Origin of the sequence: Pseudomonas sp. RA_5y_Pfl1_P24 (assembly GCF_963970945.1) — a bacterium.
GTDB lineage: Bacteria > Pseudomonadota > Gammaproteobacteria > Pseudomonadales > Pseudomonadaceae > Aquipseudomonas > Aquipseudomonas tritici.
Window position 1 is genome coordinate 1 of the sequence record NZ_CAXAOJ010000002.1, and the last position, 229,377, is coordinate 229,377.

Sequence of the window (229,377 nt, forward strand, 5' to 3'; positions counted from 1 at the left end):
AGGGCGGGTGTTGGAGGGATGTTTCTGAACCACCGTCCAAGGCCTTCGAGACCCAGGACGGTGAAGGTATCAAAGACCCGGTTTCCGGTGGATCGTAAGGCTGCTCCGCTTAAGTGAACAGCATTACCTCGTAAGAGGGGTTTTTTTGTGGGCGTAAGAAAAATACCTTCGACCACTAGGGTTACGCGCTGAATCGTTTGGTGGGGAACGTCCAGTCCCCGTCTTGCCACTGATCGGATCAGAGCCGCAGAGGCTCACCAATCATTGGGAGGGCGCGGGATATGTGGAGTTCTGGGATTTTCGGGCCAGGTGCCGGACGCGCAGTTTCTGTACCCGGTGCAGCGCCAGGGAGGGCAACACCGGTCGCGCCGGTTGCCGAAGTGACCGCGGTCAAGACGCTGCTCAGCGAACTGTTTGATGCGCAGCAAACAGGTAAGACCCAAACGGTTCAGGACACACGCGATAAGTTGAACAAGCTGCGTGAGCAGATGGGTGATGCAACATTCAAGGACATCCTTAACAAGCTGATCGATCAGGCTGATCAGCAGTTTCTTGAATTTCTCAAGCGGCTGCTGAAGGCGCTATTTCCCGAGAATGAGGATGTTGCTCCGCCTCCGCCTTCACCGGGAGGAGGAGGTGGCGGCGGCGGTGGACGCAGGGTCAATCCACGGGATTTCGGCAGCAGCGAACCCATGACCAACAAGCCATTCACTGAGGGTGCGCGCCACTTCGACTACAAACCTGACCACAGTAACCCTGGCAAGAAACCGCGCGTGGGCAAAGGGGATGGCAATATCTGGAGTGGTTTCAAGCAAGGTCCGGATGGAAACTGTGTCACCGTTTCAGCCATAAAGGCATCAATGATGCAGTTTGGCCAGAAGCCCACGGACGTCTTCAAGGACGTCAAACGAGTGGGAGATGGCTACGACGTAAAGATGCGGGATGGGTTCGAGCTGCATTTATCCAAGGCCGAATTGAAGCAGGCAGCGAGGTATGCACAGTTCCAGGGGGATGATCCGGCCATGATGGCCGATGCTAACTTCATGTACGCGGCGAGTGCCAAGCGAGCGCAGATGGAGGGTAATGGGTTCGATGATGACAAAAATGTCGCAAAGCAGAGTTTTGCTCATGCGATGCAAAGTTTGAACAATGGAGAAATGGGCTGGGAAGCGCTGGATAGGCTTGGCTTGAAAGGTCTTTACAGGAACTCTTCGAGTTCTGAACTTGCAAGCGGCAAGTTGGGTGTCGTTGATTATGGTGGTCATTCGATGGCGGTGATAGACGGCAGCATCGAGCTATGGGGGCAGCGGGGCCAGGCGCCACAGCCCGGTAACGCGTATGCGTTTAAATGGCCGCCAATAAAAAACCGATAACCCCAGCGAGTACAGAGGTTATCGGTTTCATTCAATCCCGGGCGTTTCAGCCTGGGATTGGCTTAGCTTATTGGCAAGCTTCGCAATCCGGCTCGTCAATCGCGCAAGCCTTTGGCACCGGGGCCGGACCGGCTGGAGCGGCGAGTACCGAGTCATCACCGTGGTTGCCGCCGCTGGAAACTGCGTTCAGCTTGCCGGTGTTGATGGTCGACTTCTCGGTGCTGGTCGCGGCCAGGGCACGGAGGTAGTAAGTGGTTTTCAGGCCACGGTACCACGCCATGCGGTAGGTCACGTCCAGCTTCTTGCCCGAAGCGCCGGCGATGTACAGGTTCAGGGACTGCGCCTGGTCGATCCACTTCTGGCGACGGCTGGCGGCGTCAACGATCCACTTGGTGTCCACTTCGAAGGCAGTCGCGTAGAGCTCTTTGAGTTCTTGCGGGATGCGCTCGATCTGCTGCACGGAACCGTCGTAGTACTTCAGGTCGTTGATCATGACCGAGTCCCACAGACCGCGGGCTTTAAGGTCGCGAACCAGGTACGGGTTGATCACGGTGAATTCGCCGGACAGGTTCGATTTCACATACAGGTTCTGGTAGGTCGGTTCGATCGACTGCGATACGCCAGTGATGTTGGCGATGGTGGCGGTCGGAGCGATGGCCATGATGTTGGAGTTACGAATGCCCTTCTGCACACGGGCACGTACCGGCGCCCAGTCCAGGGATTCTTCCAGGTCAACGTCGATGTACTTCTGGCCACGTTGCTCGATCAGGATCTGTTGAGAATCCAGCGGCAGGATGCCTTTGGACCACAGCGAACCCTGGAACGTCTCGTAGGCGCCGCGCTCGTCAGCCAAGTCGCAGGAAGCCTGGATCGCGTAGTAGCTGACCGCTTCCATGGACTTGTCGGCGAATTCGACCGCTGCATCCGAACCGTAAGGAATGTGCTGCAGGTACAGCGCGTCCTGGAAGCCCATGATGCCCAGGCCGACCGGACGGTGCTTGAAGTTGGAATTCTGCGCCTGTGGCACCGAGTAGTAGTTGATGTCGATCACGTTATCGAGCATACGGACGGCGGTGTTGACGGTGCGTTCCAGCTTGGCGGTGTCCAGCTTGCCGTTGACGATGTGATTCGGCAGGTTGATCGAGCCCAGGTTGCAAACGGCGATCTCGTCCTTGTTGGTGTTCAAGGTGATCTCGGTGCACAGGTTCGAGCTGTGGACCACGCCCACGTGTTGCTGCGGGCTGCGCAGGTTGCACGGGTCTTTGAAGGTCAGCCATGGGTGGCCGGTTTCAAACAGCATGGACAGCATTTTACGCCACAGGTCTTTGGCCTGGATGGTCTTGAACAGCTTGATCTTGCCAGGGTACTGGGACAGCGCTTCGTAGTACTCGTAGCGCTCTTCGAAGGCCTTGCCGGTCAGGTCGTGCAGGTCCGGAACTTCGGAGGGCGAGAACAGGGTCCACTGGCCGTCATCGAAGACACGCTTCATGAACAGGTCAGGGATCCAGTTGGCGGTGTTCATGTCGTGGGTACGACGACGGTCATCACCCGTGTTCTTGCGTAGCTCGATGAACTCCTCAATGTCCATGTGCCAGGTTTCCAGGTAGGCACACACCGCGCCTTTGCGCTTGCCGCCCTGGTTGACCGCTACGGCGGTGTCGTTCACAACTTTGAGGAACGGCACAACGCCCTGGGACTTGCCGTTGGTGCCCTTGATGTACGAACCCAAGGCACGTACTGGCGTCCAGTCGTTGCCCAGGCCGCCAGCGAATTTGGACAGCATGGCGTTGTCGTGGATCGCGTGGTAGATGCCCGACAGGTCATCCGGCACGGTGGTCAGGTAGCAGCTCGACAGCTGTGGACGCAGGGTGCCGGCGTTGAACAGGGTCGGGGTCGACGACATGTAGTCAAAGGACGACAACAGGTTGTAGAACTCGATGGCACGGTCTTCTTTGTGCTTCTCTTCAATCGCCAGGCCCATGGCCACGCGCATGAAGAACACTTGCGGCAGTTCGAAGCGGATACCGTCCTTGTGGATGAAGTAACGGTCGTACAGGGTTTGCAGGCCCAGGTACGTGAACTGCTGGTCGCGCTCGTGGTTGATCGCCTTGCCGAGTTTTTCCAGGTCGAAAGTGGCCAGGATCGGGTTCAGCAATTCGAATTCGATACCCTTGGCGATGTAGGCCGGCAGGGCCTTGGCGTACAGGTCGGCCATTTCGTGGTGGGTAGCGCTGCCGGCGACACCGAGGAAGCCCAGGCCTTCAGCACGCAGGGTGTCCATCAGCAGGCGCGCGGTCACGAACGAATAGTTCGGCTCACGTTCAACCAGGGTACGGGCGGTCATTACCAAGGCGGTATTGACGTCGGTCAGGGCCACGCCGTCGTACAGGTTCTTCAGGGTTTCACGCTGGATCAGGTCACCGTCGACTTCTTCGAGGCCTTCGCAGGCCTCGGTGATGATGGTGTTCAGGCGGCCCAGGTCCAGCGGTGCAAAGGTACCGTCGGCCAGGGTGATGCGGATCGAGGGGTGCGCTTGAACGGCGGCTTCGTCGGCCGGAGTGCGCACGGCACGTTCCTTGGCACGCGAATCACGGTAGATCACGTAGTCACGGGCAACTTTTTGCTCGCCGGCACGCATCAGGGCCAGTTCGACCTGGTCCTGGATTTCTTCGATGTGGATGGTGCCGCCCGAGGGCATGCGACGCTTGAAGGTCGCGGTGACTTGTTCGGTCAGGCGGGCAACGGTGTCGTGGATGCGCGACGAAGCGGCAGCGGTGCCGCCTTCAACTGCAAGAAACGCTTTGGTGATCGCGACGGTGATTTTGTCATCGGTGTAAGGAACGACAGTGCCGTTACGCTTGATCACGCGCAATTGGCCAGGTGCAGTGGCGGACAGATCCAGGTTCGAATCAGCGGCCTGCGGCACGGAGCCCTGCGGGTTCTCGCGAGTTGTGTCGGTTTGCATGGGGGGGTGTCTCCACATTCTATATTTATTTGGGCACCATCTCGGTGCCCACCGTTCCGTCCTGAAGCACTTACAGCAGGCCTGGGCCTGGCATAACAACTTCGGGACAGGAGGAAGGGAGCTGTTCGCGCCGCTTCCATGCCGAAGTCTTCGGTTCGGGGCTGAAAAGCCCTTGGCCGTATTCCTGGTGGGTGACAGTTGCCAGGTTCAGGCACTGCAACACCCGTACCGTTTTCCGCTATATGAGCTTGAAAACGGCTGCCATCCGCGTGCGCGGTTTGGGCTTTCAAAAAGTGCGTGGGTTCAACCAAACGAGTGCAAGAAAGGGCTTGAGTTTCTTGTCTGATCTGTGTTTGGTTTTTCGCTCAAAACGCTACATGTAGGGTTTTTTTTGCGCCGGGCTACAAGATAATGCGTTTTGGGGGGCTTAGCAACGCACTACCTGTGGATAACGTTGTGGGTAAAATGTGTATGAAACGTGGAACACCCGTGTAGGCCGCATTGCTGCTGGATTCGGCCGTTTGTCACCGGATATTCCAAGATAAAAACAGCGGGTTGGATTTTTGAGGGCGCGAACCCTATCACAAAAAAACGCGATCACCGAATGGATTTCCCGGCTTGTGTTTCGGGGTTGGGGCATGGCTACAATCGGCCATTGTTATGCCCTCAAAACATGACAAACAGGGTATGGCCAACGCAGTTTCTAATAATAACGAGGACCACCCGTGGAGCAAGAAGCCTGGCAAATACTGATCGTCGAGGACGACCAGCGACTGGCCGAACTGACCCGTGAGTATCTGGAGAGCAATGGCCTGCGGGTGTCAGTGGAAGGCGATGGCGCCCAGGCGGCCGCGCGTATCATCGCCGAGCAACCGAACCTGGTGATTCTGGACCTGATGCTGCCCGGCGAAGACGGCCTGAGCATCTGCCGCAAGGTGCGCGAGCGCTATGACGGCGTGATCCTGATGCTCACCGCGCGCACCGACGACATGGACCAGGTGATGGGCCTGGACATGGGCGCCGATGACTACGTGTGCAAACCCGTGCGCCCGCGTTTGTTGCTGGCACGCATCCAGGCCCTGCTGCGGCGCAGCGAACCGGCGGAACCGCCTGCGGTAGAGAATCAGCGCCGCCTGCAATTCGGCCGTTTGGTGGTGGACAATGCCCTGCGCGAGGCCTGGTTGAATAATGACGGTATCGAGTTGACCAGTGCCGAATTCGACCTGCTCTGGCTGCTGGTGGCGAATGCCGGTCGCATCCTGTCCCGCGAAGAAATTTTCATCGCCTTGCGTGGTATCGGCTACGACGGCCAGGACCGTTCGATTGATGTGCGCATCTCGCGCATCCGCCCGAAAATCGGCGACGACCCGATCCACCCACGTCTGATCAAGACCGTCCGCAGCAAAGGCTATTTGTTCGTCCCCGAAGCCGCCGCCGACATGCCGCTGTGAATTCGATCTTCCTGCGTATCTACGGAGGTATGTGCGCAGCGCTGATTCTGGTGGCGCTGCTCGGCGTACTGGCCCTGCACCTGCTCAACGAGGTGCGCAGCGGCCAGTACCGCGAGCGCCTGGCCCATGGCACCTTTGCCTTGATGGGCGACAACCTGCAGCCCATGAGTCCCATCGAGCGCCAACGCGCCCTGGCGGTGTGGGAGCGTTTGCTGGGGATCCCGCTGGAATTGCGCCCCCTGGCCGATGCGCACTTGGACTTGAGCCAGCGCAACAGCCTGCAACGTGGCCAAGTGCTGGTGCAACAGACTGGGCCTCACGCCGCGCGGGTGCTGCGATTGGTCAGTGCCCAGGAACCTCTCGTGCTGGAGGGGGAGGTGCAGCAGATCAGTGAGCAACTGGCGCGCGCGACGATCTACCTGCTCGCCGACGAACTGGTGCGCTTCCCGGTGGCCGAACAGCCGCAGCGCCTGGCAGACATAAAAGAAGCCAAGGGTTTTGGCTTCGACATGCACTTGATGACCCTCGACCATGCTGATATGGACGAAGACCAACGCCGTCGCGTATCGGAAGGCGATACAGTGATGGCCCTGGGCAAGGGCGGCGATTCGATCCGCGTGTTTGCCGGCATGGTTGGCACGCCGTGGGTGTTGGAACTCGGCCCCCTGTATCAGATGAACCCTTATCCGGCGCAGTGGCTGATCTTGATCGCCTTGATCGGCCTGACCCTGATCGGTCTGATCGTCTATCTATTGGTGCGTCAGCTTGAACGTCGCTTGCGCGGCCTTGAAGCCGCCGCCACACGCATTGCCAAGGGCAACCTGGAAGTCCGCGTGCCGGCCCGTGGCGCTGACTCGGTGGGGCGCCTCGCTGCAGCGTTCAACGGCATGGCCGAGCACTTGCAGCAGTTGCTGGCGATCCAGCGTGAACTGGTGCGCGCGGTGTCCCACGAACTGCGCACGCCCGTGGCGCGTCTGCGTTTCGGCCTGGAGATGGTCGGCGATGCCACCACCCCTGAGGCACGGCGCAAATACCTGGAGGGCATGGACAGCGACATCCAGGACCTCGATGGCCTGGTCGATGAAATGCTCACTTATGCGCGTCTGGAACAGGGCTCGCCGGAGCTGAATTTCCAGCGGGTCGACCTCAATGCGCTGCTCGATCAGGTGATCGGTGAATTATCGCCACTGCGCCCGCAGATCAACGTGGCGCGGGGTATCTGCCTGTCTTCGACGCATTGGGATGACGCCTGGGTCGACGCCGAGCCGCGTTATTTGCACCGTGCCCTGCAGAACCTGGTGAGCAACGCCATGCGCCACGCCCAAGGCCGCGTGTTGATCAGTTATCAGGTGGGCCAGGTGCGCTGCCGTGTCGACGTGGAAGACGACGGCCCTGGCGTGCCGGAAAGCGCTTGGGAGCGCATCTTCACGCCGTTCTTGCGCCTGGACGACAGCCGCACTCGCGCCTCGGGTGGGCATGGCCTGGGCTTATCGATTGTGCGTCGGATTATCTACTGGCACGGCGGCCGGGCGTTGATCAGCAAGAGCAACAATTTGGGTGGGGCGTGCTTCAGTCTGAGTTGGCCCAGGGATCAAGAGAAACCCTGATACCGCCTTCGCGGGCTGGCTCGCGAAAGCGATCGATCAGGCGCTGATAGCCACCAGGCTCAACAACTGCCCATCGGTCACCGCAAACTGCCCCACCAACGCCTTGCCATGGCACCACTCACTGGAAAGATCCGTCAGCAACCGTAGCCGCAGTTGGCCCGACTCGGACCACTCCAGCAACTCCGCATGCTCAAAATAAAAACGCTTCTGCACCATCGGGTAGAGCGCCTTGAACAGGCTCTCCTTGGCGGAAAACGTCAGCGTCACCAGCAATGCGACCTGCTCTCGCGGGAGGGCGGCCATACGCCGCATTTCATCGGCCGTCAGGATTTCTCCGGCCAGCCGTTCAGCCCGCTCCAGCGTCAGCACATTCTCCAGGTCCATCCCAAGCCCGCGCCATTGTGCCGTGTGCGCGGCAATCGCAGCGGCATGCCCGGTGCTGTGGGTGATGGAGCCACTGATGTGCGCGGGCCACACCGGTGCGCGGTCTTCACCGATGGCCGGCACGCAGTCGAAGTGATCGAGCTGTTGCAGTGCCGCGCGGGCGCAGAGCCGGCCGGCCAGGAACTCGGCCTGACGCTTGGCCACTGAACGCTGGATGCTCGCGGGGGGCGGTACGGCACTGCGCTGGAAGTCGCCTGGCGCTAATAAGGCTGGGTCAAACCGGGTGCTGAAAAACACCGTGCCCGGCAAGGGATCGGGCAGCGGCCAATGGGCGTCGAGCGGAGTGCAGCAAGCGGGTAGGGAATTCATGGGCGGTATTTTGCCGAGTTGATGGGCAACAGGATAGCCCGGCTGCGGTTCAGGTGCGGTTCAGAGCCTGTTCAGGGGGAGTTCAGGGGCGCCTGCGTAGTCTGGCCCTACAGCCAAAACGCGTGGAGGTAAGCACCATGAGTGCGATCAAAAAGCTGATGTTGGCGTTAACCATGCTCAGTGCCACCGCAGGGGCCCAGGCCGCCGATGGTGCCTTTGCCGCATTCGGCAAAGAAAAGACCCGAAAAACCAGCACCTTGATTCAGCGTGTCAGCGTCGAAGACGCTGGCAGCCAACCTACGCCTTGGGGCCAGTCCCTTGGCCTTGTAACCCCGCAGCCGGCCTACCGCGCTGGCTATGAACACCTGACCGGTCAGTTCAATGGTATTAAACTGCGCCCGCAAGATCTGCAGGGCCGCTATGATATCCCTCTGTCGGACAGTTGATTTGCTTTGGAGAGCCTTATGAAATTGCTGGTGGTGGAAGATGAGGCGCTGCTGCGCCATCACCTGTTTACCCGCCTGACCGACAGCGGCCACGTGGTCGAGGCCGTGGCCAATGCCGAAGAGGCCCTCTACCAGACGGGCCAATTCAACCATGACTTGGCCATCATCGACCTGGGCCTGCCCGGCCTGGGTGGGCTGGACCTGATCCGCCAACTGCGCACCCAGGCCAAGACCTTTCCGATCCTGATCCTCACGGCTCGCGGCAACTGGCAGGACAAGGTCGAAGGGTTGGCTGCTGGCGCGGACGACTACTTGGTCAAGCCGTTCCAGTTCGAAGAGCTGGAAGCGCGGATGAACGCGTTGCTGCGTCGCTCCAGTGGTTTCACCCAGTCAACCATCGTGGCCGGGCCGTTGCTGCTGGACCTTAACCGCAAGCAAGCGTCCCTGGACGAACAGCCCCTGGCGCTGACCGCCTACGAATACCGGATTCTCGAATACCTGATGCGCCACCACCAGCAAGTGGTCGCCAAGGACCGTTTGATGGAGCAGCTGTACCCTGATGACGACGAGCGTGATCCAAATGTCATCGAAGTGCTGGTCGGTCGCCTGCGCCGCAAGCTGGAAGGCCCGGTCGGGTTCAAGCCGATCGACACCGTGCGTGGCCTGGGCTACCTGTTCAATGAGCGCTGCCGTTGATTCGCTCGTTACGCGTGCGCTTGATGCTGGCGGCCGCCACCCTGGCCGTGCTGTTTATGCTGGGTTTGTTGCCGGCCATGCAGGGTGCGTTCAGCCTGGCATTGCAGGATTCCATCGAGCAGCGCCTGGCGTCGGACGTCACCACCCTGATTTCCGCCGCGCGGGTCGACAATAACCGCCTGCAGATGCCGGCGCAGTTGCCGGACGAACGTTTCAACCTCACCGACAGCCGCCTGCTCGGCTATATCTACGACCGCGAGGGCCACCTGGTGTGGCGTTCGCGGGCGACCAAAGAAGAGAACATCAACTACAAACCGCGCTACGACGGGCGCGGTAATGAATTTGCGCGAATTCGTGAGGCTAATGGTCAGGAATTCTTTGTGTATGACGTCGAGGTCAGGCTGCTGGGCGGCAAGAGCGCGGCGTTCAGTATCGTCGCCCTGCAACCGGTGCGTGAATATCAACTGACCCTCGAGGGCCTGCGCGAAAACCTCTACCTGGGTTTTGGTGCGGCGTTGCTGGTGTTGCTGACCTTGCTCTGGCTGGGCCTGACCTGGGGCTTACAAGCGTTGCGGCGGCTTAGCCAGGAACTCGACCAGATCGAAGGCGGCACCCGAGAGAGCCTTAGTGAACAACACCCCCGCGAATTGCTGCGCCTCACCGGCTCCCTCAACCGCTTGCTGCACAGCGAACGTGAGCAACGTGCGCGCTACCGCGACTCCCTCGACGATTTGGCCCACAGCCTGAAAACCCCGCTGGCGGTGTTGCAGGGCGTGAGCGAAGACATGGCCCAGCGCCCGGAAGATCGCGACCAGGCCTGGGTTTTGCAGTCGCAGATTGAGCGCATGAGCCAACAGATCAGTTACCAGTTGCAACGCGCCAGCCTGCGCAAAAGCGGCCTGGTGCGCCACCAGGTACGCCTGGCGCCGGTGCTGCAAAGTCTGTGCGACACACTGGACAAGGTCTACCGCGACAAACGCGTCACCGTCTCCTTTGAACTGCCGGATGAATGCGACGTGCCCATCGAGAAGGGCGCCTTGCTGGAATTGCTCGGCAACCTGCTGGAAAACGCTTACCGCCTGTGTTTGAGCGAAGTGCGCATCAGCCTGGTGGAAAGCCTGGAGGGCAGTGAGCTGTGCATCGAGGATGACGGGCCGGGTGTGCCGCCGGACCAGCGTGCGCGGATTCTGCAACGGGGTGAAAGGCTGGATCGCCAGCATCCCGGGCAGGGGATTGGCTTGGCGGTGGTCAAGGATATTATTGAAAGCTACGGCGCACGGTTGACCCTGGGGGATTCAGCGTTGGGTGGTGCTGCGTTCAAGATTCACTTTCCGGCCTTGTGATCTCTATTGACTCCACTGGTCTCTTCGCGAGCAAGCCCGCTCCCACATTCGACCGCACTCCTGCAGGATAAACGCGGTTAAATGTGTGCGGGCTTGCTCGCGAAAGGGCCGGCAATGGCAACACACCTCTAACTCTCTTGGGCCCGATACGCCCCCGGCGTCAGCCCGGTCCACTTCTTGAACGCCCGATGAAACGCCGACGGCTCGGAAAACCCCAACTGCTCGGCTAGCTCCTGCAACGACAAATTCGCTCGGCCCAAATGATAAATGGCGATGTCCCGCCGCAGCTCATCCTTGAGTGCCTGAAAGCTGGTGCCTTCTTCGCGTAAGTGCCTGCGCAGGGTCTGCGGGCTGATGTGCAGGTGCTGTGCGACGGCTTCCAGGTCCGGCCAGGGTGTGCGGTCGCGGCTGAGCAAGCGGCGTAGCTGACTGCTCAAGCTATCGCCTTCATCGGGCCGAGAGAGCAAATCGGCGGGTGAGCGCTCCAAAAAGTGTTTGAGTGTGCGCTCATCCTGCAGCAGCGGCAGGTTCAGGTAGCGCGCGGGAAACACCAAGCTACTGTTCGGCGAACCGAATACCTGGGCACAGGGAAACAACAGGTCGTATTCGCCGGCGTGGGCCGGCATCGGATAACTGAAGGTGGCCTGGTGCAGCCGAATACGCTGGCCGATCAGCCAGCTGCCCAGGCGATGCCAGATCACCAGCAGGCATTCGCTGAGGAAGTGATCCGGGTCCCACAACTGCGAGTCGTCCAGACTCAAGCGGGCCATTTCGCCTTCACGTGTCAGCTCCCAGCGCGGGCCTTGTGGGAATAGGCCATAAAATAATAAGCCGCGCTCCAGGGCTTTCTCCAGGGTGCGGCAGTGGATGAGCGCGTGGCACATCATGGCAAAGGTGCCGCGCTTGCTCGGACCTTCGGCGAACCCCAGGTATTCATCGTCCAGTGCCAGCCAGAGCATTTGCAGCAGTCGGGTGAATTGCTCCGGCGCGATGCGGGCACGGGGTTCTGCGAGCAGCTCCGGAGCGATGCCCACCTGGTGCAACAGCCCCGAATAGTCGTAACCGGCCCGACGCGCCCCGCCGAGGGCAGCCCGGGCGAAATGACTGGCGATGGTACGTTCACGCATGCGAAGGCCTCGTCCATGGAGTGGCGGATGGTAGCCAGCGCCGGAGAGGCTCACAAGGCGGATATCCGCCAAATTGTAGGACGAGATTGGGTTGGTGGGCGGAAATCCGCCACTGGCTTTCGCGCTTGAGAGGGCGCCAGGAACCCCGAAACCCTGATGTCTAAAGGCCTTTAAGGCTTTTCAACGAAGTGGCACGGCGTTTGCGATAAGGACTACAGCGCAGGCCTGGTCCTACAGATCGCGTAAACAACAAATCCCTCCAGTGCAGGAGGGTTCGCAATTCAAGTGTCGTGGGCAATGGCGGATATTTGCCACACGGGACGATTGAGGAACTTTGCAATGACGACTCGTCAGCCAATCTACAAATCCCTGTACTTCCAGGTGATCGTTGCAATCGTTATCGGTATTTTGCTCGGTCACTTCTACCCGCAGACCGGCGTGGCCCTGAAGCCACTGGGTGACGGGTTCATCAAACTGATCAAAATGGTCATCGCCCCGATCATCTTCTGCACCGTTGTCAGCGGCATCGCTGGCATGCAAAGTATGAAATCGGTGGGCAAAACCGGCGGCTACGCGCTGCTGTACTTCGAAGTCGTATCTACCATCGCGCTGCTGATTGGCTTGATCGTGGTCAACGTTGTGCAACCGGGCGCCGGCATGCACATCGACGTAGCGACCCTGGACGCCTCCAAAGTCGCGGCCTACGTGACTGCCGGTAAAGACCAGAGCATCGTTGGCTTTATCCTCAACGTCATCCCTAACACCATCGTCGGCGCTTTCGCCAACGGCGACATCCTGCAAGTGCTGATGTTCTCGGTGATCTTCGGTTTCGCCCTGCATCGCCTGGGTGCCTACGGCAAACCAGTGCTGGACTTCATCGATCGCTTCGCCCACGTGATGTTCAACATCATCAACATGATCATGAAGCTCGCGCCAATCGGTGCCCTGGGCGCCATGGCGTTCACCATTGGTGCCTATGGTGTAGGTTCCCTGGTGCAACTGGGTCAGTTGATGATCTGCTTCTACATCACCTGCGTTCTGTTCGTGCTGGTGGTGCTGGGTGGCATCTGCCGCGCTCACGGTTTCAGCGTGATCAAAATGATCCGCTACATCCGTGAAGAGTTGCTGATCGTTCTGGGTACTTCGTCTTCCGAATCCGCACTGCCACGCATGCTGATCAAGATGGAGCGTCTGGGCGCGAAGAAATCCGTAGTAGGCCTGGTGATCCCGACGGGCTACTCGTTCAACCTCGACGGTACGTCGATCTACCTGACCATGGCTGCCGTGTTTATCGCCCAGGCGACTGACACCCACATGGACATCACCCATCAGATCACCCTGCTGCTGGTGCTGCTGCTGTCCTCCAAAGGCGCTGCTGGCGTGACGGGTTCGGGCTTTATCGTCCTGGCTGCGACCCTGTCGGCTGTAGGCCACCTGCCGGTTGCCGGCCTGGCGCTGATTCTGGGTATCGACCGCTTCATGTCCGAAGCTCGCGCGCTGACCAACCTGGTGGGTAACGCCGTTGCCACCATCGTTGTGGCCAAATGGGTCAACGAACTGGACGAAGACAAGCTGCAGAGCGAGCTGGCGTCGGGCGGTACCGGAATCTCGGAAACCCGCGAGCTGGATGACCTGGGCGTGGCCGAAGGCCCTGCACCTGTCGTCAAGTAAGTCGCTGATGGTGTGAACTAACGCCGACTGCAACGCACAAACGCCCCGACTGGTTCGGGGCGTTTGCGTTTCTGGCGCGTCACTTTGGTGGCTTTTGTTTTACAGTAAGTGAATGGTTTTTTACGCTTGCAGGAGGTTTTGTGGACAGTGTGGATCTGAATGTCCTGCGCAGCGTGCTGGAATGGCGTCGCGCCGGGCAGCGAGTGGTGTTGTACAGCGTGGTCCAGACCTGGGGCAGCGCGCCGCGCCCGCCGGGCGCCATGCTGGCGCTGCGCGGCGATGGCGTGGTGATCGGCTCGGTGTCTGGCGGTTGCATCGAGGATGACTTGATTGCGCGCCTGCAGGATGGCCGACTGCCTGAAGACGGGCCGCCGGTGCAGTTGGTGACTTACGGCGTCACCCGCGATGAAGCGGCGCGTTTTGGCCTGCCATGCGGGGGCACCTTGCGCCTGACTGAAGAGCGCGTGGACGCGTGGGAATGGGTGTCGGAACTGCTGGCGCGTTGTGAAGATCATCAGATCGTCGCACGTGAGCTGGACTTGACCACCGGTAAAGTCACCTTGAGCAGCGCGAGCAAGACCGATGGGGTGACCTTCGACGGCAAACGGCTGCGGGCTATCTATGGCCCGCGCTGGCGTTTGCTGCTGATCGGCGCCGGGCAGTTGTCGCGCTACGTGGCGGAAATGGCGCGGTTGCTGGATTTCGAAGTGCTGATCTGCGACCCGCGCGACGAGTTCGTCTACGGCTGGGAAGAACAGCACGGCCGCTTCGTACCGGGCATGCCCGATGAAGCGGTGCTGAACATACAGACCGATGAGCGTACGGCTATCGTCTGCCTCACCCATGATCCGCGCCTGGATGATATGGCACTGCTTACGGCATTGAATTCCTCGGCGTTCTACATCGGCGCCCTGGGTTCGCGGGTCAACACCCAGAAACGCCGGGAAAACCTCGCGGTGCTGGGGTTGTCGGCGCAAGCGATTGCGCGCCTGCACGGGCCGATCGGGTTGCATATCGGCAGCCATACGCCGGCGGAAATCGCGCTGTCTTTGATGGCGGAAATTGTTGCGATCAAGAACGGTGTGGCGCCAATGCAGAAAAAGCCGCTGCCGGTGGTCGCTGAGTGACGCTGACGGCGATTGTGCTCGCGGCGGGGCAGGGCAGTCGCTTTCGTGCCGAGGCGGGGGCTGACCAAGATAAGCTGTTGGCTGATTGCGTCGGCCTGGATGGCGTGACTCGGCCAGTGATCGAGCAGGTGCTGGTGAATTTACCGAGGCGCGTTGTAAAGCGCTGGCTGGTGACCTCGCCAGAGCGAACGCAGGTGATCCGTTTGGCTGAGGCGTATGGCTGCGACGTCCTGCTGCTGCGCTCGGCGGGGATGGGCGACAGTCTTGCCGCGGCGGTGGCGGCCAGCGGTCCGGCGGACGGCTGGCTGGTGCTGCTGGGGGACATGCCGTTTATTCAGTCATCGAGCATTGAGCAAGTAATCGATGGGTTGGAGGAGGGTGGCATCAGCGTGCCGGTGCAGGATGGGCAGTATGGGCATCCAGTGGCGTTTGATCGGTCATCTGGGTCGGCGCTGATGGCATTGACCGGTGACCGTGGGGCCAAACCGCTGTTTGCGCAGGCGATGGTGCGTGAAGTGTCGGTAGATGATCCGGGCGTACTCTGGGACGTCGACTTGCCGCCTTCCCTGACTTTCACCCCGATCTAAGTGTGGGAGCTGGCAAGCCACACACAGTTGATTGCATTCCAAATCGATAAATCAGTGTTTTCGTAGCCATAAAAAGCCCCGCCTGATCACTCAGGCGGGGCTTTTCAGTTGCTGCTGGAATCAGGCGAGGGGTTTAGGCTCGTGCTCTGCTTCCCGTGCAGCCGCGGCGGCGGCTTCAGCTTCCTTGCGACGACGACGCACTTCACGTGGGTCGTTCGGTGCACGGCCGTTTTCGGTCAGCGCGCTGGCCGGTGCGGCTTCAACCACTGGAGCGGCAACTTCGGCAACCACCGGCGCTTCAACGACTGGCGCAGGTTCAACGACCGGAGCTGGCTCAACCACTGGGGCAGGCTCGGCAATCACGACTTCAGCAGCCGGTGCTGGCGCTTCTTCCACCACAGGGGCTGGCGCTTCAACCGGAGCGGCAGGCTCGGCAGTCCATTGGAAGGCGGTCTGTTCCTCACGAACTTCGCGTACTTCTGATGCGGCTTCGACAACCGGTGCTTCAACAAACGCTTCGACCACTGGCTGAGATTCAACCACAGGTGCTGGCTCAACAGCTGCCACTTCAACTTCTGGCTGAGCTTCAGGCGCCTGCGCCACTTCCACTTCCGGTACAACCGGCGCTTCGATTGGGCTAGTCGCTTCGACAACCGGTGCTTCTACCACTGGCGCTTCAGCAGCGGGGGCTTCAACAACCGGCGTTTCAACGACTGGGGTCTCGGCAACAGGTGCTTGCACAGCAGCGGTTTCTTCGACAGTGGCGTTAGCGCGTTCAGCCTGATCGTGGGCCTGGGCTTCAGCAGGTGCGCTGATGACCGAGCTGGCAACGGCAGCAGTAACGGCCAGGCCGGCAGCCAGTTCGTCGCCAGTTGGCTCGCTGGTAGCGGTTTCTGCGTTTTCGCCGGCTTCTTCCGAGCCTTCGATCACGTTGCCGTTGGCATCACGTTGACGCTCACGACGGTTGCTGCGACGACGCTGGCCACGGGAGCGGCGGCGTGGACGATCGCCTTCGGCGCCTTCCTGACCGTCTTCCTGCCGTTGCTCTTCGCTGGTCAGCACTTCCTCTTCTTCGCTGGCGGTAGCCGTTTGCTCGGCACGTGGTTGACGCTCTTCACGCGGAGCGCGCGGTTGGCGTTCTTCACGTGGCGCACGCTCTTCGCGTGGTTGGCGAGCCGGGCGTTCTTCTGCAACGACAGCGGCACCGGCAACGGCTGGCGCAGCGTCCAGTGGCTCGCGCAGTTCACGCACACGCTCTTCACGCTCGCCGCGAGGCTTGCGATCTTCACGCGGGGCACGTGGAGCACGTGGTGCGCGCTCTTCACGCGGTGCGCGTTCTACGGCTGGCGTTTCTTCACGGGCTTCGCGAGGGGCACGCTCTTCACGTGGGGCGCGTTCTTCACGCGGCGCACGTTCTTCGCGCGGCTTGCGCTCTTCGTCACGGCGACCGTTGCGGTTACGGCTTTGTTGGCGACCGTTGCGACGCTCTTCGTTGCGTGCAGGACGCTCGGAAGCCGGTTTTTCAACCACAACCGGAGCGGCTGGCTCTTCTTTGGTGGCGAACAGGCTGACCAGCGACTTCACCAGGCCTTTGAACAGGCTTGGCTCAGGCATAACGGCCGGTGCGGCAACAGGCGCTGCTGCTTCAACTGGTACCGGTGCATTGGCACGGGCAGGGGCCGTCTTGACCGCAGCTTCCTGGCGAACCAAGGTGCGGGTCGCAGCGGCTGGCTGGACTTCTTCCACTTCAGCAGCGGCAGCGGCGATTTCGTAGCTGGACTGGCCGCTGTGGGCTTCCGGGCTGTCATCACGCAGGCGCTGCACTTCGAAGTGCGGCGTTTCGAGGTGATCGTTCGGCAGGATGACGATACGGGCACGGGTGCGCAGTTCGATCTTGGTGATCGAGTTGCGTTTTTCGTTGAGCAGGAAAGCTGCAACCGGAATCGGCACTTGTGCGCGGACTTCGGCGGTGCGGTCTTTCAGGGCTTCTTCTTCGATCAGGCGCAGGATCGCCAGGGACAGCGATTCAACGTCACGGATGATACCGGTGCCGTTGCAACGCGGGCAGACGATACCGCTGCTTTCGCCCAGGGAAGGACGCAGGCGCTGACGAGACATTTCCAACAGGCCGAAGCGCGAGATGCGGCCGACTTGCACGCGGGCACGGTCAGCTTCCAGGCATTCGCGGACTTTCTCTTCCACGGCGCGCTGGTTCTTGGCTGGGGTCATGTCGATAAAGTCGATCACGATCAGGCCGCCGATATCACGCAGGCGCAGTTGGCGGGCGATTTCTTCAGCCGCTTCCAGGTTGGTCTGCAGCGCGGTTTCTTCGATGTCGCTGCCTTTGGTCGCACGCGCCGAGTTGATATCGATGGACACCAGGGCTTCGGTCGGGTCGATCACAATGGAGCCGCCGGAAGGCAGTTCGACCACGCGCTGGAAGGCGGTCTCGATCTGGCTTTCGATCTGGAAACGGTTGAACAGCGGAACGCTGTCTTCGTAGAGCTTGATCTTGCTGGCGTACTGCGGCATCACCTGGCGGATGAAGGTCAGGGCTTCGTCCTGGGCTTCAACGCTGTCGATCAGCACTTCGCCGATGTCCTGGCGCAGGTAATCACGGATGGCGCGGATGATCACGTTGCTTTCCTGATAGATCAGGAACGGCGCGGAACGATCCAGGGACGCTTCTTTGATGGCGGTCCACAGTTGCAGCAGGTAGTCGAGGTCCCACTGCATTTCTTCGCTGCTGCGGCCCAGGCCGGCAGTACGAACGATCAGGCCCATGTCGGCCGGTGCGATCAGGCCGTTCAGCGCTTCACGCAGTTCGTTGCGCTCTTCGCCTTCGATGCGACGGGAAATGCCGCCGGCACGTGGGTTGTTCGGCATCAGCACCAGGTAACGGCCGGCCAGGCTGATGAAGGTGGTCAGGGCGGCGCCCTTGTTGCCACGTTCTTCTTTTTCGACCTGGACGATGACTTCCTGGCCTTCGCTCAGGACGTCCTTGATGTTCACGCGGCCTTCAGGGGCTTTCTTGAAGTATTCGCGGGAGATTTCTTTGAGGGGCAGGAAGCCGTGGCGCTCGGAGCCGAAATCGACAAAGGCAGCCTCAAGGCTTGGTTCGATGCGAGTAATTCGGCCTTTATAGATGTTGGCCTTCTTTTGCTCGCGTGCACCGGATTCGATGTCCAGGTCGTAGAGGCGTTGGCCATCTACCAGTGCAACACGCAACTCTTCGGGTTGAGTTGCGTTAATCAGCATTCTTTTCATGTTGTACCGTCGGTTTCCGGGCTGCCGGAAACGGCGTTCGGCACACACGACTTCTCACGGTCGGTGTCAGGTGCGTCAAGAGTGGTTGGCCACTCCAGTGTCCAGCAATAACAGGCCAATTGGGCCGTATCGCGACGGACGCGTCCTGCTTGTTAGCGGTGGTGACAAAGGCACCACTTCAACAAAAGCTAAGGTCAGGAGGAGGAATCAACCGACGACTGTGGACGAGATGAAGCGTCTAAATATAAGCCTAGTGCTACACGGTCCGACGGTTGTGCATCTCCACCCTACACGTATCCCTGATAATTCGGGTGCTGCCGCGCGCAGAATCCGCAGCGGGTTGGCATTTACCGTGTTCTCCAATGGGGAGTCCACGCTCATGGCTAAACAAGACTGAATGTGGGCGACTGCGCTCTCACTCAGCTCTTAACAGGCGTTGTTTCCGAAGCATTCGCCATGGTCTGGCTCAAAACTGACTGCACTTTGTGAACTGGCCGTAAATATCGGCGCAAAACGCGAGTATTCACTCTGCGTTCTGCACTCGCTTCAGGCCTCATGTCACCTGCGCTCGTTACAATCCTGAGCCTTCCAAGGTGGCGAACACCCCGTAGGACGGCCTCGCGTCCTGATGAATTGCGATGGTCAGGGCCGGCAGTTTGCCGCTAGTCCTCTGTCCAGGCCGCTTTTGGCGGCGTTCGCGACTATAGCAGTAATGATTAAGTGCTTCAATTCCATAAAAATTGTTATCATCGCCGCCATGACGAATACCGCCCCCCAGACCCCCAGCGTCCAGCTGCTTGAGGTCTCGCCGGAATATGCCGGCCAACGCATCGACAATTTTCTCCTGGCCAGGCTCAAAGGCGTGCCCAAGACCTTGATTTACCGCATCTTGCGTAAAGGTGAAGTGCGGGTGAACAAGGGCCGTATCAAGCCCGAGTACAAGTTGCAGGCGGGCGACATCGTCCGTGTGCCGCCGGTTCGCGTGCCCGAGCGTGATGAGCCCGTGCCGTTGGCGCAGGGTCTGTTGCAGCGCCTTGAGGCGTCGATTGTCTTTGAAGATAACAAGCTGATCGTGATCAACAAGCCCTGCGGCATTGCGGTTCACGGCGGCAGCGGCCTGACGTTTGGCGTGATCGAAGCCTTTCGTCAGTTGCGTCCGGACGCCAAGGAGCTTGAGTTGGTCCATCGCCTGGACCGAGACACCTCCGGCCTGCTAATGATCGCCAAGAAACGCAGTATGTTGCGCCACCTGCACACCGCCCTGCGTGGCGATGGTGTGGACAAGCGCTACATGGCGCTGGTGCGCGGCAACTGGGCCAGCTCCATCAAGAGCGTTCGCGCGCCGTTGCAGAAGAGCAACCTGCGTTCCGGCGAGCGCATGGTGGAAGTGGACGAGGAGGGCAAAGAAGCCCTGACTTTGTTCAAGGTGCTTCGCCGTTTCGGCGACTTTGCCACCCTGGTCGAGGCCAAGCCGGTGACCGGTCGTACCCACCAGATTCGTGTGCACACGCTGCATGCGGGCCACTGCATCGCTGGCGATACCAAATACGGCGACGAGGACTTCTCCAAGGAGATCCGCGACCTGGGCGGCAAACGGCTGTTCCTGCACGCCTACATGCTCACCGTGCCGCTGCCGGATGGTGGTGAGTTGAAGCTGCAAGCGCCGGTCGACGAGATGTGGGCCAAGACCGTGGAGCGCTTGAGTGTCGCACCGTGATTACAAGCTGCTGATATTTGATTGGGACGGCACCCTGGCCAATTCCATTGGCCGGATCGTCGAATCGATGCACATGGCGTCAACGCGTTCGGGTTTCGAGCTGTGCAGCGACTTCGCGGTCAAGGGCATTATCGGTCTGGGCTTGCCTGAGGCGATCCGCACCTTGTACCCCGACATTAGTGAAGCCGAATTGGTTGCGTTTCGCGAGCACTACGCCGATCACTACACGGCGCTGGAGGCGGAGCCTTCGCCGCTGTTTGGGGGTGTGGTGCAGTCCCTGCAGGCCTTTCGCGCCGAGGGTTACCACTTGGCGGTTGCCACCGGCAAGTCGCGTCGCGGGTTGGATCGAGTGCTCAAGGCCCACGGTTGGGGTGATTATTTCGATATCACCCGTGCTGCCGATGAAACCGCCAGCAAACCTCATCCTCTGATGCTGGAGCAGATCCTCGCGCATTGCGGCGTGTCGCCACGCCAGGCCTTGATGGTGGGGGATGCCTCTTTCGATCTGATGATGGCGCGCAATGCAGGCATGGACAGTGTGGCGGTCAGCTACGGCGCCCAGGCTGCCGAGGCCTTGCAGCATTATGAGCCGCGACTGACGATTGATCATTTTTCCGAATTGCAGGCCTGGCTAAACCGGGCCCGATGAGTCTTTGCTGGGGTTAATGGCATGAGTGACGAATGGAAAGCGCCCGAAAAGGCTGAAAGCGGTGATGACAAGAGCTGGAAACTGCTGGAGAAAACCCTCCTGGCCAGCGTTCAGGAGCAGCGTCGTGCGCGGCGCTGGGGGATTTTCTTCAAGCTGCTGACCTTTGTCTGGCTTATTGCCATGCTGGCATTGTTCAGCCCGCTGATGGACGTGGAAAAAAATGCGACCCGTGGCGCCAACTACACCGCCCTGATCGAGGTGCGCGGGGTGATCGCCGATAAGGAACCCGCCAGCGCCGACAATATCGTCAGCAGCCTGCGTGCTGCGTTTGAAGACCCCAAGGTCAAGGGCGTGATCCTGCGCATCAACAGCCCGGGCGGCAGTCCGGTGCAGTCGGGTTATGTGTATGACGAGATTCGCCGTCTGCGTGGCCTGCACCCGGATATCAAGCTGTATGCGGTGATTTCCGACCTGGGCGCTTCCGGTGCCTATTACATCGCCAGTGCGGCAGACCAGATCTACGCCGACAAGGCCAGTCTGGTGGGGTCCATTGGTGTGACGGCGGCCGGTTATGGCTTTGTCGGCGCCATGGAGAAGCTGGGTGTGGAGCGCCGCACCTACACCTCGGGCGAGCACAAGTCGTTCCTCGACCCGTTCCAGCCACAGAAGGCTGATGAAACCGCATTCTGGCAGGGCGTGCTCGACACCACCCATCGCCAGTTTATCGCCAGCGTGAAGCAGGGGCGTGGCGACCGCCTAAAGGATAAGGAACATCCCGAGTTGTTCTCCGGGTTGGTGTGGTCAGGCGAGCAGGCGTTGCCGTTGGGCTTGATTGACGGCTTGGGGAGTGCCAGTTTCGTTGCGCGAGATGTGATTGGCGAGAAGGAGTTGGTGGATTTTACGGTTGAGGAATCGCCGTTTGATCGGTTCTCCAAGAGGCTGGGTGCCAGCGTAGCCGAGAAGCTGGCGTTGTATATGGGCTTCCAGGGTCCAAGCTTGCGCTGATCTAACAGATGCATAGATTCAAATGTGGGAGCGGGCTTGCCCGCGATATCGGTTGGCCAGTCGACATTTATAGTGGCTGGACCACCGCTATCGCAGGCAAGCCAGCTTCCACAGTAGTTTGGTTGTGGAATTAAGGGATTTGCACGCCTTCAGCCAATAGCATATCCACCAGGCGGATTAGCGGCAGCCCAACCAGGCTGGTTGCGTCCGGCCCTTCAGTGCTCTGGAACAGGCTCACGCCCAGCCCCTCAGCCTTGAAGCTGCCTGCGCAGTCATACGGCTGCTCAATCCGCAGATAGCGCTCAACACGCTCAACGTCCAGTTCACGCATGTGCACGGTAAAAGGTACGCAGTCGACTTGGCAGTGTCCTGTCTCGCTGTTCAACAGCGCCAGGCCGGTGAGAAAGCTGACGCGCTTGCCGCTGGCGGTTAATAATTGCTCGCGGGCGTTTTCAAAGGTGTGAGGCTTGCCGATGATCCGGCCTTCCAGCGCGGCAACCTGATCAGAGCCGATAATCAAATGCCCTGGATGGCTGGCCGCTAACGCGCGGGCCTTCTCTTCGGCCAGGCGCTTGACCAGCTCAATGGCGGACTCATTTGTGCGATGGCTTTCATCGATATCCGGCGAGCTGCAGATGAATGGCAGGTGCAGGCGGCTCAGCAATTCCCTGCGATAAATCGAGCTGGATGCGAGTAATAAAGGCAGCATGGGCGACTCCTAAAAGGCAGTGGCAGATTCTAGCGCGTGACCGGCTGACGCACAGGGCTGAATTTCCTTTGACATGGCCCGGTGCATCCCTATAATGCTGCGCCTATGTTGAATGACCCGATTCCACCTCACGTTGACCCGCGCAAACTGGCTGATCGTGGCACTTCCCTTCAAGGTGAGTTGCTGTTGGCCAATTTGGAGAGACTCTGCGACCCGCTTTCCGACACTGTCGGTACGGTGCAGGCTAAATTCGTTTTTGAACGAGATGAACGTAAATCTGTGGTAATTCACAGCGTTATCGACACCGAAGTCAAAATGGTTTGCCAGCGTTGTCTTGAGCTGGTCACCCTGCCGATCCACAGCGAATGCAGTTACGCTGTGGTGAAAGAGGGTGCGAATACCCAGTCGTTGCCGAAAGGTTATGACGTGCTGGAACTGGGCGAAGATCCATTGGATCTGCATGCACTGATCGAGGAGGAGCTTCTGCTCGCCTTGCCCATTGTGCCTGCTCATCATCCGGAAGAATGCCAGCAGCCGGCGGACCTCGGCGACGAGTCCGAACCGAGCGAGGACGAGGTAACGCGGTCCAACCCGTTCAGTGTATTGGCGCAGTTAAAGCGTGACCCAAACGTTTAGGAGTTAATCAATTATGGCTGTTCAGCAGAACAAAAAATCCCGCTCTGCCCGTGACATGCGTCGTTCGCACGATGCCCTGACGGCGAGCACTCTGTCTGTAGAAAAAACCACCGGTGAAATTCACCTGCGTCACCACGTATCGCCAGAAGGCGTATACCGTGGTCGTAAAGTGATCGACAAGGGCGCTGACGAGTAATCACTTGTCTGCTCTAGTCATCGCGATAGACGCAATGGGCGGGGACTTCGGTCCCCGCAGCATTGTTCAGGCCTGCATTGCCAGCCTGTCTGCCACACCCTCGCTGCACCTGACCCTCGTCGGTCAACCTTCCCCTCTTGAAGAACTGATTGCCAGCCATCCGGCAGTGGATCGCGCGCGCCTGACGATTACGCCGGCCAGCGAAACCATTGGTATGGATGAAAAGCCGGCGGCAGCCCTGCGTGGCAAGCCCGATTCTTCGATGCGGGTGGCCCTGGAGCTGCTGCGTGATGGCAAGGTGCAAGCCTGTGTCAGTGCCGGCAACACCGGGGCCTTGATGGCGTTGTCGCGGCATGTGCTCAAGACATTGCCGGGCATTGATCGCCCGGCGATGGTGGCGGCGATTCCGACGCAGAAAGGTTACTGCCAGTTGCTGGACCTGGGTGCGAATGTCGATTGCAGTGCCGAGCACCTGTTGCAGTTTGCTGTGATGGGCTCGGTGGCCGCCGAAGCGCTGGGCGTGGCCCGGCCGCGGGTGGCGTTGCTGAATATCGGCACCGAAGATATCAAGGGCAACCAGCAGGTCAAGCTCGCCGCCACCTTGCTGCAAAGCGCGCGCGGCTTGAACTACATCGGATTCGTCGAGGGTGATGGGTTGTACCGTGGCGAGGCGGACGTGGTGGTGTGCGACGGGTTTGTCGGCAATATCCTGCTCAAGTCCAGCGAAGGCTTGGCGACCATGATCGCCGCGCGTATCGAGGCGTTGTTCAAACAGAGCCTGGCGTCGCGCCTGGTCGGCGCCCTGGCGCTGCCGTTGATGCGCCGCTTGCAGGCTGACCTGGCCCCGGCGCGGCATAACGGCGCAAGTTTCCTGGGGCTGCAGGGCATTGTGGTAAAAAGCCATGGCTCGGCTGGCGTCGAGGGCTTTCAAAGTGCTATTGCGCGGGCCGTGATCGAGATCCAGGAGAACCTGCCGCAACGCTTGCACGGCCGTCTTGAGGATCTGTTGCCTTAGGCGAATCGGCCCGGGAATGCTTAAATGTGACCGGCCAGTTCAATTGACCATCCAATCTGTCAGTTTCGTGCGCTCCCACCGTAGGCGTGCGCATTTTTGACGACCAGATCATTAGGGGCTTGTTACATGTCTACATCCCTCGCATTCGTCTTTCCAGGGCAGGGTTCGCAGTCCCTCGGCATGTTGGCCGAACTGGGCGCGCAATACCCGTTGATCCTGGACACCTTCAAGGAAGCTTCCGACGCCCTGGGTTACGACCTGTGGGCGCTGACCCAGCAGGGGCCGGAAGAACAACTCAATCAAACCGATAAAACCCAGCCGGCCATCCTGACCGCTTCGGTCGCCCTGTGGCGCTTGTGGCTGGCGGAAGGCGGCGCGCGTCCAGCATTCGTCGCCGGTCACAGCCTTGGCGAATACAGCGCCTTGGTGGCGGCGGGCAGCCTGACCCTGGCTGAAGCGGTCAAGCTGGTCGAGCGTCGTGGGCAGCTGATGCAAGAAGCCGTTCCGGCGGGGCAGGGCGGCATGGCTGCCATCCTGGGCCTGGACGACGCCGTGGTGATCGAAGCCTGCGCCGAAGCGGCCCAGGGTGAAGTGGTCAGCGCCGTTAACTTCAACTCCCCTGGCCAAGTGGTCATCGCGGGTGCCAAGGCCGCCGTTGAGCGCGCAATCGAAATCTGCAAAGCCCGTGGTGCCAAGCGTGCCTTGCCGTTGCCGGTAAGCGTGCCGTCCCACTGCGAATTGATGCGCCCGGCTGCCGAGCGTTTTGCCGAGTCCATCGCTGCCGTCAACTGGCAGGCACCGCAGATCCCACTGGTACAGAACGTCAGCGCCGCCGTGGCGGCCGACCTCGACACCCTCAAGCGCGACCTGCTTGAGCAGCTCTACAAGCCCGTACGCTGGGTTGAGTCGGTCCAGACCTTGGCGGCCAATGGCGCCACCGAGCTGGTCGAGTGTGGCCCGGGCAAAGTCCTCGGCGGCCTGAACAAGCGCTGCGCCGACGGCGTCTCGACGGCCAACCTCAATACACCTGACGCCTTTGCTGCCGCTCGCGCAGCCCTGGCCTGACCCTCTATTTCCGAACTTAGGAGAAGCCTGCATGAGTCTGCAAGGTAAAGTTGCACTGGTTACCGGCGCAAGCCGTGGCATTGGCCAGGCCATCGCCCTGGAGCTGGGCCGTCAGGGCGCCGTTGTGATCGGCACTGCCACGTCCGCCTCGGGCGCCGAGCGTATCGCCGCGACCCTGAAGGAAAACGGCGTGCAAGGCACCGGCCTTGAGCTGAACGTGACCAGCGATGAGTCAGTGGCCGCCGTACTGGCCGAGATCACCGCACAATTTGGCGCGCCGGCGATTCTGGTAAACAACGCCGGCATCACCCGCGACAACCTGATGATGCGCATGAAAGACGACGAGTGGTACGACGTGGTCGATACCAACTTGAACAGTCTGTTTCGCCTGTCCAAGGGCGTTTTGCGTGGCATGACCAAGGCGCGTTGGGGGCGAATTATCAATATTGGCTCCGTAGTGGGTGCCATGGGCAACGCAGGCCAAGTAAACTACGCGTCCGCCAAGGCCGGTCTGGAAGGTTTCAGCCGTGCATTGGCACGTGAAGTCGGCTCGCGGTCGATTACGGTCAACTCGGTGGCCCCAGGGTTCATCGACACCGATATGACCCGTGAGCTGCCGGAAGCACAGCGTGAAGCCTTGCTGACGCAGATTCCGCTGGGCCGTCTGGGCCAGGCTCAAGAGATCGCGAATGTGGTCACTTTCCTGGCATCCGACGGTGCGGCATACGTGACTGGGGCTACAATCCCGGTGAACGGCGGGATGTACATGAGTTAAATTGTGACGGATCGCTTCAAAAAAATGTCATACGAGCTGTCTAAAATCCGTTATAAAGCTGCAACTTAATTTATAGGCGGGTGGCCGACCGGGTACTGGGTGAAGCTTTCAGTTGAAAAGCTGAAATGGCTTTCTATACACTTACCCACTGGCCAGCTGCCTGAATTTGTCCATTAGGAGTTAAACAAGGTATGAGCACCATCGAAGAGCGCGTCAAGAAAATCGTCGCCGAGCAACTGGGCGTTAAGGAAGAAGAAGTGGTCAACACTGCTTCCTTCGTAGAAGACCTGGGTGCCGATTCCCTTGACACCGTTGAGCTGGTGATGGCTTTGGAAGAGGAATTCGAGACCGAAATCCCGGACGAAGAAGCTGAAAAAATCACTACTGTTCAAGCTGCTATCGACTACGTTACTAGCCACCAGGCGTAATAGTTTGTAGTCGTCGCTTGCTTTCAGGGAAAAACCGCACTGCTGTAACGGCGTGCGGTTTTTTCTTTAGCCCTGACGAAATGTGAGCGCTGAAGCAAAAGTGTCGTCATTAGAAAAAGGAGAGTGCTGTGTCGCGTAGACGCGTCGTAGTCACCGGTATGGGTATGTTGTCGCCACTGGGCACGGATGTGCCGAGCAGTTGGCAGGGCATTCTGGCTGGCCACAGTGGTATTGGTCTGATCGAACACACGGACCTTTCTGCCTATTCCACCCGTTTTGGCGGCTCGGTAAAGGGCTTCAATGTCGAGGAATATCTCTCGGTCAAAGAATCCCGCAAACTCGACCTGTTCATTCAATACGGCCTGGCAGCCGGTTTTCAGGCAGTGCGTAACGCCGGCCTGGAAGTCACCGACGCCAACCGTGACCGCATCGGCGTGGCAATGGGATCGGGTATTGGTGGTTTGACCAATATCGAAGAAACCAGCCGCACGTTGCACGATTCCGGCCCCCGTCGAATTTCACCGTTCTTCGTGCCGGGCTCGATCATCAACATGATTTCCGGTTTCCTGTCCATCCACTTGGGCGCACAGGGGCCTAATTACGCCATTGCCACCGCGTGCACCACGGGCACGCACTGCATCGGCATGGCGGCGCGCAACATCGCCTATGACGAAGCTGACGTGATGATCGCTGGCGGCGCCGAGATGGCGGCCTGTGGCCTTGGCATGGGCGGCTTCGGCGCGTCCCGTGCACTGTCGACCCGCAACGACGAGCCCACCCGCGCCAGTCGCCCTTGGGACAAAGGCCGTGATGGTTTCGTTCTGTCCGACGGCGCCGGTGCACTGGTGCTGGAAGAGTTGGAACACGCTAAGGCGCGTGGCGCGACCATCTATGCCGAGCTGATCGGCTTTGGCATGAGCGGCGACGCCTACCACATGACCTCGCCACCCTCCGACGGTGCCGGCGCTGCGCGTTGCATCACCAACGCGCTGCGCGATGCGAAGGTCAACCCGAACCAGGTGCAGCACATCAACGCTCATGGCACGTCGACGCCGACTGGCGATTTGGCGGAAGCTGAAGCCATCAAGTCGGTGTTCGGCGAGCATGCCTACAAGCTGGCGGTCAGCTCCACCAAGTCCATGACCGGCCACTTGTTGGGCGCGGCGGGTGCGGTCGAAGCGATCTTCAGCGTGATGGCCATCAAGGATCAGGTCGCTCCCCCGACCATCAACCTCGATGAGCCGGACGAAGGCTGCGACTTGAACTTCGTGCCTCACGAAGCGCAGCCGATGCCGATCGACGTGGTGATCTCCAACTCGTTCGGTTTTGGTGGCACTAACGGGTCCCTGGTGTTCCGCCGGTTCGCCGAGTGATGCACAGCTGGGTCGACGGTCAGCCAGCGGATAACGTGCCCCTGAAAGATCGCGGCCTGGCGTATGGCGACGGGTTGTTCGAGACCATTGCCGTCAGGGCCGGGCAACCGGTGCTGCTCGACCGTCACCTGCAACGCCTCGATCAGGGTTGCAGGCGCCTCGCTTTGGTTGCAGATCAGCCTTTGATCCGCAACGAAGTGCTGGCCTATGCCGGCGCCCTTGGCGACGGTGTCCTCAAGGTGATCCTTACCCGTGGCGACAGCCTGCGTGGCTATGGCATCAACCCTGGCGCGCCAGTGCGCCGTATCTTGCAGGGCAACCCGCCCGCTACTTATCCCCTCGCCCATGGAACCGACGGCATCCGCCTTTTTCCGTGTGCCACCCGCTTGGCCGAGCAGCCACTGCTGGCCGGCCTCAAACACCTCAATCGCCTCGAGCAGGTGATCGCCCGCGCCGAATGGCAGGATGCCGAGCACGCTGAGGGTTTGATGCTGGACATGTCTGGGCGTGTCATCGAAGGCGTATTCAGCAACCTGTTTCTTGTGCGCAACGGCTTGTTACTAACCGCTGATCTGACGCGTTGCGGCGTTGCCGGTGTGATGCGCGCCGAGATTCTGGCCCAGGCTCAAGCACTGGGTACCCCGGTGGCCGTGGCCGACATCAGCCTTACGCAGTTGCAGCAGGCTGACGAAGTCTTTGTGTGCAACAGCGTTTATGGCATTTGGCCTGTGCGCGGGTACGCTGCGATGAGCTGGTCGGTTGGCCCGCTCACCCGTAAACTGCAGGGCATTATTCGCGCGCTATTGGAAATTTGAGTTGATACGAAAACTGGTTGTACTGCTGCTGATCGGTCTGTTCTCGGCGGCTTTGCTGTTGGGTTATTCTGCCTGGAAGTTGGATTCTGCCTTGAAGCAGCCTTTGAACCTGACCCAGGAGCAATTGCTCGATGTACCGGCAGGGGCGACCCCGACCGGTACCTTTAATCGCCTGGAAGCCGATGGCGTGCTCGACGGCGCGTTCTGGTTGCGCCTGTACTGGCGCTTAAACCTCGACGGCCAGCCACTGCAGAGCGGCGAATACCGCATGACGCCTGGCATGACGGCGCAGGGCTTGATCGGCCTCTGGCAGCGTGGCGAAGTGGTGCAATACAGCCTGACCCTGGTCGAGGGCTGGAACTTCCGCCAGGTGCGCTCGGCCTTAGCCAACCATGAAAAGATCGTGCAGAGCCTTTCGGGCCTCACTGACAGTGAAGTCATGGATAAACTCGGCCACCCTGGCGTGTTCCCCGAGGGGCGGTTTTTCCCCGATACCTACCGCTTCGTGCGTGGTATGACCGACGTCGAATTCCTGAAAAAAGCCTATAACCGCCTGGACGATGTACTCGCCCAGGAGTGGAGCAAGCGCGCCGCCGATGCGCCGTACACCGACCCTTATCAAGCGCTGATCATGGCCTCCCTGGTGGAGAAAGAGACCGGCGTACCTGAGGAGCGTGGGCAGATCGCCGGGGTATTTGTGCGTCGCTTGAAGATCGGCATGCTGTTGCAGACCGACCCAACGGTTATCTACGGCCTGGGCGAGCGCTACAACGGCAAGTTGACCCGCGCTCATCTCAAGGAAGCCAACCCTTACAACACCTACATGATTGCCGGCCTGCCGCCGACGCCTATCGCGATGGTCGGCCGCGAGGCGATCCATGCCGCGCTGAACCCGGTGCCGGGCAGCAGCCTGTATTTCGTCGCACGCGGCGATGGCAGCCATATTTTCTCGGATAACCTGGATGCGCATAATGCCGCCGTGCGCGAGTTTCAACTCAAACGCCGCGCCGATTACCGCTCCAGTCCGGCACCGGTGGCGAAGCCTGCGCAAGACGCAACGCCACCGGCGGATGAGCCAACTGATAAACCGGCCGAGCCTGCGCCGGACACCACTGCGCCGCCAAGCCCGCAATAATTCTGACTAAGGACTGCCTGTGACTGGCTTGTTTATTACCCTGGAAGGCCCCGAGGGCGCCGGCAAAAGCACTAACCGCGATTACCTGGCCGAGTGCTTGCGCGCCCAAGGCATCGAGGTGGTGTTGACCCGCGAGCCTGGCGGTACGCCGCTGGCCGAGCGCATTCGTGAGGTCCTGCTCGCTCCGGGTGAAGAGCAGATGAACCCGGACACCGAGCTGCTGCTGGTGTTCGCCGCGCGCGCCCAGCACTTGGCCGAGGTGATTCGCCCGGCCCTGGCGCGCGGTGCCGTAGTGATCTGCGACCGGTTTACCGATTCCACCTATGCCTACCAGGGCGGCGGTCGAGGCTTGTGCCTGGAGCGCATTGCTACATTGGAAACGTTCGTCCAAGGCGACCTGCGCCCTGACCTGACCCTGGTGTTCGACCTGCCGGTGGAAGTGGGCCTGGCCCGCGCCAGTGCCCGTGGTCGCCTGGACCGTTTTGAGCTCGAAGGCCAGGCCTTCTTCGACGCGGTCCGTACTGCGTTCCTCAAACGTGCTGCGGCCGAGCCTGCGCGTTATTACCTGCTGGACGCGGCCCAACCGCTGGCCCAGGTGCAGCAAGCCATCGACGCGCTGTTGCCAACCCTGCTGGAGCGCGCCCGTGCCTGAAGCCTATCCGTGGCAGGCCAGCCTGTGGCAACAATTGGCCGGCCGTGCTCACCACGCCCATGCCTACCTGTTGCATGGACCGGTGGGTATCGGTAAGCGGGACTTGGCTGAGCGACTCATGGCCAGCCTGCTGTGCCAGCGCCCGGTCGACCTGGAAGCCTGTGGCGAGTGCAAATCCTGCCTGTTGCTCAAGGCCGGCAGCCATCCGGACAACTACGTGCTGGAGCCCGAGGAAGCCGACAAGGCGATCAAGGTCGACCAGGTCCGTGACCTCGTCAGCTTCGTGGTGCAAACCGCGCAGATGGGCGGGCGCAAGGTGGTGTTGATCGAGCCCGTGGAGGCGATGAACATCAACGCTGCCAACGCCTTGCTCAAGAGCCTGGAAGAGCCGTCTGGCGATACCGTGTTGTTGCTGGTCAGCCACCAATCGAGCCGTTTGCTGCCGACCATTCGCAGCCGCTGCGTTCAGCAGGCGTGCCCGCTGCCAAGCGAGGCGCTGAGTCTTGAGTGGCTGGCGCAGGCGTTGCCGCAGTGCAGTCAGGAAGAACGGGTCGAGTTGCTGACACTGGCAGCGGGCTCGCCATTGGCCGCGGTGAAGCTGCAAGCCCAGGGGGTGCGTGAGCAACGCGCACTGGTGGTGGAGGGCGTAAAGAGGCTGATCAAGCAGGAAGTGTCCGCGACCCAGTTGGCTGAAACTGCCTGGAAGGACATTCCGCTGCTATTGCTGTTCGACTGGTTCTGCGATTGGTCGAGCCTGATCCTGCGCTACCAGCTGACCCAGGACGAAAGCGGTCTGGGCCTGCCAGATATGCGCAAAGTGGTGCAGTACCTGGCGCAAAAAAGTGCCCAGGACAAAGTGCTGACGATCCAGGACTGGATCCTCGCCCAGCGCCAGAAAGTGCTCGGCAAAGCCAACCTCAACCGTGTGCTGTTGCTTGAAGCGCTGCTGGTGCAGTGGGTCGGTTTGCTCGGCCGGCGTTAATTTCCCTGGCTGACGGGTATCGTTGGTCAAACACTTTCAGTGACTTAATTCTTATGCTCGTAGATTCCCATTGCCACCTTGATCGCCTCGACCTTGCCCAGCACGGCGGCTCCCTTGACGCCGCGCTCGAAGCGGCGCGCCAGCGCGGAGTAGGGCACTTCCTGTGCATCGGCGTCAGCGCTGAAAATGCTGGCGACGTCAAAGCCCTGGCTGATCGCTATGCCGATGTGGATTGTTCGGTGGGTATCCATCCGCTGGACCTCAAGCCCGGTGAAGCCCCAGCCCTCGACTGGCTGCTCGGCGAACTCAATCACCCGCGCGTGGTGGCCATCGGTGAAACCGGCCTGGATTACCACTACGAGCCCGAAGCCGCCGAGTTGCAGCAAGCCTCCTTTCGTTTGCACCTGCAGGCTGCCCAGCAGACCGGTAAACCGGTGATCGTCCACACCCGTGGCGCCCGTGCCGACACCCTGACCCTGCTGCGCGAAGCCGCGCTGCCCCAGGCTGGCGTGTTGCACTGCTTCACCGAAGACTGGGACATGGCCAAGGCGGCCCTGGACCTCGGGTTCTACATTTCCCTGTCGGGCATCGTCACCTTCCGCAATGCTGACGCCCTGCGCGACGTAGCGCGCCAAGTACCGGCCGACCGCCTGCTGGTGGAAACCGACTCGCCGTACCTGGCGCCCATCCCACATCGCGGCAAGCCGAACCTGCCGGAGTATGTGCGCGATGTGGCGGATTACCTGGCAATGCTGCGTGGCGAATCCTACGAGCGCTTTGCCGAACAGACCACCGAGAACTTCAAACGCCTGTTCCCGCTGGCTCACGTGGCCTACTGACGCACAATTTTCAAAAGCTGAAAAATTTCCCCGTAGTGAGCGGGCTTGTGTAGATACCGATGCTGTTGACGCGGCCAAATCGCAGGCAAAAAAAACCCGGGTTCTGGGGGGGTGAATCCGGGCTAAGACCATTAGGAGTAAAACAAGGGCACGCGGTCCGTTGGTACCCAGGTCGGCGCGTCACTTGGGGGAGATGTCACGCCGACAGTTCAAGTATTGATCAGTATCCGATTCAGTCCAGTCGCGACTGGTCGTTTTTTAAACAGATTTGGAATACGCGCGCTTCGCTTGAGTTCTCATCAAGCAGGTGTACGGAGGGAGTTGCTGCGTATTATTTCTGACTGAAATCAATGCAAACGTTGGTGCGCTGAAAGTAAAGTGCGTTACGGGTTCACATAGACATTGCCCAACGACCGTTCAGTCGGGATAATCCCGCGCACTGGGTAAATCGTATCGCCACGTATCCGTGGCCCTGCGCAACCCTCCCTATTTCGACCTCTGCAGACCTCTTTCTCATGCACAAAGAACCCCGTAAGGTCCGTGAGTTTCGCCGCCGTGAGCAGGAAATTCTCGACACCGCACTGAAGTTGTTCCTCGAACAAGGTGAAGACAGCGTCACCGTCGAGATGATTGCGGATGCCGTGGGTATCGGCAAAGGCACGATCTACAAGCACTTCAAGTCCAAGGCCGAGATTTACCTGCGCCTGATGCTCGACTACGAGCGTGATTTGAACGAGTTGCTGCATTCGGCCGATGTGGACAAGGACAAGGAAGCCCTGTCCCGCGCCTACTTCGAGTTCCGGATGCGTGATCCGCAGCGCTATCGCCTGTTCGACCGTTTGGAAGAGAAGGTGGTCAAGGGCCATCAAGTGCCGGAAATGGTCGAGGAGTTGCACAAGATCCGTGCCTCGAACTTCGAACGCCTGACTCTGCTGATCAAGGGCCGCATCAGCGAAGGCAAGCTGGAGGACGTGCCGCCGTATTTCCACTATTGCGCTGCCTGGGCCTTGGTACACGGCGCTGTCGCGCTTTACCACTCGCCGTTCTGGAGCAATGTGCTGGAAGATCAGGAAGGCTTTTTCCAGTTCCTGATGGATATTGGCGTGCGCATGGGCAACAAGCGCAAGCACAGCGCCGAGCAGCCACCGGCTGAAACGCCCGCCACGTAATGATTTGCTGCCACGCGCAGTACCCCAGGAATATACTCAGGCATGGACTCTTGCTAAAAGCTGATTTATCAGTCAGCTTTTAGTGCGCCCGAATCATCCTCTGCCGGAGTGATCCATGATCGTTGATCGTCAAGGCAGGCGTTTTCGCAATTTGCGGATCAGCCTGACCTCAGCCTGCAATTACGCGTGTACCTACTGCGTGCCTAACGGCAAGCGGCTGGTGGCTGCCCAGGACGAACTCTCGGCCGAGGCGATGGCGCGCGGCGTGGCTTATCTTATTGAGGCGGCCGGCATCGACCGCTTGCGCATTACCGGCGGAGAGCCACTGGTCAGCCCCAAGCTGGAAGCCTTCATGGGCGCAGTGGGCCAGATGGGCCTCAGTGACATCAGTTTGACGACCAACGGCCAACTGCTGGCGCGCAAACTGCCGTTGCTGGTGGAGGCCGGGATCAAGCGCATCAATGTCTCCCTCGACACCCTGGATGCGGACGCCTTCCGCAGCATCGCCCGTGGCGGCGACTTGGCCACCGTGCTCGATGGCATGGACCAGGCCCGCGCTGCCGGTATCAAGATCAAAGTCAACATGGTGCCGTTGCGCGGCCAGAATCTTGACCAAGTGATGCCGCTGCTCGACTACTGCCTGGAGCGCGGCTACGAGTTGCGCTTTATCGAGCTGATGCGCATGGGCCACCTGGCCAAGGACTCCAACGCGTTCCTGCAGCAATTTGTCAGCTTGCAGCAACTGCTGAGCCTGATCGGCGAACAGTATGAATACCTGCAAGCCAATGCCCCCGTGGACGCCACCGCCGTACGCTACGAAGTACCGGGCAAGGGTTTCTTTGGCGTGATTGCCAACGAGAGTGTGCCGTTCTGCCGTACCTGTTCACGGCTGCGGTTGTCGTCCACGGGCTGGTTGCATGGCTGCCTGTCGTCGAGCAACCGTCACTATGTCGGCGACCTGCTGGACAAGCCGCGCCATCAAGCACTGCCTGCGCTGCAAGGCCTGTTGATGAAGGCGTTGGGGGATAAACAGGAAGTGGCGTTCTCCGGCGGTGCCACCATCATGAAAATCATTGGCGGCTAACGCGATTTCCTAACTCAACTCAATCCCGCATTTGGTTATGCGTCATCTCTGAGTGGCGCGGATTCTGCATCTCATGCCCATTCGCCGGTTTTCCGTCACCGGCTTCTGGAGGATTAGGATGCGTAGTCTGGTTTTATTGCTGGCGTCGTTGACGCTGAGTGGTTGCATGACCGTCAGCGATATGGCCGAAGGCACTCGCTATCAGATGAGTGATGCCGGCTTGCTCGACCACAGCGACACCCGTCGCACGGCCTCGATTCGCGTGCAGCCGGACTCCTTTATCTTTATCGCCCAGGGTGCCTTCGTACCGCCGGGCAGTGCCTACCCGCGTCCTAACGTGGTGGCAGAGGAAGCCTTCAACGGCTTCGTCGAATACTTCCCCATGGTGCGCCGCGCCCGCCAACCGGAAGGTCTGGAACAGGCAATGTCCGAAGCTCGTGCAGCCGGCGCTCACTACCTGTTGTACTGCCGATTTGCGGCAGCGGATGACCGTATCGGCAATGCCGACGAGTGGGCTGATCAGCAGGCCCTTGACCGGCTTGGCCTGGACAACGGTGTCATCCAGATCATGTTGATCGAGACCAGCACCCAGTATTTGATTGATACTGCACGTATTCGCAGTCGTGGCGGTTTACTGACGTTCCACGACAATAAGCCAGAAGACTTGATTGCCCGCCCCCTGGCGCAGTACGCCCGCGGCCTGCTTGGGATGAGTGATCAATAAGCACCAGGAGAAGCCCATGACCGATTCCGCCAAAGCCAACGATCTGTTGGCCCAACTGCCCAAAGGCAAGGGACCGGCGCCGGTGCATCTGTGGAACCCGGATTTCTGCGGCAATATCGATATGCGTATCGCCCGCGACGGCACCTGGTTCTATCAGGGCACGCCGATCGGGCGTAAGCCGATGGTCAAGCTGTTCTCCAACATCATCCGCCGCGATGGCGATGATTACTTCCTGATCACTCCCGTGGAAAAAGTTGGCATCACCGTCGACGATGCGCCGTTTGTCGCCGTGACCCTGGAAGTCGAAGGGCAGGGCGAAAGCCAGGTATTGCGCTTTACCACCAACGTGGATGAGCAAGTCGAAGCCGGTCTTGAACATCCGTTGCGCGTGGTGGTCGATCCGGTCACCCAGGAGCCCGCGCCCTACATCCGGGTGCGCACCAACCTTGAAGCCTTGGTGCATCGAAACGCGTTCTACCAATTAGTGGAACTGGCGGTGATCCGTCCGATCAACGGTCAGAACTGGCTTGGTGTCTGGAGCGCTGGGGAATTTTTCCGTATTGGGCTGGAGCCTTAGGGCCCGTTTTTTCATGTTCCTGAAATAATTCGCTTGCTGTAAATAACGGCTTTCGGTTATCAATTTGTACATGATTAGACATGTTCGATTTGATAAGAAAAAACGCGTCGTCGACGAGCTTATACGCCGTATCGAGGGCGGAGTGATGGTCGACGGTTTTCTGTTGCCGGGTGAGCACCAATTGGCCGAGGAGTTTGCGGTCAGTCGCGGCACCCTGCGCGAAGCGCTGGCTGAACTCAAGCGGCGTAATTACATAGCGACCCAGAGCGGCGTCGGCTCCATCGTCACCTTTGACGGCATGGTGCTCGACCAACATAGCGGTTGGGCCCAGGCCCTGGCCGACACCGGCGCGCGGGTGAGCACTGATATCCTGCGCCTGGAAGCGGTGACTCGCCCGGACCTGTTCAACCGTTTCGGCAGTGACCAATTCATCGCCCTAGACCGGCGCCGGCGCACTGCCGACGGCACCGCCGTGTCCCTGGAGCGCTCGCTGATGCCAGCCTCCGGAGGCCTGGAGAGCCTGCCTGACGTGGGCCTGATCGATGACTCCCTGACCATCACCCTGGCAGCCTACGGGTATGTCGGGGCCGAAGGTGACCAGTGGATCGGCGCCGAGCCCCTCAGCGATGAAGACGCCGAGTTGCTTGGCCGCCCTACAGGTACGGTGTTCCTCAAGGCGTCGCGCACGACCTACGACCGTCGCGAGCGTTTCATGGAGTACGTCGAAAGCTGGCTCGATCCTATGCACTTTCGTCTGCACCTGCAGTTTGGACATTCGAAATGACCCCGCACACTCGCGCCCTCGGCGCGTTCTACGGCCTGGCATTGGGCGATGCGCTGGGCATGCCGACCCAATCCTTGAGCCGTGAACAGGTCCGGGCGCGCTTCGGTGCTATCACCGGCCTGGAAGATGCCGATGCTGACCAGCCCATCGCGCCAAACATGCCCGCCGGCTCCATCACCGATGACACCGAGCAGGCGATCCTTGTGGGCGAATTGCTGGTGGAAGGCCAGGGCACGATTGAACCTACCGTGCTCGCACAGCGCCTGATCGACTGGGAGGCAGTCATGCGTGCCAAGGGCTCGCAGGATTTACTCGGCCCATCGACCAAGCGTGCGATCGACATGATCCTCGCCGGCCACACGCCGGAAGAATCCGGGCGCTATGGCACCACCAACGGCGCCGCGATGCGCATCACGCCGGTGGGGATCGCCGCTGATGTCAGCGACCCGGCACCGTTTATCCAGGCGGTGATCCAGGCCTGCCAGGTCACCCATAACACCACCCTGGGTATTTCCAGTGCGGCGGCGGTGGCGGCGGTGGTGTCGGCTGGCATTAATGGCGTGGATTTGGGTGAGGCACTCAATATCGGTATGCAAATCGCCCAACAAGCAGAGCACCACGGACACTGGATCGCCGGCGGGCGTATTTCCACGCGCATCAGTTGGGCGCGGACGTTGAGCGTCGACAGCGGTGACAAGGTCCTGTTCGCCGACCTGCTGTATGAGTTGATTGGCACCTCCGTGGCTTCACAGGAGTCAGTGGTGGTGTCCTTTGCCTTGGCCCAGCAAGTGGCGGTCGGCGAGATAAATGCCTTCGAGGCCCTGTGCCTGGCCGCCAGCCTTGGTGGCGACACCGACACCATCGCCGCGATTCTAGGGGCCATGTTGGGCGCATGCCTGGGCATGCAGTGCTGGCCTGTGGCGATGATCGATCAGGTCAAGCAGGTCAACGGCCTGGATATTCAGCCTCTGGTTCAAGCGCTGCTCAAATTACGCTGAACACCACAGAGCAAAAATGTGGGCGCTGGCTTGCCTGCGATGACGGTGTGCCAGCCATTGATGCGCTCACTGGATAGCCGCCTTCGCAGGCAAGCCAGCTCCCACACTGAATCGTGTTGAGTCAGGATGACCGGCTTAGAGATTGGATTCTTTGCCACAATTACAACAATACAGGCACCAGGAGCGCCCCTCATGAGCAGCACCTCTTCCGGCCAGAGCGCTGGGCAATTGGAAACACGTGGTATCGAACCTGTCCCGGAAAGCGAGTGTAACGGGCACCCGCTGCAACTGTTCTGGGTGTGGTTCGCGGCCAACATCAGCATTCTTGGCTTGCCGCTTGGCGCGACGCTGGTGGCGTTTCGCGGCCTGGCGATCTGGCAAGCAATCATCGTGGCGATCCTCGGCGCTGCCGGTTCCTTTGCCGTGGTAGGCATCATCTCCATCGCCGGTCGGCGTGGCCGCGCGCCCAGCCTGACGCTGTCCCGCGCCATCTTTGGCGTGCGCGGCAATATCGGCCCAACGCTGGTGTCGCTGATGTCACGCCTGGGCTGGGAAACCGTCAACACCACCACAGCCGCCTTTGTGCTGCTGTCGTTGAGTTCGATCCTGTTCGGTTCTGCGGTGGAAGCGAAAAGCGCACCGTTACTCACCCTGATATTCATCGCGATCTTCGTGCTGCTGACCCTGGCCGTATCCGGCCTCGGACACGCCACCTTGCTGGTGATCCAGAAGTGGGCCACCTACGTGTTTGGCGCCTTGAACATTCTGGTCGGCGGCTTCCTTTGCGCCACTATCGATTGGAGCGCAGTGTTCAATGCCACGCCGGCACCGCTCAGCGCGATGATCATTGGCGTCGGCACCATGGCCGCGGGCACCGGTATCGGCTGGGCCAATGCCGGCGCCGACATGTCGCGCTACCAGCACCGCAGTGTGAAAGCGGCGCGCCTGGTGGCATCCGCCGCGTTTGGTGCGGGCATCCCGCTGGTGTTGCTGATCACCCTTGGCGGCCTGCTGTCGGTGGGCAATAACGACTTGGCGTCGGCCACTGACCCGATCATCGCGATCCGCGACATGCTGCCGACCTGGATGGCGGTTCCGTACCTGATCACGGCGTTTGGCGGGCTGCTGCTCTCCAACAACCTGTCGGTGTACTCGGCGGGTCTCACCACCTTGACCCTTGGCTTGAAGGTCAAGCGTGTGCACGCGGTGATCGTCGACATTGTGGCAATCTTCGCCGGTTCGATTTACTTCATGCTGATCGCCGACAGTTTCTATGGCCCATTTATCACGTTCATCTCGTTGCTGGCGGTGCCGATTACGGCCTGGGTCGGCATTTTCGTGGTCGACCTGATCCACCGTCACTACTACAGCCCCACGGACTTGCTGGACGTGAGCCCAAGCAGCGCCTATTGGTATCGCGGTGGTGTGGAGTGGCGCGCATTCGGCGCCTGGGCCCTGGCGATCGTGTTGGGCTTCAGCTTCACCACTATTGGCACCACCGCCGAAAACATCTGGTTCGCCGGGCCGTTGTCCGACTCGTGGCTGGGCCATAACGGCCTCGGCTGGATCGTTACCTTCCTGGTGGCCGGCGGGGTTTATGCGGCGCTGGGTGGCGCGGCTGACCGTCGCCCGGCTTTGATAGAGAACCCCAATGTCTAGATTGCTGCACACCGGCCAGGTCATCGTCGACCTGGTCATGGCCCTCGATACCTTGCCCGCATCCGGCAGCGACGTGCTGGCGCAATCGGCCAGCTTCGAAACCGGTGGGGGGTTCAATGTGATGGCTGCGGCCAAGCGCAATGGGCTGGCGGTGATCTATCTGGGGCGCCACGGCAACGGGCGCTTTGGCGACCTGGCCCGCGCAGCGATGCTGGCCGAAGGTGTGGAAATCGCCCAGGCGCCCAGCACGGACAAAGACACGGGGCTATGCGTTTCGCTGACCGAGGCCAGCACCGAGCGCACGTTCATTTCCCATATCGGCGCTGAAGGTGATTTGAACGCCGAGGATTTGGCGAGCGTGGTGCCACAATCGGACGATTACGTTTATGTCAGCGGTTACAGCTTGTTGCTGGAAGGCAAGGCCCAGGCGCTGCTCGACTGGCTGCTGACGCTGCCCCGTCACGTCACCGTCGTGTTCGACCCCGGCCCGCTGGTCAAGGCGCCGGATTCTGCACGGATGGTGGCCCTGCTGCCGCGTATCGATATCTGGACCAGCAATGGCCCGGAGGCGCTGGCATTTACGGGGGCAGGTACGTTAACGGAGGCACTGAGCGAGCTGAAGCGTCACCTGCCCGACACTGCCTTGCTGGTGGTGCGCGATGGGCCGAAGGGTTGCTGGGTCAGCGCCGAGGGTGCCGTCGAGCATGTGCCGGGCTTCAAGGTACAGGCGGTGGACAGTAACGGCGCGGGCGATGCGCATGCGGGGGTGTTTATTGCGGGGCTGGCGAACGGACTGGCACCCGCTCAAGCGGCACGGCGGGCAAATGCGGCAGCGGCGTTGGCCGTGACACGTTGGGGCCCGGCTACATCGCCCGGCACCCCTGAAGTCAATGCCCTACTCACTGAATAAACCCAATCAACACTGTGGGAGCCGGGCAAGCCCGGCTCCCACAGTGTTTAGCGGTGTGCCCTACATTACTGGGCGGTCTGACTTTCCAGCTTGCGCGCCTCATCCACCCCGGACGCCGTCAACTTGATCGGCAAGTTCAACGAATACTCCCCGGCCTCATCGGTGGTCACATGCCCATCCTTGATAAGCCCGCGATCCTGCAGAGATGCCAAGGCACTGGCGACCACTTTTTCTCCGCGGTAGTTATCCAGCACTTCCTTGCCCAACCCTTGGGGGTGCGCGTGCAGCAGGCGGGTGAGGACTTCTTTTTCAAGGTCTTTATCGACGTTCATGCATACCTCTTCACTGGGGAATGATCGGGTGTCTTTAGAGCGACTCGCTGTTTATGGCGCAGTTTTTTTCGGCGCGCCTGGCAGGTTCGAATCATCGCTTTTATTGATCGTCGGCTCATTCACGGATGGGCCCATTTTGCCGTTGCCGACGGCGGCAGGCGCCTGGCGTTCGGTGTCGTGGCCTTGGGTGTGCGGGTCAGCGCCATTAGTGTTGTCGATGACCGCGCCGCCATTGGTATCCAGGCCCGTGCCCATGGATTTCTGCGACTCGCTGGTCGCGTCAGGCGTGGTGGTGCCGGTCGACGATGTGGCGGCGAAACTGCTCAGGGACACCGCCGACAGCAGGCCGGTGAGCGCGAGGGCAGCAAACTTGGAATTCTTCATGAGGGTGTCTCCATATGATTAATGTCCTTACCCTCTATTGGTCAGTTGACGTTTCCTGATCGTGCCTTGATGGCGACGAACGGTATCAAGTGACCTGTAAGATTTTGTGTGACGAGACCCGACGCCAGGCCAACCGCGCCACGCTGATCAACCAATTGCAGGTGGCCACCGCCAGCACGCTCATCATCAGTGCCGACAAGCCGTAGTCGACGATGAGCTTGCCCGCCAACCAGGGAAACCCGAAGACCCCGACAAAATACGCCAGGCTGAACAGCAGCAACGCCTGGGACGTCATGCCGGATGGCGCCTCATGGGCTACCAACCCGTTGATCACGGAATACGTCAGGCCGTACCCGACCCCCAGCAGCGCCGCTGCCAGCAAATAGCTGAGGTTTCCGCTCACGCCAAAGGCAAACAGCGCGATCGACCCGAGCATGATCCCGGATAACACGCAGGCCGCCCGGTAAGCATCACGCTTGACCACAAAGCCGGCGATCAACAGGCGACTGGTGATTGCCGCACTCAGGAAACCTGCGAAGAACAGCGAATAATCCAGCCCATGCGCGGCGGCGTAGCTGGTCTGGAACGATGAAAGCCCGCCAAATACGCAACCCCCCAGGCCAACCATCAGGATGGCGAACACCGCTTTGGAAGACAGCACTCGACGGCTGGCACCCCAGGAAATCTTTGCCGTAGGTACGTGGGTGTGATGCTTGAATTGTGCGCCCATGCGCCAGAACATCACGGCACCTGCGAGGCTGGCCAACCCGGCGATATAAAATGCGGTTGTCAGTGGCAGCTCCAGCGCGCTGGCGGCGCGCCCGAGCAGAGGGCCCGCGCCGATCCCGCTCAACATGCTGCCCGACAGCAGCGCAAAGTACTTGGCCCGATGGTGAGGCTCCACCAGCAACGTCACGATGATCGGTCCCAACGTGTAGAACACGCCCCAGCCCAGCCCCAGTGACAGCCCGAAAAGCATCAAGCCTTGACCAAACCCTGGCACCAGCGCAAAACCCAGGCAGGCCACCACCAGCAATACGCCCATTCCCGCAATCGCACGCGCCGCACCCAACGCATCCGCCAAATGCCCGGAAAGCACCACCGCCACGAAGGTACTGAGCATCGCCGTGGAGATCACGCTACCGGCATCGTGCTCATTGCCGCCGCGTGAATGAATCAGCAGCGACAGCAAAAAGGTCGAGCCGTAGGACAGCGACAGCAGGAAACTGGCAAGGCAGAACAGCGCGAAGGTTTTCGCGCTCACCGAGGGCATCGCAGGCATGGGCACGTCTCGAATCGTTGGAGGTGTGCCGTCTGTTTACCATGCATGCCTGCGCGGATTGTTCTGTGGTTGATGGTGCTCGCATTGCTCCACAGCGGAGTAAAGCGCCCCGGCCCCGGTGAAAATGCACTGCAATCAGTCATGAAAGCGCCTTAGTATGTGTGCTTTGAAATTGCCAAGGCTCGCCCATGACCATCGAGATTCGCCCCGCCGTGCCCAGCGATGCTGCGCAGATCCTGACGTTCATCACTGAATTGGCTGAGTACGAAAAAGCCCGGCATGAGGTGATCGCCAGCGTGGTGGACATTGAGCGCAGCCTGTTCAGCGAGGGCGCCACCGCCCACGGCCTGATCTGCTCTCGCGATGGCGTGCCGATTGGGTTCGCGGTATTTTTCTTCAGCTATTCCACGTGGTTGGGCAGCAACTGCCTGTACCTGGAAGACCTCTACATCAACCCGGAGCAACGCGGCGGCGGGGCGGGCAAGAAGCTGCTGCGCCACCTGGCGAAGATTGCTTTTGATAACGGTTGCGGGCGCTTTGAGTGGAGCGTGCTGGACTGGAATGAGCCGGCGATTGCCTTCTACAAATCCATCGGCGCGCAGCCGCAGGAAGAGTGGGTGCGCTATCGCATGGAAGGCGACGCACTACGAGACTTCGCCCTCGGCTAGCACCCTTCTGTAACCACTGAAGATCAAAATGTGGGAGCGGGCTTGCTCGCGAATGCAGTGGATCAGTCGACATTTTTGGTGACTGACACACCGCATTCGCGAGCAAGCCCGCTCCCACATCATTTCTGTGTCTCTCTCACTATATGGGATGCAAATTTATATATTGAGATGTTTCAAATGATAGGTTTATAGTCGGCTGCATCAGCACTCACTACCAAAAATAAAACAGGTGAAGCGATGCAGGCACAACCGTTGTCACTCCCCGCCGTGCCCGAGCCCACCTACGGCGAGCGGCTCAAAGGCAAGGTGGTGATCATCACTGGCGCCGCCCAAGGCATTGGCGAGGCCATCGTCGCGTGTTTCCAGGCTCAGCAGGCGCGCCTGGTCATCGCCGATATCCAGAGTGAGAAGGTCGAGCAAGTCGCCGCCCACTGGCGTGAACGCGGTGCTGACATCTACGCGCAAGCCGTCGACATTACGTCTAAAGATCAATGGCAGGCGCTGGTCGATCTGACCCTCGAGCGCTTCGGCCGCGTGGATGTGCTGGTCAACTGCGCCGGGGTCAATGTGTTCCGCGACCCGCTGGAAATGACCGACGAAGAGTGGCGCCGCTGCTTCGCCATCGACCTCGACGGCGCCTGGTACGGCTGCCGCTCGGTGTTGCCGCACATGATCGAGCAGGGCATCGGCAGCATCATCAACATCGCGTCTACCCATTCCAGTCACATCATTCCCGGCTGCTTCCCCTATCCCGTGGCCAAACACGGCCTGCTCGGCCTTACGCGTGCCCTCGGCATCGAGTACGCGCCCAAGGGCATTCGTGTGAATGCCATCGCGCCGGGCTATATCGAAACCCAGCTCAACGTCGACTACTGGAACGGCTTCGCCGACCCCCACGCCGAGCGCCAGCGCGCCTTCGACCTGCACCCGCCCAAGCGCATCGGCCAGCCGATCGAGGTGGCGATGACTGCATTGTTCCTGGCGACCGACGAGGCGCCCTTTATCAATGCCACCTGCCTGATGATCGATGGCGGGCGGTCTGTGATGTACCACGACTAAAACCTGCAGCGCTCAATAACAAAAAGAGGTAGCTCATGTTCAAGAAAACTCTAGGCGCAGTAGCGCTTGCGATGGCGTTCAGCGGCGTGGCATTGGCCGAGGAAGTGAAGATCGGCTTTCTGGTCAAGCAGGCCGAAGAACCCTGGTTTCAGACCGAATGGGCCTTCGCCGAAAAAGCCGGTAAGGAACACAGTTTTACCGTGATCAAGATCGCCGTACCGGATGGCGAGAAAACCCTCTCGGCCATCGACAGCCTGGCCGCTAATGGCGCCAAGGGCTTTGTGATCTGCCCGCCGGACGTGTCCCTGGGCCCGGCCATTGTTGCCAAGGCCAAGGTCAACGGCTTGAAGGTGATGGCGGTGGACGATCGCTTTGTCGATGCCAAGGGCAACTTCATGGAAGACGTGCCTTACCTGGGCATGGCCGCCTTTGAAGTCGGCCAGAAACAGGGCGCCGCCATGGCCGCCGAAGCGAAAAAACGCGGCTGGGACTGGAAAGAAACCTACGCTGTGATCAACACCTACAACGAACTCGACACCGGCAAAAAACGCACCGACGGTTCGATCAAATCCCTTGAAGAGGCGGGCATTCCCAAAGCCCACATCCTGACCGCCGCTCTCAAGACCCTTGATGTTCCCGGCAGCATGGACGCCACCAACTCAGCCCTGGTCAAGCTGCCCAGCGGCGCGAAGAACCTGATCATCGGCGGCATGAACGACAACACCGTACTGGGCGGCGTGCGCGCCACCGAAAGCGCCGGCTTCAAGGCGGCCAACGTGATCGGCATCGGCATCAATGGCACTGACGCCATCGGCGAATTGAAGAAAGCCGACAGTGGCTTCTTTGGTTCGATGCTGCCCAGCCCGCACATTGAGGGCTACAACACTGCGCTGGCGATGTACGAGTGGGTCACCACCGGCAAGGAACCGGCGAAATACACCGCCATGGACGAAGTCACCTTGATCACCCGTGCCAACTTCCAGGAAGAGCTGACCAAAATCGGGCTGTGGAAATGACCGGCGCGGCCTTGCGCTTCAACGGTATCGGCAAGGAGTTTCCTGGGGTCAAGGCCCTGGCGCAGATCAGCTTTGAAGCGCGGCCGCGCCAGGTGCACGCGCTGATGGGCGAGAACGGCGCGGGCAAGTCGACGCTGCTGAAAATTCTCGGTGGTGCCTACATCCCCAACAGCGGCACGCTGCAAATCGGCGAGCAGACCATGGCCTTCAAGTGCGCGGCCGACAGCATCGCCAGCGGCGTGGCGGTGATCCACCAGGAGCTGCATCTGGTGCCGGAAATGACCGTGGCCGAGAACCTGTTCCTTGGGCATTTGCCGTCGCGTTTTGGGGTGGTCAATCGGGCGCTGCTGCGCAAGCAGGCGTTGGCTTGCCTCAAGGGCCTGGCGGATGAAATCGACCCGGATGAAAAGCTCGGCCGCCTGTCCCTGGGCCAACGCCAACTGGTGGAAATCGCCAAGGCGTTGTCCCGTGGTGCGCATGTGATCGCGTTTGATGAACCCACCAGCAGCCTGTCGGCGCGGGAGATTGACCGCTTGATGGCGATCATCACGCGCCTGCGCGATGAGGGCAAAGTGGTGCTCTACGTGTCGCACCGCATGGAAGAAGTGTTCCGCATCTGCAACGCGGTCACGGTGTTCAAGGACGGCCGCTACGTGCGCACCTTCGAGGACATGAGCGCGCTGACCCATGACCAGTTGGTGACCTGCATGGTTGGTCGCGATATCCAGGATATCTACGACTACCGTTCGCGTGAACGCGGCGAAGTGGCACTCAAGGTCCAGGGGCTGCTCGGTCCAGGGCTGCGTGAGCCTGTCAGTTTTCAGGTCCACAAGGGCGAGATTCTCGGCCTGTTCGGGCTGGTAGGGGCGGGGCGTACCGAGCTGTTTCGGCTTTTAAGCGGATTAACGCGTACGACCGCAGGGCAGCTGGAACTGTGCGGCAAAAAACTGCAACTGCGCTCACCGCGCGATGCCATCGCCGCCGGCGTGCTGCTGTGCCCGGAAGACCGCAAGAAGGAAGGCATCATTGCGCTGTCCAGCGTGGCCGAGAACATCAATATCAGCGCACGCGGTGCCCATTGCGCCTTTGGCTGGCTACTGCGGGACGGCTGGGAAACGCGCAATGCCGACCAGCAAATCAAGGCAATGAAAGTCAAAACGCCTAACGCTGAACAGAAAATCATGTACCTGTCCGGTGGCAATCAGCAGAAGGCCATTCTCGGCCGCTGGCTGTCGATGCCGATGAAAGTGCTGCTGCTGGATGAGCCGACTCGGGGTATTGATATCGGCGCCAAGTCGGAGATCTACCAGATCATCCATAACCTCGCGGCCAGCGGCATCGCGGTGATTGTGGTGTCCAGCGACCTGATGGAAGTGATGGGTATCTCCGACCGCATCCTGGCGATGAGCGAAGGCGCCCTGACCGGCGAGGTGGCCCGCGATCAGGCGGATGAAGCACGGCTGTTGCAACTGGCTCTCCCGCGTTCGCGGGCTTGAAGAATTCGAGGTGAATGATGTCTGAGGTAAAAACTGCAAAGGGCTTCTGGCCGGGTTTCAACCAGCGCAAGTTCCTGGACGATTGGGTGATGCTGTTGGCGGCACTCGGCATCTTTGTGCTCAGCGCGCTGTTTATCGACAACTTCCTTTCTCCGCTGAATATGCGCGGGCTGGGCCTGGCTATTTCTACGGTGGGCATTGCGGCGTGCACCATGCTGTTCTGCCTGGCGTCGGGGCATTTCGACTTGTCGGTGGGCTCGGTGATCGCCTGCGCCGGCGTCGTCGCGGGCATTGTGATTCGTGACACCGACAGCGTGCTCCTTGGCGTATCGGCGGCCTTGGCCATGGGCCTGGTGGTAGGGCTGATCAACGGCATCGTCATCGCCAAGCTGCGCATCAACGCGTTGATCGCGACGTTGGCGACCATGCAGATCGTGCGTGGGCTGGCGTACATCTTCTCCAACGGCAAGGCGGTTGGCGTGATGAACGAAGACTTCTTCGTCTTTGGCAGCGGCCAGCTGTTGGGTGTGCCGGTGCCGATCATCATCACCGTGCTGTGCTTTATATTCTTCGGCTGGCTGCTCAACTACACCACCTACGGGCGCAACACCATGGCCATCGGCGGTAACCAGGAAGCCGCGTTGCTGGCCGGGGTGAACGTTGACCGGACCAAGATCATCATCTTTGCTGTGCATGGTTTGATTGGCGCCTTGGCCGGGGTGATTCTTGCGTCGCGCATGACCTCAGGCCAGCCAATGATTGGCCAGGGTTTTGAGCTGACGGTGATTTCGGCTTGCGTGCTGGGCGGGGTGTCGTTGAGCGGCGGCATCGGCATGATCCGCCATGTGATTGCGGGTGTGCTGATCTTAGCGATCATCGAGAATGCGATGAACCTGAAGAACATCGACACGTTTTACCAGTACGTGATCCGGGGCTCGATCCTGTTGCTGGCCGTCATCATCGACCGCATGAAGCAACGCTAACGTCACAGTCTAAAAGACGCTGGAAATCTAATGTGGGAGCGAGCAAGTCGAACCGCCGCTCCCACATTTGGATCTCCACAGTATTGAGGTTCAGCTTTTGCCATAATGGCGCCGTTTTCGTACTTCCCAATAGGCCCGATATGCAGGAAAACGCCCACACCCCCGCCAAAGACACCGCCCCCACCGGTACCCAGACCCTGCTGCGTGGCCTGGGCGTGGTACAGGCAGTGGCGGCCGGTGCGCGGGATCTGAAAGAGATCGCCCGGCGCATCGGCACCACCCGCAGCACCACCCACCGCCTGGCCAGTTGCCTGGTGGACGAGCGTTACCTGCGCGTGGTGCCCCAGGTTGGTTACCTGCTGGGGCCGAAGTTGATCGAACTGGGTTTTCAAGCGCGGGAAGAGTTGCCATTGGTGACCCTGGCCATCCCGTATCTGGACGAGCTGTCGGCCCTGACCGGTGACACCATTCACCTGGCTATTCGCGAATACGACGACGTGCTTTACCTGCACAAGAACCCTGGCCGCTACGGCCCGGAAATGCGTTCGCGGGTCGGTCATCGCATGCCGCTGGCACGGACCGGGGTTGGCAAGGCGATGTTGCTGGATGACTCGGCTGAGGAATGGCGGCGTCTCTACGAAGCCAGCTTGCCGGAGGGTGGCAAGAACCTGCAATGGCCGCAGCACCCGGAGCAATCCTGGGCGCAGTTCGAGCAGCGCATGCGTGAATACGTGGTGGGCGGTTATGCGTTCGACCTGGAAGACAACGAACCGTCGATCCGGTGCGTGGCCGCACCGGTGCGCGATGCCAGCCGGCGAATCGTCGCCGGCATCAGCATCGCCAGTACCGTGCCCTACATGCCGCTGGAAAAAATGGCCGAGCTGATTCCTGTGATCAAACAGGTCGCAGCGCGCCTCTCCGCGGAATTGGGCGCAAGAACCTGACCCCCCGTAGCAGCTGTCGAGCGCCAGCGAGGCTGCGTTCGCGGTGTACCTGACACGCCGCAGCCTCGCCAAGGCTCGCCAGCTGCTACGGGCGAGCGTCGTTTGGTTAGACCTTCAAGGTCGCCATGTCGATGACAAAGCGGTACTTCACATCGCCCGCGATCATGCGGCTGTAGGCTTCGTTGATGTTGCGGATATCGAGCATCTCGATGTCACAGCTGATGCCGTGCTCGGCGCAGAAATCCAGGACTTCCTGGGTTTCGGCAATGCCACCGATCAACGAACCCGCCAGCACTTTGCGGCCCATGATCAGCTTGGCGGCGTTGACCGGCGGGTCGATCGGTTCGATCAGGCCGACCAGGATGTGCACGCCGTCAAAGCGCAATACGTCGAGGTAGGGGTTGAGGTCGTGTTGCACCGGGATGGTGTCCAGCAGGAAGTCGAAGTGCCCGGCGGCGGCTTTCATCTGCTCGGCGTCGGTGGACACGATCACGTGATCGGCGCCCTGGCGACGACCTTCTTCGGCCTTGCTCGCGGAGCGGGTGAACAAGGTCACTTGCGCGCCAATCGCCTTGGCCAGCTTGATGCCCATATGGCCCAGGCCGCCCATGCCCAATACGCCCACTTTATCGCCGGCCTTGATGCCGTAGTGCTTGATCGGCGAGTACATGGTGACGCCGGCGCACAGGATCGGCGCGGCGCTGGCCAGGTCGAGCTTGGCTGGGATCTTCACCACGAAGTGCTCGCTGACCACGATGCTGTCCGAGTAGCCGCCCATGGTGTTGCTGCCGTCGACGCGGTCCGGGGTGGCGTAGGTCATGGTTGGACCTTCGAGGCAGTATTGCTCCAGGTCGGCTTTGCACGCGTCGCAGTGACGGCACGAGTCGACCATGCAGCCCACGCCGACCAAGTCGCCGACCTTATGCGCGGTCACGTTGGCGCCGACGGCGGTGACCTTGCCGACAATCTCGTGGCCCGGCATCAGCGGGTACACGGCGATGCCCCATTCGTTGCGCGCCTGGTGGATATCGGAGTGACAAACGCCGCAGTACAGGATCTCGATAGCCACGTCATCCACGCGCGGGCTGCGACGTTGGAAGGACATGGGGGCGAGGGGAGTGGTGGCCGACTGGGCGGCGTAACCGATGGCGGTGTACATGGGGGAACCTCGCAAAAGCAATCACAGGAGAGGCCGCGCATTTTCCGCGCCGAGCCTTGATGCGGCCATGGCGATTGCTCCGAGTCTCATGCCTATTTGTCCGGGAGTGCCCCTTGATTGGATTTTTGTGTCGCCAGACCTGCGATGATGTTCTCATCCCTTTTTTACGAAGTTTTTGCCATGTTGTTGACTCGCCATCTCGACGCCAACGCCACGCTAGTTTCCCTGATTGAAGGCCTCACGCCGCGTGACGGTTTTTCTCCCACCCACCTGCCCGGCGTGCAGGTGCTGCGCGCCAGTTGCGACGTGGCGCGCGGGCCGCAGATCTATGAGCCGAGCCTGATGTTTGTGGCTCAGGGCAGCAAGGTCGCCTACCTGGGCCCGCGTACGCTGGAGTATGGCGCCGGGCATTACCTGATTCAGGCGATGCCGGTACCGTTCGAGTGCGAGACGTTTGCCATGGCGCCGGATGCACCGCTTTTGGGTGTGACGGTGGGGATCGATCGTGTGGTGCTGGGCGAGCTGGTGATGGCCATGGGCATTCAGGCCGGGCCGCCGCCGACGGCGCAGACGCTGGAGTCGATGAGTTCGGTGGTGCTTGATGATGCCATGCGCGGGTGTGTCGAACGGCTGTTGCAGTGCCTGCACGATCCGCTGGAAAGCCGGATCATGGGCCCGGCGCGGGTGCGCGAGTTATTGTTCACCGCGTTGCGCGGGCCGCAGGCCGATGTGCTGCGTGCGCTGGTCGAACAGCAAGGGCAGTTCTCGCGAATTGCCACGTCACTGAATCACCTGCATGCGCATTACGCCGAGCCGCTGAACATCGAGACGCTGGCGGGCTATGCGCACATGAGCGCGTCGACTTTTCATGAGCACTTCAAGCGCTGCACGCTGTTGTCGCCGGTGCAATATCTGAAGCGTTTGCGCTTGCTCAAGGCCCAGCAGTTGCTGCTGGTGGAAGGGATGGGTGTGGCGCAGGCGGCGCACAGCGTGGGGTATCAGAGTACATCGCAGTTCAGCCGGGAATATAAGCGCTACTTCGAGCGTAATCCCGGGGAAGAGCGGGCCGCATAAATCTTATTGATTCAACCCGGTCAGTATGGGAGCAGGCAAGCCAGCTCCCACATTTTGACCGAGTCGAGCACAAAAAAGGCCCTCGCACTGAGGGCCTCGTTGTTCAAGCAGCTGACTTACATGTTCGGATAAGTCGGCCCACCCGCGCCTTCCGGCGTCACCCAGGTAATGTTCTGCGAAGGGTCCTTGATGTCACAGGTCTTGCAGTGCACACAGTTCTGGGCGTTGATCTGGAAGCGCTTCTCGCCGTCTTCCTGGGTGATCACCTCATACACACCCGCCGGGCAGTAGCGCTGCGCCGGTTCATCGTAGAGCGGCAGGTTGGTGCCGATTGGGATGCTCGGGTCTTTCAACTTCAAGTGGCACGGCTGCTCTTCTTCATGGTTGGTACCGGAGATGAACACCGAGCTCAGTTTGTCGAAGCTCAGCTTGCCGTCAGGTTTCGGGTAGTTGATCCGGGTGCTGTCCTTGGCCAGCTTGAGGCAGGCGTAGTCCGGCTTGGTGTCGTGCAGGGTGAACGGCATTTTGCCGCCGAGGATGTTCTGGTCGAACCAGTTGAAGCCCGCGCCGATGATCGGGCCGAACTTGTGCATCGCCGGGCCGAAGTTACGGCTGGCGAACAGTTCCTCATAAAGCCAGCTGGACTTGAAGTTGTCGACGTAAGCGGTCAGTTCATCACCGCCTTCGGACTCGGCAAACAGGCGGTCGGCCACGGCGTCGGCGGCGAGCATGCCGGACTTCATCGCGGTGTGGCTGCCTTTGATCTTGGCCACGTTCATGGTGCCCAGGTCGCAACCGATCAGTGCGCCGCCCTTGAAGATCATCTTCGGTAGCGAATTGATGCCGCCTTTGGCCAAGGCGCGTGCGCCGTAGCTGATGCGCTTGCCACCTTCCAGGTACTGGGCAAGCACCGGGTGATGCTTGAGGCGCTGGAACTCATCGAACGGCGACAGAAAGGTATTGCTGTAAGACAGGTCGACAATCAGGCCGACAACCACCTGGTTGTTTTCCAGGTGATACAGGAACGAGCCACCGGTGTTCTCGTTGCCCATGATGTCCAGCGGCCAGCCGGCGGTGTGCACCACCAGGCCTGGTTGATGCTTGGCCGGGTCGATCTCCCAGATTTCCTTCAGGCCGATGCCGTAGTGCTGGGCGTCGGCATCGCTGGCCAGGTTGAAACGTTCGATGAGTTGCTTGCCGATGTGGCCACGGCAGCCTTCGGCGAACAGCGTGTATTTGCCACGCAGTTCCATACCCGGGGTGTATACGCCTTCTTTTGGATTGCCTTCGCGGTCGACGCCGAGGTCACCGGTGATAATCCCGCGCACCACGCCGTTCTCGTCGAACAGCGCTTCCTGTGCTGCAAAGCCTGGGTAGACTTCCACGCCCAGGTTCTCGGCCTGCTGGGCCAGCCAGCGGCACAGGTTGCCCAGGGAGATGATGTAGTTGCCTTCGTTGTGCATGGTCTTGGGCACAAAAAAGTCAGGCACCTTGGTGGAAGCGTCCGGGCTGCGCAGTACATAAATGTCATCGCGCACCACGGGGGTGTTGAGCGGGGCACCGAGTGCTTTCCAGTCCGGGAACAGTTCGTTCAGGGCGCGTGGTTCAAACACGGCACCGGAGAGGATGTGTGCGCCGACTTCGGAGCCTTTTTCAACCACGCAGACGCTGATTTCCTTACCGGCTTCGGCGGCCTTCTGCTTCAGTCGGCAGGCGGCAGACAGACCCGCCGGGCCAGCGCCGACGATGACCACGTCGAATTCCATGTATTCGCGTTCCACAGGCTATCTCCTACTCAAGGCTCAACAGGCTTTTTTTTCTAATGGGTGGAGGTTCGGTGTCGTCCGGCGCGAGGGCCGGACCCACCTTTCTCTCTAGGTGGCGCATTATATATAGACCACTGCTAGCGTCCAATACAAACGTTTGTTTGAATTGCCCGCAGGCTAGGTAAATCAAAGAGGCGCGGCTTATGACTGGCTATTTTGCCGTATTGACCAGAATAGGTGTTCCGGTCAATATACGGTCGGTTTCGCGCTTACCGTAGGCAGACTGCAGGTTTCAAGAGCACGTCCAAAAGCAAGACAGGTGACGCGCGCCCAAACGTTGGCGCGCAGTTTACACGCTGCGATAAAGAATGACCTCTCAGTCACCACTGACGAACGGTCATCATTTCCCGTGAGCCAGGTCACTCGCCGAGGCTTTTGGAGGTGCCCTTGTGTGCCGATGAGCATCAACCGCCAGGTTCGCCTAGGCGACTTTCTTTTCACCGGAGAGTAACGAGGAATCCATGAAGGTTCTTGTAGCTGTCAAACGCGTTGTCGATTACAACGTGAAAGTTCGCGTCAAGGCGGACAATTCCGGCGTCGACCTTGCTAACGTCAAAATGTCGATGAACCCTTTCTGCGAAATCGCTGTGGAAGAAGCCGTCCGCCTGAAAGAGAAAGGCGTGGCGACTGAAATCGTCGTGGTTTCCATCGGCCCTACCACTGCTCAAGAGCAGCTGCGTACCGCCCTGGCACTGGGCGCCGACCGCGCTATCCTGGTCGAGTCCGCTGAAGACCTGACCTCCCTGGCCGTGGCCAAGCTGCTCAAGGCGGTTGTCGACAAGGAACAGCCTCAGTTGGTGATCCTCGGCAAACAAGCCATCGACAGCGACAACAACCAGACCGGCCAGATGCTGGCTGCACTGACCGGTTACGGCCAAGGCACCTTCGCCTCGAAAGTCGAAGTGAGTGGCGACAGCGTGGCGGTGACCCGTGAAATCGACGGCGGCGCACAGACCGTTTCGCTGAAACTGCCGGCCATCGTGACCACCGACCTGCGTTTGAACGAGCCGCGCTACGCGTCCCTGCCAAACATCATGAAAGCCAAGAAGAAGCCTCTCGAAGTGCTGACGCCTGACGCTTTGGGCGTTTCCACCGCCTCCACCAACAAGACTGTAAAAGTTGAAGCGCCGGCTGCTCGCAGCGCAGGCATCAAGGTCAAGTCGGTGGCAGAATTGGTCGAGAAACTGAAAAACGAAGCGAAGGTGCTTTGAATTGGAGAGCAGGATCATGACTATCCTCGTAATCGCCGAACACGATAACAAGGTGCTGGCTCCGGCCACCCTGAATACCGTGGCTGCCGCCGCTAAAATCGGTGGCGACATTCACGTACTGGTTGCCGGCCAGGGCGTTGGCGCCGTGGCTGAAGCCGCTGCGAAAATCGCGGGTGTGAGCAAAGTACTGGTCGCCGACAACGCGGCCTACGCTCATCAACTGCCGGAAAACGTCGCGCCGCTGGTGGCAGAGCTGGGTGCTGGCTACAGCCACATCCTGGCTGCCGCGACCTCCAATGGCAAAAACATCCTGCCACGCGTTGCCGCGCAGCTGGACGTTGACCAGATCTCCGAAATCATCTCGGTCGAAAGCGCCGACACCTTCAAGCGCCCGATCTACGCCGGTAACGCCATTGCCACCGTGCAATCGACTGCCTCGGTAAAAGTCATCACCGTACGTGCCACCGGTTTCGACCCGGTTGCCGCCGAAGGTGGTTCGGCTGCCGTTGAAGCTGTTGCAGCTGCCCACGACGCTGGCACTTCCAGCTTTGTTGGCGAAGAGCTGGCCAAGTCGGATCGTCCTGAACTGACCGCTGCCAAGATCGTCGTTTCCGGCGGCCGTGGCATGCAGAACGGTGACAACTTCAAGCACCTGTACGCCCTGGCTGACAAGCTGGGCGCTGCGGTCGGCGCTTCCCGCGCGGCCGTCGATGCAGGTTTCGTACCCAACGATATGCAGGTCGGCCAGACCGGCAAAATCGTTGCGCCACAGCTGTACATCGCCGTCGGTATCTCCGGCGCGATCCAGCACTTGGCCGGTATGAAAGACTCCAAAGTGATCGTTGCGATCAATAAGGACGAAGAAGCACCGATCTTCCAGGTGGCTGATTACGGCCTGGTGGCGGATTTGTTCGAAGCCGTACCTGAGTTGGAGAAGCTGGTCTAATCCAGTCGCTTCACTTATAAAGAGCCCGGTCTTATGACCGGGCTTTTTTTGCGGCCCCTTTTTTGAACACCGGAGAGCTTCGCCATGGAACTGCGCCCCTGGAGCGTTTTGCTGGGCCTCACGCTGCTGCCGACGCTGTCGCTGGCGGCGGGCAAATGCGATCGCCTGGTGATCACCGGCAGCCCGGACACCCCACCTTTGCTCTGGCGCGACCCGCAGGACCCCACGCACCTGATCGGCGCCACCGCCGATGTGTTGCAACAAGTGGGCAAGGACCTCGGGTTAAAAATCGACCTGCTCTACGGCGGCACACGTTCCCTGGCCCTGGATGAAGTGCGCAGTGGGCGCATGGACATCCTCGCCGACGCGCCGCTGAACCTGGGTGAGCTGGAAACCCTCGATTACATCCACCCGGCGCTGGTGCAGCTCGACTATCTGGTCTGGACGCGCAAGGATTCGGCGCTGGCCTACACCACGGCCGCCGATCTGCACGGCCACAAGGGCGCCGTGTCCGAGCGGGCGCGCCTCAGCGCGGGCTTCGAAACCTTCGCCGGCCAGCAACTGACCCTGCGACGCCTGCCGTCCCTGACGCCAGCGTTTCAGAAACTGCTGCTGGGCGAGGTGGACTATGTGCTCGCCGGGCGTTATTCCGGCATGGCCATGGCGCAGACCTTGGGCATGAGCAACGACCTGGTCGCCCGCGATGTGCCGATCGACCAGCCGGGCTTGTACCTGGCGATTTCCCACAACTCGGCCTGCAATGATCCGTGGTTGCGCGGACAGCTCGCCAAAAAGATGACAGAATTGCCGACGTCCGGTGTGGCGGAAGCGGCGCTGCAGCGCAATCTGGAGCGCTGGAAAGCACAATTGCAGCAACCCGTCGGCACCCCAACAAAGTAGGGATTTTCAGTGACTCTTCGACCTCTTTTCGCGGCCCTCGCCGTTGTCGCTCTGGCGGGATGTGCAGCCGATCCTGCGCCGAATGAACAAATGCGCCTGACCCAGCAAGCCTTGGAGCAAGCCAGTGCCGTGGGCGCCAACGCGGATGAATCGCCTGAATTGAAACTGGCCGAAGCTAAATTCGCCCGAGCCAAGTCGAGCATGGCCGACGAGTCCTACAAAAACGCGCGTATGCGTTTCGAGCAAGCCGAGCTGGACGCACGCCTGGCCGAAGCCAAGGTGCTGACGCGCAAGAGCCAGGAACAACTGAACGTGCTCAACACCCGTATCACCCGCCTGCGCAAGCAATTGCAGTTGGGGGAAGCCCAATGAGCCCGATGATCCGCGGTTTGAGTTGTGCGGTGCTATTGGGCACTGCCGTGCTGGGCGGTTGCGCCAGCCATCCCGATAGCGAACAGGCCTTGCAACAGGCGGGCACTGACTTCCAGAGGGTCAAGGAAGACGCCAACGTGTTGCGCATCGCCCCCAAGGACGTGATCCGTGCCGGTGAATCCCTGGCCCGTGCCGACCGCTTGTCCACTTATTGGGGCAGCGGCTCCGACGTCGTGCATTACGCCTACCTGAGCCAGCGCTACAGCGCCATTGCCCGCGAGCACACCGAGCAGGCCCTCAACGAAGAGCGCGCCGCCAAGCTCGAGCTGGAGCGCCAGCGCCTGCAACTGGCCCTGCGTGAAAGCAAGCTGATCAGCGTGCAGCAGCAGGGCAAGTGGCTTGAAGAACAGATCGCCACCCTGGCCACCACCCAGACCGATCGCGGCCTGGTGATGACGTTGGGCGACGTGCTGTTCGATACCGGTGTGGCAGAACTGAAAAACTCGGCCAACCGTACCGTGCTGAAAATCGTACAGTTCCTGCAATTGAACCCCAAGCGCGTGGTGCGCATCGAGGGTTATGCCGACAACACGGGCGGTGAGCGGGAAAATCTGAAACTGTCCCGCGACCGTGCGCAGTCGGTGGCGGATGTGCTGGTGGACCTGGGGATCGACGAAAAACGCATCCAGGTTGAAGGTTATGGTGACCAGTACCCGGTGGAGGCCAACGCCTCCGAGCGGGGCAGGGCGCAGAACCGTCGTGTGGAAATTGTGTTCTCGGATGAGAAAGGCCAGCTGGGCGCTGCTCGGTAGGCGTCTGGTACCGATCAAGCCCACATTTGTTTGGTGTACACCGTTACAGTTTTTACTGTCACTCCCGCGCGCGCTCGACTATTGTGGCAACTGTCCCCGTACACTTCTAAACTGTGCCGGTATGTTTCACACAAAAATAAAATACCCGTGAAATCGAGTGCTGCGTCATGACCAATCTGTTGCTTTACCAACGTATTGCCCAGCAACTGGCTGAAGATATCCGGCGCGGTGTCTATCAACCGGGCGAGCGCGTGCCTTCGGTGCGCAAGATGAGCTCGCAGTTGAACGTGAGCCACGCCACGGTGTTGCAGGCCTACGCCAACCTGGAAGACCAGGGGCTGATCCGGGCGCGGCCGCAATCCGGCTATTACGTGCACCAGACGCCAGCACTCACCGCGCCGACGCCGGACATCGCACGGGTCGAACGCCCAGGGTTGGTCACCCGCAGCAGTATCATCCAGCAGGTATTGGGCGAGTCGCGGCGCGAAGGCGTGTTCCCATTGGGCGCTGCTGTGCCCAGCGTGGACTACCTTCCGGTACGCGCATTGCACCAACAGTTGGCCAAGGTCACGCGCTTCCAGAGCCCGCGAGCGTTCAGTTACATGTTCAGCCCCGGCTTTGAGCCGCTGCGCCGCCAGGTGGCGATCCGTATGCGCGATGCGGGCGTGGTGGTGGACCCTTCCGAAGTCGTGATCACCCACGGGTGTGTCGATGCCTTGCAGATGTCACTGCGGGTGCTGACACGGCCTGGCGACTTGATTGCCGCTGAATCGCCAACCTATTACGGCTTGCTGCAGTTGGCTGACTTGCTGGGGCTCAAGGTCATCGAGATCCCCAGCGACCCATCCACCGGCATGAGCCTGGAAGCCCTGCAACTGGCGGCTAACCAATGGTCGATCAAAGCGCTGGTGCTGACCACGCGCCTGAGCAATCCCTTGGGCGGTACCATGCCCGAGGAACGTCAGAAACAGTTGCTGCGCCTGGCTTCGGATTTCGATATCCAGATTGTCGAGGACGATATCTACGGCGAGCTGATGTTCGAACTAGGCCGCACCAAGGCCCTGAAAGCCTATGACCGCCTCGACCGAGTTATCTATTGCTCGAGCTTTTCCAAGACGCTGTCCCCCGGTGTGCGCATCGGCTGGATGATCGCCGGCAAATACCAGCAGGAGCTGCAGCGCCTACAAATGTTCAGTACTCACTCGGCGTGCAGCGTCACCCAGATGGGCGTTGCGGCCTATCTGGAAAACGGCGGCTACGATCGGCACCTGCGCTATATACGCCAGGAGTACCGCAAGAATCTCAGCGCGTTCCAGCTCGCGGTGCAGCAATATTTCCCGGAAGGCACGCAGATGACTCGCCCGACCGGCGGCTTCATTTTGTGGGTCAGTTTACCCGGACGGGTCAATACCCAGGAACTGCATGTACGCGCACTGCAACAGGGCATCAGCATCGCACCAGGCCTGATCTTCAGTAACACCGAGCAGTTCAACCACTGCATTCGCCTCAACTGCGGTACGCCCTGGAACCGCGAGGCAGAGCGGGCGCTGATGACGCTGGGTATGCTTGCCAGCCAGCTTTGCCAGGAAACGGCAGCCGGCCTTTGAGGCGCACAAAGGGGGAAAATCCTATAGCACGCTAATCAGCGCACTTGTCATGCCGTGCACAACAAGCGAGCATATGGCCCTCTGCCGTTAATGCTGTAGGCAATATGACCTCGATTTTTCGCGCTGTTTGTGTGATTGGCCTGTTAAGCCTGTGCAACTTCAGCACCGCGCTGGCGGCAGCACCTGTGAGCGAAACCAAGCCAACTGCCAGTTCGAAACAGAAAACCTCTGCCAAGAAAGCTCCCGCCGTGAAGAAACAAAGTGCTGCGGCCAAAAAACGTGCGGCAAGTCGATCGAAATCGTCCCGTGAAGTGGCGCAGACACAATTGCCGCCGGCACAGTTGGATCTGTCATTGCCAACGGACATGGTCAGGCACCTTCAGCCCATTGGCACCATGGCCAAGCCCAAAAGCGTGCCCCTGCTGCCGCCGATGTTTGGTGCGAAGCCCACCGACAACAGTGCATTTCAGATCAACGGCCGCCTGCTCAGCAATGAGATGAAGCTGCAGTTGCGCAATGAAGAGCGGCGTGAAGTGGAAGGCGCAGCGTTGGAATTCGAGTTCAAGCAGTAAACTTTTCTCACCTACGTGACGCCGCCCTCCGACCATCTGTCGCAGACTGGTCAGTCACGTTTGTTTTCTGCGAAAAACCCCTGTTAGACCATTTTAAAACGGCTGTTTAAGGGCGTACTCTAGCCCGGCCATCCACATTGAGTCGTCGAGGACCTGCTGGTCATGAATTGCCGTGAAGGCTGTGGCGCTTGCTGCATCGCCCCCTCCATCAGCTCGCCGTTACCTGGAATGCCACAGGGCAAACCGGCCGGCGAACGCTGCCTGCACCTGTCGGTCGAACAGCTATGCCAGCTGTTCGGGCAACCTGAACGCCCGGCGGTGTGCAGTGAGTTCAAGGCGGACATCGAGGTCTGCGGCACCGACCAGGCCGATGCCATCCGTCTGATCGGCTGGTGGGAGCAGATGACGGCGGCTTGATGGGCTTTACTCTCGTAACTTCAACAATAAGGAATACACCTATGGGTTCGCTGAAACGAATGGCTGTGTTGTGCGGTTTTACGGTGTTGTTTGCTGCTACTGCCCAGGCTGAGGATTGGCAAGTCGCCAAGGACGAAGACGGTATCAAGGTGTCCCTGAGCGAAGTTGCCGGTTCCAAGTACAAGGCGTATCGCGGTGTGACCGTGGTCAAGGCGCCGGTTGCCAAGATTGTTGCGCTGCAGGAAGACGTAGTGGGTGCCTGCAAATGGATTCACGAGTGCAAATTGCAAAAACTGCTGAAACACGAGGGTGACGTCAGCTACACCTACACCCAGTTCAATGCTCCGTTCCCCGTCAGTGATCGTGATTCGATCCTCAAAATCACCACCTCGAAGGGCGCTGACGGCAGCGTGACCCGAACCTTGCTGGAGGTCCCGACCTATCAGCCAGAAGAGAAAGGCTTCGTACGGGTTGCCCAAGTCGAAGGCTTCTGGAAACTGGTGCCAAAAGGCGACAACCAAACCGAAGTCACTTATCAGGTGCACACCGAGCCAGGCGGCAGCGTGCCATCGTGGTTGGCCAACAAGTTCGTGGTGGACGCGCCGTTCAACACGTTGAAAGCCTTGAAAGAACACGCTGAAAAATAAGCGCAATTGATCCGGTGCTTCCTGCCCAGAGTGGAACGTTTGCTGACCCCTCAAGGTCCAGATAAATGTGAGCCCACACGCGGGCTTTTTCGAGGAGGCACCGATGCAAAAGTGGCAGATTACTTTCGTTGATGATCACGGCGTACAGTCCGTGGAGCAGTTCACCTGCGAACAACAACCTAGCCGCGAAGATGCTGCGCACATGATTCGCAACAAACTGGTGCCTGTCGCCGCCGAACTCGACCTCAACGACCTTGAGGGCCGTCAGTCCGATCCTACGGTCAAGATCCTCAAAGACCAGAACAGTATCCAGATCCTCGACATCTCTCCTGTTGTCTGAACATTCGCTGTACACCCTTCAAGCACCTCTGGTGGAGGCGATAGCTTCGCGCTACTCTGCAAGTGAGATCAGCGAATGAATCGCTAGGTACTGGTCTTGTCAGCTACATGCTTGTTTTCCAGCGGTGATGTTATTGCCGTAGCTCCTACGCCATTGCGGCGTGGGCTTCGGGAAGCACGGAAAGTCTATCCATCAGTTTGAGGAGCACTTTTCATGAGCACAGCCTATCAAGAAGACATCAGCACCAATGTTCTGCGCCGCATGAAAGAAGGCGGTTTTGACTTTTCACGTTTCCACCCCATTGAGTTCTACGCCATTTTTCCTGATGAAGAACGGGCGCGCAGGGCTGCGGGTGAGTTTCGTGGGGAATCCCTGAATGCCCAAGTCAGTGCGCGCGACGATGGTGCCTGGTACTTGGAACTGAGCAAAATCATGTCTGCCACCTACGACGGCATAGGAGACTTCGAGCAAGACTTTGGGGCGGTGGTCGAGCCGCTGGGCGGGATCATCGAGGGGTGGGGCGTGAAGCAGGAGGTGCGTGGGTTACCCATGTAGCAGCGAGCAGTATGAGAAACACAGCGTATCGGCTGACCTTTGGGTCGGCCGATTTTGTTTGTGGCGTCCACCCAGGTCTTTTCAGCGCCCAAAAAAAGCCACCCGAGCAGGGTGGCCGAAAGGGAAGACCGGGAGGTCGGTATACGAAGCACTACGTTACCGATCGCGCAAAGGGTTGAGCTGTAGGACACGTCCTATTCAGCAGATGTTGATGATTATCCGTAGGCTTGTCCGGGCAGCGAAATCAACTCTGGCTATGCTGTTGATAGTCAAAGCCCGCATTGCGATGAAGCAGGGGGCAGTGCACCGGGCATTCTGCGCACCAGGACGGTGCGAATGGATTTCGGTGGTTATTCAACTCACTGATTTTTAAGTGTTTATGCCGCTGGCACGGGCCTTGCGATGGTTCTAGCGCCCGGGTGACAAGGAGTTCGGCATGATCCGCACTTATTACGATGAAATGTACGACGGGGCAGGGCAGGTCCGGCCGCATTACCGCGAGTTCGCGCGCTGGTTGGCTGATACCCCTGCTGAACTGCTGGCCCAGCGTCGGCGTGAGGCCGATTTGCTGTTTCACCGCGCCGGTATCACCTTCACGCTCTACGGGGACGAGCAGGGCACCGAGCGCCTGATTCCATTCGACACCATCCCGCGCAGCATTCCCGCCAGCGAATGGCGGATTGTCGAGCGCGGCTGCATCCAAAGGGTCAAGGCGCTGAATATGTTCCTCGCCGACCTGTATCACGAGCAACGCATCATCAAGGCCGGGATCATCCCAGCCGAACAGGTATTGGCCAACGAGCAATACCAACTGGCTATGCAGGGTTTGAATCTGCACCGCGACTTGTATTCCCACGTCTCCGGTGTCGACCTCGTACGTGACGGCGACGGCACGTACTACGTGCTTGAAGATAACCTGCGTACCCCGAGCGGCGTCAGCTACATGCTCGAAGACCGCAAGATGATGATGCGCCTGTTCCCCGAGCTGTTCGCCGCCCAGCGTATTGCGCCTATCGATCATTACCCCAACCTGCTGCTCGACACCCTGAAAAGCTCCAGCCCCCTGGATAACCCCAGCGTGGTTGTGCTGACCCCGGGACGCTTCAACAGCGCGTTCTTTGAACATGCGTTCCTGGCCCGGGAAATGGGCGTGGAGCTGGTGGAAGGCGCCGACCTGTTTGTGCGCGATGACCGCGTATTCATGCGTACCACCGATGGCCCCAAGGCCGTGGACGTGATCTACCGCCGCCTCGACGATGCGTTCCTCGACCCATTGGCCTTCAACCCGGATTCCATGCTCGGCGTGCCTGGCCTGCTCGCGGCTTATCGCTCGGGCAACGTAGTGCTGGCCAATGCCATCGGCACCGGGGTGGCGGATGACAAGTCGGTGTACCCCTTCGTCACCGAGATGATCCGTTTTTACCTGGATGAAGAACCCATCCTGAAGAACGTTCCGACATTCCAATGCCGTAAGCCTGACGAACTGTCCCACGTGTTGGCTAACCTGCCGGACCTGGTGGTGAAGGAAACCCAAGGATCCGGTGGCTACGGCATGCTGGTCGGCCCGGCGTCCACGAAGGCCGAAATCGAAGCCTTCCGTGCGCGCATCAAGGCCAAGCCCCATGCGTATATCGCCCAACCGACCCTGTGCTTGTCCACCTGCCCGACCTTTGTCGAAAACGGCATTGCGCCGCGCCACATCGACCTGCGCCCATTCGTATTGTCGGGCAAGGAAACCCGTGTAGTCCCAGGCGGGCTGACCCGTGTGGCATTGCGTGAAGGTTCGCTGGTGGTCAACTCGTCCCAGGGCGGCGGCACCAAAGACACCTGGGTGGTCGAGGACTGATGCCATGTTGAGTAGAACTGCATCGGATTTGTACTGGATGTCGCGCTACCTGGAACGCGCGGAAAACCTCGCGCGCATGCTTGATGTCAGCTATTCGCTGTCGCTGATGCCTCAAGATGGGCGCGGTGATGGCCTGCATGAACTGGCCATGCCGCTGTTGATCACCGGCACCCTGGAGGATTACCACGCGCGCCACGGCGAGTTGCACGCCGAACGGCTGTTGCACTTTTTTGCCCTGGACGCGGCGAACCCGGCCAGCATCTACAGCTGTCTCGGCGCAGCGCGGGCGAGCGCCCATGCGGTGCGTGGGCGAATTACCGCCGACATGTGGGAAAACATCAACGCTACCTGGCTTGATATTCGTGACATCGCTCAGCAGGGCTTGAGCCGCTATGGCATGAGCCGGTTCTGTGAGTGGGTCAAGGAACGGTCCCACCTGTTCCGTGGTGCCACCTACGGCACCATCATGCGTAACGATGCGTTCCGGTTCATTCGCCTGGGCACCTTTATCGAACGTGCCGATAACACCCTGCGCCTGCTGGACGCCCGCTATGAAATGGCCGGCGACCAAGCCGAAGCCGTCAGCGATGGCACGGCCCACGCCTACTATCAATGGAGCGCTTTGCTGCGCGCCTTGTCGTCGTTCGAGGCCTACACCGAGATTTACCGTGATGCCCCCGGCGCCCGGCAGGTCGCGGAGTTACTGCTGCTACGCGCCGACGTACCGCGTTCATTACGCGCCTGCAGCGAAGAAATTGACCAGATCCTCGCCAGCCTGCCCGGCCTCAATGGCCGACCGGCCCAGCGCCTGGCCGCCGAGATGGACGCGCGCCTGCGCTTTACCGCCATCGATGAAATCCTCGAGGAAGGCCTGCACGCCTGGCTGACCGACTTCATTCCCTTGGTTCGCCAGTTGGGCGACGCCATCTACAGTTCCTACCTGGAGGCCGCATGAGACTCTCCATCAGCCACGAAACCACCTACCACTACGAAGACCAAGTGCGCGCCAGCATCCAGTACCTGCGTCTTACACCTCACGACAGCGAGCGCCAGCGCGTACTCAGTTGGGAGCTCGACCTGCCGCGTCCGGTGCGCGCCCAGGTGGACCCGTTCGGCAACATCCTGCACGTGCTGACCCTGGATGAACCGCACGACGCCATCATCATCGGCGCCCGCGGCCAGGTGGATATCGACGAGTTGCGCGAGGCCGAACATGAGAGCCAGTCGGCGTTCCCGTTCCTGCGTTGCACCCGTCTGACCGAGCCTGATGACGCCCTGCGCGGCTTTGCCCAGCAGCACTGCCATCAACGCCGCGACCGTACAGCGCTGATTGATTTGATGCATGCGCTTAACCAGTCGATGGTCTACACGCCTGGCGCGACCGACGTCGACACCTGCGCCGCCCAGGCCTTCGCTGGCCGTGCAGGCGTGTGCCAGGACCACACTCATGCGTTCCTGGCGTGTGCGCGTAGCCTTGGGATCCCTGCGCGCTATGTGTCGGGGTATTTGTACACTGAGGACAGTACGCACCTGGCCAGCCACGCCTGGGCCGAAGCCTGGCTGGATGACGCGTGGTACAGCTTTGATGTGACCAACCAACTGGCCCGGCCGGAGCGGCATTTGAAACTGGCGGTGGGGTTGGATTACCTCGATGCTTGCCCGGTACGCGGCATGCGCCGGGGCGGTGGGCATGAGCAGATGCATGCCAAGGTGTTTGTGGCGCCGACGCCGGTGATTTCCGTCCAGCAGCAATAACGGATGTAGTGAGCGGGCAAACCCGCTCTACAATTTACGCCCCGCCATATGCTTCAAATACCTCACCAGCAAATCCAGCTCACCATCCGGCAACACACTGGCCGCAAATGCTGGCATCTTGGCCTGCGGCCAATGCCGCAAACTCTGTGGGTCGCGGATATAGCGCTTGAGGAAATCACCGCCAAAATACTCGGTGGGGTTATAGGGAATATTCAAGTCCGGCCCCACCTGCGCGTCACCGGCACCGTTGAGGCGATGACAGGCCAGGCAATTTTTCTGGAACAGCGCAAAGCCCTGATTGATCGGGTCATTGGCCGCCAGTTTCGGGTCGGGCAATAACGCCGGAAAGCGCTCCGCCACGGTCTTCAATTGTTTGATCCCTGAGATCTGGAACGGCCACTGCTCAGGGCTGATATGCCCGGCTTGCGGATCGGTCCACACCAGATAGAACGGCCCGGCACTCGGTTTGCCTTCCGTCAATGCAGGCCACGGTTGAGCGGGATCTTCCACCGCCAGCCAGGCACGTGCGGCCTGTTTTTCCAGCAGCGGTGCGGCCGTGAGTTCGGCGGCGAAACCATCCAAGGCAACAGCCTGCAGGTGGCTCTCAGGTTTCAGTCCCGGTAGGAGCAAGGCCAGCGGCACTGCCCGATAAGTCATAGTGCGCTTGTAGGAAACGTCATCAACGATCTGCACCGTTTGCGCGTGCGGATGCTTGAGCAAGTCGGCGGTCTGCCAGGTCTTGCTGCTGTGGTCGAGCTCGATGGTCAATTGCGCCGCCGACGCGGGCAGGCCGATCAGCAAGGCGAATAGAGCGAAGATGGCTTTCAAGAGGGAGGCCCGGTGTGCAGTGGCGAGGGTGCTCACGATACCGGAAATCCATACATAAAAAGGCAGCCCCTGCAGGACCGCTATGCGCAATGTCCCGGCAGGTGCTGCCAAAAGCGGCAAACCCGGTGCTGTGTAGGCGCGGAATGTGAGTGTTGAGGAGTCACCCAATAACCTTGGTCAAGTTGGGCAAGATCAGGATCAGTGTGGTGGCGAATAGAATAAGTCCCGCCTGACGTACTTTCGAATGTTTGAACATGGCTGACTGCCTTTTGTTGTTATTTCTGAGCGTCAAATGCGTGCCGGTTTTATTTCAGTATGGCGAGATGACGTGTCACTTTTCTTACAGCTGCTCCAGCAAAACCCGGCAGCAGCTTCTTACTGATTCAACCTTAGAGCCCTCGTTCTTCGTGGCTTAGACCTATTTCATATCAGTCAATCAGCAGTTCAGCTTAAATAGGCATGAGGCATAACGCCATCTTGGCGCCAATGCCTTGGCTAGACAGCTAAAACGATTAATCACGCAATTACCTTAGGAGGCTACCGTTCGTCCGAGCGTGGGGGTCAAAAGCAATGAGCGCATCCGTCATTGAAACCGTGTCAATCGGGCCTAAGGTAGAGGCATCCATGCACAGCGGTTCGAGGACGTCATGACCCAAGCTTTGATCTTTGATGCGATACGCACGCCCCGTGGCAAAGGCAAGGCGGACGGCGCCTTGCACAGCGTCAAGCCAGTGAACCTGGTGGCTGGTTTGCTCACGGCGCTGGCCCGGCGCAACGACCTCGACACCCATCAAGTGGATGATATCGTGCTCGGCTGCGTGACCCCGGTGGGCGATCAGGGCGCCGACATTGCCAAGACCGCCGCTCTGGTGGCGGATTGGGACATCAGCGTTGCCGGTGTACAAGTCAACCGCTTCTGCGCCTCAGGCCTGGAAGCGGTCAACCTGGGTGCGATGAAAGTCCGCTCCGGCTTCGAAGACTTAGTCGTGGTCGGTGGCGTCGAGTCCATGTCCCGCGTGCCCATGGGCAGTGATGGTGGCGCCTGGGTTCTGGACCCGCAAACCAATATGCACAGCCATTTCACCCCCCAGGGCATTGGCGCTGACCTGATCGCGACCCTGGAAGGGTTCACCCGAGAGGACGTCGACACCTTTGCCCTGCATTCGCAGCAGAAAGCGGCCAGGGCGCGTGCAGACGGTTCCTTCAACAAATCGCTGATCGCGGTGCAGGACCAGAACGGCATTGTGCTGCTGGACCAAGACGAATTCATCCGCGGCGATTCCACCCTCGAAGGACTTGGCAAGCTCAAGCCGAGCTTCGAAATGATGGGGCAGATGGGCTTCGACGCCACCGCGTTGCGGGTCTACAGCCACGTTGAGCGCATCCATCATGTACATACTCCCGGCAACAGCTCCGGCATCGTCGATGGCGCCGCGCTGATGCTGATCGGCTCCGAGGCCATGGGCCGCGAGCTGGGCCTGCAACCGCGCGCGCGCATCGTCGCCACGGCGGTCACCAGCACCGACCCCACCATCATGCTCACCGGCCCCGCGCCGGCAACGCGCAAAGCGCTGGCCAAGGCCGGCTTGCGTGTCGAAGACATCGACCTGTTCGAGGTCAACGAAGCGTTTGCCGCTGTCGTGCTCAAATTCATCAAGGACATGGGCATCGACGCTGCGCGGGTCAACGTGAATGGCGGCTCGATCGCCATGGGCCACCCGCTCGGCGCCACCGGTTGCGCGATCCTCGGCACCTTGCTCGACGAGCTGGAAGTACGCCAGCAGCGCTACGGCCTGGCCACGCTATGTGTCGGCGGTGGCATGGGCATCGCCACCATCATCGAACGCCTCTGAGCCCAAGGAATATGTCATGACCCAAGCAATTCGTTACGAACAAGGCCAGGACGGGATCGTGGTGCTGACCCTCGACATGCCCGGCCAGAGCGCCAATACCATGAACGGCGTGTACCGCGGGGCCATGGCGGCAACGGTCGAGCGGCTGGAGGCGGAAAGGGACAGCATTGCCGGGGTGGTGATCACCTCGGCGAAGAAGACGTTTTTTGCCGGTGGCGACCTCAATGAACTGATCAAGGTCGACAAGCCCCACGCCAAGGATTTCTACAACGGTGTGTTGGTGCTGAAAGCGCAACTGCGCCGCCTGGAAAACCTCGGCAAGCCCGTGGTGGCTGCCATCAATGGCGCGGCTCTGGGAGGTGGTTGGGAGATTTGCCTGGCGTGCCACTATCGCGTCGCGCTGGATGACAAGTCAGTGCAGCTTGGCTTACCGGAAGTCACCTTGGGCCTACTGCCGGGCGGCGGCGGGGTAGTGCGCATGGTGCGCATGCTGGGGCTGGAAAAGGCTCTGCCGTATTTGCTGGAAGGTAAAAAAGTCAGGCCACAACAGGCGCTGCAAGCCGGGTTGATCAATGAGTTGGCGGCAAACCGCGAAGAGCTGCTGGCCAAATCCCGCGCCTGGATTCTGGCCAACCCGGATGCAAAGCAGCCTTGGGACACCAAGGCTTACCAAATGCCCGGCGGCACACCGTCCAGTCCAAAAATTGCGCAGATGCTGGCAATTGCGCCGTCGATTTTGCGCAGTAAAACCAATGGCTGTTTCCCGGCCCCGGAGAAAATCCTCTGCGCCGCCGTTGAAGGTGCCCAGGTAGATTTTGACACGGCGCAGCTCATCGAGACTCGCTACTTCACCGAGCTGGTGACCGGGCAAGTGGCGAAAAACATGATCGGCACCTTTTGGTTCCAGCTAAACGAGATCAACGCCGGCAGTTCACGTCCGCAGGGATTCGCGCCTTGCATCACCGGCAAAGTCGGTGTGCTCGGCGCTGGGATGATGGGCGCAGGCATTGCCTATGTCAGCGCCAGTGCAGGCGTCGAAGTAGTGCTCAAGGACGTCAACCTGGCGGCCGCCGAGAAGGGCAAGGCGCATTCTGCGGCGCTGCTGGACAAAAAGGTCAGCCGTGGGCAACTGAGCGTTGAGCAACGGCAAGCAATCTTGGCGCGGATTCATCCTACGGCCTCCGATACAGACCTGGCCGGCTGCGACTTGGTTATCGAAGCCGTGTTCGAAGATCGCGAACTCAAGGCTAAAGTCAGCGCCGCAGCGCAACGCGTAGTGGGTGCCGATGCGGTGATTGCTTCCAACACCTCCACCTTGCCCATCAGCGGGCTTGCTACAGCAGTGCCGGATCCAGGCAAATTCATCGGCCTGCATTTCTTCAGCCCGGTGGACAAGATGCCACTGGTGGAGATCATCAAAGGAGCGCATACCTCAGACGAAACCCTGGCCCGCGGTTTCGATTTCGTACTGCAAATCAAGAAAACCCCGATCGTGGTCAACGACAGTCGTGGCTTTTTCACCTCGCGGGTGTTCGGCACCTTTACCAACGAAGGCATCGCCATGCTTGGCGAAGGCGTGTCCGCACCGATGATCGAGACCGAAGCGCGCAAGGCCGGCATGCCGGTGGGCCCGCTGGCAGTGTCGGATGAAGTATCTCTGAGCCTGATGAGCCATATAAGGCAGCAGACGGCCAAGGATCTGCAGGCGGAAGGTAAGGCAGTGCCAGCGCATCCGGCGGCAGCGGTAATCGACCTTTTGGTCAACGAATACAAACGCGCAGGCAAGGCGGCGGGAGGCGGTTTCTATGAGTACCCCAACGGCGGGCAGAAGTACCTGTGGCCGGAGCTGAAAAGCCGCTTTGAACGGGCCGATCAACGCATCTCGCCACAGGACGTGCGCGACCGCCTGCTGTTTATCCAGGCCATCGAAACCGTGCGGTGTTTAGAGGAGGGGGTGTTGATGTCCACGGCGGACGCTAACGTGGGGTCGATTTTCGGCATTGGTTTCGCGGCCTGGAGCGGTGGCGCCTTGCAGTTCATCAACCAATATGGGCTGAACGATTTTGTCGCCCGCGCGCACTATCTGGCCGAGCAGTATGGCGAACGCTTCACACCGCCGGCTTTATTGCTGGAAAAAGCTGCCGAGGGTGACGTGTTCCGGTGATCAAGGGGGCTTGCCTTGAAGGGGTATTTCAAGGCAGGCTCTGGGGTGTGCATTATTCCCATCACCGTGTCAGGTATTTTTTATGTCGCTACGCGTCTGTATCCTGGAAACCGATATCCTGCGTCCAGGCTTGATCGATCAATACCAAGGGTATGGGCAGATGTTCAAGCGCCTGTTCTCCAAGCAACCTATACCCGCCGAGTTTGTCGTGTACAACGTGGTGAATGGCGAATACCCGTCGGACGATGAAGTGTTTGACGCGTACCTGGTGACCGGCAGCAAGGCCGACTCCTTCGGCACCGACCCTTGGATCCAGACCCTCAAGACCTATCTGCTCAAGCGTTACGAGCGCGGCGATAAGCTGCTCGGTATCTGCTTCGGTCACCAGTTACTGGCACTGCTGCTCGGCGGCAAGACCGAGCGCGCCGGCCAGGGTTGGGGCATGGGCATTCACGATTACAAGCTCGACGCCAAGGCGCCGTGGATGAGCCCGGAAGTGGAAGAGCTGACGCTATTGATCAGCCACCAGGACCAAGTGACCACGCTGCCGGAAAACGCCACGGTCATCGCGTCCAGCGCGTTTTGCCCGTTCGCCGCGTACCACATCGGCGATCAAGTGCTGTGCTTCCAAGGCCACCCGGAATTTATCCACGACTATTCCCGCGAATTGCTGGAGATTCTTCAGACAACGCTGGGTGAAAAGGTCTACACAAACGGTGTCGCCAGCCTTGAGCGCGACCACCACGGCACCACTGTGGCGGAATGGATGATGCGCTTTGTGGCACACCAGCCCGAGGCCCGGGTTTAAAGCCATCCCGAACGCTTGAAGCTGGCCCACAGGCCGGTGCAACCGGCCGCAATAAACCCGAGCACCGCAAAATAGCCGTAGTGCCAGTGCAGCTCGGGCATGTTCTGGAAGTTCATCCCATAAATCCCCGCCACCGCGGTGGGGAACGCCAGGATTGCCGCCCATGCGGCGAACTTGCGCTGCACCACGCTCTGGCGCGAGGCCTCCAGTAATACACCGATCTCGATGGTCTGGCTGGCGATATCGCGCAGGGTGGTGAGGTCTTCCATCTGCCGTGTCACGTGGATCTGCACGTCACGGAAATACGGGCGCATGTTCTTGTCGATAAACGGGAAACTCAGCTTCTGCAGCTCCTGGCTGATCTCCACCATCGGCGCCACGTAACGCTTGAGCCGCAGCACGTCGCGACGTAGGCCGTGGATCTTCTGGATGTCGCGTTCACTCAGCGAACTGCACAGCACGTTACGCTCCAGCTCATCGATCTCGGCATGGATCGCTTCACTCACCGGCTGGTAGTTCTCGGTGACAAAATCCAGCAGCGCATAGAGTACGAAATCTTCCCCATGCTCCAGCAACAGCGGTCGCGCCTCACAGCGTTGGCGCACAAAGCCGTAGGACGCCGAGTGACCGTTGCGTGCGGTGATGATGTAGCCATTACCGGCAAAAATATGGGTTTCGATAAACTCCAGCTTGCCGTTCTCGCGCACCGGTGAATAGGTGACGATAAACAGTGCATCGCCGAAGGTTTCAAGCTTGGGGCGGCTGTGTTTTTCCAGAGCGTCTTCGATGGCCAGCTCATGCAGGTTGAACTGGCGTTGCAAGTTGGCCAGTTCCTGGGCGTTGGGTTCTTCCAGGCCGATCCATACAAAGTGACCGGGTTTGGCGGCCCAGGCGGCGCCTTCGTCGAGGGTTATATCAGAGACTTTCTTACCGGCGCTGTAGACGGCGGCCGCAACAACTCTACCCATGGTGCTGATCACTTCTTATTGGGGGGACAGATGTTGGGCAGCTTAGCTTGAATGGCGTTCCGTTGTAGCTGCCGTTGTTGTGAGCGAGCTTGCTCGCGCTGGGGTGCGAACCGCCCACGATCGTTATTCAGGCCGCCCGCAACTCGCGATCCATCCGCGCAATGCATTCATCCATCTGCGCATAACAAGCCTGCATCAACGCCGGGATGTCATCCACCGTCATGCCTTTAGTAGGAATTGGCGGCAACGAACGTATGAGCACATCACCACTGTTCCAGCGATTAAGCCGCATGTGAGTGACGTAATTGCTGACACACACCTGCACGATCGGCACACCCGCCGCGATCGCCATATGGAACGCCCCCTTCTTGAACGGCAGCAAACCGTTACCCAGGTTGCGCGTACCTTCCGGGAACACCCATATCGACGTGTCTTTATGTTGCAGCGTCTGGGTCGTGGTGAGCATCGCACGGCGCGCCTTGTGCGCATTGCCCCGGTCGATCAACACATTGCCCGCCAGCCAGAATAACTGGCCGAACAGCGGCACCCATTTCAGGCTTTTTTTGGCGATACATACCGTGCGGTACGGCACCACATTGCCAACGACGAACAGGTCATAGTTGGACTGGTGGTTTGCGATCACCACGCAGGTGCCGGGCTTATTGCGCAGCGAGTCCACATCGGCTTTTACGTTCAAACGCAGAATCCACATGGCCGGCAGCGCGTAAAGGTAGGCACACAGGCGGCTGTTGTCCGGATTGAATGGCCGGCAGATACCTACTAGTACACCCAGCACACCGGCGAGCATAAAGTGCAGGCTCATCAACAACATACGCAACAGATAAAGCATCGACACGGCCTATGGAGACAAAAGGTGGCGCAGTGTACGGATGTGCACTGGATTCGGCAATTACCCCGGTATAGGTAGGAGATAGCCGATGTTTTAGTGCATGTTTCAACATCTGCCGACACTGGCAGGCTAGAGCGGCTGAAGATCGTTCGGTTTGAAGTCTAAGAAAAAGCCCGACTCAAGGTCGGGCTCTGGCGTATCAGATGTAGGGGTTTAGCTCAGGATATGCCCTTGGTCGTGGATGATTGCATCGTCCAAGGCCTCCAGCAGTTCCTTGCGCACCTTCAACTTGGTGTGCTTGTGGGCGTTCATATTAAGCTTCTTCAACTGACGCGCTGCTTCCAGCGCCGCTGCCTGCAACTCCTCCGGTGCGACCACCTTATCGAGGAAGCCAGCTTGCAGTGCACCCTGTGGGTCGAACATCTCGGCATTGATCACCGAACGGTGAAACGCCGACTTGCGTAGCCGATCCCGCGCCAACTCGATACCCGCGTGGTGCATGGTCATGCCAATCGCGACCTCGTTCAGGCCAATGCTGAACGGGCCTTCTACCCCAATCCGATAATCCGCCGACAACAGCAAAAACGCGCCCTTGGCCACCGCATGCCCAGGGCACGCCACAATCACCGGAAACGGGTGCGACAACAGACGACGCGCCAACGTCGAACCCGACGTCACCAGGCCGATTGCTTCTTTAGGGCCGGCAGTCATCACCTTCAAATCATAACCACCCGACAGAATCCCCGGCGTGCCGGTGATCACCACTACCGCCCGGTCCTTCTCCGCCTGGTCCAGCGCTTCATTAAAGGCACTGACCACAGCAGGAGAAATGGCATTCACCTTGCCGTTGCTCAAGGTCAGGGTCGCGATACCGTCTTCGAGGTGGTAGGCAATCAACTCACTCATGACGCGGTTCCTTGTAGGATTTGTTATAGAAGGCTTGTTAATAGACGTGCATGCGCAGACGTTACCCACCACGCCCGCGCCGGTAAAGCGCTGTGACTGACTGGCCAGTCAGACTTTTCCCGCACACAGGCGGCTGGAATGCCTGGGGCAGGGCTCAATGACTGCCCCAGACGCGCGCCGCTGATGCCTGAGAATGGCACAATCACCACCCCTCGCCGGATGCGTCCAGGCATAACCGGCTAACCGCATGAAAATTCTGAAAAAAACCTTTGCCATCAGAAAGGCTTTCGACTACATTAGCGCGCCTCGACAGACTGAACTGGTTTGACGAGATACGGTGAAGTGTCCGAGTGGCTTAAGGAGCACGCCTGGAAAGTGTGTATACAAGAAATTGTATCGAGAGTTCGAATCTCTCCTTCACCGCCAAATTTGAAACGACAAAACCCCTGAAAACGTAAAAGTTTTCAGGGGTTTTGTGTTTTCAGAAGGTCAAAAAAGGCCCATATGGGAATATCCATGGGAACACAGGCTGCTGGTATGGCCGTCTTCATTGATCCCTACTTGCTTCATTCCTCGCGCCTAGCGCTGAGACGCAACGTCTCACCGTCTCGTGTCTACCTAATCTGGTCTGACCTGCAGCGTCTCACCTGAACTCGATCCTCGCCATTCTTGAGTACCCATCCCGCCGCTCTAAAAAAGGGTTGCCCAGGTGTTTTTGCGGATCTGGCACCGGCCTTGCTCTGCCTCCAGTACCCAGCCCGACTGGTCAACCAATAATAAAAAGAAGTGCCCGATGTCTCGCTCAATCGACTGGTTTTGGCCGCTGTGCAATAGCACTGAGGCCTCTGCCGGCGGACGGTTGCGGGGCGCCAGGACCAACCGTCTCAAGGAGATGTCGCGATGACCCTTTCGATCAAACCGCAACGCAGCATGCGTGCCGCTGTCTGGCACGGCCGCAATGATATTCGTGTCGAGGATGTTCCGCTGCCGATTTCGCCGCCTGCTGGTTGGGTGCAGATCCGTGTGCAATGGTGCGGAATTTGCGGGTCCGATTTGCATGAGTACGTGGCGGGGCCGGTGTTCATACCGGTTGACGCTCCGCACCCGCTGACCGGGATTAAGGGCCAATGCATTCTCGGTCATGAGTTTTGTGGCGAGATCGTCGAACTCGGTGACGGTGTGCAGGGCTTCAGTGTCGGCGAACCGGTGGCGGCCGATGCGTGCCAACATTGCGGCACGTGCTACTACTGCACCCACGGGCTGTACAACATTTGCGAGAATCTGGCGTTCACTGGGTTGATGAACAATGGTGCCTTCGCCGAACTGGTCAATGTGCCAGCCAACCTGCTGTACAAGTTGCCGGCGAACTTTCCGGCCGAAGCGGGGGCACTGATCGAGCCGCTGGCAGTGGGCATGCACGCGGTGAAAAAAGCCGGAAGCCTACTCGGGCAACACGTGGTGGTGGTCGGTGCCGGCACCATTGGCCTGTGCACCATCATGTGCGCCAAAGCGGCCGGTGCGGCTCAGGTGATCGCTCTGGAAATGTCCGGATCCCGCAAGGCCAAGGCCCTGGAAGTGGGGGCGACGCATGTGCTCGATCCCAATCAATGCGACGTTATGGCTGAGGTACGACGCCTGACGGGTGGGCTCGGGGCGGATGTCAGTTTCGAATGCATCGGTAACAAACACACGGCCAAGCTCGCGATCGATTTGATCCGCAAGGCCGGCAAGTGCGTACTGGTGGGGATTTTCGAGGAGCCCAGCGAGTTCAACTTTTTCGAGTTGGTGGCCACGGAAAAGCAGGTACTGGGTGCACTGGCCTACAACGGCGAGTTCGCTGACGTGATCGCTTTTATCGCGGATGGACGGCTGGACATCACACCGCTGGTGACTGGGCGCATTCAGTTGGAACAGATCGTGGGTCAGGGCTTCGAGGAACTGGTCAACAACAAGGAGCACAATGTGAAAATCATCGTGTCACCCGCTCGAGTCTGAAACGAGTGATGGGGGACGTGATTCATTAAATCCACATTCAAAAAACCAAAACACCGGGCAATGCCCGGTGTTTTTTTATGCGTACTGCGTTATTTCGCAGCTTTCAACTTGACCACATCACCCGAAATCTTGGTGGTGTAACCGCTCAGCACCCAGGCCCAAAACCATTTTTCCTGGATCTGAGTGTTGATCAGCGCATCGCCGCCTTTTGCCTTGATGGCAGCATCCTGGGCGCGAACGAAACGGCTGTTCTGGCCGATTGGGATGACGCCGAACAGCATGATGCCAGTGGCGCTGGCTTCGCTGTGACCCAGCACAGTGTATTGGCTGCTGTCGTATTGCGGGGATTTGATAGCGGTGCCGGTGCAACCTGCGAGGGCGAGACCAAGAACGGCTGCGGCAACTGCTTTACTGACGTACTTCACTGTGTAACTCCATGGACTAAATATCGAGATCCAATTCTCGAGGGGGCGCTACTCTAGTTGCTCGGGCAACATATTGAAATCAATTGCCTGAAGATTTCATGTTCCGATACCTGCATGTAATCGGAAAAACAGTCAGGAGAACCAGATAGAGCGCGAGGCTGCAGTTCACCAGTCCAGCAACCAACCCAATGGCACCCAGCAACCAGGGCCACTCCGAAGACGTCAGCCCGGAAGGTTTCCAGCCGCACCCATCAGCAGTACGTTGTCGATAACAATGGTTTCCCCCGGCGCCCGCACGAGTACTTCCTTGTAGATAGATGGATAAACGGGACGGATTTGTTTGAGGTTTTACGCTATCGCGGTGTGATGGCAAAGGGCATTACAAATGCTGGTCATGAATTCCAGGACTTGCTAAGGTCGCCGCCTTTCCAACACGCCATTCAGAGGGATCTAAATGCATCCGGTGCTTCGCAAGACATTCGGCGGGCTTTCTGCCCAGTACTACATTCGCAATTTTCTGTTCGGGCTGATTTTTCCCGTGCTGATCTATACCGCGCTTACCCACTCGAAAACCGGAGTGTTCACAATGGGTGCTCTGTTTTATTGCGTGGTCAACAGCGTGCTTTACCCCTACGCACGCTTCGTTTACGAAAGCATCATGGATTACATCTTTGGCAACAACGTGTTCTTCGTGAATGCGATTCTGATGCTGATCGTCAAGGTGTTCACCATGGCGATCTGCTGGAGCATGGCTATTTTCATTGCGCCAGTTGGGCTGGCTTACTTGTACTTCCACCACAGCAGAGCGGCGAATCGGGCCTGATTCAGTTCAGCGCAAGTCAGTAGATCTGGTAGTTGGCCAGACTGCGATTACGGTGTGACAGTCAACGATGATGTTGAGTGATGGTCCGTCATCGCAGGCAAGCCAGCTCCTACCTTTGGCCTGCGCTATGTCAGATATGCAGCCACGCCAGGCTGCCCAGCACCACGGCTACGCCACCGGCCGTATATGACAGGCGTTTAAGCCATTCCTTACGCGTCAGCAAGGTAATCGCCGCCAACGAAATCGCGATCTGTATCGCCGTCATCGCCTGTGCCCAGCGATGATGCTGGTGCAGCGCCTGCTCCGACTTCTCATCCCACTGCGTTGACGTGGCTTCAAGCTTTTCGGCCTGCTTGCGCACGTCTTCCTTCTGGCCCTTGTAGCGCTCGATCTCTTCCTTGTAATGCACCGCGTCCACACCTGGAATGTGCGTGGCGAGTTCCGCGAGGTTTTGTCGGCTGGATTTGGCCTGGTAGTAATTCCACTGGTTGGCGGCTTCGGTCTTGAAAATGGCGGCGTTGTTTTTGTCCATCGCCGCTTCGCTTTCCGTGGAGCCGGCCTGGTAGCTGAGCATGGCGCCGAGGGTGGCCATGAGGGCGGTCATCACGGCGATACGACTGGCGAAATTGTCCCCGCGGCCGTGGGCATGTTCGGTGGTGTGTTCGACGTGTTTTTCGTGGGGGCTGGGGACTTCGAAGGCTTCGGACATGGCGGCGTCTATGAAGGGAATGAGGGAGTCTGATTCTTCACCAGCGAAGCTGTCTCAAGCCTGTACGTAACGCCGGATCAACCGCGCATACACCGCGATATTAATCATCAGCACCAGCGCGCCTAAGCCCAATTGGATCTGTGGGGTCAGCCCGGCGGGGTAGATGAGTATGAGGATGTAATGCTCGATGAACCCACTGCCATAACCGTCCTGCCCGGCGAGATGACGAAACAGGTTTTCCCAACGGGTTAATGGGCAAGGCAGGTGAAACACCTCGACGGCCACGCCCCATACAGCAGCAGGCAAGTGCAACCACATCACACTACGCCACTTAAGCGCGAGCAGGCCGCCAAACAGTACAAACAGGATGAAAGTCAGGTGGAACAGCACCAGGCTGTCGGCGGCTAGGCGGTAGAGCATCGCGGACACTTCGAAAGGGGAGGTGGATAGTCTAAAGGGTTGCTAGCTGACAAGCGTGGCCGTTATTGTGCTGAATCCTTTTAGTCCTTCCTCCAGGGTTCTGTAGTGATGAATGCACCGCATACCGCAGTCGGTCCGATCAAGGCCGTGATTTTCGACATGGACGGGTTGTTGCTGGACACCGAAGGCATCTACACCGAAGTCACGCAGATCATCGCCGAACGCTACGACCGTACCTATGACTGGAGCATTAAGCAGCACATCATCGGGCGTGGCGCTCAGGATTTGGCCGACTACGTGGTCAAGGCGCTGGATTTGCCGATCACACCGGCCGAGTTTCTCAAGATCCGTGAACCGCTGATGAGCGAGCGCTTCCCCAAGGCGTTGGGCATGCCCGGCGCCGAAGCATTGGTGCGGCACCTGAAAGCGCACAATATTCCGATTGCTGTGGGCACCAGTTCGTCGCGCAATTCGTTTGGTCACAAGACCACGTTGCACCGCGAATGGTTTGCCCTGTTCGACACCATCGTCACCGCTGACGACCCGGAAGTCGGCGCCGCCAAACCTGCGCCAGACATTTTCCTCACCGCCGCCCGCCGCCTGGGCGTTGCGCCCCAGGATTGCCTGGTATTCGAAGATTCGCCCTTCGGCGTGACCGCCGCGAAGGCTGCCCACATGACCGCCATCGCCGTGCCGGATGAAGCCATGGCCGACAGCAAATACCACCACGCCGACCAGATCATCCGCAAACTCGCGGATTTCGACCTGGCCGCCTACGGCCTGCCGCCGCTCTCCTGACCAAAACGCGGTCAAAAAAATGTGGGAGCTGGCTTGCCTGCTCCCACATTTGTTATGCGCTGAAGCCACCATCGATAGTCAAACTTGCACCGGTGATGTACCCAGCCTCCGGCCCTGCAAGGTAGGCCACAAAGCTGGCAATCTCCTCGACATGCCCATACCGACCCACCGCCATCAACCCAATCAGACTCTCGGCAAAATCACTGTTCGCCGGGTTCATATCAGTATCTACCGGCCCAGGCTGCACGTTATTGATGGTAATCCCGCGAGGCCCCAGATCCCGCGCCAAACCTTTGGTCAAGCCGACCAGCGCCGCCTTGCTCATTGCATAGGGGCCACCACCACCAAACGGCATGCGCTCGGCATTGGTGCTGCCAATGTTGATCACCCGGCCACCTTCACCCATGTGCTTGGCTGCTTCCTGGGTCGCGATAAACACACTGCGTACGTTGATGGCCAGGGTCTGGTCAAAATCTTCCAGCTTGAAATCTTCCAGCGGCGCAATGGCCAGCACGCCGGCGTTGTTCACCAGGATATCCAGGCGCCCAAAAGCTTCGACTGTAGCGTTGACTGCGTTGCGGATCGCGCCGGCATCGGCGCTGTCGGCATGAATCGCCAGGGCTTTGCCGCCTTCGCTGATCACGCTGTTCTGCAACGCTTCGGCCTTGGTGGCTGAGCTGACGTAGGTAAAGGCAACCGCTGCGCCCTGTGCTGCGAGGCGCTTGACGATGGCGGCGCCGATGCCGCGGGAACCGCCTTGAATCAAGGCGACTTTACCGCTGAGGTCTTGTGTGGTCATGTCGATCTCCTAACTGTTCAAGGCGGAATGCCTTGTTGTTGGAACCGAGTATCGACCTCACCCGCCCCCGTCGGTAGACCGTGATTGCTATAGTCTGTGTAAACCAAAAGTTTAGAGTAAGTGGCATGGAAAGCTTTGGCAGTATCGAATGCTTTGTGCGCAGCGCCGAAGGGGGCAGCTTTGCCGAGGCGGCGCGGCACCTTAGCCTGACCCCGGCAGCGGTAGGAAAAAGCGTTGCCAAGCTGGAGGCGCGTCTCGGTGTGCGCTTGTTCCAACGCAGCACCCGGCGCCTGACGTTGACCGAAGCCGGCAAGCTCTTTCTCGAAGAAGTGAGCGGCAGCCTCACCACCATTCAGAACGCCGTGGCCAACCTGGCCAGTGCCGAAGGGCGGCCGGTGGGGACGCTCAAGGTCAGCATGGGCCCGGTGTTCGGCAATCGGTATGTGGTGCCACTGCTGGGAGCGTTCATGCGGCGCTTTCCGGACATCAGCCCGGACTGGCATTTCGATAACCGCCAGGTCGACCTGATCGGCCAAGGCTTTGACGCAGCCATCGGCGGTGGTTTTGAGCTGCCCCAGGGCGTCGTGGCCCGTAAGCTCACGCCCGCGCACCGCGTGTTGGTGGCCTCACCGGATTACCTGGCGCAACGCCCGCCGGTAGACACGCCTGAAGACTTGGCGCGTTGCACGGGCATCCTGATCCGCTCACCACAAACCGGTCGCATCCGTTCCTGGCAGTTGACCAGTATTGAAAGAGAGCAACGCCCGTTGATGCTCAAGCCAAGTATGACCATGAGTGACTCCGAAGCCGCCTGCTGCGCCAGCGGCCAAGGCCTGGGCATTGCCTTGGTGAGCATGCCGATGGCTGTGCCGTTCCTCGACAGTAGCGCCGTGGTGCGGGTATTGCCCGACTGGTATGTCGACGATGGCAACATCTCCATTTACTACGCCGAACACAAACTGCTGCCCGGCAAGACCCGGGCGTTTGTGGATTTCATCATCGAGCAGTTTGCCGAGCAGCAACTGAGCCAGCGATTCAGTGCCATCTGATCAAACTGTGGACCGAGGCGCGGCCATCGCGGGCAAGCCCGGCTCCCACAGATGATCGCATTCCAATGTGGGAGCTGGCTTGCCTGCGATGGCCACACCTCGGTCTACCGGCCGAACATGCCCGGCCAGCCAATGATTTTCTTCGGCCGCGGCGTCGCATACGTCCTGATCTTCGACGTCGACAACCGCAACCGTACCAAGGACTCAGCAATGGTCACCGCCGCCGTCACGCCATCCACCACCGGCACCCCGGTGCGCTGGCGAATCTGCTCATCCAGCCCGGCCATGCCACCACACCCCAGGCAGATCACCTCAGCTTTGTCCTCGCGGATGGCCAGTTCGGCCTGACACACGATAGCCTCCATCGCCGCCAACGGGTCTTCTTCCAGCTCCAGCACCGCCATGCCACTGGCCCGCACCGAGGCGCAACGCTGGTACAGGCCGGCGAGTTTCAGGCGCTCTTCGATCAGCGGCACAGTGCGGTCCAGGGTGGTCACCACTGAGTACGCATGGCCCAGGAACATCGCGGTGCTGGCGGCGGCTTCGGTGATGTCCACCACCGGCACGTTGAGCAATTCTTGCAAACCTTCGCGACCGTGTTCGCCGTAGCCGGCCTGGATCACCGCGTCGAACGGCTGGTCGTAGGCCATCACCCGGTCCATCACCGCGAGGGCCGCCAGGTAGCTTTCAAAATTGCCCTCTACCGACTCCGCGCCGAAGTAGGGCGTGAGCCCGACAATCTCGGTGCCCGGCGCGGCCACAGCCCGTGCCTGCTGGGCGATGGTTTCAGTGATGGATTCGGTGGTGTTGACGTTGACCACGAGGATACGCATGGAATGTCCTTGATTAGTGACTGACGTTATCGACTGCAATGCTTTCGCCGCTGACATCGGCGTAGAACGGCTGGCGCTTGGCGATCAGCCCATACAGCAGCGCTGCAATACCGGCGCCAAACATCCAGGAAAACGGTGAGACGCTGGCGAAACCGGGCAGCAGGGCCAGGAGAATGGCGATCACTGCCGCAGGAACAAATGCCGCCACTGCACGTAAATTGACTCCGCGGCTGTAGTAATAAACACCACGGGGGTCTTCGCTATACAACTGTGGTACGTCCACCTGGGTTTTACGGATCAACCAGTAATCGACCATGATCACCCCGTACAACGGCCCCAGCAGTGCGCCCAGGCCAGACAGGAAATACACGATCACCAGCGGGCTGTTGTAGAGGTTCCACGGCAGGATCAATACGGCCACGGTGGCGCTGATCAACCCGGCGCGACGGAAGTTCAGGTACTTGGGCGCCAGGTTGCTCAGCACAAAGGCGGGCGCGACAAAGTTGGCCATGATGTTCACCGCCACGGTGACGATCAGGAACGCCAGGCAGCCCAGAACCAGAAACACGGTATTAGGGATGGCTGCGATGATCTCGGTCGGGCTTTCGATCACCCGGCCATTGAGCTGGAACTGCCCGCCGCACAGCAGCACCGTGATCGCAGCGAACACCAGAATATTCACCGGCAAGCCCCAGAAGTTGCCGACCTGAATGGTCTTGCGGCACGGCGAAGAGCGGGCGAAGTCGCAGAAGTTGAGAATCAACGTGCCGTAGATTGACAGCCACAGCGCGCCGCCGGCAAAGATATTGCGCCACATCTCGCCACCACTCAGCGGTTCACGGATCGACCAGGCTATATTGCCGCCGACCTGGAAGTACATCCAACCGGCCAACGAGGCTACCGTCAGCAGAATCACCGGCCCGGCGAAGCCTTCATAGCGGCGCACCATTTCCATGCCGTAGGCCAGGATCACCAGTTGCAACAGCCAGATCGCCACAAAACAGGCCCAGCCGAGGGAGGACAGACCGAGGATGGAGTTGTGGTCGTAGTCGGCGAAGCCTGGATGAATGGCTGTCAGCAACACGCGGAAAACCACCGAGGCAAGGTAGGTCTGGATACCGAACCAGGCAATCGCAATCACCGCGCGGATCAACGCCGGAATCTGTGCGCCATGAATGCCGAAACTGATGCGGCTGATCACCGGAAACGGTACGCCGGTCTTCTGCCCCATATAGCCCGACAAGTTCATGAAGAAGTACACCAGCGCCGCACCGATGCCGAGGGACAACAAGATCTGCCAGCCGCCCAGGCCCAATGCATACAAGCCAATGGCGAACGAGTAGTTGGCGATGTTGTGTACGTCGTTGGTCCATAACGCAAAGATGCTGTAGCGCCCCCAACGCCGGCCTTCGACCTTGGTGGGCGCCAGGTCCTTGTTATGTAGGCGCGGGCTGAGTACCAGCGGGCCCGGACGTGTCGCCTCGGGGTTCAGGGAGGAGGGCAGATCCAGTGCGATGTCATTCGAGAGGCTAGTACGCATTCCGGCAGGCTCCGGCACATCAGCAGCCGGGCCGCAGATGGCAAAGTGTATGTAGATTTTGTATTTATTGTATACAAAGCGTATTTCACCTTAAGCCACATACGTGCCAGTTTTCGATCTATGAAAACGACGGATAATTTCCTTTTTGTAGATTTTATAAATAACTCGCTGAATTAAAAGCGATATAAATTGACCGTTTGAACAGCTATTTATTTTTCTATGGGAGAGGGATAGATCACGACGGAAAACAGAAGGCGAGTAGAGGTGTTACGTTATGGTGCGCATCGAGGAGGATTGCACACATAAATGGCACCGATGGTTACATCTATGTGTACATTCTAGAGGTCAACACAAAACAAATGTGGGCGCTAAGGACTTAGGCCTTACTGATGATGTTCCCCGCATGCAACCCACATTCCTTCTGTGTAGCCTCTTCCCACCACCAACGCCCCTCGCGTTCATGCTGGTTCGGCAACACCGGACGCGTGCAAGGTTCGCAACCAATGCTGATGAAACCACGCTCATGCAAGCTGTTATACGGCAGCTCCAGCATGCGGATGTAACCCCAGACTTCCTCACTGGTCATCTGCGCCAGCGGGTTGAACTTGTACAAAGTGCGCTCAGGCGTAGAGAACGCCGTGTCGATTTCCAGTGCAGCCACCTGGCTCCGTGTACCCGGGCTCTGGTCGCGGCGCTGGCCGGTGGCCCAGGCATTTACGCCGGAAAGTTTGCGGCGCAGCGGCTCGATCTTGCGCACGCCGCAGCATTCGCCATGGCCGTCCTTGTAAAAGCTGAACAGGCCCTTCTCTTTGACGAAGGGCTCCAGCTTGCGCTGGTCTGGTGAGATCAACTCGATGTCGATCTTGTAGAAGTCGCGCACCTGCTCGATAAACCGGTAGGTCTGCGGGTGCAGGCGGCCGGTGTCGAGGCTGAACACTTTGACGTTCTTGTTCAGCTTCCAGGCCATGTCTACCAGCACCACGTCCTCGGCGCCGCTGAAGGAAATCCACAGGTCATCACCGAACTGGCTGAACGCCAGCTTGAGAATGTCCTGCGCAGACTTGTTGGCGTAAGTCGCGGCGAGTTCAACGACGTCGAAGGCTTGGTTCATCAGGACGGTTTCCTACAGGTCAGTGGCGCTGAGCGCTCTATAGGGGAGTGATGGTATCAAAATCCGCCCTGCGTTGCGGCGGCGAGCGTGAGTCGCTAGAGTTCGGCAGTCCTTTTGCCCGCTCAATCAACAACATCTAAATGGGAGTGTCTTGTGGAAATTGCCTGCCTTGACCTGGAAGGGGTACTGGTTCCGGAAATCTGGATCGCCTTCGCCGAAAAAACCGGTATTGAATCCCTGCGGGCCACCACCCGGGACATTCCCGACTACGACATGCTGATGAAGCAACGCCTGCGCATCCTCGATGAACACGGGCTCAAGCTCGCCGACATCCAGGAAGTGATCGCCACCCTCAAGCCGCTGGACGGCGCTATCGAGTTCGTCAACTGGCTGCGTGAGCGCTTTCAGGTGGTGATCCTGTCAGACACTTTCTACGAATTCTCCCAGCCGCTGATGCGCCAACTGGGTTTCCCGACCCTGCTCTGCCACCGTCTGATCACCGACGAAACTGACCGCGTGGTGAGTTATCAATTGCGTCAGAAAGACCCCAAGCGCCAGTCGGTATTGGCCTTCAAGAGCCTGTACTACCGCGTGATCGCCGCCGGCGATTCCTACAACGACACCACCATGCTGGGCGAAGCCGACCGTGGGATTCTGTTCCATGCACCGGAGAATGTGATCCGCGAGTTCCCGCAGTTCCCGGCGGTGCATACGTTTGAGGACCTGAAGAACGAGTTCATCAAGGCGTCGAATCGCCCGTTGAGTCTGTAAGTCCTTCGGCGCGGCTGGTGGCCTCTTCGCAGGCAAGCCAGCTCCCACCTTGAACTCGGGGGCGCTGACGCTACAAGCCTTCCAAAGTGTGTAACAACACCCGCACCTTCGTCAGCGACTCCTGATACTCCGCCTCCCATTGCGAGTCCGCCACAATCCCGCCGCCGCCCCAGCAGCAGACCTGCCCCTCCTTGACCAGCAAGCTACGGATGGCGATGGAGCTGTCCATTTCCCCCCTAACATCCAGATACACCAAAGAACCGCAGTACAGCCCGCGTCGAGTAGGCTCCAGCTCGTCGATGATCTGCATCGCACGGATCTTCGGTGCGCCGGTGATGGAGCCTCCGGGAAAGCTGCCCGCGATCAGGTCGAGAGCGTCTTTGTCGTCGGCCAACTCGCCGATAACGCTGCTCACCAGATGGTGGACGTTAGGGTAGCTTTCCAGGCTGAACAGCTCCGGCACGCTCACCGAGCCGGTGCGGCAGGTACGGCCGAGGTCGTTGCGCAGCAGGTCGACGATCATCAGGTTTTCGGCGCGGTCCTTGGGGCTGGCCAGCAGTTCGGCAGCGTTGGCAGCGTCTTCTTCGGGCGTCAGGCCACGGGGGCGGGTGCCTTTGATGGGGCGGGTTTCGACGCGACGCTTGCTGATGTGCACGAAGCGCTCTGGCGACAGGCTCAGTACCGCGCCGTCGTCCGGCAGGCTTTGGAACCCGGAGAACGGTGTCGGGCAGGCTTTACGCAATGCGCAGTAGGCGACCCATGGATCGCCAATGCACGGTGCACGGAAGCGTTGAGCAAAGTTGACCTGGTAACAGTCGCCGGCCTGAATGTAATCCTGGATGCGCGCGATGGCCTGGCGGTAAGCCTCGGCGGTGAGGTCCGGGGCCATGGGGCCTTGAAGTTTGAAGGATGCGGGCGCGTCGATAGCGCGAGTGCTGAATAGCGCAATCAACCGTTGCTGCTCGCTGTCGGCCAGTGCCGGATGAAACACCAACTGGCTGGTCTGCGTGTGGTGATCGCTGATCAGCGCCCAGGCATACAGCCCAAAGCGCGCATCCGGCAGGTGCAGGTCGTCTGTTGCAAGGTGTGGCATCTGCTCAAGGTGCCGACCAAAGTCATAGCTCAGGTAGCCGATCAGGCCTCCGGCAAATGGCAGCTCATACCCGACAGGCAAATCCGCCTCACCCAGCTGCGTGAGATTTTCCCGCAACCGTTGCAGGAAATCGCCACCGCTTTCGTCAGGCGATACCGTCAGCGTCGCTTGCGGCCAAGCGCTGAGAAGGTCATACCGCCCGCGTTCAGCCGCTGGCCGGCCGCTGTCCAGCAGCACGGCACCAGGCGCGTGGCGAATGACCGCGAAATACTCCGCGGGGTTGGCCCGGTAGGGCAGCGGGTGTACGGAACAGGTCGACATGAGGGGCCTTAAAGGCAGTTGCAAGTTTTGAGCTTCAAGCTGCAAGTGTAACAAACACGAGGGCTGTGTCTTGAAGCTTATAGCTTGCAGCTTTTAGCTGGCGAAAGCCCCAATATGCCCAAACATTTCCTGCACGAACTTCACCCGCTCTTCCGGGGTTTCCGTCACGCCGGCTGCTTTCAGTTCTTCCAGTCGCGCTTCCACCGCATGCGTACGCAAGGTTAAACCGCAGTCGTTGGCAATCTGAATATTCAACCCAGGCCGCGCATTCAGTTCCAGGATCAGCGGGCCTTTCTCCTGGTCCAACACCATGTCCACGCCGATGTAACCCAGCCCGCACAGCTCATAGCAGCCGGCTGCGAGCTTCATGAAACCGTCCCAGTTGGGCAGTTGCACGCCATCCACCGCGTTGGTGGTATCGGGGTGTTTGGTGATGATGGTGTTCAGCCAGGTGCCGCGCAGGGTCAAGCCGGTGGCGAGATCGACGCCGACGCCAATCGCGCCCTGGTGCAGGTTGGCCTTGCCGCCCGACTGGCGGGTCGGCAAGCGCAGCATGGCCATCACCGGGTAACCCATCAATACGATGATGCGAATGTCCGGCACACCTTCATAGCTGATGCTCTTGAAGATCTGGTCAGGCACCACGCGGTATTCGATCAGCGCGCGATCACGGTGGCCGCCCAATGAGTACAGGCCGGTGAGGATGCTGGAAATCTGATGTTCGATCTCCTCATGGCTGATGATCTTGCCGGACACCGTGCGATAGCGCCCTTCAAAGCGGTCCGCCACCACCAGGATGCCGTCGCCGCCGGCGCCCTGGGCCGGCTTGATCACGAAGTCGCTGCGCCCGCCGATGATCTCGTTGAGCTTGTCGATTTCCTTCTCGGTGGAGATCACCCCGTACATTTCCGGCACATGGATGCCGGCCGCCAGCGCGCGTTCCTTGGTGATGATCTTGTCATCCACAATCGGGTACAGGCTGCGCTTGTTGTACTTGAGCACGTAGTCGGCGTTACGCCGGTTGATGCCCATGATCCCCCGCGCTTCCAGCGCCTTCCAGGTCTTCCAGAATCCGAACATTACTGATCTGCCTTCAAGAAGGCCTTGAATCGCACCAGCTCGGTCAAGCGGTAGCCGCGATACCGACCCATGGCCAGCATGAAGCCCACCAAAATCAGCAGGATGGCCGGGAAGGTGAACACAAAGTAGATCAGCTCCGGCACGCTCATGATCAAGTGCGCGAGGGATGCGGCGAACAGCGTACCAATCGCCACTTTCAGCGCATGGTTGGCGCCGCGTTCTTCCCAGGTGATGGACAAACGTTCGATGGTCATGGTCAAAATCACCATCGGGAACAGCGCCACCGACAGCCCACGCTCCAGCCCCAGTTTATGGCTGAACAGGCTGATGGCCGCGATCAGCACCACCACAAAGGTCAACACCACCGACAACCTCGGCAGCATCTGCAGCTTCAAGTGCTCCAGGTACGATCTGAGCGACAAACCCAGCGCCGTGATAATCGTAAACAGCACAATCCCGAAGCCCAGCTGCGTCTCGCGGAACGCCAGGGCGATCAGCACCGGGGTGAACGTTCCCAGGGTCTGCAGGCCGATCAGGTTGCGCAGGATTAAAATCACCAACACGCCGATCGGGATCATCACCATGATCATGAAGGTCTGCTGGGTTTGCAGCGGCAGGCCGTACAGCGAGTATTCGAGGAAGTTGGCGTCGGTGTTCTCGTCGGTCAGCTTGGCCAGGCGAATCGCGTTCATTTCGCTGTTGTTCAGGCTGAAGGTCACCATGGCCTTCTTGCCGCCATCGACGGTGATCAGGTTTTCATCGCCGGTCCACCACTGCAAGCGGTCGGCGGGCAGGCCTTGTTCGCCGGTTTCCGGGTTGAAGTACAACCATTCATTGCCGTTGAAGCTGCGCAGCCACAGTTCCGGGCTTTGCGGCTGGTCGGCGACCAGGCGGATGGTGTGGACTTTTTCCACCGGCACGTGGGCAATGGACAGCAGCAATTCGACGATCTTGGCTTTGTGCGGCGTCGACGGATCGCCCGCGAGCAGCAGTTTCACATTGTCGTCGTTGAGGTTGTTGGTGCGCTTGATGGCTTCAGTAATAAAGGTCTCGACGTCGGCCGAGTGCTGGCGGATCGGCGCAAGCAGGGCTTCGGCGGCGATCTTCTCCGGGCCTTCCACCGCGATGCTGTCGCGGAAGGTGGGGCCCTTGACCTTGACCTTTTCGCCGCTGTAGCGCTTGGTCAGGACCAGGCGGTAATACAGGGTCTGGTTGCCCTTGGCGCGGCGTGCCGACCAGGTGACCTTGCGGTTGCCGTCGGTGCGGTTGACGCTCACGCCGTAATTATTCGAGATGAAACTCTCGTTGAGGCTGACGAAGTCGCGGCTCAAGGGCGGTACGAACATCTGGATTTTCACGGGATCTTTCGGGTTGGCGACGAACTCGACCTTGGCGTCGATGTTCCACAAGTCGTCGGTGGCGTCTTCGGTAACGGGGATCCCCAGCACGAAGATCTGATAGGTGGTGACTGAGATACCCAACACCACCAGGATGGCGATCAGGATTTTCAGGTGCAGGGTCAGAGAGCGCATTCGTTTTACTCGGCGGTATGAGCGTCGGCGGCGCAAGCGGGCTTGCCCGCTGCGTATTTAAGACTGGGGTCGACCAGCGCATCAAAGCGTTTCAGCGCTTCGGAGCCAATCAGCAGCGGGTATTGGAATGCGCTGCGGTCAGTCAAGTTCACTTCGATGCTGCGTAAAGCAGTGCCCATGCAGATGTCCAGGGTAATCACCGGACGGGCGGTGTAGTTTTTGTCCTCATCGGGGTCGTAGTCACCGGCACGGCGCTTGATCTTGCTGACGCGGGCCAGGGGGCGTTCGATGGGGTGGGAATGGGCGGTGTCGATGGCCAGGTAGAAGCGAACCCAGGATTCGCCATTGCGCTTGAAGCGCTTGATGTCGCGGGCGCTGAGGGACGCGGTCTTGGCACCGGTGTCCAGTTTGGCGGCGACTTCCAGATTGATGCCGGCCAATTGGGCGTATTCGTTGAGGCCATACACGGTCTTCTCGGCAGCGGCGCCAAGGCCTGGCATGAACAATAGGCAGAACAGGGGTAAGGGCTTGAGTCTCATAAATCCTGAGGCGGTGCAGTGCGATGTTTGATTCAAGGCGACTGGCATTACTGCGCAAGCTCCCTCGTGCGCCGTTTCATCTAGCGATGTCAGGCAAATACCGCGAGCATTCTAGCATGATGCTTTTTTGGCGCCAGCGCTGGCAGGCGGCCATGCCCTGCACGAGTTTAGCAGCGGTTATTAGACGATTGTCGACAATGTTGATTTATTCTTTGACTATCTTGGTCTGATTGGCTAGTTTTTGTGGCATTGCTTTTAAAGGTGTCGACAATATGCTGGATCAGCTGGAATCCCCAGTGATGGCGCAAGACGATTCCCAGACCATGTCCGAGAACGTCTTCCGGCGTATCCAGGCCGCCATCGTCAAGGGTGAGATCGCCCCGGGCAGCAAGATCTCCGAGCCAGAACTGGCACGCACCTACGGCATCAGCCGTGGCCCGCTGCGTGAGGCGATCCATCGCTTGGAAGGCCAGCGCCTGCTGGTGCGTGTGCCTCACGTCGGCGCGAGGGTGGTGTCGTTGAGCCATGCCGAGCTGATCGAACTCTATGAAATCCGCGAATCTCTCGAAGGCATGGCCTGTCGCCTGGCCGCCGAGCGCATGACCGATGCGGAAATCGAAGAACTGCGCCAGGTGTTGCACACCCACGAACGCGATGAAGCGTTCCAGGCCGGCCTCGGTTATTACCAGCAGGAAGGCGACTTCGACTTTCATTACCGGATCATTCAAGGCGCCGGCAACCGCACCCTGACCCAAATGCTCTGCGGCGAGCTGTACCAACTGGTGCGCATGTACCGCATCCAGTTTTCCGCCACTCCCAATCGTCCACGCCAGGCCTTTGCCGAGCACCACCGCATTCTTGACGCGATTGCCGATCGCGACGGTGAACTGGCCGAACTGTTGATGCGCCGGCACATCGGCGCTTCCAAACGCAACGTTGCCCGTCATTTCCCAGGCGGTGCTACTGATAGAGGTGAGTCATGAGTTCTAACAATAAAAGCACCCCCGGCCAGCGTTTCCGTGACGCCGTCGCCAGTGAGCACCCCTTGCAGGTGGTCGGCGCGATCAACGCCAACCACGCGCTGCTGGCCAAGCGCGCCGGTTTCAAGGCGATCTACCTGTCGGGTGGCGGGGTGGCTGCCGGCTCCCTCGGCGTGCCGGACCTGGGCATCACCGGCCTGGATGACGTACTCACCGACGTACGCCGCATTACGGATGTGTGTGACCTGCCGCTGCTGGTGGACGTGGACACCGGTTTCGGCTCCTCGGCGTTCAACGTGGCGCGTACCGTCAAGTCGATGATCAAGTTTGGCGCGGCTGCCATCCATATCGAAGACCAGGTCGGCGCCAAGCGCTGCGGCCATCGCCCGAACAAAGAAATTGTGTCGCAGCAGGAAATGGTCGACCGCATCAAGGCCGCCGTGGATGCGCGCACCGATGACAGCTTTGTGATCATGGCGCGCACCGATGCCCTGGCCGTCGAGGGTTTGGAATCCGCCCTGGAACGCGCCGCCGCCTGCATCGAAGCTGGCGCCGACATGGTGTTTCCGGAGGCCATTACCGAATTGGAGATGTACAAGCTGTTCGCCTCCCGCGTGAAAGCGCCGATCCTGGCCAACATCACCGAGTTTGGCGCCACACCGCTGTACACCACCGAACAGTTGAAATCTGCTGATGTTTCCATCGTGCTGTACCCGCTCTCGGCGTTCCGCGCCATGAACAAGGCCGCCGAAAACGTCTACACCGCGATCCGTCGCGACGGCACCCAACAGAATGTGATCGACACCATGCAAACCCGCATGGAGCTTTACGATCGCATCGACTACCACACCTTCGAGCAGAAGCTCGACGCGCTGTTCGCAGCCAAGAAGTAACGAACGGCCTCCCTAATAAATTCAAGATTGGAGAAAGAACATGGCTGAAGCAAAAGTACTCAGTGGCGCCGGCCTGCGTGGCCAGGTGGCCGGGCAGACCGCACTGTCCACCGTCGGCCAAGCGGGCGCCGGCCTGACCTATCGCGGCTACGACGTGCGTGAACTGGCCGCCGATGCGCAGTTTGAAGAAGTCGCCTACCTGCTGCTGTACGGCGAACTGCCGACCCAGGCCGAGCTGGCGGACTACCGCAAAAAGCTGGGCAAGCTGCGCGACCTGCCCCAAGCGCTCAAGGAAGTGCTGGAACGCATTCCTGCCGACGCCCACCCGATGGACGTGATGCGCACCGGTTGCTCGTTCCTTGGCAATATCGAGCCGGAGAAAGACTTCAGCGTGCAGCGCGACGTCACCGATCGTCTGTTGGCGGCCTTCCCGGCGATCATGTGCTACTGGTATCGCTTCAGCCACGACGGCAAGCGTATCGACTGCGTGACCGACGAGCCGACCATCGGCGGCCATTTCCTGCATCTGTTGCACGGCGAAAAACCGAGCGAGTTGCACGAGAAAGTCATGAACGTGTCGCTGATTCTCTACGCCGAGCACGAATTCAACGCTTCGACCTTCACCGCCCGCGTGTGTGCGTCGACCCTGTCCGATCTCTATTCCTGCGTTACCGCCGCCATCGGTTCCCTGCGCGGTCCGCTGCATGGCGGCGCCAACGAAGCGGCGATGGAGATGATCGAGCGATTCTCGTCGGCTGAAGAAGCCGTCGAAGGCACGCTCGGCATGCTGGCGCGCAAGGATAAGATCATGGGCTTTGGCCACGCGATCTACAAAGACAACGACCCGCGCAATGGAGTGATCAAGGGCTGGTCGAAAAAACTCGCTGACGAGGTGGGTGACAAGGTGTTGTTCCCGGTCTCCGAAGCCATCGACAAAACCATGTGGGAACAGAAGAAGCTGTTTCCCAACGCCGATTTCTACCATGCCTCGGCGTATCACTTCATGGGCATCCCGACCAAGTTGTTCACCCCGATCTTCGTGTGCTCGCGCCTGACTGGCTGGGCCGCGCATGTCTTCGAGCAGCGCGCCAACAACCGCATCATCCGTCCAAGCGCCGAATACACCGGCGTTGAGCAGCGCAAGTTCGTGCCAATCGAACGTCGCTGAATGAAGAGACCGGCGTCTTGAAGTGGTCACCGAATCCAATGTGGGAGCGGGCTTGCTCGCTCCCACATTGGATCGCATTTCACATCAAATCCGCGTCGTCTTTTCCTTTTGTATCTACCGTGACCGAGCCTTGACGATGAACACTGAATTCCGCAAAGCACTCCCCGGCAGCCGCCTCGATTTCTTCGACGCCCGCGCGGCTGTCGAGGCAATCACCCCCGGCGCCTACGCCACCTTGCCCTACACCTCCCGCGTCCTCGCAGAAAACCTGGTGCGTCGTTGCGACCCGGCCACCCTCAACGCGTCCCTGAGCCAACTGATCGAACGCAAGCGCGACCTCGACTTCCCGTGGTTCCCGGCGCGCGTGGTGTGCCACGACATTCTCGGCCAGACCGCCTTGGTCGACCTCGCCGGCTTGCGCGATGCCATCGCCCTGCAAGGCGGTGACCCGGCGCAGGTCAATCCGGTGGTGCCGACCCAACTGATCGTCGACCATTCCCTGGCCGTCGAAGCCGGTGGTTTTGACCCGGACGCGTTCGAGAAAAACCGCGCCATCGAAGACCGTCGCAACGAAGACCGTTTCCACTTTATCGAGTGGACCAAGAAGGCCTTCAAGAACGTCGACGTGATCCCGCCAGGCAACGGCATCATGCACCAGATCAACCTGGAGAAAATGTCCCCGGTGATTCAGGTGCGTGACGGTGTTGCATTCCCCGACACCTGCGTTGGCACCGACAGCCACACCCCGCACGTAGACGCACTGGGTGTGATCGCCATCGGCGTCGGTGGTCTGGAAGCCGAAAGCGTGATGCTCGGTCGCGCCTCGTGGATGCGCCTGCCGGAAAGTGTCGGCGTGGAGCTGACGGGCAAGCTGCAACCCGGCATCACCGCCACCGATATGGTGCTGGCGCTGACCGAGTTCCTGCGTAAGCAAAAAGTGGTCGGCGCGTGGCTGGAGTTTTTCGGCGAGGGCGCCTCAAACCTCACCCTCGGCGACCGTGCGACCATCTCCAACATGGCACCGGAATACGGCGCCACCGCGGCGATGTTCTACATCGATCAACAGACCATCGCTTACCTCAAGCTTACTGGCCGCGAAGACGAACAAGTCACCTTGGTTGAGCAATACGCCCGCCACACTGGCCTGTGGGCCGATGACCTCAAAGGCGCGCAATACGAGCGTGGCCTCACCTTCGACCTGTCCAGCGTTGTGCGCAACATGGCCGGCCCGAGCAACCCGCACGCTCGTGTCGCTACCCGTGACCTGGCGGCCAAAGGTATCTCTGGCCAGTGGGAAGAAGTGCCGGGGCAAATGCCGGACGGCGCGGTAATCATCGCCGCCATCACCAGTTGCACCAACACCAGCAACCCGCGCAACGTCATTGCCGCAGGCCTCTTGGCGCGCAACGCCAACAAACTGGGGCTGGTGCGCAAACCGTGGGTCAAATCGTCCCTGGCTCCCGGTTCGAAAACCGTGGCGATGTACCTCGACGAAGCCGGCTTGACCACTGAATTGGAGCAGCTTGGTTTTGGTGTCGTGGCCTTCGCCTGCACCACCTGCAACGGTATGTCCGGCGCACTCGACCCGGTGATCCAGCAGGAAATCATCGACCGCGACTTGTACGCGACCGCCGTGCTCTCGGGCAACCGCAACTTCGACGGGCGTATTCACCCGTACGCCAAGCAAGCGTTCCTGGCCTCGCCGCCGCTGGTAGTGGCTTACGCGATTGCCGGCACTATCCGTTTCGATATCGAGAAGGACGTGCTCGGCCTCGACGCCAACGGCAAGGACATCCGCCTGCAGGACATCTGGCCGAGCGACGAAGAGATCGACGCGGTGGTCAAGGCCTCGGTCAAGCCGGAGCAGTTCCGCAAGGTCTACATTCCGATGTTCGCGATCCACGAAGACACCGGCCCGAAAGTCGCGCCGCTGTATGACTGGCGCCCGCAGAGCACCTATATCCGCCGTCCGCCGTATTGGGAAGGCGCGCTGGCCGGCGCGCGCCCGCTCAAGGGCATGCGCCCGCTGGCGGTGCTGCCGGACAACATCACCACTGACCACCTGTCGCCGTCCAACGCAATCATGCTCGACAGCGCCGCCGGCGAATACCTGGCGAAAATGGGCTTGCCGGAAGTCGACTTCAACTCTTACGCGACGCATCGTGGCGACCACTTGACTGCGCAGCGCGCGACTTTTGCCAACCCGAAACTGTTCAACGAAATGGTTGTTGAGAACGGCAAGGTCAAGCAGGGATCTCTGGCGCGCATCGAGCCGGAAGGCCAGGTCACGCGGATGTGGGAAGCCATCGAAACCTACATGGAGCGCAAGCAGCCGCTGATCATCATCGCCGGCGCCGACTACGGCCAGGGCTCGTCCCGCGACTGGGCGGCCAAGGGCGTGCGACTGGCCGGTGTGGAAGCGATTGCCGCCGAGGGCTTCGAGCGTATCCACCGCACCAACCTGGTGGGCATGGGCGTGTTGCCGCTGGAGTTCCTGCCGGGCACGGATCGCCATACGCTGAAGATCGACGGCAGCGAGACCTACGACGTGGTCGGTGCGCGCACCCCGCGTGCCACGCTGACATTGGTGATCAACCGCAAGAATGGCGAACGTGTCGAAGTGCCGGTGACCTGCCGCCTGGACACCGCCGAAGAAGTGTCGATCTACGAGGCGGGCGGCGTGTTGCAGCGTTTTGCCCAGGACTTCCTGGAATCGGCGGCGACCGCCTGAGGGGTAACCATGGCACACGTAGCGCAAATCAAGATCCCCGCCACCTACATGCGTGGCGGCACCAGCAAGGGTGTATTTTTCAGCCTCCAGGACCTGCCCGAAGCGGCGCAGGTACCGGGCGCTGCGCGGGATGCCCTGTTGCTGCGGGTGATCGGTAGCCCCGATCCCTATGACAAGCAGATCGACGGTATGGGCGGTGCCACGTCCAGCACCAGCAAAACCGTGATCCTGGCCAAAAGCACCCGCGCTGAGCATGACGTGGACTACCTGTTCGGCCAGGTCTCCATCGACAAACCCTTCGTCGACTGGAGCGGCAACTGCGGCAACCTGTCGGCGGCAGTCGGCGCCTTCGCCATCAGCGCCGGTTTGGTTGACTCCGCCCGCGTGCCCCGTAACGGCGTGGCCGTGGTGCGCGTGTGGCAGGCGAATATCGGCAAGACCATCATCGCCCACGTGCCGATCACCGACGGCGCTGTGCAGGAAACCGGCGACTTCGAACTGGACGGCGTGACCTTCCCGGCAGCCGAGGTGCAGTTGGAGTTCATGGACCCGGCGGCGGACGAGGAGGGCGGTGGTGGCTCGATGTTCCCCACTGGCAACCTGGTGGATGACCTGGAAGTACCCGGTGTCGGCACCTTCAAGGCGACGCTGATCAATGCCGGCATCCCGACGATTTTCATCAACGCTGAAGACCTCGGCTACACCGGTACCGAACTGCAAGGCGCAATCAACAGCGATCCGAAAGCGTTGGCCATGTTCGAAACCGTGCGGGCCTACGGCGCGTTGCGCATGGGCCTGATCAAACACCTGGACGAAGCCGCGCAGCGCCAGCACACGCCGAAGCTGGCGTTTGTGGCCAAGCCTGCGGATTACGTGGCCTCCAGCGCAAAGACGATCAAGGCCGACGATGTGGACTTGCTGGTGCGTGCGCTGTCCATGGGCAAGCTGCACCACGCGATGATGGGCACGGCGGCGGTGGCGATTGGCACCGCGGCGGCCATTTCCGGGACCTTGGTCAACCTCGCAGCCGGTGGTATCGAGCGTAACGCCGTGCGGTTTGGGCATCCGTCCGGCACCTTGCGTGTCGGGGCCGAAGCCACTCAAGTGAACGGCGAATGGATTGTTAAGAAAGCCATCATGAGCCGTAGCGCACGGGTGCTGATGGAAGGCTTTGTACGCGTGCCTGGAGACGCGTTCTAACCCCCAACACAGACCCCACAGGGTAAGTGGTGCATTACGCATATAGGCAGGCAACCAGACCGGCCGCAACCCGATCAACCGTGACCCCGAGGACTACCCCCCAACCATTTTTTGGAGCACTGCCATGAGCGCCAACGTCGACCAGAACAACCGCCCCGACTACGACCAGGTCCTGCAGGACATCGCCGACTATGTCCTCAACTACCGGATCGACTCGCAGGACGCATTGGACACAGCCCGCCACTGCTTGATGGACACATTAGGTTGCGGCCTGCTGGCCTTGCGCTTCCCCGAGTGCACCAAGCACCTGGGGCCGATCGTCGAGGGCACGGTGGTGCCGTTTGGCGCGCGGGTGCCGGGGACGTCGTTCCGGCTGGACCCGGTCAAGGCGGCGTGGGACATCGGTTGCATCGTGCGTTGGCTCGACTACAACGACACCTGGCTCGCCGCCGAATGGGGTCACCCTTCGGATAACCTCGGCGGCATCCTCGCCGTCGCCGATCACCTGTCGCAAAAACGCGTGGCCAATGGCGACGCACCGCTGACAGTTCGCACCGTGCTGGAAGCGATGATCATGGCCCACGAAATCCAGGGCGTGATTGCCCTGGAAAACTCGTTCAACCGCGTCGGCCTAGACCATGTGCTGTTGGTAAAAGTCGCCTCCACGGCCGTCACCGCCAAGCTGATGGGCGCCAACCGGGAGCAGTTGCTTGCGGCGTTGTCCCATGCGTTTGTCGATGGGCAGGCGTTGCGCACTTATCGGCATGCGCCGAACGCCGGGTCGCGCAAATCCTGGGCGGCAGGGGATGCGTCGAGTCGGGGTGTGCGGCTGGCGCATATCGCGTTGCGTGGCGAGATGGGTATTCCCAGCGTATTGAGCGCGCCGCAGTGGGGGTTCTACGACGTGCTGTTCAGCCACACCAACAAGGACCTGATGCTCAAGCCGGAGGACAACCGCGCGTTCAGCCTGTCCCAGCCCTACGGCACTTATGTGATGGAGAACGTGCTGTTCAAGATCAGCTTCCCGGCAGAGTTCCACGCGCAAACGGCCTGTGAGGCGGCGGTGACCTTGCATCCATTGGTGAAAGATCGCCTGCATGAAATCGAGCGTATCGTTATTACCACCCATGAGTCGGCGATTCGCATTATCTCCAAGGTCGGCCAACTGGCGAATGCAGCGGACCGTGACCATTGCCTGCAATACATGACTGCGGTGCCGCTGGCCTTCGGCAATCTGGTGGCCGAGCAGTACGAAGATGAATTCCACGCCGCGCATCCAATTATCGATCAGTTGCGGCAAAAAATGGTCATTGTCGAAGACCCGCGCTACAGCCGTGAATACCTGGAGGCCGACAAGCGCTCCATCGCCAACGCCGTTCAGGTGTTCTTCACGGATGGCAGCAGCACTGAGCAGGTGGCGGTTGAGTACCCGATTGGGCATCGCCGGCGCCGAGTGGATGGCATTCCCTTGCTGGAAGACAAGTTCAAGGCCAACCTGGCTACGCGGTTTACTGCACAGCGCTGTGGCGAGATTGTTGCGTTGTGCAAGGACCAGGCGCGGCTTGAGGCGATGCCCGTGAATCGGTTCGTGGACCTGTTCGTGATCTGATTGGCACTACGTATTCATCGGTGGAAACCCTATCAGTGATCTTTATTGTCAGTGCTATCAAGTCAGGGCCAGAGGTCATTCGAACCGTAAAATAACTCGGCGGTTGTGCTTGCTCTTCTTCTCGATCTTCTCGCAAAACACCCGGCCGATTTCTTCGGTGTTGGTCACATGCGTGCCCCCACACGGCTGGATATCGATACCGGCAATTTCAATCACCCGGACCGAGCCCTGAATCACCGGCGGAGCCACCGCCTGGGTGCGGGTGATCTGCAGCAAGGTGGCGTACTCCGAGGCCGGCATCGACAGGGTTTTCACCGCGTGAGCCTGTTCAATCAGCGCATTGAGGTCGCGGGTGATGGTGTCTTTATCGAGGGTCATTTCCGGCAGGTCGAAATCCAGGCGCCCCTTGTCCGCGCTGATGCTGCATCCCGTTACCGGTGCGTCGATGATCGAGCACAACAGGTGCAGGCAGGTGTGCATTTTCATGTGCTGGTAACGGCGATCCCAATCGAGTCCGGCGTCCACCTGCACCCCGGCGACCAGTTGCTCGGGGCAGTATTCCACCTGATGCCAGATGATCGAGCGCAGCACCGGGTCGCGCACCGTGCCCGTCACTTCGACCCGCGTACCGTCCGCCAGTGTGAGGTGGCCGGTGTCGCCTGGCTGCCCGCCACCCGTGGGATAGAACAGCGTGTGCTCGAGGGCAATGCCGTGTTCGCTGACGGCAATCACCCGTGCGCTGAAAGCATTCTGGTAGGGCGCGCTGTCGAACAGCGCCAGGGTTTCCATGGTGTGCACAGACATGTTCAACCTCGTACGATCAGTGGGCTGGCTTGCAGCAGGGAACGCACCATTGCACTCAAGCCAGGAGGTGAGAGCAGGGTTATTTCAAATTCGGGGCCGCAGACCTTCAGGTTCAGTGGCAAGCGCGGCAATGGGTTGCCCGACTCCACCCGGTGCAACCGGAACTGCAGGTGGTGACGCTCTTTTACCGTGGGCTCCAGCATTAGGCCCTGCAAGGGGTGAAAGTCGGCGTCCAGCACCGTCACCTTGTGGCTGGCATTGATCTCGCCAACCACATGTAACCGCTCATCCAGGGCGAAGGCGCCGAGGTAGTTGCTGTGGTCCGACTCATCGTTCTTTTGCAGTTGGATCTGGTTCACCACCTTCACTTTGGTGCCAGCGGGAACGTCCTGCGTGATCACGCAGGATGGGCTGATAAATACGTTGTCACCGATCAGTACATAGCCCAGCACGCGGGCGCCGGAGCCGACTTCGACGTTATTGCCCAGGCGCGGGTGGCGCTTGCCGTCGGGGTTGTTGGCGATGCCACGGGCGCCCAGGGTGACGCCGCAGAGGATGTAGCAGTCGTTGCCAATCTCGCAGGTTTCGCCGATCACCGTGCCGTAGCCGTGGTCCAGCACGAAGCGTCGGCCGATCCGCGCTGCCGGGTGAATCTCGGCGCCGGAGAGCACTTTGCCCTGGTTACTGAGCTTGAGCGCGATGCGGGAAAACATCCCGTTGGTCTGGTCGGGAAAGTTCCACACCAAGTGTGCCAGCCGGTAATACAGCACCGCCTTGAACGAAGCGTAGGACTCCAGGATCAGCTCGCCACGCCCACGTGATGCCGGATCGCGGTAGGCGTAGGCGATCAGGTCCTCGGCCACTGCCTGGGCGGCATTCTGGATCAACGGTGCCAGGTGCGGTTCCAGCTGTTTCATTTGCACGGGTGTGAGGGTCTTGATGAGGTGAGTGATCAACTCATCGTGCAACTGTTGCATGTCGATAAAGCCGCCCATAGAGGCACCCCCGCGTTCTGGATGGTTGGAAAACCGATTATTCGAAACTCGGCAGGTAGCTGTCGGCATTGTCGTAGACCATGGTCAACACCACCGTTTCGGGCGGCAGTTCGGGGGCAAGCTTGGCGATGGCCACCATGCTGGCGGCGGAAGACAGGCCCAGGCTGATGGCGTCGGTGCGCATGATGCGTTTCATCATGTCGATGCATTCCTGACGCGAGACCTTGAGCATGCCGTCGATCACGCCCAGGTTGAGGATGCTTGGTATCAGGCCAATCGACAGGCCCTGGATGTGGTGCGGCGCGTGCTGGTTTTTCAGCAGGTCACATTCTTCCGGTTCCACGCCCATGACGCGAAGGGCTGGCCAGGCAGCTTTCAGGGTTTCGCCGATGCCGGTGATATGCCCACCGGTGCCGATGCCGCTGACAAAATAGTCTGCGCGTTGCTCGCCAAAGGCGCGGAGGATTTCTGGTGCAGTGGTGTCGCGATGAGTCTGTGGGTTAGCGCCGTTGCGCTGCTGGTTGAGCATCACATAGCTGGGGTTTTCCAGCTGCAGCTCCATGCACTTTTCGCCGTGGGAGTTGTTACCCAGGCGACTGTCCGACAGCACCACCTTGGCTCCGTACAAACGCAGCAACTTCTGTTTTTCGGGGCTGTAGTTGTCGGGGATCACCAGCACGACTTTGTAGCCCAGCACATTGCCGGCCATTACCAGGCCAATGCCGGTATTGCCGCCGCTGGGCTCGATGATGGTTTGCCCGGAGTCGCGGATCAGCACACCCCGGCGCTCGGCGTCGAGGATCATGCCCAACGCGATGCGCGCCTTGTGGCTGCCGCCCGGGTTTAGGGATTCCAGCTTGGCGTAGACCTCGACGCCGAGGTCTTCGGAAAACTGCGCCAGGCGCACGATTGGCGTATGGCCGATCACGTCGAGAATGGAGTTATGCAACATCAGTCAGCCCCCGGCTCAGTACAAAGGCATGTCGGGTTCGACGTCGCGAACCCAGTGTTTCATGCCGCCTTGCAGGACTTTGGTGTTAGCGAAGCCGGCTGCCAGCAAGGTACTGGCGGCTTGTTCGGCCCGGGTTCCGGCGTAGCAGATCAAATAGTGGGTGTTGTCCCGACTGAGGCTGTCGAGGTGCCCGTCCAGTTCGGCGAGGGGGATATGCACCACGCCCGGCAATTTGCACACTTCCAGTTCGCTGGCGTCACGCACGTCCACCAGTACGTCGGCGCTGCGCGGGTGGTCGAGCAGTTGCTTGAGCACGCGGGGCTTGATATAGCGTTCTTCGGCCAGTGAAGGCTTGTTCGGCACTGCGTCGGCGCAGACCGTTGGAGTGTGGGCCTGGCTGTGGCGCAGTTCCGAGCAGCACGGGCAATCAGCGCGGCGCTTGAAGCGGATCTCGCTGAACTTCATCGCCAGCGCATCAAAACGCATCAAGCGGCCGGACAAAGGCTCGCCAATGCCGATCAATAGCTTGATGGCCTCGGTCGCCTGGATCATCCCAACCACGCCGGGCAGTACGCCGATCACGCCCCCGGCGCTGCAATTGGGGGCCAGTTCGGCCGGCGGCGCGCTGGGGAACAGGCAGCGGTAGCACGGGCCGCCTTTGTAGTTGAGCACGCTGATCTGCCCGTCGAAGCGGTAGATGGCGCCGTACACCAAGGGCTTGCCGAGTTGCACGCAGGCGTCGTTGACCAAATAGCGGGTGTCGAAATTGTCGGTGCCGTCGATCACCAGGTCGTAGGCGCCCACCAGTTCCAGGGCGTTGTCGGCATTCAGGGCGGTGTCGTGGGCATTGATCTGGATATGACTGTTGAGGTCTTGCAGGCGCTGCTTGGCGGATTCGACCTTTGGCATACCCAATGTGCTGTTGCCGTGGACGATCTGGCGTTGCAGGTTGCTGCTTTCCACCACATCGAAGTCCACCAGCCCCAGGGTGCCGATGCCGGCGGCTGCCAGGTACAGGCTGATCGGCGAACCCAGGCCACCGGTGCCGATAATCAGCACCTTGGCTTTCTTGAGGTTCAACTGACCTTCGCGACCGACACCCGGTAGGGTGATGTGGCGCACATAGCGCTGTACTTCCTCGTTGCTCAAAGCGTCGACGTCGATGCCGCCCGACGTGGCGAGCAGTACTTCGATTCTGGCTTTTTCAGGCAGCCGTTCATCGGCACCAATCAGCTCCTCCTCAGCGGTAAACAGGAAGTGTTCCTTGAGCTGGTTGTTCTTCTCGTGAAACAGGTGCGGACGCAATTGCGGGTGGCTGCCGCAGAGGTTTTCAATGACTTCGCGCAATGTCGATCCGGTGCCCTCGAGGGTCGATTCCGGCAGCTTGGCCACGCGAACCAGAATGTCAGGGAAAGAGACAGCGTTCATGGACAACTCCGTGTGCAGGTCGTTGAAAGGTTTAAGGGCGAAATGCTTGCCATCCCAGGCAAACAGCTTGGAGCCCAGGGCCTGGCCCTGGCGAACGTCTACCACCAGGTAGCTGACGGGGTAGATCGGCTCGCCCATGAACAGCGCCTTGTCCTGGTCTTCGTCGCTGAAATAGGCACCCACATCCGGATGGGAGTGGTAGATCACCACCACCGGGTTGTCGCTGCGAAACGCCTTGTTCATCAGCAGGGTGTCGGCCACCGAAAACGTGTAGCCATTGGCCGCGCTGCGCGGGTACATCTCGGGGTTCTTGCGGTGCAGCTCATTCTGGATATTGTTGCCCAGGTACACGCTGCCGTCGGCGAAGACAAAACCACAGCATTCCTCGGGGTAGCTGCGGCTGGCGTGGGCGTAAATCTGTTCCAGGGCTTTTGGGCGGAGGACGTCCATGTTTCTCTCGCGTTGCTCATGTTGATGGGAAAGGAGGGTCAATTTTTCTTGGCCATGAGTTTCTCGATGGGCAATTTGGTGATCGCAAAGCCGGCCAGCAGAATGGCCGAATACAGCATCAGGTCGCGGGAAATCGCCAAGCCTTCGTACCAGGCGCCGATGATCACCGCGAACACCGGAAAGATGATGAACACGAACGACAGGATGATCGGGCTCAAGCGCTTGAGCAGCATGAAGTACACGATGAACCCACCCACTGAAGCCACCAGCCCCAGGTAGAACAGGGCACTCCAGGAGCGCAGGGTGATGTCTTCGAATGTCGGTGTTTCAAACCACAGCCCGGCGACGAACAGCATCATCCCGGCAATGCCGATGGGCAGAGTGTTGTAGGTGATAACGCTGATGGCGCTGCCTTTTTGCTTGGTAATCACGTAGCACAAGGCATGCATGATTGCCGCGGTCAGGATCGCCAGGACGCCAAAGAACTCCGCGTGGTCCAGGTGCAGGCCCTGGCTCTTGATGATCATGTAGAGGCTGCCGAAGCCGATACCGATGCCGACCACCTGGGAAAAGTAGATACGTTCGCGCAGGAACAGCGCGGAGAAAATCAGGATGAATACCGGCATGCAGCTGAATAACAAAGCGGTGAGGCCGGACGAGACATGCATCTCGCCGTAGTTGAGCAGGTAGTAGGGCACGCTGAAGTAGGACAAGGTCACGAACACGAAGAACCAGCGGCTCTCACGTGGAAACAGGATCGGCTCGCGACGCACCATGGCAAAACACAGGAACAGCGGGAAGGCGATGAGGAAGCGCAAACCGGCGGAGGTCAGTGGCGGAACGCTCTCCACGGCAATCTTGATCCCCAGCCAGGTTGTGCCCCAGCTCAGGCACACGATCAGGAACATCACGCTGGTGACCAAGCCGGCCAACCACTGTTTTTGGGGTTTTGTCTTGGCAGTGTTTTCGAGAACGGCGGACATTGGCATCGTTTATTGCTTCCCTGAGCCGGAATTGAACTCTATATTGAGCGTGTAATGAGTTGTAAAATTCGGCGATTGAACCCGTAAAAGCACACTATTAGGGCGAAAGATGGCTGTCAAAACAAATATTGACATGGTGTCAATTATGCGTGAGGGGTTGTCCAGCGGGCAGGGCGTGAAGTACAAGCGCCTGTCCGATGTCATGGAACGGGGCATCCTCGAAGGCTTGATTGAGCCGGGACGAAAACTGCCGCCCCATCGGGTGCTTTCCGACAATCTTGGCGTCACCATCGGCACTATCAGCCGCGCTTACGGCGAGCTGGAACGTCTGGGGTTGGTTGTCGCGCGGGTCGGTGACGGCACGTTCGTGCGCAAGCGTGGGATGGAGCGCCAGCGCGATGAAGGTTTTCGCAACTTCAGCGAAGAGCCGCGCCAGTTTTTCGACATGAGCCGCAACATGCACATCCCAGGGCAGGAAACGCTGTTTCTGGCCCAGAGCTTCCAAACCCTGTCGACCAACGCCAAGTTTCTCCAGGATATCAGTGCCTACACCCCGGACGCCGGCCTGCCGCGCTACCGCGAAGCCGGTGCGCAGTGGCTGGTGCAGCGTGATTTTCATCCGATCCCCGAGCAAGTCATCTGCGTCAACGGCGGCCAGCATGGCTTGCTGTGCTCGATGATGGCGCTGTTGCGGGCCGGCGATACGGTGGTCACCGAACAGCTGACTTACCCCGGTTTGATCACCGCCGCGCGCATGCTGGGTATCCGGTTGATCGGCCTGGAAATGGATGAAGAAGGTGTGCTGCCGAGCGCGCTGGATGAAGTCTGTCGTAATCACCGGGTCTCAGCGCTGTATTGCACGCCGACGATCCAGAACCCGACCACCGCGGTGCTCTCGGTGGCGCGTCGCGAAGCCTTGGTCAGGGTGTGTCGCGAACACAACCTGCTGATTCTTGAGGATGAAGCCCACGGTGTGCTGGTCGAAGACCGACCACCGCCCCTCAGCCATTTCGCCCCCGAGCGTACGATTTTGATCAGTAGCCTGAGCAAGGCGGTGTCGGCCGGGCTACGTGTGGGCTATGTGCATGCGCCGCCGGCGTTGGTCAGCCGTATTTCGGCGGCGCTGCGTTCGACCTGCTGGATGGCCACGCCTGTCACCCTTGAGCTGGCCACCCAGTGGATCGAGAACGGCACGGCGCAATACCTGTTGCGCCAGCAGATCAATGAGATCAGCCGCCGTAAGGCGCTGGTACGCGATCTTCTGGCGGGCCTGGAATACCGCACCCACCTCAACAGCCCGCATTTCTGGATTGAAGTGCCGGAGCCGTGGCGTGCGTCGGAAATCGAGGCGGAGCTCAGGCAGAACAACTACTTGATTGCTACGGCCGAGGCGTTTGCCGTGGGGCAGACGGCGGTGCCGCAATTTATTCGGGCGAGTATCTGTAATACGTCGGGGAATGATCAGTTGTTGCGGGCGGGGTTTGATGCGTTGGCCACCGCGCTGGGGCAGGGGGGAGGAAGGTTTCAGCTATAAGCTATAAGCTATAAGCTCCAAGCCACAAGCTGCAAGACTAGAAGAGCCGATTGGTTCTTTCTTATAGCTTGTAGCTTGTAACTGCTTCACTTGAATCTACGCTCCACCCCTTTCTCCACCAAAATCTTCGCTGAAATCTCTTCCACCGAAAAATGCGTGGAATTGATATGCGCAATATTCTCGCGACGGAACAGATTTTCTACCTCGCGCACCTCGAACTCGCACTGGGCATAGCTGGAGTAGCGGCTATTAGGCTTGCGCTCATTGCGGATCGCAGTGAGGCGGTCCGGATCGATTGTCAGGCCAAACAGCTTATGCGAATGCGCCCGCAGGGCGGCCGGCAGCGTCAGGTGCTCCATGTCATCTTCGGTCAGCGGGTAGTTGGCCGCACGAATGCCGAATTGCATAGCCATGTACAGACAGGTTGGGGTCTTGCCGCAGCGCGAAACGCCCACCAGGATCAGGTCGGCTTTATCGTAATAGTGAGTGCGGGCGCCGTCATCGTTGTCGAGGGCGAAGTTGACGGCCTCGATACGCTCCATATAGTTGGAGTTATGACCAATGGAATGGGACTTTCCTACTGAATAGGAGGAGTGTTCACTCAACTCCTGCTCCAGTGGCGCCAGGAACGTCGAGAAGATGTCGATCATGAAACCATTGGAGGTTGCGAGTATCTCACGGATGTCTTGATTGACGATGGTGTCAAAAATGATCGGCCGAAAGCCGTCTTTTTCAGCCGCCAGATTGATTTGTTGTACCATGGCCCGCGCTTTATCCACGCTGTCGATATAAGGCCGGGTGAATTTGGCGAAGGTATTGTTTTCGAACTGCGCGAGCAGGCTTTGACCCAATGTTTCGGCTGTGATGCCGGTGCCGTCGGAGATAAAGAAAGCAGATCGTTTCATTTGAGCCCTGGGCCTTAAGCTGATGGCGAATCTTGGATATGATAGGCGCGATTTTGCCGTCCCGCAGTGGGCCGCATTCTCACTTATTTTCCAGGTCCAGGCCACAAGCGCTGGCGAATGCTCCTACTGAGCTGCCGGCGTCCTGAGCTTTTCCAACACAGTTAGTGGAGAGATCACCTTGGTAGAGTACGTAGTTTCCCTCGATAAGCTCGGCGTCCATGATGTAGAGCACGTGGGGGGCAAGAACGCATCCCTCGGCGAGATGATCAGTAATCTTGCAGGCGCTGGTGTGTCGGTGCCTGGTGGTTTCGCCACCACGGCCCAGGCTTACCGGGATTTCCTCGAACTGAGCGGCCTCAACGCTCAGATCCACGCCGCGCTGGACGCTCTGGACGTCGATGACGTCAACGCCCTGGCCAAGACCGGCGCCCAGATCCGCCAGTGGATCATGGACGCCGAGTTCCCTGAGAAGCTCAACGAAGAAATACGCGTCGCCTTCGCTGCCCTGTCGGCTGGCAACCCGGACATGGCCGTCGCCGTGCGCTCGTCGGCCACCGCCGAAGACCTGCCAGACGCCTCCTTCGCCGGCCAGCAAGAGACCTTCCTGAACATCCGCGGCGTGGAAAACGTGATCCGCGCGGCCAAGGAAGTGTTCGCCTCGCTGTTCAACGATCGCGCGATTTCCTACCGTGTGCACCAAGGTTTCGACCACAAGCTGGTGGCCTTGTCCGCCGGTGTACAGCGTATGGTCCGTTCGGAAACCGGCACCGCCGGCGTGATGTTCACCCTCGATACCGAATCGGGCTTCCGTGACGTGGTGTTCATCACCGGCGCCTACGGCCTGGGCGAAACCGTTGTACAGGGCGCGGTCAACCCAGACGAATTCTACGTACACAAGCACACCCTTGAAGCCGGCCGTCCGGCCATCTTGCGCCGCAACCTGGGCAGCAAGGCCATCAAGATGATCTACGGCGACGAGGCCAAGGCCGGTCGCTCGGTTAAAACCGTTGATGTCGACAAGGCCGAGCGCGCGCGTTTCTGCCTGACCGACGCTGAAGTCAGCGAACTGGCTAAACAAGCGATGATCATCGAAAAGCACTACAAGTGCCCGATGGACATCGAGTGGGCCAAAGACGGTGACGACGGCAAGCTTTACATCGTGCAGGCCCGTCCGGAAACCGTGAAGAGCCGCACTTCGGCCAATGTCATGGAACGCTACCTGCTGAAAGAAACCGGTACTGTACTGGTGGAAGGCCGTGCCATCGGCCAACGCATCGGCGCCGGCAAGGTGCGGATCATCAAGGACGTGTCCGAAATGGACAAAGTCCAGCCAGGTGACGTACTGGTTTCCGACATGACCGACCCGGACTGGGAACCGGTGATGAAACGCGCCAGCGCCATCGTCACCAACCGGGGCGGGCGTACCTGCCACGCGGCGATCATCGCTCGTGAGCTGGGCATTCCTGCGGTAGTGGGTTGCGGTAACGCCACCCAACTGCTCAAGGACGGCCAGGGCGTGACGGTTTCCTGCGCCGAAGGTGACACCGGCTTTATCTTTGAAGGCGAACTGGGCTTCGATATAAAGCAGAACTCCATCGACGCCATGCCCGACCTGCCGTTCAAGATCATGATGAACGTCGGCAACCCGGACCGTGCCTTTGATTTCGCGCAGTTGCCGAACGCCGGCGTTGGCCTGGCCCGCCTGGAGTTCATCATCAACCGCATGATCGGCGTGCACCCCAAGGCCCTGTTGAACTACGACGGCCTGCCGCTGGATATTAAAGAAAGCGTCGACAAGCGCATCGCTGGCTATAACGATCCGGTGGGCTTCTACGTCGAGAAGCTGGTGGAAGGCATCAGCACCCTGGCTGCGGCGTTCTACCCGAAAAAGGTCATCGTGCGCCTGTCGGACTTCAAGTCCAACGAGTACGCCAACCTGATCGGCGGAAAACTCTACGAGCCGGAAGAAGAAAACCCGATGTTGGGTTTCCGTGGCGCCTCGCGTTACATCAGCGAAGCGTTCCGTGACTGCTTCGAGCTCGAATGCCGCGCCCTCAAGCGCGTGCGCAACGAGATGGGCCTGACCAACGTCGAGATCATGGTGCCGTTTGTGCGCACCCTGGGCGAAGCGAGCCAAGTGGTTGACCTGCTGGCGGAAAACGGCCTGTCCCGTGGCGAAAACGGCCTGCGCATCATCATGATGTGCGAACTGCCGTCCAACGCCATCCTGGCTGAAGAGTTCCTGGAATTCTTCGACGGTTTCTCCATCGGCTCCAACGACCTGACCCAGCTGACCCTGGGCCTGGATCGCGACTCCGGGATCATCGCTCACCTGTTCGACGAGCGTAACCCTGCCGTCAAGAAGCTGTTGGCCAATGCTATCCAGGCTTGTAACAAGGCTGGCAAGTACATCGGTATCTGCGGCCAAGGCCCTTCCGATCACCCGGACCTGGCCAAATGGCTGATGGAGCAGGGCATCGAAAGTGTCTCGCTGAACCCTGATTCCGTGCTGGAAACCTGGTTCTTCCTGGCGGAAGGCCAAGCGTCGGCCTAAGGTCGTCACGTCAAAAGTGCCGGTCACCCGCTGAGGGTGACCGGCATTCTTATCTGTGCAGGGCGGAAATCCTTCCGGACGCCGCCCTTTTTTGTGCAAGAGCATTATGCAAAGCAGCAGCAACCTGTTTCCCGTCGCCCTGATCAGCGCTGAACGTCGTGGCGACCTGAGTGAAGATGTGTACCGCCTCAAACCTGGCAACAGCCCCGACGGCACCGTGGAGTTGGCGGTTACCCGTTTGGGCTTGGCCGATGCCTCGGAAAACCGCGGTATTCCGGTTATTTTGTTGCATGGCAGTTTTTCCAATCGGCGCTTCTGGTATTCGCCCAAGGGGATCGGCCTGGGCGCTTATCTGGCGCGCCAGGGCTTTGATGTGTGGATCCCGGAAATGCGTGGCCACGGCTTGTCCAAGCGCAATCATCACTACGCTCGCAACCGCGTCGCGGACTACGCACGCTATGACTTACCGGCCATTGGCGCCTTTGTGCGCGAGCAAAGCCGACAGGTTCCACACTGGATCGGCCACTCCCTGGGGGGGACAAGCTTGGCGGCGGCCTTGGGCGGGCAGCACCTTGGCGCGCCGGCAGTGGCTTCAGTGGCACTGTTTGGCTGTCAGGTCAGTCGCACCCACTGGCCGTTGAAACTCCCCCCGGTGGAATGGACGGGCCGCTTGCTCTTGAAGCGCTTCGGCGAGCTGTCGGGCTCGCGCTTCAAGCGCGGCCCTGAGGACGAACCTGCGGGCGTGTTGATCGAAGCTATGCGCTGGAATGGCCTGTTCGGGCGGTTTGGTGAAGGTAAACACGACTGGTGGAAAGGCTTGGCAAGCGTCGATGTGCCGCTGCTGGCTGTCAGTGCTGCCGGGGATCATCAAGACCCCGACTGGGCCTGCCGCAAGTTGTTTGAGCAAGTCGGCTCCGAGCACCGCCAATACTTGTGCCTGGGCCGCCAGCGGGGGTTTAGCGGGGATTTCGGGCATGTGGAAATGCTCGTCAGCAAAGCCGCGCAGGTCGAAGTGTGGCCATTGGTGGCGCAGTGGCTGAAAGATCCGCTCACACCCTTGTCTGGCGCGCAAGCCGAGGTATTGGCCGAGGCTTGAAGGAGCGCTCTGCCAAGGGCGTTTCACTCGTGTGTGGTTGCGGCTAAGATATGACGCGTCAAACGCTTCTGGTCATATTCAGTCGCGCAGTGGCTATTGCGTTGCGGCGAAGCGGATGGGATGTTTCGCACCTGCTTTGCCTGGCGCTTCTTTCGAAAGACACCTCTTTGACAGAAAGGAATTTTTCAATGAACCATTACGTGACTCCCGACCTGTGCGACGCCTACCCGGATCTGGTGCAAGTGCTTGAGCCGATGTTCAGCAATTTCGGCGGACGAGATTCGTTTGGCGGCGAGATTGTCACCGTCAAATGCTTCGAAGATAACTCCCTGGTCAAGGAACAAGCCGACCAGCCTGGCGCTGGCAAGGTGCTGGTGGTCGACGGGGGTGGTTCGCTGCGCCGCGCGCTGCTGGGCGACATGATTGCCGAGAAAGCCGCGAAAAACGGCTGGGAAGGCCTGGTGATCTACGGCTGCATCCGTGACGTCGATGTGATCGCCCAGACCGACCTGGGTGTTCAGGCTCTGGCCAGCCATCCGATGAAGACCGACAAACGCGGTATCGGTGACCTGAACGTAGTGGTCACGTTTGCAGGCGTGACGTTTCGCCCGGGTGAATACGTATACGCCGATAACAACGGCGTGATCGTTTCACCCAGTCCGCTGAAAATGCCTGAATAAGACAGGAGTGAGGATGTTCGAGGAAGAAAACGCGCAATGGGGGCTGGTGCATGCCCTGGTGCTGGACGGTAAAGGCGGTGCGCGTTCGATTGCCCGGACTGAACTCGATGATTTGCAACTGCAGCCCCAGGAAAGCCTCTGGCTGCATTGGGATCGCAGCCACCCGCAAACCCAGACCTGGCTACGTAAATCCAGTGGGTTGAGTGAATTCGCCTGTGACCTGTTGCTGGAGGAAAACACCCGGCCGCGCCTGTTGCCGCTGCCGGACTCGGAATTGCTGTTGTTCCTGCGTGGGGTCAACCTCAACCCGGGCGCAGAACCGGAAGATATGGTTTCGGTGCGTATTTTCGCGGCGGCCAGTCGTGTGATTTCCCTGCGATTGCGCCCGTTGCGCGCCACTGATGAGTTGCTGGTGCAATTGGCGGACGGTAAGGGGCCTAGAACCGCGTCGGAACTCATCCTTTATATGGCGCAGTACTTGACCCATAAAGTACAGGATTTGGTCGCCGACCTGTCGGAAGTCGTCGACGCCGAGGAAGAAAAACTCGATACCGACGAACGGTATACCCCGGAACATGGCAGCGTTCTGCAGATCCGCCGGCGAGCGGCCGGGCTGAAGCGATTCCTCGCGCCGCAGCGGGATATTTTTGCCCAGCTCACACGCATCAAATTACCCTGGTTCTGCGATGACGATGCCGACTACTGGAACGAATTGAACAACAGCCTGACCCGTTACTTGGAAGAGCTCGAATTGACCCGAGAGCGCGTGGGGCTTGTGCTTGAGGCCGAAGATCGGCGCTTGAGCGTGCGTATGAACCGCACCATGTACCGCTTCGGGATCATTACCGGGATCTTCCTGCCGATGAGTTTTCTCACCGGTCTGCTGGGTATAAATGTGGGGGGTATTCCGTTCTCCGCCAGCCCCTATGGATTCATGATTGCGTGCCTGTTGATGGCCTCGGTTGCGCTCGGCCAGTGGTGGCTTTTTCGACGGTTGCGCTGGGTTTGAGCTGAATATGAGCTGAACGTAGGAAAGGTCGTATGTGACCCCGAGAATTTTACCCTCGTCTTTTAAAACACTTGCGAGAGGTCTTTATGCACGATCCGTTCGAACAGTCTTTGCGTGACATGCTCAATGCCTCGCCGTCCAACCGCGACGACGATGCTTGCCTGGGCCGCGTGTTGAAAACCGCCAACCGTCAGGTGGGTGCGGGTGACCTGTTCGGTCTGCTCGGTCGCTGGGTTCCGGCATTGATGATGGCCCTGAACAACGGTTCGGCCCACGTATCGCCGGTTTCCCGTCGTAAACCTCTTGCTCGCACTGCTGATAAGGCTGATTGAATATGGAACTTGATCTCTGGACCCAGAGCCTGGTCACCGCGATGACCGCATTGTGGACTAAGGTGGCGAACTTCATTCCCAACCTGTTTGGCGCACTGGTACTGGTACTGCTGGGCTTTGTCGTGGCCAAGTTGCTCGACACTCTGCTGTCCAAATTGCTTGCAAAACTGGGCCTCGACCGCTTGATGGCAGGCACTGGCCTGACTAAGCTGCTGGGCCGCGCGGGGCTGCAGGTGCCGATCTCCACATTGATCGGCAAAATCGTTTATTGGTTTGTTTTGTTGATTTTCCTGGTTTCTGCGGCTCAATCCCTTGGGCTTGAGCGAGTATCAGCTACGCTCGACATGCTGGCGCTGTATTTGCCGAAAGTTTTCGGCGGCGCGCTGGTATTGCTGGTAGGCGTTTTGCTGGCGCAATTGGCCAATGGGCTGGTGCGTGGCGCCGCTGAAGGTGTGGGGTTGGACTATGCCGCCGGTCTTGGGCGAATCGCTCAGGGACTGGTAATCATCATCAGTATTTCGGTCGCGATCAGCCAGTTGGAGGTCAAGACTGACCTGCTCAACCACGTGATTGTGATTGTTTTGATTACCGTTGGTCTGGCCGTTGCGCTGGCCATGGGCTTGGGAAGCCGGGAAATTGCCAGTCAGATTCTTGCGGGAATCTATGTGCGTGAGCTGTATCAGGTAGGGCAACAGGTGCGTGTGGGCGAGGTCGAAGGGCAAATCGAAGAGATCGGCACAGTCAAGACGACAGTACTCACCGATGACGGCGACCTGGTGTCGTTGTCCAATCGGATTCTCCTCGAGCAGCAGGTCAGTAGCCGCTAATCCGGAAAACCCTGCTAATGTACGCCGCCGCGAACCCGGCTGACCGGGCAGTGGCGGACATTGACCTGACTGTCGGCACGACTTGTTTTGAATAAAGCCCAAACGCTGTCCACGCGCTATGACCCCCGTGAGCTCTCTGATGAGGAGCTGGTCGCGCGCGCGCACACGGAGCTGTTTCACGTAACTCGTGCGTATGAAGAATTGATGCGCAGATATCAACGCACTCTGTTCAACGTTTGTTCAAGGTATTTAGGGAACGATAGAGATGCGGATGATGTCTGTCAGGAAGTGATGCTCAAGGTGCTGTACGGCTTAAAGAACTTCGAGGGCAAATCGAAGTTCAAAACGTGGCTGTATAGCATCACCTACAACGAGTGCATCACGCAGTATCGGAAGGAACGGCGAAAGCGTCGCTTGATGGACGCCTTGAGTCTTGACCCCCTTGAGGAGGCGTCTGAAGAGAAGGCGCCGGCACCCGAGGAGAAGGGCGGACTTGATCGCTGGTTGGTGTATGTGAACCCGATTGACCGCGAAATTCTGGTGCTACGATTTGTCGCAGAGCTGGAATTTCAGGAAATCGCTGACATCATGCACATGGGTTTGAGTGCTACAAAAATGCGTTACAAACGTGCTCTTGATAAATTACGTGAGAAATTTGCGGGCGAGACTGAAACTTAGTGCGTGGCAAATATCTCTTACGTGTAGGCAAGTTCTGTTAGACTTGTCGCCGAGTTGTCCCCCGGTTTGTGGGACTGCTTTACAATCACCAGATGGGGATTTAACGGATGAAACTGAAAAACACCTTGGGCTTGGCCATTGGTTCTCTTATTGCCGCTACTTCTTTCGGCGTTCTGGCACAAGGCCAAGGCGCAGTTGAAGGCGAGCTGTTCTACAAGAAGCAGTACAACGATAGCGTCAAGCACATCGAAGACGGCTTCAATCCTGGCGCTCGCATCGGTTACTTCCTGACCGACGACCTGTCCTTGAACCTGTCGTACGACAAGACCAACCACACCCGTTCGAACGACGGTACTGGTAGCCAGAAGATCAAAGGCGACACCGGCAGCCTGGTTGCCCAGTATCACTTCGGTCAAGCTGGCGTAGACAGCCTGCGTCCGTACGTAGAAGGCGGTTTCGGCCACCAGAGCCGTACCAACGTTCTGGCTGACGGCCACAGCGGTCGCGACCAGACCACTTTCGCTACCGTTGGTACTGGCGTGAAGTACTACTTCACCAACAACCTGTACGCTCGTGCCGGTGTTGAAGCTGACTACGGTCTGGACAACGGCAAGTGGGACTACTCCGCACTGGTCGGCCTGGGCGTGAACTTCGGCGGTAACGCTGGCGCAGCAGCTCCAGCTCCTACCCCAGCACCAGCTCCAGAGCCAACTCCAGAGCCAGAAGCTCCAGTTGCTCAGGTTGTTCGTGTTGAGCTGGACGTTAAGTTCGACTTCGACAAGGCCGTTGTTAAGCCTAACAGCTACAGCGACGTTAAAAACCTGGCCGACTTCATGGCTCAGTACCCAGCTACCAACGTAGAAGTTGCTGGTCACACTGACTCCGTAGGTCCAGACGCTTACAACCAGAAGCTGTCCCAGCGTCGTGCTGACGCTGTTAAGCAAGTCCTGGTTAAAGACGGCGTTGCTCCAAGCCGTGTAACCGCAGTAGGTTACGGCGAATCCCGCCCAGTTGCTGACAACGCAACTGAAGCTGGTCGCGCTGTTAACCGTCGCGTAGAAGCGTCGGTTGAAGCTACCGCTCAGTAATTACTGAGTTGTAGAAAAAAGCCCGGCTTAGGCCGGGCTTTTTTTCGCCTGTGATTTGCCTCAGGCGCTGGCTGCATCTGCCAGGCAAACAGCCTGTTCGGTGGCGGCAACGCGGCCGATCACCAGGATTGCCGGGCTCTTCAGGGCAAACGCACGGGCGTCCTCATGCATATGGGACAGATCGCTGCGGCACTCCCTTTGTTGCGGCAACGATGCATTTTCGATCATCGCCACCGGCATATCCGGCATCATCCCGCCATCCAGTAATTGCTGGCGAATCTCCTCCAGTTTCGCCACGCCCATATACACCACCAAGGTTGTCCCGCCCTCTGCCAGGGCACGCCAATTCAGGCTGCTGTCGTCCTGAGTATGTGCCGTGACCAGGGTCACGCCACGGCTTACCCCGCGCAACGTCAACGGAACCGCGCAATTCGTGGCGCCGGCCAGGCCCGCGGTAATCCCGTTGACCAATTCCACCTCGATGCCTCGCTCACGCAACCACACCGCTTCTTCACCGCCGCGCCCGAAAATGCACGGGTCGCCACCCTTGAGCCGCACTACGCATTTGCCCTGGCGCGCATAACGCAGCATCAGGCGGTGGATAAAAGCCTGCGGAGTCGAGCGGCAGCCACCGCGTTTCCCCACGATAATCACCCGCGCTTCGGCACAGTGTTCCAGCACCGCCGGGTTTACCAGATCATCGACCAGTACCACATCGGCTTCGCGCATGGCCCGAACGGCCTTGAGGGTCAACAGTTCCGGGTCACCGGGACCTGCGCCTACCAGCCAGACTTTTGCGTTCATAGGTTTTTCCTCGTCCAGGGATGACGTCAGCTGTGAAAGAGTGAGTACAACAGCACCAGGTTGATCAGCATTGAGATCAACCCCAGCGCGCGCCAGACCTTCAAGGGTTCACGCTCCAGCAACGGCCTGGGGCGGATGCTCAGTTCCTGCCGGTCAGCCTGGTCCAGCACCCGCAACCACTCTTCGGCGGTTTCATAGCGGTGTGACGGATTCGCAGCCACGGCCCGTTCCAGGCTGAGGGGCAACCAATCCGGCAGATCGGGGCGATAGCGGCTGGCGCTGACAGGGTGGGTGAACCTTGGCCGTTGGAAAGCTTCGATTTCACCGTAGGGGTAATGCCCAGTCAGCAAGTAATACAGGGTGACGCCGACGCTGTATAAATCCTGTTGGGCTGTAGGACGGTCGCCATTGAATGCCTCCGGTGCGATGAAGCTTGGCGTGCCCGGCAGCACATGGGCATGGTCTTCCGACAGGCCTGGGCAGTACGCCAGGCCGAAATCCAGCACCCGCAGTTCGCCGTCGTCCCCCAGCAGGAGGTTTTCCGGCTTGATATCACGGTGCAGAATCTGCCGCCGATGCAGCATGCCCACCGCACGCAGCAAGCGTTCGGCCATCGATTGCCATTGCGCCAGGGGCAATGGACCTTGGCGCTGGAACCGTTCAGCCAGGGTTTCTCCGGAATATTCACGCATCACGTAGTACAGATGCTGGCGCTCGCTGGCGACGTGGACTTCAGGAAACGCCCGCCCTGCAACCCGCCTTAAAAACCATTCCTCCGACAGCAACGCCTGGCCGGCGTCGCGATCATCGTCATGGCTCAACGGCAGTGTTTTCAGCAGCCAGGGTTGCTGCTGGGCGTCCCTTACCCGGTATAACAACGACTGGCGGCTTTGCGCCAGTACGGTTTCCACCTGCCAGCCTTCGAAGTGTTGCCCGTCTTTCAGCGGTGGTGGCAGGGGCCATTGCTGCAACTGTACCAAGGCATCGCCGAGCGTGGCTGCGCCGAGGCTGTCGATGCGCACCAGCAGGGCGCTGGCATTGTCCTGGCTACCGGCCAGGTGTGCGGCGCTCACCAGCGTATTGACTGCCAGATCCAGGTCCGTTTGCTCGCGCAAAATCGCGCGGATGCTCTGATCACCCAGGGTTGCCCACACGCCATCACTGAGCAGCAGGAAACACTCACCTTCGCGCAATTGGCCGTCGAGAAAGTCCAACACCAGGTGTTGATCCAGGCCGAGCGCGCGCTTGAGCACATGTTGCATGCCCGGTTGTTCCCACACGTGATCCTCGCTGATGCGCTGCAATTCGCCATCCAGCCAACGATAGGCCCGGCAATCGCCGACGTGCGCCAGGGTAAAGCGCTGGCCGCGAAACACCAGGGCGCTGAGAGTGGTCAGCAAGGGCTGACCACCGCCATTCGCCTGCAGCCAGCGATTCTGTGCCAGCAGCAAACGTTCCAGGGCCTGGGCCACGCCCCAGGTTTGCGGCGTGGCGTAGTAATCCAACGCCAGCGCCTGCAGGGTCGAGCGCGCGGCCAAGCCACCGTCGGCGCACTGGCTTACGCCGTCGGCGATGGCGCACAGGTAACCTTTGCTCGCCGCCAGTTCGGCCATGGGAGTCACCACCCGCAGTGCGTCCTGGTTTTCCGCCCGTGGGCCGATGGCGCTGGCTTGGGCGACGCTCAGTTGCAGGCTCATCAGACCCGCGCAGCCGTCACGGCAGCCGAGCCCCAGGTGGTCCTCCAGCGACGCTTCACGCCATGCAGGCCGAACCAGGCCAACACGGCCAGGCTGGCGAACAGCCACAGGGCCAGTTGATAGCTGCCGGTACTTTGTTTGATCGCGCCCATGCCCGCCGCCAAAGCAAAACCGCCGATACCGCCGGCCATGCCGATCAGGCCGGTCATCACGCCGATCTCGCGACGGAAACGCTGTGGTACCAGTTGGAACACCGCGCCATTCCCGGCACCTAGGCCGAGCATAGTGCAGACGAAAAGTGCCAGTGCCGCGTAGGAACTCGGTAGGTTGAAACCCACCGCCGCGATACAAATCGCCGCCACGCTGTACATGCCCAATAGGGTACGAATCCCGCCGAAACGGTCCGCCAAGGCGCCACCCAGGGGGCGCATCAGGCTGCCGCCGAACACGCAGGCGGCGGTGTAGTAACCGGCGGTCACTGGGCTCAGGCCGTATTGGTCGTTGAAGTAGCCGGGCAGGGCGCTGGCCAGGCCGATAAACCCGCCGAAGGTCACGCTGTAGAAAAACATGAACCACCAGCTGTCACGGTCGCCCAGGGCCTTGAAGTAGTCAGCCATGGACTTGGCTTTCGGCCGTTCAGGGGCGTTGCGCGCCAGCCAGGCAAAGACGATCAGGGTCATCACCAGTGGAATCACGGCAAAGCCGAAGACGTTGTTCCAGCCAAAAGCGGCCGCCAACACAGGCGCCAGCAATGCGGCGAATACAGTGCCGGAGTTGCCCGCGCCAGCGATGCCCATGGCCTTGCCCTGGTGTTCTGCCGGGTACCATTGGGAGGCCAGTGGCAGCGCGACGGCAAACGATGCGCCGGCCATGCCCAGAAACACGCCCAGCAGCAAGGCTTGCTCATAGCTGTGGATTCCCAGCTTCCAGGCGCCGAACAGGGCGCAGATCACAATCACCTGGCCAATCAGCCCCGCGGTCTTCGGCGACAGCTTGTCAGCCAGCATCCCCATCAGAAAGCGCAAAATCGCACCGGCGAGGATGGGCGTTGCGACCATCAGGCCGCGTTGTTGAGTGGTCAAGTGCAAGTCGGCGGCAATTTGTATCGCCAGTGGGCCCAGCAGGTACCAGACCATGAAGCTCAGGTCGAAATACAGGAACGCGGCAAACAGGGTCGGGGTGTGCCCGGATTTCCAGAAGCTTGATTTCATCACGCACCTCAACGGTTGGGAGTCTTGTAAGAAGGCCTGGTGATGGAACAGCCGGTTAAGGCCGCCCCACCTTCCCCTTTAGCGGGGGCTAAAACAAAAAAACGCCGCCACCGGGTTCGCGAGGGCAAACCGGGTGAGCGACGTCTTTGTCGTGGAGGGGCAACCGCCGTTGGCTACCTGTGATGTTTACTTAGCAAGAGCTGCGCCAAATCAGCCGAGCAACTCACTCATGGCGATAATCTGCTCCGCCACCTGGATCAGTTTCTGCTGGCGGCTCATGGCCTGCCGGCGCATGAGGGTGTAGGCCTCTTCCTCATTGCAGTCCTTCATTTTCATCAGCATGCCCTTGGCCAGCTCGATGCGCTTGCGTTCCGCCAGTTGCTGGTCCCGAGCGTGAAGCTGAGCGCGCAGGGCCTGGTCGCTCTCGAAGCGCGCCATGGCCACATCGAGGATCGGCTGCAGGCGCTCGGCCTGGATGCCTTCGACGATATAAGCGCTGACACCGGATTTGATTGCCTGGCGCATCACGCTCGGGTCGTGTTCGTCGGTGAACATCACTATCGGCCGGGGTTGGTCGCGGCTGACCAATACCACTTGCTCCATCACATCACGGCCCGGTGACTCGGTATCGATCAGGATCACGTCCGGGCGCACTGTTTCGACGCGTGCGGGCAGGTCGATGGTCAGGCCGGACTCGTCAATGACTTCAAAGCCGGCCTCGATCAGCGCCGTCCTCAGGCGGCCGACTTTGCGCGGGGTGTCGTTGATCAACAGGATTCGCAGCATGGAGATCCTCCTGTCAGCGCAAGGCTTGGCAGTGGGTGGTGTTGGCCAGGGCATGCAGGCGGAAGCTGCGGGCATAGCCGGCGGGGTCGGAACCGTCCCAGATTTTGCCGTCGATCAGTTGGCTGCTGCGCATGTCCTGGTCTTTCACCTTGATACCCAGCGCGTCAGCCGCCTGGCGAAACAGCGGCAGCTGCTGCACTTGGCGCGCAACGCCGAGATAGTCCGGGTCTTCACGCAGAAGGCCCCAGCGCCGAAACTGGGTCATGAACCACATGCCGTCAGAGAGGTAGGGCAGGTTCACCTCGCCATCAGCAAAAAAGCGCAAGGCGTGGGGATCCTGCCACTGGTTGCCCAGGCCATCGTCATAGGCGCCGAGCAGGCGTGGTTCGATGCAGTCGAGCGGCGCGTCGAGGTACTCGCGGCCACTGAGCAATTGCGCGGTGGAACGGCGGTTTTCGGTGCTTTCTTCGATAAATCGACTGGCCTCCAGGATCGCCATTACCAGTACGCGCGCGGTGTTGGGGTACTGGTCGACAAACACCTGGGTACAGCCGAGCACCTTTTCTGGATGATCCGGCCAGATTGCCTGGGTTGTTGCCAGGGTAAACCCTTGGTTTTGCTTGACCGCGCTGGCGCACCAGGGTTCGCCGACGCAAAAACCATCGATGCGTCCGGCTTGCAGGTGCGCAACCATTTGCGGTGGCGGGACCACCACGCTGTCCACATCCTGCAAGGGATGAATGCCTTGGCTCGCCAGCCAGTAATACAACCACATAGCGTGGGTGCCTGTGGGAAACGTCTGGGCAAAGGTCAGTTTTGTTCGGCTTTGGTGCGCATGGCGCTCCAGTGCCTCAGGAGTGATCACCCCTTGTTGCTGCAATCCGTGGGACAGGTTGATGCTTTGCCCGTTCTGGTTAAGCCCCATCAGTACCGCCATGTCGGTGGGCGCTACGCCGCCAATGCCCAGGTGCACGGCATAAATCAGCCCGTACAGGCTGTGGGCGGCGTCCAGTTCGCCGCTGACCAGTTTGTCGCGCAGGTTGGCCCAGGACGATTGGCGCTTGAGGTTCAGGGTCAGGCCATAGGGTTGAGCGAAGCCCTGGGTGGCCGCCACTATCATTGATGCGCAGTCGCTCAAGGCCATGAAGCCCAGGTCGAGGCTGCTCTTTTCCGGGGCATCACTGCCGTTGACCCAAGCCAGCGGGTCGTTCATCGGGCTGTTGCCAACCGAATCGTTCATCAATACCTACCTTTTCTCTCAAAAAAAAGCGTCGTTCCCTCAGATGGCGATGTAAGCCAGTGCAGGTAACGACGCCTTTGTCCGTAAGCTCGCTCCGTCGTTGGCGCGTGCTCTGATGCAGAGTGCATAGCAATGCACATGCCACGGGGAGTGGGGCCCAGGCAGCCGTCAACTTTCCATCAAGATTGAAACCTGGCGGCCTTTCAGTATGGCCGCATTCTTAATGTCAGACCGCCCAGGAAACCCCACGGTGTACGCCGACTTCCTTGCAACGATGCCCCGCCCCTGGCTTTGCCGTCGGCTGTTTTTTGCTGCGCTGCTCGCCGTGCTGGTGTCCGAAAGTGCTGTTGCCTGGGCCGGGCTTTACCAGGCACAGGATCAAAGCCTGTATACCGTGTTCACTGCACTGTCGGAGCCATTGGGCTTGCCCATTGTTGTCAGCCGTGAGGTGGCACGCAAACGTCTCAGTACAGCGCTGGATTTCGATGCACCGCAACAGGCCCTGGAGACACTTGCGCTGCAACAAGGATTGATCTGGTACAGCGACGGGCAAGCGCTGTATGTCTATGACGCGGGCGAGGCTAAAAGCTCTGCGGTGACCTTGCGGCATATTTCCGTCGACAGGCTGCGTAGCCTCATGCGCCGGTCGGGCCTCGATGAGTCGCGCTATCCATTGCGTGAAAGTGCAGGGCGAACGTTCTATGTTTCCGGCCCACCGAATTATGTCGATCAGGTGCTGCGCCTGGCCCAGTTGATGGACCGGCAAAAAGCTGAGTTACGGGTGGGGGCGCAGGCCTTTGGCATTGTCCAGGTACTCAACACCGATGTGGCGGACCATCAGTACGGCACAAGCGACAGCCCGGTCACCGTTCCGGGGATGGCTTCGATGATCAAAACCCTGCTGGCCAGCGAGCACAAGGGGTTGCTGTCCGACAAGAGCCTTGGCGTGATCGCCTACCCGGATAGCAACAGCCTGCTTATCAAGGGTAAGCCAGCGCAGGTGAGTTTCATCCAGAAACTGGTAGCGGAACTCGACATACCCAAGCGCGCGATCGAGGTCTCGCTGTGGTGGGTGGATGTGGAGCGCGACGAACTGAAGAAGCTGGGCTTGGGCTGGGATACGCAAAGCAAGGCTTCGACATCGCGCGTTTTAGCGCCGTTGGATGATAGCCACCTGCTGGCGCAGATCAGCGCGTTGGAGCGTCGTCGGCGCGCGAAGGTGACAACACTGCCGGCGATTCTCACCCAGGAGAACGTGCCGGCGGTTTTTCAGGACAACCACACGTTCTATCTGCCACCTGTCGAAAACGACAAAACCGACTGGAAACCAGTGTGTTACGGCACCCAAGTCAGTGTCTTGCCGCGTTTTGCCGAGGCCAACCAGATCGAGATGCGCCTTGAGGTCGAAGAGGGTCGCCAGATGACCGAGCCGGGACGGCGTGAAAAAAACGCGGCGGTGGGACGAGTGGGCGTCAACAGTGTGGTGCGTTTGCCCCAAGGCAGACGCCTATGGCTGGGCGCGTTTCAAAGGGAGTCAGAAGGACGCGGAGCTGGTCGCCCGGCTCTAGTGCGCCTGTTTGTGATCCAGGCCAGAGCGGTGGGCGGCGTGTTGAAGGGGCCGGACGAGGGCGTAGGGCCACCACCCTTGACAGCCGTGCAATATGAGCGTGTTCAACGTGCTTTTGTGCGGCCGGGGCGCGATGTCTCACCGTAACCAAGGTGGTAACCATGCATCTGGAAATTCTTCTACAGGAACAGCTGATCAGCCGCAGGCGCCTGGCAGCCTTCGCGCCGGGAAAGATATTGCCACTGACGCAGCAGATAACTCACTGCGTAGAAGTTCGGGTGAATGGGCAATTACTCGCCTTGGGTGAACTGGTGCAGTTGGAGGACCGGCTAGGGGTTGAGTTGCATGAGGTGTATCAGGCGTGGCTGCCTGGAGGCGGCGGATAGCGAAAGGTCTTACAGAGCAGTATCGAAAACCGCTGGATGATTGGGCTTTTTCCTAACGTGAGTCGGGAGGCAGGTTTTTACAGTCGTGACCTAGGTACATGAGTCAGTGATGCAAGTGAGGACTTCAATGTCAGTAGCCGGATGCCGAGGTAATGATGGCCGTCATGGATGATGCAGGGACGACGACTTCCCTGGTTTTTTCGCGCTGGACCCTGCATGACGACGGTCGCCTGACCGGCGAGGGTTCGGATGTTCAGTTACCGCCCAAGGAATGGCAGGTGTTGCGACTGCTACTGGCATCCGGTGGCGCGTTGATGACCAAGGATCGCTTGCTGGAGCTGGCCTGGCCGCAGGGGGAGGTGGCCGAGGAGTCGTTGACGCGCTGCATTTACTCACTGCGCAAGTACCTTGGCGTCGACAAGGGGTTTATCAAGACGATCTACGGTCAAGGGTACCGCTTCACATGCCCGGTCACTGCAGAGGGCCATGCGCCGGGCTGCATGAGACATGTGTGCTCGGCCTGCGGCCAGGTCAGCCATGGTTCGATAAACCGTGGCTAGGTTCTGGAGCACAGGCTTGGTGTTGAGCATGGTGATGACCAGCCATCAAGCGGTGGCCTATTGCTGGCAGGAGGCCGCCAGGCACTACGATATCGAACCAGAGTTGCTGCAAGCGATCGCCGTCGTGGAGTCAGGTAATCGGGCGCAAGCGATGAATCTTGCCAACCGTAATGGCACTCGTGACATCGGCCTGATGCAGATCAACAGCATCCATCTGCCTCGCCTGCTCAAGCAGGGTATTACCGAGGAGCGTCTGATCAACGAGCCCTGTCTGTCGGTTGAGGTGGGCGCTTCGATTCTCGCCGAGTTCATCCAGCGCTTTGGTTACAACTGGACAGCGGTAGGTTCCTACAACGTTGGGACGGGCTCCGGGCCCGAGCGTGAGGCGTTGCGCATGCGGTATGCGCAGAAAATCTGGGCGTATTACGAGCAGTTGGTCGCGCATCGCTACTGACGATTGAGGTTCACGCCTCGCGCGCTCCCTGTCTCCCCAGCTATAATCGCCGTCACCTTTCGCCGCCATCCGAGTCTAGCCCGCCCATGTATACCCTGGCCCGCCAGCTGTTGTTCAAACTCTCCCCGGAAACCTCCCACGATCTGTCCCTGGACCTGATCGGTGCCGGTGGCCGCCTGGGGCTCAATGGCCTGGTATGCAAGGCGCCGGCAAAAATGCCGGTATCGGTGATGGGGCTCGATTTCCCCAATCCGGTCGGGCTGGCGGCTGGCCTGGATAAAAACGGTGCGGCCATTGATGGTTTTGCTCAGTTGGGTTTCGGTTTTGTCGAAATCGGCACGGTGACCCCAAGGCCACAACCGGGTAACCCCAAGCCGCGTATCTTCCGTCTGCCGGAAGCCGAGGCGATCATCAACCGCATGGGCTTCAACAACCTGGGGGTTGATCATCTGTTGTCGCGGGTTCAAGCGGCGAAGTACAAGGGCATCCTAGGCATCAATATCGGCAAGAACTTCGATACCCCGGTTGAACGTGCCGTGGATGACTACCTGATCTGCCTGGACAAGGTCTACGCCCACGCCAGCTACGTCACGGTCAACGTCAGCTCGCCCAACACCCCGGGCCTGCGTAGCCTGCAGTTCGGCGACTCCCTCAAGCAACTGCTCGAAGCCTTGCGCCAGCGCCAGGAAGACCTGGCTGGGCGCCATGGCAAGCGCGTGCCGTTAGCGATCAAGATTGCCCCAGACATGAGCGACGAAGAAACCGTGCTGGTCGCCCAGGCCCTGGTGGACTCAGGGATGGACGCGGTGATCGCGACCAACACCACCCTCAGCCGCGTAGGCGTCGAAGGCCTGGCCCATGGCGATGAAGCCGGTGGCCTGTCGGGTGCCCCGGTGCGCGAGCAGAGCACGCATATCGTCAAGGTGTTGGCTGCCGAGTTGGCGGGGCGTTTGCCGATTATCGCGGCAGGTGGCATCACCGAGGGCAAGCACGCAGCCGAGAAGATCGCCGCGGGTGCCAGCCTGGTGCAGCTCTACTCCGGCTTCATCTATAAAGGCCCGGCGCTGATCCGCCAGTCGGTGGATGCAATCGCCGCACTGCGCTGATGCGCCCACAAGGTTTATTCACCAGCCATTAAAAAGGGCTCCATCAAGGAGCCCCCTGGGCCGAAGCCCGCCGCCCGGATAGGACGTGCGTGGTTAAATCGTTACACATTCAAAGGTGATGATGTCGGAATTAATTGCCCTTGATTAGCCGACGGCGTGAAGTTCGTTGAGTCTGTGAATTCCCGCAGTGCCAGTCATACCGTCCCAGTTGTCGCCGCGTCCTTCTCGCCAGCCGTTGATCCAGGCTTGGCGTACCGACGGTAGAGTAAATGGGCAAAGCTCACGGGATTTGCCATGAACGCCATATTGATATCCGCGTAAAAATGCTCTTTCCAACGGATCACGCTTAAGTCTTCTCATAGGGTGTTTCCCTCACTTGTTGACTGTCTTGATATCCTTTGGCCTCGTCTGGGGCCAGGCAGAGTTTTTCTGCCGTCGGTCGGCTCGCTGCCGGCGTGGCGAGCCTATTTGTCGGCGTCGTTACGGCGCCAACCTGTGGTGAGTTCTAACCAATAGGTCACATGGATTCAATGATCGTTTTGTCATAAGCACGTAACGATAACGATGCTATAGCCATAAGCTGGGCTGGCTTTTCGCCCCATTTATCCGGCAAACCCAGCTATGATGTGCCCTGCAAAGAGGATGGGTTTAATCCTTTAGTGAGAATGCCCGTCCGTTGCGGTCGGTTATTATTCGACGAAAGGGCGGAATATTTCTTTTTGTTACCCGTTTTGTTGTTAAACAGTTCTCTCTGCCTCGTCAATCAGGGCCCAAGGGCCCGGCAGACGAGGTGGGACGGCACATTCGTGCCACGCGGGCACTCTTCAAGAAAAGTGCTTGATTGAAAACCGAGCTGGCGATGCGTCGCCCGTTCATTTATTGCTGAAAAGCCTGGAATGCCCCATGTCGGACCGTTTTGAACTCTTCCTCACCTGCCCCAAAGGCCTCGAAGGCCTGCTGATCGAGGAAGCCGTCGGGCTTGGCCTTGAGGAAGCCCGTGAGCACACCTCGGCCGTGCGCGGCATGGCCGACATGGAAACCGCCTACCGTCTGTGTCTCTGGTCACGCTTGGCCAACCGCGTACTGCTGGTGCTTAAGCGCTTCCCGATGAAGGACGCCGAAGACCTCTACCACGGCGTGCTGGATATCGAGTGGGCCGAGCACATGGTCTCCGATGGCTCTCTGGCGGTGGAATTCAGTGGCCACGGCTCGGGCATCGATAACACCCACTTCGGCGCGCTGAAGGTCAAGGATGCGATTGTCGACAAGCTGCGCACCCCGACCGGCGAACGCCCGTCCATCGACAAGATCAACCCGGACCTGCGCATCCACCTGCGGCTGGACCGCGGCGAAGCGATCCTGTCCCTCGACCTTTCCGGCCACAGCCTGCACCAGCGTGGCTACCGTCTGCAGCAGGGCGCGGCACCACTGAAAGAAAATCTGGCGGCCGCGATCCTGATCCGTGCCGGCTGGCCGCGCATTGCTGCTGAAGGCGGCGCGCTGAGCGACCCAATGTGCGGCGTGGGTACCTTCCTGGTGGAGGGCGCGATGATCGCTGCCGATATGGCGCCCAACCTGAACCGCGAGCTCTGGGGTTTCACCACCTGGCTGGGTCACGTCCCGGCGCTGTGGAAAAAACTGCACACCGAGGCCACCGAACGTGCGGCCATCGGCATGAACAAGCCGCCGCTGTGGATTCGTGGCTACGAAGCCGATCCGCGCCTGATCCAGCCCGCGCGCAACAACATCGAGCGTGCCGGCCTCAGCCACTGGATCAAGGTGTACCAGGGCGAAGTCGGCACTTTTGAGCCGCGCCCGGACCAGAACCAGAAAGGCCTGGTCATCTGCAACCCGCCGTACGGCGAGCGTTTGGGTGACGAAGCCAGCTTGTTGTACCTCTACCAGAACCTTGGCGAGCGTCTGCGCCAAGCGTGCATGGGCTGGGAAGCGGCTGTATTCACTGGCGCACCGGACCTGGGCAAGCGCATGGGTATCCGTAGCCACAAGCAGTACTCGTTCTGGAACGGCGCCCTGCCGTGCAAATTGTTGCTGATCAAGGTCAACCCGGACCAGTTCGTCACCGGTGAGCGTCGCACCCCAGAACAGCGTCAGGCCGAACGTGAGCAAGCCGCTTACGATCAAGCCCCGGCTGAGCCGCAAGAGCGTCAGTACAACAAGAACGGCAACCCGATCAAACCCGCTCCGGCGCCAGTGGTTGAGCAGCCGCGCCTGAGCGAAGGCGGCCAGATGTTCGCCAACCGCCTGCAGAAGAACCTCAAGCTGCTGGGCAAGTGGGCCAAGCGCGAAGGCGTGGACTGCTACCGGGTGTACGACGCCGACATGCCGGAATACTCCATGGCCATCGACCTGTATCACGATTGGGTCCACGTGCAGGAATATGTCGCGCCGAAGTCCATCGACCCGGAAAAAGCCTCCGCACGCATGTTCGATGCCCTGGCCGCGATTCCCCAGGCCCTGAACATCGACAAGAGCCGCGTGGTGGTCAAGCGCCGCGAGCGTCAGAGCGGCACCAAGCAGTACGAGCGTCAGAGCGCCCAAGGCAAGTTCACCGAAGTCAGCGAAGGCGGCGTGAAGTTGCTGGTCAACCTCACCGATTACCTGGACACCGGCCTGTTTCTCGACCACCGTCCGATGCGCATGCGCATCCAGAAAGAAGCCGCCGGCAAGCGCTTCCTCAATTTGTATTGCTACACCGCTACAGCCAGTGTGCACGCGGCCAAGGGCGGCGCGCGCAGCACCACCAGTGTCGACCTGTCCAAGACCTACCTGGACTGGGCGCGTCGCAACTTCTCGCTCAACGGTTTCTCCGACAAGAACCGCCTGGAGCAGGGTGATGTGATGGCGTGGCTGGAAGCCAGCCGCGATGAGTTCGACATGATCTTCATCGACCCGCCGACCTTCTCCAACTCCAAGCGCATGGAAGGTATCTTCGACGTACAGCGTGACCACGTGCAGTTGCTCGACCTGGCCATGGCACGCCTGGCACCGGGCGGCGTGCTGTACTTCTCGAACAACTTCCGCAAATTTGCGTTGGAGGACAACCTCAGCGAACGCTACGCGGTCGAGGAGATCAGCGACAAGACCATCGACCCGGATTTCGCACGTAATGCGAAGATTCACCGGGCGTGGAAAATCACTGCTCGCTGATCGCCGCCACTAAAAAGCCGCAAGCCTGGATTATTCCGGGCTTGCGGCTTTTTTACGCTGGTCAAACTCAAGGTCGATGGCTATAACTTAAGGTCCAGCCAAAGTGACACCCCGCACACTGGCGCTGTGAGTGTTGCTTATGCCGTTGCAAGCTGTTCGCCCGAAAATCCTAGGCTTTATCAGTGAGCAGGCGTCGGCTTGGGTGGTGGCATTGGTGGTGTTACTGGCGGGATTTGCTTTGACGGCGATTGTCGCCTGGGCCGCCTCCGACCTCTATCAGCAGCAACTGCGCCAGCGCTTTCAATTGCTGGTCAATGAACGCTATACCCACCTGCAGGAGCGCTTCGAAGACCAGGAGCAGCGCCTGGACAGCCTGCGGCGTTTCTTTGTCAATTCCGATGATGTGTCCCACGAAGAATTCGACGGTTTTGCCCAGCCCTTGTTGTTGCGCACCCTCGCATACTCCTGGGCGCCCCGGGTGTATCGCGAGCAGCGCAGCCAGTTTGAGCAAGACGTGTCCGGCCGGGGAGGCGCGCCCTTTGTTATCCGTGAGTTGAATTCGGCGGGTGAGCTGGCCCCTGCGACCGAGCGCGATGAATACGTGCCGGTGGTGTATAGCCAGACCCAAAGTCTACGGGGTGCACCGCTCGGCTTTGATCTGCTGGCCCAGCCCCTGCGGCGTTCGGCCCTTGAGCGTGCGCAAAAGACCGGCAAGCTGGCGGTGTCCCAGCCCATGCAATTGGTGGGCGTAGAACCGGCCTATGCCACCGGCGTGTTACTGGTCGCGCCGGTGAGCCACTTGTCCATCTCCGGACAATCCCAGAACGAGCCCTACGGCTATGTGATGGCGGTGATCAGCATTCGCCAGCTGGTGGCCGACGGTTTGCCCAAGCCTGACCGGGATAACCTGATGATGCAAGTAGTCGACATCTCCGACCTGCACAAGCGCGTGCTTTTCGAGTCCGGCACGTTCGGGGCCAGCAGCGACCTTGTCGGCACGCGCCGCCTGACGCTGGGCGACCACATCTACGCCCTGAACCTGCGTCCGAGCCAGGTGTTCGAACAGGCCAATCACTCTTCGTTGTCCGCGATCCTGACCATGGGGAGCCTGCTCAGCCTGTTGCTCAGTGCCTTGCTCTATGTACTGGTGAGCCAACGCCAGCGCGCGTTGAAACTGGTGGAGCAACGTACCGTGCAACTGCGTATGCGCGAGCAGGAGTTACGCGCGGCCCATGGCCAGTTGCGCAGCGTGCTCAATGCGGCCACCCAGGTCGCAATCATTGCCACCGACCTGCGCGGCGTCATCAACACCTTCAACGCCGGTGCGGAGCAGATGCTGGGGTTCGAGGCCGAGCAAGTGGTGGGCACACACACCCTGGAAAGCCTGCATCTGGCGGTGGAACTGGAGGCGCGTTCCGCCAGTTTGAGTGTGGCCTTGGGCAAGCGTATTCCCGCGAGCCAGGCGATGTTGGTGGAAAGCCCGGACAGCCTGCACGAAGCACGCGAATGGACCTTGGTCCGCGAAGACGGCAGCCAGCTGACCGTGAACATGCTGGCCACCGTGCTGCTGGACGACCATGGTTTGTGGATCGGCCACCTGGCGATTTACCTGGACGTTACCGAACAAAAGCGTGCCTACGAGGCATTGGCGGCGCGGGACCGCCTGCTCAAGAAACTCAGCGCCCATGTCCCCGGCGGAATCTTCCAGTTCACCCTGGAGCCCCAGAACAACTGGAAATTCATCTACGCCAGTGATGGCATGCGCGACATCTATGAAATCGAGCCCGGCGTATTGCAGCAAGACGCGAAAAAGGTCCTTGAGCGTATCCATCCGCTGGATGTGGAACGGGTGCGTGCATCGATCCGTTTGTCCGCGTTGCAGCTGAGCCATTGGCGCGAAGAGTACCGGGTGCAGTTGCCGCAACGCGGCCTGCGTTGGATTCGTGGGGAGGCCACCCCGGAAGAGTTACCGGGAGGCGGCACGTTGTGGCATGGCTATGTGTCGGATATTTCCGACTTGAAGCGGGTGGAAGAGGAACTGCGCGCCCTTTCTATCACCGACTCCCTGACCGGGATTCACAACCGCCGCTATTTTCAAGATCGCCTGAGGGCCGAGATGGTGAGGCTTAACCGCACCTCGGGGGCACTGTCGGTGATCATGCTGGATATCGATCACTTCAAGCGCATCAACGACAGGCATGGGCATGCCGTCGGCGATGGGGTATTGCAGGCGTTGTGCAAACGCATCAGCCAGCGCCTGCGCCGCACCGATGTGTTCTGCCGCCTAGGAGGCGAGGAATTCATGGTGCTGTGCCCCCATACCGATGGCGAGCAGGCCTATCGCCTGGCCATAGAGTTATGGGAGTCACTGCGCAGTGCGCCGATGGAGCCGGTCGGCACTGTCACCGCCAGCTTTGGCGTGGCCAGTTGGCGGGTGGATGAAGGTGTCGATGGCTTGCTGCTGCGCGCCGACTCAGCGGTGTACGTGGCCAAGCAGGCGGGCAGGGACCGGGTCGTGGTGGAGCCCTTGCGTACCTGAAGGCCGCCGCAGGGCCCAATGCGGGAGCGGGCTTGCTCGCGAATGCTGAGTGTCAGCGCCGAATGTTTAGACTGACCCAACGCATTCGCGAGCAAGCCCGCTCCCACAGGGGTATTACAGTGCCTTTTAGAGTATCGGTGCAGCCGCCAATTTAGGCTGGCGATACAGGTCCAGCAGCACCTGGTCCAGCACCGACGACGCGCCCCATGGCTTCGGATCGTTGAGAATCGCCACCACTGCCCAGGTATTGCCGTTGTTGTCGCGGCTGAACCCGGCGATGGCGCGCACGGTGTTCAAGGTGCCGGTCTTGATGTGGGCTTCGCCGCGCATGGCAGTGGTCTTCAGGCGTTTGCGCATGGTGCCGTCGGTGCCCGCAATCGGCATCGAGCTGATGTACTCCGCCGCGTAAGGGCTTTTCCACGCCGCTTGCAGCATCGCCGCCATCTCGCGGGCGCTGACGCGTTCAGCACGGGAAAGACCGGAGCCGTTCTCCATCACCAAGTGCGGCGCGGTGATGCCTTTCTTCGCCAGCCACTGGCGCACGACGCGTTGCGCCGCCTTGGCATCGTCGCCATCGGCATCGTTGCGAAACTGTGCTCCCAGGCTCAGGAACAACTGCTGGGCCATGGTGTTGTTACTGTATTTGTTGATGTCGCGGATGATTTCCGCCAGGTCCGGCGAGAACGCCCGGGCCAGCACTTTGGCATCCTTGGGCACAGGCGCCTGGACATCCCGGCCCTGGATAGTGCCGCCCAATTCCTTCCAGATCGCCCGCACGGCGCCGGCGGCGTAGGTGGCGTGGTCCAGCAGCGACAGATAGGTCTGCGAACTGCAGCCATCGGCCAATTGGCCGCTGACCGTTACTGTCACGCTGCCATCGGCGGCGGTGACTGGGTTGTAGCGCACATCGCCGGTGCATTGCTTGGCGTTGGAGGCCTTGACCTGGTTGTCGATGCGGATACTGGCAATCGGCGGCTCGACCGACACCAGCACCCGGCCGGAATCATTGCGAGTCACAAAACGTAGCGCCTTCAGGTTGACCAGCAGCGCGTCTGGCTTGACCAGGAACGGTTTGTTCTCGTCGTTGCCGTCGTCATTGAACTCGGGCAATTGCGGTTGGATAAAGAAGCCACGGTCCAGCACCAGGTCACCGGTGACTTGCTGCACGCCGTTGGCGCGCAGGTCGCGCATCAGCAGCCAGAGTTTTTCCATGTTCAGCTTGGGGTCGCCGCCGCCCTTGAGGTACAGGTTGCCGTGCAACACACCACCGCTGAGGGTGCCGTCGGTGTAGAACTCGGTTTTCCACTGGTGGTTGGGACCGAGCATTTCCAAGGCCGCGTAAGTGGTGACCAGTTTCATGGTGGACGCTGGGTTTACCGAGACATCGGCATTGAATACGGTAGGCGTGCCCGGGCCGTTCAGAGGGATCATTACCAGGGACAACGCATTGTTTTGCAGTTTGGCTTTTGAAAGGGCCTGCTGAACATTCGGCGGCAGAGTATTGTTGACGGGGGCAGCGGTGGCCGAAAAGGCCAGTGGCAGAATAAGACCGGCGAAAAACACTGAACGCAAAGATTTGATCATAAGAAGTAAAACCCTACTGCTGAGGAGGGTGAAAAAGGCGAGGGGTAGATAAGAAAAATCCCTCAATGGTCATGAAAGTGTCGGCATTATGCCCCAAGGTAGGCTCACTTGTAGCTGAACGATAGCGGGTATTCAGCGTTTTTTTTGCCGGCATTGTGCCGCCTGTCCCAGAGAGTCGGGCAATCGTCGCCTTAAACTGCTAAAGTGCCGCCCGTTATTACTTATGAGGATTGTTCCAATGGCGACTAACCGTTCCCAGCGTCTGCGCAAAAAACTGTGCGTTGATGAATTTCAAGAGCTGGGTTTCGAACTGAACCTGGACTTCAAAGAAGACCTGAGTGAAGAAGCTACCGACGCTTTCCTCGAAGCATTCATCAAAGAAGCCATGGAAGCCAATGGTCTGGGCTATGTCGGCGGCGATGACTTCGGTCTGGTTTGCCTGCAGAAGCGTGGCTCGGTCAACGAAGAACAGCGCGTAGCTGTTGAAAGCTGGCTCAAAGGCCGCAGCGAACTGAAAAGCGCTGAAGTCAGCCCACTGCTGGACGTGTGGTACCCGGAAAAGCCGATCAATTCCAAGAATTGAAGCGGTAAGTTCCAAGCTTCAAGCCGCAAGCTCATGTGGCTTGAAGCTTGAAGCTTGAAGCTAATCCCTTCTCCAATTCAGAATCAGCAGCGTCAACACCCCCGCCACAATTCCCCAGAACGCCGAACCGATGGAAAACAGCGTCAAGCCAGACGCGGTGACCATAAAAGTGATCAGCGCCGCTTCCCGTTCCTTCGGCTCATTCATGGCGATACTCAAGCCATTGATGATCGAGCCAAACAACGCCAGGGCTGCAATCGACAGCACCAGTTCCTTGGGCAAGGCGGCGAACAAGGCCGCGAGGGTCGCGCCGAACACCCCGGCGATCCCGTAGAACACTCCACACCACACCGCTGCCGTGTAGCGCTTGTTACGGTCCTCATGGGCATGCGGCCCGGTGCAGATGGCCGCGCTGATCGCTGCCAGGTTGATGCCGTGGGAGCCGAACGGCGCCATCACCAGGGAGGCCAGGCCGGTGGCGGTGATCAGGGGCGAGGCAGGCACGTTGTAACCGTCGGCCCTGAGTACCGCGACGCCGGGCATGTTCTGCGAGGTCATCGCGACGACGAACAGTGGAATGCCGATGCTGATGGTCGCCGCCAGCGAGAAGTGCGGCGTGGTCCACACCGGCGTCGCCACTTGCAGGTGAAAAGCGCTGAAGTCCAACAGCCCCATCAACCCGGACAATACGGTGCCGATCACCAACGCGGCCAGCACCGCGTAACGCGGCGACAGGCGTTTGATGATCAAGTAAGTGAAGAACATCCCCAGCACCAGCCCGGTACGATGCTGCGCGGCAACGAAGATCTCGCTGCCGATCTTGAACAGAATCCCCGCCAGCAGGGCGGCCGCGAGTGACGCCGGAATACGCCTGACCAGTTTTTCAAAGCTGCCGGTCAGCCCGCAAATCGTCACCAGCACGGCGCAGGTGATGTAGGCGCCGATGGCCTCGCCATAACTGACACCGCCAAGGCTGGTGATCAGCAGCGCCGCGCCCGGCGTCGACCAGGCAATGGTGATGGGCGTGCGATAACGCAAGGATAGGCCGATGCTGCACACCGCCATACCGATGGAAATCGCCCAGATCCATGAAGAAATCTGCGCCGTGGTCAAGCCGGCGGCCTGCCCGGCCTGGAACATCAGCACCAGGGAACTGGTGTAGCCAGTCATCATTGCGATGAAGCCGGCGACGACGGCCGACGCAGACGTGTCGGCCAGCGGGCGCAAAGGCGCTTGGGTGGCGTCGTTCATGAAGAGGTGTTCCTTTTACCTGTTTTTTTACCGTTGGCGTTACGGACTCAAGCCTAAACTCAAACGTAACGACTCATTGCAATACAGCCGACGCCGCAAACAGCCGTACAGTGTGTTGGCGCATCCGGTTGTGTACAATGTGCCCTGTTTTTAGGTGATACTTGCCAGCGACCCGCTGTTGACGTATTACCGTTAATTCGCCGCCGTTCTCCAAACCCGAGTGCCCATGAACGAACAGTTGCAACCTCTCAAGAAAACACCGCGAGCCGGCAAGGTCGGTCGCAGCGGAACCCAGGACGATATCGTCTACGCGCATATCTTCGAGGCGATCCTCGAACAACGCCTGGCACCCGGTACTAAATTGAGTGAAGAGGCACTGGGCGAAATCTTCGGCGTCAGCCGCACCATCATTCGCCGCGCCCTGTCGCGCCTGGCCCATGAAGGCGTGGTGTTGCTGCGGCCCAATCGCGGTGCTGTGGTGGCCAGCCCGAGCGTCGAGGAAGCGCGCCAGGTGTTTCTCGCGCGACGTCTGGTGGAGCGGGCGATCACTGAGTTGGCGGTGCAACACGCCACCGCCGAACAACTGGCCGAGCTGCGCCAGATGGTCAACGACGAGCGCGACAGCTTCTCTCGTGGCGACCGCGGTGCGGGTATCCGCCTCTCCGGCGAGTTCCACCTCAAGCTGGCCGAAGCGGCGAAGAACGCGCCGCTGATCAGCTTCCAGCGCAGCCTGGTGTCGCAGACCTCATTGATCATCGCCCAGTACGAAAGCGGCAACCGCTCGCACTGTTCCTACGATGAACACACTCAGCTGATCGATGCGATCGAAGCGCGGGATGCGGCGTTGGCGGTGAATTTGATGATGCACCACATGGACCATATCGACAGCAAGCTCAACCTCGATGAGGAAAGCGCGTCGGATGATTTGCATGCGGTGTTTTCGCATTTGTTGCAGACCAAGAAGCCAGGGCGCTCTTCGATCAAACTGTAATTTCCCAGGTTTACCTGGGATTCAAAAGGTGGGAGCGGGCTTGCTCCCACTTTTGTTTTGCGGTGATTTTAAAGTTAGCGCTGATGCACCAACTGCCCGGCTGCATACGTCTGCAACACCGTCCGATCATCCCCCAGTGTCATCAACACAAACAACGTCTCGGCAATGTTATTCGCCTGCTTCAAGCGATAGCTCAGCAACGGCGTAGCGTTGTAGTCCAGCACTAAAAAGTCCGCATCCGTCCCCGGCTGCAACGTGCCGATCTTGTCTTCCAACCGCAGCGCCCGCGCGCCGCCCAGGGTCGCCAGGTACAGCGATTTGAACGGGCTCAACCGTGCGCCCTGCAACTGCATGACCTTGTAGGCTTCGTTCAAGGTTTGCAGCAGCGAGAAACTGGTGCCGCCACCCACGTCCGTGCCCAGGCCCACATTCAACTTGTGCTTCTCGGCCATCGGCAGGTTGAACAAGCCGCTGCCGAGGAACAGGTTCGAGGTTGGGCAAAACGCGACGGCCGAGCCCGTTTCTGCCAGTCGCGCGCATTCGTCATCGCACAGGTGCACGCCATGGGCAAACACCGAGCGCTCGCCCAGCAATGTGTAGTGGTCGTACACATCCAGGTAGCCATTGCGCTCCGGGAACAGCGCTTTTACCCACTCGACTTCCTGCGTGTTCTCGCTGATGTGCGTCTGCATGTACAGGTCGGGGTATTCGCCCAGCAGTTGCCCGGCCAAGGCCAATTGTTCCGGCGTGCTGGTCGGCGCAAAGCGCGGCGTGACCGCATAGTGCAGGCGGCCTTTGCCGTGCCAGCGCTCGATCAGCGCCTTGCTCTCCTGGTAGCCGGATTCTGCGGTATCGGTCAGGTAGTCCGGCGCGTTGCGGTCCATCATCACCTTGCCGGCGATCATGCGCAGGTCGAGCTTTTCTGCCGCCTCAAAAAATGCGTTCACTGACTGCGGATGCACGCTGCCAAACACCAGCGCGGTGGTGGTGCCGTTTCGCAGCAGCTCCTTGATAAAAATATCAGCGACTTCTTCGGCGTGAGCCTTGTCGGCGAACTGGCTTTCGCACGGGAAGGTGTACGTGTTCAGCCAATCCAGCAATTGCTCGCCATACGCGCCGACCATGCCGGTTTGCGGCAGGTGGATGTGTGTATCGATCAGGCCGGGCGTGATCAGCGCGTCCTGGTAGTGGGTGATGTCGATGTCGGCGGGCAACGTCGGCAGCAAATCGCCGGCATGACCAACCGCGCTGATCTGGCCGTTTTCGATCACCAGCAGGCCGTCTTCGAAATACTCGTAGGAAGCTTCGATACCCACTTCAGCGGGATCGGCGATGCTGTGCAGGATGGCGGCACGGTAGGCTTTGCGAGTCAAAGGCATGGTCGTCTCAATTCAAAGGGCTTGGCTGCGACGCGAAGCCGGCAGCAGTTTGGCAATGGGTTCGGCGCTGGCGGTGTGCTGGCCGAAATTCGCGTTATAGGTAGCGATGATTTCGCCGGCGATGGAGATGGCGATCTCCACCGGTAATTTGCCCTTTACCTCGGTGAGGCCCATGGGGCAGCGCATGCGTTGCAGCTGTGCGGCGTCGAAGCCGCGATCACGCAAGCGATGTTCGAATTTGACCCGTTTGGTCTTTGAGCCAATCAGGCCGAAATAGGCAAAGTCATTGCGTTTGAGCAGGGCGGCGGTCAGTTCCAGGTCCAGCGCATGATTGTGGGTCATGACGATGCAGTAACTGCCCACCGGCAAGTCGGCGATTTCGTCGACCGGCTCTTCGCTGACGATTTTACGCACGCCTAGCGGGATATGTTCCGGAAACTCCTGGTCGCGCGAATCGATCCAACGCACCCGGCACGGCAGGCTCGCCAGCAACGGCACCAACGCGCGGCCAACATGGCCGGCGCCAAACACCGCGATCTGCGCCTGCACTTGGCCCATGGGTTCGAACAGCAGCACGGTCACGCCGCCACAGCACTGGCCCAGGCTGGCGCCGAGGCTGAAGCGTTCCAGATGAGTGTTCTGCTGGCCACTTACGAGCATGTCCCGGGCGATCTGCATGGCCTTGTATTCCAGGTGCCCGCCGCCGATGGTGTCGAAGGTCTGCGCGGTGCTGATTACCATCTTTGAACCGGCGTTGCGCGGCGTGGAGCCGAGCTCTTCGATGATGGTCACCAGGACGCAGGGTTCGCCCTGGTTTTGCAGGTCGGCGAGGGCGCTGATCCAGTTGTTCATAGTCACCTCCAGTGGTGTCTGTGAGACCGCTATCGCAGGCAAGCCAGCTCCCACATTTGATCGGGTTCACAGATCAACATGTGGGAGCCGGGCTTGCCCGCGATAGCAGCACCTCGGTCTAGAGCGAAGCCATCTCGGTTTCAGTCTCAATGGCTTTCGCCGCCTGCAACTGCCGCATCTGCTCACACCCCCACAACACCCGCTCCGGCGTCGCCGGTGCGTCAATCTTCGGCTGATGGCGATAATCACCCAGGCTCGCCACCGCGTCCTTGATCGCGCACCACGAAGCAATCCCGAGCATGAACGGCGGCTCGCCCACGGCCTTGGAATGGAACACCGTGTCTTCTGGGTTCTTGCGGTTTTCCACCAGCTTGACGCGCAGCTCCAGCGGCATGTCCGCCACGGCTGGGATCTTGTAGCTGGCCGGGCCGTTGGTCATCAGCTTGCCCTTGTTGTTCCACACCAGCTCTTCCATGGTCAGCCAGCCCATGCCCTGGATAAAACCGCCTTCGACCTGACCGATGTCGATGGCCGGGTTCAGCGAGGCGCCGACGTCGTGGAGGATGTCGGTGCGCAGCATCTTGTACTCGCCGGTCAGGGTGTCGACGATTACTTCGCAACAGGCCGCGCCGAACGCGAAGTAGTAGAACGGCCGACCGCGCGACTGGCTGCGGTCGTAGAAGATTTTCGGGGTCTTGTAGAAGCCGGTGCTCGACAGCGAAACCTGGGCGAAATAAGCCTGCTGGATCAACGCCTCAAAGGTCAGGATTTGGTCACGCACGCGCACATGACCGTTGCGGAACTCCACATCGGCCTCGCTCACGTCGTACTTGCGAGCGGCAAATTCCACCAGGCGCTGCTTGATGGTTTCGGCGGCGTTCTGCGCGGCCTTACCGTTCAGGTCAGCACCGCTGGAGGCGGCGGTCGGCGAGGTGTTGGGCACTTTGTCGGTGTTGGTGGCGGTGATCTGTACGCGGTCGATCTCCACCTGAAACACCTCGGCCACCACCTGCGCGACCTTGGTGTTCAAGCCCTGGCCCATCTCGGTGCCGCCGTGGTTCAGGTGGATGCTGCCGTCGGTATAGATGTGGATCAGTGCACCCGCCTGGTTGAGAAAGCTGGCTGTAAACGAAATGCCGAACTTCACCGGGGTCAGCGCCAGGCCTTTTTTCAGGATCGGGCTGTGGGCGTTGTACAGGCGAATCGCTTCGCGGCGCTCGGCGTATTGGCTGCTGGCTTCAAGCTCAGCGGTCATCTCTTCGAGCATATTGTGCTCGACCGTCTGGTAGTAGTGGGTGACGTTGCGCTCGGTCTTACCGTAGTAGTTGGCTTTGCGCACCGCCAGCGGATCAAGCGCCAGATGGCGGGCGATGGCGTCCATCACTTCCTCGATGGCGACCATGCCTTGCGGGCCGCCAAAGCCACGGTAGGCAGTGTTGGACGCGGTGTTGGTCTTGCAGCGATGGCCATTCACCGTGGCATCGCCGAGGTAATACGCGTTGTCGGAGTGGAACATTGCACGGTCGACGATCGAGTTGGACAGGTCCGGCGAACAGCCGCAGTTACCCGCAAGCTCCAGGTTGATGCCGTGCAGGCGACCGCTGTCGTCGAAGCCGACGTCGTATTCGATATAGAAGGGGTGGCGCTTGCCGGTCATCAGCATGTCTTCCACGCGCGGCAGGCGCATCTTGGTCGGCTGGCCGGTGAGGCGCGCGACCACCGCGCACAAGCACGCGGGGCTGGCGGCCTGTGTTTCCTTGCCGCCGAAACCACCGCCCATGCGGCGCATATCCACCACGATCTTGTTCATCGACACGTCGAGCACTTCGGCGACCAGTTTCTGCACTTCGGTGGGGTTTTGCGTAGAGCAATAGACAATCATGCCGCCGTCTTCGGTGGGCATCACCGAGGAGATCTGGGTTTCCAGGTAGAAGTGTTCCTGGCCGCCGATATGAAGAGTGCCCTGGATACGGTTTTTGGCCGTGGCCAATGCGCCGACTGAATCACCGCGCTGGTGGGTGTGGCTGTCGAGCACGAAGTGCTTTTTGCGAAACGCTTCGACCACATCCAGCACCGGTTCCAGGTCTTCGTATTCGATCACCGCAGCCATCGCTGCTTTGCGTGCGGTGTCCAGGTCGCGGGCGGCCACTGCGAGTACAACCTGGCCGACGTACTGCACCGTATCAATCGCCAGCAACGGATCGCCGGGCATCAGCGGGCCGATGTCTTTCAGGCCCGGCACGTCTTCATGGGTGATAACAATGCGCACACCTTCAAAGGCATAGCAGGGCGCGGTGTCGATGCTGATGATCTTCGCGTGGGCACGGTCGGACATGCGCGCATACAGGTGCAATTGATTGGGGAATTCAAGGCGGTCATCGATGTAATGCGCTTCACCGCTGACGTGCTTGGCGGCGCTGTCATGCTTGACGCTGCGGCCCACGCCAGAGGTGAGATCCTGGGCGAACAGCTCGGCGAGTTCGTCTTGGCTTTTAACGACAGCATGATGGTTAGACATAAGCGGTCACCCGAGTCTCGATGTGCGGCGTTTGCAGTTCTATGAAGTATTTGCGCAGCAGGTTCTGCGCGCTGAGCAGGCGATATTCCTTGCTGGCGCGGAAGTCCGACAGCGGGGTGAAATCCTCGGCCAGGGCGGCGCAGGCTTTTTCGACAGTGGTCGAATTCCAGGTGGCGCCCACCAACGCGGCTTCACAGCTCTTGGCGCGTTTAGGCGTGGCCGCCATGCCACCGAACGCAACGCGGGCGTCGCTGATCACACCGTTTTCAATCTTCAAATTGAACGCGGCGCACACGGCGGAAATGTCATCGTCCAGGCGCTTGGAAACCTTGTAGGCGCGGAACAACGCGTGACCCTTCGGCACGATGATTTTCTCGATGAACTCGCTGTCCTGGCGCGCGGTGACGCGGTAATCGATGAAGTAGTCTTCAAGCGCCAGGGTGCGGCGGGTTTCGCCCTTGCACAGCACGATCTGCGCGCCGAGGGCGATCAGCAGCGGTGGCGAATCACCAATGGGCGACGCGTTGCCGATATTGCCGCCCAGCGTGCCCTGGTTGCGGATTTGCAGAGAGGCGAAGCGATGCAGCAGTTCGCCAAAGTCCGGGTATTCAGCGTTCAACGCGGCGTAACAATCGGAGAGGGCTGTGGCCGCGCCGATTTCCAGGTGGTCGTCGAGATCTTCGATGCGCTTCATTTCTTCAATGTTGCCGACGTAGATCATCACCGGCAGCGTGCGGTGTAACTGGGTGACTTCCAGCGCCAGGTCGGTGCCTCCGGCCAGCAAGCGCGCTTGGGGATAAGCATCGTAGAGGTCGGCCAGATCGGCAACGGTCAGGGGCACCAGGCAGCGTTTGTCGCCGCTGTTGAGTTCACCGGTTTGCGTCGGCGCAATGGCTTTGAGGCGGGCGATGGTGTCGGCCTGGCGGCTGTCGAAGTGATCCTGGGGTTTGTTGCAGCAAGCCTGTTCGGCGGCAGCGAGAATCGGGCGATAACCGGTGCAGCGGCATAGGTTGCCGGCCAGGGCTTCATGGGCTTTCTGGCTGTCGGGGGCGTCGCTGTTCTTTTGCAGGGCAAACAACGACATCACAAAACCGGGGGTGCAAAAGCCGCATTGTGAACCGTGGCACTCGACAATGGCCTGTTGCACGCTGTGCAGTTGGCCCTGGTGCTTGAGGTCTTCGACGCTGATCAGTTGTTTGCCGTGCAGGGACGAGACAAAGGTCAGGCAGGAGTTGAGGCTGCGATAACGGATCTGCTCGGCGCCTTGATCGTCCTTGTGCAGCTCGCCGACCACCACGGTGCAGGCACCGCAATCGCCGCTGGCGCAGCCTTCCTTGGTACCGGATTTGCCCACATGCTCGCGTAGATAGTTGAGCACAGTCAGGTTGGGGTCCAGGGCGTGCTCGCTACGGAGTTCCTGGTTAAGTAAAAACTGGATCACGGAAGGCCTCGCAGACTCATTATTGTTGTTAACCGCTTTGCGCCGAATCTAGTCATGTCTGACTTTTCGGTCAATTGTTTTCTGACCTAAGGGTCAAGAAAGTGCGATCGCAACACGTTCAATTATGGTCCAGTCTTCTGGAACCGTTGTTTTTGCGGGCTTATACACTGCAACCTTTGCTTATTCCGTGCCAAATTCGCCAAGGTTGGCGTAGCGCCATCAGCGGGCCAATGCGCTACACTGCCGCGCCTGTATTGATAGAAGATTTTGAAGGGAAAACATGACGTTCAAGGCGCCGGACAGTCTCGCCGAGCAAATCGCTCACCACCTCGCCGAACGCATTATTCGCGGCGATCTCAAGCCTGGGGAGCGGATCCAGGAGCAAAAGGTCACGCTGGCACTCAATGTCAGCCGTGGTTCCGTGCGTGAAGCCTTGCTGATCCTCGAACGTCGCCACTTGATCGCGATTCTGCCGCGCCGTGGCGCCCACGTCACCGAACTCACCGCACACAAGGTGCAGAGCCTGTGTACCCTGATGGGCGAGATGTACATCCTGCTCGGCAATGCGGTTGCCGAAGGCTGGCAGACCCAGGTCGACATGGCGCCGTTTCTGCAAATACAGCAGCGCCTGCAGGTCAGCTATGAGCGCGAGGACATCCGCGCCTTCGTTGAAGAAAGCTTCAATGTCATGCGTGCCGCGTACCCCTTCGCCAACAACCCGTATTTGCAGGAAACCGTCGAGAACCTGCAGCCTGCGATGAACCGTGCCTATTACCTGGCCCTGGATCAACGCAAGGCGTCCATGAGCGAGTACCTGGCGCTGTTCGAACAACTGCTCGCCGCTGTACTGGCCCGTGACCTGGTGCAGATTCGCCTGGTGCTGTCGGCCTACTGCCAGCGCAGTTCCTCGCTGGTCATCGCCGCGTTGGCGGACGTCTAAACGTGCGGCTCAAGTGCATCAAACTGGCGGGGTTCAAATCCTTCGTCGATCCAACCACGGTGAACTTCCCCAGTAATATGGCAGCGGTGGTCGGGCCCAATGGTTGCGGCAAGTCGAACATCATCGACGCCGTACGCTGGGTGATGGGCGAGAGCTCGGCAAAAAACCTGCGCGGCGAATCGATGACCGACGTCATCTTCAACGGCTCCACCAGCCGCAAGCCCGTCAGCCAGGCCAGCATCGAACTGGTATTCGACAACTCCGACGGCACCCTGGTCGGTGAGTACGCGGCCTACGCCGAAATCTCGATCCGCCGCAAAGTGACGCGCGACAGCCAGAACAGTTACTTCCTTAACGGCACCAAGTGTCGCCGTCGGGACATCACCGATATCTTCCTCGGCACAGGCCTGGGCCCGCGCAGCTATTCGATTATCGAGCAGGGCATGATCTCCAAGCTGATCGAAGCCAAGCCCGAAGACCTGCGTAACTTTATCGAAGAAGCGGCCGGCATCTCCAAGTACAAGGAGCGCCGCCGCGAGACCGAAAACCGTATCCGCCGCACCCACGAAAACCTCGCCCGCCTGACCGACCTGCGCGAAGAGCTGGAGCGCCAGTTGGAGCGCCTGCACCGCCAGGCCCAGGCCGCCGAGAAGTACCAGGAATACAAGGGCGAAGAGCGCCAGCTCAAGGCACAACTGTCGGCCCTGCGTTGGCAGGCGCTGAATGACCAGGTTGGCCAGCGCGAAGCGATTATCGGCACCCAGGAAATCAGCTTTGAAGCCCTGGTGGCCGAGCAGCGCAATGCCGACGCCAGCATCGAACGCTTGCGCGATGGGCACCACGACCTGTCCGAACGCTTCAATCTGGTGCAGGGCCGCTTCTATTCGGTAGGCGGCGATATTGCCCGCGTCGAGCAGAGCATCCAGCACGGCCAGCAGCGCTTGCGCCAGTTGCAGGATGATTTGAAGGAAGCCGAGCGCGCGCGCCTGGAAACAGAATCTCACTTGGGGCACGACCGCACGTTGCTGCTGACCCTCGGCGAAGAGCTGGACATGCTCAACCCCGAGCAGGAGATCACCAGCGCCGCCGCCGAAGAGGCGGCGGCGGCGCTGGAAGAGGCCGAAACTACCATGCACGGCTGGCAGGAGCAGTGGGACACCTTCAACCTGCAATCCGCCGAGCCGCGTCGCCAGGCTGAGGTGCAGCAGTCGCGCATCCAGCAACTGGAAACCAGCATGGAGCGCCTGGCCGAACGCCAGCGTCGTCTGCAGGAAGAGCGTGTGTTGCTCGCCGCCGACCCGGAAGACGCGGCAATCATGGAACTGAGCGAGCAACTGGCCGAAAGCGAAATGACGCTGGAGGAACTGGAAGCCAGCGAAGAACAGCAAGTGGAGCGTCTGGAGCAATTGCGTCAGCAACTGCAACAGGCGACTCAGGCGCAGCAGCAAGCCCAGGGTGATTTGCAGCGGCTCAATGGGCGCTTGGCATCCCTTGAGGCCTTGCAGCAAGCCGCCCTGGACCCAGGCACCGGTACGGCTGAATGGTTGCGCGAGCAGCATCTGGCCGAACGCCCGCGATTAGCGGAAGGCTTGAAGGTCGAGGCGGGTTGGGAGCTGGCGGTGGAAACCGTGCTCGGCGCCGACCTGCAGGCTGTGCTGGTGGATGATTTTGGCGGCTTCGACCTGGCCGGTTTTGCCCAGGGTGATCTGCGCTTGCTCAGCCCTGCGGCCGATGGCACACGGGTGCCGGGCAGTTTGCTGGACAAGGTCGAAGCGGCAATTGATCTGTCGCCGTGGCTGGGCCAGGTCACACCGGTTGAATCACTTGAGCAGGCCTTGGCCCAGCGCGGCCAGCTTGGCGTCGGCGAGAGCCTGATCAGCCGCGACGGCTACTGGGTCGGTCGCCATTTCCTGCGGGTACGCCGTGCCAGTGAAGCCGAAAGCGGCGTCCTGGCCCGGGGCCAGGAAATCGTCAACCTGAGCGCCGAACGCGAAGAACGCGAAGCCACCCTTGAAAGCCTGGAAACCGAACTGCAAACCCTGCGCGCCACCCAGCGCCAGCAAGAGACCGGCCGCGAACACCTGCGCCGCCTGTTGCAGGACGAAGCGCGCCAACAAGGTGAACTCAAGGCCCAGCTCTCCGCGAGCAAAGCCAAGGCCGAACAGCTGACCCTGCGCCGCACCCGTCTTGATGAAGAAGTCGCCGAAATGGGCGAACAACGCGCTCTCGAACATGAGCAGATCGGCGAAGCGCGCCTGCAGTTGCAGGAGGCCCTGGACAGCATGGCCCTCGACACCGAGCAACGCGAATTGCTGCTGGCGCAGCGCGACAGCCTGCGCGAACGCCTCGACCGCGTGCGCCAGGAAGCCCGCCAACACAAGGACCATGCCCACCAATTGGCAGTGCGCCTCGGCTCGCTGCGCGCCCAGCACAACTCCACGGCTCAGGCCCTTGAGCGCCTGGAGATGCAATCGGAACGCCTCACCGAAAAGCGCGAGCAGTTGAGCCTCAATCTGGAGGAGGGCGAAGCGCCGCTGGAAGAACTGCGCCTCAAGCTCGAAGAGTTGCTCGACAAGCGCATGACCGTCGACGAAGAACTCAAGACCGCGCAGATCGCCCTGGAAGACGCCGATCGCGAATTGCGCGACGCCGAAAAACGCCGGACCCAGGCCGAGCAGCAGTCCCAGCTTATCCGCGGTCAGCTCGAACAACAGCGCATGGAATGGCAAGCCTTGACCGTGCGCCGCAAGACCCTGCAAGACCAGTTGCTGGAAGACGGCTACGACCTGCACGGCGTGCTCAACACACTGACCGCCCAGGCCAATGAGAAAGAGGCCGAAGAAGAACTCGAACGCATTGCTGCGCGTATCCAGCGACTGGGCGCGATCAACTTGGCGGCCATCGACGAATACCAGCAGCAATCCGAGCGCAAACGTTATCTGGATGCCCAGAACGCCGACCTTGTGGAAGCCTTGGACACCCTGGAAAATGTGATCCGCAAGATCGACAAGGAAACCCGTAACCGCTTCAAAGATACCTTTGATCAGATTAATGCCGGTTTACAGGCGTTATTCCCAAAAGTTTTCGGCGGTGGCAGCGCTTACTTGGAACTGACGGGCGAAGATCTACTCGATACAGGGGTAACGATCATGGCGCGGCCTCCGGGCAAGAAGAACAGCACCATCCATTTGTTGTCCGGCGGCGAGAAAGCCCTGACCGCATTGGCCCTGGTGTTTGCCATCTTCAAGTTGAACCCGGCGCCGTTCTGCATGCTCGATGAAGTTGACGCCCCGCTGGATGACGCTAACGTTGGACGCTACGCACGGTTGGTAAAGGAGATGTCCCAGACCGTGCAGTTCATCTATATCACCCACAATAAGATCGCCATGGAAATGGCGGATCAGTTGATGGGTGTGACGATGCATGAGCCTGGCTGCTCGCGTTTGGTAGCGGTGGATGTCGAAGAAGCGATGGCGATGGTGGACGCCTAGCGGCGTAGCGTTTAGCTGCAAGCTGCAAGCTGCAAGTGAGTTGGCTTGAGCTTGAAGCTTATAACTTGAAGCTTGCAGCTCACCGTTGGCGCCAATGTACGAAAAGGCCATTGGAGAGCGAAGATGCCAATCCAATACATCTTTCGCCAACTGTGCTAATTTAATGTCAAATTTTCATATGCGTGGGCAAAACGTCAGTCAGAACATAGAGTTGGCGCCACGTTTTAAAGCGGTTTGCGCAGTGCTAAACCCCTTATTTTTCAGCATTTTTTATTAGAGGCACGGGATTACATGGAAATCGGTCTGCGCGAGTGGCTGATCGTCATCGGCATTATTGTCATTGCCGGTATTCTTTTTGATGGCTGGCGCCGCATGCGCGGTGGCAAGGGCAAGCTCAAATTTCGTCTGGACCGCAACCTGTCCAACTTGCCTGACGACGACGGTGCCGCCGAGCTGCTGGGGCCGCCTCGTGTGCTTGATACCCATAAAGAACCCCAGTTGGACGAGCACGACTTGCCGTCGATGAGCGCGCCGCTGCGTGAAGCCCGCGAGCCGTCGTCCAAGCGTGGCAAGCGCGCCAGTGCCAGCGCTGCCGAGCCGCATCAGGGCGACTTGAACCTCGACGTCGATGAAGGCCCGAGCTTCAGCAGCCGCGACGATGATTTCCCGGACGAAAATGTGGGCAAGACCTCCAGCGCGCCGCGCCAATCGGTCAACGACCAGCCCGCCGCCGAAGAAGTGCTGGTGATCAGCGTGATCTGCCGCGACGCCGCCGGTTTCAAAGGTCCGGCCCTGCTGCAGAACATCCTGGAAAGTGGCCTGCGTTTTGGCGAGATGGATATTTTCCACCGTCACGAAAGCATGGCGGGTAACGGCGAAGTGCTGTTCTCCATGGCCAATGCGGTCAAGCCGGGCACTTTCGACCTGGACGATATCGACCTGTTCAGCACCCCGGCGGTGAGCTTTTTCCTTGGCCTGCCAGGCCCACGTCACCCGAAACAAGCATTTGACGTGATGGTGGCCGCAGCCCGCAAGCTGTCCCAGGAACTGAATGGCGAGCTCAAGGACGACCAGCGCAGCGTCCTCACGGCCCAGACCATCGAACATTACCGTCAGCGCATCGTCGAGTTCGAACGTCGCGCCCTGACACAGAAACGCTGAGGCCTGATCTTAAGCGTTGCCTGTAGAATCCGTGCACTAACATATTGAGCAGCTTCGGCTGCTCTTTTGCTTTATGAGAGAACACCCATGACCGCCGCCCATACCCGCATCCTCGAACTGCGCGCTGAACTGGATCAGCACAACTACCGTTATCACGTCCTCGACGAGCCAAGCATTCCGGACGCCGAGTACGACCGGTTGTTCCATGAGCTCAAGGCCCTGGAGGCCGAGCATCCGGAGCTGATTACGCGCGATTCACCGACGCAGCGGGTCGGCAGTGCCGCGCTGTCGGCGTTCACTCAGGTGAAGCACGAGATTCCGATGCTCAGCCTGGGCAACGCGTTTGATGAAACCACCTTGCTGGAGTTCGATCGCCGGGTGACCGAAGGTCTAGACCTGCCCGCGGGCGATCTGTTTGGCGGTGGCGGGGCGGTGGAGTACAGCTGCGAGCCCAAGCTGGACGGCCTGGCGGTCAGCCTGCTGTACCAGGATGGCGAGTTGGTACGGGGTGCTACCCGTGGCGACGGCACCACCGGTGAAGACATCAGCGTCAACGTGCGCACCGTGCGCAATATCCCATTGAAGCTGCACGGCAGCGGCTGGCCGGCCACCCTCGAGGTGCGCGGCGAAGTGTTCATGTCCAAGGCCGGTTTCGAGCGGCTCAACGCCTCGCAACTGGAAGTCGGCGGCAAGACCTTCGCCAACCCGCGCAACGCGGCTGCCGGCAGCTTGCGCCAGCTGGACTCAAAGATCACTGCCAGCCGCCCGCTGGAATTTTGCTGTTATGGCGTGACCACCGATATCAGCGACACCCACATTGGCAACCTGCAGCAACTGAAGCAGTGGGGCATGCCCATCAGTCACGAGCTGAAGCTGGCCAAGGGCATTCAGGATTGCCTGGAGTACTACCGCGATATCGGCGAGCGGCGTAACAGCCTGCCGTATGAGATCGACGGTGTGGTGTTCAAGGTCAACAGCATTGCCTCCCAGCGTGAGCTGGGCTTCCGCGCCCGCGAACCGCGCTGGGCCATCGCGCATAAATTCCCGGCCCTGGAAGAGCTGACCGAACTGCTCGACGTCGAATTTCAGGTTGGCCGCACCGGCGCCGTTACACCGGTGGCGCGCTTGAAGCCGGTCAAGGTCGCGGGTGTCACCGTCTCCAACGCTACCTTGCACAACATGGACGAAGTCGCGCGCCTGGGCGTGATGATCGGCGATACCGTGATCATCCGCCGTGCCGGTGACGTAATCCCACAAGTCGTGTCGGTGGTGCTCGAGCGGCGCCCGGAAACAGCACGTGCAGTGCCGATCCCCGAGCGCTGCCCGGTGTGCGGCTCCCATGTGGAGCGCACGCAACTGGTCAAGCGCAGCAAAGGCAAGGAAACCGTGAGCGAAGGCGCGGTGTACCGTTGCGTCGGCCGCCTGGCCTGTGGCGCGCAGCTCAAGCAGGCGATCATCCATTTTGTGTCGCGTCGTGCCATGGATATCGACGGCCTCGGCGACAAGACCATCGAACAGTTGGTGGATGAAAAACTCATCGGCTCGCCGGCTGATCTCTACATACTGAATTACGAGCAGATTATCGACCTGGAAGGCTTCGCCGATATTTCCAGCAAGAAGCTGATTACCGCCATCGAAAACAGCAAGACCCCGACCCTGGCGCGCTTTATCTACGCCCTGGGTATTCCCGACGTAGGCGAGGAGACCGCCAAGGTGCTGGCGCGTTCCCTGGCCTCGCTGGAACGTGTGCAGAAGGCCTTGCCGGAAGTGCTGACGTACTTGCCGGACGTGGGCCTGGAAGTGGCGCACGAGATCCACAGCTTCTTTGAAGACAGCCATAACCAAGACGTGATCGGCGCGCTGCTGTCGCCGGATGAATGCGGCCTGCAATTGCAGGATCAGGGCGACCTGAGTGCCGAATTCGCCGCCAGCACCACGTTGGGCGGCTTGCTCGACAAGTTGCACGTGCCGAGCGTCGGCCCGGGCGCTGCGCAGAAACTGGCGGACAAGTTCGGCACCCTCGAGGGCGTGATCAAGGCGGACTGGCTGGACATGCGCCAGGCCCTGCCCGAGAAACAGGCCAAGGCCGTCCGCGACTTTTTCGACAGCGAAGGCAACGCCAACCGCGCCCTGGCCATCGAGCAGCAGCTCAAGGACTTCGGCATGCACTGGCTGAGCGAGAAGAAAGTCGTCGAAGGTTTGCCCGAAGCCGGGCACACCTGGGTGCTCACCGGCTCCCTGGAGCTGATGAGTCGTGACGTGGCGAAGGAAAAGCTCGAAAGCCTCGGCGCCAAGGTGGCGGGTTCCGTCTCGGCGAAAACCCATTGCGTGGTGGCTGGGCCAGGCGCCGGCTCCAAGCTGGCCAAGGCCAGCGAGCTGGGCTTGAAGGTATTGGACGAAGAAGCTTTCGTCGCCTTCCTGGCCACGCATAACATCACGGTCTGATTCTTACTGAACGATCTCTTACTGGCGATGCTCAGAGTTCCTACGCGCGCCCCGTAGCAGCTGTCGAGCGCCAGCGAGGCTGCGTTGGCGGCGATGCGGTGCAGACGGCGCTGGATGGGCAGTGTTGCCGATGCAGCCTCGCTTAAGCTCGACAGCTGCTACGCGGTTATTGTTGGTACTCAAGGCAGGAAAAGATCGCCATGTTCCGCTACTTCGAACAACTCAGTTCGCGCATCGCTGCACCGTTCGTAGCCGGCACATCTCGCGATAGCAAGGTGTGGCAGTGCCGCTGCGGCCAATCGCTGTTTTTTCGCAACAGCCAATGCCTGGCCTGCCAGGCGTTGTTGGGGTATCAAGCGCCACAAAGTCGCCTGTCCTCCCTGCAACCCGGGCCCGTCGAAGGCACCTGGCTACAGGACGACAACCTCGCCGCCGGCGCCTTCCGCCGCTGCGCCAACCTCGACACGCCGGCCGCCTGCAACTGGCTGATCCCGGCCCACAGCACCGCATCGCTGTGCGTGGCCTGCAGCTTAAACCGCACCATCCCCGACCTGTCGATCGCGGAAAACCACGATCGCTGGCGCAAAGTCGAAACCGCCAAGCGCCGCTTGGTCGCGCAACTGATCAGCCTGGGTTTGCGCGTGGTGCCCAAGAGTGCCGATGAAGATAACGGCCTGGCCTTCGACTTCGTCGGTGTCGACCTGGAAGGCAACGCACCCATGACAGGCCATGCGAACGGACTGATCACCCTCGATATCAAGGAAGCCGACGACGCCCACCGTGAAAAACTCCGCGTGCAAATGCGTGAACCCTATCGCACCTTGCTCGGGCACTTTCGTCACGAAGTCGGCCACTATTACTGGGATCGCCTGATCGCCAATACCCACTGGATTGAAGCGTTTCGCAACCTGTTCGGCGACGAACGCGCCAGTTATGCCGATGCGCTCGACCAGCACTACCAGAACGGCCCACGTGCCGACTGGCAGAAAACCTGCGTCAGTGCCTACGCCACCATGCATCCCTGGGAGGACTGGGCCGAAACCTGGGCCCATTACCTGCACATGATGGACGCGGTCGACACCGCCCTCGGCTTCGGCATGAGCGCCCGCACGATGGAGCTGGATTACCAGCCATTCCCGCTCAGCACGCTCTACGACCCTGAGCACCCTGGCGGTGCAGCGTTCCTGTCGTTCGTCAATGCCTGGATCGAACTGGCCGGCATGCTTAACGAACTATCGCGCAGCATGGGCCAGCCGGATTTCTATCCCTTCGTGCTGCCACCGGCGGTGATCGCCAAGCTGCACTTTATTCACCTAGTGATCCAGGAAGAGGGCTGCCGTGCGGAGGAGGTGGTACAGGCGCAGTAATCCGCCTTGTGTGGCAGCTCGGTAGCCCAGGCAGACCGAGTCGCCAGCAGCGCGAGCAAGCCCGGCTCCCACAGCGTTCTATATTGCTCCCACGGGCGCAGACAAGTGCTTGAGCCCCTTCATATTTTTTATCCGGCGCAATGGTTGTAACTTCCGATGAGATCGGTACAATGGCCCCGCTTGCCGAGAGGCAGGCGTCGTTATGGTGACTCCATCGGTCCCCCCGCAACGATTACCCGTGAACCTGGTCAGAGCCGGAAGGCAGCAGCCACAGCGGGAACATTGTGTGCCGGGGTGTGGCTGGTGGGGTTGCCTCCATAACGCTCCTCCTAGCAACATCCCATCACTTTCAATTCAAAAAAATGCTTTCACGCCATCTGCCATCGTGCAGTCCATGGCGGCATACTCCATGCCTGGCATCCGGAGACAGCACACGTGGAAAAAGTCGACGACCTCACGCGCGAAAAACTGCGGGAATGGCAGATGCGGCGCCTGGAGATCAAGGACCGTATTCAGTCGCATCCTGAACAGACCCTGGAATTGTCGAGGGTATTGGACCTCATGGACGACGAACACGCGCAAATCCTCAGCCAGGCGCAAATGATCCGGGTCGAGGAAGTGACGGATGCCCCGGGGCCGATCGCCGAGCCCGCGCCGCTGCCACTTCCGGGCGCCTGCACGCTGCAATTGAATGTGGCCGCGCAGAGCGCCGAAGACTTGAGCAGGTTGCTTGAGATGGCGGTTTTCGAACTCCAGCAGCAGATCAATGCGATGGCCTCTGGGGCTGACTCGCCGGCCCATTGCGGTGGCATGTCAGGCTCCCTGGGCGAGTATCGGTTCGAACTGGGTAGCCAGGACCATGCCTGATCCACGCGACGTACGTCGGCCCCTGGCTGCGAGGAACTATGCAACCGGAACACTTTGATTTATCCAGCCCCGTCTTCCTGCCTGTCACGGATGAAACCTGCACCGCACTGCTCGGCACGGACGGTGCCGAGGCCTTGGTCGGCCTGACGGACCCGGAGCTGGCCGCCGTGCTCGTCATCCAGAACCTGGCCCAGGCCGCGGAAAAAGACCTGACGTGCGCGGGTGCCGAGCGCATCCTGGAAAAGTTGCTCGGCTGGGCAGTCGATTCACCGCCTGCGGGCGCTGCGACGTTGCGGTCTGAGGCGCAACGGCTGTTCGACCCGCGCAAGCTGTACTTTGGTTTTAACGCGCTCAAAAGCGTGAACCTGCGCCTGCTTTCAGCTGAAGAAGTTGCGGCGCGGGATTACCTGTTGCCTACGGGTAAATGGGATATCGGCTACAAGGTCCGCCATCTGCGCAGCAATGATCCGTTCAGCCAGCAGATGATTACACCCCGGCATCGCGAACGCTGGCTCAGCCCGGCCCAGGACAAGCTGGTGCGCACCTTTCGCGCCAACTTGAATGAAGACTTGCATGTTCAAGGCTACGCGGGCATCGGCAAGAGCCACCTGCTCGGCGCGTTGATGGAGTGCCTGCGGCCTGAAAAGACCCTCATACTGGCGCGCACGCAAGCAAAGCTGGCGACACTTCGCGAACGTATGGGGTTGGGGCGCGACAGCAAGGCCGGCTCGACGTTTGCCGCGTTCGCCAAGGCCCTGTTGCACGGGCCACGCCCGCCCGCGCCGGCAGCGCCGGCCAGGTTGCCCGGCAAACTGGCTGTGGCGCAAACCCTGGATATCCATGGGTGGCGCGGGCACGATGGTCCAGCGACCGTCGAGGTGTGTCTCAAGGTGCTCGAACGCTATTGCCACTCCAGCCATCACAGCCTGTCGGCCAGTCATTTGCCGCATTTCAAACAACCGTTGTCAGGTGTGGATGCCCAGGTGTTACTGGAGTATTCCAGCCGTGTGTGGACTTACCTGGAGGCCAACCCGCAATGGGCCAGCCCACTCGCGTTCGCGGCGCTGTTGCTGATCAAGCGCGCGAGCCTCGACGGTTGTGTGGTGCCGCCTCGGTACACCCATGTATTGATTGATGAAAGCCAGGACATCCCGCCTTCGTTGTTGCAGATTATCGAACGCGGCCGCCAAGTGCTGATCACCCTCGGCGATGAGTACCAATTGGCCAACGGAGTGATGGTCAGAAGAAAGCGCGAAGTCCGGCACACCGACATCAGTTATTCCGTGCGCTCGGGCCGCAACGTCGAGCGGCTGGTCAACCCGTTGATCAGCGTGCACTCGCAGAAATGCAAGACCCCCTTCGAAGGCGCGCGGGATGCCGACGTCGGCATCGAACATTACCCCCAGGGCTTCGTGCCGCCGGAAGGCTGCGTGGTGTTGACCGCCTCGCCTTGGGACACCATGAAGTGGGCCATTCAGTTGCAGCAGGCCAACTGCCCGTTCGGGTTCCCCGACAACGCGGCGCAGCAGGACCTCCAACGCTTCATGGTCAGCGCCATCGCCTTGTTCAAGCCGCAGTTCTACAGCAACGAGCACAACGAGAACGGGCCGCACGTGTATTTCAGCGACATGGCTGACTGGCAACAGGTGCGTGATGCCAGCCAGTTCGATGAGTCGTTCCTGTGGGTCGAGAGTGAGCTGGAAAAAGGCTTCAATGTCGCCGATATCACACGCTTGAACCGCCTGGGCGGGGTCCCCGGCAAGCGTTGCCTGCTGATGCTGGCGGAAGAGGCAGGTGGCATGGAATTCGATCGGGTGCTGCTGACCCCTGAGCTGCTGACCAACGTGAAGTTCAAGGATGCCTACGCGTTCGACCAGCGGATCTGTGCCGTGTACATCGCAATTTCCCGCGCAAAGCAACAGCTTTACGTCCCTTACGATGTGGTCGAATGGCTCGAGTACCACAATTATCAGGGATTCAGCGGGTCGCACGGTTACTGATTGAACTCACAGGCCCTGGCGGCGAGCAGGTCAGGCCGACGATGGGGCCTGCCTGCTCAGCGGCATTACGGCCGGTACACCGGGAATGCCTTGATCAACGGGACTATTTCCGGGCCCATCGCCTCCACCGTTTTTGGCGGATTGCTCGGTGTTGGAATGTTCCTGGCAAAGTGAAAGATGATGGTCTGGCCGGTGCCACTGTCCCGGTAATATTTGAAGAAACTGACTTCAGAGAAGCGCCCATCCTTGCGCAGAGACTCGGGGAAATACATCACCAAATACACGATGCCGGTGGCATTGTCCGTCGCCAGTATCGACGGCATATTCGGGTTTTCCTGCTGGTGAAGCCGGACGGTATTCTTGGCGAGGTCGAGGGGTTCGAAACGGTTCATCTCGCGAGGGACCACGGTAAAATCCACCATCTCATTCCAGGCATCGACGCTTTCCTGCGCCGGGAAGTATTCCCACAGGCCGGGTTTCTGAAATTTCAGGACGAACTTCTTGCCGTCGAACACCACCGATTTGGTTTCGGCAATGGAGGGGCGCGACAGGTCGGGGGCAATAGTGGCTGGGGGCGAAGCGCAACCGCAGAGCAGGGCCAAGGCAGACAAAACAACTAGCGTGATTTTCATTTCAATCCTTGAAAATAGTTTGAGGCAGGTATCTTGCGCGAAAGACAGTAGTCCAGCCGGCGGCTGAATACCGCCTATTTAGTTGAGAAACTGCATTTTCCCGATCTGTCCTTGAGGGCTCCCTCACAGCTTTAAAACACTTTCTGAACAACCCCAAACCACCTTGTTAGTTTCCGCCAGCCACTTGTTTCAGAATATGACAAGGGCGAGCAATTGATATTGAAGTGCTATCACTTCTTTAGCTAACAAGGATGTCTGTGATGAAAAGCCTGCAAGGGTTACCCCGTCTTATCAGTGCTTCGGTAGGCACTCCCGGTAAAGCCCGCAACTTGCCCGCCGATGTGCAGTGCATCCAGTATTTATTCAATCTGATCATTCCCAAACTGGGTTTTCCGCTGGCCGAGAATGGCAAGTGCGATGGCCAGTTGGTGCAGTGCATCAGCCAGTACCCGTTCCGTCACCTCAAATACGCCCACCCCGGTTGCTTGAACGTGCTGATGCCAGAGATCGCCACCGGCCTGGACTTGACCCAGACCGCGAACAAGAAATGGATCGGCCTGGCGAAGGTGTCCGCCGACAAGGCGTACCTGCTGAAAACCCCAAGTGCCAAGGCGGCTAAGCGCCCCTACATTGTCAAAAACGACGTGGTCGGCGTGCTGGCCTTCAAGGATGGCTGGGCGCAGGTCGAGTTCATCAATGCTCAGACCCGTTCGTTTACCGGTTGGATCAGCCAGGATCAGTACAGCCGTTTGTCTGCGCCTAAACCCTAGCCACGCGCCCCAGGCAGACAGAGCCCTACTCAGAACCTCCGATTACGCCGCAACGTGCCACGCACGTTGCGGCGTTCTCATGTCCGGGTTCAGGCTTTGTTGCGGTTGAATAGCTTACGGATCACGGCGAACAACGCCACCACGCCAATCACCAGGAATTTCTTTGCAGCCAGCAGGAAGATGCCGATTTTGGCGAACAACCCGGCTTTGGCTGCAATCCCGCCGGCGACCAACGCAGCGAGACCGTAAGTGGCAAGCTTGTCGGTGCTTGGGTTGAAGTCGGTATACAGGTTGCCGTCGGTGAAGTTGGTAAAGGCCAAGACCTTGGGCAATTCCTGCTTGATGGTGGGCAGGTCGGCCATGGCGGCGACGGCATTGAGTTCCAGCACGCCTTCACGGCCAAGCACACGGATGCTGTAGTTGAGGGTGGTCTGCTCGACGTCGTCGGCCTTCAGTTCGCGGGCCCAATACATCTTGTGGGTGCTGTCGTCGTAGTGCGGCGGCTCGGCCCAGCCCAGCAAGTGCAAGCCGGCGTAGCCTTGTTGCTGGCGTTCTTTGTTTTCGGCCTCGTCCTCTTCCTGCATCTGTTTGAGCAGTTCGGCGTAGTCGATTTTTGCGGCGTCCTCGTCGGAAATGTGCCCGTCGGCCTTGTAGCTGACGATCACACCCCAGCCACGCTCCGACAATGGGCTAACCGCTTTCGGCACAATCATGCCCAGGGTCTTGAAACCCGGCGGGTTGCCCCAGCCATCCGTCAGCAAGCGCTCGGTGTCGGCGGGGTCGAGGTAATAGAACTCGTCGTTGAGCTTGAGGGTTGCAATGCCACTGGGCAAGGTGACCGTGCCGGTCTTCTGTTTGAGGGACTTGAGGAAATGTTCGGCCGTTTCGGCGGGCGCACTGGCTTCAACGGGCGCGGGTGGGGAAGCGGCAAAGGCGGGGAAGGCAGGCAGGCTCAAAGCGGCCGCCGCCAACAACAGGCGGAAGTAATTCATGGTAGTCCCTTACATTTTGAATTAATTTCGCAAAATAATAACTGAAAGGACCTGCTACGGGTTAGCGAAAGGTCTCCCGCAACAGCCCGGCAAACGCATCCCGCGCCAGGTGCCGCTGGATGTCCTTGTGCCAGAACAGCAGGTTGTCCACGGCCTGCAGTTCATCAAATCGGTACGACGCCAACTGATTGGCCTGCTCATAGCGGGCCAGGATGCCTTCGGGCGCGAGCGCCACGCCAATGCCCGCGCTGACGCAACCGATGATCGTGCCCCAACTGGCATAGCTGGCGATGGCCGGCTTGAAGGCGTGGGGCTTGACCCAGCTCTCCAGCGCCGCCCGATACGGGCAGCCGGGGGGCCACACCAGCAGGGTGCGGCCGGCGAGGTCCTCGGCGCTGTGGATCGGTGCGCTGGAGGCGCTGGCGATCAATACGAGGCGTTCGCTATAGACCACGCTGTGCTCGAGCTTCGCGCTTTTGTTGCCGGCTGCCACCAGCGCCACATCCAGGCGGTGGTGTTGCAGGTCATCTAGCAGTTCGCCCCAGGCGCCGGTGACCAGCTCCAGGCTGACATCCGGGTAGCGCCGGTGATACTCCGCCAGCAGGGGCGGCAGACGGCCGCTGGCGCTGGACTCCACCGCACCGATGCGCAGGGTGCCACGGGGAATGGCGTTGGCGTTCACCGCGCGTTTGGATTCGTCCACCAATGCCAGAATGCGCTCGCAATACTCCAGGAATATCTCACCGGCAGCACTGATCGCCAGCCCGCGCCCGGCGCGGATAAACAGGGGCGTGCCCAACTCGCCTTCCAACTGCTTGATACGCGTGGTGATGTTGGACGGCACACAGTGCAATTGCAGGGCAGCATGGGCCACGCTGCCGGTCTGCGCCACGGCTCGCACCATTTTCAGTTGGGCCAGTTCCATTACTCAGTTCCAGTGAATTCAGAAGTCAGAAACGCTTAATTGTCCTACGCCTTGCCCGGGCCAAGACTGACGGCATTCCTTCTCAGTTTTCGGATGCCGTCGATGAACACCCCGTCACCCCTGAAGCTTACGCTAGTCATTGCCAGCGTCATCCTCTGTTGGGCCTATTCGCCGATTGGCGTGCACATGGGGCTGCACAGCTACAGCCCTGGGCAGCTCGCGCTGCTGCGGTTTCTGATCGCTTCGCTGTTCATGGCCGGTGTGGCGCTGGTGATGGGCATCGGCCGGCCGCGCCTGCGGGATGTGCCGTGGCTGCTGGTGTTGAGCTTTTTCGGGGTGTTCCTGCATCACACCAGCCTCAATTATGGACAGCAATTCGTGAGTGCGGCGGCGTCCAGCGTACTGGCGCAATCGGCACCACTGTTCAGTGTGTTGATCGCGTTTTTCTGCTTGAAGGAGCGGGTCAGCCTCTGGCGCTGGAGCTGCGTGTTGCTTGGCTTGCTCGGCGTGCTGGTGGTGATCTGGGGCGATCACGGCATGGGCGATATCGACCCGCGCGGTGTGCTGATCCTGCTGGCGGCGGTGTCGTGGAGCCTGTACTTCGTCATCCAGAAACACTATGCCCATCGCTATAGCCCGCTGACGATGGCGTGCTACATGGTCTGGGTGGGCACGTTGATGCTCTGCGTGAACCTGCCAGGCCTGCCCGCTGCCATGGTGCAGGCGCCGCTGCCGGAAAACCTTGCGGTGCTGGTGCTCGGGATTTTCCCCAGTGCTTTGGCGTACCTGGCGTGGGGCTACGTGTTGAAGCATGTCGAAGTCAGCCGCGCCTCGGTGGCGATGTACCTGATCCCGCCCGTCGCCATGGTGATGGCGGCGACGTTGCTGGGTGAGCACATCGCCCTGCAAGTGGTGCTGGGCGGCATGATTGTGTTGGCCAGCGTGGCAGCGATCAGTCTGGAAGGGCGTTGGCGGTGGCCTCTGCGGTATACAGCTTGATGATTTCGTCGATCTCGTCCGACATCCTCATGCGCAACAAGGTGCGCAGGATTTTTTGCACCGGCACATTCGGATCATTGCGCACAGTGCAGCCCAGGTTCTGCTGATCGATCACCGCGACCTTGTGCAGGCGTTTGCCGACCGGCATCCGCTGGTTGAACCGGTCGAGTATCCATTCATTGGTCACGGCGAACTTGAAGCGCCCGGCCACCAGTTTTTGCAGCACCTGCTCTTCGCTGCGGGCATCGTCACGGCTGAGCTGGCCGCTGGCAAACAAAGGCTCAAGGGTGGCGTAGCGATAATTGAGCACCGTGCCGATGGCCTGTGGCGCAAGTTTGCCAACCTGAACCGGCTGCGCAGGGATCTGAGTGCTGACCAACAGGTTGCGCTGCACCATCAACGGGATACTCCACGTGTAATCACCCGACAGGTTGTCGACCCAGGCCTGGGTGACATAACAGCGCACATCAATCTCGCCATGCTCCATGGCGCTGGAGATTCGCGCGCGTGCCAATACGTGGAATTCGGCCGGGTGACCGACCTGGGTGGCCAGGCTCAACATCAAGTCATACAAAATGCCCTGAGTGGGCCGTCCGTGCTCCAATTGCACCATGGGCATCGCCCAGCTGTCGGAAACCGAGAAACGCAACGGTGCGGGCGCTGCCAGGCTCGCCGTGGTGATCATCCATAAGGCGCCCAGGACTACGCGCATATGCTCTCCGGGTTCAGGCCTTTTTGGGGCCAATCAGGAGAGCTTAGTCAGATTAGGCGAGCGTGCCGGATGCAATTTCCCCCTTGCTCCGCTAGCATTACCGGCTTCCGCTTCCCAGTTGCGACGGTTTTCGATGAGTTATCAGGTTCTTGCACGTAAATGGCGTCCGCGCTCGTTCCGCGAAATGGTCGGCCAGACCCATGTGCTCAAGGCTCTGATCAATGCCTTGGACAGCCAACGGCTGCACCACGCCTACCTGTTCACCGGTACCCGGGGAGTGGGCAAGACCACCATTGCGCGCATCATCGCCAAATGCCTGAACTGTGAAACCGGTATCACTTCGACGCCCTGCGGCACCTGCTCGGTGTGCAAGGAAATCGACGAAGGGCGTTTCGTCGACCTGATCGAAATCGACGCCGCGAGCCGTACCAAGGTCGAAGACACCCGCGAGCTGCTGGATAACGTGCAGTACGCGCCGAGCCGTGGCCGCTTCAAGGTCTACCTGATCGACGAAGTGCACATGCTGTCCAGCCATTCCTTCAACGCCTTGTTGAAAACCCTGGAAGAGCCGCCGCCCTACGTTAAATTCATCCTGGCCACCACCGACCCGCAGAAACTACCGGCAACGATTTTGTCGCGGTGCCTGCAGTTCTCCCTGAAAAACATGACCCCCGAGCGAGTGGTCGAGCATTTGACCCACGTGTTGGGCGTCGAGAACGTACCGTTTGAAGACGATGCCTTGTGGCTGCTCGGCCGCGCCGCCGATGGTTCGATGCGGGACGCCATGAGCCTCACCGATCAGGCCATCGCCTTTGGTGAAGGCAAGGTCATGGCCGCCGACGTGCGCGCCATGCTCGGCACCCTCGACCACGGCCAGGTATTCGACGTGCTGCACGCGCTGATCGAAGGCGACGCCAAGGCGTTGCTCGAAGCCGTGCGGCACCTGTCGGAGCAAGGCCCGGACTGGAACGGCGTGCTCTCGGAAATCCTCAATGTGCTGCACCGCGTTGCCATCGCCCAGGCCCTGCCGGAAGGGGTCGACAACGGTCATGGCGACCGCGACCGCGTGTTGGCCCTGGCCCAGGCGTTGCCGGCCGAAGATGTGCAGTTCTATTACCAGATGGGCCTGATCGGTCGCCGGGACCTGCCTTTGGCGCCGGACCCGCGCGGTGGCTTTGAAATGGTGCTGCTGCGCATGCTGGCCTTCCGGCCCGCGGACGCTGCCGATGCGCCGAGACAGCCGTTAAAGCCAGTGGGGATCAGCCAGGCCACAGTTGATTCCGCCAAACCAGTGGCTGGCGCGGCAGTGGTTGCGCCAGTGGTGGCTGCACCCGCGCCGGTCGCGCCGGCACCTGAGCCAGAGCCTGTGGTTGCTGCGCCAGTGGTCGAGTCGGAACCGATCGCCGAGCCTGAGCCGGTCGTCGATTTGCCCTGGAATAATCCGGTAGACGCCGACGCTGAAGTCGAGCAGGTGCCTGCCGTGGAGCCTGTGCTGGAAACCAGCAGCGAGCAGCCCGAGCTGACGCCGATGCCCAAGCCGACCCCGGACAGCGTGGTGCCGGATGCCCCTGAGTGGGCCTCTGCGCCTGCCCCCGAGCCAACCGTGGCCCAGGTGGAAGCTGCCACCCCAGGCATCGACCTCGACGACGAACCGCCGCTGGACGAAGACTACATTGAGCCGGACATGGATTCGGCCTACAGCTACCTGGACGACCTGGCCAGCGAACACACCGCCGAGCCGGCCCCTGAGCCCGAGGCGGAACCCGCTTCAGCCCCGGCCACCGGCCTGGCGCTGCAATGGCTGGAGCTGTTCCCGAAACTGCCGATCTCCGGCATGACCGGCAGCATCGCGGCCAACTGCACGCTGATTTCCATTGAAGGCGACCACTGGCTGTTGCACCTGGACCCGGCCCACAGCGCCCTGTTCAACGCGACCCAGCAGCGCCGCCTGAACGATGCGCTGAACCAGTACCATGAGCGCACGCTGACCATCGCCATCGAGCTGATCAAGCCTGAGCAGGAAACCCCGGCCCAGGCCGCGAGCCGCCGGCGTATCAACCGCCAGCGTGAAGCGCAAGACTCGATCCACGCTGATCCGCTCATCCAGCAAATGATGCAACAGTTCGGTGCGGTCGTCCGTCACGATACTATTGAACCCGTCGAAGCCCCGGTGCCCCAAGCGTCATAACACCGGGCCAATCATTGATCCACGTACTTTTGAGGTGATTCCCATGATGAAAGGTGGCATGGCCGGCCTGATGAAGCAGGCGCAGCAGATGCAGGAAAAGATGGCCAAGATGCAGGAAGAACTGGCCAACGCCGAAGTCACCGGTAAGGCCGGTGGCGATATGGTCAGTGTGGTAATGACCGGTCGTCACGACATCAAGCGCGTGAGCATCGACCCAAGCGTATTGCCAGGTACCAGCGAAGATGATCTGGAAATGCTCGAGGCGCTGTTCGCCGCGGCCGTCAACGACGCCGTGCGCAAGATCGAAGCCAACAGTCAGGAAAAAATGGGTGGCGTGACCGCTGGCATGCAACTGCCACCGGGCATGAAGCTGCCGTTCTGATCGGCAAGCCTTAGCTAGACTCAAATGCCAGGTCTCGTGCCTGGCATTTTTTTTACTCGCCCTACGGGAAGGTAACTCTATAGAACCTCGGCGTATCAGCCGGTGTCTGCACTTGATAGCGATGAATTCGATTACCGTTAAAGGAGCACCTTCATGCCTCAAGAACCGATACTGAACCAGCGCATCGTCCTGGTCTCACGCCCCCAGGGTGCACCCACCCCGGAGAACTTCCGCCTGGAGCGGGTGAGTCTGCCGGAGGTGGCAGACGGCCAGGTCCTGCTTAAGACGCTGTACCTGTCACTTGATCCCTACATGCGCGGCCGCATGAGCGACGCACCGTCCTACGCAGCTCCAGTGGAAATCGACGAAGTGATGACCGGCGGCGCTGTCAGCCGTATCGAGCAGTCGCGTCATCCGAAATTCGAAGTGGGCGACCTGGTGGTCGGTGCTACCGGCTGGCAGAGCCACAGCATTTCCGATGGTCGCAACCTGATTCCGGTGCCAAAAGGTCTGGCCAGCCCGTCGATGGCCCTGGGTGTGCTGGGCATGCCGGGTATGACCGCCTACATGGGGCTGATGGACATCGGCCAGCCCAAGGAAGGGGAAACCCTGGTAGTGGCAGCGGCATCCGGCGCGGTCGGCTCGGTAGTGGGGCAGGTGGCCAAGCTCAAGGGCTTGCGCGTCATCGGGATCGCCGGGGGGGCGGACAAGTGCCGCTACGTGGTAGACGAATTGGGCTTTGATGCCTGCATCGACCATAAGAGCGCGGACTTTGCCAACGAATTGGCGCAGGCGTGCGACAAGGGCGTGGACATCTATTTCGAGAACGTCGGCGGCAAAGTCTTCGACGCCGTGGTGCCCTTGCTCAACCCCAAGGCGCGCATTCCGCTGTGCGGGTTGATCGCCGGCTACAACGCCCATGAAGCCCCCAGCGGGCCGGATCGCTTGCCGGCGCTGCAACGCACCTTGCTGACCAAGCGTGTGCGCATTCAGGGCTTTATCGTGTTTGATGACTACGGTGATCGCCAGCCCGAGTTCCTCAGCGCCATGGCGCCGTGGGTGCGCGATGGCAAGATCAAGTTCCGCGAAGATGTGGTCGACGGCCTGGAGCAGGCGCCGCAAGCCTTCATCGGTTTGCTGGAGGGACGCAACTTCGGCAAGTTGGTGGTGCGCGTCGCACAGGATTGAGCATTTGACGCTAATCCGAGGCGCGGGTATAAACCGCGTCTCGTTGTTTTGTCGGACCCTTCGCCCATGAGCTTCAGCCCCCTGATTCGCCAACTGATCGACGCCTTGCGCACTTTGCCGGGCGTGGGCCAGAAAACTGCCCAGCGCATGGCGCTGCAACTGCTGGAGCGTGATCGCAGCGGCGGCACCCGGTTGGCCCAGGCCCTGAGCCAGGCCATGACCGGTGTGGGCCACTGCCGCCAGTGCCGCACCCTCACCGAACAGGAGCTCTGCCCGCAATGCGCCGACCCGCGCCGCGACGACACGCTGCTGTGCGTGGTGGAAGGGCCGATGGATGTGTACGCGGTGGAACAGACTGGCTATCGCGGGCGCTACTTCGTGCTCAAGGGCCACCTGTCGCCGCTGGACGGCTTGGGCCCGGAAGCCATCGGCATTCCGCAACTGGTGGCGCGTATTGAAGAGCAGGGCACCTTTACCGAAGTGATCCTGGCCACCAATCCGACGGTGGAAGGTGAGGCGACCGCGCATTACATCGCCCAACTCCTGAGCAACAAAGGCCTGATCACCTCGCGCATCGCCCATGGCGTGCCGCTGGGTGGCGAGTTGGAATTGGTGGACGGTGGGACGCTGGCGCATTCCTTCGCCGGTCGCAAACCCATCGCCCTTTAAGGGGCGACACAGATCAAAAGGTGGGAGCGGGCTTGCTCGCGAATGCAGGGTAGCAGTCAACAAAGATATTGACTGATCCACCGCATTCGCGAGCAAGCCCGCTCCACATTGGTTTTGTGTTCTGGGTGAAATCTGCAGTCAACTTGATAGCCAAGCAAGCGCTTGGTAAGTTCGCTCTACCTCACAGTGGAGCTTGCCGATGTCTGCCTATCAGGACTACTTCGATCCCAGCCATCAATTGGTCCGCGAGAGCGTGCGCCGTTTTGTCGAACGCGAAATGTTGCCCGGCGTCGAGCAGTGGGAAGAGGCCGAGAGTTTTCCCCGAGAGCTGTACCTCAAGGCCGGCGCGGCGGGGATACTGGGCATTGGTTACCCCGAAGCCCTGGGTGGCAGTCATGAAGGTGATCTGTTCGCCAAAGTGGCCGCCAGCGAGGAGTTGATGCGCTGCGGCTCCGGCGGCGTGGTGGCGGGGCTGGGTTCGCTGGATATCGGCCTGCCGCCTGTCGTCAAGTGGGCGCGACCCGAAGTACGCCAGCGCGTAGCGCCGTTGGTGTTGTCGGGTGAGAAGATCATCGCCCTGGCTGTCACAGAGCCGGGCGGCGGTTCCGACGTGGCCAGCCTGCAAACCCGCGCCATTCGCGACGGCGATCACTACCGCGTCAGCGGCAGCAAAACCTTTATCACCAGCGGCATCCGCGCCGATTTCTACACCGTGGCCGTGCGCACCGGCGAGCCGGGTTTTTCCGGTATCAGCCTGCTGCTGATCGAAAAAGACACCCCCGGTTTTACCGTCGGCCAACCTCTGAAGAAAATGGGCTGGTGGGCGTCGGACACGGCTGAATTATTCTTCGACGATTGCCGGGTGTCTGCTGGCAACCTGATCGGCGCCGAGAACATGGGTTTCGCCTGCATCATGGGCAACTTCCAGAGCGAACGCCTGGCGTTGGCCCTTATGGCCAACATGACCGCACAGCTGGCACTTGAGGAAAGCCTCAAATGGGCCGCGCAACGCGAAGCCTTCGGCAAACCCATCGGCAAATTCCAGGTGATCAAGCATCGCTTGGCGGAAATGGCCACTGCCGTGGAAGTCTCCCGCGAATTCACCTACCGCCAGGCGGCAAAGATGGCCGCGGGAAAGAGTGTGATCAAGGAAATTTCCATGGCCAAGAACCTCGCCACTGACACGGCGGACCGCGTGACGTTTGACGCCGTGCAGATACTCGGGGGCCAGGGGTATATGCGTGGGAACCTGGTGGAGCGCCTGTATCGGGACAACCGCATCCTGTCCATCGGGGGAGGGACTCGGGAAGTGATGAATGAAATCATCAGCAAGCAGATGGGGTTGTGATCTTGTGTTCTTCTTGGCCTCTTCGCGGGCAAGCGGGCTTGCTCGCGAAGAGGCCGGACCGGACAACTAAGTAATCAGCTCAAGCGGTCAGCGCTCAGTCAACGCAAACTGCGTCAAACAAAACGTCGGAATCCCCATATCTTCCAACCGCTGCGACCCACCCAACTCCGGCAAATCAATGATCGCCGCCGCTTCAAAAATCTGCGCACCCATGCGCCGCACCAGGTTCGCCGCCGCGATCAGGGTGCCGCCTGTGGCAATCAAATCATCGAAGATCAATACCGAGTCACCCTCACACAGGCTGTCAGCGTGCACTTCCAGGAAGGCCTCGCCGTACTCGGTCTGATAACCCTCGGCCAGCACGTCGGCTGGTAGCTTGCCCTGCTTGCGAAAGAGGATCAGCGGCTTGTTCAGTTGATAGGCGATGATCGAACCGATCAGGAACCCCCGCGCATCCATGGCGCCGATGTGCGTGAAGTCAGCCTCGACATAACGCTGGGCAAAGCTGTCGGCCACCAGCCGCAGGGCGCGAGGCGATTGGAACAGCGGGGTGATGTCACGAAAGATCACCCCAGGCTTGGGGAAGTCGATGACAGGGCGGATCAGGGATTTGATGTCGAACGAATCAAAGGTCATCGTCGAAGAGTCCTGGGCTGGAAACGGACTCGAAGTATACCTGCGGCCTCGCCAGTTGGCGCGGCCGCAGCGTTTGGATCAGGCGTCGACCGTGCCGCCGGCCAATGCACACAGTTGGATCGGGTCGAGGATATGCACTTCCTTGCCTTCGGCAGCGATCAACTCGTTCTGCTGAAAACGGGTAAACACGCGGGACACGGTTTCCACCGCCAGGCCCAGGTAGTTGCCGATTTCATTGCGCGACATGCTCAGGCGGAACTGGTTGGCCGAGAAACCACGGGCGCGGAACCGCGCGGACAAGTTGACCAAGAAGGTGGCGATGCGCTCGTCGGCGGTTTTCTTCGACAACAGCAGCATCATTTGCTGGTCGTCGCGAATCTCGCGGCTCATCACGCGCATCAGCTGACGGCGCAGTTGCGGCAATTGCAGGGCCAGTTCGTCCAGGCGCTCGAAGGGGATTTCGCACACTGACGTAGTCTCCAGCGCCTGGGCCGACACCGGGTGAATCTCGGTGTCCATGCCTGACAGCCCCACCAGTTCACTGGGCAAGTGGAAACCCGTGATCTGTTCTTCGCCGCCATCGCTCAGGCTGAATGTCTTCAACGCGCCCGAACGCACTGCATAAACGGAATCGAACTTGTCGCCCTGGCGAAACAGAAACTCGCCTTTTTTCAGCGGGCGACCGCGTTTAACGATCTCGTCCAGCGCATCCATGTCTTCCAAATTCAACGAAAGTGGCAGGCAGAGGGGTGCCAGGCTGCAATCCTTGCAATGGGCCTGGCTGTGAGCGCGCAGTTTGACTGGCTCGGACATTTTTTAATCCTTGTGGGAAAACACACATAAGACGTAAGGGTAACGCACTGGAGGTCGCTGAAGCCAGCGTGTACAAAAAACCGGCAGCGGTATAAAGGTTTTTGTATCAAGGTCGATACAGCAGGCATACCTATTAGTCGGAGCCTGGATCATGTCTGTTATAGCCGCCTACAACCCTGCCATCCGCGTTCCGACTGTGCCGGATGCAAAGCCATTGGCTGAGGCCAAGGAAGAAGTACCAGGCGCTGAAACGGCTACTGCACCCAAAGTGGTTGAAGGTGTGACCGTGACTATTTCCGCCGATGCCTTCAAAGCCGCTGGTGCGGCCAAAAGCTCCAATGCGGATATCGATGACAGTGGCCTGGACGACAACGTCAAACAGGTGCTGAAAATGATCCGCCAATTGAAACAGCAGATCGCCGAAAAACAGGCCGAACTGGCGGCAGTCGCGGCGGCCAATAACCTTTCGCCCGAAGAGGCTCGAGCCAAGACCAGTGCTCTGCAAAGCGAAATCAGTTCTTTGCAGGCGGGCCTGATGTCGGCTCAGACCTCCCTGGCCAAGTCGATGAAAGGTATGAGCGCCAACGACTCGATGAAGGCCGCCTCCTTGTCGATGTAATCAGATCACCCGTGAAAATCGTTGCCGATTCTGGTGCTCCAGGTAGGCATCGAACACCATGCACACCGAACGCACCAGCAGTCGCCCGGCCGGCAATACACGAATGCCCTGGGCGTCGAGTTCGATCAGGCCATCTTCGGCCATGGCCTCCAGTTGCGGCCAGATGTCGTCAAAATACCCGCGAAAATCAATGTTGAAGGCCGGCTCGATCTTCTCGAACGCCAGGCTGAAATTGCAGATCAACTGTTGGATAACCTCCCGCCGCAACCGATCGTCCGAGGTGCAGACCAGACCGCGGCTGGTGGCCAGTTGCGCGCCGGCCAAGCTGTTCTGGTAGGCGTTGAGGTCGCTGCTGTTCTGGCAGTACAGGTCGCCGATCTGGCTGATCGCCGACACCCCGAGCCCGATCAGGTCGCAATGACCGTGGGTGGTATAGCCCTGGAAGTTGCGTTGCAGAGTGCCTTCTTCCTGGGCGATGGCCAGCTCGTCGTCCGGCAGGGCGAAGTGATCCATGCCGATGTAGCGATAGCCGGCCTGGGTCAATTGCTCGATGGTGGTTTGCAGCATCAGCAGCTTTTCTGCCGGAGAAGGCAAGTCGTCGGTGTTGATGCGCCGCTGCGGCATGAAGCGTTCCGGTAGATGCGCATAGTTAAATACCGACAGGCGGTCCGGTTGCAGGCTGATCACTTCCTCCACGGTGCGCGCGAAGTTCAGCGGGGTCTGCTTGGGCAGGCCGTAGATCAGGTCGATATTGATCGAGCGAAATTGCAGGGTGCGCGCGGCGTCGATGACTGCACGGGTTTCTTCCAGGCTTTGCAGGCGGTTGACCGCGCGTTGCACCTCGGGGTCGAGGTCTTGCAGGCCGACGCTGACGCGGTTGAAGCCCAGCTCGCGCAGCAGGCCCATGGTGGCCCAATCCGCCTCGCGGGGGTCGATCTCAATGCTGTAGTCGCCGGAATCATCATCCAGCAAATTGAAGTGCTGGCGCAGGCATGCCATGACCTGGCGCAGTTCGTCGTGGCTGAGAAACGTCGGCGTACCGCCGCCAAAGTGCAGTTGTTCCACTGGTTGTTTCGGGTCGAGGTGGCAGGCCACCAGCTGGATTTCCTGCACCAGGCGTTGCAGGTAAGCCTGGGCGCGGCCACGATCCTTGGTGATGACTTTGTTGCAGGCGCAGTAGTAGCAGATGTTCGCGCAAAACGGCACATGCACATACAGCGACAATGGCCGCACAGCCTTGCGACTGTCGCGCAGGGCGTGGAGCAGGTCGAACGTGCCGACCTGGCTGTCGAATTGTACGGCGGTGGGGTAGGACGTGTAGCGCGGTCCCGCCAAGTCGTAGCGGTGAATCAGATTGGTGTCCCAACGAATGGCGTCGAGCATGCGGGCGCTCCCCCGGATTGGCTAGTGGGGTGAGTCTAGGGGCGCGTCGAAGGTGGCATCTTGATTTGCATCAACGGGGAGCGGCGCTATGCCACATGGCGATTTAGTGGCCCATTAGCCAGGGCTGATGCGGACCGGGCAACGTCCAGATACCGAAGAGCATGACCAACAAGCCACCGGCCATCCGCACGCTGCGTTTGCGCAGTAGCGCCGTGACCCGCTCAGCCGCCAGGCCGGTGGCCAACAGTACCGGCCAAGTGCCCAGTCCAAACGCCAGCATCAGCAACCCGCTGTCCAGCGCATTCCCCTGGCTCGCCGCCCACAGCAACGTGCTGTAGACCAATCCGCACGGCAACCAGCCCCAGAGTGCACCCAGCAGCAACGCGCGCGGCAGGCTGGACACCGGCAGCAAACGGTTGGCAACCGGCTGGATATGCCGCCACAGGCCGCGCCCGAGGCTTTCGATGCGGGTGAGGCCGCTCCACCAGCCCGCCAGGTAGAGGCCCATGCTGATCAATAACAGCCCGGCGAGTACGCGCATGAACATCGCGGCCGGGCTGTTCGCCACCGCCCAGCCGGCCAGGCCGATCAACACGCCGGCAGCGGCATAGCTGAGGATGCGCCCCAGGTTGTACGCCAGCAGCAGGCGAAACCTGCGCCTGCGCTGCTCCCTGGGGATCGCCAGGGTCAATGCGCCCATCAGCCCGCCGCACATGCCCAAGCAATGGCCGCCCCCCAGCAGGCCGAGGATCAATGCGGAGATCAACAGCGGCGCCAGTTCAAGCATGGGGTGGGTCTTTGGGCGATTGTTCGGGGTGGTTGGCTTCTTCGACACCGGCCAGGTGATTCGGGTCCTGGTCGTCGAACAGCACGCTATGGGCCGGCCCATCGAGGTCGTCGTATTGGCCGCTGTCCACGGCCCAGAAGAAGATGTAGATGGCCACGCCCACTAACAGCAGCGCCGCCGGAATCATCACGTATAAAGCTGGCATCTGCACTCCATGTCCGCACGGCTCACACCGGCAGCGGGCGGGTTACTGAGGGGGCTCGGGCAACTGGCGCGCTCGGCAGGCGAGTCAGGCGCAGGGCATTGAGCACCACGGTCAACGAACTGAGGGACATACCGATAGCCGCCCAGATGGGCGTGATCCAACCCAGGGCGGCAAACGGCAGCATAAGGCCATTGTACAGCCCGGCCCACAGCAGGTTTTCAATGATCACGCGACGCGTGCGCCGCGCCAGGGAAAAGGCTTGCACCAGCGCGTCCAGGCGGTTGGAAAGCAACACCGCATCGGCGCTGGTCTTGGCCAGATCGGTGGCGGTGCCCATGGCCACGCTGATATCCGCGGCGGCGAGCACAGGCACATCGTTGACCCCATCGCCGAGCATCATCACCTTGCGGCCTTCCTTGTGCAGTTGTTGCAGCACCTGCAACTTGTCATCAGGGCGCAGACCACCGTGGGCTTCGTCGATCCCCAACTCGGCGGCGACACTGGCGACCATCGGCGAACTGTCCCCGGATAGCAACAGCGTGCGCCAGCCGCGCGCCTTGCAGGCGGCCAGCAGGGCCGGGGCGTCACTGCGCAGGCGATCATCGAGCACAAACCAGGCGAGGGCGCCTTCGCGGTCGCCAAGCAGCAGCCATTGACCCGAATCTGTCGGTGAGGCGGGGATCGCGCAACCACTGAGTTCGCAGACAAAGCCCGGTTGGCCAATGCGCAATTGGCGCTCGCCAACGCGGCCTTCAAGACCAAGCCCAGGCGAACTGAGCACCTCATCGGCGGCCAGCGGCGCGCGGCCAAAGGCGCGGGCAATCGGGTGTTCGGAACGGTTTTCCAGGGCGGCGGCGAGGCTCAGGCACAGGTCCGTGCTCAATGTGCCCAGGGGACGGATGGCTCTCAAGGCCAAGCGGCCTTCGGTGAGGGTGCCGGTCTTGTCGAAAATCACCGTGTCGATTTGGTTCAGCCCTTCCAGCACATGTCCGCGAGTCAGCAATAACCCGAGTTTGTGCAAGGTGCCAGTGGCGGCAGTGAGCGCGGTGGGTGTGGCCAGGGACAATGCACATGGGCAGGTCGCGACCAACATCGCCAATACAATCCAGAACGCCCGCGAAGAATCCAATTCCCACCACAGCAAGCCGATCAGGGCGGCGGCGATCAACGAGCATAGCAGGAACCACTGCGCAGCGCGGTCTGCGATCTGCGCCAGGCGCGGTTTGTCGGCCTGGGCGCGCTCCAGCAGGCGCACGATGGCGGACAGGCGCGTGTCATGGCCCAAGGCGCGCACTTGGACTGTTAATGCGCCTTCCACATTGAGGGTGCCCGCCGTGACCGCATCCCCGGTTTGGCGCGGTTGCGGCAGGTATTCACCGGTGAGCAGGGACTCATCAATGCTCGATTGGCCGTCGAGAATCACGCCATCCGCCGGCAGTACTGCACCGGGGTGCACCAGTACACGGTCACCCAACGCCAGCTCGGGAAGCAGGATGCGCTCGCTTTGACCATCCGCCTTGAGTCGCAGGCACGAGGCGGGCAGCAGGTTGACCAACTGCGCCGTCGCGGCAGCCGTCCGCTCGCGGGCACGCCGCTCGAGGTAGCGACCGGCCAGCAAGAACAGCGCAAACATGCCCACCGCATCGAAGTACAACTCACCTACGCCGGTGATCGCGGTCCAGATGCCCGCCAGATATGCACCGCCGATGGCCAATGAAACCGACACATCCATGGTCAGGTGACGCGTACGCAAGTCGCGCAAGGCGCCCTTGAAAAACGGTGCACAGCTGTAGAACACGATGGGTGTTGTAAGAAACATCGCCACCCAGCGCAGGATCACATGCAGCTCCGGGCTCAGGTCGATGTTGAATTCCGGCCAGGTGGCCATGGTTGCCATCATCGCCTGGAACCACAGCAGCCCAGCCACACCCAATTGGCGCAGGGCCAGGCGGTTTTCGCTGGCCAGTTGCTCGGCAGCGCGGTCCGCTTGATACGGGTGGGCGGCGTAACCGATATGGCGCAGCTCGCTGAGTAACTGGCTCAACGGCAACTGCCCGTCAGCCCAGCGCACCAGCAAGCGGTGGTTGGACACGTTCAGGCGCGCCTCGGCCACGGCGGGCAGGCGGCGCAGGTGTTTCTCGATCAGCCAGCCACAGGCGGCGCAGCTGATACCTTCCATCAGCAGCGTGGCTTCGGCGAGTTCGCCGTCGTGGCGTACAAAGGGTTTTTGCACGTCGGCGCGGTCGTACAGCGCCAGCTCGTCCACCAGTTGCACGGGTAACGCCTCAGGGTTGGCCGAGGCTTCGCTGCGGTGCTGGTAGTAGCTTTCCAGGCCACCGGCGACAATCGCTTCGGCCACCGCCTGGCAGCCGGGGCAGCAGAGTTCGCGGCGTTCGCCGAGGATCACGGCGGTAAAACGGCTGCCGGAGGGGACGGGGAGGGCGCAGTGGTAGCACGGGGTGGTCATGATCTGGAATCTATAGTGGCTGGGAGCGGCGGTGCGACTTGCCCGCGATGCGCGAAGCGCAGGTTTTTACTTTTTCAGGTCTTCGGCACCCTGCAACGGTTCATCACCCAGCAGCAAGTCTTTGTCGTGGCTGACCTGTTCTTCCTCGAACATGCGCCAGGTGCGGTCGCCTTCCACGCCGAGCAATTCGACGAAGCGACGGCCTTCGACCTTGTCGGTGACCTGGCCTATGTAGCGGCCGGGCTCACTGTCACTGCGGGCCAGGTTGATCTTGCGATCCTTCTCGGGCTGGGTCGGGGAAATCAGGTTCAATTCCAGGGTGGTCGGGTTGCTGTTGCCGGTGAGGTTCACCTCGACTTCACCGGTCAGCTCATCCAGGTGCATCTTGGCGCGCAGTTGCAGGGTCTGGGCCAGCAGCTCACGGTCGAGGGAACGGTTGATGCCTTTGCCGGCCTCATAGTAGTTGTCGTTGACCAGGTTGTCCGGGTTGTTCACCGCGATGGTCACCATGGACAGGGTCAAGGTCACCGAGCAGGCCAGGATCGCAATGATGATCCAGGGCCACAGATGCTTGTACCAGGGGCTTGCAGCAGTCGCTAGGGGCATTGTTGGCTCTCTTGATTAACGGACGTGTGGGCCGATGAATCGGCTCTTGGCTTCAATCTGGACGCTGGCGTCATCGGCATCCTTGAGCATGAAGGTCACCTCGTTGGTGCTCGATGGTAATTGTTCCGGCGCACTCGACAGCTCCACCGGCATGCTGACGATATCGCCGGCGGCCACCTTGATCTCGCGGCGGCCCTGCAGCTTGAGGTCCGGCAGGCCCGACGCATCGAGCACGTAGGTGTGGTCGCGCTGATCCTTGTTCATGATCTTTAGGCTGTAGACGTTTTCGATACGCCCTTCGGCGTTTTCGCGAAACAGCACGCGGTCTTTGCTCACGTCGAAACCCACCAGAGAGCGCATGAAGAATGCCGCCGCCAGCAGGCTGATCATGGCCAGCAATACCAAGGCATAGCCGATCAAGCGCGGGCGCAACTTGTGGGTTTTCTGCCCGGAAAGATTGTGCTCGGTGGTGTAGCTGATCAGGCCACGCGGGTAGTCCATCTTGTCCATGATGTTGTCGCAGGCGTCGATACACGCGGCGCAGCCGATGCACTCGATCTGCAGGCCGTCGCGGATGTCGATACCCGTAGGGCACACCTGCACGCACATCGTGCAATCGATGCAATCCCCCAGGCCCTGGGCCTTGTAGTCGACGCCCTTTTTACGCGGGCCGCGCAGTTCGCCACGACGTGGGTCGTAAGAGACAATCAGCGTGTCTTTGTCGAACATCACACTCTGGAAACGCGCGTACGGGCACATGTAGATGCACACCTGTTCGCGCAGCCAGCCGGCGTTGCCATAGGTGGCGAGGGTGAAGAAACCCACCCAGAAATACGACCAGCCATCGGCCTGGCCGGTGAAGAACTCGAACACCAGCTCGCGGATCGGCGAAAAGTAGCCGACAAAGGTCATGCCGGTCGCAAAGCCGATCAGCAGCCACAGGCTGTGCTTGCTGACTTTGCGCAGGAATTTGTTGGCGCCCATCGGCGCTTTATCGAGCTTGATGCGTTGGTTGCGGTCGCCTTCGGTGACCTTTTCGCACCACATGAAGATCCATGTCCACACACTTTGCGGGCAGGTATACCCACACCACACGCGTCCGGCGTACACGGTGATAAAAAACAGGCCGAACGCCGCAACAATCAGAATGCCCGACAGGAGGATGAAGTCCTGGGGCCAGAAGGTCGCGCCGAAAATAAAGAATTTACGCTCCGGCAGGTTCCACCACACAGCCTGGTGACCACCCCAGTTCAGCCACACAGTGCCGAAGTAGAGCAGGAACAGACCGGCACCACCGAGCATGCGCAGATTGCGGAACAGGCCGGTGAAGGCACGGGTATAGATTTTCTCTCGCGAGGCGTAGAGGTCGACGGTTTTGGCAGGCGGGGTAACGTCTTGTACCGGTATCTGGTCGCTCATCATTGCATCCCACGGCGGTGGAGACTTGCCTCGGCCAGTACGTGCCAACCGGGGTCAAATTAAAGGGTGTTGCAGTGGCCTGATGATACGCCCCCGTTGCTGCTGAAAGGGGACGACCTACGTGATCTGGATCAATTGACTTGGAAAGTAGGGTCGGTTTTGGCTGGCTCGGTCGTCAAATCGAAGGAGATCCAATGTGGGAGCGGGCAAGCCCGCTCCCACACTAGGTCTTCGGTGTTTTCAGCGCATTTGAAAGGTCTTACTGCTCTTCAGCCTTCTTATCCCCATGGGACAAGCTGTAAACGTACGCCGCCAGCAAGTGCACCTTGTCATTCCCTTGCAGTTGCTCCTGCGCAGGCATCTGGCCCTGACGGCCCCAACGGAGGGTCTGTTGCAGTTGGGCGAAGCTCGAGCCGTAGATGAAGGCGCCTGGGTGAGTCAGGTCAGGCGCGCCCATGGCGGGGGTGCCTTTACCGGCAGGGCCGTGGCAGGCCACGCAGTTGGCGGCGAAGAGTTTTTCGCCGTTGGCCACGTCAGCCTTGACGCCTTCTGGCAGTTTGCGACCGTCAAGGTTGGTCACCACGAAGGCGGCGACGTCGCTGACGCCTTGCTCCTTGAGGATATCCAGCCAGGCCGGCATCACGGCATGGCGACCCTTCATGATGGTTTCCTTGATGGTGGCGGGCTCGCCACCCCAGCGCCAATCGGCGTCGGTCAGGTTGGGGAAGCCATAGGCACCCTTGGCGTCGGAACCGTGGCACACCGAGCAGTTGGAGGCGAACAGACGGCCCCCCATCTTCAAGGCTTGTGGATCCTTGGCGACTTCCTCAATCGGCATCGAGGCGAATTTGGCGAAGATCGGCCCGAACTTGGCGTCCGACCTGGCCATTTCCTTTTCCCACTCGTGCACGCCGGTCCAACCGGTCTGGCCGTTGGCGAAAGCGGTTTGCTTGTCGTTATCGAGGTAGTTGTAGCCCGGCAGTAGGCCCTTCCAATTGCCCAGACCCGGGTACAGCACCAGATAGCCGAGGGCGAAGATGATGGTGCCGACAAACAGCATGAACCACCACTTGGGCAGCGGGTTGTCGTACTCCTCGATGCCGTCGAACGAGTGGCCGACAGTCTCGTCGGTTTGCTCGGCGCGCTGGCCCTTGCGGGTCGACAGCAGCAGCCAGGTCAGGGCGAAGATGGTACCCAGACTGAGGACTGTGACGTACAGACTCCAGAACGTAGTCATTCTTTGTTACTCCTAGAAGCTTGCTCGACGTGCTTGATGGCTTCGGGATCATCCGCAAAGGGCAGCAAGGTCGCGTCTTCAAACTCCGACTTGCGCTTGGGGCTGAACACCCACAACGCCAGGCCGATAAAGGCAACCATCACCACAACGGTGCCCAGCCCACGAATCATCCCGATATCCATGAAGAATCACCGTTTGCTTTTGATGATGGTGCCAAGGCCTTGCAGGTAGGCCACCAATGCGTCCATTTCGGTCTTGCCCTTCACGGCTGCGGCTGCACCGGCGATGTCTTCGTCGGTGTAGGGCACGCCCAGGGTGCGCAAGACTTCCATCTTCTTCGCGGTGTCCTTGCCGTCGAGCTTGTTTTCCACGAGGAACGGGTACGCCGGCATTTTCGACTCAGGCACGACGTTGCGCGGGTTGTACAAGTGCGCACGTTGCCAGTCATCAGAGTAACGACCGCCGACACGGGCCAAATCCGGGCCGGTACGTTTGGAACCCCACAGGAATGGGTGGTCCCAGACGCTTTCGCCGGCGACCGAGTAGTGGCCGTAGCGTTCGGTTTCGGCGCGGAACGGGCGGATCATCTGCGAGTGGCAGCCGACACAACCGTTGGCGATGTAGACGTCGCGGCCTTCCAGTTCAAGCGCGGTGCGCGGCTTCATGCCTTCCACCGGCTTGTTGGTGACGTCCTGGAAAAACAGCGGAACGATCTGGGTCAGGCCGCCGATACTCACGGCGATGACCATGAAGAAGGCCAGCAGGCCGATATTCTTCTCGACTACTTCATGCTTCATCAGTGGGCTCCCACAACGGCGATCTTGGCGGCGGCTTCGGCTTCGGCAGGGTCGGAGGCACGCACAGTGCGCCAGACGTTGTAGGCCATGAACAGCATGCCGGAGGCAAAGAACGCACCGCCCAACGCGCGGACGATAAAGCCCGGATGGCTGGCCTGCAGCGCTTCGACGAAGGAGTAGGTGAGGGTGCCGTCATCGTTGATTGCACGCCACATCAGGCCCTGGGTGATGCCGTTGACCCACATCGAGGCGATGTAGAGCACGGTACCGATGGTCGCCAGCCAGAAGTGCGTGTTGATCAGCCCGACGCTGTGCATCTGCGCACGGCCGAACAGTTTGGGGATCATGTGATACAGCGCGCCGATGGAGATCATCGCTACCCAGCCGAGTGCGCCGGCGTGTACGTGGCCGATGGTCCAGTCGGTGTAGTGGGACAGCGAGTTGACGGTCTTGATCGCCATCATCGGCCCTTCAAAGGTCGACATGCCGTAGAACGCCAGCGATACCACGAGGAAGCGCAGGATCGGGTCAGTGCGCAATTTATGCCAGGCACCCGACAGGGTCATCATGCCGTTGATCATGCCGCCCCAGCTCGGGGCCAGCAGAATGATCGACATGGCCATGCCCAGGGACTGCGCCCAGTCCGGCAACGCGGTGTAGTGCAAGTGGTGCGGGCCGGCCCAGATGTACAGGGTGATCAGTGCCCAGAAGTGCACGATGGACAGGCGATAGGAGTAAATAGGACGTTCGGCCTGTTTCGGCACGAAGTAGTACATCATCCCCAGGAAACCGGTGGTGAGGAAAAACCCTACGGCGTTGTGGCCGTACCACCACTGGATCATCGCGTCCGTGGCCCCGGCGTAGGCCGAGTAGGACTTGAACAGGCTGACCGGCAACGAGGCGTGGTTGACGATGTGCAGCATCGCCGTCACCAGGATAAACGCCCCGTAGAACCAGTTGCCCACATAAATGTGCTTGGTCTTGCGCTTGACGATGGTCCCAAAGAACACCACGGCATAGGTCACCCACACAATGGCAAGCAAAATGGCGATGGGCCATTCCAGCTCGGCGTATTCCTTGGTGGTGGTGTACCCCAGTGGCAGGGTGACGATGGCGCCGACAATGACCGCTTGCCAACCCCAGAAGGTGAAGGCCGCGAGGCTGTCGGAGATCAGTCGCGTCTGGCAGGTTCGCTGCACGACATAGTAGGAGGTGGCAAACAATGCACATCCGCCGAAGGCGAAGATCACCAGGTTGGTGTGCAGCGGGCGCAGGCGGCCAAAGGTCGTCCATGGCAAACCGAAATTCAATTCCGGCCAAACCAGTTGCGAGGCGATGAACACCCCGAGCCCCATGCCAAGGATCCCCCAGACCACCGTCATGATGGCGAACTGGCGGACTACCTTATAGTTATAAGCAGTCGGACTGATTGCTGTGCTCATTCTAAGGTTCCACGGTTTAGGTTTTTTTATAGGTAAAATCGGCCGCAAGTATGTAGAAAGCGAGGGGCCATTGCAACGCAATGGCTGACCTGTATCAATACGTTCCACGCCAGATTCTGCGCCCTTTCCATGTTTGGTGTAGGGATAAAATCCGAAATGGAAAGCTGATCGAGTGGACAGGAAATTTAGCGGGCGCAACGGCTGCCGTCGCGTAGGCCGGGAATGGTCCACTGTGGGAACAAGCGTAGACCCGAAAGTGAGGAGGGGAAAGGTGTGCTTTGGAAGGGTGCGACACTTGGTCGCTCATGATGTGGCTCATTCAAAAGTGAGCATGAACCTGTGACGAGGGAGCAAGCTCCCTCGTCACAGGTAAGCGGAGCCTCCCCTGACCAGGGGAGGCAGTCAGATGTTATTGGGGCTGGCTTTCTGGCGTTGCACCATCAGCGTTGTGGGACAGGCTGTAAACATACGCGGCCAACAAGTGCACTTTATCGTTACCTTGCAGCGCTTCCTGCGCTGGCATCTGGCCTTGGCGGCCGTGGCGGATGGTTTGCTGCAACTGCGCAAGGCTGGTGCCGTAGATGTAACCGGCCGGTTTGGTCAGGTCGGGCGCGCCCATGGCTTCCATGCCGTGGCCTTGCGGACCGTGGCATGCGACACAGGTGGTGTTGAACGCCGCTTGGCCTGCGGCCAGGTCAGCGGTGCTGTCGGCAGGCAATGGCAGATTGGCCACGTCGTGGCGGACGTAGGCAGCGACGTTTTTCACGCCGTTGTCGCCGAGCATGTCACCCCAGGCCGGCATCGCCGCGTGGCGGCCGTTCAGGATGGTGGCCTTGATCGCTTCAGCCGAACCGCCCCAGCGCCAGATGTTGTCCGCCAGGTTTGGGAAACCAAACGCGCCCTTGGCATCCGAGCCGTGGCACACCGAGCAGTTGGAAGCGAACAGGCGACCGCCCATTTTCAGCGCTTGCGGGTCCTTCGCGACTTCTTCCAGCGGCATGGCCGAGAATTTGGCGAAGATCGGCCCGAACCTGGTGTCAGCCTTGGCCATCTCCTTGTCCCACTCCTTGGACGACGTCCAGCCGTCTTCATAGCCCGGCAACACGCCTTTCCAGTTGCCCAGGCCCGGGTAGAGGATCAGGTAGCCGACCGCAAACACCAGGGTGCCGGCGAACAGCATGAACCACCACTGGGGCAGCGGGTTGTCGTATTCCTCGATACCATCGAAGGCGTGGCCCATGGTCTGGTCGACGCTGCCCTTGGTCTCGCCCTTGCGGGTGCCGATCAAGAGCCAGGTCAGGCCGATCAGGCTGCCGAGGGTCAGTACGCAGATCCATGTACTCCAAAACAGGGTCATGGCCGAGTGCTCCTTATTGCAGGCTCTTCTTGAGCGTCGGATGGAGAAGGTTCATCGGCGAACGGCAACAGGCGCGCCTGCTCGAATTCCGCATTGCGCCGGTTGTTGAACACCCACAGCGACAGGCCGATAAAGGCGATGGCGACCACCAGCGTGCCGAGGCCGCGGATGGTGCCCGCATCGAATTCAAATCCCATGGTTCACCTCTTGCTCTTGATGGCAGTGCCGAGCACTTGCAGGTACGAAACCAGCGCGTCCATCTCGGTCTTGCCTTTGAGGCTGGCCACGGCGGCACTGATGTCGTCGTCGGTGTAGGGCACGCCGAGGGTGCGCATCACGTTCAACTTGGTCTCGGTGTGGCTGCTGTCGACCTGCGCGGTGACCAGCCACGGATAGGCCGGCATTTTCGACTCGGGCACCACGTTGCGCGGGTTGTACAAGTGCGCGCGGTGCCAGTCGTCCGAGTAGCGTGCGCCAACGCGCGCGAGGTCCGGCCCGGTGCGCTTGGAGCCCCACAGGAACGGGTGGTCCCACACACTTTCGCCGGCGACCGAGTAGTGGCCGTAGCGTTCGGTTTCGGCGCGGAACGGACGGATCATCTGCGAGTGGCACTGTACGCAGCCTTCGCGGATGTAGATGTCACGGCCTTCCAGTTGCAACGCGGTGTAGGGCTTCATGCCTTCAACCGGTTTGTTGGTCACGTCCTGGAAGAACAGCGGGACGATCTGGGTCAGGCCGCCGATGCTCACGGCCAGCACCATGAGCAGCATCAGCAGGCCGACGTTCTTTTCAATCGTTTCGTGTTTCATCACAGACTCCTCAGGCCATCTGCGCCGCAGCGGCAACTTCGGCAGGTTGCGCCGAACGCACGGTGCGCCAAGTGTTGTAAGCCATCAGGAACATGCCGCTGAGGAAGATCGCACCGCCCACCAACCGCACGATGAAGCCAGGGTGGCTGGCCACCAGGGTTTCGACGAAGGAGTAGGTCAAGGTGCCGTCTTCGTTGACCGCACGCCACATCAGGCCCTGGGCAATGCCGTTGACCCACATCGAGGCGATGTAGAGCACGGTGCCGATGGTGGCCAGCCAGAAGTGCGCGTTGATCAGACCAAGGCTGTACATCTGCTCGCGACCGAAGACTTTCGGGATCATGTGGTACAGCGCGCCAATGGAAATCATCGCTACCCAGCCAAGGGCGCCGGCGTGTACGTGGCCGATGGTCCAGTCGGTGTAGTGGGAGAGGGCGTTGACGGTCTTGATCGCCATCATCGGGCCTTCGAAGGTCGACATGCCGTAGAACGCCAGGGAGACGACGAGGAAGCGCAGGATCGGGTCGCTGCGCAACTTATGCCAGGCACCCGAGAGCGTCATCATGCCGTTGATCATGCCGCCCCAGCTCGGTGCCAGCAGCACCAGCGACATCACCATGCCCAGCGACTGTGCCCAGTCCGGCAGCGCGGTGTAGTGCAAGTGGTGCGGGCCGGCCCAGATGTACAGGGTGATCAGTGCCCAGAAGTGCACGATGGACAAACGATAGGAATACACCGGGCGCTCGGCCTGTTTCGGCACGAAGTAATACATCATGCCGAGGAAACCGGCGGTGAGGAAAAAGCCTACCGCGTTATGCCCATACCACCACTGCACCATGGCATCCGTCGCACCGCCGTAGAGGGAGTAGGACTTGGTCAGGCTAACCGGGATTTCCAGGTTGTTGACGATATGCAGGATGGCCACGGTGATGATGAACGCACCGAAGAACCAGTTGCCGACGTAGATATGCTTGGTGTTGCGCTTCATGATCGTGCCAAAGAACACGATGGCATACGCCACCCAGACAATGGTGATCAGGATGTCGATCGGCCATTCCAGTTCTGCGTATTCCTTGGAACTGGTGTAGCCCAGTGGCAAGGAGATGGCGGCCGAGAGAATGACAAGCTGCCAGCCCCAGAAGCAGAATGCGGCGATTTTCGGCGCGAACAGCTGCGTCTGGCAGGTACGTTGCACCGAGTAGAAGGAGCTGGCGAACAGCGCGCAGCCACCGAAGGCGAAGATCACCGCGTTGGTGTGCAACGGGCGCAGGCGGCCGAAGCTGGTCCAGGGCAAGTCGAAGTTGAGTGCAGGCCAAACCAATTGAGCCGCGAGAAAAACCCCGAGCCCCATGCCGACGATGCCCCACACCACCGTCATAATGGCGAATTGGCGGACCACCTTGTAGTTATAGGCGGTACTTAAAGTAGTGTTCATGGTTCCCCATCCACGGTTCAGCCCAAGCAGATGCGACACTTGGGTTGGAGTTATAGGCAGACTAAAAAGCGAGGCAAGCATGGGCAAAGAGCACAAGGCCAGTATTGACGGGGATCAATGGGTGCAGTGTGTGCGGGAACATGGGTGGCTGTGGGATGCGGCGTCGAGGACGACTTCAGCCGCTCCAGTCACGCTGATCCTGGCCCACGGCGCCGGTGCACCAATGGATTCCGGGTTTATGAACGACATGGCTGCACGCCTTGCCGGGCATGGCGTGAACGTGTTGCGCTTCGAGTTTGCGTACATGGCCCAGCGCCGGGTGGACGGGGGCAGGCGGCCACCGAACCCTGCGCCCAAACTGCTCGAAGCATGGCGCGAGGTGTATGCCGAGGTGCGACGTCATGTCGCTGGGAAACTGGCGATCGGCGGCAAGTCCATGGGCGGACGCATGGCCAGTTTGTTGGCCGATGAATTGGGCGCCGATGGGCTGGTGTGCCTGGGGTATCCGTTCTATGCGGTGGGCAAGCCGGAAAAACCACGGGTCGAGCACCTGGCTGGGTTGAAGGCGCCGACGTTGATTGTGCAGGGCGAGCGCGATGCGCTGGGCAATCGGGCGGCGGTGGAGGGGTACGACGTGTCGCCGAGCATCGAGGTGATGTGGCTGGTGGCGGGGGATCATGATTTGAAGCCGTTGAAGGCTTCGGGGTTTACGCATGAGCAGCATTTGGCGGCTGCGGCGGTGAAGGTGGCTGGGTTTATTGCTGGCCTGTAGGGCCCCATCGCAGCGGTGCGGCGACCCGACAAGCCAGTTCCCACATTTTGATGTGTGAATACACCCAAATGTGGGAGCTGGCTTGCCTGCGATAGCGGTCTACCGGTTGAAACGCTCCACCAGCGAATACTGAGTATTCGCGGTATGCGTCAGCTCTTCACTCAACTGCGCCGAGTTCAACGCCTGCTCCGACGTCTGGTCCGCCAACAGCGCAATCGTGCTGATATTACGGCTGATCTCTTCGGCCACGGAGCTTTGCTCTTCAGTGGCAGCAGCGATCTGGGTCGTCATGTCGGTGATATGTGCCACCGCTTCGCTGATGCCCACCAACGCCTGATCCGCTTCCATCACCCGCGCTACGCCTTCTTCGGCCTGGCGATGCCCGGCGTCCATGGTTTGCACAGCGGCAGCAGCGGTGTGCTGCAGCTTGGCGATCAGGGCATGGATCTGCCCGGTCGACTCGGCGGTACGCTGGGCCAGTTGACGGACTTCATCGGCAACGACGGCAAAGCCTCGACCCATCTCACCGGCACGCGCCGCTTCGATGGCTGCGTTCAAGGCCAGCAGGTTGGTCTGGTCAGCGATGCCTTTGATCACATCGACCACACCACCAATCTCATCGCTGTCCTTGGCCAATTGAGTGACGGTCACGCCCGTCTCCCCAACCGCCACCGACAGACGCTGAATCGCCTCGCGGGTTTCCCCGGCAATGTCGCGACCGCGACCGGTCAGGCGGTTAGCCTCTTGGGTCGCATCGGCGGTGCGCTGCACATGGCTGGCGACCTCCTGAGTCGTCGCCGCCATCTGGTTGACCGCCGTAGCCACCTGCTCGGTTTCTACACGCTGGCGTTCCAGGCCGCTGGAGCTGTTATGCGCCAGGGTGTTGGACTGCGCCGCCTGGGCGTTCAGGTGCTCTGCAGTGTCCTGCAAGCGCGTCAGACAGGTCTTCAGGCGCGCCTCCTGGCTGAGGATCGACATCTCCAGGCGCGCCTGGGCGCCACGGCTGTCGGTGTACATCTGCGCGATCAACGGGTCGGACGTGGTCTGCTCGGCCAGGCGCAGCAAACGCTTGAGGCCACGCTGTTGCCAACTCAAGCCCAGCAGGCCCAACGGCACCGACAACCCCGCCGCCAGGGCAAAGCCCCAGTGGGAGTTGAGTGACGCGCCGATCATGAAGCTCAGTTGGCTCACTAGGATAAACGGCAGCCAGTCCTGCAACACCGGCAGCCATTTGTCCCGCCGGGGGATCGCTGACTTGCCCTGGTTGATGCGGTGATAAAGTGCTTCGGCCCGGCGGATCTGCTCAGAGGTGGGCTTGATGCGCACCGATTCGTAGCCGACCACCTGGTTGCCGTCGAAGACTGGCGTCACATAGGCGTTAACCCAGTAGTGATCACCGGTCTTGCAGCGATTCTTTACGATGCCCATCCATGGCAAGCCTTGTTTGAGCGTCGACCACATGTGCGCGAACACCGCCGCCGGAACATCCGGGTGACGCACCAGGTTGTGCGGGGCACGGACCAGTTCTTCGTGGGTGTACCCACTGATTTCGACAAATGCGTCGTTGCAGTAGGTGATCACGCCCTTGGCATCTGTGGTGGAGATCAACCGTTGCTGAGCGGGGAAGGTACGTTCGCGCTGGGTAACGGGTTGGTTATTACGCATGGTTGTTCAATCCGCAAGGCTTTCAAGGGTTGTCGGCAGGAATGGCGGTTTATTTAACTTCTTTTTGCAACAATCAACCGGCCACCGCCTCGCGTCACTGTTCTGTAAGTGTTGCGGTCTCGAGAATGTCGAACGCCATGCGCTGCTGGATCGTGCTTCGCGAATACGCCCTTAAAAATGCCTCGCGGTCAGTAGCACTGAGCCTAAGGCGGGCAAGTGCGGCAACCGCTGCGTCCGGGTTTCCGGGGGCAAACACGCAAGCATTGGGAATATGATTGAGTGTGAACGCCTTTGAATAACCCTCCAGTCCCGCGAGTATTGGCTTTCCGGTAGCTGCATATTCAAACAGTTTGGAGGGAATGACTTTCAAGAATGCCTTGAAGTCATTGAGGTGCAAAAAAAGCACATCGGCTTGCTGATAGTAATGAATCAGTTTGTGTCGGGGCATGGGCGCAATAAGCTCGACATTCTTTACATGTCCCTCGATCAGCGCTTCGCGCAGTTTTTTCATCGTACTGCCATCGCCAATCACGTAGAAACGGGCTGTGTTTGCGAGCCGTTCGGCCAGTGATGGCAGTATTTTATCCAAGCCTTGGCCGACGCCGATATTGCCTGCGTAAACAATCTTCAGTGGGCGTGTTGGTTCGTTAGGCGTGTCTGGATAGAACGGGGTTTCAAGAAAGAGATCGTCCACACCGTGGGTGAAAGTTGAAAAGCGCTTGTGTGGATAACGAGCCGAGAAGTAACTCAGAAACCCGGGTGATATCAGGTTTATCCGCGTTGCGCGATCGAGGGTGAATTGTTCAACGCGGGAAAATACTCGCGCCAGGAGTTTGCCCAGGACGCCGGGGAAAAGTTCGGGCAGTATGTCGACAAAGATATCTCGGATATCCAGATAGAGCGGTGCCTTTTTTTGGCGCGCAATAGCGGCGCCCAGTGTGGCCGTCATCAGCCGGGAAGAAGTGGTCACAATCACGTCGTACTGCTTGCCTTTTACCGCTCGAAGTACGCCGCAGGCATAGTTGGCAAATCCCCAGGCCTGGCCCCAAACGCTGAATCCGTGCGTGGGCAGGTCTATGCGGGTGATAGACAGCCTTGGCTGATGTGCGGTGTGATCCCAGGAGAAAGTATAAGAAGGGTAGCGGTTCGGCTGAGTGGTCAGCACGTCGATCTCTATCTCATCGTTACCGTAGGTGAGCAAGCCATTGACCAGCGCCTCGACGCGAAAGGCCGACAGGTCGGGCGGAAAGTAATAGCTCAATAAAAGAATACGCACTGTCATATGCACCTCTCAGTCTTACCCGTCAGTACGCGTTCATACAGTGTTAGCAAATTGCTTTCTTGCTGCTCCCAACTTAGAGACGAGGCGGCATTTTTCGCGTTTTGGGCCAGTGTCTGACGTAACAACGGTTCATCGATCAACCGCTGTAATTCCCGGTGCAGTGATTGATCCGAGCCTGCCGTCACCAACAACCCCACCGCGTGGGACCGGACAATTTTGCGAATCTCCGGAAACGCCGTCGCGACCACGGGCAGCCCGGCGATGATGTATTCGAACAGCTTATTCGAGTCGGTGGTGAAGTGGTTCAGGCAGGTATTTTCTATAGGCTGCACACCGATATCGGCTGACGCGGTATAGCCGGGCAAATCCGCTAATGAAACGGTCGGAATAAAGTGCACTCGCTCTGTCAAGCCAAGCGCCTCGCTCAACATCTTCAGGGGGGTCGTAAGCCTGCCGCCCCCAATCAATACGAAGTAAGCGCGTTGCAATGTGACTGCGACGCGTAACAAACGCTCCAGGCCGCGCCCCTGTTGAAGGCCGCCCTGATAGAGAACGATGGGCCAGGGCCGTTTCAAACCCAGCTCATGGCGAATCCTCTGGCTCTGTGGACTGGCGATCAGGCACGGACGATTTTGCAGCACCAGAGGACGGGTTATTCCGTATGCCCTGGCAAAGAACTTAGCCCTGCTTTGTGTGGTGGTAATGGTGCCCTCAGCCCTGGGCATCAAGGCTTTTTCGATACAGGCAACCCACTTGCGAAAGCGCGCATACCCCTCGCGGCTGGTACTGAGTTCATGGGCGTCGTACACCAGCCTCGCTCCGCTGAGCCGGGCGGCCAGCCATGCAGTGGGCAGCGTATTAACATCATGGGCATGCACAACGGCGGCGCGATGCAGAGCGATCCGCACCAATAGCCCTGCATGCACCCAAAGTCGTGAAAGGATGCGTCGCAGCGGCATCGACTGTTCTGTCGGCGGTGAGCCGGTCGAAGCGCAAGATCCAGCACTTGCGGGTCGCCATCTCAGGCTGCGCGCCACGCGTATCACACGGATGCCATCCGCCAGTACTTCCCTGCGCTGCGTTACACCTGGTGTATGCAATGCGAACACTGTCACTTGATAACCGGCCGCTTGGAGTGTCCGGGCTTGTTTCAATACGCGGGCGTCATTGCGGAACTCATTCCAGACGATCATGGCGATAGGGGGCACGGGGGAATTCCTGTTTATTTCGACGGTGTTCAGTGAATCGGGTGGGTGGCAAGAAACATCCGATTGATGTTCAGCGAGTGACTGCTCAGGTAAAGAACGTCCTGTGTGAGGACCTTCAACCTGCTGAAGCTTTGACGGAGGAGAATCAGCGCGATGAGCGCGATGTAAACGTGGGGAGGCGTCAGACAAAGAAAGTCGACAATGATGAAGGCGAATGTCACCAGGAAACCTGTGGCGTGGAATGTGTCGGCTACTGTGAGAGGGTGGCGGGACAGCATCGAATGCACGCGGTGACTACGGTTGTTCAAACCAATCAGCACAGCTGCTGCGGTTGCATAGTAGAGAAGGCTGACGGCCAGGAGTGACGGGTAAAGGTAGAGCAATGCCATGAAAACGGTCAGGGCGAACACGGCATCGGATAAGCCCCGTGTGAATCTGGAAAACGCTCTGGCAGCCAGGGGTAATTGAGTGTTGAGCAGTGTTGGTTCTGCGCAGCGTTTTATCAGAGCACGTGCGCCGTTTCTTGAGTAACGGGAAGCCATAAAACCGGCCCCTAGGTAAAAAACGTAGAGGATCACCGTCAACAGGCCTAACCCGATGATCAGGGTGATTTTATTAAGGTCTTTCAGCACCGGCGGAAAATACGCAGGAACCGTCTCTGATCCGAGCAGAATGACAATCTTGATCGGCAGGAAATGGGTCGTTATCAACAACATCTGTGCGCAAAAATGCGCAGCATGAGCCATCAACATTGCGCGTGGAGCGATGTTCATGAAGTTACGGCCCAAGTGTACGCACCAGATGAGTGTCGACAGGACACTGTGTTGCAAGGCCCTAATTTCTTGGCTCACCGTGGGGTTCTCGTATAAGGCTTATTTCTGATGCGGTGATCAAGTGCACATCGCTTTGCATCAGCACTCGCTGCCTGGCGTTCAAGGACTTTTCCCTGAAAATTCCCGGGTTTAAAAACAGCGTTTCTATCGCGTCGCTGATCCCGTTAGAACTCTCGGGATCAGCTAAAAAACCGCAGGCGTCATCAACAAACTCAGGGATTGCTCCGACCCGATTGGTAATAGGGACCAGGCCTGAGGCCATCGCTTCATCGCGAGAAACGCCTTGAGTGTCCATTCGGCTAGGGCACAGAAATACGCCGTAGTGTTTATGCAGGTCAGCGATCTGTGATTGTTTCAAGTAACCTTTTTCGATCCGCACGTTCGGGTACTTGCGCAGCGGCGCAAGTGTTTCTTCAAACAACGGCCCATCGCCCATCATCAGGAACTCAAGCTCGTTGAACCATGGCTTTGTCTCCAGCAGTTGAATGGCTTTGACGCTCAGGTCATTGGCGTAAGTGCGTGATACATAGGGGCGGATCGACAGGATTTTTTTGCGCTGTTCAAGCGCTTTCTCCGCGTGAGAAAACAGTCGGGTATCAATGGGGTTGTGGATGATTCGGTGTTGGTTCTGAGGCAACCGGAACCCTAGGTCTTCCATTGCTTGCTCGGCGAACTGCCGCGACACGAATACCAATTGCAGATTGGGTGGCATGGGCTGCAGCACGCTGCGCCAGAAAGCCATGCGTCTTTCGCTGTCGAGCTTGCCCAGCTGCAACTGCTCTTGATCACCGTAGTTGTAAGCCCGGCGCCACCAGGGTTGGATCTCCGCGCCGTGCACCCAGACAATCACTCGAAGGCGAGGCAGGTAGGGGCGCACTACTTCCCACATCTGCTGGTCCAGAAAGTGCACCAGCACCGATATGTAGTGTCCGGCGTCAAGCATGCTCTTCAAGGCGCTTGCAGGCCCGGTCACTATGTCAACATTGTCAAATTCGTGATAACTGATCGGTTCGTTGGGTCGCAACCGAAAGACGTCTATGGGCAGGCCCTGTTCCTGATAGGCCGCGACACGGGTATGAATAAAACCATTTCGATACAGGTCGCCATAGGCCGGGTAGTGGTTGGTCAGCAGCAGATGCTTAGCCTTCGCGAGGACGGTAAAGGGTTGAATGTCGCAATGGCCTTGAACCAGCGCCTTGATCGTCGAGCTGCCGCTGCCGTAGGCGCGCAGGCCTAGACGCAAGGAAGCCGTCTCTGGCGGTACATCCCAGGCCTGACTCCGATTAGCCAGTTGCATGACATGGCTGATCCGTTGTTCCTGCGCATCCAGAAACAGTACAACCAGTTGCAGGTTCAAGCCCGGCGTGGCATCGAGCATCAATCTCAATGTGCCTTCGGTCCCCTCCAGTTGCGCAACACTTAAGGTCTGCCTGGCGTAGTGGTATTCGTGTTTTCCGTCTGCGAGAGAGGAGTGGATATGCCAGGTTTTGCCTTCTACCTGGGCTTGCAAATGCTTACTGCGCAGTGGTTCGAACAGTTTTGCCAGGTCCTGGCCGCTGGTCTGCGGGCAGGAGCTACTTGCGTTCAGTGGCGGGATTGCTTCACTGCTGCGCTGAAGCTGATCGAGGCTGATACCGGTATTCAAATCAAGGTCGTTTACCACGTCGATAACATGCTGTAGACCTCTGCCTACGGCGTTTTCGCAGTAGTTGAAGGCGTCAATCGCAAGGGAGCCAGGGTGCGTGTAGGTGAGCCCTGGCAGGCTTTCCAGCCAGTCACGGGCGCGCTGTTGCGCCACTGCCGTCGTCCTGATCATGGCTCGGCGTGCTGCTATACCGAGCGTGCAGCGGTATTCCTGGCCCGGATTTATCAGGTGTATGCCTTGTTTGTCCGCGACATGATGAGCCATCTTGCCGATCACATGCGCCTTGCTGTAACGCGTGGCCAATGCCAGGTCGAGCAGGTAGTGAGGGCCGTAGTAGTCCGCCGCAATCATCGCGCCAAACCACTCTGCGCCGTTTGCCAGGTCGGCCAGGGTAAGGTTATCCAGCTGGCTGCGCTCAATCAGGTGTAAGCGGGAATCCACGCTGGCGGGCTGCCTTGTTGTCGAATCGTTTACCACGACATGCAGGTTGACGTGGGGGTAGCGCTGGCGTTGCAGATGCTCCTTGAGTGCCTGCAGCTGAACGTCATTGCGCGCCTCGGCGACGAGGCAAATTGTTGGCAGAGGCACGTCATCCACACGACCTGTGACTTTGCTCATCACATACCGCAAACGATGGGCATAGGTGTGCTCCTGCATCACTTTGCGCAGGCCGGCCAACCGCTGCCTGGCGTGCTCAGCGGGAGTGTTGAGGCGACGTAATGCTTCCTGACTGCTGTCGCTGCAAATGACCAGATCACCCATCAGTACACGCAGGCCGCGAGAAAAGTTGCTGACGGTAAGGGTGTTGGACCCCAGTAATTCAAAGATGCGGCGGGCGAACATGGATTGCGACTGTTTGATCGAGTTGAGATTCATCGCATAGCGGTAACCCTTATAAGCCAGGTCCATTTGCGCCGCGTTCAACGTGCCAGCAATGTGGCCCCGATACCGGGTCGGAAACTGATAGTTGGGCTCTGTCGTGCCGAAGTTACGATCGTAGATCTCAAGGGGACGCAAGCCAGGCAGGTCGTTGATAAAGTGTTCCAGATCGCGGGTCCGCTCGGTGTATCGGGTGTAGTAGGCGCCGGCGAAGCAGAACGCATCCTTGCGTTCATACAGTTCGAGCGGATTGTGTATGGCCGGTTGGCAGGCGAAGGGCAGCAGGTAGACACGCTCATGCCCCAACGCACTTTTATAGCGTTGAATACAGTCGATATCCGTGGTGAACACCAGGTCAAACTGCTTGGCGGTGCCCAGGAACGTCTCAAAGTGCACCGGGTCTTCTTTGTTCCAGAACACCGTTGGCACTTTGTGTTCCCGGCACCAGTGCAAGATCCCGCGCAGTTCTACGCTGTTCTGGGCGATCTTGTTCTGCCAGCGGTCCTCCTTGCCGCGCCATGCGGATTCGATGAACAGCAGGTCCGGTTTAAACGCTTGCAGCTCGGCCAGGCCCTGCTCTGGCGTCAGTTGCAACAGCTCGCTTTCATACCGGTAGGCCTCATGGGAAAAGGTATCTAGCACGCAGGCAATTCTGAAGGGCTTGGCCGTGTCATGAGGGGCGAGCATCAGTTGGCTGCGCACATAGGCTGCATCCGGCAATGGCGTGGGGGCCGGTGCTGCAAGGAAAGCGGCGGTGTCAGGTGACGTTGTTGGGAGAGCGTCACGGTCTGCGAATGACGTGGGGGCTTGGCCTTTGCGACGCGCGCAGGCGTGCTGGTACAGCTTGAATAACGCCACTGGCAAACGCAGGCACTCGCGCAGCGAGCCCACCGCCATACGCAGTTGATAACCCAACTGATAGGTCGTGCTGGCCCGCGTCTTGATCAAGCGATTTTCCAGCAGATGGCATCTGGCATTCGCGCGTTGCAGGCTGGCGGTCAGGGCCTCCATTTGCTGGGTGGAGAGCCTAAGCGTGTTCTTGAGTCGGTCAATGTGTTCAGTGGTTCCACGGTATTTCTGATTCACCTGCTCCCGGTGTTGGCGACTGGCGGCTACCTGGCGAAGCAGGCTTCGCTCGACTGACTCGAACGCAGTTTCGAGCTGGCGGATGTGGTCAAGCTCCAGTGCGCTCTTCCCCGGCTCGGCCTTGATGGCGACCATTCCCACCCACTTGCCCAGTATTTCAATCCGCACGACGTGCAGGTGCGAACTCAATAACCGAAACGGCTCCAGCAGGTAGAACGTGTGCTTGTGGTCGATAAAATCATTCACCCCGAATGGCACGGTGATGATCAATCGGCCATGCGGTTTGAGCATCGACGCTGCTTTCTCGACGAAGGTGGCGGGATGGATGAGGTGTTCAAGCACTTCACTGATCACGATGCTGTCAGGTTCGACACGCTCGGTACCCAGCGACAGAAAGTCTGCGTTCAAGTAACAAATATTCTGCTGCACGTGGTCGGGTTCCGCTCGCAGATAGTCGCCGGCCTGTTTGATTGCCTGGGGGCTGCTGTCCACGCCCGTGACCACATGCCCTTCACGGGCGAGCAATACAGGAATGATGCCCTGAGAGCAGCCTACGTCGAGGACTGTCTTGCCGGTGACTTGGGCGCAGATCCAATGGATCCGCGCGCGCGTCTCCTGCATGAAGTGCTCACCCAGCTTGCCGTAGTAGGCTTCCATGACGCGATCGTGGGTATCGGCCAGTGGCCGTGGGGCATTCATCGTCAGTTCGCCAATACGCCGGCGGCATCAATCACCACCTCGTTGGTGTGTTGCGCAGGCAGTGACCTGAACTCGCGATGCCCGACCAGCAACACATGGATATGCGCGGTGTCCCAGGCACAGGCCGTATCGGTCAATGTATGGCTGCGCAGGTCGGCGGGAAGCGTATGAATATTCGGCTCGACCAGCAGCAACGTGACCCCCAACTCCTTGGCCAACTGCCGGGCGATGCCAAGTGCGGGGCTTTCGCGCAGGTCATCGATGTCTGCCTTGAACGCCAAGCCATAGCAGGCAATTCGCACGTCGTGCGCGCTAAGCCCCGGGTGCTTGAATAGAAGATCCGCCACCGCCAGATTGACCTGCTGGATGACCCATTGTGGCTTGCTGTCGTTAACCAGGCGCGCAGTGTGGATTAACCGCGCCAGTTCGGGCGTTTTACTGACGATGAACCAAGGATCGACCGCGATACAGTGCCCGCCGACGCCAGGCCCTGGCTGCAGGATATTCACGCGTGGATGGTGGTTCGCCAGGCGTATCAGCTCCCATGGGTCTATCTCCAACTGCGCGCAGAGCATCGAGAGTTCGTTGGCGAAGGCGATATTGACGTCGCGAAAACTGTTTTCGGTCAGCTTGCACATCTCGGCGGTGCGTGTGCCGGTGACAATGCACTGGCCTTCGACACACTCTTGGTACAGCCGTACTGCTGTGCTTGAGCAGGCAGGGGTCATGCCGCCGATGATTCGGTCATTGGAGACCAGTTCTCGCAAGATATGACCCGGCAGCACACGTTCCGGGCAGTGAGCGATACGAATATCACTGGCTTCCCCATGGGTTGGGGGAAAGGTCAGGTCCGGGCGGGCATTGGCCAGCCACTGAGCCATGAGTTCGGTGGTGCCGACCGGAGATGTCGACTCCAGGATAACGAGGTCGTTCTTTTTCAACACAGGCGCAATGGCGCGGCTGGCCGCTTCGATACAGCTCAGGTCTGGCTCACGGTTTTCCAGGAATGGCGTCGGCACGGCAATCAAGAAGGCGTCCGCTGGTTCTGGCTGGGTTGTCGCACGCAGATAGCCTTGGCTGACCGCGGAGTGGACCAACGCGTCCAGCTCTGGCTCAACGATATGCACTTGGCCAAGATTGACGAGGTCCACAACGTGCTGGTTTATGTCGACGCCAATGACTTGCCGTTGAGGTGAGGAAAACAGCGCAGCGGTGGGCAGGCCGATGTAACCCAGGCCCACGACGCATAACGTTGGAAGGCTCATGCCGCCACCTCGTTTTCGTGCCAGGTTGCGATAAGCACTTCGCGGATGCGTCCGCAAGCGTTGCCGTCACCGTAGGGGTTGTGGGCGTTGCTCATCGCTCGATAGGCGGCTTCATTGCTGAGCAACTCTTTAAGGTGATGACTTATGGTCGCGATCTCGGTGCCCACCAGCCGGACCGTCCCGGCGTCGACTGCTTCGGTACGTTCCGTTGTGTCGCGCGTTACCAGCACCGGCTTGCCGAGCGCAGGCGCTTCCTCCTGGATACCGCCCGAATCCGTGAGAATCACGTACGCGCGGGTCATCAAGTAGACAAACGGCAGGTAGTCCTGTGGCCCGATCAGATGCACATTCTTGATGCCTGCCAGCCGGCGTTTTACGGGTTCTTGCACTTTGGGGTTCAGGTGCACAGGGTAAACAAAGGCCACGGTTGGGAAGCTCGCGGCGGTTTCTGCCAACGCCTCGCATATACGCTCAAGACCGTCGCCAAGGTTTTCTCGGCGATGCCCCGTCACCAGGACCATGCGCTGACCTGGGGACAGGAAGGAAAATTGCTGGTCAAGTCGGCTGCGCAGTGGCGATGTAGCCGAGCGCAGTTTCTCGACAACACTGAGCAGCGCATCGATCACTGTGTTGCCCGTGACATGAATACGCTCGGCGAGGACGCCCTCATTCAGCAGGTTCTGTCGGGAGGTTTGAGTGGGCGCAAAATGCATCGATGCGAGGCTGCCCGTGAGGCGTCGGTTGCCTTCCTCTGGCCACGGTGAGTAAAGGTTGTGCGTACGCAGCCCGGCTTCGATATGCGCCACGGGGATTTGCTGGTAATAAGCCGCCAGGCTTGCAGCAAAAGTGGTCGCCGTATCGCCATGCACAAGGATCACATCCGGTTTGAAGTCTTCCAGTACCGATTGCAGCCCTTGAATGATCGCGGTGGTTACATGGGTCAGGCTCTGATCGACGGTCATGATGTTCAGGTCGTAGTCAGGCACCAGTCCAAACAGTTCAAGCACTTGGTCCAACATCTCGCGGTGTTGCGCTGTGACACAGACTTTCGAGTGGAAACGATCGTCGTTCGCGAGGTTGATAACCATCGGTGCCATTTTGATGGCTTCGGGGCGAGTGCCGAATATGCACAGTGTCTTGAGAGGCATGGGGATGGCTTCTTGTTTAGCGGATGAATAAACGCTGAGCCTGAAACGCGGGTGCACAGCTGCCTTCAACGCAGTGCCAGGCTTTTGAGCACGTGGTAACTGGGTTGTGTGGATTGGGTTGGGTACGAAACGAAGGGTTGATTTTGCCTAAAGTGGGCGTGGCCGACTACTGACCGTTCGGCTAGTTACGGCATGTTACCGGTCGCGTGAGAACTCAAAAGCCGCCCTTGAGGCGGCCTTTGTGTCACGTAAAACGGGTCGGGTCAGCCTGCCAGCATCGGGTAGGTAAACAACCCGAAGTGAAGCAGGTTCAAACCAAAGTGTGTGGCTATTGCCGCGCCCAGGCCGCCGAAGCGATAAGCCAGGCCATATCCCGCCCCGGCAATGCTGGCCAGCAGCACCCAGTGCCAGCCCGCGCCGACATGCACCAGGCCAAACAGCAGCGAGGCCAGCAGCAGTGCGAGGTTTTCGCCATAAGGCAGAGGGTTGAAGCGCTGGCTCAAGCCTCCCTGGACATAGCCACGGAACAGGGCTTCTTCTACCAGGGTCACTAACAGCAGGTTATTGAGCACCCACAGCCATGCCGGTTCCGGCCATTTCGGCGCCCAACTGATCATCCCCAGCAAGGCTGCACCCCCCAAGGCGGCGATGGCGGTGAGGGTCAGGGCCAGGGCGGTCACGCAGATCGACAAGCGCAACGAGCGCCGCGCCACGATCCAAGGGCAGGCCAGCAACAGCCAGAAGCCAATCAGCGGTTTGTCCTGGTTCAGGTACATCGAGAACGGCACGGCGTCGGCGGTGAAACGTTGCGCAGCAATACCACGCCCGTTGTAGAAACCCGGCAGCCAGTGCATCGCCAGGCCCAGGGCCAATACGATAAACAGCCCGTGGCCCAGGAAGCGCGCCCAAGGCGTGCGTTGCTGGCGTACGGCATAGCCGGCGATCAGCAGCAGGGCGACGGACACACCCGCCAGCACCCCCAGTTGCCCGTAGATCAAGGCCACTAGGTAGCCGATGGAAAGAAGCGCCAGGTACAGCCAGGGCAATGGGAGCATGGGGAATCCTTGGAAAAATCTGGGCGGCATTATAGCGACCGGACCGCCAAGGCCCGCATGAAAACGCCTCCACGCACTGCGCGTGGGTGAAGTGATTGCCAACCCTGGTAACGACTGGTTATAGTCCGGGCCTCTTCATCCCTTCACACAAGATCAGCCCATGCCAGCTTTCCAGCGCATAGCGGTAGTCGATTCAGCGTCCAACGCTGCAGTCGTGCCGTGCGGGAACCAGCAGCCTGCGCAGATCAGTCACTACCCCCCACCTGTCAGTCGCACGCCGGTGTACGCAGTCGTATCACCGCCGGGTGTTGGCCTTTCGGGCTGATCAGCTGATTGCTGTTCCCGTCTGCCCGCCTGAAAAAAACCTACTGAGTTTCAGCAACTGCTGAATCGGCTTTTTTTGCCTGATGACAGGTGGTATCCATGTCTGTTTTTTCGAAACAATCCGTGGCCGCGGCGGCCTCGACGAGCCTGTTTGTCTTGCTGTGGAGCAGCGGGGCGATTTTCTCCAAATTGGGCTTGGCCCATGCTTCACCCTTCGCATTTCTGTTGATCCGCTTTGCCATTGCCCTGGCGGGGTTGGTGATTCTGGTGCCGATCCTCAAGCTGAAATTGCCACGCCCCGGCAAACCCATGGTGTATGCGGCGGCGACCGGCCTGGTGTTGCTGGGGGCCTACCAGATTTTTTATGTGCTGGCCCTGGACCTGAAAGTCACTCCCGGCATGATGGCAACCATCATGGGCGTGCAGCCGATCCTGACGGTGGTGCTGATGGAACGTCAGCGCTCGTGGCGCCGGCTGTTCGGCCTGGGGCTGGGGTTGGCGGGGCTGATCATGGTGGTTTACCAGGGCATCGGGTTGTCCGGCATGTCCCTGGCCGGGATGCTGTTCGGGCTACTGGCCCTGGCAAGCATGACCTTCGGCTCGATCATGCAAAAGCGTATCACCGACAACCCCTTGGGCACGCTGCCGGTGCAGTACCTGGCGGGGCTGCTGCTGTGTTCGGTGGTGGTGCCGTTCCAGCCGTTCCACTTTGAGCACAACAGCGGGTTTTACCTGCCGGTGTTGTGGATGGCGCTGGTGGTGTCGGTGCTGGCAACGCTGTTGCTGTACCGCCTGATCGCCCGGGGCAACCTGGTGAATGTCACCAGTCTGTTTTACCTGGTGCCGGCGGTGACGGCGGTAATGGACTACCTGATCTTTGGCAACACGCTCGCTGTGCTGAGCCTGGTGGGGATGGGGTTGATCATCATCGGGTTGATGTTCGTCTTCCGTAAAAACTGATCCAATCAAACGGTGAGCGAAAGGCTTCGCTCACCGTTTTTTCGGGCGCAACACCAACCACAACGCTCCGGCAATCAGCACCCCGCCATACACGTGCGCCATGGACAATGGCTCATCCAGCAACAACGCACCCCACAGCACGCCGAACGGCGGTATCATGAAGGTCACGGTCATCGACCTCACCGGCCCAATGGACGTCAGCAGGCGGAAGTACAGGATGTAGGCAAACGCCGTGCACACCAGCCCCAATCCCAACAGTGACAACCACACCTGCCAACCCCCCCAACTCGCTGGAGGCTGGCTGATCGCGCTGTAGGCGAACAACGGCAGCAGGAACAACGTCGCGCCAAGCATGCTGCCCAGGGCCGACAGGCGACTGTCCAAGCCGCCGCGCTGATCCAGCCAGCGCCGTGCCAGGAACCCGGCAAAGCCGTAACAGGTGGTTGCCAGCAAACAGGCCAGCGCGCCCATCAATAATTCCAAGTCAAACGCCACCGGCCCCGCGCGGGTCAGCACACCCACGCCCAACAAGCCGAGAAATACCCCAGCGACTTTCGAGGGCGTCAGGCGTTCGCTGAAAAACAGCCCGCCAATCAGCACGCCCATCAACGGCGTGGTGGCATTGAAGATCGCCGAGTAACCCGCTGGCAGCACCTGGGCGGCCACCGAATACATAGTTGCCGGAATCCCGGAGTTGATCACCCCCAATAGCAATACAGTCTTGAACTTGCCCTGGAAATCCCAGCTCACGCGCATCATTGCCAGGATCACCAGCAACCCGGCGGCGGCAATCGACACGCGGAAAAACGCAGTCGGCACCGTGCCGATTTCCGGCGCAATAATGCGCATGAACAGGAAACTCGCGCCCCAGATGGCAGCGAGCCCCAGCAGGTAAAGGGTGTCGACAGGTCTCACGGATCACTCCCACATAAATAGGCGGCGAGTGTTGCATGACATTTCTAATGATTACAGAACAAACCGCGTCACCATCCCATTCAGGTCCACCGCTAAACGCGACAGTTCCTGGCTGGCCGCCAAAGTTTGAGTGGCGCCAGCGGCGGTCTGGGTGGACAGGTCGCGAATATTCACCAGGCTGCGGTCCACATCACGTGCCACCAGCGCCTGTTGCTCGGCGGCGCTGGCGATCACCAGGTTGCGCTGGCTGATCTGCGAGATGGCCGCGGTGATTTTCTCCAAGGCGCTGCCAGCGCTGTTGGCCCGTTGCAAGGTTTGGCCGGCGTGCTCGGCGCTGCTGTTCAGGGCGTCGACGGTGTCCTGGGTGCCTTGCTGGATACCGGTGATCATCTGTTCGATTTCTTCGGTGGAGTCCTGGGTGCGTTGCGCCAGGGAGCGTACTTCGTCGGCGACTACCGCAAACCCACGCCCGGCCTCGCCCGCACCCGCCGCCTCAATGGCGGCGTTGAGTGCCAGCAGGTTGGTTTGCGCGGCGATGCCACGGATCACTTCCAGCACCTTGCTGATGTCCTGCGCTTGCACCGCCAGGCCTTCGGCCTTGTTCGAGGCGCCGAGCACTTCGTCCACCAGGTTCTGGATCGAGCGGATGGTTTCGCTGATCTGGTAGTGGCCGTGCTTGCTGTCTTCGTCCGAGGCCTGAGACGCCTCGGCGCTGGACACGGCATTGCCTGCCACTTCGTCCACGGCGGCGCTCATTTCGGTCACTGCGGTGGCGGCCTGTTCGATCTCATCGTTCTGTGCTTGCAGGCCACGGGTGCTTTGTTCCATCACCGAACTCATCTCTTCGGCTGCCGACGCCAGCTGTTGCGCCGATTCGCTGATGCCGCGGATAGTGCCTTGCAATTGCAACTGCATGGTGGCGAGGGCGGTGAGCAATTGAGCCGGTTCGTCGTTACCGCTGTCGGCGATTGGCTGGCTCAAGTCCCCGCCGGCGATGGTGCGGGCCACGATCAGCGCCTGGCCGAGCGGGGCGGTGATGCTGCGCGTCAGCAGCCAGGCCAGCAGCAAGGTGGCGATGAGTGCGAACACGATGATCAAACCGACAATCCACTGCGCGCTGGAGTACGTCTGCGCGGCGGCGTTCGCTGCGGCTTCCACGCCGTTCTGGCTGAAGCTGATCATGTCCTCCAGATTCTTGTTGAGGACCACACCCTGTGGCGCGAGGCGGCTGTTGAGCAGGTCGAAGGCCTCTTGTTGCTGATCCTTGTCCACCAGGGCAACGATCTGCCCGACCAGGCTCAGGTAGGCGTGCACGTTCACTTCGAGCTGCTTGAGCAACTCGCGTTCCTCGTCGTCGCTGAGCAGGGTTTTATGATGGTCGAGCAGGGTTTGCAGTTCGACGCGCTGGCGAGTGATCAGAACTTTGCTATTGTCGCGGATCCGCGATTCGTCGGTGGTCGCCAAGCGCAAGGCCTCCAGGCGGATACTGGCGACAATGGCCGCGCTGTCGTGGATATTCTCGATGCTTGGCATCCACGATTCTTCAATGATCAGTGCGCTTTGCCGCAGCTTGGCCATCTGGCCCAGGCCAAACATCCCGACGATCACCAGCAAGCTGGCCAAAACCGCAAAACTCAGACTGGCACGCAGACCGATCTTTATGTTCCTCAATGACATCTCAGTGCTCCTTGGGCGATTAGATCCTGCTCCCGGATCGGTCTTAGGACCTTGTTAGGGAGGGAGAGGGCGCGCTGTATATCAAAGTGCCATCACTGTAGTAATCAGGGTTTCCCTTAGTTGGATCCAATGCCCTCGGTGGTTCACCCAGACCCGTGCGCAAAACGATGTTGCAGGCTCAGGCTGACAAGGCCCGCCGTTTCAAGCGTGCAGATAAAACGCAGTGCGACTAAACGGTGCGTTTATTGACCGATTGGTCGAATTAAAAAATTGAAAATAAATGGACGAAATGAACGAAGGTGTACGAGGCATTCCCAAAATGACCCTTCTCCTGCACTCGTACACTGGCTAAGCTCAGGGCTTCCAGATGCCCATAGAGGTTTCCCGCATGTCGCAGTTCGCCCTCGCTGTCGCCCAGATGATCCTCGATGGCTTCGACGACTACCGCGAGCACTTCCGCCATATCACCGATGGCGCCCGCGAGCGTTTTGAAAAGGCTCAGTGGCAGCAGGGGCAGGCGGCGTCGGCGGCGCGGATCAACCTCTATGAAGACAAGGTCAGTGAAGTGACCGCACGCCTGCGCGAGCACTTCGATGAGGCCGCCTTGCTCGACATTAATCTGTGGCCCGTGGTGAAAAGCGCCTACATCGGCCTGATCGACCTGCGTTTTGACGATGAGCTGTCCGAGACCTGGTACAACTCGATCTTCTGCGGCCTGTTCAGTCACGACCTGATCAGCGACGGCTGCATGTTTATCCACACCACTCGGCCCAGCCTGCGCCGGGCAAGGGCCGCGCAGACGCGCACCTACACGCCCGCCGGGAAAATTTCGGAAATGCTCGCGCAGATCTTTGCCGACTACCGCTTCAGCGAACCCTACGCCGACCTCGCCGCCGACCTGCGCCGCCTTGAAGCCCAACTGCGGGAAAACATGCCGGACTGGGTATGCAAGGACCCGGACCTCAAGGTCGAGCTGTTTTCCTCGGTGCTCTACCGCAATAAAGGCGCCTACCTCGTCGGGCGTATCTATACCCGCGATGAACAATGGCCCCTGGTGATCCCGCTGCTGCACCGCGAAGGGCAGGGCATCCAGATCGATGCGCTGATCACCGACGAAGCCGATGTGTCGATCATCTTCTCGTTCACCCGTTCCTACTTCATGGTTGATGTGCCGGTGCCGGCGGAATTCATCGGCTTTCTCAAGCGCATCCTGCCGGGCAAGCACATCGCCGAGCTGTACACCTCCATTGGTTTCTACAAGCATGGCAAGTCAGAGTTCTACCGTGCCCTGATCAATCACCTGGCGACCACCGACGATCAGTTCATCATGGCCCCCGGTGTGCGCGGCATGGTCATGAGCGTGTTTACCCTGCCGGGCTTCAACACCGTGTTCAAAATCATCAAGGACCGCTTTTCACCGTCGAAAAACGTCAACCGCGCCACGGTGATCGAAAAGTATCGCCTGGTTAAAAGTGTCGACCGCGTCGGGCGCATGGCCGATACCCAGGAGTTCGCCGACTTCCGCTTTCCCCTGAGCAAATTCGAACCCGAGTGCCTGGCCGAGCTGTTGGAAGTCGCCGCCGGCACTGTCGAAGTGGAAGGCGACACCGTGCTGATCCGCCACTGCTGGACCGAACGGCGGATGACCCCGCTCAACCTTTACCTCGAGAATGCCAACGCCGCCCAGGTGCGCGAGGCCCTGGAAGATTACGGCCTGGCAATCAAGCAACTGGCGGCGGCGAATATCTTCCCCGGCGACATGCTGCTGAAAAACTTCGGCGTCACCCGTCACGGCCGCGTGGTGTTCTACGACTACGACGAAATCTGCTTTCTCACCGAAGCCAACTTCCGCCACATTCCCACACCACGTACGCCCGAGGATGAAATGGCCTCCGAGCCCTGGTACTCCATCGGCCCGCTGGATGTGTTCCCCGAAGAGTTCCCGCCGTTCCTGTTCGCCGACGCCGGCCAGCGCAAACTGTTTGATGAACTGCATGGCGAGTTGTACAACGCGGACTACTGGAAAGGGCTGCAGGAAGCGATTCGCGCCGGTAAGGTTATTGATGTGTTTCCTTACCGGCGCAGGGAGCGCGATCATTTATAAGGTGTGATCTGCCCCTGAGCCGGATTTTTGGGGAGCGCTCTTCAGAAAACGCCAAATTTGCTGTTGGTCGACTTGACGCCTATTTTTTCCAAGTGGTACTGCGCGGGCTTCATGTCATTTTTCGCGGGTTGGTAATGGCCTGACGTATTGGATAAGTACGTTTTGCCCGTTAGGGTTTGTTTCAAGTAGCCGGCACTGACGACATTACTCGACTGTCCGGCACCGGCACCCATTTCCGCGACAGCGGGGTGGGAGACCATCTTTGGCGCTACATTTTTATTGATGTTGGCAACGACCATCTGGCCGTCTCCAGTCACGACGAACTTGGTGATTGTGTTCGGTTTCTTCGCGATGTTCAGATCGTCTGGTTTCTTTATGGTTGTGACGGTGGCTATCGGGTTTCTGGGGTTCGTCGCCGCGCCCGCCAGGTGCATCTCCGCGTTCAGGTCTTTCGCTCTTGTATTGGTCAGTTTCCGATAGCCCTCATATCCGTTTTTTGTAGAGGCGTCGTGAGCGCCAGTGGGGTTTGACGACCAAGAGGAAGTTGTTGAAAAAGATTGAGGAGCAATGTCTTGATATTTGTCGGCGTAATTATGCAAATGACGGGTGTAAGTGTTGGAGTAACGGCTGGAGTCGATAGGCATATGAAAATCCTCGAGAGTCAAAGACGAAAACAGTCATGCGTTGTCTTGCCATTCGCCAAATGCGTCATAGACCACTCATGAAACTCATTCCTCGTGCTGCTTGGCTTGTAACGTGATAGTTCGAAATTCTATTTGCCCTCAGGTTGGTAGGCGGCTCCGACGAGACTTGGCTGTTGGAGGGTGTTGAGGGCGGCTTTTCCGTGTAGGCCGGAGGGAACTCATAGCGGGGCGGTGGCTGCGTATCTGCCGAACGCGGTTGTGCTCGCATGGATTCTTCATAGCTTGGTAAGCGCGACGTGACGGAATCGATTGGCATATAGAGCTCCGTCTTCAGGGTTGAGCGGTCTGATTTGCGAGGCGTACCTGGAGACTTATTGAAGCCTGTATATCTCATCCATCAAATCGGACTTTCGCTTTTTAACAGTGAGAAGGGCCTCCACAGCTGTGTAGTAAAAGTCGCTATTGGGTTGGGCGCTAAAGACCATCGCCACGTGATGGAACGTCTCCCGATGTGTCGAAATCTGCGACAATCCCTCCCACTCAATCGATTAATGCTGTGCAGGTCTCGCCTGCCTTACCCAAAAGACCTTTGCCGCCCTGATGACTGACCAAGCGCCCACTATCGACCAACTGCTCAAAACCCTCGATCACGCCATGCTTGCCGACCGCAACCGCTTGCGGCGGCAGTTACTTGAGCTGCGCAAGAAACCCGACGAGGAAAAGCTGGCGCAGTGGGTTGCGCGGATGCAGGCATCCTGCACCCAGGTCACGGCGCGGCGTGCCAGCCTGCCGGTGATTCGCTACGACGACAGCCTGCCGATTGCCGCCAAGCGCGATGAAATCAAGGCGGCGTTGAACAAGCATCAGGTGCTGATCATTGCCGGTGAGACCGGTTCGGGTAAAACCACCCAGTTGCCGAAAATCTGTCTGGAAATCGGTCGCGGGCAGTTCGGCCTGATCGGCCACACTCAGCCACGCCGGATCGCTGCGCGCAGCGTTGCCAGCCGGGTGGCCGAAGAGTTGGCTACGCCGCTGGGCGCGTTGGTCGGCTATCAAGTTCGGTTCGAAGACCAGAGCGATTCCAACACCCTGATCAAGCTGATGACCGACGGCATCCTGCTGGCGGAAACCCAGAACGACCGCTACCTGGAACGCTACGACACGATCATCGTCGACGAAGCCCACGAGCGCAGCCTCAACATCGACTTCCTGCTGGGCTACCTGAAAACCCTGCTGCCGCGTCGCCCGGACCTGAAGGTGATCATCACCTCGGCGACCATCGACCTGGAGCGCTTTTCCAAGCACTTTGACGATGCGCCGATTGTCGAGGTGTCGGGCCGTACCTTCCCGGTGGACACGTGGTATCGCCCGCTGACCTTGGAGCAGGACGAGGAGGGCAACCGCGTCGAAGACGACTTGACGGTTGACCAGGCGATCCTTGCCACCCTCGATGAAATCGCCGCTTATGAGCGCAGCGAACGGCGCAGCCCCGGCGACGTGCTGGTGTTTCTGCCGGGTGAGCGCGAGATTCGCGACGCCGCCGATATGTTGCGCAAAGCCCAGCTCAAGCACACCGAAATTTTGCCGCTGTACGCACGCCTGTCGCCGGCCGAACAGCAGCGCATTTTCCAGTCCCATCCGGGCCGGCGCGTGGTGTTGGCGACCAACGTTGCGGAAACCTCGCTGACCGTGCCGGGCATCCGTTATGTGATCGACAGCGGCACTGCGCGCATTAGTCGCTACAGCTACCGCGCCAAGGTGCAACGCCTGCCGATCGAGGCGATTTCCCAGGCCAGCGCCAATCAGCGTAAAGGCCGTTGCGGCCGGGTTGAGCCGGGGATCTGCATCCGCTTGTTCAGCGAAGAAGACTTTATCGGCCGCCCGGAATTTACCGACCCGGAAATCCTGCGCACCAACCTCGCCGCCGTGATCCTGCAGATGCTGCACCTGCGCCTCGGCGAAATCACCGACTTCCCGTTTATCGAGCCGCCGGACGGCAAGGCCATCAGCGACGGTTTCAACCTGCTGCAAGAGCTCTCGGCGGTCGACCGCAACAGCCAGCTCACGCCCTTGGGTCGCCAACTGGCGCGCCTACCGGTGGACCCGCGCATGGGCCGCATGCTGCTGGAAGCGGCCAAACTCGGCAGCTTGCAGGAAGTGTTGATCGTCGCCAGTGCCATGTCGATCCAGGACCCGCGCGAGCGTCCGCCCGAGCGTCAGCAAGCCGCCGACCAGGCCCACGCGCAGTGGAAAGATCCGGATTCGGACTTCGCCGGCTTGGTCAATTTGTGGCGCGGCTTTGAAGAACAGCGCCAGGAACTGACGGCCAGCCCGCTGCGCAACTGGTGCCGCAAGAACTTCCTCAACTACCTGCGCCTGCGCGAGTGGCGCGATTCCCATCGCCAGTTGAGCCTGATCTGCCGCGATATGCAGTTGACCATCAACAAAGAGCCGGCGGACTTTCCAAAGCTGCACAAGGCGGTGTTGTCCGGCTTGCTCAGCCAGATCGGCCAGAAAACCGAAGACGGCGATTACCTCGGCGCACGCCAGCGCCGCTTCTGGATTCACCCCTCATCGGGCATCGGCAAGAAGCGCCCGCAATGGCTGATGACCGCCGAACTGGTGGAAACCACCAAGCTGTATGCGCGCATGGTCGCCAAGATCGACGCCGACTGGATCGAGCCGCTGGCCGGGCACTTGATCAAGAAAAACCATTTTGAGCCCCATTGGGAGAAGAAGCGCGGGCAAGTCGTGGCCTTTGAGCAGATCACGCTGTTCGGGCTGATTGTGGTCGGGCGGCGGCCGGTGCATTACGGGCCGATCGACCCAGTGGTGTCGCGCGAGCTGTTTATCCGCGAAGGCCTGGTGCGTGGCGAGATTCAATCGCGGGCCAAGTGCCTGACGGCCAATCAGCAGTTGCTGGAACAGCTCGACGAGTTGGAAGCCAAGGCGCGCCGCCGTGACATCCTGGCGGATGAAGAAACGCTTTACGCTTTCTACGATGCGCGCCTGCCAGCAGAGATCCACCAGACCGCGACCTTCGACAGCTGGTACAAGGTCAACAGCCAGAAAGACCCGCAACTGCTGATCATGCGCGAGGAAGACGTGCTGGCCCGCGAGGCCAGTGAGGTCACCGCCGCGCATTATCCGGACACCCTGCACTTGGGCGACCTGGAACTGGCGTTGAGTTACCACTTCGAACCCAATCACCCGCGCGACGGCGTGACCCTGCGCGTGCCGGCACCGCTGTTGCCGGCCTTGCCGCCGGAGCGTCTGGAATGGCTGGTGCCCGGGGTGATCGAGGCCAAGTGCATCGCCCTGGTGCGCAACCTGCCCAAGGCGCTGCGCAAAAACTTTGTGCCGGTGCCAGACTTCGTCAAGGCCGCTTTGCAACGCATCGAATTCGGCCAGGGCTCGTTGCCTCAGGCGTTGGGCCGCGAACTGCTGCGCATGACCGGCGCGCGGGTCAGCGATGAAGCCTGGGCCGAAGCGTCACAACAGGTGGAAAACCACCTGAAGATGAACCTTGAAGTGGTCGACGGCCAGGGCAAGTTCCTCGGCGAAGGCCGCGACCTGGCTGAACTGACGGCGCGCTTTGCCGAGGCCAGCCAGGCTGCGTTGGCCGTGCCGCAAACCGCGAAAAGCCAGCAGCCGGTGGAGGCCAAGGTATTTGCGGCGGTGGCGGAAAAAACTCAACAGAAGATCGCTGGGCTGTCGATGACAGTGTATCCGGCGCTGGTGGAAGAAAACGGCGCGGTCAAGGAGGGGCGCTTCTCGACGGCTGCCGAGGCTGAATTCCAGCATCGCCGCGCATTGCAGCGTCTGCTGATGCAGCAACTGGCGGAACCGGCCAAGTTCCTGCGCGGCAAGTTGCCTGGCTTGACCGAGCTGGCGCTGATGTACCGCGAATTAGGGCGTATCGACGCGCTGGTGGAAGACATCCTGCTGGCCAGCCTCGACACCTGCGTACTCGAAGGCGAAGCCAGCCTGCCGCGTGACGGTGCCGGTTTGGCTGCCTTGGCTGAGCGCAAGCGTGGCAGCTGGACTGAACACGCCGAACGCATGGCGCGCTTGACCCTGGAGGTGCTGAAACTCTGGCATGGCTTGCAGAAGCGCTTCAAAGGCAAGATCGACCTGGCACAGGCCGTGGCCCTGAATGACATCAAGCAGCAGTTGAGCAGCCTGGTGTACCCCGGTTTCGTGCGGGAAACCCCGGCGCAGTGGTTCAAGGAACTGCCGCGTTACCTCAAGGGTATCGAACTGCGCCTGGAGAAACTGCCCAGCCAAGTACAAAAGGATCGGGTGTGGAGCGGCGAGCTGGGAGGCTTGTGGACGCAATACGAAAACCGCCTGAAAAAGCACGCCCAGGAAGGCAAGCGCGATCCCCAGTTGGCGCTCTATCGCTGGTGGTTGGAGGAGTATCGGGTGTCGTTGTTTGCTCAGCAGTTGGGTACCAAAGTGCCGATTTCCGATAAGCGTTTGAGCAAGCAATGGAGTCTGGTGGAAGCCTGACCCCTTTCCCGGTTTTCCAGGCATAGCAGGTCCCACATTAAAATGGGCATATCTGCGAGATGGCGCCAAATCCTAGGGTTTGTGGCAAACTTCGCCGTTATAAATGCCGGGATCGTCGTGAAGCGTCGCGACGCGATGGAATAAAGCGATGCCAGTTTGGTGTCCGCGGTGCGGAATCGGACTATTTACAGTTTGGTACGACGGTACCAATATCTTCTGCCTGACAGATTTAGAGGAACGACCGTGCATAACGTCGTCATCAGCGGCACTGGCCTGTACACCCCAGCCAACAGCATCTCCAACGAAGAGCTGGTGCAGTCTTTCAATGCTTACGTGCAACAGTTCAACAGCGATAACGCCGCCGCCATCGAGCGCGGTGAAGTGCAGGCGTTGACTGAATCCAGCGCAGCCTTCATCGAAAAAGCCTCGGGCATCAAGAGCCGCTTCGTGATGGACAAAGACGGCATCCTCGACCCGCAGCGCATGGCCCCGCACCTACCCGAGCGTAGCAACGACGAGTGGTCGGTGCTCTGCCAGATGGCCGTCGGTGCTGCCGAACAAGCCTTGCAACGCGCCGGCAAGACCGCCGCTGACATCGACGGTGTCATTGTCGCCTGTTCGAACCTGCAGCGCGCCTACCCGGCCATCGCCATTGAGGTCCAGGAAGCCCTGGGCATCGAGGGTTTTGGGTTTGACATGAACGTGGCGTGTTCCTCGGCCACTTTCGGCATCCAGAACGCCGCCAACAGCATCCAGCTGGGCCAGGCGCGGGCGATCCTGATGGTCAACCCGGAAGTCTGCACCGGTCACCTGAACTTCCGCGACCGTGACAGCCACTTCATCTTTGGTGACGCCGCCACGGCTGTGATCCTCGAACGCGCCGACCTGGCCACCTCCGAGCATCAGTTTGACGTGGTCAGCACCAAGCTGTTGACCAAGTTCTCCAATAACATTCGCAACAACTTCGGCTTTCTCAATCGCGCCGCGCAAGAAGGTATCGGCGCGCCGGACAAGCTGTTCGTGCAGGAAGGCCGCAAGGTTTTCCGTGATGTGTGCCCGATGGTGGCCGAGTTGATCGGCGTGCACTTGGCTGAAAACCAGCTGAACGTGGCCGATGTGAAGCGCTTCTGGCTGCATCAAGCCAACTTGAGCATGAACCACTTGATCGTGAAGAAACTGCTCGGCCGCGAGGCCACGGTTGAAGAAGCGCCGGTGATTCTCGACACCTACGCCAATACCAGCTCCGCAGGTTCGGTGATTGCGTTTCACACCTATCAGGATGATTTGCCCAAGGGTTCCGTGGCCGTGCTCAGTTCGTTTGGCGCGGGCTATTCGATTGGCAGCGTGATCCTGCGTAAACGCTGATCTACCGGTCGATCACGGTCAAATGTGGGTGCTGGCTCGCCTGCGATCGCATCACTGCGGTGTGACTGATACACCAAAGTGCCTGCATCGCAGGCAAGCCAGCTCCCACAGGAATCGGATTTCGACAGTGAAATCGAGGTTAATCAATGGCAGCAGCGGACGACGCGCACCTGCTTGAACGTTTGCTCAAGGGTGAGCAGCGGGCCTATAAGGAGTTGGTCGCCACCTACCAGAGCGCCATGCGTGCGGTGGCTTATGCCATCGTCGGCCAGCGCCACGCCGACGAAATCGTGCAGGATGCCTGGCTGTCGGTGGTACGCAACCTGGCCAAATTCGAAGGGCGTTCCAGCCTCAAGACCTGGCTGCTGACTATCACCGCCAACGCGGCCAAGGGGCGCTACAAGCAGAATCGTCGCGAGGTATTGCTCGATGATCTGCCTTCACCCCACGGCACCATTGGTGATGACCGTTTCACCCCGGACGATGGCCACTGGGCCGTCGCCCCCTACGCCTGGCATCAGGACACCCCGGAAGCCTTGCTGACCGAAGAAGAATTGCGTGAATGCCTGGAACACACGTTGCTGAGTCTGTCTGATCTGCAAAGCAGCGTGCTGGTGCTGCGTGAACGCCAGGGCCTGGAGCTGGAAGATATCTGTAATCTCCTGACGCTGTCGCTCTCCAATGTCCGTGTGCTGTTGCACCGAGCGCGGCTTAAAGTCTTCGCCACGGTGGAGCATTTTGAGGAGACGGGCGAATGCTGACCTGTAAAGAACAAGTGGCACGTTCCAGTGACTATCTCGATGGGCAATTGACCTTTCGCGAGCGTCTGTTGGTGCGTCATCATTTGATGTTCTGCCCGAACTGCCGACGGTTTATCCGCCAGATGCGTTTGATGCAGGCGACGCTGAAGATAATGCCGGATGAGCCGGTTGAAGGTGTGGATGCCTTGGCGCTGCGGCTGGCTGCCGAGCGGCTCAAGGGGGAGTGAAGCAGCTGCAAGCTGCAAGTGAAAAGCGGCAAGTGACGCGCTTCTCCTTGAAGCTTGTCGCTTGCCGCTCAAAGCTGCTTCTTTAGAACTTGGCTTCTGCGTCCAACTGCAGGGTGTTGGCGTTAGCATCGCGGTAGCCTGCGGCGCTGGCGTAGTCCGCTTTGGTCAGGAAGTAAGTGGCGCCGATAGCGAAGTTCTTGTCGATGTCGTAGCCGACTTTGAACTTGTGACCGCGTGCACCGGTGAAACCGCCGGCGAAGTCCGAGTCGGTGAGGGCGCCGACCACTGCATAACGCTGTACGTCGCGGTAGTTGTAGTCCAGGTTGAAGCCGAACACTTTGGACTTGGCACCGAGTAACCAGGCAGTGTCCTTGTCTTTATCCGTGGCTTTGGTGTTTTGCACGTACTGGCCATAGAACGACAACGGTACAGCCAGGCCGCCGATATCGATTTGGCTGAAGCCTTCATACAAACGGTACTCGCTGGCATTACCGGCTGTGGTATTGGCGACCGTTTCGGCTGGGGTCAGGCAAGCGGTAGAGCCGGCGGTCGGGCAGCGGCTGTCTTCATCGTTCTGGAACGCATAAACACTGCCGCCCAGTGTCAGTTTCAGGTTGTCGGTCAGGGTGAAGCGCGACCCCAACTGGCCGGCGGTCATGCGCAGGTCATTGCGAAACTGCACGCCGTCGCCGTTGACGTTGTCCTTGAGGTTGTAGTTACCCAGGCTGCCGAACAGCTCGGTGCTGCTGCCCAGTGGGTATTTGTAAGTCAGGGCCAGGCCTTCCGGGTTGATATCGCTATCCCAGATCACATCACCCATGCTGACCCACGGCTGCAGCATTTTGCCACCGATCACGTGCAGGTTCTTGATCTGGTCCGGGTGGTAGTCGATGTAGCCGAGGTCCAGCCAGATCGACTTCTTGTTGAAGTAGCCGTCCAGGTCCTGGTTCGTGGAACGGGCGTCGTCACTGCTACCCGTGGCGATACGGATGCCGGTGTCGACTTGCGAGTTGATCTCGGTGTAGGCGCCCAGACGAGCACGGATGCGCTCACGATCCTTATCCTTGCCGCCGTTGTTCGGGGTGCCGTCGATTTTGATGGTTTCGTGGCGGAAGCGCACGTCACCCTTGAGCTGGGTCTTGGCAGCCCAGGCCAGTTTCTGGTCAAAACTGCTCAGCTCATTGGTTTTCTTCGCGGTGGCCGCGATCTGTTCGTTGGTCTCTTGTTGAGCTTGCCGTGCGATCTGCTGTTCTTTCTGGTCTTTAGCCAATTCGCTTTGCAGTTCAGTGTACTGCGCAGCGGTGATCTGGCCGTTGGCCTTGAGCATGTCGAGCAATTTAGCGTCGACTGCAGCGCTGGCCGGAACGCTCAGGGCCAGTAACAGGCCGCCGCACAGGACCGCCGCAGTTTTAGTGGAAGCAAGACGCATATCAATCTCCGAAGGTGAGGAGGGATGGCAAACCATCCAGGACACAACCGACCGATGACGGACGGAAAAATAACCACCTGCTAGAACCAGGCGCTCTAAAAACAGGCGTCAGTATCACGATCGTTTATGACGGCGCAGTGGCTAAGTGATGTCATCTAGATGACAAATTGATTAGGATCGGAACTATTGGTTTAGAGCCTTGTCACGCGATTCGGGGGTGTGCTTGGACCGGCGATAGGCGATACTCGCGAGGCTTTCACGCCCCCGATCAGTGAGGATGCACATGCCGTTGCAACGCCTGGACAGCCTGTCCGAAATCGCCCCGCAGGTTTGGGATGCACTGGTGCCGGACGCCCAGCCTTTCGTGCGGCATGCCTTCCTGAGTGCCCTGGAAGACAGCGCCAGCCTGGGCCCGCAATCCGGCTGGCAGCCGGAGCATTTGCTGCATTGGGACAGCGATCGGTTGGTGGCAGCATTACCCAGTTATCGCAAGTGGCATTCCTATGGCGAGTACGTGTTCGACCATGGGTGGGCGGATGCCTGCGAGCGGGCCGGCATCGATTACTATCCCAAGCTGCTGACAGCTGTGCCGTTCAGCCCGGTGAGCGGGCCACGCCTGTTGGCGGCGAATGCCGAGGAGGGTTTTGAACTGCTGAAAAGCCTGCCGGGTTACCTGGAAATCGAAGGGCTCTCCAGTGCCCACATCAACTTTACTGACGCGCTGGCCGATGCTGCACTGGCGCAACAACCGGGTTGGTTGCAGCGCCTGGGTTGTCAGTTTCACTGGCAGAACCGTGGCTACCGCGACTTCCAGGATTTCCTCGATGCCTTGAGTTCACGCAAGCGCAAACAGATGCGCAAGGAGCGTGAGCAAGTGGCGGGGCAGGGCATCGAGTTCGAGTGGTTGCAAGGGCATGAACTGAGCGAGGCGCAGTGGGATTTTGTCTACGCCTGCTACGCCAATACCTATGCGATCCGCCGCCAAGCCCCTTACCTGACCCGCGCCTTTTTTAGCCTGCTGGCCGAGCGCATGCCCGAAGCGATTCGCGTGGTCCTGGCCAAACAAGGTGCCCGCCCGGTGGCCATGGCCTTCAGCCTGATCGGTGGTGGCAGCTTCTACGGCCGCTACTGGGGCTGCCTGGCGGAATTCGACCGCCTGCACTTCGAAACCTGCTTCTATCAGGGTATGGACTACGCCATCGCCCACGGCCTGCAACGCTTTGATGCGGGGGCCCAAGGCGAGCACAAGTTGATTCGCGGGTTTGAGCCGGTGATTACACGCTCGTGGCATTACCTGCGTCATCCCGGATTGAAAAACGCCGTGGAGGATTTCCTAGAGCGCGAGCGGGTGGGGGTCGTGGCGTATGCCGAAGAGGCGCGGGCAGCCCTGCCTTATCGACAGGGCTGATCCACTTCACTTCAGCCCGGCTCCTCCTTGCCCAGCCATCGATAGGAAAAGCCGCCGATCACCGCGCCAAGGATCGGCGCGAACATCGCTGTCATCACCCGCTTACTGACAAACCCGCTGACAACCTGCGCCACGATCTACGCCGGTAATTCCCTGGCCGGAAACCTTCCGCCAACGCCCGCCCAACACCAACCAAACCGTACCTAACCCCGCTGTGACTGAACGCTTGAACCCATGCAACACGTCCTTGATAGATCGCTCTACCCAATCAGTAAATCAGTGATGCTCCTTGCAGATTTACTTCCGCGCCCGTGTGGGCACTGCACTGCGTAAAGCACGATTGCGGCTCCCACAGGGGATCGCGGTGTTGTTTCAGTCGATACCGACGAAGCCACCCGTCTGGTGCTGCCACAACCTGGCATACAACCCCCCATGCGCCAGCAACTCGGCATGGCTGCCACTCTCGGCAATCAGGCCCTTCTCCAGCACCACTAGGCGGTCCATCCGTGCAATGGTCGACAAGCGGTGCGCAATCGCAATCACCGTCTTGCCTTTCATCAAGGTCTCCAGGCTTTCCTGGATCGCCGCTTCCACTTCCGAGTCCAGGGCTGACGTGGCTTCGTCCATGATCAAAATCGGCGCGTCCTTGAGCAGTACGCGGGCGATGGCGATACGTTGGCGTTGCCCACCGGAGAGTTTCACGCCGCGCTCACCCACGTGAGCATCCAGCCCTGTACGGCCTTCAGCGTCCGAGAGCAGCGGGATGAACTCGTCGGCGCGGGCCTTGTGCACGGCGGCCCAGAGTTCTTCGTCGGTGGCGTCGGGCTTGCCGTACAGCAGATTGTCGCGGATCGAGCGGTGCAGCAACGAGGTGTCCTGGGTGATCATGCCGATCTGTGCGCGCAGGCTTTCCTGGGCGACCTCGGCGATATTCTGGCCGTCTATCAGGATGCGCCCGCCTTGCAGGTCGTAGAGCCGCAGCAACAGGTTGACCAGCGTCGACTTGCCCGCACCGGACGGGCCGATCAAGCCGATCTTTTCACCGGCCTTGATCTCAAGGTTAAGGCCGCCAATGATCCCGCTCTTCTTGCCGTAGTGGAAATCTACCTGCTCGAAGCGCACTTCGCCCCGGGGCACACTGAGGCGCGGGGCGTTGTCGCGGTCGATCACGGCCAGTGGCTGTGCGATGGTTTTCAGGCCGTCCTGCACCATGCCGATGTTTTCGAAAATGCCGTTGACCACCCACATGATCCAGCCGGACATGTTGACGATGCGAATGACCAGGCCGGTGGCCAGCGCGATGGCGCCCACGGAAATCAGCGACTGCGTCCACAGCCACAGCGCCAGGCCGCTGGTGGTGACAATCAGCAGGCCGTTCATGGTGGTGATCACCACGTCCATGCTGGTCACCACGCGGCTGGCCAACTGGGTTTTTTCAGTCTGCTCGATGATCGCTTCCTTGGCGTATTCCTGCTCGGATTGAGTATGGGCAAACAGCTTTAAGGTGGTGATGTTGGTGTAGCCATCGACGATGCGGCCCATCAGTTTGGAGCGCGCCTCGGACGAAACCACCGAGCGCTCCTTCACGCGGGGCACGAAATAGCGCAACGCCAGGCTGTAGCAGATGATCCAGCTCACCAGTGGGATCATCAGGCGCCAGTCGGCCTCGGCAAACAGCACCAGGGAACTGATGGCGTAGATCGCCACGTGCCAGATCGCGTCCACCGCTGCCACGGCAGAGTCACGCAGCGAGTTGCCGGTTTGCATGATGCGCTGGGCGATACGCCCGGCGAAGTCATTCTGGAAGAAGTTCAGGCTCTGCTTGAGTACGTAATTATGGTTCTGCCAGCGGATCAGGCTGGTCATGCCGGGGCTAATGGTCTGGTGCACCAGCAGGTCGTGCAGGGCGCCGAAGATCGGACGCAGCAACAGGGCAACTACGGCCATCCAGATCAGCTCGGTGCTGTGGACCTGGAAGAAGTTGGCGGGCGGCGTGCCTTGGGCCAGGTCGATGATACGGCTCAGGTAGCTGAACAGCGCGACTTCGATCAATGCGCCGATCAAGCCCACCACCAACAGCGCGGCAAAACATGGCCACACCTGGCGCAGGTAGTAGAGGTAGAACGGCAGGACTTTATCGGGCGGGGCGGCGCTTGGCGCGTCGCGGAAAATATCGATCAGTTGTTCAAAACGACGATAGAGCATTAGGGTTGACGCCCGCCTGGCGGGCTCTCCTGTTCAAATGCGCGCGCAGCCTTGTGGGCTGCGCACGGAGCTTCCTGCAGACCTCAGTCGATGCGCTTGGCCGACTTGATGTAGACAGGATCGATAGGCACGTTCTGCATGCCTTGCTTGGTGGTGGTCTGCGAATTGACGATCACGTCGACCACGTCCATGCCTTTGACCACTTTGGCGAATACGGCATAACCGCGATCACGGCCTGGGTCGAGGAAAGCGTTGTCGGCCACATTGATGAAGAACTGGCTGGTGGCCGAATCCGGATCACTGGTGCGCGCCATGGACAAGGTGCCACGTACGTTATGCAGGCCATTGCTGGCTTCGTTCTTGATCGGCGCTTCGGTTGGCTTTTGCGACATCGACTGGGTGAACCCACCGCCCTGGACCATGAAACCCGGGATCACACGGTGGAAAATCGTGTTGTTGTAGAAGCCCTTGTCGACATAGGCCAGGAAATTCTTGGTGCTGATCGGGGCCTTGACCGGGTCCAGTTCGATTTCAATGTCGCCGTTGGTGGTGGTGATCAGTACGTGAGGCGCCTTGGCGGGTTCGGCCGCCATCAGGTTGGCAGCGAACAAAACAGAACCGGCAAGAAAGGCGATTTTTTTCAGCATGGGTCAATGATCCTGGGTAGTGGTTTCGACTGTCTTTAGAAAATCGAGCAGCGTGGCGTTAAAGACTTCAGGTTGATCTAAGGGCGTGGCATGGCGGGAATCTCTGATCACCACCAGTCGCGCATCGGGCAGCAGTTTTACATAGTTTTCTTTTTGCGCCACGGGGGTGTAGTCGTGGTCGGCGCTGATGACCAGGGTTGGACAGGCAATCCTCGAAAGGCGTTCCTGCACACCCCAGCCTACAATCGCATCGAAGCTGGCGAGATAAGCACGTTTGTCGTTTTTTGCCCAGCGTTCGGCCATCTTGCGGCGCAGGTCGGCCTGGTGCGGGTTGGGAAACAAGCGGTCGCCCAGCGCCTTGCCGATAGTGGCGAGGCTGAGCACGCGCGCCAGGCTCCAGCGCTTGGCCCACTGCCAGTAATCTTCGGCGCTGCGTACCTTCACCTCCGGCGCGCTGTTGACGATGCACAGGCTCTTGACCCGCGCCGGTTCATCCACCGCCAGTTGGAAGGCAATCATGCCGCCCATGGATAAACCCACCACATGGGCGGGCGGCAGGTCCAGGTGTTCGATCAGCGCGAGCAGATCAAAGGTGAAGCCCTGGATGCTGTAGCGTTCGCGCGGTTTATCCGAGCGCCCGTGACCGCGCACATCCACCACGAGCAGGCGGTAATGTTTGGCCAGCACCGGAATCTGCAGCTCCCAATCCTGGCAACTTGAGCCCAGGCCGTGGATCAGGATCAGCGGGGTGCCGTGGCCGTATTCTTCGTAGTGCAGGCTGCATCCTTCGTGGTCGAACCAGGCCATGCATGAACTCCGTTTCAGGCTTGCCGGGGGGCGGCGAAAGGCGCGTCCAGGGGGGCGGTGTCAAAGGTGCGCAGCAGTTCCACGAGGATCTGCGTCGCCGGCCCCAAGGGTTTGTCTTTGTTGGAATACAGGTAGAACGTGGGGTGGCGGCTGCCGCCCTGTTCCAAGGGTAGCTGCTTGAGCACGCCTTCGGTGAGTTCACGTTCGATCATATGCCGAGGCAACCAGGCAAAGCCCAGGCCGCTGCCCACAAAGGCGGCGGCGGTGGCCAGGCTGCCGACGGTCCAGCGCTGTTCGGCGCCGAGCCAGCCCACATCGCGCGGTTGCTGGCGACCGGAATCGCGGATCACCACCTGCATCTGGCTTTCCAGGTCCTGGAAACTCAGTTCGCGATTCATGCGGTGCAGGGTGTGCTCGGGGTGGGCCACGGCGACAAATTCCACATCGCTCATTTCCGTGCCCAGGTAGCCGGGGATGCTGAAGCCGCAAATCGCCAGGTCGGCCACGCCTTCAATCAGCAGCTCTTCAACGCCCGACAGCACCTCCTCACGCAGGCGCACGCGGCAACCACGGCTCTGCGGCATGAAGGCGGAGAGGGCGCGCACAAGGCGCGCGTTCGGATAGGCCGCGTCCACCACCAGGCGGACCTCGGCTTCCCAGCCCTGCTCCATATGGTGCGCGAGGTCTTCCAGCTGGCTGGCGTTTTTCACCAGTTGCCGGGAGCGGCGCAACAGCACTTCACCGGCGTCGGTGAGCACCGCCTTGCGCCCATCAATGCGCAGCAGCGGTACACCGAGCTGGTCTTGCATGCGGGCCACGGTGTAGCTCACCGAAGACTGCGAACGGTGCAGCGCTTCGGCCGCCTGGGCGAAGCCGCCATGGTCGACCACGGCTTGCAATGTGCGCCACTGATCGAGGGTAACGCGGGGCGCTTTCAAGATAGGTTCCTCTTGTCTTAAGCTGACAGTCCTTATTGGAGACTGCCGAATGAGAAAATTCTGTTGTGTGTTGCTGGCGCTGGTTCCGATGAGCGCATTTGCCTACCCCATCGACGTCACAAAAAAGATCGACGGCGTCCGTATCGATTACACCGCCTCCGATGTGGACGGCGATATCAGTTCGATCCAGCTCACTAACTACGGCACGAATGACGCCGTATGCTCGGTAATCTTCACCAACGGCCCGGAGTCACCGCGTCGCCGCACGGTCACGGTGCCGGCGGGAAAAAGCACGAACACCACGGCCAAGTTCAACCGCGCCATTATCAAGATGCGCATCGCCTTGGCTTGCGCGCCGAAGTAACCCGAGAGCGGAGCATGCCGACAGCGATACTCCGCTTATAAGCAGATTTATAGATGGGTTATAGCAGTTTTTTGCGCTTTTTAATCGAATTGGCTCTGTTTAATCTTCACTCCATCGAATTACAGCAATTACAGATGGAGCCTACAAAGCCATGTCCAATGTTCTGATCATCGAAAGCAGCGCCCGCCAGCAGGATTCGATTTCCCGCCAACTCACCCGGCAGTTCATCAGCCAATGGCAGGCCGCCCACTCGGCGGATCAGATCACTGTGCGTGACGTGGCCCTCAACCCGGTCCCGCACCTGGACGCCAACTTGCTCGGCGGCTGGATGAAACCTGCGGATCAACGCAACGGCAACGAGCAGGCGTCCCTGGAGCGCTCCGACGAATTGACCAACGAACTGTTGGCGGCCGACGTACTGGTAATGGCTGCACCGATGTACAACTTTGCCATCCCCAGCACCCTCAAGGCCTGGCTGGATCACGTGTTGCGTGCGGGTGTGACCTTCAAATACACCGCCACCGGCCCTCAGGGTTTGCTGACCGGCAAGCGCGCCATCGTGCTCACCGCGCGCGGCGGCATCCACACGGGTGCCACCTCCGATCACCAGGAACCCTACCTGCGTCAGGTTATGGCATTCATCGGGATTCACGACGTCACCTTCATTCACGCCGAAGGGGTGAACCTGAGTGGGGACTTCCAGGAAAAAGGCATTAACCACGCCAAGGCGCTGCTGGCACAGGTCGCCTGATCTTTTAATCGCCAGATAATCCCTCGATGTTTATCTAGCTCCACGCAACCCTTCAAGTACGCGTATCGAACCTCCCTTTGCACTTTTTGCTCCTGAGTGCTCCTGCCCGACTGACGCATTAGCGAGGTCGGGTTTTTTTTGCCCCGAGTTTCTTCAATCGTCGAAAACCTTTAATGTCCCGCCCATTCGAAATGAGGCGCGCATGGGCTATCTACTGGTTGTCACTCTGATTCAGGCATTTTCCTTCAGCTTGATCGGCGAATACCTCGCCGGTCACGTCGACAGCTATTTTGCCGTGCTGGTGCGCGTGTTGCTGGCCGGGCTGATATTTATCCCGCTGACGCGCTGGCGTTCGGTGGAGCCAGCCTTCATGCGCGGCATGCTGGTGATTGGCGCGCTGCAGTTTGGCGTGACCTACGTGTGCCTGTACCTGAGCTTTCGCGTGCTCACGGTGCCGGAGGTGCTTCTGTTCACTATCCTTACGCCGCTGCACGTGACCCTTATCGAAGATGCCCTCAACCGCCGTTTCAACCCCTGGGCGTTGATCGCCGCGTTGGTGGCGGTAGCCGGCGCGGCGGTGATCCGCTTTGACCAGATCACCCCGCACTTCCTTGGGGGCTTCCTGCTGCTGCAACTGGCCAACTTCACCTACGCCGCCGGGCAGGTGATGTACAAGCACTTGGTCGCGCGTTATCCCAGTGATTTGCCGCACTACCGACGCTTTGGTTACTTCTACGTGGGCGCGTTGCTGGTGGTGTTGCCGGCGTTCCTGCTGTTCGGCAAGTCGAACTTTCTGCCGGAAGCACCGCTGCAATGGGGCGTGCTGGTGTTTCTTGGACTGGTCAGCACCGCCCTGGGGATGTATTGGTGGAACAAAGGCGCCTGCCTGGTCCATGGCGGCACCTTGGCGGTGATGAACAATCTGCATGTGCCGGTGGGGCTGCTGCTGAACCTGCTGATCTGGAACCAGCATGAGCCGCTGGGCCGCTTGGCCTTGGGTGGGTTGGTGATTCTGGGGGCGGTGTGGATCAGTCGGTTGGGTGTGCGAAAGGCGCCATTGTTACGCTGAACCCCTTGTGGGCGCGGGCTTGCTCGCGAATACGGTATGTCAATCAGCACATCTTTTGTTTTGCTGACTCATCACCTTCGCGAGCAAGCTCGCTCCCACAATAGGCCGCGTCGTTAAATCGATATTTTTTCCGGGGCCGGCAAATGACTGGCCCCGAGCACCGCCGGCAACATCCCTGCGCGCAGATCATTGCCACTCGGCTGCTGATACAAGCTCAAGCCAAACTCCGGCAATACCGCCAGCAGGTAATCAAAGATATCCCCCTGGATCCGCTCGTAATCCGCCCACGCTGTGGTGCGGGTAAAGCAGTAGATCTCTAGCGGCACGCCCTGGGCGGTGGTTTGCATCTGGCGCACCATACAGGTCATGTTCGGCTGGATGTCCGGGTGGCTTTTCAGGTACGCCAGGGCGTAAGCGCGGAAGGTGCCGAGGTTGGTCATGCGGCGCAGGTTTGCCGACAATTGCGCGCTGTTCCCCTGAGCTTCGTTCCAGGCCTTGAGTTCAGCCTGCTTGCGCCCGATGTAGTCGGTGAGCAGGTGCACCTGGGTCATGCGCAGTTCTTCATCGTCACGCAGGAAGCGCACGCCGCTGGCGTCGATATACAGGCAGCGCTTGATGCGGCGCCCGCCGGAGGCCTGCATGCCGCGCCAGTTCTTGAACGACTCGGACATCAGGCGCCAGGTGGGAATGGAGACGATGGTCTTGTCGAAGTTCTGCACCTTGACTGTGTGCAAGGTGATGTCCACCACATCGCCGTCGGCGCCGACCTGGGGCATTTCGATCCAGTCACCGACCCGCAACATGTCGTTGCTGGTCAGTTGTACGCTGGCGACGAACGACAGCAAGGTGTCCTTGTACACCAACAGGATCACCGCCGACATCGCACCCAGGCCTGAGAGCAGCAACAGCGGCGAACGGTCGATCAGGGTGGCGACAATAATGATTGCGCCAAACACGAACAACACCATCTTCGCTAACTGCACATAGCCCTTGATCGAGCGGGTGCGTGCGTGTTCGGTGCGTGCGTAGATGTCCAGTAAGGCGTTGAGCATTGCGCTCATGGCCAGTACCAGGAACAGAATGGTGAGCGACAGGGCCACGTTGCCGATAAACAGAATAGCGGTCTTGCTCAGGTCCGGCACCAGGTACAGGCCGAACTGGATCATCAGCGATGGCGTCATCTGGGCCAGGCGATGAAAGACTTTGTTGTGCCGCAGATCGTTGACCCAGTGCAGGGCCGGTTGCCGGCCGAGCAATTTGACGGCGTGGAGAATGAGATAACGCGCTACACGTCCAAGCAACAGCGCCACGACCAGCAACACCAGCAGCCCGAGGCTGGCATGGAGCAATGGGTGTTGATCGAGGGTGCCCCAAAGGTCTTGGACGTTGATCCAAAGCTGTTTGATATCCATGGATGAGACCGATTCTTCTGTAAGACAAGACGGGGCGATTAGAGCATTTAAGTACGACAAAGTTGACGTCATGGACAAATGCCCTGACAAAAAAGCAGATGATTAGTACCGTTCGCGTAAAGAAACTCGGTTTGGACGCCCGAAACCGGTAACCTATGCAGCTGTTTTTTTGTATTTCTTCGAGGTAGCACCCGTGTTTTCCCAATTCGCCCTGCACGAACGCCTGCTCAAAGCCGTGGCCGAGCTTAAATTTGTCGAGCCTACGCCGGTGCAAGCAGCGGCCATCCCGCTCGCGCTCGAAGGGCGTGACCTGCGGGTGACTGCTCAAACCGGGAGTGGCAAGACCGCCGCTTTCGTCCTGCCGATTCTGCATCGTTTGATTGGCCCGGCCAAAGTCCGCGTTAGCATCAAGACCCTGATCCTGCTGCCGACCCGCGAGCTGGCCCAGCAGACCTTGAAGGAAGTGGAGCGCTTCTCGCAGTTCACGTTCATCAAGTCCGGGCTGATCACCGGCGGCGAAGACTTCAAGGTCCAGGCCGCCATGCTGCGCAAGGTGCCGGATATCCTGATCGGTACCCCTGGCCGCATGATCGAGCAACTCAACGCCGGCAACCTTGACCTCAAGGAAGTTGAAGTGCTGGTATTGGACGAAGCCGACCGCATGCTCGACATGGGCTTTGCCGACGACGTGCAGCGCCTGGTAGCCGAGTGCGTCAACCGCCAGCAGACCATGCTGTTCTCCGCCACCACCGGCGGTTCGACCCTGCGTGAAATGGTCGCCAAGATCCTCAACAACCCTGAGCACCTGCAGGTCAACAACGTCAGCGACCTGAACGCGACCACGCGTCAGCAGATCGTCACTGCCGACCACAATGTGCACAAAGAGCAGATTCTCAACTGGCTGCTGGCCAACGAGACTTATCAGAAAGCCATCGTGTTCACCAATACCCGCGCTGCGGCCGACCGCATCTACGGTCGCCTGGTGGCCCAGGAATACAAGGCGTTCGTGCTGCACGGTGACAAAGACCAGAAGGACCGCAAACTCGCCATCGACCGGCTCAAGGCTGGCGGCGTGAAGATTCTGGTTGCCACTGACGTTGCCGCGCGCGGCCTGGACGTGGATGGCCTGGACTTGGTGATCAACTTCGACATGCCGCGCAGCGGCGACGAATACGTGCACCGTATCGGGCGTACCGGGCGTGCCGGCAACGATGGCTTGGCCATTTCGCTGATCTGCCACGGCGACTGGAACCTGATGTCGAGCATCGAGCGCTACCTCAAGCAGTCGTTCGAGCGTCGCACCATCAAGGAAGTCAAAGGCACTTACACCGGGCCGAAGAAGGTCAAGGCGTCGGGCAAGGCGGTTGGCGTGAAGAAGAAAAAGACTGACGCCAAGGGCGACAAGAAGAAAACCGGCGCCAAGTCGCCGACCAAGCGCAAGATCGCCAACCGGCCGAAGACCGACAACCTGTCGCTCGTGAGTAAGGATGGCATGGCGCCACTTAAGCGCCGCAAGCCGGAAGCACCGGCTGCTGAGTAAGGCTTGAGTGATGGAAAAAAACCGGACATTTGTCCGGTTTTTTTATGCCTTCAGCTTTTGGCTTTGGCGGCTGCTTCCTTGAGCTCCTTGAACCGGGCGTCGATCAACTGGCACTTGTCAGGAAACTCGGCGCTTTCGGTATCCAGATCCATCTTCTGCAGCTCGTCGTTTATCTCCTTGGCCTTGGTCGGGTTCTGTTCGGTCAGTTTGGCCACTTCCTGGGCCAGTTGTTCTCGCTTGGCCGTGGCCTCGTCTGGTGTGCAAGCCCAGGTTGGCAGAGCAGTCAGCAGCGTGGCGGCGATGGCCAGGTTTTTCAGGGTTTTCATGGAGAGACCTCCTTGGCGGTTATGTGCTGTTGAGGGCGCGAACGTCTGGAAAGTTCAGAGAAATGGCCCGCCGTCTATTCGGCTGAACGGCGGCTGACGTGACGGGTCACACCTGAAGACGGGCTACTTTCCTTAAGCCTGCAGGAGGAATCAGGATGACGACTTACAACTGGGATCTGATCGAACGGCTGTTGCATGAAGTGCAGAACGGCGAGGGCAGCTTCGCGCCGCGCAAGTATGCCGAGCAGGAAGCAGCCGAGAAGGCAACGGCGGGCGACTCGACCGGCAACCTGGATGCGCTGAAAAGGACCGCTGCCGATTATGAGGCGCTGCTGCTCAAGCGTGGCTTTATTGAATCGCGCCCTGAGGAAGAGGGCGGTAATGGCGAGAATTTCATCCTGACTGCACTCGGTGCGCAGCTGCTGGCACTGATCGACAGTTCGATCCCGGGCAATGATCACCCGCGTCAGGTGTTGGATGAGCAGGCGGATGCGCTGGATCCGGCGACGTTTGCCGAAGTGGCTTCAAAAGCTCAGATTGCCTGAGCTCCCCTGTGGGAGCTTGCCCGCGGTGACAGCGTGTCAGTCGATATAATCGTTACTGACCCACCGCTATCGCGGGCAAGCCTGCTCCCACATTGTCAATGTGTGGCGGCCTTCAGGCATTTGAGTGCCTTGAAGTCGCTGCGTACCCCATCAATCTTCTGCGTCAGCTTCAAGCGTTGTTGCGCACTACTGTCAGCCATCAGGTCGACCAACAGACTGCGCGCTGCCGCTTCTGTCTGGGCATAAGCGGCGCGGTATTGCAGGGTCCACAAACTTTCCCGATCCACCAGCAACTGCTGCATTTTCTGCGGAAAGTCGGCGCTACCTCGTTGTTGCACGGCGTCGATGAATTGAGCCTGCCACTTCGCACGGTTGCCGATCCATCCCGTGTTCTGGTCTCCCAAAGCGAGCGACCAGGCCGTTACGCGACTTTGCTGACGGGTGCTGAGCGGGCCGATCCACGCATCCAGGCGCTTGCTCATACGCTCGGCGCGCTCTTTGATCTGCTGGGCGAGGGGCGGCTTGAGGTATTCATCCCGGCGCTTGCGTAGATCCTTGGCCAATGCCTCGTTCATTTCCCTGACCTGCTGATCGTCCAGGCCCTTGAGCAGTTCGATGGCTGATGGCGTGATCTCACGGGCGATCTCGTCAATAGCCTGCTTGGCCTCGACAGTTCTGGACTGTAGTGCGGCTTCGGTGACTTGATTGTTGTCGACCATCTGTTGCAGTCGATCCAGCCAATCCAGATAACCCGGCAGTTGCGTGGTGCAGTGCCAGGCCAGGTGTTCCTTGAGTCTGTCGTTGAACCAGCTCTTTTGCCCGGTGTTCATGTCCAGGTAATCGTTGAGGGTCCAGGGGATGATCACGTCCAGGTTGCGGTAGGCCAGGCCCACACGATTGCAGCCGGCGAGCATCAGGCTCACGGTCAGTAATACCACCAGTAATTTGAGCCGACGCAGCATGGGCGGGTCCTTCGCGGAATGGGGTGTCACATGTGAGCCCGCGCTGGGCGCGACAGTTCAGCCCATTAATAAAACGTCCGCGCAGCCTTCAACGTCAACAGACCATCGCATTGCGAATTGTGTCCGGAATACGCCGAGCAATCCCCGCCGCTCAGGCTGGAGTCGCTGTAGATCAGGTTCAGGTCAACGCCCATCCAGTCCCGCGAGAACTGCACCGACCAGTCACTGAAGGCGCGGATGGAGCCGCCGTCCACCGAGACTGGAGTGCCCAACTGATGAGTGGTGTATTTCATGCTGACCCCAATGCCGAAAGGCTGGGTGCCGCCGAGGTCGGCAAATAGGGTGCTGTCTTGGCGGTCCGGATCGTTGCTGAAGGAGGCGCCAAAGCGATTGCCCAGCAGGTTCAGGCCGCCGTAGAACTCCTGGCTGTCGAGGGGGCTGAGCTTGGGGTAGCTGTAATGGATCAAGCCCACTTCGTAGCCTAAGGTCTGGTCGAAGGGGTGTTTGAAACCCATGTAGGAATCGACTTCGAGGGTGCTGGCTGAGGACAAGCCCATATTTGGGGAAAACTGGCCGAAGTACAGGCCGCTGTCGTGGCTCAGGTCCAACCCGCCATGGAACGAGTCGCTGCCAGGCGACGTCGGCTTGACCAAGCCCTGCGCCATGCTGCGGCTGGGAGTGGTGCCCAATTTCAAATCGAAATCGCCAAATTCGCGCTGAAAGATTTGCGCTTCGGCGAAGGGGCTGGCCAGCAGGGCTGCGACCAGGAAAATACAGGATTTGAGCATGCTTCACACCATGAAAAGCGAGGAGCAGTGACGAAGGACATCGGGCAGATGCCCGCGCTAGACGCGTGCAAGCATACCGGCGAATGCCGGCAGGTGAGGCCCGTTCGTCGATTCATGCAAATATGTGGATGATTGGAGAGGGTATTTCGAACTCTAGTCCTAGCGCCTTGAGGGCAAGACGCTTAGGGACCAGGCGTGTTGCACAGTATTACTTTTTACCCAAGCTGATCTGCTTGGATGGGCCGAAAGTCTGGCCGCTCACGCCTTTGGCAATTTGCTGGATTTCGCCGCCGGACTTAAGGAACGCAGCGATCTGGCTGTTGATCGATTCGCTGGTTTCAACGGCTGGAGCTGGCTTTGCTTTGCTGTTGGATGCTTTTACACGCATGGCGGCCACTAACCTGTAGAAAATTAACTTGGCCAGGCATCGTACAGGAAATACTTGACAATTGCTTGGTAAATATCCCCCGGGAATAAGTGCTGCGGCCGGAAATGGTAAAGTTTCATTGTTGAAATAACCCCCCTAACTTATTGTTTTAATTCGAAACCATGGGGCGGACGACGGTTGGCGGCCTGGAAAAACCAGCCGGTTGATCGGACGAGCGGGCTGTGCGTTGGGTGGTGCTATTGCAAGGCCACGTCAGCCCGCGTTTTTTCAGGCGCCCGCGCGTGGCGGGTCCAACTCGGGTAGAATGCCGCTCACGCAATGAGGGTATTTGGACATGGCTTTAGTCGGGCGCTACAACAGCTTGCAAGTGGTAAAACACACTAACTTCGGTTTGTACCTGGATGGTGCGCAAGACGGTGAAATCCTCTTGCCTAATCGGTATATCCCTAAAGATATTCCCAGCGAAGATGAAGACTGGCTTAACGTTTTCATCTATCTGGACAGCGATGACAAACTCATCGCCACCACTGAAAAACCAAAAGTTCAAGTGGGCGAATTCGCCAGTTTGAAAGTGGTGGAAGTCAACAGTATTGGCGTGTTCCTTGACTGGGGCTTGCCCAAGGATCTGTTGCTGCCGTACTCGGAAGAAAAACGCCAGATGACCGCAGGTGAATACTGCGTGGTGCATGTTTATCTCGACAAACACACCAAGCGCATCACCGCCACTGCACGCCTGGATCGTTACCTGGACAAAACGCCGGCGAACTACCAGGTGGGCCAGGAAGTCGACCTGCTGGTGGCTGAGGCCACTGATATGGGCTTCAAGGCGATCATCAACAACAAGCATTGGGGCCTGATCCACAAGAACGAAGTTTTCAAGTTCCTGCGCCCGGGCAAGGAAGAAAAGGGCTTTATCAAAGAGATCCGCGCTGACGGCAATATCAGCCTGAGCCTGCAACCGGTCGGCCAGGAAGCAGCCTCAAGCCTGAACGCGAAGATCCTCGCCAAGTTGCGTGAAAACAACGGCACCTTGCCGGTCAGCGACAAAAGCGACCCGACAGTCATCAGTAACGTGTTCGGCGTGAGCAAGGGCAACTTCAAGAAAGCCATTGGTGCGCTGTATAAGCAGGGCCAGATCGTGATTCACGCGGATCGCATTGAACTAAGCTGATCGCACTTTGCTCTTCTGTAGGCGCCGTCCGGTGCCTACAGAGGTTTCATCAATGACCAAGAAAACGCTCTTCGCCTACCTCGGCACTCTGCTCGCGTTCCTGATCCTGGACGGCCTCTGGCTTGGCGTCCTCATGGGACCCACCTACAAATCCCTGCTGGGTCCACTGATGCTGGATCAGCCCCGCCTGTTGCCCGCGACATTCTTCTATCTCCTTTATGTACTGGGTTGCGTAGTGTTCGTGGTGTTGCCCAGCACCCGTTGGCAACGCGCCGCCCGCCTTGGAGCCTTGCTTGGCTTGGTTGCCTACGGCACCTATGACCTGAGCAACTGGGCCACGCTGCAAGGTTGGTCCGCGCAGTTGGCAATCATGGACATGGCCTGGGGCACCTTTCTGACTGCGGCGTGCTGTACGGTGGGCTACTGGTGTGCACATCGAGTGCACCGTTGATTGTGTACAGGATTGATGTGCACCGTAGCTGAGCGTCGTCCCTGCTTCTAGACCTGTGTCAATCGCTTTGGAACACCGTATCAAAGGGACTGCGCTCAATTGGCACGCATTCTGCTGACTGTCTCGTATACAAGCCATGCCGCCTCCCGTATGCACCCCGTGACGGAAGCGCAGGCCGGTATTTCGAGGAGCCCAGCGATGACCGAACAGTTGCCCAAAGGCTACAGCCCGCGCCTGTACAACCAGGACTTGGGCCCACTGCCGCAAAAGTGGACCTGGTACAACATCTTCGCCTTCTGGATGAGCGACGTGCACAGCGTTGGCGGTTATGTGTTCGCCGCCAGCCTATTCGCCCTGGGGCTGGCCAGTTGGCAGGTGTTGATCGCCTTGCTCGCCGGTATTTGCATTGTGCAGTTGATCGCCAACCTGGTGGCTAAGCCGAGCCAGCAGGCCGCTGTGCCTTATCCCGTGATTTGTCGGCTGGCGTTCGGCGTGTTTGGTGCGAATATCCCTGCTGTGATTCGTGGCTTTATCGCTGTGGCCTGGTACGGGATCCAGACGTATTTGGCATCAAGTGCGTTGATCATTGTGGTGCTGCGCTTCTTCCCACAGATGGCGGTGTATGCCGAACCGCATTTTGCAGGCCTGTCCTACCTTGGCTGGTTTGGTTTCCTGAGTCTGTGGCTGCTCCAGGCGGCCGTGTTCTGGGCTGGTATGGAGTCTATTCGCCGCTTTATCGATTGGGCGGGGCCGGTGGTGTATGCGGTGATGTTTGCCCTGGCCGGCTGGATCGTATGGAAGGCGGGTTGGTCGAATATCAGCTTCACCCTGTCAGAGAAATCCCTGTCGGGTTGGCAGGCGTTTGGCCAGGTGATCGTGGCCACCGCGCTGGTGGTGTCGTACTTCTCCGGGCCAACCCTGAATTTCGGTGACTTCAGCCGCTACTGCCGCAGCATGCAGGACGTACGACGCGGCAACTTCTGGGGGCTGCCGGTGAATTTCCTGGCGTTTTCCCTGGTCACCGTGGTGATCGTCTCGGGCACCTTGCCGGTGTTCGGCGAAATGCTGCATGACCCGATTGCCACGGTTTCGCGCATCGATAACAGCATGGCGGTGTTGCTCGGTGCCTTTGCGTTTGTCACCGCGACCATCGGCATCAATATTGTCGCCAACTTCGTTTCCCCGGCGTTTGACTTCGCCAACGTCGCGCCGAGCAAAATCAGTTGGCGTGCGGGAGGGATGATCGCCGCGGTGGCGTCGATCTTTATCACGCCGTGGAACCTATTCAATAACCCGCTGATGATCCACTACACCCTGGATATCCTTGCGGCTTTTATCGGGCCGCTGTTCGGGATTCTGCTGGTAGATTTCTACCTGATCAAAAAACAGAAGATCGACGTGGATGCACTGTTTGATGACAGCCCCAGCGGGCGCTACTACTTCGACGGTGGCGTGAACTGGACGGCGGTCAAGGCGCTGGTGCCGGCGACGCTGGTGGGTGTCGCGATCACCTTTACTCCGGCGTTGCAGGTTATGGCCAACTTCGCTTGGTTTACCGGCTGCTTCCTGGGTGGGCTGTTTTTCCTAGTGTTGGCTCGGCGTGAGCAGATTCGTGTGCCTGCTCCGCTGGTCGTTGGCTGAGCAGCACCAAGCCCGCTATTAAAAGGCCCGCGCCGGCAATCACCAGCGCGGGTTGCAACCCGCCGCTGAGGTGGCTGCTGACCGACGCCAGCAAAGGGCCGCTCAGTTGGCCGATGGCAAAGCTGGCGGTCAGCAGCCCGGTACTGCGCTGGTAGCCGTGGGGCGCGACGTCCCGCAGGCGAGCCATCACCAACTGCATGCAGGCCAGGAACGGCCCGCCACACAGCAGCACGCCCAGCGCCAAACCCCAGCCATTGCCGAACAAACAGGCGAACACGCCGCCCGCTTGCAGCCACAGCGTGGTCATCAGCCAACGGCGCGTGGTGTTCGGGTCCTTGCGGCGCAGGCTCGCCACTCCCACGCCAATTGCTGCGGCCAGGCCAAAGCACGGCCAGAACAGATCGGCCTGCCAGGCGCCTTTGAACTGCGCGCTGGCCATCTGCGACAGGAAGGTTGCCGGAATGATGTAGCCAAGGCCGAACAGCACGTAGATCCAGCACAAATGCGCGATGCTGCCGTTGCTGCCTACCTCGGTGTGGCTGGTAACCGCTGCGCCATCGGCATAAGGCCTGGGCAGGAAAGGCAGGATTGCCAACAACATCACCAGCGCCACCACGCCATACACCAGCCACAACGTTGCCGAGTTTTGCTCCAGCAGGTTGGAGCCCAGGGCCAGTAAACCGGTTAACAGTATCCCCAACCCTGGCCCGGCGAATACCAAGGCGCCCAGGCGTGGACGCCCGGCTGCAATCGCCAATGGTTGGCTGAGGCTGGTGATCATCACCAGTGCCCAGGCACTCGCGACACCGGCACCAAAACGCAGCAATAAGTGCGGCCAGAACCCATGAGCCCAATGCGACGCCAGCGTCAGTAACACACACAACCATAAGCCGCCATACAAGCGCCCGCGTACGTGGTGGTGGGTGCGCGCAAAGATCGAATCCACAGCGCCGACGAAGTAGCCCAGGTAGTTGGCGGCAGCGATCAGGCCGGCGCCGGTCAGGTCGATCTGCCCCTCACTGAGCAGGTGCGGCATTTGTGGGGTGAGGGCGAAGCGGCCAATGCCCATCGCCATCATCAGGGCGACAAAGCTGGCAAGTAAGCGAATCAAGGGAGACATGGTCAAATTTCCTGCGGGTAAGCGAATACCCTCAGGCTAAAGCCGATTGACTTTCTGTAAAATTGAATAATAGTGAGCAACTTGTTCAGTTTTGGAGAAAGGTATGGAGTTCAGTCAATTGCGCATTTTCCAGGCCGTGGCCGAAGAGGGCTCCATCACCCGCGCCGCCGAGCGTCTGCATCGGGTGCCGTCTAACCTGTCGACCCGGCTCAAGCAGATGGAGGAACAGCTCGGCGTCGAGCTGTTCGTGCGTGAACGACAACGCTTGCAGCTTTCTCCGGCAGGCAAGGTGTTGCTCGACTACAGCACCCGTCTGCTGGCGTTGCACGACGAAGCCCATGGCGCCGTGCAAGGCGGGCAACCGGCTGGGGATTTTGTGTTGGGCAGCATGTACAGCACGGCAGCGGTTCACTTGCCCAATCTGCTGGCGCGCTATCACAAGGCTTATCCGATGGTGAACCTGCAAGTGCAATCGGCGCCCAGCGGTGAGTTGCTCGAAGGCTTGATCACCGGTCGGCTGGATGCTGCATTCGTGGACGGTCCCATCACCATCGCGTCCCTGGACGGCGTCGCCCTGTGCGAGGAAAGATTGGTGCTGATATGCGAGGCCGATCACCCGCCGGTGCGCGGGCCGCAGGATGTGGCCGGGCGTTCAGTGTTCACCTTCCGCCGCAGTTGCGCTTATCGCACTCGCCTGGAAACCTGGTTTTCCCACGAGCGTGTGGCCATGGGGCGGGCAATCGAGATTGAATCCTATCAAGGCATGCTCGCCTGCGTGATTGCCGGCTCCGGGGTGGCGTTGATGTCCGAGTCCATGCTCGAGAGCCTGCCAGGCAAGGAAAATGTGTCCGTTCATCCGCTGATAGGGCCTTTTGCCACTGCGACCACCTGGCTGATGTGGCGAAAGGGTATGCTCGGCGCTAACCTCAATGCATGGATCGACGTTCAGCAAGAGGGCAGGGTAGAGGTCCTGCGAGACGCACGTGCAATTGCTTGAACGATCCGTCAGGATTTGAATCAATTCAGTAATAGTTCGTTGTGGTTTCGTTCATGCATTATGTAGGACTTAGGGCTACTATCAATGTAGGAAAAGGCGACAGAACTTGCGCCTACCAGCATTACCCTCAAGGGGGGCAACCATGAAAGAGAAAATTCAAAACTGGCTCCATGATCTGGGTGTTGCACTGGGCTTGATCGAGCCTCCGCTACAACCGGTGCCGATTCGCACAGATGATGAGCAGCGCCGCCCGCGTCGCAGGTAAATCCTGAAGCGCTCATGCGATCGATTCGTTGATCGTGCGGGCGCTGTGCAATGGGGTGTTATTCAGGGCGTGCTCGGTTCCCTGTCATTCGGGCGCAGCCGCAGTTTGTTCCCTACCGCTTTACTGGATTATCTGACGAGACCAGAGTTGTCGTCGGACCCTTCTTCTTATCCTTTCATCCGTGCCTTTTTCCGGTTCGTCCTTCTCTATTTTTGTCTTCACAAGGACGCAAGGGTAGTGGGATGTCGAGCATTGATGGCGAAGGAATGGTGATTTCCGACAGGGTTGAGCGTCGTCGGTTTCTATCGATTGAGCAGGGAGATTTGCGTAGCGTGCGTGCCTTGGTGATTCACCAGACGGATGCCCCAAATTGAACAACGCATGGATTGGTATGGGCCTCTTTAGTTCAGGAAATCATCCAGCAAACTCACACTTGAGCGTTGAGGGATAAAAAACGGGTGCGACCTCCGACGTCGCACCCGCTGACGAAACCGCTCTACATTCTGTTATGCATCACACAGCCCGAGCCACCACCGCCTCCGGCTTACGCGACAACAAACTCACCAGTACAAAACTCACCAGCCCGACCGCCAGGCTGTAGTAAATCGGCGTGTTCGCATCCAGCCCGTCCTTGAACATAAATACCAGCGCCGTCACAAACCCCAAGGTCATTGAGCTAATCGCCCCCGACGTCGTCGCGCGCTTCCAGAAGATCGCCCCCATCAACGGAATCAACATACCGCCCACCAGCAGGTTGTAGGCCAGGGTCAGTGCGCTGATCACATCGTTCACTACCAGTGCGATACCCAGCACGGCAATACCGGTCAGCATCGTGAACAAACGGTTGATCGCCAGGCTCGACTGTTTACCGCCACGCAGGCGCGGCAGCAGGTCTTCGGTGAGGACGGTGGAGGCGGCCAACAAACCGGCGCTGGCCGTGGACATCATCGCCGCGAGAGCCGCGGCAATCACCAGGCCGCGAATCCCGTCGGGCAGCGACACTTTCACGATCGCGGCAAAGGCGTTGTTGACGTTATCCAGGTCCGGAATCAGCACCTGCGCCGCCATGCCGATCAGTGCACAGGCCAGGCCGTAGAGGATGCAGTAGAAGCCGGCGAAGGTACCTGCGTATTGGGCGACTTTTTCGTCACGGGCGGTGAACACCCGTTGCCAAATGTCCTGGCCGATCAGGATGCCGAAGAAGTAGATCATGAAGTAGGTGATGATCGTGTCCCAGCCGATGGCGGTGAAGCTGAAGCTCGACGCCGGCAGCTTGGCCACCAGCTCGTCCCAGCCGCCAACGCGATACAGGCAGATTGGAAGCAGGATAAACATCAGGCCAACGGTCTTAATCACGAACTGCACAATATCGGTCAGCGTCAGCGACCACATGCCACCGATGGTCGAATACACCACCACCACGCCACCACCGAGCAGCACCGAAATCCAGAACGGCAGGCCGAACAGCACTTGCAACACCGTAGCGATGGCCAGGATCGAGGTCACGCCGATCATCAGCGCATACGCCAGCATGATCACCGCACTGGCCTGACGCGCCATGGGGTTGTAGCGCTTTTCCAGGACCTGGGTGACGGTGAAGATCTTCAGCTTGAGCAGCGGCTTGGCGAGGAACAGGTTCAGCGCAACGATGCCCATACCCAGCGCGGCACACAGCCAGAAGCCGGAGATGCCATGCACATAACCCAGGCGCACGGTGCCGACTGTCGATGCGCCGCCCAGTACCGTGGCCGCCATGGTGCCCATGTACAGTGACGGGCCCAGGTTGCGCCCGGCCACCAGGTAGTCTTCATGGGTCTTGGCGCGACGCATGCCGTAATAGCCGAGCACGAGCATGCCTGCGGCGTAGATGAGTACGACGAATAAATCCAAAGCCATGGCGGCGAGTCTCCAATTATCTTTTTTTTGAGGATCAGGCGGCGGGTTGCAGTGCCGGTTTAACGCCCGCATCCATGCGCTTAGTGCGGGGATCGGTTGGGCCGTAGACAGCCGCGGGTTCCGGAAACACACGCAGCAAGGTCAGGTACACCACCGACGCCAGCCCCAGCGTGACCGGCAGGCTGATATCAATGCCATCGGCCAGGTTGCCCAGCGGCCCGACAAACTGCCCCGGCAGGTTGACAAAGCACAGGCCCACCAGCGCACTCGGAATCCACGCCCCCAGCCCGCGCCAGTTCCACCCATGGCTGAACCAGTAGCGTCCGCCGGTTTCACCACGGGTGAACACCTGCAGGTCATCCGGGCAGTAGAAGCCGCGACGCACAATCAGCCCGATGATCAT

At 59.8% G+C, this 229,377-nt stretch carries 205 protein-coding genes, 1 tRNA gene, 1 other RNA gene and 1 pseudogene (1 of these 208 only partly in view); 120 read left to right on the forward strand and 88 right to left on the reverse strand.

What is annotated here, in order from left to right:
• Positions 1–281: 281 nt before the first annotated feature.
• Positions 282–1,373, forward strand: a complete 1,092-nt coding sequence (locus tag AACY30_RS02555) for a hypothetical protein (RefSeq protein WP_339467750.1) — start codon at positions 282–284, stop codon at positions 1,371–1,373.
• 67 nt (positions 1,374–1,440) lie between these two features.
• Here AACY30_RS02555 and AACY30_RS02560 read toward each other — a convergent pair whose 3' ends face one another.
• Positions 1,441–4,338, reverse strand: a complete 2,898-nt coding sequence (locus tag AACY30_RS02560) for a ribonucleoside-diphosphate reductase subunit alpha (protein WP_339539617.1) — start codon at positions 4,336–4,338, stop codon at positions 1,441–1,443.
• Positions 4,339–5,063: 725 nt separating this feature from the next.
• Between AACY30_RS02560 and AACY30_RS02565 the strand changes: the two genes are divergently transcribed.
• Both AACY30_RS02565 and AACY30_RS02570 read left to right on the forward strand, forming a co-directional pair.
• The gene (locus AACY30_RS02565) at positions 5,064–5,789 is read left to right on the forward strand and encodes a response regulator (RefSeq protein WP_339467752.1); all 726 of its coding nucleotides are present in this window, start codon (positions 5,064–5,066) and stop codon (positions 5,787–5,789) included.
• Complete coding sequence (locus AACY30_RS02570) at positions 5,786–7,396, forward strand: ATP-binding protein (protein WP_339467755.1); 1,611 nt, start codon at positions 5,786–5,788, stop codon at positions 7,394–7,396. The genes AACY30_RS02565 and AACY30_RS02570 overlap by 4 nt, the downstream gene beginning before the upstream one ends.
• Before the next feature lie 36 nt (positions 7,397–7,432).
• On the opposite strand, the gene AACY30_RS02575 is transcribed toward AACY30_RS02570, so the two are convergent.
• Positions 7,433–8,149, reverse strand: a complete 717-nt coding sequence (locus AACY30_RS02575) for a 4'-phosphopantetheinyl transferase family protein (protein ID WP_339539619.1) — start codon at positions 8,147–8,149, stop codon at positions 7,433–7,435.
• A gap of 137 nt (positions 8,150–8,286) precedes the next feature.
• Between AACY30_RS02575 and AACY30_RS02580 the strand changes: the two genes are divergently transcribed.
• From AACY30_RS02580 to AACY30_RS02590, 3 genes are read left to right on the forward strand one after another with little or no spacing between them, the layout of a single operon-like run.
• Positions 8,287–8,595: a hypothetical protein gene (locus tag AACY30_RS02580; RefSeq protein ID WP_339437447.1), complete on the forward strand. Its 309-nt coding sequence runs from the start codon at positions 8,287–8,289 to the stop codon at positions 8,593–8,595.
• A gap of 18 nt (positions 8,596–8,613) precedes the next feature.
• Complete coding sequence (locus tag AACY30_RS02585) at positions 8,614–9,291, forward strand: response regulator (protein ID WP_339420892.1); 678 nt, start codon at positions 8,614–8,616, stop codon at positions 9,289–9,291.
• Positions 9,288–10,634: an ATP-binding protein gene (locus AACY30_RS02590; RefSeq protein ID WP_339539623.1), complete on the forward strand. Its 1,347-nt coding sequence runs from the start codon at positions 9,288–9,290 to the stop codon at positions 10,632–10,634. Before AACY30_RS02585 ends, AACY30_RS02590 begins: the two co-directional genes overlap by 4 nt.
• A 128-nt stretch (positions 10,635–10,762) precedes the next feature.
• On the opposite strand, the gene AACY30_RS02595 is transcribed toward AACY30_RS02590, so the two are convergent.
• Positions 10,763–11,761 (reverse strand): AraC family transcriptional regulator, encoded by a 999-nt coding sequence (locus tag AACY30_RS02595; RefSeq protein ID WP_339467763.1) that lies wholly within the window; start codon positions 11,759–11,761, stop codon positions 10,763–10,765.
• A 339-nt stretch (positions 11,762–12,100) separates the two neighbouring features.
• On the opposite strand from AACY30_RS02595, the gene AACY30_RS02600 reads away from it, so the two are divergent.
• The 3 genes from AACY30_RS02600 (at position 12,101) to AACY30_RS02610 (ending at position 15,146) form a co-directional block, all read left to right on the forward strand.
• On the forward strand, positions 12,101–13,432 hold the full coding sequence (locus AACY30_RS02600) for a dicarboxylate/amino acid:cation symporter (RefSeq protein ID WP_339420898.1): 1,332 nt from the start codon (positions 12,101–12,103) through the stop codon (positions 13,430–13,432).
• 140 nt (positions 13,433–13,572) lie between these two features.
• Entirely contained in the window at positions 13,573–14,559 is a 987-nt protein-coding gene (locus AACY30_RS02605; protein WP_339420900.1) for an XdhC family protein, read from the forward strand.
• Positions 14,556–15,146: a nucleotidyltransferase family protein gene (locus AACY30_RS02610; protein WP_339467765.1), complete on the forward strand. Its 591-nt coding sequence runs from the start codon at positions 14,556–14,558 to the stop codon at positions 15,144–15,146. Before AACY30_RS02605 ends, AACY30_RS02610 begins: the two co-directional genes overlap by 4 nt.
• Positions 15,147–15,266: 120 nt before the next feature.
• Here the strand turns inward: AACY30_RS02610 and rne are convergent, their stop codons facing one another.
• Positions 15,267–18,404, reverse strand: coding sequence for a ribonuclease E (gene rne, locus AACY30_RS02615; RefSeq protein WP_339539625.1), 3,138 nt, complete (start codon positions 18,402–18,404; stop codon positions 15,267–15,269).
• A gap of 766 nt (positions 18,405–19,170) precedes the next feature.
• On the opposite strand from rne, the gene rluC reads away from it, so the two are divergent.
• The 3 genes from rluC to AACY30_RS02630 are packed head-to-tail and all read left to right on the forward strand — an operon-like array spanning position 19,171 to position 21,784.
• Positions 19,171–20,130 (forward strand): 23S rRNA pseudouridine(955/2504/2580) synthase RluC, encoded by a 960-nt coding sequence (gene rluC, locus AACY30_RS02620; protein WP_065874021.1) that lies wholly within the window; start codon positions 19,171–19,173, stop codon positions 20,128–20,130.
• Positions 20,117–20,779, forward strand: a complete 663-nt coding sequence (locus tag AACY30_RS02625; protein WP_339539627.1) for an HAD-IA family hydrolase — start codon at positions 20,117–20,119, stop codon at positions 20,777–20,779. Before rluC ends, AACY30_RS02625 begins: the two co-directional genes overlap by 14 nt.
• Before the next feature lie 21 nt (positions 20,780–20,800).
• Positions 20,801–21,784 carry a S49 family peptidase gene (locus AACY30_RS02630; RefSeq protein WP_339467773.1) on the forward strand — a complete coding sequence of 328 codons (984 nt, stop codon included), beginning with the start codon at positions 20,801–20,803 and terminating at the stop codon, positions 21,782–21,784.
• A 130-nt stretch (positions 21,785–21,914) separates the two neighbouring features.
• On the opposite strand, the gene AACY30_RS02635 is transcribed toward AACY30_RS02630, so the two are convergent.
• Positions 21,915–22,493 (reverse strand): Maf family protein, encoded by a 579-nt coding sequence (locus AACY30_RS02635; protein WP_339539629.1) that lies wholly within the window; start codon positions 22,491–22,493, stop codon positions 21,915–21,917.
• Positions 22,494–22,598: 105 nt separating this feature from the next.
• Between AACY30_RS02635 and AACY30_RS02640 the strand changes: the two genes are divergently transcribed.
• From AACY30_RS02640 to AACY30_RS02735, 20 genes are all read left to right on the forward strand, one after another.
• Positions 22,599–23,129 (forward strand): YceD family protein, encoded by a 531-nt coding sequence (locus AACY30_RS02640; protein WP_049711923.1) that lies wholly within the window; start codon positions 22,599–22,601, stop codon positions 23,127–23,129.
• 13 nt (positions 23,130–23,142) lie between these two features.
• Positions 23,143–23,325 (forward strand): 50S ribosomal protein L32, encoded by a 183-nt coding sequence (gene rpmF / locus AACY30_RS02645; protein WP_008152339.1) that lies wholly within the window; start codon positions 23,143–23,145, stop codon positions 23,323–23,325.
• 4 nt (positions 23,326–23,329) lie between these two features.
• Complete coding sequence (plsX, locus tag AACY30_RS02650; protein ID WP_339539630.1) at positions 23,330–24,340, forward strand: phosphate acyltransferase PlsX; 1,011 nt, start codon at positions 23,330–23,332, stop codon at positions 24,338–24,340.
• Positions 24,341–24,466: 126 nt separating this feature from the next.
• Complete coding sequence (gene fabD / locus AACY30_RS02655; protein ID WP_339467777.1) at positions 24,467–25,405, forward strand: ACP S-malonyltransferase; 939 nt, start codon at positions 24,467–24,469, stop codon at positions 25,403–25,405.
• Positions 25,406–25,436: 31 nt separating this feature from the next.
• Positions 25,437–26,180, forward strand: coding sequence for a 3-oxoacyl-ACP reductase FabG (gene fabG / locus AACY30_RS02660; protein WP_005790544.1), 744 nt, complete (start codon positions 25,437–25,439; stop codon positions 26,178–26,180).
• A gap of 191 nt (positions 26,181–26,371) precedes the next feature.
• Positions 26,372–26,608, forward strand: a complete 237-nt coding sequence (gene acpP / locus AACY30_RS02665) for an acyl carrier protein (protein ID WP_003175607.1) — start codon at positions 26,372–26,374, stop codon at positions 26,606–26,608.
• Positions 26,609–26,736: 128 nt separating this feature from the next.
• Complete coding sequence (gene fabF / locus AACY30_RS02670) at positions 26,737–27,981, forward strand: beta-ketoacyl-ACP synthase II (protein WP_339420916.1); 1,245 nt, start codon at positions 26,737–26,739, stop codon at positions 27,979–27,981.
• Positions 27,981–28,796 (forward strand): aminodeoxychorismate lyase, encoded by an 816-nt coding sequence (pabC, locus tag AACY30_RS02675; RefSeq protein ID WP_339467780.1) that lies wholly within the window; start codon positions 27,981–27,983, stop codon positions 28,794–28,796. Before fabF ends, pabC begins: the two co-directional genes overlap by 1 nt.
• Before the next feature lies 1 nt (position 28,797).
• Positions 28,798–29,931: an endolytic transglycosylase MltG gene (gene mltG, locus AACY30_RS02680; protein ID WP_339539632.1), complete on the forward strand. Its 1,134-nt coding sequence runs from the start codon at positions 28,798–28,800 to the stop codon at positions 29,929–29,931.
• A 19-nt stretch (positions 29,932–29,950) separates the two neighbouring features.
• Positions 29,951–30,583: a dTMP kinase gene (gene tmk, locus AACY30_RS02685; protein ID WP_339467784.1), complete on the forward strand. Its 633-nt coding sequence runs from the start codon at positions 29,951–29,953 to the stop codon at positions 30,581–30,583.
• Positions 30,576–31,565 (forward strand): DNA polymerase III subunit delta', encoded by a 990-nt coding sequence (locus AACY30_RS02690; protein WP_339539634.1) that lies wholly within the window; start codon positions 30,576–30,578, stop codon positions 31,563–31,565. Before tmk ends, AACY30_RS02690 begins: the two co-directional genes overlap by 8 nt.
• Positions 31,566–31,618: 53 nt before the next feature.
• Positions 31,619–32,404: a TatD family hydrolase gene (locus tag AACY30_RS02695; RefSeq protein WP_339467787.1), complete on the forward strand. Its 786-nt coding sequence runs from the start codon at positions 31,619–31,621 to the stop codon at positions 32,402–32,404.
• A 515-nt stretch (positions 32,405–32,919) separates the two neighbouring features.
• Positions 32,920–33,573: a TetR/AcrR family transcriptional regulator gene (locus AACY30_RS02700; RefSeq protein WP_010208394.1), complete on the forward strand. Its 654-nt coding sequence runs from the start codon at positions 32,920–32,922 to the stop codon at positions 33,571–33,573.
• 115 nt (positions 33,574–33,688) lie between these two features.
• Entirely contained in the window at positions 33,689–34,657 is a 969-nt protein-coding gene (locus AACY30_RS02705; RefSeq protein WP_339467789.1) for a GTP 3',8-cyclase MoaA, read from the forward strand.
• A 118-nt stretch (positions 34,658–34,775) separates the two neighbouring features.
• Positions 34,776–35,381, forward strand: coding sequence for a DUF4823 domain-containing protein (locus AACY30_RS02710; protein ID WP_339467791.1), 606 nt, complete (start codon positions 34,776–34,778; stop codon positions 35,379–35,381).
• Positions 35,382–35,397: 16 nt separating this feature from the next.
• Positions 35,398–35,958, forward strand: coding sequence for a DUF1285 domain-containing protein (locus tag AACY30_RS02715; RefSeq protein WP_339467793.1), 561 nt, complete (start codon positions 35,398–35,400; stop codon positions 35,956–35,958).
• 70 nt (positions 35,959–36,028) lie between these two features.
• Positions 36,029–36,742: a GntR family transcriptional regulator gene (locus tag AACY30_RS02720; RefSeq protein WP_339539636.1), complete on the forward strand. Its 714-nt coding sequence runs from the start codon at positions 36,029–36,031 to the stop codon at positions 36,740–36,742.
• Positions 36,739–37,740, forward strand: coding sequence for an ADP-ribosylglycohydrolase family protein (locus AACY30_RS02725; RefSeq protein ID WP_339467797.1), 1,002 nt, complete (start codon positions 36,739–36,741; stop codon positions 37,738–37,740). The genes AACY30_RS02720 and AACY30_RS02725 overlap by 4 nt, the downstream gene beginning before the upstream one ends.
• Positions 37,741–37,932: 192 nt before the next feature.
• Positions 37,933–39,399: a purine-cytosine permease family protein gene (locus AACY30_RS02730; RefSeq protein ID WP_339467799.1), complete on the forward strand. Its 1,467-nt coding sequence runs from the start codon at positions 37,933–37,935 to the stop codon at positions 39,397–39,399.
• Positions 39,392–40,309, forward strand: a complete 918-nt coding sequence (locus AACY30_RS02735) for a PfkB family carbohydrate kinase (RefSeq protein WP_339539639.1) — start codon at positions 39,392–39,394, stop codon at positions 40,307–40,309. The genes AACY30_RS02730 and AACY30_RS02735 overlap by 8 nt, the downstream gene beginning before the upstream one ends.
• A 65-nt stretch (positions 40,310–40,374) precedes the next feature.
• Here the strand turns inward: AACY30_RS02735 and AACY30_RS02740 are convergent, their stop codons facing one another.
• The 3 genes from AACY30_RS02740 to AACY30_RS02750 all read right to left on the reverse strand — a co-directional run bounded on the left by AACY30_RS02740 (position 40,375) and on the right by AACY30_RS02750 (position 42,307).
• Positions 40,375–40,641 carry a hypothetical protein gene (locus AACY30_RS02740; protein ID WP_339539642.1) on the reverse strand — a complete coding sequence of 89 codons (267 nt, stop codon included), beginning with the start codon at positions 40,639–40,641 and terminating at the stop codon, positions 40,375–40,377.
• Between the two features lie 51 nt (positions 40,642–40,692).
• On the reverse strand, positions 40,693–41,025 hold the full coding sequence (locus tag AACY30_RS02745) for a hypothetical protein (RefSeq protein WP_339467805.1): 333 nt from the start codon (positions 41,023–41,025) through the stop codon (positions 40,693–40,695).
• 85 nt (positions 41,026–41,110) lie between these two features.
• A complete protein-coding gene (locus AACY30_RS02750) occupies positions 41,111–42,307 on the reverse strand; it encodes an MFS transporter (protein WP_339467807.1) in 1,197 nt (398 codons plus the stop codon).
• A gap of 188 nt (positions 42,308–42,495) precedes the next feature.
• Between AACY30_RS02750 and AACY30_RS02755 the strand changes: the two genes are divergently transcribed.
• The 6 genes from AACY30_RS02755 to AACY30_RS02780 all read left to right on the forward strand — a co-directional run bounded on the left by AACY30_RS02755 (position 42,496) and on the right by AACY30_RS02780 (position 48,473).
• Positions 42,496–42,975, forward strand: a complete 480-nt coding sequence (locus AACY30_RS02755; protein ID WP_034099874.1) for a GNAT family N-acetyltransferase — start codon at positions 42,496–42,498, stop codon at positions 42,973–42,975.
• A 237-nt stretch (positions 42,976–43,212) separates the two neighbouring features.
• Complete coding sequence (locus tag AACY30_RS02760; RefSeq protein ID WP_339539644.1) at positions 43,213–44,034, forward strand: SDR family oxidoreductase; 822 nt, start codon at positions 43,213–43,215, stop codon at positions 44,032–44,034.
• A 35-nt stretch (positions 44,035–44,069) separates the two neighbouring features.
• Positions 44,070–45,050 carry a substrate-binding domain-containing protein gene (locus AACY30_RS02765; protein ID WP_339539646.1) on the forward strand — a complete coding sequence of 327 codons (981 nt, stop codon included), beginning with the start codon at positions 44,070–44,072 and terminating at the stop codon, positions 45,048–45,050.
• Complete coding sequence (gene araG / locus AACY30_RS02770) at positions 45,047–46,546, forward strand: L-arabinose ABC transporter ATP-binding protein AraG (RefSeq protein WP_339539649.1); 1,500 nt, start codon at positions 45,047–45,049, stop codon at positions 46,544–46,546. The genes AACY30_RS02765 and araG overlap by 4 nt, the downstream gene beginning before the upstream one ends.
• A gap of 17 nt (positions 46,547–46,563) precedes the next feature.
• Positions 46,564–47,529, forward strand: coding sequence for an L-arabinose ABC transporter permease AraH (gene araH / locus AACY30_RS02775; RefSeq protein ID WP_339418886.1), 966 nt, complete (start codon positions 46,564–46,566; stop codon positions 47,527–47,529).
• Between the two features lie 140 nt (positions 47,530–47,669).
• Positions 47,670–48,473, forward strand: coding sequence for an IclR family transcriptional regulator (locus tag AACY30_RS02780; protein WP_339436497.1), 804 nt, complete (start codon positions 47,670–47,672; stop codon positions 48,471–48,473).
• A gap of 106 nt (positions 48,474–48,579) precedes the next feature.
• On the opposite strand, the gene AACY30_RS02785 is transcribed toward AACY30_RS02780, so the two are convergent.
• Positions 48,580–49,632, reverse strand: coding sequence for an NAD(P)-dependent alcohol dehydrogenase (locus AACY30_RS02785; protein ID WP_339418883.1), 1,053 nt, complete (start codon positions 49,630–49,632; stop codon positions 48,580–48,582).
• 180 nt (positions 49,633–49,812) lie between these two features.
• Here AACY30_RS02785 and AACY30_RS02790 point away from each other — a divergent pair, with 180 nt between their 5' ends.
• Entirely contained in the window at positions 49,813–50,706 is an 894-nt protein-coding gene (locus AACY30_RS02790; protein ID WP_049711947.1) for an AraC family transcriptional regulator, read from the forward strand.
• 116 nt (positions 50,707–50,822) lie between these two features.
• Here the strand turns inward: AACY30_RS02790 and AACY30_RS02795 are convergent, their stop codons facing one another.
• Entirely contained in the window at positions 50,823–52,487 is a 1,665-nt protein-coding gene (locus AACY30_RS02795) for an electron transfer flavoprotein-ubiquinone oxidoreductase (RefSeq protein ID WP_339418880.1), read from the reverse strand.
• A 506-nt stretch (positions 52,488–52,993) separates the two neighbouring features.
• Here AACY30_RS02795 and AACY30_RS02800 point away from each other — a divergent pair.
• The 14 genes from AACY30_RS02800 (at position 52,994) to AACY30_RS02865 (ending at position 64,512) form a co-directional block, all read left to right on the forward strand.
• Positions 52,994–53,743, forward strand: coding sequence for an electron transfer flavoprotein subunit beta/FixA family protein (locus tag AACY30_RS02800; RefSeq protein WP_339418878.1), 750 nt, complete (start codon positions 52,994–52,996; stop codon positions 53,741–53,743).
• Between the two features lie 16 nt (positions 53,744–53,759).
• Complete coding sequence (locus AACY30_RS02805; RefSeq protein WP_339539652.1) at positions 53,760–54,689, forward strand: electron transfer flavoprotein subunit alpha/FixB family protein; 930 nt, start codon at positions 53,760–53,762, stop codon at positions 54,687–54,689.
• Positions 54,690–54,773: 84 nt separating this feature from the next.
• On the forward strand, positions 54,774–55,589 hold the full coding sequence (locus AACY30_RS02810) for a substrate-binding periplasmic protein (protein ID WP_339539655.1): 816 nt from the start codon (positions 54,774–54,776) through the stop codon (positions 55,587–55,589).
• A gap of 9 nt (positions 55,590–55,598) precedes the next feature.
• Positions 55,599–55,961, forward strand: coding sequence for a DUF4398 domain-containing protein (locus tag AACY30_RS02815; RefSeq protein WP_049711951.1), 363 nt, complete (start codon positions 55,599–55,601; stop codon positions 55,959–55,961).
• Positions 55,958–56,773, forward strand: coding sequence for an OmpA family protein (locus AACY30_RS02820; RefSeq protein WP_339539658.1), 816 nt, complete (start codon positions 55,958–55,960; stop codon positions 56,771–56,773). The genes AACY30_RS02815 and AACY30_RS02820 overlap by 4 nt, the downstream gene beginning before the upstream one ends.
• A 167-nt stretch (positions 56,774–56,940) precedes the next feature.
• Complete coding sequence (locus tag AACY30_RS02825; RefSeq protein ID WP_049711953.1) at positions 56,941–58,380, forward strand: aminotransferase-like domain-containing protein; 1,440 nt, start codon at positions 56,941–56,943, stop codon at positions 58,378–58,380.
• Positions 58,381–58,484: 104 nt separating this feature from the next.
• The gene (locus AACY30_RS02830) at positions 58,485–58,952 is read left to right on the forward strand and encodes a translation initiation factor 2 (protein ID WP_339418869.1); all 468 of its coding nucleotides are present in this window, start codon (positions 58,485–58,487) and stop codon (positions 58,950–58,952) included.
• A 162-nt stretch (positions 58,953–59,114) separates the two neighbouring features.
• Positions 59,115–59,369, forward strand: a complete 255-nt coding sequence (locus AACY30_RS02835; protein ID WP_049711955.1) for a YkgJ family cysteine cluster protein — start codon at positions 59,115–59,117, stop codon at positions 59,367–59,369.
• 41 nt (positions 59,370–59,410) lie between these two features.
• Positions 59,411–60,016, forward strand: a complete 606-nt coding sequence (locus AACY30_RS02840; RefSeq protein WP_339418868.1) for an START domain-containing protein — start codon at positions 59,411–59,413, stop codon at positions 60,014–60,016.
• A gap of 103 nt (positions 60,017–60,119) precedes the next feature.
• Positions 60,120–60,356 (forward strand): hypothetical protein, encoded by a 237-nt coding sequence (locus tag AACY30_RS02845; protein WP_339418867.1) that lies wholly within the window; start codon positions 60,120–60,122, stop codon positions 60,354–60,356.
• Positions 60,357–60,569: 213 nt separating this feature from the next.
• Positions 60,570–60,911, forward strand: a complete 342-nt coding sequence (locus tag AACY30_RS02850; RefSeq protein WP_010208429.1) for a ribonuclease E inhibitor RraB — start codon at positions 60,570–60,572, stop codon at positions 60,909–60,911.
• A 436-nt stretch (positions 60,912–61,347) separates the two neighbouring features.
• Positions 61,348–62,757, forward strand: coding sequence for a circularly permuted type 2 ATP-grasp protein (locus AACY30_RS02855; protein WP_065873939.1), 1,410 nt, complete (start codon positions 61,348–61,350; stop codon positions 62,755–62,757).
• 4 nt (positions 62,758–62,761) lie between these two features.
• Positions 62,762–63,712, forward strand: a complete 951-nt coding sequence (locus AACY30_RS02860; RefSeq protein ID WP_065873938.1) for an alpha-E domain-containing protein — start codon at positions 62,762–62,764, stop codon at positions 63,710–63,712.
• Positions 63,709–64,512 carry a transglutaminase family protein gene (locus tag AACY30_RS02865; protein WP_339539660.1) on the forward strand — a complete coding sequence of 268 codons (804 nt, stop codon included), beginning with the start codon at positions 63,709–63,711 and terminating at the stop codon, positions 64,510–64,512. Before AACY30_RS02860 ends, AACY30_RS02865 begins: the two co-directional genes overlap by 4 nt.
• A 27-nt stretch (positions 64,513–64,539) precedes the next feature.
• Here the strand turns inward: AACY30_RS02865 and AACY30_RS02870 are convergent, their stop codons facing one another.
• Entirely contained in the window at positions 64,540–65,340 is an 801-nt protein-coding gene (locus AACY30_RS02870; RefSeq protein ID WP_339539907.1) for a c-type cytochrome, read from the reverse strand.
• A gap of 647 nt (positions 65,341–65,987) precedes the next feature.
• Here AACY30_RS02870 and AACY30_RS02875 point away from each other — a divergent pair.
• The 3 genes from AACY30_RS02875 to AACY30_RS02885 all read left to right on the forward strand — a co-directional run bounded on the left by AACY30_RS02875 (position 65,988) and on the right by AACY30_RS02885 (position 70,165).
• Positions 65,988–67,193 carry an acetyl-CoA C-acetyltransferase gene (locus AACY30_RS02875; protein WP_339467828.1) on the forward strand — a complete coding sequence of 402 codons (1,206 nt, stop codon included), beginning with the start codon at positions 65,988–65,990 and terminating at the stop codon, positions 67,191–67,193.
• Positions 67,194–67,209: 16 nt separating this feature from the next.
• Positions 67,210–69,357, forward strand: a complete 2,148-nt coding sequence (locus AACY30_RS02880) for a 3-hydroxyacyl-CoA dehydrogenase NAD-binding domain-containing protein (protein ID WP_339539662.1) — start codon at positions 67,210–67,212, stop codon at positions 69,355–69,357.
• Between the two features lie 82 nt (positions 69,358–69,439).
• The gene (locus tag AACY30_RS02885; RefSeq protein WP_339467832.1) at positions 69,440–70,165 is read left to right on the forward strand and encodes an amidotransferase; all 726 of its coding nucleotides are present in this window, start codon (positions 69,440–69,442) and stop codon (positions 70,163–70,165) included.
• Here AACY30_RS02885 and AACY30_RS02890 read toward each other — a convergent pair.
• From AACY30_RS02890 to AACY30_RS02900, 3 genes are all read right to left on the reverse strand, one after another.
• Positions 70,162–71,133, reverse strand: coding sequence for a magnesium and cobalt transport protein CorA (locus AACY30_RS02890; protein WP_339467834.1), 972 nt, complete (start codon positions 71,131–71,133; stop codon positions 70,162–70,164). The genes AACY30_RS02885 and AACY30_RS02890 overlap by 4 nt on opposite strands.
• A gap of 127 nt (positions 71,134–71,260) precedes the next feature.
• Positions 71,261–71,983 carry a 1-acylglycerol-3-phosphate O-acyltransferase gene (locus AACY30_RS02895; RefSeq protein WP_339467836.1) on the reverse strand — a complete coding sequence of 241 codons (723 nt, stop codon included), beginning with the start codon at positions 71,981–71,983 and terminating at the stop codon, positions 71,261–71,263.
• Between the two features lie 213 nt (positions 71,984–72,196).
• Positions 72,197–72,889 (reverse strand): crotonase/enoyl-CoA hydratase family protein, encoded by a 693-nt coding sequence (locus tag AACY30_RS02900; protein WP_339418856.1) that lies wholly within the window; start codon positions 72,887–72,889, stop codon positions 72,197–72,199.
• Between the two features lie 336 nt (positions 72,890–73,225).
• Here AACY30_RS02900 and AACY30_RS02905 point away from each other — a divergent pair.
• Both AACY30_RS02905 and AACY30_RS02910 read left to right on the forward strand, forming a co-directional pair.
• Positions 73,226–73,315: transfer RNA gene (locus AACY30_RS02905), tRNA-Ser, on the forward strand.
• A gap of 504 nt (positions 73,316–73,819) precedes the next feature.
• A complete protein-coding gene (locus tag AACY30_RS02910; RefSeq protein ID WP_339468286.1) occupies positions 73,820–74,884 on the forward strand; it encodes a 2,3-butanediol dehydrogenase in 1,065 nt (354 codons plus the stop codon).
• A gap of 89 nt (positions 74,885–74,973) precedes the next feature.
• On the opposite strand, the gene AACY30_RS02915 is transcribed toward AACY30_RS02910, so the two are convergent.
• Entirely contained in the window at positions 74,974–75,309 is a 336-nt protein-coding gene (locus AACY30_RS02915; RefSeq protein WP_339418854.1) for a hypothetical protein, read from the reverse strand.
• Between the two features lie 454 nt (positions 75,310–75,763).
• Between AACY30_RS02915 and AACY30_RS02920 the strand changes: the two genes are divergently transcribed.
• Entirely contained in the window at positions 75,764–76,132 is a 369-nt protein-coding gene (locus tag AACY30_RS02920) for a hypothetical protein (RefSeq protein ID WP_339467839.1), read from the forward strand.
• 130 nt (positions 76,133–76,262) lie between these two features.
• On the opposite strand, the gene AACY30_RS02925 is transcribed toward AACY30_RS02920, so the two are convergent.
• A complete protein-coding gene (locus tag AACY30_RS02925) occupies positions 76,263–76,841 on the reverse strand; it encodes a DUF4337 domain-containing protein (RefSeq protein ID WP_339467842.1) in 579 nt (192 codons plus the stop codon).
• Positions 76,842–76,895: 54 nt separating this feature from the next.
• Positions 76,896–77,261, reverse strand: a complete 366-nt coding sequence (locus AACY30_RS02930; RefSeq protein ID WP_339467844.1) for a DUF2784 domain-containing protein — start codon at positions 77,259–77,261, stop codon at positions 76,896–76,898.
• Between the two features lie 108 nt (positions 77,262–77,369).
• Between AACY30_RS02930 and AACY30_RS02935 the strand changes: the two genes are divergently transcribed.
• Positions 77,370–78,059: an HAD-IA family hydrolase gene (locus AACY30_RS02935; RefSeq protein ID WP_339467846.1), complete on the forward strand. Its 690-nt coding sequence runs from the start codon at positions 77,370–77,372 to the stop codon at positions 78,057–78,059.
• A gap of 52 nt (positions 78,060–78,111) precedes the next feature.
• Here the strand turns inward: AACY30_RS02935 and AACY30_RS02940 are convergent, their stop codons facing one another.
• Positions 78,112–78,858, reverse strand: a complete 747-nt coding sequence (locus AACY30_RS02940; protein ID WP_339467848.1) for a 3-oxoacyl-ACP reductase family protein — start codon at positions 78,856–78,858, stop codon at positions 78,112–78,114.
• Positions 78,859–78,983: 125 nt separating this feature from the next.
• Between AACY30_RS02940 and AACY30_RS02945 the strand changes: the two genes are divergently transcribed.
• The gene (locus AACY30_RS02945) at positions 78,984–79,907 is read left to right on the forward strand and encodes a LysR family transcriptional regulator (RefSeq protein WP_339539664.1); all 924 of its coding nucleotides are present in this window, start codon (positions 78,984–78,986) and stop codon (positions 79,905–79,907) included.
• Between the two features lie 104 nt (positions 79,908–80,011).
• Here the strand turns inward: AACY30_RS02945 and AACY30_RS02950 are convergent, their stop codons facing one another.
• The 3 genes from AACY30_RS02950 to AACY30_RS02960 all read right to left on the reverse strand — a co-directional run bounded on the left by AACY30_RS02950 (position 80,012) and on the right by AACY30_RS02960 (position 83,391).
• Positions 80,012–80,740 carry an aspartate/glutamate racemase family protein gene (locus AACY30_RS02950; RefSeq protein ID WP_339539666.1) on the reverse strand — a complete coding sequence of 243 codons (729 nt, stop codon included), beginning with the start codon at positions 80,738–80,740 and terminating at the stop codon, positions 80,012–80,014.
• Positions 80,741–80,753: 13 nt separating this feature from the next.
• A complete protein-coding gene (locus AACY30_RS02955) occupies positions 80,754–82,280 on the reverse strand; it encodes an NCS1 family nucleobase:cation symporter-1 (protein WP_339467854.1) in 1,527 nt (508 codons plus the stop codon).
• A gap of 376 nt (positions 82,281–82,656) precedes the next feature.
• Positions 82,657–83,391, reverse strand: a complete 735-nt coding sequence (locus AACY30_RS02960; protein WP_339436458.1) for a phosphoadenylyl-sulfate reductase — start codon at positions 83,389–83,391, stop codon at positions 82,657–82,659.
• A 153-nt stretch (positions 83,392–83,544) separates the two neighbouring features.
• On the opposite strand from AACY30_RS02960, the gene thrH reads away from it, so the two are divergent.
• Positions 83,545–84,162, forward strand: coding sequence for a bifunctional phosphoserine phosphatase/homoserine phosphotransferase ThrH (gene thrH / locus AACY30_RS02965; RefSeq protein WP_339539668.1), 618 nt, complete (start codon positions 83,545–83,547; stop codon positions 84,160–84,162).
• Between the two features lie 70 nt (positions 84,163–84,232).
• Here thrH and pabB read toward each other — a convergent pair whose 3' ends face one another.
• The 4 genes from pabB to rloA all read right to left on the reverse strand — a co-directional run bounded on the left by pabB (position 84,233) and on the right by rloA (position 88,727).
• Complete coding sequence (gene pabB, locus AACY30_RS02970; protein ID WP_339539670.1) at positions 84,233–85,576, reverse strand: aminodeoxychorismate synthase component I; 1,344 nt, start codon at positions 85,574–85,576, stop codon at positions 84,233–84,235.
• Positions 85,577–85,669: 93 nt separating this feature from the next.
• Entirely contained in the window at positions 85,670–86,656 is a 987-nt protein-coding gene (locus tag AACY30_RS02975; RefSeq protein ID WP_339418837.1) for an alpha-L-glutamate ligase-like protein, read from the reverse strand.
• Positions 86,656–88,188: an osmotic stress tolerance membrane protein RloB gene (gene rloB, locus AACY30_RS02980; protein WP_339467856.1), complete on the reverse strand. Its 1,533-nt coding sequence runs from the start codon at positions 88,186–88,188 to the stop codon at positions 86,656–86,658. The genes AACY30_RS02975 and rloB overlap by 1 nt, the downstream gene beginning before the upstream one ends.
• Before the next feature lie 5 nt (positions 88,189–88,193).
• On the reverse strand, positions 88,194–88,727 hold the full coding sequence (gene rloA / locus AACY30_RS02985; RefSeq protein WP_339467858.1) for a retropepsin-like aspartic peptidase RloA: 534 nt from the start codon (positions 88,725–88,727) through the stop codon (positions 88,194–88,196).
• 272 nt (positions 88,728–88,999) lie between these two features.
• Here rloA and AACY30_RS02990 point away from each other — a divergent pair, with 272 nt between their 5' ends.
• The 6 genes from AACY30_RS02990 to prpD all read left to right on the forward strand — a co-directional run bounded on the left by AACY30_RS02990 (position 89,000) and on the right by prpD (position 97,308).
• Positions 89,000–89,710 carry a GntR family transcriptional regulator gene (locus AACY30_RS02990; RefSeq protein ID WP_339539673.1) on the forward strand — a complete coding sequence of 237 codons (711 nt, stop codon included), beginning with the start codon at positions 89,000–89,002 and terminating at the stop codon, positions 89,708–89,710.
• A complete protein-coding gene (gene prpB / locus AACY30_RS02995) occupies positions 89,707–90,600 on the forward strand; it encodes a methylisocitrate lyase (RefSeq protein ID WP_025854214.1) in 894 nt (297 codons plus the stop codon). The genes AACY30_RS02990 and prpB overlap by 4 nt, the downstream gene beginning before the upstream one ends.
• Before the next feature lie 40 nt (positions 90,601–90,640).
• Positions 90,641–91,768, forward strand: a complete 1,128-nt coding sequence (gene prpC, locus AACY30_RS03000) for a bifunctional 2-methylcitrate synthase/citrate synthase (protein ID WP_339539675.1) — start codon at positions 90,641–90,643, stop codon at positions 91,766–91,768.
• Positions 91,769–91,904: 136 nt separating this feature from the next.
• Positions 91,905–94,499, forward strand: coding sequence for a Fe/S-dependent 2-methylisocitrate dehydratase AcnD (gene acnD / locus AACY30_RS03005; RefSeq protein WP_339467864.1), 2,595 nt, complete (start codon positions 91,905–91,907; stop codon positions 94,497–94,499).
• A 9-nt stretch (positions 94,500–94,508) separates the two neighbouring features.
• Positions 94,509–95,699 (forward strand): 2-methylaconitate cis-trans isomerase PrpF, encoded by a 1,191-nt coding sequence (gene prpF / locus AACY30_RS03010; protein WP_339467866.1) that lies wholly within the window; start codon positions 94,509–94,511, stop codon positions 95,697–95,699.
• 124 nt (positions 95,700–95,823) lie between these two features.
• The gene (gene prpD, locus AACY30_RS03015; RefSeq protein ID WP_339467868.1) at positions 95,824–97,308 is read left to right on the forward strand and encodes a 2-methylcitrate dehydratase; all 1,485 of its coding nucleotides are present in this window, start codon (positions 95,824–95,826) and stop codon (positions 97,306–97,308) included.
• Between the two features lie 75 nt (positions 97,309–97,383).
• Here prpD and AACY30_RS03020 read toward each other — a convergent pair whose 3' ends face one another.
• The 5 genes from AACY30_RS03020 to AACY30_RS03040 are packed head-to-tail and all read right to left on the reverse strand — an operon-like array spanning position 97,384 to position 102,869.
• Positions 97,384–98,112 carry an alanyl-tRNA editing protein gene (locus tag AACY30_RS03020; protein WP_339427932.1) on the reverse strand — a complete coding sequence of 243 codons (729 nt, stop codon included), beginning with the start codon at positions 98,110–98,112 and terminating at the stop codon, positions 97,384–97,386.
• 2 nt (positions 98,113–98,114) lie between these two features.
• Positions 98,115–99,107: a serine O-acetyltransferase gene (locus tag AACY30_RS03025; RefSeq protein ID WP_339418827.1), complete on the reverse strand. Its 993-nt coding sequence runs from the start codon at positions 99,105–99,107 to the stop codon at positions 98,115–98,117.
• A gap of 37 nt (positions 99,108–99,144) precedes the next feature.
• On the reverse strand, positions 99,145–100,059 hold the full coding sequence (locus AACY30_RS03030; protein WP_339427934.1) for a PLP-dependent cysteine synthase family protein: 915 nt from the start codon (positions 100,057–100,059) through the stop codon (positions 99,145–99,147).
• A 15-nt stretch (positions 100,060–100,074) separates the two neighbouring features.
• Positions 100,075–101,937, reverse strand: a complete 1,863-nt coding sequence (gene moeB, locus AACY30_RS03035) for a molybdopterin-synthase adenylyltransferase MoeB (protein ID WP_339467874.1) — start codon at positions 101,935–101,937, stop codon at positions 100,075–100,077.
• Positions 101,938–101,975: 38 nt separating this feature from the next.
• Positions 101,976–102,869: a DMT family transporter gene (locus tag AACY30_RS03040; protein WP_175403055.1), complete on the reverse strand. Its 894-nt coding sequence runs from the start codon at positions 102,867–102,869 to the stop codon at positions 101,976–101,978.
• A gap of 160 nt (positions 102,870–103,029) precedes the next feature.
• Here AACY30_RS03040 and AACY30_RS03045 point away from each other — a divergent pair, with 160 nt between their 5' ends.
• Positions 103,030–104,454 carry an aminotransferase-like domain-containing protein gene (locus tag AACY30_RS03045; protein ID WP_339467876.1) on the forward strand — a complete coding sequence of 475 codons (1,425 nt, stop codon included), beginning with the start codon at positions 103,030–103,032 and terminating at the stop codon, positions 104,452–104,454.
• An 86-nt stretch (positions 104,455–104,540) separates the two neighbouring features.
• Here AACY30_RS03045 and ppsR read toward each other — a convergent pair whose 3' ends face one another.
• Entirely contained in the window at positions 104,541–105,359 is an 819-nt protein-coding gene (gene ppsR, locus AACY30_RS03050) for a posphoenolpyruvate synthetase regulatory kinase/phosphorylase PpsR (RefSeq protein ID WP_027603681.1), read from the reverse strand.
• A 178-nt stretch (positions 105,360–105,537) separates the two neighbouring features.
• Here ppsR and ppsA point away from each other — a divergent pair, with 178 nt between their 5' ends.
• The 8 genes from ppsA to AACY30_RS03090 all read left to right on the forward strand — a co-directional run bounded on the left by ppsA (position 105,538) and on the right by AACY30_RS03090 (position 113,623).
• Positions 105,538–107,913, forward strand: a complete 2,376-nt coding sequence (gene ppsA, locus AACY30_RS03055) for a phosphoenolpyruvate synthase (protein ID WP_339427937.1) — start codon at positions 105,538–105,540, stop codon at positions 107,911–107,913.
• A 106-nt stretch (positions 107,914–108,019) separates the two neighbouring features.
• A complete protein-coding gene (locus AACY30_RS03060) occupies positions 108,020–109,009 on the forward strand; it encodes an alpha/beta fold hydrolase (protein WP_339418817.1) in 990 nt (329 codons plus the stop codon).
• A 188-nt stretch (positions 109,010–109,197) separates the two neighbouring features.
• Positions 109,198–109,689: a ribonuclease E activity regulator RraA gene (gene rraA, locus AACY30_RS03065; RefSeq protein ID WP_339467878.1), complete on the forward strand. Its 492-nt coding sequence runs from the start codon at positions 109,198–109,200 to the stop codon at positions 109,687–109,689.
• Positions 109,690–109,702: 13 nt separating this feature from the next.
• Entirely contained in the window at positions 109,703–110,698 is a 996-nt protein-coding gene (locus AACY30_RS03070) for a zinc transporter ZntB (protein WP_339418813.1), read from the forward strand.
• Between the two features lie 86 nt (positions 110,699–110,784).
• The gene (locus AACY30_RS03075; protein WP_025854229.1) at positions 110,785–111,030 is read left to right on the forward strand and encodes a hypothetical protein; all 246 of its coding nucleotides are present in this window, start codon (positions 110,785–110,787) and stop codon (positions 111,028–111,030) included.
• A 2-nt stretch (positions 111,031–111,032) separates the two neighbouring features.
• Positions 111,033–111,857, forward strand: a complete 825-nt coding sequence (locus AACY30_RS03080) for a mechanosensitive ion channel family protein (protein WP_131699687.1) — start codon at positions 111,033–111,035, stop codon at positions 111,855–111,857.
• Between the two features lie 87 nt (positions 111,858–111,944).
• A complete protein-coding gene (gene sigX / locus AACY30_RS03085; RefSeq protein ID WP_003175518.1) occupies positions 111,945–112,535 on the forward strand; it encodes an RNA polymerase sigma factor SigX in 591 nt (196 codons plus the stop codon).
• Positions 112,536–112,642: 107 nt separating this feature from the next.
• Positions 112,643–113,623 (forward strand): OmpA family protein, encoded by a 981-nt coding sequence (locus tag AACY30_RS03090; RefSeq protein ID WP_339467880.1) that lies wholly within the window; start codon positions 112,643–112,645, stop codon positions 113,621–113,623.
• A 60-nt stretch (positions 113,624–113,683) separates the two neighbouring features.
• On the opposite strand, the gene cobA is transcribed toward AACY30_RS03090, so the two are convergent.
• From cobA to AACY30_RS03115, 5 genes are all read right to left on the reverse strand, one after another.
• Positions 113,684–114,427, reverse strand: coding sequence for a uroporphyrinogen-III C-methyltransferase (gene cobA / locus AACY30_RS03095; RefSeq protein ID WP_339467882.1), 744 nt, complete (start codon positions 114,425–114,427; stop codon positions 113,684–113,686).
• 26 nt (positions 114,428–114,453) lie between these two features.
• The gene (locus tag AACY30_RS03100) at positions 114,454–116,124 is read right to left on the reverse strand and encodes a bifunctional protein-serine/threonine kinase/phosphatase (RefSeq protein ID WP_339539678.1); all 1,671 of its coding nucleotides are present in this window, start codon (positions 116,122–116,124) and stop codon (positions 114,454–114,456) included.
• A complete protein-coding gene (locus tag AACY30_RS03105; RefSeq protein ID WP_339418802.1) occupies positions 116,124–117,335 on the reverse strand; it encodes a nitrate/nitrite transporter in 1,212 nt (403 codons plus the stop codon). Before AACY30_RS03105 ends, AACY30_RS03100 begins: the two co-directional genes overlap by 1 nt.
• Before the next feature lie 210 nt (positions 117,336–117,545).
• Positions 117,546–118,121, reverse strand: coding sequence for an ANTAR domain-containing response regulator (locus AACY30_RS03110; RefSeq protein ID WP_049712004.1), 576 nt, complete (start codon positions 118,119–118,121; stop codon positions 117,546–117,548).
• Between the two features lie 13 nt (positions 118,122–118,134).
• Complete coding sequence (locus AACY30_RS03115) at positions 118,135–119,361, reverse strand: CmpA/NrtA family ABC transporter substrate-binding protein (protein WP_339539681.1); 1,227 nt, start codon at positions 119,359–119,361, stop codon at positions 118,135–118,137.
• A gap of 274 nt (positions 119,362–119,635) precedes the next feature.
• On the opposite strand from AACY30_RS03115, the gene sctC reads away from it, so the two are divergent.
• The 5 genes from sctC to AACY30_RS03140 all read left to right on the forward strand — a co-directional run bounded on the left by sctC (position 119,636) and on the right by AACY30_RS03140 (position 123,434).
• On the forward strand, positions 119,636–121,075 hold the full coding sequence (gene sctC, locus AACY30_RS03120) for a type III secretion system outer membrane ring subunit SctC (protein WP_339539909.1): 1,440 nt from the start codon (positions 119,636–119,638) through the stop codon (positions 121,073–121,075).
• Positions 121,076–121,089: 14 nt separating this feature from the next.
• Complete coding sequence (locus AACY30_RS03125) at positions 121,090–121,314, forward strand: FliM/FliN family flagellar motor switch protein (protein WP_065873881.1); 225 nt, start codon at positions 121,090–121,092, stop codon at positions 121,312–121,314.
• Positions 121,315–121,469: 155 nt separating this feature from the next.
• Complete coding sequence (locus AACY30_RS03130; RefSeq protein ID WP_339418889.1) at positions 121,470–121,874, forward strand: winged helix-turn-helix domain-containing protein; 405 nt, start codon at positions 121,470–121,472, stop codon at positions 121,872–121,874.
• Positions 121,867–122,328, forward strand: a complete 462-nt coding sequence (locus AACY30_RS03135; protein ID WP_339467892.1) for a transglycosylase SLT domain-containing protein — start codon at positions 121,867–121,869, stop codon at positions 122,326–122,328. The genes AACY30_RS03130 and AACY30_RS03135 overlap by 8 nt, the downstream gene beginning before the upstream one ends.
• 86 nt (positions 122,329–122,414) lie before the next feature.
• Positions 122,415–123,434 (forward strand): quinone-dependent dihydroorotate dehydrogenase, encoded by a 1,020-nt coding sequence (locus AACY30_RS03140; protein ID WP_339467894.1) that lies wholly within the window; start codon positions 122,415–122,417, stop codon positions 123,432–123,434.
• 144 nt (positions 123,435–123,578) lie between these two features.
• Here AACY30_RS03140 and rmf read toward each other — a convergent pair whose 3' ends face one another.
• Positions 123,579–123,794: a ribosome modulation factor gene (gene rmf / locus AACY30_RS03145; protein ID WP_002553055.1), complete on the reverse strand. Its 216-nt coding sequence runs from the start codon at positions 123,792–123,794 to the stop codon at positions 123,579–123,581.
• Between the two features lie 543 nt (positions 123,795–124,337).
• On the opposite strand from rmf, the gene rlmKL reads away from it, so the two are divergent.
• Together rlmKL and AACY30_RS03155 are read left to right on the forward strand one after the other, a co-directional pair.
• A complete protein-coding gene (rlmKL, locus tag AACY30_RS03150; protein ID WP_339418792.1) occupies positions 124,338–126,602 on the forward strand; it encodes a bifunctional 23S rRNA (guanine(2069)-N(7))-methyltransferase RlmK/23S rRNA (guanine(2445)-N(2))-methyltransferase RlmL in 2,265 nt (754 codons plus the stop codon).
• A 139-nt stretch (positions 126,603–126,741) separates the two neighbouring features.
• Positions 126,742–129,141 carry a sensor domain-containing diguanylate cyclase gene (locus AACY30_RS03155; protein ID WP_339467896.1) on the forward strand — a complete coding sequence of 800 codons (2,400 nt, stop codon included), beginning with the start codon at positions 126,742–126,744 and terminating at the stop codon, positions 129,139–129,141.
• A gap of 126 nt (positions 129,142–129,267) precedes the next feature.
• Here AACY30_RS03155 and dacB read toward each other — a convergent pair whose 3' ends face one another.
• A complete protein-coding gene (dacB, locus tag AACY30_RS03160) occupies positions 129,268–130,725 on the reverse strand; it encodes a D-alanyl-D-alanine carboxypeptidase/D-alanyl-D-alanine endopeptidase (protein ID WP_339467898.1) in 1,458 nt (485 codons plus the stop codon).
• A 238-nt stretch (positions 130,726–130,963) separates the two neighbouring features.
• On the opposite strand from dacB, the gene AACY30_RS03165 reads away from it, so the two are divergent.
• Positions 130,964–131,308 (forward strand): YggL family protein, encoded by a 345-nt coding sequence (locus AACY30_RS03165; protein ID WP_339418787.1) that lies wholly within the window; start codon positions 130,964–130,966, stop codon positions 131,306–131,308.
• Between the two features lie 60 nt (positions 131,309–131,368).
• Here the strand turns inward: AACY30_RS03165 and AACY30_RS03170 are convergent, their stop codons facing one another.
• Positions 131,369–132,559, reverse strand: coding sequence for a benzoate/H(+) symporter BenE family transporter (locus AACY30_RS03170; protein WP_339539684.1), 1,191 nt, complete (start codon positions 132,557–132,559; stop codon positions 131,369–131,371).
• A 226-nt stretch (positions 132,560–132,785) separates the two neighbouring features.
• Here AACY30_RS03170 and AACY30_RS03175 point away from each other — a divergent pair, with 226 nt between their 5' ends.
• Positions 132,786–133,550, forward strand: coding sequence for a GntR family transcriptional regulator (locus AACY30_RS03175; RefSeq protein ID WP_339418784.1), 765 nt, complete (start codon positions 132,786–132,788; stop codon positions 133,548–133,550).
• Between the two features lie 74 nt (positions 133,551–133,624).
• On the opposite strand, the gene guaD is transcribed toward AACY30_RS03175, so the two are convergent.
• The 4 genes from guaD to xdhA all read right to left on the reverse strand — a co-directional run bounded on the left by guaD (position 133,625) and on the right by xdhA (position 139,740).
• On the reverse strand, positions 133,625–134,929 hold the full coding sequence (gene guaD, locus AACY30_RS03180) for a guanine deaminase (RefSeq protein WP_339539685.1): 1,305 nt from the start codon (positions 134,927–134,929) through the stop codon (positions 133,625–133,627).
• Between the two features lie 12 nt (positions 134,930–134,941).
• Entirely contained in the window at positions 134,942–135,781 is an 840-nt protein-coding gene (gene xdhC, locus AACY30_RS03185; protein ID WP_339539687.1) for a xanthine dehydrogenase accessory protein XdhC, read from the reverse strand.
• Positions 135,782–135,899: 118 nt separating this feature from the next.
• The gene (xdhB, locus tag AACY30_RS03190) at positions 135,900–138,299 is read right to left on the reverse strand and encodes a xanthine dehydrogenase molybdopterin binding subunit (protein WP_339467907.1); all 2,400 of its coding nucleotides are present in this window, start codon (positions 138,297–138,299) and stop codon (positions 135,900–135,902) included.
• Complete coding sequence (gene xdhA / locus AACY30_RS03195) at positions 138,292–139,740, reverse strand: xanthine dehydrogenase small subunit (protein ID WP_339539690.1); 1,449 nt, start codon at positions 139,738–139,740, stop codon at positions 138,292–138,294. The genes xdhB and xdhA overlap by 8 nt, the downstream gene beginning before the upstream one ends.
• Before the next feature lie 280 nt (positions 139,741–140,020).
• On the opposite strand from xdhA, the gene AACY30_RS03200 reads away from it, so the two are divergent.
• The 8 genes from AACY30_RS03200 to AACY30_RS03235 all read left to right on the forward strand — a co-directional run bounded on the left by AACY30_RS03200 (position 140,021) and on the right by AACY30_RS03235 (position 152,011).
• Positions 140,021–140,680 carry a GntR family transcriptional regulator gene (locus tag AACY30_RS03200; protein WP_339467911.1) on the forward strand — a complete coding sequence of 220 codons (660 nt, stop codon included), beginning with the start codon at positions 140,021–140,023 and terminating at the stop codon, positions 140,678–140,680.
• 2 nt (positions 140,681–140,682) lie between these two features.
• The gene (smc, locus tag AACY30_RS03205) at positions 140,683–144,171 is read left to right on the forward strand and encodes a chromosome segregation protein SMC (RefSeq protein WP_339539693.1); all 3,489 of its coding nucleotides are present in this window, start codon (positions 140,683–140,685) and stop codon (positions 144,169–144,171) included.
• Positions 144,172–144,462: 291 nt separating this feature from the next.
• Positions 144,463–145,332 (forward strand): cell division protein ZipA, encoded by an 870-nt coding sequence (gene zipA / locus AACY30_RS03210; protein WP_339418773.1) that lies wholly within the window; start codon positions 144,463–144,465, stop codon positions 145,330–145,332.
• An 87-nt stretch (positions 145,333–145,419) separates the two neighbouring features.
• Positions 145,420–147,777, forward strand: coding sequence for an NAD-dependent DNA ligase LigA (ligA, locus tag AACY30_RS03215; RefSeq protein ID WP_339539695.1), 2,358 nt, complete (start codon positions 145,420–145,422; stop codon positions 147,775–147,777).
• A 200-nt stretch (positions 147,778–147,977) separates the two neighbouring features.
• A complete protein-coding gene (locus AACY30_RS03220) occupies positions 147,978–149,144 on the forward strand; it encodes a zinc-binding metallopeptidase family protein (protein WP_339539698.1) in 1,167 nt (388 codons plus the stop codon).
• A gap of 212 nt (positions 149,145–149,356) precedes the next feature.
• Positions 149,357–149,453: signal recognition particle sRNA small type (ffs, locus tag AACY30_RS03225), an RNA gene on the forward strand.
• Between the two features lie 126 nt (positions 149,454–149,579).
• A complete protein-coding gene (locus tag AACY30_RS03230) occupies positions 149,580–150,011 on the forward strand; it encodes a hypothetical protein (RefSeq protein WP_339539701.1) in 432 nt (143 codons plus the stop codon).
• A gap of 38 nt (positions 150,012–150,049) precedes the next feature.
• Positions 150,050–152,011 carry a hypothetical protein gene (locus AACY30_RS03235; protein WP_339539704.1) on the forward strand — a complete coding sequence of 654 codons (1,962 nt, stop codon included), beginning with the start codon at positions 150,050–150,052 and terminating at the stop codon, positions 152,009–152,011.
• Positions 152,012–152,076: 65 nt separating this feature from the next.
• Here the strand turns inward: AACY30_RS03235 and AACY30_RS03240 are convergent, their stop codons facing one another.
• Complete coding sequence (locus AACY30_RS03240) at positions 152,077–152,643, reverse strand: hypothetical protein (RefSeq protein ID WP_339539706.1); 567 nt, start codon at positions 152,641–152,643, stop codon at positions 152,077–152,079.
• 260 nt (positions 152,644–152,903) lie between these two features.
• On the opposite strand from AACY30_RS03240, the gene AACY30_RS03245 reads away from it, so the two are divergent.
• Positions 152,904–153,413: a hypothetical protein gene (locus AACY30_RS03245; RefSeq protein ID WP_339467926.1), complete on the forward strand. Its 510-nt coding sequence runs from the start codon at positions 152,904–152,906 to the stop codon at positions 153,411–153,413.
• Between the two features lie 89 nt (positions 153,414–153,502).
• On the opposite strand, the gene AACY30_RS03250 is transcribed toward AACY30_RS03245, so the two are convergent.
• Both AACY30_RS03250 and AACY30_RS03255 read right to left on the reverse strand, forming a co-directional pair.
• Positions 153,503–154,405, reverse strand: coding sequence for a DUF2167 domain-containing protein (locus AACY30_RS03250; RefSeq protein ID WP_339539708.1), 903 nt, complete (start codon positions 154,403–154,405; stop codon positions 153,503–153,505).
• A 61-nt stretch (positions 154,406–154,466) separates the two neighbouring features.
• Positions 154,467–155,330 (reverse strand): LysR family transcriptional regulator, encoded by an 864-nt coding sequence (locus tag AACY30_RS03255; protein WP_339539711.1) that lies wholly within the window; start codon positions 155,328–155,330, stop codon positions 154,467–154,469.
• A gap of 102 nt (positions 155,331–155,432) precedes the next feature.
• Here AACY30_RS03255 and AACY30_RS03260 point away from each other — a divergent pair, with 102 nt between their 5' ends.
• Positions 155,433–156,329, forward strand: coding sequence for a DMT family transporter (locus tag AACY30_RS03260; RefSeq protein ID WP_339539714.1), 897 nt, complete (start codon positions 155,433–155,435; stop codon positions 156,327–156,329).
• Here AACY30_RS03260 and AACY30_RS03265 read toward each other — a convergent pair.
• A complete protein-coding gene (locus AACY30_RS03265) occupies positions 156,283–157,041 on the reverse strand; it encodes a substrate-binding periplasmic protein (RefSeq protein WP_339539717.1) in 759 nt (252 codons plus the stop codon). The two genes, AACY30_RS03260 and AACY30_RS03265, sit on opposite strands and share 47 nt — an antisense overlap.
• A gap of 133 nt (positions 157,042–157,174) precedes the next feature.
• Between AACY30_RS03265 and dnaX the strand changes: the two genes are divergently transcribed.
• The 5 genes from dnaX to AACY30_RS03290 all read left to right on the forward strand — a co-directional run bounded on the left by dnaX (position 157,175) and on the right by AACY30_RS03290 (position 162,816).
• Positions 157,175–159,229 carry a DNA polymerase III subunit gamma/tau gene (dnaX, locus tag AACY30_RS03270; protein WP_339539719.1) on the forward strand — a complete coding sequence of 685 codons (2,055 nt, stop codon included), beginning with the start codon at positions 157,175–157,177 and terminating at the stop codon, positions 159,227–159,229.
• 43 nt (positions 159,230–159,272) lie between these two features.
• Positions 159,273–159,611 (forward strand): YbaB/EbfC family nucleoid-associated protein, encoded by a 339-nt coding sequence (locus tag AACY30_RS03275; protein WP_049712036.1) that lies wholly within the window; start codon positions 159,273–159,275, stop codon positions 159,609–159,611.
• Between the two features lie 153 nt (positions 159,612–159,764).
• A complete protein-coding gene (locus AACY30_RS03280; RefSeq protein WP_339467939.1) occupies positions 159,765–160,799 on the forward strand; it encodes an NADP-dependent oxidoreductase in 1,035 nt (344 codons plus the stop codon).
• Positions 160,800–160,865: 66 nt separating this feature from the next.
• Positions 160,866–161,468 carry a recombination mediator RecR gene (gene recR / locus AACY30_RS03285; RefSeq protein WP_339539722.1) on the forward strand — a complete coding sequence of 201 codons (603 nt, stop codon included), beginning with the start codon at positions 160,866–160,868 and terminating at the stop codon, positions 161,466–161,468.
• A gap of 199 nt (positions 161,469–161,667) precedes the next feature.
• Positions 161,668–162,816, forward strand: a complete 1,149-nt coding sequence (locus AACY30_RS03290; protein WP_339539725.1) for an acyl-CoA dehydrogenase family protein — start codon at positions 161,668–161,670, stop codon at positions 162,814–162,816.
• Between the two features lie 87 nt (positions 162,817–162,903).
• Here AACY30_RS03290 and AACY30_RS03295 read toward each other — a convergent pair whose 3' ends face one another.
• Positions 162,904–163,452: an adenine phosphoribosyltransferase gene (locus tag AACY30_RS03295; RefSeq protein WP_065873845.1), complete on the reverse strand. Its 549-nt coding sequence runs from the start codon at positions 163,450–163,452 to the stop codon at positions 162,904–162,906.
• A gap of 78 nt (positions 163,453–163,530) precedes the next feature.
• Complete coding sequence (gene fnr, locus AACY30_RS03300) at positions 163,531–164,265, reverse strand: fumarate/nitrate reduction transcriptional regulator Fnr (protein ID WP_049712041.1); 735 nt, start codon at positions 164,263–164,265, stop codon at positions 163,531–163,533.
• A gap of 151 nt (positions 164,266–164,416) precedes the next feature.
• On the opposite strand from fnr, the gene AACY30_RS03305 reads away from it, so the two are divergent.
• A complete protein-coding gene (locus AACY30_RS03305) occupies positions 164,417–164,884 on the forward strand; it encodes a hypothetical protein (protein WP_339539727.1) in 468 nt (155 codons plus the stop codon).
• On the opposite strand, the gene hemN is transcribed toward AACY30_RS03305, so the two are convergent.
• From hemN to ccoN (AACY30_RS03375), 14 genes are all read right to left on the reverse strand, one after another.
• Positions 164,885–166,267: an oxygen-independent coproporphyrinogen III oxidase gene (gene hemN / locus AACY30_RS03310; RefSeq protein ID WP_339539729.1), complete on the reverse strand. Its 1,383-nt coding sequence runs from the start codon at positions 166,265–166,267 to the stop codon at positions 164,885–164,887.
• 103 nt (positions 166,268–166,370) lie between these two features.
• Entirely contained in the window at positions 166,371–167,054 is a 684-nt protein-coding gene (locus AACY30_RS03315) for a sulfite exporter TauE/SafE family protein (RefSeq protein ID WP_339539731.1), read from the reverse strand.
• Positions 167,047–167,259, reverse strand: coding sequence for a cbb3-type cytochrome oxidase assembly protein CcoS (gene ccoS, locus AACY30_RS03320; protein WP_339418744.1), 213 nt, complete (start codon positions 167,257–167,259; stop codon positions 167,047–167,049). The genes AACY30_RS03315 and ccoS overlap by 8 nt, the downstream gene beginning before the upstream one ends.
• A 22-nt stretch (positions 167,260–167,281) precedes the next feature.
• The gene (locus AACY30_RS03325) at positions 167,282–169,726 is read right to left on the reverse strand and encodes a heavy metal translocating P-type ATPase (RefSeq protein WP_339539732.1); all 2,445 of its coding nucleotides are present in this window, start codon (positions 169,724–169,726) and stop codon (positions 167,282–167,284) included.
• A 66-nt stretch (positions 169,727–169,792) separates the two neighbouring features.
• A complete protein-coding gene (locus tag AACY30_RS03330) occupies positions 169,793–170,332 on the reverse strand; it encodes a FixH family protein (protein ID WP_339418740.1) in 540 nt (179 codons plus the stop codon).
• A gap of 15 nt (positions 170,333–170,347) precedes the next feature.
• Positions 170,348–171,751 carry a cytochrome c oxidase accessory protein CcoG gene (gene ccoG / locus AACY30_RS03335; RefSeq protein ID WP_339418738.1) on the reverse strand — a complete coding sequence of 468 codons (1,404 nt, stop codon included), beginning with the start codon at positions 171,749–171,751 and terminating at the stop codon, positions 170,348–170,350.
• Between the two features lie 259 nt (positions 171,752–172,010).
• Entirely contained in the window at positions 172,011–172,988 is a 978-nt protein-coding gene (gene ccoP, locus AACY30_RS03340) for a cytochrome-c oxidase, cbb3-type subunit III (protein ID WP_339418737.1), read from the reverse strand.
• Positions 172,985–173,170, reverse strand: a complete 186-nt coding sequence (locus tag AACY30_RS03345; protein ID WP_003175465.1) for a CcoQ/FixQ family Cbb3-type cytochrome c oxidase assembly chaperone — start codon at positions 173,168–173,170, stop codon at positions 172,985–172,987. Before AACY30_RS03345 ends, ccoP (AACY30_RS03340) begins: the two co-directional genes overlap by 4 nt.
• A 6-nt stretch (positions 173,171–173,176) precedes the next feature.
• The gene (ccoO, locus tag AACY30_RS03350) at positions 173,177–173,785 is read right to left on the reverse strand and encodes a cytochrome-c oxidase, cbb3-type subunit II (RefSeq protein ID WP_003193167.1); all 609 of its coding nucleotides are present in this window, start codon (positions 173,783–173,785) and stop codon (positions 173,177–173,179) included.
• Positions 173,785–175,227, reverse strand: a complete 1,443-nt coding sequence (ccoN, locus tag AACY30_RS03355; protein ID WP_339436435.1) for a cytochrome-c oxidase, cbb3-type subunit I — start codon at positions 175,225–175,227, stop codon at positions 173,785–173,787. The genes ccoO (AACY30_RS03350) and ccoN (AACY30_RS03355) overlap by 1 nt, the downstream gene beginning before the upstream one ends.
• Before the next feature lie 409 nt (positions 175,228–175,636).
• Entirely contained in the window at positions 175,637–176,584 is a 948-nt protein-coding gene (ccoP, locus tag AACY30_RS03360; protein WP_339467954.1) for a cytochrome-c oxidase, cbb3-type subunit III, read from the reverse strand.
• Entirely contained in the window at positions 176,581–176,781 is a 201-nt protein-coding gene (locus tag AACY30_RS03365) for a cbb3-type cytochrome oxidase subunit 3 (RefSeq protein ID WP_010208563.1), read from the reverse strand. Before AACY30_RS03365 ends, ccoP (AACY30_RS03360) begins: the two co-directional genes overlap by 4 nt.
• 3 nt (positions 176,782–176,784) lie before the next feature.
• Complete coding sequence (ccoO, locus tag AACY30_RS03370) at positions 176,785–177,393, reverse strand: cytochrome-c oxidase, cbb3-type subunit II (RefSeq protein WP_065881223.1); 609 nt, start codon at positions 177,391–177,393, stop codon at positions 176,785–176,787.
• 10 nt (positions 177,394–177,403) lie between these two features.
• Positions 177,404–178,828: a cytochrome-c oxidase, cbb3-type subunit I gene (ccoN, locus tag AACY30_RS03375; protein WP_339418731.1), complete on the reverse strand. Its 1,425-nt coding sequence runs from the start codon at positions 178,826–178,828 to the stop codon at positions 177,404–177,406.
• A 79-nt stretch (positions 178,829–178,907) separates the two neighbouring features.
• Here ccoN (AACY30_RS03375) and AACY30_RS03380 point away from each other — a divergent pair, with 79 nt between their 5' ends.
• Positions 178,908–179,600 (forward strand): alpha/beta family hydrolase, encoded by a 693-nt coding sequence (locus AACY30_RS03380; protein ID WP_339467958.1) that lies wholly within the window; start codon positions 178,908–178,910, stop codon positions 179,598–179,600.
• Between the two features lie 99 nt (positions 179,601–179,699).
• Here AACY30_RS03380 and AACY30_RS03385 read toward each other — a convergent pair whose 3' ends face one another.
• The 8 genes from AACY30_RS03385 to AACY30_RS03420 all read right to left on the reverse strand — a co-directional run bounded on the left by AACY30_RS03385 (position 179,700) and on the right by AACY30_RS03420 (position 192,365).
• Entirely contained in the window at positions 179,700–181,265 is a 1,566-nt protein-coding gene (locus AACY30_RS03385) for a methyl-accepting chemotaxis protein (RefSeq protein WP_339467960.1), read from the reverse strand.
• A 94-nt stretch (positions 181,266–181,359) separates the two neighbouring features.
• Entirely contained in the window at positions 181,360–182,547 is a 1,188-nt protein-coding gene (locus AACY30_RS03390) for a glycosyltransferase family 4 protein (protein ID WP_339539734.1), read from the reverse strand.
• Positions 182,544–183,755 (reverse strand): glycosyltransferase family 4 protein, encoded by a 1,212-nt coding sequence (locus AACY30_RS03395; RefSeq protein ID WP_339467964.1) that lies wholly within the window; start codon positions 183,753–183,755, stop codon positions 182,544–182,546. Before AACY30_RS03395 ends, AACY30_RS03390 begins: the two co-directional genes overlap by 4 nt.
• 29 nt (positions 183,756–183,784) lie before the next feature.
• Positions 183,785–184,543 (reverse strand): hypothetical protein, encoded by a 759-nt coding sequence (locus AACY30_RS03400; RefSeq protein ID WP_339539736.1) that lies wholly within the window; start codon positions 184,541–184,543, stop codon positions 183,785–183,787.
• A gap of 46 nt (positions 184,544–184,589) precedes the next feature.
• Positions 184,590–188,897: a methyltransferase domain-containing protein gene (locus AACY30_RS03405; protein ID WP_339539738.1), complete on the reverse strand. Its 4,308-nt coding sequence runs from the start codon at positions 188,895–188,897 to the stop codon at positions 184,590–184,592.
• 2 nt (positions 188,898–188,899) lie between these two features.
• Entirely contained in the window at positions 188,900–190,162 is a 1,263-nt protein-coding gene (gene wecC, locus AACY30_RS03410; RefSeq protein ID WP_339539740.1) for a UDP-N-acetyl-D-mannosamine dehydrogenase, read from the reverse strand.
• Positions 190,159–191,310, reverse strand: coding sequence for a non-hydrolyzing UDP-N-acetylglucosamine 2-epimerase (gene wecB, locus AACY30_RS03415; RefSeq protein WP_339539743.1), 1,152 nt, complete (start codon positions 191,308–191,310; stop codon positions 190,159–190,161). Before wecB ends, wecC begins: the two co-directional genes overlap by 4 nt.
• Positions 191,311–191,573: 263 nt before the next feature.
• Positions 191,574–192,365 carry a CPBP family intramembrane glutamic endopeptidase gene (locus AACY30_RS03420; protein WP_339438414.1) on the reverse strand — a complete coding sequence of 264 codons (792 nt, stop codon included), beginning with the start codon at positions 192,363–192,365 and terminating at the stop codon, positions 191,574–191,576.
• Positions 192,366–192,788: 423 nt separating this feature from the next.
• On the opposite strand from AACY30_RS03420, the gene AACY30_RS03425 reads away from it, so the two are divergent.
• Positions 192,789–193,649 carry a DMT family transporter gene (locus AACY30_RS03425; RefSeq protein ID WP_339467974.1) on the forward strand — a complete coding sequence of 287 codons (861 nt, stop codon included), beginning with the start codon at positions 192,789–192,791 and terminating at the stop codon, positions 193,647–193,649.
• Between the two features lie 30 nt (positions 193,650–193,679).
• Here the strand turns inward: AACY30_RS03425 and AACY30_RS03430 are convergent, their stop codons facing one another.
• On the reverse strand, positions 193,680–194,564 hold the full coding sequence (locus AACY30_RS03430) for a DMT family transporter (protein ID WP_339467977.1): 885 nt from the start codon (positions 194,562–194,564) through the stop codon (positions 193,680–193,682).
• 51 nt (positions 194,565–194,615) lie between these two features.
• Positions 194,616–196,241 (reverse strand): methyl-accepting chemotaxis protein, encoded by a 1,626-nt coding sequence (locus tag AACY30_RS03435; RefSeq protein WP_339539746.1) that lies wholly within the window; start codon positions 196,239–196,241, stop codon positions 194,616–194,618.
• Between the two features lie 388 nt (positions 196,242–196,629).
• On the opposite strand from AACY30_RS03435, the gene aceK reads away from it, so the two are divergent.
• The gene (gene aceK, locus AACY30_RS03440) at positions 196,630–198,345 is read left to right on the forward strand and encodes a bifunctional isocitrate dehydrogenase kinase/phosphatase (protein ID WP_339539748.1); all 1,716 of its coding nucleotides are present in this window, start codon (positions 196,630–196,632) and stop codon (positions 198,343–198,345) included.
• A 41-nt stretch (positions 198,346–198,386) separates the two neighbouring features.
• On the opposite strand, the gene AACY30_RS03445 is transcribed toward aceK, so the two are convergent.
• Positions 198,387–198,989: a hypothetical protein gene (locus AACY30_RS03445; protein WP_339539750.1), complete on the reverse strand. Its 603-nt coding sequence runs from the start codon at positions 198,987–198,989 to the stop codon at positions 198,387–198,389.
• Positions 198,990–199,589: 600 nt separating this feature from the next.
• Between AACY30_RS03445 and hrpA the strand changes: the two genes are divergently transcribed.
• The 4 genes from hrpA (at position 199,590) to AACY30_RS03465 (ending at position 205,854) form a co-directional block, all read left to right on the forward strand.
• On the forward strand, positions 199,590–203,501 hold the full coding sequence (hrpA, locus tag AACY30_RS03450) for an ATP-dependent RNA helicase HrpA (protein ID WP_339539752.1): 3,912 nt from the start codon (positions 199,590–199,592) through the stop codon (positions 203,499–203,501).
• A gap of 243 nt (positions 203,502–203,744) precedes the next feature.
• Positions 203,745–204,866 carry a beta-ketoacyl-ACP synthase III gene (locus AACY30_RS03455; RefSeq protein ID WP_339467989.1) on the forward strand — a complete coding sequence of 374 codons (1,122 nt, stop codon included), beginning with the start codon at positions 203,745–203,747 and terminating at the stop codon, positions 204,864–204,866.
• 146 nt (positions 204,867–205,012) lie between these two features.
• Positions 205,013–205,627 (forward strand): RNA polymerase sigma factor, encoded by a 615-nt coding sequence (locus AACY30_RS03460; protein ID WP_339467991.1) that lies wholly within the window; start codon positions 205,013–205,015, stop codon positions 205,625–205,627.
• Complete coding sequence (locus AACY30_RS03465; protein WP_339467993.1) at positions 205,621–205,854, forward strand: anti-sigma factor family protein; 234 nt, start codon at positions 205,621–205,623, stop codon at positions 205,852–205,854. The genes AACY30_RS03460 and AACY30_RS03465 overlap by 7 nt, the downstream gene beginning before the upstream one ends.
• Positions 205,855–206,407: 553 nt before the next feature.
• Here AACY30_RS03465 and AACY30_RS03470 read toward each other — a convergent pair.
• Positions 206,408–207,283 (reverse strand): annotated as a pseudogene (locus AACY30_RS03470) (putative porin); the annotation flags it as partial.
• Between the two features lie 283 nt (positions 207,284–207,566).
• Here AACY30_RS03470 and AACY30_RS03475 point away from each other — a divergent pair.
• Positions 207,567–208,691 (forward strand): GNAT family N-acetyltransferase, encoded by a 1,125-nt coding sequence (locus AACY30_RS03475; protein ID WP_339467997.1) that lies wholly within the window; start codon positions 207,567–207,569, stop codon positions 208,689–208,691.
• An 11-nt stretch (positions 208,692–208,702) separates the two neighbouring features.
• Here AACY30_RS03475 and AACY30_RS27330 read toward each other — a convergent pair whose 3' ends face one another.
• The 5 genes from AACY30_RS27330 to AACY30_RS03500 all read right to left on the reverse strand — a co-directional run bounded on the left by AACY30_RS27330 (position 208,703) and on the right by AACY30_RS03500 (position 213,288).
• On the reverse strand, positions 208,703–208,825 hold the full coding sequence (locus tag AACY30_RS27330; RefSeq protein WP_445261411.1) for a hypothetical protein: 123 nt from the start codon (positions 208,823–208,825) through the stop codon (positions 208,703–208,705).
• Positions 208,826–209,063: 238 nt separating this feature from the next.
• Positions 209,064–210,896 carry an ABC transporter ATP-binding protein gene (locus AACY30_RS03485; RefSeq protein WP_339467999.1) on the reverse strand — a complete coding sequence of 611 codons (1,833 nt, stop codon included), beginning with the start codon at positions 210,894–210,896 and terminating at the stop codon, positions 209,064–209,066.
• Positions 210,897–210,979: 83 nt separating this feature from the next.
• Positions 210,980–211,543: a peptidylprolyl isomerase gene (locus tag AACY30_RS03490; protein WP_065873821.1), complete on the reverse strand. Its 564-nt coding sequence runs from the start codon at positions 211,541–211,543 to the stop codon at positions 210,980–210,982.
• A gap of 3 nt (positions 211,544–211,546) precedes the next feature.
• On the reverse strand, positions 211,547–212,350 hold the full coding sequence (locus tag AACY30_RS03495) for an alpha/beta fold hydrolase (RefSeq protein ID WP_339468001.1): 804 nt from the start codon (positions 212,348–212,350) through the stop codon (positions 211,547–211,549).
• 14 nt (positions 212,351–212,364) lie between these two features.
• Positions 212,365–213,288, reverse strand: coding sequence for a LysR family transcriptional regulator (locus tag AACY30_RS03500; protein ID WP_339437490.1), 924 nt, complete (start codon positions 213,286–213,288; stop codon positions 212,365–212,367).
• A 49-nt stretch (positions 213,289–213,337) separates the two neighbouring features.
• Between AACY30_RS03500 and AACY30_RS03505 the strand changes: the two genes are divergently transcribed.
• The 3 genes from AACY30_RS03505 (at position 213,338) to AACY30_RS03515 (ending at position 215,472) form a co-directional block, all read left to right on the forward strand.
• Positions 213,338–213,652 carry a 3-phosphoglycerate kinase gene (locus AACY30_RS03505; RefSeq protein WP_339468003.1) on the forward strand — a complete coding sequence of 105 codons (315 nt, stop codon included), beginning with the start codon at positions 213,338–213,340 and terminating at the stop codon, positions 213,650–213,652.
• 151 nt (positions 213,653–213,803) lie between these two features.
• Complete coding sequence (locus tag AACY30_RS03510) at positions 213,804–214,403, forward strand: FMN-dependent NADH-azoreductase (RefSeq protein WP_339539755.1); 600 nt, start codon at positions 213,804–213,806, stop codon at positions 214,401–214,403.
• Positions 214,404–214,605: 202 nt separating this feature from the next.
• Positions 214,606–215,472 carry a carboxylate/amino acid/amine transporter gene (locus tag AACY30_RS03515; protein ID WP_065873817.1) on the forward strand — a complete coding sequence of 289 codons (867 nt, stop codon included), beginning with the start codon at positions 214,606–214,608 and terminating at the stop codon, positions 215,470–215,472.
• Between the two features lie 113 nt (positions 215,473–215,585).
• Here the strand turns inward: AACY30_RS03515 and AACY30_RS03520 are convergent, their stop codons facing one another.
• Positions 215,586–216,884: a mechanosensitive ion channel family protein gene (locus AACY30_RS03520; protein WP_339468009.1), complete on the reverse strand. Its 1,299-nt coding sequence runs from the start codon at positions 216,882–216,884 to the stop codon at positions 215,586–215,588.
• 193 nt (positions 216,885–217,077) lie between these two features.
• Here AACY30_RS03520 and AACY30_RS03525 point away from each other — a divergent pair, with 193 nt between their 5' ends.
• On the forward strand, positions 217,078–218,424 hold the full coding sequence (locus tag AACY30_RS03525; protein ID WP_065873815.1) for a DEAD/DEAH box helicase: 1,347 nt from the start codon (positions 217,078–217,080) through the stop codon (positions 218,422–218,424).
• Positions 218,425–218,474: 50 nt separating this feature from the next.
• Here the strand turns inward: AACY30_RS03525 and AACY30_RS03530 are convergent, their stop codons facing one another.
• Positions 218,475–218,750: a hypothetical protein gene (locus AACY30_RS03530; protein ID WP_339416725.1), complete on the reverse strand. Its 276-nt coding sequence runs from the start codon at positions 218,748–218,750 to the stop codon at positions 218,475–218,477.
• Between the two features lie 155 nt (positions 218,751–218,905).
• On the opposite strand from AACY30_RS03530, the gene AACY30_RS03535 reads away from it, so the two are divergent.
• The gene (locus AACY30_RS03535) at positions 218,906–219,295 is read left to right on the forward strand and encodes a transcriptional regulator (protein WP_339468011.1); all 390 of its coding nucleotides are present in this window, start codon (positions 218,906–218,908) and stop codon (positions 219,293–219,295) included.
• Between the two features lie 95 nt (positions 219,296–219,390).
• Here the strand turns inward: AACY30_RS03535 and AACY30_RS03540 are convergent, their stop codons facing one another.
• From AACY30_RS03540 to AACY30_RS03550, 3 genes are all read right to left on the reverse strand, one after another.
• Entirely contained in the window at positions 219,391–220,257 is an 867-nt protein-coding gene (locus AACY30_RS03540; RefSeq protein ID WP_339468013.1) for a DUF6279 family lipoprotein, read from the reverse strand.
• Between the two features lie 65 nt (positions 220,258–220,322).
• Positions 220,323–221,045, reverse strand: a complete 723-nt coding sequence (locus AACY30_RS03545) for a TorF family putative porin (protein ID WP_339416719.1) — start codon at positions 221,043–221,045, stop codon at positions 220,323–220,325.
• Positions 221,046–221,253: 208 nt separating this feature from the next.
• On the reverse strand, positions 221,254–221,433 hold the full coding sequence (locus AACY30_RS03550; protein WP_003193095.1) for a hypothetical protein: 180 nt from the start codon (positions 221,431–221,433) through the stop codon (positions 221,254–221,256).
• 334 nt (positions 221,434–221,767) lie between these two features.
• On the opposite strand from AACY30_RS03550, the gene AACY30_RS03555 reads away from it, so the two are divergent.
• From AACY30_RS03555 to AACY30_RS03565, 3 genes are all read left to right on the forward strand, one after another.
• Entirely contained in the window at positions 221,768–222,604 is an 837-nt protein-coding gene (locus AACY30_RS03555; protein WP_339416717.1) for a CvfB family protein, read from the forward strand.
• 52 nt (positions 222,605–222,656) lie between these two features.
• Positions 222,657–223,055, forward strand: coding sequence for a DUF2177 family protein (locus tag AACY30_RS03560; RefSeq protein WP_339468015.1), 399 nt, complete (start codon positions 222,657–222,659; stop codon positions 223,053–223,055).
• A 198-nt stretch (positions 223,056–223,253) separates the two neighbouring features.
• The gene (locus tag AACY30_RS03565; protein WP_339468017.1) at positions 223,254–224,696 is read left to right on the forward strand and encodes an NCS1 family nucleobase:cation symporter-1; all 1,443 of its coding nucleotides are present in this window, start codon (positions 223,254–223,256) and stop codon (positions 224,694–224,696) included.
• Here AACY30_RS03565 and AACY30_RS03570 read toward each other — a convergent pair.
• Positions 224,608–225,816 (reverse strand): MFS transporter, encoded by a 1,209-nt coding sequence (locus tag AACY30_RS03570; protein ID WP_339468019.1) that lies wholly within the window; start codon positions 225,814–225,816, stop codon positions 224,608–224,610. The genes AACY30_RS03565 and AACY30_RS03570 overlap by 89 nt on opposite strands.
• Before the next feature lie 103 nt (positions 225,817–225,919).
• Here AACY30_RS03570 and ptrR point away from each other — a divergent pair, with 103 nt between their 5' ends.
• Positions 225,920–226,813: a putrescine utilization regulator PtrR gene (gene ptrR / locus AACY30_RS03575; protein ID WP_339539756.1), complete on the forward strand. Its 894-nt coding sequence runs from the start codon at positions 225,920–225,922 to the stop codon at positions 226,811–226,813.
• Positions 226,814–226,955: 142 nt separating this feature from the next.
• Complete coding sequence (locus tag AACY30_RS03580) at positions 226,956–227,078, forward strand: PA1414 family protein (protein ID WP_003193089.1); 123 nt, start codon at positions 226,956–226,958, stop codon at positions 227,076–227,078.
• A 513-nt stretch (positions 227,079–227,591) separates the two neighbouring features.
• On the opposite strand, the gene AACY30_RS03585 is transcribed toward AACY30_RS03580, so the two are convergent.
• Together AACY30_RS03585 and AACY30_RS03590 are read right to left on the reverse strand one after the other, a co-directional pair.
• Positions 227,592–228,974 (reverse strand): sodium:solute symporter, encoded by a 1,383-nt coding sequence (locus tag AACY30_RS03585; protein ID WP_339416707.1) that lies wholly within the window; start codon positions 228,972–228,974, stop codon positions 227,592–227,594.
• Between the two features lie 34 nt (positions 228,975–229,008).
• Positions 229,009–229,377 carry the final stretch of a purine-cytosine permease family protein gene (locus tag AACY30_RS03590; RefSeq protein WP_339539758.1) on the reverse strand. It continues 1,143 nt past the right edge of the window, so only the last 369 of its 1,512 coding nucleotides appear in the window; the start codon falls outside the window, past its right edge; its stop codon occupies positions 229,009–229,011.

What these genes read in the sequence shown, in the direction of transcription:
- AACY30_RS02945 (WP_339539664.1), top strand. Translation starts at nt 78,984, where the DNA reads ATGGAAAGCTTTGGCAGTATCGAATGCTTTGTGCGCAGCGCCGAAGGG.
- rraA (WP_339467878.1), top strand. Translation starts at nt 109,198, where the DNA reads ATGAACCATTACGTGACTCCCGACCTGTGCGACGCCTACCCGGATCTG.
- AACY30_RS02705 (WP_339467789.1), top strand. Translation starts at nt 33,689, where the DNA reads ATGATCGTTGATCGTCAAGGCAGGCGTTTTCGCAATTTGCGGATCAGC.
- AACY30_RS03025 (WP_339418827.1), bottom strand. Translation starts at nt 99,107, where the DNA reads ATGGGCGGCTTTATCGACATGCAACAGTTGCACGATGAGTTGATCACT.
- AACY30_RS03365 (WP_010208563.1), bottom strand. Translation starts at nt 176,781, where the DNA reads ATGGGATTTGAATTCGATGCGGGCACCATCCGCGGCCTCGGCACGCTG.
- AACY30_RS02800 (WP_339418878.1), top strand. Translation starts at nt 52,994, where the DNA reads ATGAAGGTTCTTGTAGCTGTCAAACGCGTTGTCGATTACAACGTGAAA.
- AACY30_RS02855 (WP_065873939.1), top strand. Translation starts at nt 61,348, where the DNA reads ATGATCCGCACTTATTACGATGAAATGTACGACGGGGCAGGGCAGGTC.
- AACY30_RS03435 (WP_339539746.1), bottom strand. Translation starts at nt 196,241, where the DNA reads ATGTCATTGAGGAACATAAAGATCGGTCTGCGTGCCAGTCTGAGTTTT.
- AACY30_RS03220 (WP_339539698.1), top strand. Translation starts at nt 147,978, where the DNA reads ATGTTCCGCTACTTCGAACAACTCAGTTCGCGCATCGCTGCACCGTTC.
- AACY30_RS03445 (WP_339539750.1), bottom strand. Translation starts at nt 198,989, where the DNA reads ATGCCTATCGACTCCAGCCGTTACTCCAACACTTACACCCGTCATTTG.
- AACY30_RS02960 (WP_339436458.1), bottom strand. Translation starts at nt 83,391, where the DNA reads ATGAACCAAGCCTTCGACGTCGTTGAACTCGCCGCGACTTACGCCAAC.
- AACY30_RS02765 (WP_339539646.1), top strand. Translation starts at nt 44,070, where the DNA reads ATGTTCAAGAAAACTCTAGGCGCAGTAGCGCTTGCGATGGCGTTCAGC.
- AACY30_RS03020 (WP_339427932.1), bottom strand. Translation starts at nt 98,112, where the DNA reads ATGTCTGTGCACACCATGGAAACCCTGGCGCTGTTCGACAGCGCGCCC.
- cobA (WP_339467882.1), bottom strand. Translation starts at nt 114,427, where the DNA reads ATGAACGCAAAAGTCTGGCTGGTAGGCGCAGGTCCCGGTGACCCGGAA.
- zipA (WP_339418773.1), top strand. Translation starts at nt 144,463, where the DNA reads ATGGAAATCGGTCTGCGCGAGTGGCTGATCGTCATCGGCATTATTGTC.
- ccoS (WP_339418744.1), bottom strand. Translation starts at nt 167,259, where the DNA reads ATGCCAGCTTTATACGTGATGATTCCGGCGGCGCTGCTGTTAGTGGGC.
- AACY30_RS02830 (WP_339418869.1), top strand. Translation starts at nt 58,485, where the DNA reads ATGACCTCGATTTTTCGCGCTGTTTGTGTGATTGGCCTGTTAAGCCTG.
- ligA (WP_339539695.1), top strand. Translation starts at nt 145,420, where the DNA reads ATGACCGCCGCCCATACCCGCATCCTCGAACTGCGCGCTGAACTGGAT.
- prpC (WP_339539675.1), top strand. Translation starts at nt 90,641, where the DNA reads ATGGCTGAAGCAAAAGTACTCAGTGGCGCCGGCCTGCGTGGCCAGGTG.
- rloA (WP_339467858.1), bottom strand. Translation starts at nt 88,727, where the DNA reads ATGAGACTCAAGCCCTTACCCCTGTTCTGCCTATTGTTCATGCCAGGC.
- AACY30_RS02780 (WP_339436497.1), top strand. Translation starts at nt 47,670, where the DNA reads ATGCAGGAAAACGCCCACACCCCCGCCAAAGACACCGCCCCCACCGGT.
- AACY30_RS03105 (WP_339418802.1), bottom strand. Translation starts at nt 117,335, where the DNA reads ATGAAATCAAGCTTCTGGAAATCCGGGCACACCCCGACCCTGTTTGCC.
- AACY30_RS02580 (WP_339437447.1), top strand. Translation starts at nt 8,287, where the DNA reads ATGAGTGCGATCAAAAAGCTGATGTTGGCGTTAACCATGCTCAGTGCC.
- ppsR (WP_027603681.1), bottom strand. Translation starts at nt 105,359, where the DNA reads ATGAAACGATCTGCTTTCTTTATCTCCGACGGCACCGGCATCACAGCC.
- AACY30_RS03540 (WP_339468013.1), bottom strand. Translation starts at nt 220,257, where the DNA reads ATGCTGCGTCGGCTCAAATTACTGGTGGTATTACTGACCGTGAGCCTG.
- AACY30_RS02740 (WP_339539642.1), bottom strand. Translation starts at nt 40,641, where the DNA reads ATGAACGTCGATAAAGACCTTGAAAAAGAAGTCCTCACCCGCCTGCTG.
- aceK (WP_339539748.1), top strand. Translation starts at nt 196,630, where the DNA reads ATGTCGCAGTTCGCCCTCGCTGTCGCCCAGATGATCCTCGATGGCTTC.
- AACY30_RS02825 (WP_049711953.1), top strand. Translation starts at nt 56,941, where the DNA reads ATGACCAATCTGTTGCTTTACCAACGTATTGCCCAGCAACTGGCTGAA.
- AACY30_RS03295 (WP_065873845.1), bottom strand. Translation starts at nt 163,452, where the DNA reads ATGACCTTTGATTCGTTCGACATCAAATCCCTGATCCGCCCTGTCATC.
- AACY30_RS02790 (WP_049711947.1), top strand. Translation starts at nt 49,813, where the DNA reads ATGTTGTTGACTCGCCATCTCGACGCCAACGCCACGCTAGTTTCCCTG.
- wecB (WP_339539743.1), bottom strand. Translation starts at nt 191,310, where the DNA reads ATGCCTCTCAAGACACTGTGCATATTCGGCACTCGCCCCGAAGCCATC.
- AACY30_RS03570 (WP_339468019.1), bottom strand. Translation starts at nt 225,816, where the DNA reads ATGTCTCCCTTGATTCGCTTACTTGCCAGCTTTGTCGCCCTGATGATG.
- AACY30_RS02725 (WP_339467797.1), top strand. Translation starts at nt 36,739, where the DNA reads ATGACCCCGCACACTCGCGCCCTCGGCGCGTTCTACGGCCTGGCATTG.
- AACY30_RS03290 (WP_339539725.1), top strand. Translation starts at nt 161,668, where the DNA reads ATGTCTGCCTATCAGGACTACTTCGATCCCAGCCATCAATTGGTCCGC.
- fabD (WP_339467777.1), top strand. Translation starts at nt 24,467, where the DNA reads ATGTCTACATCCCTCGCATTCGTCTTTCCAGGGCAGGGTTCGCAGTCC.
- AACY30_RS03260 (WP_339539714.1), top strand. Translation starts at nt 155,433, where the DNA reads ATGAACACCCCGTCACCCCTGAAGCTTACGCTAGTCATTGCCAGCGTC.
- AACY30_RS02555 (WP_339467750.1), top strand. Translation starts at nt 282, where the DNA reads ATGTGGAGTTCTGGGATTTTCGGGCCAGGTGCCGGACGCGCAGTTTCT.
- AACY30_RS03495 (WP_339468001.1), bottom strand. Translation starts at nt 212,350, where the DNA reads ATGGCCTGGTTCGACCACGAAGGATGCAGCCTGCACTACGAAGAATAC.
- AACY30_RS03305 (WP_339539727.1), top strand. Translation starts at nt 164,417, where the DNA reads ATGTCTGTTATAGCCGCCTACAACCCTGCCATCCGCGTTCCGACTGTG.
- AACY30_RS02840 (WP_339418868.1), top strand. Translation starts at nt 59,411, where the DNA reads ATGGGTTCGCTGAAACGAATGGCTGTGTTGTGCGGTTTTACGGTGTTG.
- AACY30_RS02820 (WP_339539658.1), top strand. Translation starts at nt 55,958, where the DNA reads ATGAGCCCGATGATCCGCGGTTTGAGTTGTGCGGTGCTATTGGGCACT.
- AACY30_RS02955 (WP_339467854.1), bottom strand. Translation starts at nt 82,280, where the DNA reads ATGCGTACTAGCCTCTCGAATGACATCGCACTGGATCTGCCCTCCTCC.
- acnD (WP_339467864.1), top strand. Translation starts at nt 91,905, where the DNA reads ATGAACACTGAATTCCGCAAAGCACTCCCCGGCAGCCGCCTCGATTTC.
- prpD (WP_339467868.1), top strand. Translation starts at nt 95,824, where the DNA reads ATGAGCGCCAACGTCGACCAGAACAACCGCCCCGACTACGACCAGGTC.
- AACY30_RS03520 (WP_339468009.1), bottom strand. Translation starts at nt 216,884, where the DNA reads ATGGATATCAAACAGCTTTGGATCAACGTCCAAGACCTTTGGGGCACC.
- AACY30_RS02750 (WP_339467807.1), bottom strand. Translation starts at nt 42,307, where the DNA reads ATGCCTGCGATGCCCTCGGTGAGCGCGAAAACCTTCGCGCTGTTCTGC.
- AACY30_RS03075 (WP_025854229.1), top strand. Translation starts at nt 110,785, where the DNA reads ATGCACGATCCGTTCGAACAGTCTTTGCGTGACATGCTCAATGCCTCG.
- AACY30_RS02880 (WP_339539662.1), top strand. Translation starts at nt 67,210, where the DNA reads ATGACCCAAGCAATTCGTTACGAACAAGGCCAGGACGGGATCGTGGTG.
- AACY30_RS02710 (WP_339467791.1), top strand. Translation starts at nt 34,776, where the DNA reads ATGCGTAGTCTGGTTTTATTGCTGGCGTCGTTGACGCTGAGTGGTTGC.
- AACY30_RS03125 (WP_065873881.1), top strand. Translation starts at nt 121,090, where the DNA reads ATGCATCTGGAAATTCTTCTACAGGAACAGCTGATCAGCCGCAGGCGC.
- AACY30_RS03030 (WP_339427934.1), bottom strand. Translation starts at nt 100,059, where the DNA reads ATGTTGCATAACTCCATTCTCGACGTGATCGGCCATACGCCAATCGTG.
- AACY30_RS03530 (WP_339416725.1), bottom strand. Translation starts at nt 218,750, where the DNA reads ATGAAAACCCTGAAAAACCTGGCCATCGCCGCCACGCTGCTGACTGCT.
- AACY30_RS02810 (WP_339539655.1), top strand. Translation starts at nt 54,774, where the DNA reads ATGGAACTGCGCCCCTGGAGCGTTTTGCTGGGCCTCACGCTGCTGCCG.
- AACY30_RS03325 (WP_339539732.1), bottom strand. Translation starts at nt 169,726, where the DNA reads ATGACCACCCCGTGCTACCACTGCGCCCTCCCCGTCCCCTCCGGCAGC.
- rmf (WP_002553055.1), bottom strand. Translation starts at nt 123,794, where the DNA reads ATGAGAAGACTTAAGCGTGATCCGTTGGAAAGAGCATTTTTACGCGGA.
- AACY30_RS02865 (WP_339539660.1), top strand. Translation starts at nt 63,709, where the DNA reads ATGAGACTCTCCATCAGCCACGAAACCACCTACCACTACGAAGACCAA.
- AACY30_RS02845 (WP_339418867.1), top strand. Translation starts at nt 60,120, where the DNA reads ATGCAAAAGTGGCAGATTACTTTCGTTGATGATCACGGCGTACAGTCC.
- AACY30_RS02990 (WP_339539673.1), top strand. Translation starts at nt 89,000, where the DNA reads ATGCTGGATCAGCTGGAATCCCCAGTGATGGCGCAAGACGATTCCCAG.
- AACY30_RS02755 (WP_034099874.1), top strand. Translation starts at nt 42,496, where the DNA reads ATGACCATCGAGATTCGCCCCGCCGTGCCCAGCGATGCTGCGCAGATC.
- wecC (WP_339539740.1), bottom strand. Translation starts at nt 190,162, where the DNA reads ATGAGCCTTCCAACGTTATGCGTCGTGGGCCTGGGTTACATCGGCCTG.
- AACY30_RS03115 (WP_339539681.1), bottom strand. Translation starts at nt 119,361, where the DNA reads ATGAACGATTCGGTTGGCAACAGCCCGATGAACGACCCGCTGGCTTGG.
- AACY30_RS03405 (WP_339539738.1), bottom strand. Translation starts at nt 188,897, where the DNA reads ATGAATGCCCCACGGCCACTGGCCGATACCCACGATCGCGTCATGGAA.
- AACY30_RS03330 (WP_339418740.1), bottom strand. Translation starts at nt 170,332, where the DNA reads ATGCCCCTAGCGACTGCTGCAAGCCCCTGGTACAAGCATCTGTGGCCC.
- AACY30_RS03175 (WP_339418784.1), top strand. Translation starts at nt 132,786, where the DNA reads ATGAACGAACAGTTGCAACCTCTCAAGAAAACACCGCGAGCCGGCAAG.
- AACY30_RS03485 (WP_339467999.1), bottom strand. Translation starts at nt 210,896, where the DNA reads ATGCTCTATCGTCGTTTTGAACAACTGATCGATATTTTCCGCGACGCG.
- AACY30_RS03235 (WP_339539704.1), top strand. Translation starts at nt 150,050, where the DNA reads ATGCAACCGGAACACTTTGATTTATCCAGCCCCGTCTTCCTGCCTGTC.
- hemN (WP_339539729.1), bottom strand. Translation starts at nt 166,267, where the DNA reads ATGCTCGACGCCATTCGTTGGGACACCAATCTGATTCACCGCTACGAC.
- AACY30_RS03155 (WP_339467896.1), top strand. Translation starts at nt 126,742, where the DNA reads ATGCCGTTGCAAGCTGTTCGCCCGAAAATCCTAGGCTTTATCAGTGAG.
- AACY30_RS02630 (WP_339467773.1), top strand. Translation starts at nt 20,801, where the DNA reads ATGAGTGACGAATGGAAAGCGCCCGAAAAGGCTGAAAGCGGTGATGAC.
- AACY30_RS02595 (WP_339467763.1), bottom strand. Translation starts at nt 11,761, where the DNA reads ATGCGTGAACGTACCATCGCCAGTCATTTCGCCCGGGCTGCCCTCGGC.
- AACY30_RS03245 (WP_339467926.1), top strand. Translation starts at nt 152,904, where the DNA reads ATGAAAAGCCTGCAAGGGTTACCCCGTCTTATCAGTGCTTCGGTAGGC.
- moeB (WP_339467874.1), bottom strand. Translation starts at nt 101,937, where the DNA reads ATGGACGTCCTCCGCCCAAAAGCCCTGGAACAGATTTACGCCCACGCC.
- rne (WP_339539625.1), bottom strand. Translation starts at nt 18,404, where the DNA reads ATGCTGATTAACGCAACTCAACCCGAAGAGTTGCGTGTTGCACTGGTA.
- AACY30_RS02925 (WP_339467842.1), bottom strand. Translation starts at nt 76,841, where the DNA reads ATGTCCGAAGCCTTCGAAGTCCCCAGCCCCCACGAAAAACACGTCGAA.
- AACY30_RS03465 (WP_339467993.1), top strand. Translation starts at nt 205,621, where the DNA reads ATGCTGACCTGTAAAGAACAAGTGGCACGTTCCAGTGACTATCTCGAT.
- AACY30_RS03505 (WP_339468003.1), top strand. Translation starts at nt 213,338, where the DNA reads ATGAGAAAATTCTGTTGTGTGTTGCTGGCGCTGGTTCCGATGAGCGCA.
- prpF (WP_339467866.1), top strand. Translation starts at nt 94,509, where the DNA reads ATGGCACACGTAGCGCAAATCAAGATCCCCGCCACCTACATGCGTGGC.
- AACY30_RS03545 (WP_339416719.1), bottom strand. Translation starts at nt 221,045, where the DNA reads ATGCTCAAATCCTGTATTTTCCTGGTCGCAGCCCTGCTGGCCAGCCCC.
- AACY30_RS03265 (WP_339539717.1), bottom strand. Translation starts at nt 157,041, where the DNA reads ATGCGCGTAGTCCTGGGCGCCTTATGGATGATCACCACGGCGAGCCTG.
- AACY30_RS02600 (WP_339420898.1), top strand. Translation starts at nt 12,101, where the DNA reads ATGACGACTCGTCAGCCAATCTACAAATCCCTGTACTTCCAGGTGATC.
- AACY30_RS03070 (WP_339418813.1), top strand. Translation starts at nt 109,703, where the DNA reads ATGTTCGAGGAAGAAAACGCGCAATGGGGGCTGGTGCATGCCCTGGTG.
- AACY30_RS03385 (WP_339467960.1), bottom strand. Translation starts at nt 181,265, where the DNA reads ATGCGTAATAACCAACCCGTTACCCAGCGCGAACGTACCTTCCCCGCT.
- AACY30_RS02735 (WP_339539639.1), top strand. Translation starts at nt 39,392, where the DNA reads ATGTCTAGATTGCTGCACACCGGCCAGGTCATCGTCGACCTGGTCATG.
- AACY30_RS03110 (WP_049712004.1), bottom strand. Translation starts at nt 118,121, where the DNA reads ATGCTGCGAATCCTGTTGATCAACGACACCCCGCGCAAAGTCGGCCGC.
- AACY30_RS03100 (WP_339539678.1), bottom strand. Translation starts at nt 116,124, where the DNA reads ATGAGCCTGCAACTGAGCGTCGCCCAAGCCAGCGCCATCGGCCCACGG.
- AACY30_RS02950 (WP_339539666.1), bottom strand. Translation starts at nt 80,740, where the DNA reads ATGCGTATCCTCGTGGTCAACGTCAACACCACCGAATCCATCACTGAA.
- AACY30_RS02920 (WP_339467839.1), top strand. Translation starts at nt 75,764, where the DNA reads ATGCATCCGGTGCTTCGCAAGACATTCGGCGGGCTTTCTGCCCAGTAC.
- AACY30_RS02720 (WP_339539636.1), top strand. Translation starts at nt 36,029, where the DNA reads ATGATTAGACATGTTCGATTTGATAAGAAAAAACGCGTCGTCGACGAG.
- AACY30_RS02585 (WP_339420892.1), top strand. Translation starts at nt 8,614, where the DNA reads ATGAAATTGCTGGTGGTGGAAGATGAGGCGCTGCTGCGCCATCACCTG.
- acpP (WP_003175607.1), top strand. Translation starts at nt 26,372, where the DNA reads ATGAGCACCATCGAAGAGCGCGTCAAGAAAATCGTCGCCGAGCAACTG.
- xdhB (WP_339467907.1), bottom strand. Translation starts at nt 138,299, where the DNA reads ATGTCTAACCATCATGCTGTCGTTAAAAGCCAAGACGAACTCGCCGAG.
- AACY30_RS02805 (WP_339539652.1), top strand. Translation starts at nt 53,760, where the DNA reads ATGACTATCCTCGTAATCGCCGAACACGATAACAAGGTGCTGGCTCCG.
- hrpA (WP_339539752.1), top strand. Translation starts at nt 199,590, where the DNA reads ATGACTGACCAAGCGCCCACTATCGACCAACTGCTCAAAACCCTCGAT.
- AACY30_RS03580 (WP_003193089.1), top strand. Translation starts at nt 226,956, where the DNA reads ATGAAAGAGAAAATTCAAAACTGGCTCCATGATCTGGGTGTTGCACTG.
- AACY30_RS02850 (WP_010208429.1), top strand. Translation starts at nt 60,570, where the DNA reads ATGAGCACAGCCTATCAAGAAGACATCAGCACCAATGTTCTGCGCCGC.
- AACY30_RS02895 (WP_339467836.1), bottom strand. Translation starts at nt 71,983, where the DNA reads ATGCTTTATCTGTTGCGTATGTTGTTGATGAGCCTGCACTTTATGCTC.
- AACY30_RS02975 (WP_339418837.1), bottom strand. Translation starts at nt 86,656, where the DNA reads ATGTTCGGATTCTGGAAGACCTGGAAGGCGCTGGAAGCGCGGGGGATC.
- guaD (WP_339539685.1), bottom strand. Translation starts at nt 134,929, where the DNA reads ATGCCTTTGACTCGCAAAGCCTACCGTGCCGCCATCCTGCACAGCATC.
- araH (WP_339418886.1), top strand. Translation starts at nt 46,564, where the DNA reads ATGTCTGAGGTAAAAACTGCAAAGGGCTTCTGGCCGGGTTTCAACCAG.
- AACY30_RS02730 (WP_339467799.1), top strand. Translation starts at nt 37,933, where the DNA reads ATGAGCAGCACCTCTTCCGGCCAGAGCGCTGGGCAATTGGAAACACGT.
- AACY30_RS03475 (WP_339467997.1), top strand. Translation starts at nt 207,567, where the DNA reads ATGCCGTTGCAACGCCTGGACAGCCTGTCCGAAATCGCCCCGCAGGTT.
- AACY30_RS03080 (WP_131699687.1), top strand. Translation starts at nt 111,033, where the DNA reads ATGGAACTTGATCTCTGGACCCAGAGCCTGGTCACCGCGATGACCGCA.
- AACY30_RS03140 (WP_339467894.1), top strand. Translation starts at nt 122,415, where the DNA reads ATGTATACCCTGGCCCGCCAGCTGTTGTTCAAACTCTCCCCGGAAACC.
- recR (WP_339539722.1), top strand. Translation starts at nt 160,866, where the DNA reads ATGAGCTTCAGCCCCCTGATTCGCCAACTGATCGACGCCTTGCGCACT.
- AACY30_RS03165 (WP_339418787.1), top strand. Translation starts at nt 130,964, where the DNA reads ATGGCGACTAACCGTTCCCAGCGTCTGCGCAAAAAACTGTGCGTTGAT.
- AACY30_RS02910 (WP_339468286.1), top strand. Translation starts at nt 73,820, where the DNA reads ATGCGTGCCGCTGTCTGGCACGGCCGCAATGATATTCGTGTCGAGGAT.
- AACY30_RS03345 (WP_003175465.1), bottom strand. Translation starts at nt 173,170, where the DNA reads ATGGATATCGGGATGATTCGTGGGCTGGGCACCGTTGTGGTGATGGTT.
- AACY30_RS03380 (WP_339467958.1), top strand. Translation starts at nt 178,908, where the DNA reads ATGGGCAAAGAGCACAAGGCCAGTATTGACGGGGATCAATGGGTGCAG.
- AACY30_RS03255 (WP_339539711.1), bottom strand. Translation starts at nt 155,330, where the DNA reads ATGGAACTGGCCCAACTGAAAATGGTGCGAGCCGTGGCGCAGACCGGC.
- AACY30_RS02935 (WP_339467846.1), top strand. Translation starts at nt 77,370, where the DNA reads ATGAATGCACCGCATACCGCAGTCGGTCCGATCAAGGCCGTGATTTTC.
- AACY30_RS02635 (WP_339539629.1), bottom strand. Translation starts at nt 22,493, where the DNA reads ATGCTGCCTTTATTACTCGCATCCAGCTCGATTTATCGCAGGGAATTG.
- ccoG (WP_339418738.1), bottom strand. Translation starts at nt 171,751, where the DNA reads ATGAGCGACCAGATACCGGTACAAGACGTTACCCCGCCTGCCAAAACC.
- AACY30_RS03550 (WP_003193095.1), bottom strand. Translation starts at nt 221,433, where the DNA reads ATGCGTGTAAAAGCATCCAACAGCAAAGCAAAGCCAGCTCCAGCCGTT.
- AACY30_RS03390 (WP_339539734.1), bottom strand. Translation starts at nt 182,547, where the DNA reads ATGACAGTGCGTATTCTTTTATTGAGCTATTACTTTCCGCCCGACCTG.
- AACY30_RS03045 (WP_339467876.1), top strand. Translation starts at nt 103,030, where the DNA reads ATGGCTGTCAAAACAAATATTGACATGGTGTCAATTATGCGTGAGGGG.
- pabC (WP_339467780.1), top strand. Translation starts at nt 27,981, where the DNA reads ATGCACAGCTGGGTCGACGGTCAGCCAGCGGATAACGTGCCCCTGAAA.
- AACY30_RS02885 (WP_339467832.1), top strand. Translation starts at nt 69,440, where the DNA reads ATGTCGCTACGCGTCTGTATCCTGGAAACCGATATCCTGCGTCCAGGC.
- AACY30_RS03130 (WP_339418889.1), top strand. Translation starts at nt 121,470, where the DNA reads ATGGCCGTCATGGATGATGCAGGGACGACGACTTCCCTGGTTTTTTCG.
- AACY30_RS03535 (WP_339468011.1), top strand. Translation starts at nt 218,906, where the DNA reads ATGACGACTTACAACTGGGATCTGATCGAACGGCTGTTGCATGAAGTG.
- AACY30_RS02745 (WP_339467805.1), bottom strand. Translation starts at nt 41,025, where the DNA reads ATGAAGAATTCCAAGTTTGCTGCCCTCGCGCTCACCGGCCTGCTGTCG.
- fnr (WP_049712041.1), bottom strand. Translation starts at nt 164,265, where the DNA reads ATGTCCGAGCCAGTCAAACTGCGCGCTCACAGCCAGGCCCATTGCAAG.
- AACY30_RS02940 (WP_339467848.1), bottom strand. Translation starts at nt 78,858, where the DNA reads ATGACCACACAAGACCTCAGCGGTAAAGTCGCCTTGATTCAAGGCGGT.
- ccoN (WP_339436435.1), bottom strand. Translation starts at nt 175,227, where the DNA reads ATGAGCACAGCAATCAGTCCGACTGCTTATAACTATAAGGTAGTCCGC.
- dacB (WP_339467898.1), bottom strand. Translation starts at nt 130,725, where the DNA reads ATGATCAAATCTTTGCGTTCAGTGTTTTTCGCCGGTCTTATTCTGCCA.
- AACY30_RS03090 (WP_339467880.1), top strand. Translation starts at nt 112,643, where the DNA reads ATGAAACTGAAAAACACCTTGGGCTTGGCCATTGGTTCTCTTATTGCC.
- AACY30_RS02760 (WP_339539644.1), top strand. Translation starts at nt 43,213, where the DNA reads ATGCAGGCACAACCGTTGTCACTCCCCGCCGTGCCCGAGCCCACCTAC.
- AACY30_RS03275 (WP_049712036.1), top strand. Translation starts at nt 159,273, where the DNA reads ATGATGAAAGGTGGCATGGCCGGCCTGATGAAGCAGGCGCAGCAGATG.
- AACY30_RS03425 (WP_339467974.1), top strand. Translation starts at nt 192,789, where the DNA reads ATGTCTGTTTTTTCGAAACAATCCGTGGCCGCGGCGGCCTCGACGAGC.
- araG (WP_339539649.1), top strand. Translation starts at nt 45,047, where the DNA reads ATGACCGGCGCGGCCTTGCGCTTCAACGGTATCGGCAAGGAGTTTCCT.
- AACY30_RS02860 (WP_065873938.1), top strand. Translation starts at nt 62,762, where the DNA reads ATGTTGAGTAGAACTGCATCGGATTTGTACTGGATGTCGCGCTACCTG.
- rloB (WP_339467856.1), bottom strand. Translation starts at nt 88,188, where the DNA reads ATGCGCTCTCTGACCCTGCACCTGAAAATCCTGATCGCCATCCTGGTG.
- AACY30_RS03060 (WP_339418817.1), top strand. Translation starts at nt 108,020, where the DNA reads ATGCAAAGCAGCAGCAACCTGTTTCCCGTCGCCCTGATCAGCGCTGAA.
- rluC (WP_065874021.1), top strand. Translation starts at nt 19,171, where the DNA reads ATGACGAATACCGCCCCCCAGACCCCCAGCGTCCAGCTGCTTGAGGTC.
- AACY30_RS03515 (WP_065873817.1), top strand. Translation starts at nt 214,606, where the DNA reads ATGGGCTATCTACTGGTTGTCACTCTGATTCAGGCATTTTCCTTCAGC.
- ptrR (WP_339539756.1), top strand. Translation starts at nt 225,920, where the DNA reads ATGGAGTTCAGTCAATTGCGCATTTTCCAGGCCGTGGCCGAAGAGGGC.
- AACY30_RS03420 (WP_339438414.1), bottom strand. Translation starts at nt 192,365, where the DNA reads ATGCTCCCATTGCCCTGGCTGTACCTGGCGCTTCTTTCCATCGGCTAC.
- AACY30_RS02835 (WP_049711955.1), top strand. Translation starts at nt 59,115, where the DNA reads ATGAATTGCCGTGAAGGCTGTGGCGCTTGCTGCATCGCCCCCTCCATC.
- AACY30_RS03555 (WP_339416717.1), top strand. Translation starts at nt 221,768, where the DNA reads ATGGCTTTAGTCGGGCGCTACAACAGCTTGCAAGTGGTAAAACACACT.
- pabB (WP_339539670.1), bottom strand. Translation starts at nt 85,576, where the DNA reads ATGTCGACCTGTTCCGTACACCCGCTGCCCTACCGGGCCAACCCCGCG.
- sctC (WP_339539909.1), top strand. Translation starts at nt 119,636, where the DNA reads ATGCCCCGCCCCTGGCTTTGCCGTCGGCTGTTTTTTGCTGCGCTGCTC.
- AACY30_RS02875 (WP_339467828.1), top strand. Translation starts at nt 65,988, where the DNA reads ATGACCCAAGCTTTGATCTTTGATGCGATACGCACGCCCCGTGGCAAA.
- AACY30_RS03565 (WP_339468017.1), top strand. Translation starts at nt 223,254, where the DNA reads ATGACCGAACAGTTGCCCAAAGGCTACAGCCCGCGCCTGTACAACCAG.
- AACY30_RS02900 (WP_339418856.1), bottom strand. Translation starts at nt 72,889, where the DNA reads ATGAGTGAGTTGATTGCCTACCACCTCGAAGACGGTATCGCGACCCTG.
- ccoP (WP_339418737.1), bottom strand. Translation starts at nt 172,988, where the DNA reads ATGACTACGTTCTGGAGTCTGTACGTCACAGTCCTCAGTCTGGGTACC.
- ccoN (WP_339418731.1), bottom strand. Translation starts at nt 178,828, where the DNA reads ATGAACACTACTTTAAGTACCGCCTATAACTACAAGGTGGTCCGCCAA.
- AACY30_RS03315 (WP_339539731.1), bottom strand. Translation starts at nt 167,054, where the DNA reads ATGCTTGAACTGGCGCCGCTGTTGATCTCCGCATTGATCCTCGGCCTG.
- AACY30_RS03510 (WP_339539755.1), top strand. Translation starts at nt 213,804, where the DNA reads ATGTCCAATGTTCTGATCATCGAAAGCAGCGCCCGCCAGCAGGATTCG.
- AACY30_RS03200 (WP_339467911.1), top strand. Translation starts at nt 140,021, where the DNA reads ATGACGTTCAAGGCGCCGGACAGTCTCGCCGAGCAAATCGCTCACCAC.
- dnaX (WP_339539719.1), top strand. Translation starts at nt 157,175, where the DNA reads ATGAGTTATCAGGTTCTTGCACGTAAATGGCGTCCGCGCTCGTTCCGC.
- AACY30_RS03280 (WP_339467939.1), top strand. Translation starts at nt 159,765, where the DNA reads ATGCCTCAAGAACCGATACTGAACCAGCGCATCGTCCTGGTCTCACGC.
- prpB (WP_025854214.1), top strand. Translation starts at nt 89,707, where the DNA reads ATGAGTTCTAACAATAAAAGCACCCCCGGCCAGCGTTTCCGTGACGCC.
- AACY30_RS03585 (WP_339416707.1), bottom strand. Translation starts at nt 228,974, where the DNA reads ATGGCTTTGGATTTATTCGTCGTACTCATCTACGCCGCAGGCATGCTC.
- AACY30_RS02640 (WP_049711923.1), top strand. Translation starts at nt 22,599, where the DNA reads ATGTTGAATGACCCGATTCCACCTCACGTTGACCCGCGCAAACTGGCT.
- AACY30_RS03240 (WP_339539706.1), bottom strand. Translation starts at nt 152,643, where the DNA reads ATGAAAATCACGCTAGTTGTTTTGTCTGCCTTGGCCCTGCTCTGCGGT.
- AACY30_RS03560 (WP_339468015.1), top strand. Translation starts at nt 222,657, where the DNA reads ATGACCAAGAAAACGCTCTTCGCCTACCTCGGCACTCTGCTCGCGTTC.
- AACY30_RS02930 (WP_339467844.1), bottom strand. Translation starts at nt 77,261, where the DNA reads ATGCTCTACCGCCTAGCCGCCGACAGCCTGGTGCTGTTCCACCTGACT.
- AACY30_RS03490 (WP_065873821.1), bottom strand. Translation starts at nt 211,543, where the DNA reads ATGCTGAAAAAAATCGCCTTTCTTGCCGGTTCTGTTTTGTTCGCTGCC.
- ccoO (WP_003193167.1), bottom strand. Translation starts at nt 173,785, where the DNA reads ATGAAGCATGAAGTAGTCGAGAAGAATATCGGCCTGCTGGCCTTCTTC.
- AACY30_RS02715 (WP_339467793.1), top strand. Translation starts at nt 35,398, where the DNA reads ATGACCGATTCCGCCAAAGCCAACGATCTGTTGGCCCAACTGCCCAAA.
- AACY30_RS03250 (WP_339539708.1), bottom strand. Translation starts at nt 154,405, where the DNA reads ATGAATTACTTCCGCCTGTTGTTGGCGGCGGCCGCTTTGAGCCTGCCT.
- AACY30_RS03460 (WP_339467991.1), top strand. Translation starts at nt 205,013, where the DNA reads ATGGCAGCAGCGGACGACGCGCACCTGCTTGAACGTTTGCTCAAGGGT.
- rpmF (WP_008152339.1), top strand. Translation starts at nt 23,143, where the DNA reads ATGGCTGTTCAGCAGAACAAAAAATCCCGCTCTGCCCGTGACATGCGT.
- AACY30_RS02560 (WP_339539617.1), bottom strand. Translation starts at nt 4,338, where the DNA reads ATGCAAACCGACACAACTCGCGAGAACCCGCAGGGCTCCGTGCCGCAG.
- xdhC (WP_339539687.1), bottom strand. Translation starts at nt 135,781, where the DNA reads ATGAACAACTGGATCAGCGCCCTCGCCGACCTGCAAAACCAGGGCGAA.
- AACY30_RS02575 (WP_339539619.1), bottom strand. Translation starts at nt 8,149, where the DNA reads ATGAATTCCCTACCCGCTTGCTGCACTCCGCTCGACGCCCATTGGCCG.
- AACY30_RS02695 (WP_339467787.1), top strand. Translation starts at nt 31,619, where the DNA reads ATGCTCGTAGATTCCCATTGCCACCTTGATCGCCTCGACCTTGCCCAG.
- ccoO (WP_065881223.1), bottom strand. Translation starts at nt 177,393, where the DNA reads ATGAAACACGAAACGATTGAAAAGAACGTCGGCCTGCTGATGCTGCTC.
- rlmKL (WP_339418792.1), top strand. Translation starts at nt 124,338, where the DNA reads ATGTCGGACCGTTTTGAACTCTTCCTCACCTGCCCCAAAGGCCTCGAA.
- AACY30_RS02700 (WP_010208394.1), top strand. Translation starts at nt 32,920, where the DNA reads ATGCACAAAGAACCCCGTAAGGTCCGTGAGTTTCGCCGCCGTGAGCAG.
- AACY30_RS02890 (WP_339467834.1), bottom strand. Translation starts at nt 71,133, where the DNA reads ATGGGTAGAGTTGTTGCGGCCGCCGTCTACAGCGCCGGTAAGAAAGTC.
- fabG (WP_005790544.1), top strand. Translation starts at nt 25,437, where the DNA reads ATGAGTCTGCAAGGTAAAGTTGCACTGGTTACCGGCGCAAGCCGTGGC.
- AACY30_RS03170 (WP_339539684.1), bottom strand. Translation starts at nt 132,559, where the DNA reads ATGAACGACGCCACCCAAGCGCCTTTGCGCCCGCTGGCCGACACGTCT.
- AACY30_RS02785 (WP_339418883.1), bottom strand. Translation starts at nt 49,632, where the DNA reads ATGTACACCGCCATCGGTTACGCCGCCCAGTCGGCCACCACTCCCCTC.
- ccoP (WP_339467954.1), bottom strand. Translation starts at nt 176,584, where the DNA reads ATGACCCTGTTTTGGAGTACATGGATCTGCGTACTGACCCTCGGCAGC.